Genomic DNA, 230,686 nt, shown 5'->3' on the forward strand with positions numbered 1-230,686 from the left:
CACCGCTCGTCGTGCCCTTGTACTTGGTGCAGATCTTCATGTCGCGGTCGCGGTCCTCGTAGATCGTGACGCCCGAGATCCGTGCCGTGTCGCCGTAGTTGGTGTTGATGCCGACCAGGCTGGTGCCCGGGGCGGTCGCCCAGATGTTCTGCAGCTGGACGTGACGGGCGTTCTGCGTGGAGCAGTTGCCGCAGGAACGGACCAGCTTGCCGAAGTCGTCGACCTGGAAGTTCTTCACGACCAGGGTGCCGGCGCCGTTGTGCTGGAACACCTTGTCCTCGGCCAGCTTCGCGCCGCCGCCGTCGATCGTGCGGACCGTCGAGGAGGAGCCGCCGCGGAAGGTCGCGGCGTCCTCGCCCACGTCCTCCCACCACACGTTCCTGATGGTGCAGGTGCCCGCGCAGTGCACACCGTCGGCGGCCGGAGCGCCGAGGATGACGTTCTGCAGGGTGGCGCCGTCCGCCAGCCTGATCACCGGGGGCTGGTTCTCGTCCTGGTCACCACTGCCCAGGTCGCCGCTGCCGTACAGGCGCTTCATGCCCCCGTCGTACGTGCCGGAGACCTCGATGGTCGACGAGACCGCCTGGCTGCCGTTGGCGGTCGGCCATGACGGCCGGTCCGTGGGCGGGTCGCTCGGCCCGGTGGGCGGGTTCGTCGGCTCGGTGGGCGGGTTCGTGGGGACGGTGCCCGACGCCGTGAAGGTCCAGCTCTTGCTCGTCACGGAGTCGCAGGAGTTCTGCTGCACCGCGGCACCGGACGCGGTCGAACCGTCCTTGACGTTCAGGCACTTGCCGCCGTTGCCGTTGACGACCCGGTAGGTGTTGCCGCTGACCGGCGTCAGGGTCCACACCTGGGTGGCGGTACCGGCGCAGTTCTGCTGCTCCACGGCCTTGCCCGCGCTGGTGGAGGCGTCCCGTACGCCGGCGCACCTGGCGCTGTGCGCGGCGGTCAGGGTGTACCCGCTTCCCGAGGCGGTGAGCTTCCAGGTCTGGTGCGCGGCCCCGGTGCAGGCGCTCTGGGTGAGCTGCGTGCCCGCGGCCGTGCCGGCGCCCGGCACCTCGAGGCACAGACCGCTCGCCAGGTTCTTCAGGCTGTACGAACCCGCACCGGGTGCCGCCGAGGCCGAGCCGGTCGCCAGGAGGGCGACGAGGCCCGCGCCGAGCAGCGACACCACGGCGGCCAGGACGGCGGCAGTACGGCTGCGCCTTCTGACGTGCTTCTTCTGAGTACGCACTGGCTGTTCCTCTCACCGCCTGCGGCGTCCTCCGCAGGCACCTGTGGGGGTTGGTGCGGTGGTGAAGGGCGATGTCCGAGCACGGAACAGGATTCCGTGGGATGAATCCAGTTCATGTATGCGAACGGTTGTGACGGTAGGTCACCCACAGGTGGCGGTCAACACGTTGAGCGGAAGTATCAGCCGGCCGGCCGGGTCAGGCACGGCGTGACGGTCCCGCTCACCCGCCGGGGACCTCCGGTGCCGTCGGCGGCTCGGCAGGTGCCGGTGCGGGCCGCCCGAGAAGCACGGCCCGCACCACGGACGGGGCGAACAGGCTGGTGACCGGTGCCCGGAGGCCCAGGACGGAGCGGAAGGCGGCCCCCACCACGGGGTCGGTGGGATAGCGCTCCATGACACGCCGCAGATACCGGTTCGCGACGCGGTCCGCCGGTCCGGTCGCCAGGGCGTTGCCCACCGCGCCCGGCATCGACCGGTCGGACCCGGCCGAGATGTCCCACGCCTGCCTGGACGCCGCGAGGAGCGCCTTCTGCACGCGTCGCGTCGTGGCGGGCCGGCGCGGATCGGCCAGCGCGTCGCGCAGGACGACCGCGCTCATCGCGGCGACGGCCATGCCCTGACCGTAGATCGGGTTGAACGTGCACAGGGCGTCGCCGGTGGCGAGGAAGCCCGCCGGACGGCGGCCGGGAAGGTCGTAGCGGCGGCGGACGTTCGCGGTCCGCCGGAACGCGAACGCGGCAGTCAGGGGCTCGGCCTCCTCCATCCACCGGTGCAGCAGCGGATGCGGCAGCCTCTTCCTCACGTACGTCACGAACTCGTCGCCCTCCGTGGGCGGTTCGTCGCCGCGGAGCCCCGAGACGACGACCAGGTGGGTGCCGTCCTCCAGGGGCAGCGCACCGCCGGCGTAGACCTGGGTGGGACCGGGGTAGACGTAGTAACCGCGGGTGTCGCCGTCCAGGACGCCGTCGCGGCCGCGGTAGACGCGGGAGGAGTACGCCAGACCCGTCTCGATGGTCTCCTCGTGCGGGGCCTCTGCTCCGACGGCCGTCAGCCACTGCGGAGCCTTCGTCCCCGCGCCGGAGGCGTCGACGACCAGGTCCGCCTCGAGGACCTGTCGCGTTCCCCGGGCGTCACCGGAGCGCTCCCGGACCAGGACGCCCCGCACCCGCCGGGCGTCACCGTGCAGGCCGACGGCCTCGGTCCTCTCCGCAACGCCGATCGACGGGTTGGCGAGGACGCGCCGCCGCACCAGCTCCTCCAGCTGCGCCCTGGAGCCGGTGTAGATGTGCGTCGTCGCGGGCAGCCTCCTGAACCAGCGCCCCTCCTGCTGCTGCACCAGGTCCGACGGCATGCCCACACGCGGCGCACCCGCCGCCCGCAGCTCCGCGACGACACCGGGGAGCAGCGACTCCAGGGCCACCTGCCCGCCCTCCAGCAGGACATGGGGATGCCGGGCCTGCGGCACCCCGGGCCGCGGCCCGGTACCGTCCGGGAGCCGGTCCCGTTCCACGATGGTCACCCGGTCGGCGTGCCCGGCGAGGACGTGAGCGGCGAGCAACCCCGCGAGACTCCCGCCGATCACGACCGCGTGCCGCCCCGCGCCGCCCTCGCCCCTGTCCGAACGACCTGTCCTGCGTACGGATTCCACCGGTGCGTCTCCCCTGCTGCTTGGCGTCGGAGGCTCCAGTATCCCGGTCGGCGGGGTGATTTGACGGGTTTTCTTCCGTCAGCTCCGTGAGGAGGCGGCCACGGACGGGCAGGTCTTCCCCGGGCCGTGGGCCGTGACCTGGGGGCGGACGGGGCCGGTCGCCGGCAGGTCGACGGTGAAGCAGCGGGTGACCTGGGCCTCGGCAGCGGATCGCGGCGCAGTGGTCCGCCACCTCCCCAGTGGCCTGGACCAAGTCCGCGAACCGGCAGTCACCCCAGCCGCAGAGGTGTTCGACGTCAGATGGTTGTGCGGGCCCCACACCTTCGGCTTGGCCTGATCCGGTGTGGTGCGCGGGCCGACTCGGCAGGGGGAGTGCTCCCGTGCGCGCGGTCGGCCGGGGCTCGTGGCGTGCGGTGCACGATCTCGCTCAGCCCGGATATGGCCGGAAGGGCCCTCTGCCGCTTCGCTCGGGCATGCCTCGGCATGTCGGCGTTCGTGGAGGATGCCGCCGGCGCCGTCGCGACCTCGATGTCCAGCGGCCGGTGGCACGACCGCTGGACCTCCCGGCGCCCGGGTGAGGCACTGTGGTGGACGGCCCCCTACGGAATCAGCGGGATCCCGTCCGACGGCAGCCCCAGGCGGTCGCAGCCGACACGCCGGGCCAGCGGCTCGGCCATCCCCACGGCGACGTGGGTGCGGTAGGTCGCGGCGTCCCGGAAATAGCGCTGCATCCGCTCCCCGTCCCGCCCGTACCGGGTGCCCGCCGTGCGGAAGAGGGGGTCCTGGAGCGCGTCCCAGGCCAGCCCCCCGGCCGTGAGGAAGATCTGCGCGAGCCGGTGGTCCTCGGCCGCCGTGAACGGGGCCTCGCCGGACACGTTGCGCCGGCAGGTCTCCGTCCAGTCCTCCGCGGCGCCCCGCAGGGCCGCCTCGGCGGTGCGGATGCGGCCCAGCGCCTCGCCCAGGTGCTGCTGGAACTCGGGCAGGTCGGAACGGGTGCGGCCCGGATCGAGGGTCAGCGGCCGGGAGCTGATGATCCGGGCGTACTCGTCGGCCGCGGCGTAGGCGGTTCCGATCATGATGGAGGCCAGCTCCGCGTGGAAGAAGCTCGCCACGCGCGCCGCGTACATGGGGTTGTCGTGCAGCGTGCTGCCGACGGTGCCGCCCTCCACCGGCAGGTCGAGGAAGGAGGCCTCGCGGGCGAAGTGGGCGGGTATCCGGCCCTGGTCGATGTGGATGCTGTTGGAGCCGGTGCCGCGCAGACCGAGCACGCCGTGCCAGTCGTCGAGCACCGTCCACACCCGGCGCGGGGCGACGAACAGCAGCAGCGGCCCCGGAGGCCCCCCGGGGCTGGTGGGCGCGCTCAGGGTCTGTCCGATGAAGTGCGTCGAGTACGGCGCCCCCGACGCGTACGACCAGGTGCCGTCGAGAACGAGGGAGCCCTCGCCGTCCGGCTGTGCGACGCCGACGGGGGGCAGGGTGGAGGCGGCGCGGAAGTCGCCGTCCGCGCCGAACAGTTCGTCCTGGGTCTCCTCGGGGAAGAAGGAGGCGGCCTGCAGCACGTGGGCGGCGGTCAGGGACAGCGCCCACCCGGTGGAGGGGCAGCCGCGCGCGACCTCGACGACGACCTGCAGAAAGGTCCGCAGCCCGAACTCGTACCCCCCGTACCTGCGGGGCTGCAGGATGCGGTAGAAGCCGGCGCGCAGGAAGTCGTCGTGGGTGTCCTTCGGGTAGTGCGTCAGCCGTTCGGTCTCGCCCTGGCGCTCGAGGAGCGCGGGCCGCAGGGCGACCGCCCGCTCGATGACCTCGCGTTCGGTCAGCTGGGGCTCTGGGGCGGCGATCACGGTCTCCTCCATGGGGCCGACGTCGACTCTCGCGCGAACACAGGCGATTGAACACGGTTCGCACCCCCCGCACAGCGGAAGAAAGCGGCCATTTCTCGCGCGGGTCGCCACACCCGGAAGTCGCCACCACTGGAGCCGGGCGGACCGGTCGGGCAGCCCCCGCCTACGCGCCGGGAAGCTCCGGCAGGGCGAGCCAGTCCGGCCAGGAGATCCCGCGGCCGACGAAACGCGGCTGCGTGAACGGCCAGTCGGCCGCGATCCACTGCGGCACCAGCGCGTCGAGGTCCCGCTCGACCTCGCCACCCACCAGCTCGTCCACCACCCACCAGGAGATCTCGGCGTCCGCGCCCACCTTCTCCGGTGGGTCGATGTAGACGCAGCCGAGCAGCGCCGTCTCCGCCGTGTCGAACAGCGCGTAGTTGAAGGACTCGTGTGCGGCGATCTCCTTCTCGTGCCGCAGCAGGTCGGCCTGGTCGGCCTCGTAGGTCATGGTGGCGGCGGGCCAGCCCCAGGCCTCGCCGTAGATGCTCCACAGCCGCTCACGCGAGCCCATCACCGCCGGATGATCGAGCGGGGTGTCGGCCTCACGGATCGGGCGCAGGTGATGGCCGCCGCCCGGCAGCGGTATCAGGGTGGGGTGGACGAAATCGTCAGGTAGCCAGTTCACGGTGCCTGACCGTAGCAGTGCCCGGTCGTCCCCTTCCTGGCATTTCTCACCGTGCGGGCAGGCCCCGCTCCCGGCCGTGGCGGACGCGTCCGGAAGAAGTGACGGGCCGTCTCATGAAAGCGCTTGAGTCTCCAGCGGCCGGAAGGTCCAGGATGCCGCTCATGGACGACGAACGCCCCGACGCACTACTCACCATCGGCCGGCTCGCGCGCCGCACCGGACTGCCGGTGCGCACCCTGCGCTTCTGGTCGGACGAGGGCGCGGTGCCGCCCGTGGCCCGCTCCGCGGGCGGCTACCGGCTGTACGACGCCGGGTCCGTGGCCCGCGCCGAACTGGTGCGCACCCTGCGGGAACTGGGCCTCGGGCTCCACGACGTGTGCCGTGTCCTGAGCGGCCGCGCGACGGTCACCGAGGTCGCCGAAGCGCACGTGGCCGCGCTCGACGCGCAGATCCGCGCACTCGAGGTGAGCCGGGCCGTCCTGTCGACCGTGGCGAAACGAGGTTCCACCGTTGAGGAGACCACACTGATGAACCGGTTGGCACGGCTCTCCGCCGCCGAACGCAAGCAGATCGTCGACGAGTTCAAGGAGGAGGTGTTCGGCCACCTGGAGGACCCGGGCCTGCGTGACCGCATACGCGCCTACCGCATCGAACTGCCCGACGACCCGACATCCGAGCAGGTGGACGCCTGGATCGAACTGGCCGATCTGGTGGGGGATCCCGGGTTCCGCGCCCGGCTGCGCACCTGGATGGAGCTGAACACGCCCGTGGCGGGCCAGGGCCGCCCTCCCGGCGCGTCCATCTGGTGGGCGAGGCAGGTCGTGGAGACCGTCGCCGAGGCCAGGCGGCGCGGGGTGCCTCCGGAGGGCCCGGCGGCGGCCGAGGTGGTGTCCGGGCTGTTCGGCTCCACCGACCTGGCCGCCGTGCTGCGCAGCCTGGAGGCCGGGATCGAGGCCGGCGCGGAGCGCTACCACCGGCTCGTCGCCCGGGTGCGGGGCCAGAACCCGTCGCCCGACGCGACCGAGGAACTGCAATGGCTGGCGCGGGCCCTGCGCGCCGTCCACCACCCCTGACCTCACCGTGTGCCGGGCCCGGCCCTCGCCCCGGCCCGTCAGTCCGCGGGGCGGCGCAGTTCCTGGGCGCGCAGGGCGAGCTGCATCTCGAACTGTGCCGTCGGGTCGCGCAGTTGGTCACCGAAGACCTCGTCCAGCTGGCGCAGCCGGTAACGGACGGTCTGCGGATGCACGGCGAGGCGCTGGGCGACCTCGCTCGCGTTGCGGGCGCAGCTCAGCCAGCACAGCAGGGTCTCGGCCAGCCGCTCGCGCTGGGGGGACCGCACGGCGTCGAGCGGACCGAGACGCAGGCGGGCGAGCGCGTCGACCAGTTCCTCGTCACGGAACAGCAGCAGCGTGGGGAGGTGGTCCGCGCAGCGGACCAGACCGGTGTCGCGCAGGATCCCGCGCCGCGTGAGGTCCAGGGCGTCGCGGGCCCAGCGCAGGGAACGGGAGCCCGCGTCCAGCGGGACGGTGGGGCCCAGTGCCGAACGCAGGCCACGCAGCGCCCCGCTGATGGCCCGTTCCCGGCCGAGGCCCTCCGGGTCGGGCACCACGATGACGCCTTCCTGTCCGTCGAAACGGGCGAGGAACTCCGGCGGGAGGATGGGGCGGGCCGCGTCCGGCTCGCCGGGGTGGTCGGTGACGACGACCGCGATGTCGCGCGGCAGGGGCCACCGCGCGGTCCCGGCGAGGTCGGCGACCGCCTCGGGGGCGACCGCCCGCTCCGAGGTGAGCAGGTCCAGCAGCCGGCTGCGGCGTTGCTGCAGCTCGCCGGCGGCGTGCAGCCGGGCCTCGGTGTACCCGCTGGTGGTGGCGGCCGCCATCTCGTCGAGGTGCAGGAAGATGGTTTCGCCGAAGGCGATGAGCACGTGCGGCGGAAGCCGGTGGACCTCGAGGAGTTCGCTCATCCTGCGCCAGGTCACGCGCGCGCCCAGCCGCAGGGCCGACTGGAAGGAGTCGAGGCTGCGGCCCTCCTCCGCCTCGCCCCTCCCGATGCGCTCGTACGTCGCCCGGACGTCGTCCCAGTCGGTGTCGGAGCCGGACAGGCGGGCCAGGAACCCCTCCAGGGCCTGGGCGACTCCCCGGTTCACGACGTGCATGTACGTCTCGTCCGACGGACGGGCGTACTCGGCGATCTCGGTGCGGATGACCCGCACCACCTCCTCGATGATCTCGTCCAGGAAGGGCCGTAAGTGGTCGAGGAGCTCGGCGGGTATCCCCGCCGGCGGAGGACCGCCTTCGGCGGGCTCGGTCCGGGGGCGTGCTCGGTCGGCCATCGAAGCTCTCTCGGCGTGTGGGGACGTCAGGTGGCCCGGTGACCTTACCGCCCGGTAAGTTCACCGGGCCCCACCTCGGCGGACAGATCGTGCGGCGCCCCTTGTCACCGGGGTGACAACGCGGCACGGCCGTTTGCGCGGCCGGACACAAGTGGTCACAGCGCGCAGGGGGCCACCATCCCGCACATGACGGATCTGTTCGAGCGACGGCCCGACGACGAGCCGGGACTGCGTCACTACGCCTCCGGCCTCTCCTGGAACCTGCCCGAGGCCACGGGGGTCCTGTCCGGCCTGCTGGACGGTTCGGCCCGGCGTCACGGGCGCCGCACGGCCCTGTCCGCGCCGGGGAGCCGGACCAGCTTCCGCGAGCTGCGGCGGACGGTGGTGCGGATGGCCGCCGCCCTCACCCGGCTCGGGCTGCGGCGCGGCGACCACTTGGCGCTCCTGCTGCCCGACTGCCCCGAGGCGGTGGTCCTGTGCCACGCGGCGTGGCGGATCGGCGCGATCGTCGTCCCGGGCGAGGTCGAGGACCACCGGCGGGCACTGACGCGGGCGGTGGTGGCCGTGCTGCCTGCCGAGCGGCTCGCGGACGTCGCGTCCGGACGGGGCGACAGCGGGCGTGACCTCCTGCGGGCCGTCGTCACCGTGGAGGTGGCCTCGGCCCGGCGCGGCGACGCGCGGCGCGGTGACGCCCGGCGCGGCGACGCGCGGCGCGGTGACGTCCGGCAGGGCGACGCACGGCAGGGAACGGGTGGCGAGGGCGCCGGGGCTAGGGCCGCGCGCCCGGGGACGGGCGGAGGGCGCGGGACGGCCTCCGCCCTGCACGTCCGGAGGCCACCGGACCCGGCGGCGGCCGCGCCGGGCCGTGCCGCAGGGCGGTCACGCCCGGGGGCCTCGTACGGTGCCTTCGGCGCCCACGGGCCCCGGCCGCCGGAGGACCGCGCGACCGTGGTCGCGTACCGCGACCTCGACCGGGGGACGGGCGGCCGCGACGACGCGGCGACGGCCTGGTGGGACGGGGGCCCCGAGCCCGAGGACATCGCCGTGGCGGTGCCGCGGCGTGACGGCACCAGCGTCTTCCTGAGACACCGGAACGTGCTGGCGGCGGCACACCAGATCGTCGCCTGGCAAACCGCTCCGGCCTCACGCCGGTCACGGCTGCTGTCCACGGTGCCGCTCTCGACGGCCCGGGGGATCGTGGTCTGCACGGCGGCGCTCCTCGCCGGGATCCCCAACGTGCTGGTGCCCGAGAGACACGCCTTCGGCGTGCTCCGGGCGGCACGCCGGCACGCCCCCACCGTCCTCATGGCGTCGCCCGAGGACCTGCGCCGTCTCCTGGAGCGTCCGGCCCACGAGCACGAGGTCCTGGCCTCGGTGCGCACGATCGTGACGGCCCCGCTGGACGCCCTCCTGGGCCGGCGGGTACGGGCGGCACTGGACGCCCGGGTCGTTGAGGCGTACGGGCCCGACGCCGCCGCGGGCGTGGCGCTGGCCAACCCGCTGACCGCGAACGCCCGTCCGGGCACGGCCGGGCTGGCCCTGCCCGGCACCCGGGCGCGGATCGCCGTCGAGGGGTTCCCCGAGGTGGACGTCCTGCCGGGTCACGCGGGTGAACTCCTGCTGCGAGGGCCGCAGTTCGGCGATCTCGGCGGCCTCCGCGGACGTCCGCCCGGTGGCCGGTGGCTGCGCACCGGACGGCTCGCCGTCCGCGGCCCCGACGGGTTCGTCACGCTGCTCGGCGACGGTGACGGACCGGACGGCGCAGCGGCACGACGCTGACGACGGCGCAGCGACACGACGCTGACGACGGTGCCCGGCAGGACGCAGCCGGCGGCAGCCGCAGCCTCGTGGCGTAGCCGTCGAGGAAGGCGGTGTGCGGGACCGCGCCGGCCCCGAGGGCGTCACGTTCGGTACGGGTGAGCACGATGCCGACCAGCACCACGCCGAACACGCCGCTGATCTCCCGCGCCGCGCTCACCAGGCCCGACGCCGTGCCGGTCCGGGTGGCGGGAACGCCCGCGATCTGACCGCACCGTCAACGGCGTGGTCGGTGCCGAGCCGGCGCCGATCGCCACCGGCCCCGGCTGCGGACCGGCGTAGGACGCCCCGGTGCCCGTGCCGGCGACCAGCAGCGGCCCCGCCGCGACCAGCACGAGTCCCGCCGCGGCGGGCCGCGCTCTTCTGCGCGGACCGTTGACCGGGGGTCCGGCCTTGTCACCGCGGTGACAGTTCCCCTCGGACGAACTGTCAGCGGCCCGTCTTCTTCCGCCGCCGCACCGAAGCGGAACCTGGGGCATCGGCCGAACCGCCCCGTCACTTCCGTGGAGTCGAGATGACCGAGACGTTGGAACCAGAGCCCCTGCTGACCGACCGGCTCCGGCACAGGGCCACCCACAGCGCCCACCGGCCCGCCGTCACCCAGGTGGCCTTCCCCGGTCCCGAATCCGCCGGCGTCCTGCGCACCCTGAGCCGGCACGGCCTCGACGCGCGGGCGCGCGCGGTGCGGACGTCGAGCGGGAAGGTGGCGCGCTCCGCCTGCCGGGAGCTCTTCCTGTCCGGCGCACTGAGCGGGGAGGCGCTGTGAGCGGCACGGCAGGGCGCGTCCGCGAGGTGCTGGTGTCGCGCTTCGCCGACTGGTACGGGGTCGCGCCCGAGGACGTGACCGACGACCGCCCGTTCACCGAGTACGGGCTCACGTCCCGGGACGGCGTCGTCCTCACCGTGCTCCTCGGACAGGCCGTGGGGCGGTCACTGCCCGCGACGCTGCTGTGGGACACGCCGACGCCCGCCGCGCTGATCGCCGCCCTCACCGCCCTGGAGGAGCCGGAGCCGCCCACGCCCGAAGCGCCCCCGCCCACCGCCGCCCTCCCCCCGGACGCTCTGCCCCCGGGCGAGGCCGCGGGCGGGCGGCCGTCGTGAGCCACGATCGGGCGGACGCGGCCACCGCCCTGCACCGCTTCGCGGTCGGGGAACCGGACCCCCACCTGGTCACCGGACCTCCCGGTGCGGGTCCTGCTCCCCGCCTCGTACGCAGCGGCCCCCGACCGCGAACGGCCGGTGCTCCACTTCCTCGACGGGGCGCACGACGACCACACCGCAACGGACGCGGAGCCTTCGCCGCCGGGCACGGCGTCCCCGGGGCGGTGCGGTCCACCGTCCCGGGGACACCGTCGCCGACGGCCGTGTCCCGGGGTGCGGGTCAGCCCCCGGCCCCGGCTCCGGTGGCCCCGGCCGGGTTCGCCGCGATCCACTCGTCCAGCTGTTCGCGGGTGGTCGACGGGTCGGCGACGAGCTCGCCGAGGCGGTCGCCGGCGAGGTGGAGGGTGGAGACCGCCGGGCAGCGGCGGCACGCCTCCACGCCCGTCTGGCTCCACCACTGGCACTGCGTTCGCAGGTGACACCGTGGCACAGCGGTCGCGGTCGCGGCCGGGGCGGCCAGGACCCGTTCGACCAGGGTGCAGTCGTCCCCACGGCGGTTCACGCAGTTCGACGTGCAGTGCGAGGCGAACCGCAGGACGCGGCGCGGCTCGACGCCCTCGGGCACCATGCCGAGGACCTGGGACGCCGGAACCGGGTCGGCGAGGTAGACGACGCCGCCGTCTTGCCCCGACCGGACCCCCAGGGCGACGGCCTCCGGGGCGTGCGGGTCCCCGCTGGGGCACCAGGTCCGCGATGACTTCCGCTCTGCCACGGCGATCACCTCCCGGTCAGACGGAGCTGGTGACGTCGGCGGCCTTGCCGATCGGGTCGGTGCCCAGCCCGGCCCCGGCCGCCGTCTCCTGCTCGTAGGCGGCGGCCCGCAGGATGCTCTCCTGCAGCTGCTGGACCGAGGTGATCCGTCCGGTCTGCGTTTCGGCGGCGGACGCGGGCTGGCCCGAGGCGAGGGCGGCGGCGAACAGGGCCGCGGTGCCGACGACCGCGGCGCGGGTGGTCTTCTTGTTCATCTGCGCTCCTTGGGTGCTGGGTGAAGTGGGGTGGATTGCCGGTGGGTCGAACCGCCGGCCCCCGGAGGAAGGCCGGCGGTGTCAACAGGCTGACCGCGGTGCCCCGGTACGGGCGGCAGTCGGTGCGGCAGTCCGGCGGCGGGACGGCCACCGCCGGACTGCCGGTGGGTCACAGCCGGACGGCGACGGCGGCGAAGTGCCCGGCGGGGACCGCGACGTCGGCCAGCAGCCAGCCGACGGGGGCGGCGGGCGTCCGGCCCGCACCGACCCGGGTGCGGGCCGGGTCGTCGCCCAGACCGACGCCGAGCCCTTTGAGGTACGCCTCCTTCCTGGTCCACACGCGGGTGAACGCGTCGGGGCGAAGCTCCGGCGGGAGGGCGGCCAGTTCCGCCGACTCGGCCGGGTGCAGGACGTCCGCGGCCTCCGACACGGTGTCGGGGTGCGGCACCGGTTCGATGTCCACGCCGACCGGGGCCGGGGCGAGGGCGATGAGGCTCAGCCCCTCGCAGTGGGACAGCGAGAAGTGCAGCCGTCCGTCCGGGAGCACGGGACGCCCGTGCGGTTCCCCGCAGCAGGGGCAGGGGGCCCGGGCCAGCGGCACCTTGCTCGGCGCGACGCCGAGGTGGGAGCCGAGCAGGCGGCGCAGCCCGACGTGCGCGCACAGGTAGGTGGCGCGGTCGGCGGGCCGGCGCAGCTCCGCCGCCCTGGCGAGTTCGGCCGGCTCGAGGACGAGCGGTGCGTGGCGTGCGGCGGCCGCCTCGTGGACAGCGGTGGTCACCAGCCACAGCTGCGGGCGGGCTGCGGGCGGACGGACGGGCCGGGGCAGGGGTGCGGGGAGGGGCGGCAGCGGCTCGGGGAACAACGCGGCGGCCGCGGGCGGGGCGGACGCCGTGGCGGCCCCGGGCAGGGCGGGCGGCGCGGGATGGTCAAGGAGGGACATGTCTGCCTCACACGGAAGTGGCGGTGGGCTCCGGTGCGGTGCGGGTGCGGTCGGAGCGGGGCGCCTCGGCGGACGCCATGGCGGGGGCCTCTGCCGGCACCCCGGCCGGCACCTCGGCCGGCGCCTCGGCGGGTGCCTCGGCGCTGCGGAAGGCGAGGACGACGGCGATCGGGGAGAGGGCGACGAGACCGGCGCAGACCAGCCACGTCCGGGTCGGTCCGAGCTGGGTGGAGACGGTCGAGAACAGGGCCAGGGACAAGGGCGCGGCGCCGATGCCGGAGAGGGTGAAGGTGGACATCGCGACGCCCATCCGGCCCTGCGGAACGGCCTGCTGGTAGGCGGTCACCAGGGCCGGGCCGTTGAGGCCGGAGCACAGGCCGACGGCGCAGGCGGTGCCGGCCAGGACGGCGGGCGAGGGGACGAGCGCCATGGCGGCCATGCCGCCGGCGAGGCCGAAGCCGGTCACCACGAGCTTGGCGGGTGCGGGGATGCGGTGGGCGAGGGCCGCGCCGACGGCGGCGGAGGCCAGGGCGCCGGCGCTGAAGGCGGACAGGACCAGGGCGACGGCGCCGACGCCCCAGCCCTCCGCGTGGGCCCTCATGGGGAGGCCGACCTCGGCGGGCCACAGGAAGGCGACGTCGATGCAGAAGCAGGCGATGAACATCCAGCGCAGCCGCGGGTGGGAGGCCAGGAGGCGGAAGCCGTCGCCGGAGCGGCGCAGCAGGGAGGGGCCGCCGGGAACGGGTTCGGGCCTGGCCATGCCGTGCGTGACGTGGGCGGCGCACAGCAGCCAGATCGCGCAGCACACGGCGGCGACCGTCATCGCGGCGGGCAGCTCGCCGACGGTGACCAGCCAGGCGCCGAGGGGGGTTCCGGCGATCGGTGCCAGCCGCAGCACCATGGAGAAGAGGGAGTTGGCGCGACCGAGCTGGTCCTCGGGCGCCAGGCGGGGCAGCAGGACGCCGGAGGCGGAGCCGGTCAGGCCGAGCAGGGTGCCTTCGACGAGGGCGACGGCGACCAGGGGCCACAGGGTGTCGGTGGTCATGGTGACCAGTGCGCCGACGGCGAGGACGGCGACGCGGGCGCCGGTGGCGGGCAGCAGGAGGGCGCGGGGGCCCAGCACGTCGGTGAGGGCGCCTCCGAAGAGGAGGGTGAGGACGCGGGGCAGGGTGGCGGCCAACGTCACCAGGGTGACCGCTCCGGATCCGCCGAGCTGGACGGCGGTCCAGCTCATGGCGATGAGCAGGGCGTAGCTTCCGCCCTGCACGGCGGCCTGGCCTGCGACCAGGCTGCTGATGCGGGGCCAGTCGACGCGGGGCGGGGTGTCGGAGGTGGTCGTCATGGGTCCGGCTTCCTGTGGGCTGTCGGGACGGAGGACTGGTGCGGGTGCGGGTGCGGGTGCGGGACGAGGCGGTTCGGGAGGGGAGGGGAGGGGAGGTGGGACGGGAGGCGATCCGGGGCGGTCGGGTCAGGCGGGTGGGCGGACGCGGACGCGGACGTCGGCGGTGCCGCCGCGCAGGGCGGTGCGGACGGCGAGGGTGACGGCGCGGTCGGCGGCCCGGCGTACGGCGCGTCGCCGGCGCGGGCCGGGTGCGGCCGGTGCCGGGGCGCGCAGTTCGAGACGGCCCCCGATGTGGCCACGGCCGGCCTGGGCGAGGGCCCGTTGGGCGGTGCCGCGAGCCGCGACGGCGAGGGCGTCCTCGCCCGTGGCCGCGCGCGGGGACGCGGTGACGGTGACGCCGGGGGTCTCGTGGACGGAGAAGCGGACGTGGACGGTCCCGCGGCGGCGACGGCGGATCATGACGTACCCTCCGGCGCACCGGCCTGGGCGCCGCTCCGGTCGCCGCTCACGTCGCCGCTCCGGTCGTCGGCCGGGTGTGCCGGGTCGGCGGACGCCGTCGTGGCGGGGTCGGCGGGCCACCACAGGTCGTCGGCGTCCAGGCCGGTGACGGTGTACTTGCCGAGGGCGCTGATCAGCAGCCGCAGTTCGAGGGCGATGCTGTCGGCGAGGCGCTCGAGGCCGTGCTCGGGGTCCTCGTCGACCGCGATCAGGGCGGCGCGGCCGAGTCCGACGGCGGTGGCGCCGAGGGCGAGGGCGCGCAGGACGCGGCCGCCTTCCCACATGCCGCCGGTGGCGAGGAGGCATCCGGCGGGGCGGCCGATGCGGCGCAGGCATTCGGCGAGGGGCAGGCCCACCTGGTCGAGGAAGACGCCGGGGGCCCATCCGGTGCCGCCCTCGGCGCCGTCGACGGTGACCGCGTCGGCGCCGGCGGCCCAGGCGGTGCGCGCGGCGTGCGCGATGTCGCGGCCCGGGTGGAACTTCACCCAGGTGCGGGCCCTGGGGAAGTTGTTGCGCATGAAGCGGAGCTGCTGGCGGAGGATCTCGTCGGTGAAGGTGCCGGGGGTGGCGCAGCGCAGCCGGTGGTCGTCGTCGGGGCCGAAGACCTCCTGGACGGTGAAGCGGCGGGCGAGCCGTGCGGCCTCCTCGCGTCCGACGACGGTCATGCCGCCGAGGCCGGGTTTGGCGCCCTGACCGGTCTTCAGCTCGAAGGCGAGGCGGCCGGTCTCCAGCAGGGGCCGGGTGGCGGGGTCGCTGTAGAGGAGGTTCCAGACCTCGGAGTCGGCGTCCTCGGTGGACTGCTGGACGACCACGCCGCCGGTCCCCTCGGGCGCGGCCTCCAGGTAGGCCTCGACGCGGGCGAGGAGCGCGGAGCGGGTGGTGTCGTCGGCGCGGCGGTAGCCGTGGACGGGGATCATGTTCTCCCCGATGACCATGGGGATGCCGAGTCGCGCGGCCTGCCGGCTCGCGTGGAGGGCGAGGTCGCCGCTGCCGGCCCGGGTGGAACCGAAGGCGGACAGGTACAGGGGGAGCCGGGCGGTGAGACCGCCGGCGCGGGTGGTGAGGTCGACGTCGCCGAACTCGGGCTCGCGGGCGAGGTCGATGAGCTTCTCGAGCCGCTGGGGCATGAACACGGGCGGGACGACGCGCGCCCGGTCGAGGTCGTCCTGAGGCGGGGCGGCGGCCGGTGAGGGACCGAAGAGGCGGGCGCCGTACGTGGCGGGGTGGGGGAAGACCTCGGCGGTGCCGTGACGGGCGCGGGCGCGGACCTGCTCCTCGGGGAAGCCGGGGGCGGTGAGGGCGTTCACGGGGTCACCGCCCCGGGGAGCTTGGGGTAGGCGCTGACCTGCCAGAGGGCGTCGAGACCGGTGAGGAAGCGGACCAGCCGCTGCAGTCCCATCCCGAAGCCGGCGCTGGCGGGGATGCCGTCGCGGGCCTCCTGGAGGTACCAGGCGTACTTGGCGGGGTTCTCGCCGCTCTCCCGCATGCGGGTGACGATGGTGGCGTAGTCGGCCTCGCGCTCGCTGCCGGAGACGAGTTCGCCGTAGCCATGGGGGGCGATCAGGTCGAAGTTGCGCAGCACGCCGGGGTTGTCCGGGTCCTCGCGGTCGTAGAAGCCGCGGGACCCCTTGGGGTAGTCGTTGACGAAGAAGGCGCGGTCGCTCTCCAGGGACAGCAGGCGTTCACCGGTCCAGTCGATCTCGCCGTCGGGGTTCTGCGGGTGGCCCGCGGCGAGGAGGCGGCGCACGGCCTCCTCGTGGGTGCAGACGTCGTACTTGCCGCCGCGGATGTCCGCGAAGTCCTCCTCCCTGCGGCCGAGTTCGCTCAGCAGGCCGGGGACGGCGGTCCAGACGTGCTCGGCGACGCGGGTGAGCAGACCGGCGGCGATCTCCTGGGCGTCCTCGCGGGTCGCGTCGGCGATCTCCACGTCGATCTGGTGGAACTCGACGAGGTGGCGGCCGGTGGTGGCGGTCTCCTCGGGTTCCACACGGACGTTGGGGGCGATGTAGAAGAGCTTGGGGAAGCCGCGCAGCGACGCCTGCTTGTAGAGGATGGCGCTGGTCATCAGCTTGTAGGGGTGGCCGTAGTAGTCGACGTCCAGGGCCTTGGCGCCGCGGCCCCCGGGATCGGTGACCGGTCCGACGAGCGGTGGCAGCAGCTCGGTGAAGCCCTCGCCGCGCAGGAAGTCGCGGGCGGCCTGCAGGGCTTCCTGCTGGACGAGCATGGCGGCGCGCAGCCGGGATGAGCGGAGGTGTTCGCCGAGCGGGGGCGGCGTGCCCGGTGCGCCGGCGCGGAGGGTGCGGTCCATGACGGGACTCCTTCACGAGACGAGAGCGAGGACGAGAGCGGGGAGGGGAGCGGGGACGGGAGCGTGGACAGGAACGAGGACGAGGGGGAGGCGGAGGGGAGGGGCAGGGCGAGGACGGGGGGAGGACCGGGTCGAGGGCTACGTGACGGTGGTCGAGGTCGGGGCGGGCGGGCGGACGGTGAGGCGGGCGGCAGGGGGACGGGCGTGGCCGTCCTCGGGGTTCGGGGGCGCGGAGTCGTAGCGGCGGACGACGTGGTGGAGGGCGGCGAGGAGACCGTCGGCGGTGAGGGGCGCGGCGGTCGTGGCGTCGGCGCCTATCGGCATGCCGCCGGTGGCGGCCCAGCGGAGCCGGCCGGTGGGGTCGACCAGGCCGCGGGAGCGGCCGGGATTGTCGGGGTGGAGGCAGAACGGGACGTCCAGCAGGCCGCGTGCGAAGGCCGCGGGCAGGGCGCGGGACAGGTCGTCATCGAGGTCCAGGACGGTCTCGATCAGGGTCCGGGCCTCCGCGAGGACCTCGCCGCCGTCTGCGTCGGGACCGTCGGGCCCGTCGGGTGCGGCGGGGGGCCCGGCGAGCGCGGCGGCCGCGGCGGCGGTCTCCAGGGCGCGGACGTTCTCCTCCACCGTGGGGATGCGGTGGGCCTCGGCGGTGGTCTTGACGATCAGCCGGCCCGCCCCGGAGCGCACCGCGAGGCGGGCGGAGGCCTCCAGGAGACGGGTCGCGCCGTGCGGGGTGCGCGGATAGACGCCCATGTAGGTGTAGAGCACCACGTGGTGGTCCACGCCCGCGGGCAGGAACTCCGCGGCGAGCCGGCGCAGCGCGCGGACCGCCTCCTCGTCCTGGCCCGGGTGGGTCTGCTGGGCGTAGCTGAGGGAGACGCTGCGGATCCCGTGCTGGGCGAAGAACAGGCACTCCAGGACGCTCAGGGCGACGAGCAGACCGGGCGGGCACAGCTGGCCGAGCAGGCAGCCGCCGAAGCTCTCCACGTGCGGGACGGCGCCCGGACGGACGGCGCCGGCCAGCAGTTCGCAGGCGCGGGCCCAGGCGGCGACGGAGCGGCGCAGGGGGGTGCGTCCGTAGGGCAGGCAGTAGGAGACGGGACCGCCCTCGGTGGCGTCCAGGCCGGCCGCGGTGAGCGCGCGGACGATGGCCTCGGGCCGGGCGGAGCCGTGCCGGACCTGGACGGGGAACCCCTCGTCGACCAGTCCCGCCAGGAGGGCGCGGGTGACGGCGGCCGGGTGGGTGGCGATCGGGTAGCCGTTGAGGCGGGCTCCGTCGGCGACCGCCGCGCGGGCGGCGGCCAGGTCGCCGACGCGGGTGTAGCTGTCGACGGTCAGCGTGCCCGCGGTGGTGGCGGTGGCGGCCCGGGTCCTCTCGAGGCCGGCCCGCATCAGGCGGGGGTCCCCGAACCCCATGCGGGGCTGGACGACGAGCCGGCCGGCGTCCGCGGCGGCGGCGACGAAGGCGCCGAAGGAGACGTGGCGGGCGGTCATGCCGGCACCCCGCCGTGGACACGGGCGGCGAGGAAGCCGCGCAGGGCGTCCAGGTCGTCGCCGAGGACGGCGTCGCAGCCGGCCCGCAGCAGGCGGGCCGTCTCCGTCTCCTGCGGGCGGCCGGCGACGCCCAGCTTGCCGCCGATCACCACCGGGACGGCGGCGAGAGCGGGTTCGGCGCGCAGCCGGCGGACGGCGGCGAGGCCGTCGCGGTAGCCGTGCCCGTTGACGCTGCTGAGCACCACCGCGTCGGGAGCGTGCCGCCGGCAGGCGTCGGCCAGCTCCTCGGCGTCCACGCAGGGGCCGAGTCCGACGACCTCGTGGCCCAGCTCGCCGAGGAAGAGCTGGAGATACACGAGATTCCAGGTGTGGGAATCCGAAGCGGTTCCGCTCAGGAGTATCTTCATGTCATAGAGAATAGATTTCCCGGGATTCCGGAAGGGGAAGCGGAGGCGGCAGCAGTGACCGGCAGTTTCCCGCACGCTTTTCCCGCACGGGGAAATCAGGACGGCGAGGACCGGAAAAGCGGGAAGCGCCGTGTCCCGCGGGAGCTGCGGGACACGGCGCTTCTCGGTTCCAGGGGTACCGGCGGTCTCAGGTGTACTGGGCGACGAGGCTGCGCGGGCGGATGTCGGTCCAGTTGGCGGTCACGTACTCCAGGGCCTCGTCCCGGTTCCCCGGTCCCCAGACGCCGGCCCAGCCGGCCGGCACGTCCGCGAAGGCGGGCCACAGGGAGTGCTGACCTTCGTCGTTCACGACGACGTGGAAGGTTCCCTCGGAATTGTCGAACGGGTTGACGGAATCACTCATGACTGGCTCCTCGATTCTTCCTTCTCCACGATGGAGAGCTTTTCCGAAATGATTCTTCCGATGTGCGAGAGAGGTTCCGGTTCGGTCATGCGGAGGTGTTCGGATTCCACGGTGTGGTTCTCCACGACGCCCTCGGTGCAGGAAATCCACGTGGCGGCCAGGGCGCCCTCCGGTTCACCGGGCCTGCGGGCCGTGAAGAACGTCAGGTCCGCGTCGGCGACGCCCGGGACGTACCGCGCCATGAGGCCGGCGTGGGTCTGCGAGGCGTGCAGCACGGCATCCAGCTCCGCGGCGGAGAAGCCGGCCAGCACCGGGTCCTCACGGGCGATCCGCTCCCTCGCGGCGGCCGGGTCCCCGCCGCCCGGCACCGGCTCTCCCACGCCGGGTGCCTCGTCCGGCAGCACGGACACGCTGCCGGGCCCCGTCAGGTGGGCGTCCATCAGCGCGAGGAGTTCGACGCGTTCGCCCGCCGCGCGCAGCCGCACCGCCATGGCGTGGGCGACGATCCCGCCGAAGGACCAGCCGAGCAGCCGGTAGGGGCCCCAGGGCTGCACCTGCCGGATCCGCTCCAGGTAGTCGTCGGCCATCTCCTCCACGCTGCGCGGCCGGTGTCCCGGCTCGCTCAGCGCCCGGGCCTGCAGCGCGTACAGCGGCTGGTCGTCGCCCAGGTGACGGGCCAGGCCCGCGTAGGACCAGCCGACGCCGGTGCCGGGGTGGACGCAGAACAGCGGGCGGCGGGCGCCACGGGTGCTCAGGGGCAGCAGCACGCCCAGCGCGCCGGCCGTGCCGTCGTCGTCCGCGCCGAGCAGCCCGGCCGGGGTGGGCTGCCGGAACAGGTCGCGGACGGTTCGCTCGACGCCCAGGACGCTGCGCATGCGGCTGACCAGGCGCACGCCGAGCAGCGAATGGCCGCCCAGGGTGAAGAAGTTGTCGTCGATGCCGACCCGTTCCACGCCGAGGACCTCGGCGAACAGGCCGCACAGCACCTCCTCGCGGGCGTTGCGGGGCAGCCTGCCTTCGGCCGCGGCGGCCCGGTCCGGGGCGGGCAGCGCCGCGCGGTCCGGTTTGCCGTTGACGGTCAGCGGCAGGGCGTCGAGGACGACGACGGCGGACGGCACCAGGTGGTCGGGGAGCGTCCGCCGGACCCGGGCGAGCAGTCCGGGCCCGGTGACGGTGTGCCCCTCGCGCGGGACGACGTAACCGACGAGGGTCTTCCCGCCGGGCCCGTCCTCGCGGACGACGGCCAGCGCCTGCCCGACCCCGGGGAGGCATGCCAGCGCCTGCTCCACCTCCCCGGGTTCCACGCGCACGCCGCGCAGCTTGACCTGGCCGTCCGCGCGCCCCAGGAAGCGCAGCTCGCCGGCGGGAGTCCACAGGACCCGGTCCCCGGTGCGGTACATGCGGCTGCCGTCGGTCTCGAACGGGTCGGGGACGAACCGTTCCGCGGTCAGGGCGGGCCGGCCGACGTAGCCGCGGGCCACGTGGGCGCCGGCGATGTACAGCTCGCCCGGCACGCCCGGCGGGACGGGGCGCAGCGCCTCGTCGAGGACGTGGCCGCGGGTGTTGTCCATCGGGTTGCCGAGGTGGATGCCGGTGCCGCGCAGGGTGCGCTGCGCGGTGCCGAACCACTGGTTGTGGGAGGCGAAGGTGGTCTCGGTGGGTCCGTAGGAGTGGACCAGGGCGGTGTCCGGGCAGTGGGAGAGGACCCGCTGGAGCGCGACCGGGGAGACGACGTCGCCGCCGGTCCACACCTCGCGCAGCAGCCGGAGGGTGTCCAGGCCCTCCTCGGCCATCAGGTGGAACAGGCCGGCGGTGAAGTAGGCGGCGGTCGCACCGTGCTCGCGGACGGCCCGGGCCGTCTCCGTGAGGTCGGTGCCGTCACCCGGCATGACGACCAGGCTGCCGCCGTTGAGGAGCGGCACCCAGATCTCGAAGACCGAGGCGTCGAAGCCGGTCGCCGAGTGGACCAGCATCCGGCGCGGCGCGCCGGCGGCGACGTCGCGGTCGGCGGCCAGCTCGAGCACGTTGCGGTGGGTCACCCCCACGCCCTTGGGCCGGCCGGTCGAGCCGGACGTGAACATCACGTACATCAGGTCGTCGCCGGTCGCCCCCGCGCTGTCCGCCGGGTCCGTGGCGTCTGCCGGGTCCGCGGCGCCCGCGAAGTCCGCGGCGCTCGGGGAGACTTCGCCGTCCGCGCGGATGCCGGTGGGCCCGGGGGCCGGGTCCTGGCCGGCGGGTGCGTCCACGGCCAGCACCCGCCAGGCGCCGGCCGCGTCGGCGCCGCCCGCCTCGGCGCCCGGCACCGCGGCGGCGTGGGCGGTGTCGGTGGCGACGAGCCGGGCCGCGCCGTCCTCGAGCATCAGCCGGAGCCGGGCGGCGGGCAGCCGCGGGTCCAGCGGGAGGTAGGCGGCGCCGCAGCGCAGGACGGCGAGCGCGGTGACCACCAGGGGCACGCCGCGTTCCAGCAGCACGCCGACGGTGTCGCCGCGCCGCACCCCGGCGGCCCGCAGGCGGGTGGCCAGGGCGGCGGCCCGCTCGTCGAGTTCCCGGCGGGTGACGGTCTCCTCGCCGGCGATCAGCGCGGGTTCGTCCGGGGCGCTCCGGGCTCGCCGGGCGATCCGCTCGTGGACCGTGCCGGGGGCGGGTCCGGTGGTGGCGGTGTCGTTGTGCTCGGCCAGCCGGAACCGGTCGGCGTCGGTGAGCAGCGGGACGTCGGCGATGCGCAGGCCGGGGTCGGCGGCCGCGGCGCGCAGGATTGCCTCGAGGTGGGCGGCGAGCACGGCGGCGGTCGCCTCGTCGAACAGGTCGGCGGCGTACTCCAGTCCGCCGGCCAGGCCGAGCGGGCGGCCCCGCGGGTCGCGCCGCTCCGTCAGGGCGAAGGTCAGGTCGAACTTGACGGACGCGGTGGACAGCAGCCCCGGCTCGGCGTCCCGGAACAGCTCCTGCCCGCCGCCGGCCGCCGGGCCGTCGTCCTGGTGGAGCTGGACGACGATCTGGGCCAGCGGGTGGCGGGCGGCGGAGCGGTCCGGGTTCAGGTGCTCCACCACGCGCTCGAAGGGCAGGTCCTGGTGCGCGTAGGCGGCCAGGTCGGCCTGCCGGACCCGTTCCAGGAGCTCGGTGAAGGCGGGATCGCCGGAGGTGTCGGTGCGCAGCACCAGGGTGTTGACGAAGAAGCCGACGAGGCCGGCGAGCCTCTCGTCGTCGCGTCCGGCGGTCATGGTGGCCAGCGGCAGGTCGGTGCCCGCGCCGTGCCGGGTGAGGAGGGCGGCGAGCGCCGCCTGCAGAACCATGAACAGGGTGGCTCCGGAGTGCCGGGCCAGCTCGTCGAGGGCCCGGTGGGTGGCGGCGTCGAGGACGATCGGGACGTGGCCGCCCCGGTGGGAGGGCTCGGCGGGGCGGGGCCGGGCGGCGGGCAGCTCCAGCACCGGCGGGGCCCCGGCCAGGTTCCGTGCCCAGAACTCCAGGTGATCCCGTACGGCCGCCTCGTCGGAGGCAAGTTCGTGCTGCCAGAGGGCGTAGTCGGCGTACTGGACGGGCAGCGGCTCCCAGCCGGGGGCGCGGCCCTCGGCGCGGGCACGGTAGGCGGTGGCGAGGTCGCCGAGGAGGGGGCCGACGGACCAGCCGTCGGCGGCGATGTGGTGGACGACCAGGACCAGGAGCTGTCCGCCGTCGTCCTCCTCGACCAGCCAGGCCTTCAGCGGGATCTCGTGGGCCAGGTCGAAGACGTGCCCCGCGGCCTCGGCGACCGTGGCGGCGAGCCGGCCCGGGGCCGCTTTCCGCCGGACGAGGCCGGGCCGGGCGGCGGGCAGGACGTCCTGGTGGGGTTCGCCGTCCGCCGACCGGTAGACGGTGCGCAGCACCTCGTGCCGGTCGGTCAGGTCGGCGAGTGCCTGCTCCAGGACGCCGGCGTCGAGCGGCGCGGTCGGGCGCAGGACGAGGGGGATGTCGTAGGCGGCGCCGGGGCCCTCCATGACGTCCACGAACCACAGCCGGCGCTGCGCGGAGGACAGCGGGAGACGCTCGGGGCGGTGCGCGCGGGCGACCGGCCGGGGACGGGACTCCCCGGCGGCGGATCCGCCGGGGAGCGGTCCGGCGGTGGCGGCGATGCGGCGGGCGAGGGCGTCGGGGGAGGGGGCGAGCAGCAGGTCGCTGACGCGGACCTCGGCGCCGAGGCGGGCGCGGATCCGGTTGGCGAGGCGGACGCCGCTCATGGAGTGTCCGCCGATGGTGAAGAAGCCCTCGTGTGGGCCCACGTCCTCCAGACCGAGGATCTCGGCGAACAACTCCCGCAGCACGTCCACGTGTTCGGCGGGCGGCTCCTCACCGGCGGCCGGGTCCGGGCCCACCTCGGCGGTGCGCTCGCGGCGTTCGTCCAGGGCGCGCCGGTCGGCGGGGGCGATCAGCCCGGCGTCCTCCACGCGGGCCGCGGGATCGTCGGCGGCGGCGCGCAGGGCGCGCTCGAAGGCGGTGAGCAGGAGGCGGACGGTGTTCTCGTCGAGGACGTCGTGCGCGTACTCCAGGCCGATGCGCAGGCCGGCGGGGGCGCCGTCCGGACCGTGGTGCTCCACGCAGGCGGCGGTCAGGTCGAAGGGGGTGGTGGCCGGGCCGTCCCCGGCGAAGCGGCCCGGGACCGGGCCGAGGGCGAAGGAAGTGTCGGCGGGCGCGGCGGGCGTGAGGGTGAGCATCACCTGGAACAGGGGGTGGACGCCCGGGGTGCGGGGCGGGTTGAGGTGTTCGACGAGCAGGTCGAAGGGCACCCGCTGGTGGGCGAAGGCGGCGAGGTCGGCGTCGCGGACCCGCTCGAGAAGTTCGGCGAAGGCCGGTGCGCCGGAGGTGTCGGTGGGCAGCACCAGGGTGTTGACGAAGAAACCGACGAGGGAGTCGAGCGCCTCGTCGTCGCGTCCGGCGACCGGGGTGCCCAGGGTGACCCGCTCGCCGGCGCCCGCAGCGCGCAGCACGAGGGCGAGGGCGGCCTGCAGGACCATCAGGACACTGGCGTCGTGGTCGGTGGCCAGCCGGGCGAGGCGGGCGTGCGTGGCGGCGTCGACGTCAGCGGTGACCAGGGCGCCCCGGCGGCCGGGGACGGCGGGGCGGGGGCGGTCGAGGGGCAGCTCGGCCACCGCGGGCATCCCGTCCAGGGCGGAGCGCCAGTGGGCCAGGCCCCGGGAGACGGCGGAGTCCGCGTCCCGCGGGTCGCCCAGGACGTCGTTCTGCCACAGGGTGTAGTCGGCGTACTGGACGGGCAGCGGCTCCCAGCCGGGGGCGCGCCCCCGGACCCGGTCGGCGTAGGCGCGGGCCAGATCGGTCATCAGCGGGGTGAGGGACCAGCCGTCGCCCGCCACGTGGTGCAGGAGCACGGCGAGGGTCGCGCCGGGACCGTCCTGCGGCAGGAACAGGGCGACCCGCAGCGGAAGGTCGCGGGAGAGGTCGAAGCTCTCGGCGGTGAACCGGGCCACCCGGCCGGGGACCTCACCGGCCGGGCACTCCACGGTGCGCAGCCGGACCACCGACGGGGCCAGGACGTGCTGGTACGGCTCCTCGTCCGGGGTGAGGAACACGGTGCGCAGCACCTCGTGCCGTTCGGCGAGGTCGGTGACGGCGGCGGCCAGCGCTGCCGGGTCGGGCCGCGCGTCCAGTTCGAGGACGATCGGCATGTTGTACGCGGCGGACGGACCGTCGAGCTGGTCGACCAGCCACAGCCGCCGCTGGGCGTGGGACAGCGGCACCCGGTCCTCGGGGGACAGCGGCTTCTCGTGGACGACCGGCAGCCGCGGGTCGGTGGTGCGCAGGGCCTTGCGGTCGATCTTGCCGGAGCTGGTGCGGGGCAGGGCGACGACGACGGCGACGGCTGCCGGGACGGCGGCGGCCGGCATGCGCTCGCGCACCCAGTCGCGCAGCTCGCCCGCGCCCGCGGCGCCGTCGGTCACGGCGAAGGCGACGAGCCGTTTGACGCCGTCGGCCTCCTGCTGGGCCACGACCGCCGCCTCCCGGACCGCGGGGTGGCCGGCGAGGACGGAGTCGACGGCGGCCGGGTCGATGCGCTGCCCGCCGATCTTCACCTCGTCGTCGACGCGGCCGTGGAAGAGGATCTGCCCGTCGTCCCCGACCTCGACCAGGTCACCCGTGCGGTAGGCGCGCTCCCCGTTCAGCGTGGTGAAACGACGGGCGTTGAGCTCGGGGCGGCCGAGGTAGCCGCGGGTCAGGCCGCCGCCCAGCAGCCACAGTTCGCCGTCGACGACGGCGGTGCGGACGCCGGGCAGGGGACGGCCGATGGGGACGGGACCGCCGTCGTGGTCGGTGAGGTCGGCGACGGTGGCGGCGACCGTCGCCTCGGTGGGCCCGTAGCTGTTGAGGAGGCGGACCCGGCCACCGGTCAGCTCGCGCCACTGGGCGACCCGCTCCGGCAGGGCGGCCTCGCCGAAGGTGCCCACCAGACGCAGGCAGTCGGGCAGCCGCGCGGACCCGGTGGACAGCACGTGGACCAGCTCGTGCCAGTAGGCGGCGGGCAGGTCCACCAGGGTGACGCCGTGGCGGGCGCACCCGGTGAGGAACTCGCCGACGTCCAGCATGTCGTCGGTGCGCAGCACCAGGGTGGCGCCCGCGCCCAGGGCGCTGAAGATCTCCTGGACACTGGCGTCGAAGTGCAGCGGGCTGAACTGGAGGATCCGGTCGTCGGGGCCGATGCCGTAGGCGGGGATGACGCCGGCCGTGAAGTGGGCGAGGGAGTCGTGGGCGACGACGACGCCGTTGGGGGTGCCGGTGGACCCGGAGGTGTAGATGACGTAGGCGGCGTCCGCGTCGACGCCGGGGCCGGGGAGGACGAGTTCGCCGTGCCGGGCGACGTCGGCGGGCGAGGGCGCGTCCGTGCCGCAGCAGTCCCGCAGGATCGCCCCGTTGCGCGCCTCGGGCGCCTGGACGTCCAGCGGCAGGTAGGCGGCCCCGGTGGTCAGGACGGCCAGGATGCCGACGATCGCCTCGACGGAGCGCGGCCGGTGCACGGCGACCAGTCGGCCGGGCCCGGCGCCGGCCGCGGCCAGCTCGGCGGCCCGCTCGTCCACCGCGGCGGCGAGCTCGGCGTAGGTGAGGCCGGCCGCGCCCTGGACCAGGGCGCGGGCGCCGGGCCGGACGCGCGCCTGACGGGCGACGAGCTCGAGGACCGGCGGGGCAGGCGACGGGGACGGTCCGCCGTCCAGCAGGTTTTCCGTTCCTATGGGGGGCATGCTGAGTTCCTCCGGTGAAGGGCACGGCCGAGAGACCGGGGCGAACGGTTCCTCTCGCCTCCGTGCCCTTCACGCTAGGGGCGGCCGGAGCGCCCCCGGGGCAGTGCGCGCGGCAGCTGCGGGCGGCAGGAACGGGCCGCCCGCAGCTGCCGCTGCCGGTGCGTCAGGTGCGTCAGGTGCGTAAGGTGCGTCAGACGGAGGCGGCCCGCGCGCCCGCCCGGGTGCGCCGCCGCAGCGCGGTCGCCGCCGGACTCCCGCCGCCGCCCGTCATGCGGCGGGCCAGTCCGGCCGCGGTCGGGTTGCGGAACACGTCCTGCAGGGTGAGGTCCTGGCCGAACTCGGCGCGGATCCGGTTGAGCAGCCGCACCGCCAGCAGGGAGTGGCCCCCGGACTTGAAGAAGTTGTCCTCCCTGCCCACCTCCCGGCCGCCGAGGACCTCACGGAAGACGCCCAGCAGGCGCTCCTCCCGGCCGTCCGGGGCCGCCGCCGGCCCGGTGCCGTCCTTCTCCAGCGGGACGTGGCCGTGCTCGCCGGGGGCGGGCAGCCGCGTCACCTCGACCACCCGGGCGGGGGCCAGGTACTCGGGCAGCCGGTCGGCGGCCCAGCCGCGCAGCTCCTGCCCGCTCGCGCCGCCGGGCAGGCAGGTGACGTACGCGTACAGCCGGTCGTCGCGGACGGCGACGGCGGCGCCCGTCACGGCGGGATGGCGCAGCAGGACCTCCTCGATCCGGCCGGGCTCCACCGGGTAGCCGGCCGCGGTGAGGACGGGCACCGGGCGCAGCGTGCCGTCGGCGTCGGCGAACGCGCGCCGGCCGGTGGGACGCAGCCCGCCGCCCGGAGCGGGCTCGTGGACCTCGCCGGGCACCCGCACGGCGGCCGGCCGCCCCCGCTCGTCCAGGACCGTCTCCCGGCCGGCCGGGGCCGGCGGACCGTACACGAGCGCGGAGATCGGCGCGGCGGGGTCGGCCGCCAGCGCGTCGAGGGTCTCGCCGAGCCGCCGGGCCAGCAGGGACGCGGTCCGCTCGTCGTAGAGAGCGGTCGCGTACTCCAGGACGCCCTGGAGTCCGGCGGGCGCCCCGTCCGGGCCGGTCCGCTCGGTGAGCGCGAAGGTGAGGTCGCACTTGGCGCCGCCGGCGCAGAAGGCGACCGGATCGCCGTCCAGGGCGGACGAGGCGGACGGAGCGGACGGAGCGGACGGGGCGGACGGCGTGGACGAGGCCGCCGGCCCGGCGGACGCCGCGTGCACCTGGAGCATCACCTGCACCAGCGGGGCGTGGGCGGCGGACCGGTGCGGGCTGAGGTGCTCCACCAGCCGGTCGAAGGGCAGGTCCTGGTGGCTGTACGCGGCGAGCCCCGCCTCCCGCACCCGCCGCACCAGCTCGGCGTAGGCCGGGTCGCCGGAGGTGTCGGTGCGCAGCACCAGCGTGTTGACGAAGAATCCGACGAGCGGGTGCAGGGCGTCGTCGCCGCGTCCGGCGACGGTGGTGCCGATCGCGACGTCGCAGCCCGCGCCGTGCCGGGTGAGGACCGCGGCGAGGGCGGCCTGCACCACCATGAACAGGGTGGCGCCGCAGTCCCGGGCCCGGCGCAGCAGCGCCCGGTGGGTGGCGGCGCCCACGGTGAAGGGGGTGAGGGCGCCGGCGCCGTCGCTCTCCGCGGGGCGCGGCCGGTCGGTGGGCAGGGCCAGCAGCGGCGGCATCCCCCGCAGGGCGTCCCGCCAGTGCGCGAGCTGCTCCCCGGCGATCCCCTTCCCGCCGGCGCCGGCGCCGCCGCCGTCGCCGCCGTCACCGCCGGCACCGCCGTCCTCGCCGTCTTCGCCGTCGAGAAGGCGGCGCTGCCACAGGGTGTAGTCGGCGTACTGGACGGGCAGCGGCTGCCAGTCGGGGGCCCGTTCCGCCGCGCGGGCCCGGTAGGCGGTGTCGAGGTCGGCGAGGAGGCAGTCGGTGGACCAGCCGTCGCCGGCGATGTGGTGCAGCACCAGCACCAGCACCTGACCGCCGTCGCCCTCCTCGATCAACCAGGCCCGCAGCGGGATCTCCCGGGCCAGGTCGAAGACGTGCCCGGCGGCCGCGTCGACGGCCGCCGCCAGCAGATCGGGGTTCCCGGCGCGCACCAGGGTGAGCTCGGGCACGGCGTGGTCCAGCACCTCCTGCCAGGGCTCGCCGTCCTCGGACCGGTACACGGTGCGCAGCACCTCGTGGCGGGCGGCGACGTCGGCGAGCGCGTCGGCGAACGCGGCCGGGTCGACGGGGCGGCGCAGCCGGGTCACCACCGGGATGTTGTAGGTGGCGGTGGGGCCCTCGAGCCGCCCGACGAACCACAGCCGTCGCTGGGCGGCGGACAGCGGGATCCGGGCCGGCCGGCGCTGCGGCGGGACGGCCTGCAGCGGCGGGCGGGCCGGCCCTGCGGAGCGCTCGCCCAGCAGGCGCAGCAGCCGCCGGGGGGTGGGGGCGAGGAAGACGTCGCGGATCTCGGCGTGCAGGCCGAGCGTGCCGCGGACGCGGTTGGCGAGTTTGCCGGCGAGCAGGGAGTGCCCGCCGAGCTTGAAGAAGTTGTCGTCCGGCCCGGCCTCGTCCCGCCGGAGGACCTCCGCGAACAGGCCCCGCAGGATCTCCTCGCGGGGGTCCGCCGGCGGCCGGCCGGCCGCCGGCGCTCCGTCCTGCGGATCGCCCGGCCCGGCGGTGTCCCGCCGTCCCGCGCGGGAGAGCGCCCGGTAGCGGCGGTCGAGCGCCCGGCGCTCCTCCTCGGTGAGCAGACCGGCCCGGCTGAGGGGTGTGCCGGCCGGCTGCTCGGCGAGGACGGTGAGCGCACGCCGGAAGAGGGCGAGCAGGAGCCGCGCGGTGTCCTCGTCGTACAGGTCGGTGGCGTACTGCAGGCCGAGCGCTACCCCGTCGGGTTCGCCGTCGGGGCGGTGCGTCTCGGCGCAGCTGAAGGCGAGGTCGAACTTGGCGGTGGCCAGGTCGGCCCCGTCGAGGACGGCCGGTATGCCGCCCAGGCGGACGGTGGCGTCCCGCGCGGTCTGCGCGGCGAGCGTCACCTGGAAGAAGGGGTGGCGGCCGAGGGACCGTTCGGGGTTCAGGTCCTCCACCAGCAGGTCGAAGGGCAGGTCCTCGTGGGCGAACGCGGTCAGGTCGCGTTCACGGACCTGGGCGAGGACCTCGCCCAGGCTGGGGTCGCCGGACAGGTCGGTCCGCAGGGCCAGGGAGTTGACGAAGAAGCCGACCAGCTCGTGCAGGTCCTCCTCGGGCCGGCCGGCCACCGGCGTGCCCACCACCACGTCGTCCCCGGCGCCCGCCGCCCGCAGGGCGAGCGACAGGGCGGCACGGCAGGCCATGAAGAAGGTGGCGCGGTGGGCGCGGGCGACGCCGGTGAGTGCCTTGTGGGCGGCGGCGTCGAGTTCCGCGGTGACGAGCGCGGCCCGGTTGCCCGGTTCGGCGGGCCGGGGCCGGTCGGCCGGCAGCCGGGTCTCGGCCGGGATGCCCGCCAGGGCCTCGCGCCAGTGGGCGAGCTGCTGGTGGGCGGTACTGCCGGGGTCGTCGGGGTCGCCGAGCATGTCCCGCTGCCACAGCGCGTAGTCCGCGTACTGCACGGGCAGCGGCTCCCACCCGGGGGCCCGGCCCTGGAGCCGGGCCCGGTAGGCGGTGTCGAGGTCGGTGAGGAGGCAGCCGACGGACCAGCCGTCGGAGGCGATGTGGTGGATCAGCAGCGCCAGCACGGCGGTGTCGTCCCCTCCGGTGAACAACCGCGCCCGCAGCGGCAGTTCGACGGTGACGTCGAGCGGAGTGCGGACGAACGCGGTGACCGCCGCCTCCAGGTCGTCGCCCGGGGCGCAGCGCCGCGTCTCCAGCCGTACGTCCGGTGCGTCGACGATCCGCTGGTAGGGCTCCGCGTCCTCGGCGGCGGGGTAGACGGTGCGCAGGACCTCGTGGCGTTCCACGACGTCCCGCACCGCGGCCTCGAGCGCCTCCCGGTCGGGGACGGCGGCGAGGCGGAGCACGACGGGGGCGTTGTAGGCCGGCGACGCGCCCTCCAGACGGTTCAGGAACCACAGCCGGCGCTGGGCGTAGGACAGGGGGATCACGGTTGCTGCTCCTCAGGGGTGGCGGGGGCGGGCGGGTCGGTGGACCGGTGACGGGGTCCGCCCGGCGGCGGGGGCGGAGGTCAGGCATCCCGCGCGGCCGTCAGCTCCTCGATGTGCGCGGCCAGGTCACGCAGCCGCGGATGGGCGTACACGGCCTTCACCGGCAGGGCCAGGGACAGTTCGGCCCGCACCCGGGAGACCAGCTTGATGGCGAGCAGGGAGTGCCCGCCCAGCTTGAAGAAGTTGTCGTCCGGGCCGATCGACGCGGCGCCCAGGACCTCACCCCACACCCTGGCGATCAGCTCCTCGGCGCGGCCGAGCGGGCCTCCGGCGCCGTCCGCGGCGGCGCCGGAGGCGGCCTGCGCCTCGACGCGGGCGGGCAGCGCGGACCGGTCGAGCTTGCCGCTGGGCGTGGTCGCGAACCGGTCCACGGCGACGAACGCGGACGGCACCATGTACGACGGCAGCTCCTGTGCCAGCCGGGTGCGCAGGTCCTGCGGGTCGCCGCCGCGGTGGTAGGCGATCAGGGCCGGTTCACCGCCGGCGTCCTCGCCGAGGATCACGGCGGCCTCGGCGACGCCGTCCACGCGGGTGAGGGCGGCCTCGATCTCCGGGAGTTCGACGCGGTGGCCGCGCACCTTGACCTGGCCGTCGGCGCGGCCGAGGTAGACCAGCCGGCCGTCGGGCCGCAGCCGGCAGCGGTCCCCGGTGCGGTACACGCGCGCGCCGGGGACGCCCGAGGGGTCGGCGACGAAGCGCTCCGCGGTCAGGGCCGGCCGTCGCCGGTAGCCGCGGCCCACCCGCGGCCCCGCCAGGTGGAGTTCGCCGGTCCCGCCCGGCCCGACGGGGGCCAGGTTCTCGTCCAGCAACAGCATCCGCAGTCCCGGCAGGACGGTTCCCAGCTGCGGTTCACCGGGCCCGTCGATCCACGCGGCGGTGGCGTCGACGGTGCACTCGGTGGGGCCGTACAGGTTGACCGCGCGCAGCAGACCGGACCGGTGGGCGGCGGCCAGCCGGTCCCACAGCGACGGGCTGATCGCCTCGCCGCCGACCAGCAGGGTCAGCGGGCGGGGGCCGCCGTCGGCGGAGAGCAGTCCGAGCAGGGGGTCGGCGTGCGAGGGGGTGATGTCGAGGTCGGTGAGGGCCTGCTCGTCGACGAACGCGGCCAGCAGCGCCGGGTCGCGGCGGGTCTCCTCGTCGATCATGACGAGGGTGTCGCCGCGGCACAGCCGCACCCACTGCTGCACGGACGCGTCGAACGACGGGGAGGCGTTCCAGCCGACCCGGCGGCCCTCGCCCGCGGCGATGCCCGCCTCCTCCAGCTCCCGCAGCAGCAGGGAGACGGCGCCGCGGCCGATCTCCACGCCCTTGGGACGGCCGGTGGAGCCGGAGGTGTAGATGACGTAGGCGAGGGTGTCCGCGGTGACCGGCACCGGGGCGAACCCGGCCCTCCGGTCGGCCTGGTCGGCCTGGTCGGCACGGTCGGTGGTGAGGTCGGTCAGGGCGACGGTCCGGGTGGCGGCGGTCGCGGGCCGGCTGGCGCCGTCGGTCACCACCAGGTCCGCGCCGGAGTCCTCCAGCAGGTAGGCGCGGCGCTCGGCGGGCAACGCCGGGTCGACCGGCAGGTAGGCGGCGCCGGCGGTGAGGGTGCCGACGATCGCCGTGACCAGGCCGGCGCCGCGCGGCAGGCACAGCGCCACCACGCTCTCCGGCCCGACGCCGAGCCCGGCCAGCCGGGCGGCGAACACGGCGGCCTCGGCGCGCAGTTCGTCGAAGGTCCGCTCCAGGCCGTCGGCGACGACGGCGGTGCGCCCGCCGGGGACGGCGGCGAGCCGGGCCATCAGGTCGGCGGCTCCGGTGCCGGCGGCGCACCCGCCGCACGGGCAGTCGGCCGGGTGGGGCTCGGGGCGCCGGGCGGCCGGCTCCGCCACGGTGACGGCGGAACGCTCGGGGAGAACGGCGGTCATGGCGGGGCTCACTTTCCGTACAGGGTGGTGGACGGGGCGGTGGTGGGGGAGCAGTCGGACAGGGCCACCGGCTCCCCCATGGCGACGAGGATCTTCCGGTCGCCGGTGAACGACTCGCGGCCGTGCGCGCAGAGGATGTTGTCGACGAGCATCAGGTCGCCGGCCTGCCAGCTCTCCCGCACGGTGACCGCCTGGTAGACGTCGTTGATCGCGTCGACCTCGGCGTCGGTGAGCGGGGAGCCGTCGCCCAGGTAGGTGTTGAACGGCAGGCCGTCCTCCCCGAAGGTCTCGGTGAGGACCTCGCGGACGTCCTCGTCGAGGCTGCGGGCGTTCCAGAACGCGAAGTGGTTGAACCAGGTCCGCTCACCGGTCACCGGGTGGGTGATGATCGCGGAGCGGCGCTGACGGGTGCGCAGGGTGTCCTCGTCCAGCCATTCGTAGCCGATGGCGTTGTCGTCGCAGTACGCCTCGGCGCCGGCCGGCTCCTCGGCGGAGAATGCCTTGCGCCAGGGCATGCCCGCCAGGTCGGAGTAGTTGCGCACCAGGAGCCAGCCCGCCTCGGCGAACCGGGCGGCCAGGTCCTCGGGCAGCAGGGCGAGCGCCCGGCGCATGTCGCCCACGGTGGTCGCCCCGCCGGTCTCCGGAGCGGTCACGCAGCCGAAGAGCAGCACGCCGGGGAAGTCGAGGGTGTAGCTGTTCTCGTTGTGCAGGCGGATCGGCTGGGCGGCCGGCAGGTCCGTGGAGGAGAACACCCCCTCGCCGAAGTCGGTGCGCGGGGTGGCCTTCTCCTTGTAACCGGCCCGCACGGCGATCAGCGCGTCGCGTGCCGCGGCGAACGACTCCGCGTCCGTCACCGGCAGCCCGCGCAGCATGACCGCACCGGACCGGTGCAGCTCCGCGCGGATGGCGGGACGCCGGTCGGAGAGCCAGGCGACGGCCTCCTCCATGGTGGCGAAGTCCGGGGCGCGGACGACGACCGGCTTGCCGGGCTCCCGGCTGACGGCGACGTCGGTGTCGGTGGCGGCGGGGCTCTGGGCGAAGGTGGTCATGACGGTTCCTCAGGTGGGTTCGATGCGGCAGGAGGGGAGAAGGCCGGCCGGTGGGTGGGGCCACACGCCGGTCGGACGGGTGCGGGTCAGGCCGGGGCGGCCGTGGCGTCGCGCAGGGCCTGCAGGGCCGGGTTCAGGCGTGCGAAGAAGCCGGGCAGGTCCTGCTGGAAGTAGAAGTGGTCGCCGGGCAGCACCTCCGGCGTCACGGACCGGCCGGCGACGGTGGACCAGCCGCCGAGCATCTCCACCGGGACGATCGGATCGGCGTCCCCGCCGAACACCGCGACCGGGCAGTCCAGCCGCACGCCCGGGGCGGTGCACCGGTACGCGTCGTCGATGGCGAAGTCGGCGCGGATGGACGGCAGGACGATCTCGCGCAGCTCCGGGTCGTCGAGGATGCCGTCGTCGGTACCGCCCCGCTCCTTGATGGCGGCGACGAGCTGGTCGTCGTCGAGGCGCTCGGGGTGCACGGGGCACTGGTTGGGCAGCTCCGGCGCCCGGCAGGCCGAGGCGACCAACCCGGCCGGGGCGCGGCCGGCGGCCTGCAGCGCGCGGGTCACCTCGAAGGCGACCAGCGAACCCATGCTGTGCCCGAGCACCACCAGCGGGCCCGTGTCCGAGGGCAGTGCGCCGACCACCGGGAGGGCCAGGTCGTCGATCGACTCGGGCAGGTCCTCGCAGTAGCGGGCGCCGCGGCCCGGGTACTGGCCGATCAGCAGCCGCACATCGGCCGGCAGGTGCTCGCGCCACTCGCTGTAGGCGTGCGCGTTGCCGCCGGCGTGCGGCAGCACCAGCAGCGACAGGCGGTGCGGCGCGTCACCGGGCAGATCCCAGACGACGTCCTCGGCGGCGGGGGACGGAGATCCGTTCATGAGCTCATCCGTTCGGTCTCGGTGCGGCGGCGCAGAGCGGGCCGGGCCTTGACGGCCGGCGCGGTCCTGCACGCCGCGATGTGTTCGGCGAGTCGGGCGGGGGTGGGGTGCTGGAAGACGTCGCGGACGGTGAGCCGGACGTCCAGCGCGGTGGCGATGTGGTTGGTGAGGCGGGCGGCGAGGAGGGAGTGGCCGCCGAGGACGAAGAAGTCGTCGTCGATGGTGGGAGCGTCGGGGAGGTCGAGGGTGCGGGCGAAGAGTGCCGTGAGGGTCTCCTCGACCGGGGTGCGGGGTGCACGTCCGGTGCGGGAGAGGGCGGTCGGCTCGGGCAGTGCCCGCTTGTCGATCTTCCCGTTGGGGGTGAGCGGGAGCCGGTCGAGGGCGGTCAGGTAGGTGGGGACGAGGTGGTCGGGGAGGCGTTGGGTGAGGTGGGCGCGGACGTCGTCGGTCGACGTGGGCGTGTCGGTGACGATGTGGGCGGACAGCCGGCCTTGGTGGGCGGTCACGACGGCTTGGGTGACGGCGGGGTGGGTGAGGAGGGCGGCTTCGATCTCGCCGGGTTCGACGCGGAAGCCGCGGATCTTGATCTGGTCGTCGGCGCGGCCTTCGTAGTGGAGGTTGCCGTCCGCGTCGAAGTGCACCAGGTCGCCGGTGCGGTAGAGACGGCTGCCCGCCGGACCGTACGGATTCGGCACGAAGCGGGTAGCGGTGAGGTCGGGGCGGCCGAGGTAGCCGTGGGCGAGGCCGTCGCCGGCGAGGTAGAGCTCGCCGGTGACGCCAGGGGCGGTGAGCTGCAGGTGGTCGTCGAGGACGAAGGCGCCCTTGTTGACCAGGGGTGATCCGATGGGGATGACGGGGTGGGGCTGGTCGGCGGGTTTGATGGTGTGGGTGGTGGTGAAGCCCATGGATTCGGCGGGGCCGTAGCCGTTGACGACGGTGATGCCGGGCCTCGACAGCTGCAGCTTGTGGACGTGGGCAGGGGAGGCCGCTTCGCCGCCCGTGTAGGCGACGGTGACGGTGTCGAAGGCCTCGGGGTGCTCGTCGGTGAGGTAGTTGAACAGGCTGGCTGACAGCTGGAGCATCGTGACGCGGTGGCGGCGCGAGAGTTCGGTGATCAGTGCGGGTTCGGGTCGCTGTCCGGGTTGCAGGACGGTGGTTCCGCCGTGGAGGAGGGCGCCCCAGAACTCGAGGCTGAAGGCGTCCCAGGAGACAGGGGAGCACTGGAGGAAGACTTCGTCCGGTCCGAAGTGTCCATAGGACTGGGCGGTGACGGTGGACACCAGGTTGCGGTGGGAGGACAGGATGCCCTTGGGTCGGCCCGTCGACCCGGACGTGAACATCAGGCAGGCCACGTCATCACCGGACAGAGGGACGCTGAGGTTGAGGTCGGACAGGGAGAAGAGTTCCGCCGGTGAGGTGGTGACCGTGGTCCAGGGGCCTTCGAGCCGTCCGGCGAGGGCGGGGCTGGTGACGAGGAGGCGTATGCCGGCGTCCGAAGCCGCAGCCTGCAGGCGCTCGTCGGGGAAGTCGGGGTCGAGGAGGGTGTAGGCGGCGCCGGTCTTGGTGACGGCGACGACCGCGGCGGCGAAGTCCGCGCCCCGCTCCAGCAGGACACCGGCCATGTCGCCGCGGCCCAGGCCCTGGGCGCGCAGGTGGCGGGCCCAGCGGTTGGCGGCCGTGTTGAGTTCCCGGTAGGTGATCTGCCGTTCGCCGTCGATGAGCGCGACCCGGTCGGGGAAACGTTCCGCCTGCGTCTCGAACCGCTCGACGAGCGAGACGTCGTCGATGTCGGCGCTGGTGCCGGCCCAGGGGCCGGTGACGAGCGCCCGTTCCTCCTGGGAGAGGACGTCGAGGGTGCTGATCCGGTGACCGGGGTCCGCCAGGACCTGCTCGAGGACGCGGCCCAGGACGGTCACCATGCGCTGCACGGTGCTGTCGTCGAACAGGTCTTGGGCGAAGAGCACCGTCCCGTGCAGTCGCTGGTTGTCGTCGGAGCGGAGCAGGAACTCGAGGTCGAACTTGGCCGAACCGTTCGTCACACCGAACACGTCGGCCAGGCGGCCACCGGGCAGCCGGATCGTTGAGGCGCCGCCCGTCTCGAGGCCCAGGCAGATCTGGAACAGGGGGTGACGGGCGAGGGAGCGGGCCGGATTGACGGAGTCGAGGACGAGGTCGAAGGGGGCTTCCTGGTGGGCGAAGGCGTCCAGGTCGGCGGCACGGACGCGTGCCAGCAGGTCCTGGAAGGTCGGGTCTCCGCTGCTGTCGGTGCGCAGTACCAGGGTGTTGACGAAGAAGCCGACCAGTTCGCGCAGCTGCTCGTCGCTCCGACCGGCGACCGGTGTGCCGACAGCGAGGTCGGTGCCGGCGCCGAGACGGGTGAGGGCGGCGACCAGGGCGGCGTGGACCACCATGAACGGGGTGCAGCCTTCCGCCCGGGCCAGTTCACTCACCCGGGCGAAGAGATCCGGGCCGAGGTCCACTCCGATCTCGCCGCCCCGGTGGGTCGCCCGGGCGGGACGGGGCCGGTCCAGGCGCAGACCGTGCTCCTCGGGCAGTCCGTCCAGCGTCGAGCGCCAGAACCCGAGCTCCCGTGCCAGCACGCTGTCCGGGTCGTCGGGCGAGCCCAAGGCTCTGTGCTGCCAGTGCGCGTAGTCGGCGTACCGGACCGGCAAGGGCTCCAGCACGTTGGTGGTGGCACCCGACAGCCGCGCTTCGTAGGCCCGGGCCAGGTCGTCGAAGAACACGCCGTTCGACGCACCGTCCGTCGCCACGTGGTGCAGCAGGAGGAACAACACCCAGGTGCCGTCGCCAAGGTCGAACGCCGTGGCCCGGAAGGGGACGTCGGTCCGCAGGTCGAAGACCTGTCGTGCGGCCGTCGCCAGCTCCCTGTCCAGGTCATGGGCGGCGATCCGGCGGTGGTCGAGAGGAATGCGGACCTCGGCCGGGGAGAGGATCCGCTGGCGCGGTTCGCCGTCGAGCGTCTCGATCAGGGTGCGCAGGGGGGCGTGCCGTTCCGCCAGGTCGTTGAGCGCGGCTTCCCATGCGGTTGCGTCGAGTTCGCCTTCGAGGCGAATTGCGAGGGGCACGTTGTAGGCGGTGCTGTCGCCGTCCAGGTCGGCCAGGAGCCACAGCCGTCGCTGCGCGAAGGACGCGGCCGGCAGCGAGTTGCTGTCGCCCGTTCCCTCTCCGGCCGTGATCGGCGGCAGGGCGGGCAGTCCCTTCTGGCGGGAGATCAGGTCGGCGAGGCGGGCGGGCGTGGGGTGCTGGAAGACGTCGCGGATCGTCAGGCGAACGCCGAGCGCGTCCGCGATGTGGTTGGTGAGACGCGCCGCCCGCAACGAATGGCCACCGTGGCGAAAGAAGTCGTCGTCGATCGTGAGGGACTCGGAGGTGCTCAGCGCCCGGGAGAAGAGAGCCACCAGGGTCTCTTCGAGCGGCGTACGAGGCGCCCGACCGCCCGTCGAGACCGACGACGGCTCGGGCAGAGCGCGCTTGTCGACCTTGCCGTTGGGGGTGAGGGGAAGCCGGTCGAGAACCATGATGTGTGCGGGCACCAGGTGCTCGGGCAGCCGCTCGGTGAGATGCCGGCGTGCCAGGTCGGCCAGGTTGCCCACGAGGCCCTGCTCCGGCGCTCCGCCGACGACGTGCGCCACAAGGCGCTGCTGGTGGGCGGTGACGACGGCTTGGGTGACGGCGGGGTGGGTGAGGAGGGCGGCTTCGATCTCGCCGGGTTCGACGCGGAAGCCGCGGATCTTGATCTGGTCGTCGGCGCGGCCTTCGTAGTGGAGGTTGCCGTGGGTGTCGAAGTGGACGAGGTCGCCGGTGCGGTAGAGACGGCTGCCGGCAGGTCCATAGGGGTTGGGGACGAAGCGGGTGGCGGTGAGGTCGGGGCGGCCGAGGTAGCCGTGGGCGAGGCCGTCGCCGGCGAGGTAGAGCTCGCCGGTGACGCCGGGGGCGGTGAGCTGCAGGTGGTCGTCGAGGACATAGGCGCCCTTGTTGATCAGGGGTGATCCGATGGGGACGACGTGGTGGGGCCGGTCGCTGACCTCGATGGTGTGGGTGGTGGTGAAGCCCATGGATTCGGCGGGGCCGTAGCCGTTGACGACGGTGATGCCGGGCCGCAGCCGGTGGAGTTTGTGGACGTGGGCCGGGGAAGCGGCCTCGCCGCCCGTGTAGGCGACGGTGACGGTGTCGAAGGCTTCGGGGTGCTCGTCGGTGAGGTAGTTGAACAGGCTGGCCGACAGTTGGAGCATGGTCACCTTGTGACGCTGAGCCAGTTCGGCGATCAGCGCGGGCTCCGGGCGCTGTCCGGGTTGCAGGACGGTGGTTCCGCCGTGGAGGAGGGCGCCCCAGAACTCGAGGCTGAAGGCGTCCCAGGAGACAGGGGAGCACTGGAGGAAGACTTCGTCCGGTCCGAAGTGCCCGTAGGTTTGGGCGGTGACGGTGGACACCAGGTTGCGGTGGGAGGACAGGATGCCCTTGGGTCGGCCCGTCGAGCCGGACGTGAACATCAGGCACGCCACGTCGTCACCGGACAGAGGGACGCTGAGGTTGAGGTCGGACAGGGAGAAGAGTTCCGCCGGTGAGGTGGTGACCGTGTTCCACGGGCCTTCGAGCCGTCCGGCGAGGGCGGGGCTGGTGACGAGGAGGCGTATGCCGGCGTCCGAAGCCGCAGCCCGCAGGCGCTCGTCGGGGAAGTCGGGGTCGAGGAGGGTGTAGGCGGCGCCGGTCTTGGTGACGGCGACGACCGCGGCGGCGAAGTCCGCGCCTCGCTCCAGCAGGACGCCAGCCATGTCACCGCGGCCCAGGCCCTGGTCGCGGAGATGGCGGGCCCAGCGGTTGGCGACCGCGTTGAGCTCCTCGTAGGTAACTCGTCGGTCACCGTCGATGAGTGCCACCGCCTCGGGCGAACGGGCGGCTTGCTCCTCGAACCGTGCCACCAGCGAGACGTCGTCGGTGTCGAGGACCGTGCCGGCCCAGGCTCCGGTGAGCAGTGCGCGCTCGTCCTGGGAGAGGACGTCGAGGGTGCTGATCCGAAGGCCGGGGTCGGCCAGGACCTGCTCGAGGACCTGGCCCAGGACAGTGACCATGCGCCGCACGCTGGTCTCGTCGAACAGGTCCTGCGCGAAGAGCACCGTCCCGTGCAGTCGCCGGTCGTCGTCGGATCGGAGCAGGAACTCGAGGTCGAACTTGGCCGAACCGTTCATCACGCCGATCACGCCAGCCGGTCGCGCACCGGGCAGCCGCAGTTCCGGGGTGCCCCCGGTTTCGAGACCGAGGCAGATCTGGAACAGGGGGTGGCGGGCGAGGGAGCGGGCCGGGTTGACCGTGTCGAGGACGAGGTCGAAGGGGGCTTCCTGGTGGGCGAAGGCGTCCAGGTCGGTGGCACGGACGCGTGCCAGCAGTTCTTGGAAGGTCGGGTCTCCGCTGCTGTTGGTGCGCAGCACCAGGGTGTTGACGAAGAAGCCGACCAGTTCGCGCAGCTGCTCGTCGCCCCGGCCGGCGACCGGTGTGCCGACGGCGAGGTCGGTGCTGGCGCCGAGACGGGTGAGGGCGGCGACCAGGGCGGCGTGGACCACCATGAACGGCGTGCAGCCCTGAGCGAGAGCGAGTTCGCCCACTCGCGCCATGACGTCCGGGCCGAGGTCGACCTCGACCTGTCCGCCCAGGTGGGTTGCCCGCGCGGGACGGGGCCGGTCCAGGCGCAGACCGTGCTCCTCGGGCAGCCCGTCCAGCGTCGAGCGCCAGAACCCGAGCTCCCGTGCCAGCACGCTGTCCGGGTCGTCGGGCGAGCCCAAGGCTCTGTGCTGCCAGTGCGCGTAGTCGGCGTACTGGACCGGCAGAGGCTTCAGAACGTTGGTGGTGGCACCCGACAGCCGTGCCTTGTAGGCCCGCCCCAGGTCGTCGAAGAAGGCGCCGTTCGACGCGCCGTCCGTCGCCACGTGGTGCAGGAGGATCAGGAGCACGGTCGTTCCGTCACCGGGCTCGAACACGGTGACGCGCAACGGGATCTCCGTCCGCAGGTCGAACCGGTACCCCGCCGCCGTCACCAGGTCGGACTCCAGGGCTTCCGGAGTGGTGGTACGCCACTCGACCGGTACCCGCACCTCGGCCGGGGACAGGATCCGCTGGCGCGGTTCGCCGTCGACCGTCTCGATCAGGGTGCGCAGGGGGGCGTGCCGTTCCGCCAGGTCGTTGAGCGCGGCTTCCCATGCGGCTGCGTCGAGTTCGCCTTCGAGGCGAATTGCGAGGGGCACGTTGTAGGCGGTGCTGTCGCCGTCCAGGTCGGCCAGGAGCCACAGCCGTCGCTGCGCGAAGGACGCGGCCGGCAGCGAGTCGCTGTCGCCCGTTCCCTCTCCGGCCGTGATCGGCGGCAGGGCGGGCAGTCCCTTCTGGCGGGAGATCAGGTCGGCGAGTCGGGCGGGGGTGGGGTGCTGGAAGACGTCGCGGATGGTCAGGCGAACGCCGAGCGCGTCCGCGATGTGGTTGGTGAGGCGCGCCGCCCGCAACGAATGGCCACCGAGGACGAAGAAGTCGTCGTCGATGGTGGGGGTGTCCGCGCCACCCAGGACCTGGGCGAAGAGCACGGTCAGGGTCTCTTCGAGCGGCGTACGAGGCGCCCGGCCACCCGTCGGGACCGACGAGGGCTCGGGCAGAGCGCGCTTGTCGACCTTGCCGTTGGGGGTGAGCGGGAGCCGGTCGAGGACGGTCAGGTAGGTGGGGACGAGGTGGTCGGGAAGACGCTCGGCAAGATGACGGCGGACGTCCTCGGCGGGCCTGTCGGCGACGATGTGGGCGGACAGCCGGCCCTGGTGGACGGTGACGACGGCTTGGGTGACGGCGGGGTGGGTGAGGAGTGCGGCTTCGATCTCGCCGGGCTCGACGCGGAAGCCGCGGATCTTGATCTGGTCGTCGGCGCGGCCTTCGTAGTGGAGGTTGCCGTCCGCGTCGAAGTGGACGAGGTCGCCGGTGCGGTAGAGGCGGCTGCCCGCCGGACCGTAAGGATTCGGCACGAAACGCGTGGCGGTGAGGTCGGGGCGGCCGAGGTAGCCGTGGGCGAGGCCGTCGCCGGCGAGGTAGAGCTCGCCGGTGACGCCGGGAGCGGTGAGCTGGAGGTGGTCGTCGAGGACGAAGGCGCCCTTGTTGGTGATGGGTGATCCCACGGGGATCGTCGGGTGGGGCTGGTCGGCGGGCTCGATGGTGTGGGTGGTGGTGAAGCCCATGGATTCGGCGGGGCCGTAGCCGTTGACGACGGTGATGCCGGGCTTCAGCCGGTGGAGCTTGTGGACGTGGGCCGGGGAGGCCGCTTCGCCGCCCGTGTAGGCGACGGTGACGCTGTCGAAGGCCTCGGGGTGCTCGTCGGTGAGGTAGTTGAACAGGCTGGCGGACAACTGGAGCATCGTCACCTTGTGACGCTGAGCCAGTTCGGTGATCAAGGCGGGTTCGGGTCGCTGTCCGGGTTGCAGGACGGTGGTGCCGCCGTGGAGGAGGGCGCCCCAGAACTCGAGGCTGAAGGCGTCCCAGGAGACAGGGGAGCACTGCAGGAACGCCTCGTCCGGTCCGAAGTGCCCGTAGGTCTGCGCGGTGACAGTGGACACCAGGTTGCGGTGGGAGGACAGGATGCCCTTGGGTCGGCCCGTCGACCCGGACGTGAACATCAGGCAGGCCACGTCGTCACCGGACAGGGAAAGTCCCGGATTCGCCTCGGACAGATCAACGAGTTCCGCCGGTGAGGTGGACACCGTGTTCCAGGGGCCTTCGAGCCGTCCGGCGAGGGCGGGGTCAGTGACGAGGAGGCGTATGCCGGCGTCCGAAGCCGCAGCCTGCAGGCGCTCGTCGGGAAAGTCCGGGTCTAGGAGGGTGTAGGCGGCGCCGGTCTTGGTGACGGCGACGACCGCGGCGGCGAAGTCCGCGCCCCGCTCCAGGAGGACACCGGCCATGTCGCCCCGGCCCAGGCCCTGGTCGCGGAGATGGCGGGCCCAGCGGTTGGCGGCCGTGTTGAGTTCCCGGTAGGTGATCTGCCGTTCGCCGTCGATCAGCGCGACCCGGTCGGGGAAACGTTCCGCCTGTGCCTCGAACCGCTCCACCAGCGAGACATCGTCGATGTCGGCGCTGGTGCCGGCCCAGGGGCCGGTGACGAGGGCGCGTTCCTCCTGGGAGAGAACGTCAAGGGCGCTGATCCGGTGACCGGGGTCCGCCATGACCTGCTCGAGGACGCGGCCCAGGACGGTCACCAAGCGCTGCACGGTGCTGTCGTCGAACAGGTCCCGCGCGAAGAGCACCGTCCCGTGCAGTCGCTGGTTGTCGTCGGAGCGGAGCAGGAACTCGAGGTCGAACTTGGCCGAACCGTTCACGACGGGCACCACGTCGCCCGTCGCGTTGCCCGGCAGGCTCAGACGGGGGGTGGTGGCGACGTCAAGGGTGAGGCAGATCTGGAAGAGCGGGTGACGCGCGAGCGAGCGAATGGGGTTGAGCGTTTCGAGGACGAGGTCGAAGGGCGCTTCCTGGTGGGCGAAGGCGTCCAGGTCGGTGGCACGGATCCGCGCCAGCAGGTCCTGGAAGGTCGGGTCCCCGCTGCTGTCGGTGCGCAGCACCAGGGTGTTGACGAAGAAGCCGACCAGTTCGCGCAGCTGCTCGTCGCCCCGGCCGGCGACCGGCGTACCCACCGCCAAGTCGGTGCCGGCGCCGAGACGGGTCAGGGCGGCGACCAGGGCGGCGTGGACCACCATGAACGGCGTGCAGCCCTCCGCCCGGGCCAGCTCGCCCACCCGGCGCATGACGTCCCGGCCGAGGTCGACCTCCACCTGTCCGCCCCGGTGGGTTGCCCGGGCGGGACGGGGCCGGTCCAGGCGCAGACCGTGCTCCTCGGGCAGCCCGTCCAGCGTCGAGCGCCAGAACCCGAGCTCCCGCGCCAGCACGCTGTCCGGATCGTCGGCCGACCCCAGCACCGTCCGCTGCCACCGCGCGTAGTCCGCGTACTGCACCGGCAACGGCTCCAGCACGTTCCCCGCCGCACCCGACGCCCGCGCCGCACAGGCCCGCGACAGGTCGTCGAAGAACACGCCGTTCGACGCACCGTCCGTCGCCACGTGGTGCAGCAGCACCAGGAGCACGCACGACCCGTCACCGGGCTCGAACACGGTGACCCGCAGCGGGATCTCCGTCCGCAGGTCGAACCGGTACCCCGCCGCCGTCACCAGGTCGGACTCCAGGGACTCCGGGGTGGTGACGCGCCGTTCCACAGCCACGCGGACCTCGGCCGGCGGCAGGACACGCTGGCAGGGCTCGCCGTCCACCGTCTCGATCAGGGTGCGCAGCGGGGCGTGCCGCTCCACGACGTCGGTGAGCGCGGCCTCCAGCACCGCCGTGTCCACGGACCCGTCGATCCGCACCGACAACGGCACGTTGTAGGCGGTGCTGTCGCCGTCCAGGTCGGCCAGGAGCCACAACCGTCGCTGCGCGAAGGACGCGGGCAGGGACCCGGAGGCGGGGGCCGCGGGAGTCAGGGCGGGCAGGGCGGTCGCCTTCTGTGCGCCCGTGCCGGTGAGGTGTCCGGCGAGCCGGGCGGGGGTGGGGTGCTGGAAGACGTCGCGGACGGTGAGCCGGACGCCGAGCGCGTCCGCGATGTGGTTGGTGAGGCGGGCGGCGAGCAGGGAGTGGCCGCCGAGGACGAAGAAGTCGTCGTCGATGGTGGGAGCGTCGGCGAGGTCGAGGGTGCGGGCGAAGAGCGCCGTGAGGGTCTCCTCGACCGGGGTGCGGGGTGCTCGTCCGGTGCGGGAGGCGGCGGTCGGCTCGGGCAGGGCCCGCTTGTCGACCTTGCCGTTGGGCGTGAGGGGGAGCCGGTCGAGGACGGTCAGGTAGGTGGGGACGAGGTGGTCGGGAAGACGCTCGACGAGGTGGCCGCGGACGTCGTCGGTCGACGTGGGCCCGTCCGCGACGATGTGGGCGGACAGCCGGCCCTGGTGGACGGTGACGACGGCTTGGGTGACGGCGGGGTGGGTGAGGAGGGCGGCCTCGATCTCGCCGGGCTCGACGCGGAAGCCGCGGATCTTGATCTGGTCGTCGGCGCGGCCTTCGTAGTGGAGGTTGCCGTCGGCGTCGAAGTGGACGAGGTCGCCGGTGCGGTAGAGACGGCTGCCGGCCGGACCGTACGGGTTGGGGACGAAGCGCGCGGCGGTCAGGTCCGGTCGGCCCAGGTAGCCGTGGGCCAGCCCTTCGCCCGCCACGTACAGTTCGCCGGTGGCGCCCGGCGGGCACAGCCGCAGCCTGCTGTCGAGGACGTACAGCGGCTTGTCGGCCAGCGGCGACCCGATGGGGATGGACGGGTGCGGCCGCGGCCCGCGCTCGACGGTGTGCGTGGTGGCGTAGATCATGACCTCGGCGGGGCCGTAGCCGTTGACCACGGCGATGCCGGGCCGCAGCCGCTGCAGCTTGTGCACGTGGGCCGGGGAGGCCGCCTCACCGACGGTGTAGGCGGTGGTGACGCTCTCGAAGGTCTCCGGGTGTTCGTCGACGAGGTAGTTGAACAGACTCGCCGACAGCAGCAGCGTGCTGACGCGGTGACGCCGCGCCAGTTCGCTCACCAGCGTCGGCTCCGGCTTCTGCCCCGGCTGCAGGACGGTGGTCCCGCCGTGCAGCAGGGGGCCCCAGAACTCGAGGCTGAACGCGTCCCAGGACACCGGCGACGACTGCAGGAACACCTCGTCCGGGCCGGTCGGGAGGTACCGCTGGCCGACGAGGGTGGCCACCAGGTTGCGGTGGGAGGACAGGATGCCCTTGGGCCGGCCGGTCGAGCCGGAGGTGAACATCAGGCACGCCGGGTCGTCGGGAGTGAGGGGGACGCCCAGGGCTCCCGCCTCCAGGTGGGTGAGCTCGTGCGGACCCTCCGTGTGGACGGTCCACGGGCCGTCGAGGCGGCCGGCGAGCCGGGGGGTGGTCACCAGGTGGCTGATGCCGGCGTCGCCGGCGGCGGAGCGGAGGCGCTCGTCGGGGAAGTCGGGGTCGAGCAGCACATGGGCGGCGCCGGTCCTGAGCACGGCGATCAGGGCGGTGGCGAAGTCCGCGCCGCGCTCCAGCAGGACGCCCGCCAGGTCGCCGCGGCCCAGACCCCGGCCGCGCAGGTGCCGGGCCCAGCGGTTGGCGGCCGCGTCGAGCTCCCGGTAGGTGATCCGCCGGTCCCCGTCGATCAGCGCGACCCGGTCGGGGAAACGTTCCACCTGCTGCTGGAAGCGATCCACCAGCGTGGTGTCCTGCCGCTCGGTGACGGCGCCCGCCCACTTACCGAGCAGCAGGCCGCGCTCCGTCTCCGTCAAAACCTCAAGATCGGCGGTCGTGCGCTCGGCGAGCTCGCCGGCGGCCGGCGTGAGAGCCGTGGCCAGGAACGCGGCGAACCGGTCCTGGTGGGCGGCGACGGCGCCCGGGTCCACACCCTCGACCGGCGTGTCGAAGTCGATCCGCATGCCGTGCGCGGCCCCCAGGTCGAACACGGCGATGCTGAGGTCGTCGACCGGGCCGTTGCTGACGTTGTGGTTGACGGTCGGGCTGCCGCAGACCGTCAGGTCCGCGTTGAAGCCCATGATGTTGACGACCGGAGAGGCGAGTCCACGCGCCCTTCCGAGGACGCCGGCGTCCCGGCACAGGTCCTCGTAACGGGTCCGCTGCCCGCGCAGACCGTGCTTGACCTCGGCGGACACCGAGCGGACCAGCGCGCCGAACGGCTCGTCGGGGTGCACCCGCAGCCGCAGCGGCACCACGTTCGACATCATGCCGGGAGTGCTGCGCGCCGTCTGCGTGGTCCGGCCGGTCACCGGCAGGGCGACCACCAGCTCGTCCTGCCCGGTGACCCGGTGCAGGTACACGGCGAGCAGCGACACCAGCAGGACCGGCCAGGAGGCTCGCTGGGCGCGGGCCGCGTCCCGCAGCCGGCCGGCGTCGGCCGGGGAGAGACGCACGGTACGCCGGGCGAAGGGCAGACCGCCGTGGGCCGGCGTGGCCCGGCCGGCGCCCCGGACCAGACCGCGGGGGGCGTCCGGCGCCCCGGCGAGGTGCTCCCGCCAGGCCGCCCGCTCGGCGGCGGCCTCCCGCGACCCGCGGAAGGAGGCGTCCTCCGCCAGCAGGTCCGCGAGCCGGCCGAACGGGGACGGCCCCCACGGCTCGCCGGCGACCGCCCGCTCGTACAGCTCCACCAGCCGCGTCAGCGCGAGCCCGACACCGACGCCGTCCACGACCAGGTGGTGGAAGCCGTAGAAGTAGAAGTACCGCTCCGCGCCCAGCCGGATCAGCGCGCAGCGCACCGGCGGCTCGGAGTCCAGCGCGAACGGGGTGCTGATCATCCCGTCGATCAGCCGCCAGGCCTCCGCCTCCGGGTCGGCCGCCCCGCTCACGTCGGTGAACGGCAGATCGAGCCGGCCGGCGTCGGCGTCGACGACCTGCCAGACCTGCTCCCCGTCCTCCTCGAAGCGGCGGGTCCGCAGGAAGTCCGCCTCCTCGGCCAGCCGGCGCCAGGCGGCGGCCATCAGCCCGGGGTCGACCGGGCCGAGGATCTCCCGGCACTCGGCCACGTTGTACTTCAGGCCCGACGGGTCGAGGGCGTGCGCCGTCCAGATGTCACGCTGGGCCGCCGAGAGAGGCAACCGGGTGGCGGCCGGGACGGGAGCGACAGGCGCGTCGGACGACATGGCGGTCTCCTGGGTGAGGGACGGCGGGGGAGGGGCGGGCAGTGCCATACAACCCGCCCGCCGGGGCGCCGAGCGGCAGTTGTTCCGGCGGGAGCGCCAGCAGCGGGCCGCCGCGCGGCAGTCAGGCGGCAGTCGCGACGGCAGCCGCGCCGAGGACCGCGCGCACCACGCACAGCACCCGGAAGGCAGGCAGCGCGCCCTCGTCGACGGACCGGACCACGCCGCCGACCAGCAGGTCCCGCAGCATGCGGCCGCACTCGGGCAGCGGACGGCCGGTCAGCCGCACCACGTCCTCCAGCAGGAAGGCGCCGTCCCCGTCACGGCACAGGCCGGCGAGCAGGTCCCGGCAGGGCGCGGGCAGTTCGGCCACGGTGCGCGCCACCCGCTCCTGGAGCCGCGAGCCGGCCGGGCCGTCGGCCAGATGGGCGAGCAGCGGGTACGGGTCCGACTCCAGGAGGGAACGCAGCGCGGGCAGGTCGTAGACGGCCAGCCAGGAGGCGGCGGCCGCCAGCGACATCGGATGGCCGTCGAGACGGTGGCAGATCCACGCCACGTCGGCGAGGGCCCGCTCGTCGGGCACGAACCCCGGACGCAGCCGGCGCAGCTGGTCCAGGAAGAAACGGGAGGCGGCCGTGCCGGCGGGGCCCGCGGCGGACGGCTCGGGAGCGTCCAGCGGCGACAGCAGGAAGAGACGCTCGCCCGGGACGTTCCACGGCTCGTCGGCGGTGACCAGCAGACGCACCCCCGGCAGCTCGCGCAGCAGACGGCCCAGCCGGTGGAAGTCGAGCAGGCCCGTGTCGGCGCCGTCGAGGACGAGCACGACACCGCGGTCGCCGGGCAGCCAGGCCGGCCCGCCGGGCAGATCGTCGCCCCGGCCCTCGCCGCGCAGGAAGGCGGCGCAGTCGGCCGCGAGCGCGGAGAAGGGACCCTGACCGCCCGGGAGGAAGTCGACGGCCGCCCCGGGCGCCGAGTGCCACAGCACGGCCAGACCCGCGTCGTGCAGCCGCGCCGCCGCCTCCAGGACCAGCCGGGTCTTGCCCACGCCGCTCAGCCCCACCACGGTCACCAGCCGTTCGGCGCCCGAACGGAGCTCCTCCACCACCGCGGCGCACTCCGCCTCACGCCCGATCAGCGGATGCAGGGGAACCGGCGGCGCGGGCCGTTCGGCGGCCGCCCGGACACCCCCGCGGTGGCCGCGCTGAGCCGCCTCCTCGAGAGCCGCACGGGCGCGGGGGCCGAGCCGCAGACCGTCGGCGATCAGCCGGACCGTGTCGGTTCTGGGCCGCTGCGCCTTCCCCTTCTCCAGGTCGCGTATGGCGCGGACGCTGATGGTGGAGAGGTCCGCGAGCTCCCGCTGCGTCAGGCCGATGCGCAGCCGGTGCTGGAGGATCAGGGCGCCGAGCGCGGCGGCGGGGGCGGGGGTGGTGTCCTGAGAAGCAAGGCCGTGCGTCATGTGCAGCTCCTGCTGGTCGGGTCAGGAAGGTCTGCCGGCCATGGTCGGCACGCCGCCTATCCACGAACCATCCCGCCGCTAACCCCTCACGAGCCGCCCGACGTCGGCCGCGTCGACCTCCGGCGACGGCCGGCGGCGGTCGCTTTCACGACGTGACGAGGAGCGCCGGACCGTGATAGCGGGGTGATAAGGCAGCGGACGGTGCCGTGAATCCGCCCCTTCCTAACTTTGTGGTCGTCAGCCGCTACCGGCCGCCACCACCGAGAGGAAGCACCCCATGTCGCACACCGCCGCCCCCCGCAACGCCCTCCGCGCCACGGTCGCTTCCGCGCTGATCGTGCTCCTCGCCGCCGCCGGCGCCCAGACCAGCTGGGCCGCCGCCACCACGGGCCCGGGCACCGCGGTCGTCGCCACCGCCGACACCACCGCCGGCGGCGACACCACCACGAACGAAGGCGACACCGGAACCACCACCGGGGGCACCGGCACCACCACCGGCGGCACGGGATCCACCGGCGGCACCGGTGGCACCGGTGGCACGGGTGGCAGCACCGACAACAACCCCTGGGACTGACCCCGGCCGCGACCGGTCCGCCGGCCTCAGCCCGCGGCGAGCAGCCGCCGCGCCTCCGTCAGCTCACGGACCATCCCCCGGTCCTGGAACACCTCCACCGCCGGTGCCAGCAGCTCCCGGGCACGCCCCGGCTCCCCCTCCAGCAGGCGCGCCAGGTCCAGGCGCGCCAGCGCGCCCCCGCCGACATCCATGATCCGCTCGCGGGCGGTCACGGCCCGGTCGAAGAAGTCCCTGGCACGATCGGGCCGGCCCATCACGGAGAAGGCGTGCCCCAGGTCGCGCAGCAGGTGTCCCTCACCGATCACGTCGCCGGAATCCCGGCACAGTTCCAGCACCTCGGTGAAGGTCAGCACCGCCAGATCGCTCTTGCCCTGCTCCAGCAGCAGCTGGCCGACCCGCCGCAACGTCCGCGCCCGGCCGCCGACGTAGCCCACCGCGTCGTAGGTGTCCAGAGCCTCGTCCAGCTGGGCCTGCGCCGCCGCGAACTCTCCCCGCCGCATCCGGATGTGGGCGCTCTGCGTCAGCACGATCGCCCGCCCCACCACGTCCCCCGCCCGGTCGAAGTCCGCCAGCGACCGGGCGTACAGCTCCAGTGCCGACGCGTCGTCACCGCCCGTCCGGGCGATGAGAGCCAGGTCCCGGCGGCACAGCGCCTCACCCGTGGGCTCGTCCAGCGCCTGGAAGACGTCCAGCGCCGAGGTCAGCGCCTGCCGCGCCGCGCCGAACTGGCTGCGGCTCATGTACAGCGAGCCGAGCGAGGCCCGCACCGCCGCGGTGCCCCGCAGGTTGCCCGCCTTGCGGGCCGCCGTCAGCGCGCACAGGTGCGTCTGCTCCCAGAGGTCGTACAGACCTCTGACCTCGAACAGCGTGACCAGCGTCGTCGCCAGGTCCCAGCACAGGTCGTGCAGCCCCTCCTCGGCCGCATGCTCCACCATGCGGCACAGGGCGGCCTGCTCGGCCTCCAGCCAGGCCAGCGGATCGCCCAGCAGCTCCTGCGTGTACACGGCAGGCGGCTCCCAGCGCGGGGCGTCACCGTGCAGCACGGTGAAGTCCCCGCCGTACAGCTTCCGGTGGGCCTGCTGCGCGAGGTACATCCACCCGCCGCCCATCCGGGCCAGCGCCGCCCCCCGCTCCCCGGGCGGGTCGGACGCCAGCCGCTCCCGCGCGTACACCCGGATGATCTCGTGGAAGCGGTACCGGAAACCACCGCTGCGCTCCACCCCGGCGACGTCCAGCATCTGCACGTCGACCAGCGGCTCCATCAGGTCCGACGGGAAGGGCCGGCCGTCGTCCAGGAGCGCGCCCGCCAGCCAGCTCGGCAGGGTCGGCGCCTGCGCCATGCTCAGCAGTCGCAGCAGCCGGCGGTCCGCGGGGGCGAGCCCGTCGTACGTCAGGGCCAGGCTCGCCCGCATCGTCATCTCACCGTGCGTCAGCTCGTCCAGCCGGTGCCGCTCGTCGGCCAGCCGCTGCACCATCGACGCCAGCGACCAGTGCGGCCGCGCCGCCAGCCGCGCCGCCACGATCCGCAGGGCCAGCGGCAGCCGGCCGACGGTGCGCACCAGCGCCTCCGCCGCCACCGCCTCCGTCGCCACCCGCTCCCGTCCGACGATCCTGGCCAGCAGCTCCAGCGCCCGGTCCTCACCCAGCACGTCCAGCTCGACGCGGTGCGCGCCCGGCAACGCAGTCAGCCGGGTCCGGCTGGTGACCAGCACCGCGCAGCGACGGCTCCCCGGCAGCAGCGGCAGCACCTGCCGCTCGCCCGCCGCGTCGTCCAGCACCACCAGCACCCGTCGCGACGCCAGCCTCGACCGGTACATCTCCGCCCGCTCGTCCAGCGACTCCGGGATCAGCTGCCCCGGAATGCCCAGCGCCCGCAGGAAACGCCCCAGCACCTCCTCCGGGGTGACCGGGGCGCCGGTCGTCCCCCGCAGGTCGCAGTACAGCTGCCCGTCGGGGAACGCAGAGTCCGACAGCCGGTGCGCCACCTGGACGGCCAGGGCCGACTTGCCGGTTCCCGGCTTCCCGGTGACCGCCGCCAGCCCCACCGTCGTGCGCTCCGGCCCTCCGGTCAGCGCCTCCTCGAGCGCCGCCAGCTGCGCCGCGTCCGCCACGAAGTCGGCTGTCGCGGCCGGAAGCTGATGCGGCACGGCCTCCTGCCGGGCGGTCTCGGCAGGTGCCGCCGGTTCCTCCGGCGGGGCCTTCGTGTCCGCGCGGGGCGGTGCCTGCGTCTCGGCGGCCCGCCCCGGACCGGCCGGAGCCGGGCCGACCGGAGCCGGACCGGAGGGCGGGGCCAGCGTGCCCGTGAGGATCGCCGACTCCAGCTCCCTGAGCTCCCGGCCCGGCTCCAGCCCGAGCTCCTCGTCGAGCAGCCGCCGCCCCGTGCGGAACACCTCGAGCGCCTCGGCCTGCCGTCCCGACCAGTACAGCGCCTGCATCAGCTGCCCGCGCAGCTTCTCCCGCAGGGGGTGCTCGTGGGTGAGCAGCTGCAGCTCGCCCACCAGCCGGTCGTGCCGCCCCAGCCCGAGTTCCAGCTGGATCCGCAGCTCGACGGCGGTGAGCCGCTCCTCGTTGAGCTGCCGCGCCTTGTTCGCGAGCGGACCGCTGTCCAGCCCCGGCAGGCAGTCCCCCTGCCACAGGGCCACCGCGGCCCTCAGCTCCTCCACGGACCGCTGCGCGTCGCCCCGCTCCCGCAGCAGCCTGGCCCGCGCCACCCCCGCGGTGAACAGGGCGGCGTCCACGTTCCGCTCGTCGGTGTGCAGCACGTACCCGGGGGCCCGGGTGGTGATCGAGACCTCCGCGTCCGCACCGGCCAGCAGCTTCCGCAGGCGTGACACACAGATCTGCACCTGGGTGCGAGCGGTCTCCGGCGGAACGTCCTCCCAGATGAGGTCGACCAGGTAACCGGTGCTCACCACCCGGTTGGCCTCCAGCAGCAGCGCGGCGAGGATCACCTCCTGGCGGCCGGGCGGCACCCGCAGCGGACCGTCGGTTCCGTGCACCTGCAGCGGACCGAGAATCCGGAAGGACGGGCGCGGCGCCGGAGGGACGCCCTGCTCCTCCTCCGCCATGAGGTCGGTCACCGAATCCCCCACCGAGACACATGAGTTGACGAGGCAAGAGCAGCTTCGAACAGTCTCCACATATGTCACTGTTCTGTCCATGGCGTGCATATGTCGGGCGAGGATAGTGCTGCGATAGCGAAGAGTTGGCCGTGCCGCCCAGACTCGGGAGGGAGGACGAAAGGGGTACAGCCCGATGACGAGTCACGACCAGCCGGCAGCCGCGCTCTCCGGAGCGACCGACCTGATCACCGCCGCGGGCATGGACCACGTCCGCCTGGTCTACGACTACCTCGACGCGGGCGACGCGGACTCCTGCGCCTCCCTGATGCACGAGTGCGTGGTCCTGGAGCTGCCCGGCATGCCCCCCGTCCACGGCCGCGCCGAGGTCGTCCGCGCCCACCTCTGCCACGGCACCGCCCAGGCCCGCCACGAGATCGACCACCTGGTGGCCGCCGACCGCAGCGTGGTCGCCGAGGGCCGGCGGGTCGACCCGGGCTCGCGCCACCCGGGCCTGCGCTTCGTCGACGTCTTCCGCATCGCCGACGACGGCATGGTCAGCGAGTGCACCCGCTACTACCACACGGCTCCGTAGGGTCCGGCCGGACGGGCCGGGCGCTCCCTCCGGCCGCCCACCGGTCCCCGGGAGCCAGGACGCTCAGGCGGCTCCTCCCGGCCGTTCGTCCTCCCGGCCGGGATGGAGCCCGGGACCGTGACGGTCACCGGAGAGCGGAGTGGGGGAGAGGTCGGCGGGTTCCTCACCGGGTTCCAGCAGGGTGTCGGCCGGGCCGACGATCAACGGGTCCGGTGTGCCCACGACGTCCTGGTCCTTGGCCGGGTAGGCGCAGCGGTCGAGCAGGCTGCGCATCGCCTCCAGCCGGCCCCGCCGCTTGTCGTTGTTCTTCACCACCGTCCACGGGGCGTACGGGGTGTCCGTGGCGCGGAACATCTCGACCTTCGCGGTCGTGTACTCGTCCCAGCGGTCCAGCGAGGCCAGGTCCGTCGGCGACAGCTTCCAGCGGCGGACCGGGTCGACCTGCCGGATCGCGAAACGGGTGCGCTGCTCGGAGCGGGACACGGAGAACCAGAACTTCACCAGCAGGATGCCGTCGTCGGTGAGCATCCGCTCGAACATGGGCGCCTGCCGCAGGAACCGCCGGTACTCCTCGTCCGTGCAGAAACCCATCACCCGCTCGACGCCCGCCCGGTTGTACCAGGAGCGGTCGAAGAAGACGATCTCGCCGCGGGCGGGCAGGTGGGACACGTACCGCTGGAAGTACCACTGGCCCGCCTCCCGCTCGGTGGGCTTCTCCAGCGCCACCACGCGGGCGCCGCGCGGGTTCAGCCGCTCGGTGAACCGCTGGATGGTGCCGCCCTTGCCGGCCGCGTCCCGGCCCTCGCAGACCACGACGATCCGCTGCCCGGTCTCCTTCACCCAGCGCTGCATCTTCAGCAACTCGATCTGCAGAGCCCGTTTCTGCCGGTCGTACTCGGCCCTGCGTACCTTGCGGGCGTAGGGATGGTTCTCCTGCCAGGTCTTGATGGGGCTGCCGTCGGCGTTGAGCAGGACGGGCTTCTCCGGCCGTCGCTCGTTCACCGTCAGGCCGTCGAGAAGTTCGTCCTCGGGCTGGTCCACTTCGTCCTCTCCCGGTGGTCAGAACGGCAGACGCCCGCGCGCCCGCCGCCCGGCGGAGCCGCTGCGTCCCACGGCACGCGAACTGGAACTGAAGGGCTTGCTGAGCAGGCGCCCCAGCGGACCGGGTGCCTTGGACCCGGTGCGCGAACCCGCTCCCAGCACGCGCTGTGCGCCGTTCTGCGGGTGCCGGGACAGCCGGGGGAGCAGGAAGGCGAGCACGGCAAGGACGACGCAGGCGGCTATCACGCCGACAATCATCACGCGGAACTCCTGAGGTCTGGACGGTAAGGCCGGAAATGCGCCGCGTGTCGGTTGTGACCCGCGTGCGAGACCCGCCTGCCCGCTCACGCCGTGACCAGTCGTCCTCCACCCCACCACGGTTCTTCGCCGCGCGTCGCCACCACCGGGGGAGCGGATGTCGACGGGGGCGTTGACGACGTGATCCGCGGAACCTAGCCTCTGGCCGAGGCTACGAACCGTGCTCGCCACGGCGACAGCGTGTGAACGTCCGGCACCCGCACCCCCGGCCCGCAAGGGAGCAGTCGTGAGACCTGGCCTCACCCGCCGCTCGGCCCTCGGCGTCATCGCCGGCTCCGCCGTCGCCACCCTTTCCGGTGCCGCGACCACCACCGCCCACGCGGCGGTGCCCGCGTCGCCGGGGGTGACCTACCGGAACACCCTCGTCGAGCAGCGGGCCGATCCGCACATCCACAAGCACACCGACGGCTACTACTACTTCACCGCCACGGTGCCCGCGTACGACCGGATCGTGCTGCGCCGCGCCACCACCATCCAGGGGCTGTCCTCGGCCCCCGAGACGACCGTGTGGACCAAGCACGCCAGTGGCGCGATGGGCTCCCACATCTGGGCGCCCGAACTCCACTTCGTCGACGGCAGGTGGTACGTCTACTTCGCCGCCGGCGACGCGAGGGACGTGTGGAGGATCCGGCCGTACGTCCTGGAGTGCGCCGCAGCGAACCCGGTCACCGGGACGTGGACGGAGAAGGGCCGGATCGCCCTGCCCCTCGACACCTTCTCGCTGGACGCGACGACCTTCGCGGTGAACGGCACCCGCTACCTCGCCTGGGCGCAGAACGACCCGGCGGTCGGCGCGGGCACCAACCTCTACCTGGCACGGATGTCCGACCCGTGGACCATCACCGGCGCGCCGGTCATGCTCAGCCGGCCGACCGCCTCGTGGGAGACCGCGGGAGGCCAGACCGTCAACGAGGGCCCGGCCGTGATCCAGCGCGGGGGCAAGGTCTTCATGACCTTCTCGGCCAGTGCGACGGACGCGAACTACTGCATGGGCATGCTGACGGCGTCCGCCTCCGCGGACCTCATGAGGGCGTCGTCGTGGACCAAGAGCGCGGGCCCGGTCTTCGCGAGCAACGCCGCCACCGGCCAGTACGGCCCCGGACACAACCAGTTCACGGTCTCCGAGGACGGGAAGTCGGACATCCTCGTCTACCACGACCGCGGTTACCGGGACATCAGCGGCGACCCCCTCGACGATCCCAACCGCCGTACCCGCGTCCAGAAGATCTACTGGAAGGCCGACGGCACACCCGACTTCGGGATACCGGTCGCCGACGGAGCGACCCCGGTCCGGCTCTCCTCGTACAACTTCCCCGACCGCTTCATCCGCCACTGGGAGTTCCGCGCGAGGACCGACGCCGACGTCAGTCCGCTGGCCGACTCGCAGTTCCGTGTCGTGACCGGACTCGCGGGCGCCGGCACCGTCTCCCTGGAGTCGGCCAACTTCCCGGGCCACTTCCTGCGGCACCGGAACTTCGAGGTGTGGGTGGAGAAGAACGACGGCACGGCCGTGTTCCGGGGCGACGCGTCCTGGTCGGCGCGGCCCGGCCTCGCCGACTCCGCCGGCGTCTCCTACGAGTCGTCCAACTTCCCGGGCCGCTACATCCGCCACTTCGACCAGTTGCTGCGGGTGCAGGCCCTCAGCACGGCGACCGACCGGGCCGACGCCACGTTCTTCACACAGTGAGCAGATCGCGCCGCATGCACACCAGCCGCTTCCGCTCGTCCCAGGACCGGGTGACGGTGAAGCCGAGCCGTTCGTACAGGGCGATGGCACCGGTCCGCCATTCCCACACCGAGAGCCGGACGGTGTGCGCGCCGAGTTCCGCGGCGTGACCGAACGCGGCACGGAGCAGGGCCGACGCAACGCCTCGACCGCGGGACGCCGGCTCGGTCCAGAGCCTCTTGATCTCCGCCTGCCCGTCGTGCGCGGAGGCCAGCACCAGGCACCCCACAGCCACGTCCTCCTGGAGAGCCACCAGCACGACGTCGCCGGCCAGCGCGGTCCAGGGGTCCGTGACCTCCGCCCGGTAGCGGTCCGGCAGGTCGTTCACCCCGGCCACCGGTGCGCCCTTCTCGGCCTCCGTCCGGAGGTGGTAGGCGGCCAGCAGCGCGGGCAGGCCGTCCCGGACCGCAGGGGTCCCGCCCGGCCAGCGGACGACGGCGACCTCGCCGTGTTCGGTCATCACCCCGGAAACATACGAGGAGGGTCGGGCCTCGCACCAGCACCCGGGAGCCGCCTGTGACGGGAGGCGGGACCGGCGCCGATGCCCTAGACGGTGCCGGCGACCAGCCAGACGCCGCCGAACAGGGACACGGTCAGGATCCCGGCCCGCACGGTGGCCGCCCCCGTCCGGCCGGAGAGCAGCAGTCCGGCGGCCGTTCCGAGGGCGAGCGCGGCCAGCTGCGCCGGGTCGGGGAGCACGGGACCGAGGACGAGGGCGGTCACCAGGTTCTGGACGCCGAAATACGCCTGCAGGGTGCCGCGGGCCTTGCGCGGCTCCCACCCGGCGTTGGCCACGTACAGGCCGACGGGCGGTCCCCCGACTCCCCCGACCACGTTGAGCGCGGCGCTGGCGGCGCCGACGACGACCACCGCCTCGCGCCGCCTCAGCCACGGGGAGCGCAGGCCGCCGGCGAGCAGGAGCGTGGCGGCGATGACGCCCACGCCTCCCGCGAGGGCGAGCCAGCGGGTCTCGACGTCGCGGACCGCCCAGGCGGCGACGGGGGTGAACGCCAGCGTCGGGGCGAGCAGACGGACGACCGCCCGTGGCTCGACGTGGGAGCGGTTGTTCCACAACGGCGCCACCGAGGAGAGGGCCGCGAGGACGAGCGTCACCGCGACGCCGTCGCGCGGCCCCATCACCGCCACCAGGCAGGGCGCGACGACCAGCGAGAAACCCATCCCCGTCGCGGCCTGGGCGATCGCCCCGACCACGACGGCGGCCAGCCCGACGAGGGTGCCGAGCGAGCCGACGTCCGCGATCACCGCGCGTCCGCGAGCCCGTCGAGCCGGCAGCGCCGCTGGACGAGCCAGGCGACGGCCATGAGGACCGCCGGCACGACGGTGAACCCGATCAGCACGGCGTGGACGGCTCCCGCGGTCTGCCGCGCGCCCTCCCCGTCGACCGAGGCCGCGAAGCCGCCGACGGCCAGCACGGCCGAGTAGACGTAGGGGCCGGCGGCGGTGCCCACGGCCTCGGTGGCCGTCCACACGCCGGTGTAGGCACCTGCCCGCGAGTGTCCGCGGCGCTCGGCGGCGGCCACGACGTCCGGCACCATCGAGAACGCCAGCAGCTGCAGACCGGCGAAGGACGTGCCCAGCAGCGCAACGACCGCGACGGTGAGCGCCACCGGCACGTGGTCGCCGGCGACGAGGACGAGGCTGCCGAGGACGAAGAGCAGCTGTGCGAGCAGCAGTCCGCGCTGCTTGCCGATCCGCCCGGAGACGCGGAACCACAGCGGCGAGGTGATCATCGCGGGGCCGAGGAAGGCGCCCATCAGGACGGCGGTCAGGCCCGAGCGGCCGAGCACGTGCTCGGCGTAGAACGGCACGGCCGCGAGCACCAGGTGGGTGGTGGTACCCGTGAACAGGTAGGACAGCACCAGCAGCCGGAAGCCGCGGTCCGCCCACGCGAGCCGTACGTCGGCGAGGGCGGACGGCGAGTGCGCGGCGGGCTCCCGGAAGCCGCCGGTGGCGGTCAGGCGGCGAACCCCGCGGATCGCCACCAGCGCCGTGACCAGCATGAGGACGGCGAAGACGCACGCCATCCGGGTGTAGCTGCCGCGCTGTTCGTCGGCGACCAGCACCGGGGCCAGGACACCGGCCGCCAGCAGGCCGACGGTGAGCAGCACCATCCGCACCATGAAGACGCGGGTGGACTCGTGGGAGCCGACCCGCAGGTCCGAGGGCGTGGTCAGGTAGGGCACCTGGAACGCCGCGAACAGGAGGTTGCCGACGACGTACCAGGCGGCGACCCAGACGGCGGCCGGCGTGCCGTGCAACCCGGCGGGGACGGTGAACATCGCGGTCATGGCGACGCCCAGCAGCAGGCCCCAGCGCATCATCCCGCGACGGTTGCCCTGCCGGCGCGCCTGGCGGTCCGAGAGCGTGCCGACGACCGGGTGGACGACCGCGTCGACGATCTTGGGTATGAGCAGCGCCGGCCCGGCGACCAGCGGGGAGACACCGAGGGTGTGGGTCAGGAAGTACAGCAGGAGCAGGCCCGGTACGGTCACCCAGGCGCCCATGCCGAGCGAGCCGGTGGCGTACTGCAGCAGCGGCCCGCGCTCGGCCCGTGCCGACCCTCCGCCCTCCGCGCCGGCGGGCCCCGGCGTGACGCGCGGGGCCGGTCCTGCGTCGTGCGGGTCCGGTCCAGCGTCGTGCGGGTCCGGTCCGGCGTGCGGGGAGAGCGGGTCCACGGCCCTCACTCCGCGGCCTCGGCGTGACGCGCCACCGCACCGGCCGCGAGTTCGGCGTCGCGGAACGCGCCCGACCGGACGCGGGAGGAGAAGGTGCGCCCCACGATCCGGTCGGTCAGCGACGGCAGGTGGCGGGCGAGGAAGAACTCCACCGCACCACGGCGCGTGGTCGGCAGGTCCCGGAGCGCCCTCGGAGAGAGGGCCGCGCGCAGCACGGTGTGCACCACGCCCCCGAGCGGCTCGTACGAGCTCATCCCCTCCAGCGACAGGCCGGCCTCGGCGGTCGAGTCGTGGATCGGGCTGCGGACGGCCGACGGGTAGACGCAGGTGACGCCCACGTGCGTGCCGAGCTCCAGGCGCAGCGCGTCGGCGTAGGCGACCATGGCGCGCTTGGACGCGCCGTACGCCGCGGCGAGGGGCAGCTGCATGACGGCCATCCGGGAGGCGAGCATGACCACCCGGCCGCGCGAGGCGACGAGCGCCGGAACGCAGGCCGCGCTGACGCGCCACGTGCCGAGCAGGTTGATGTCGAGCTGACGGAGGACCTCCTGCCCCGGTGGCAGCTCGGCCGGGGCGGGACCGCCGATGCCGGCGTTGTTGATCAGGACGTCGAGCCCGCCGAGCTCCGCCAGGGCGGCGTCCACGGCGGCGGGCACGGCGGTGTCGTCGGTGAGGTCGCAGGGGAGGACCGTCATCGGATCGTCGTCGCGAGGGGCGACGTCGAGCCCGACGACGTGTGCACCCCGGCCGATCAGCTCGGTGGCGAGCGCCCGGCCGAACGTGCCGGAGGCTCCGGTGATCAGGACGCGCAGACCGGTGGCGTTGCGCAGGCTCATGCGGAGACCTCGTCGGTGGTGTGGGACGCGGTGGCGTCGCTGCTGGTGGCGCTGGTGCCGGTACTGGTGAGTGGGGGTTCGAACGCGCCGCCGTGGGCGGCCAGCCGCTTCCTGCCCGCGGCGAGCTCGCGCGGCACGGAGGCGACGTAGGCGTCGAAGTCGATGCGCATCGCGGGGCGCTTGTCCCCCCACCGGGCCCGGGCCTCGCGCAGCGTCCGGTCGGCGATGCGGCGACGCTCGTCGACGCCCGGCAGGGCGTAGCCGCCGCCGAGGTGCGCCGCGACGAGCTTCGCCTGCGCCTCCACGACCGGCAGCGCGGCGCCGGTGGACTGCATCAGCCCGACGAAGGCCAGGCTGGGGTCGTCGAGGTGGAAGACGCGGTGGTGCAGTGGCAGCTTCTCCGGGTCGGCGCCGATCCAGCGCTCGGAGAGGAACGGGATGCTGACGCGGTACCCGGTGGCCCACACGATGGTGTCGACGCGCTCGGCGCTGCCGTCGGTGAAGACGACGCGGTCGCCGTCGAGCCGCTCGATCCCCGGCCGTGCCACCACCTCGCCGTGGGTCAACCGGTGCAGGACGGTGTCACTGACCGTCGGGTGGTTCTGGAACAGGCCGCCCGCCGGGGCCGGCAGGTCGTAGTCCTCGGGCCGGCCGACCGCGAGACGCAGCATGGTCTCCGCCAGGCGCTGGCGGATCCGCCAGGGAAGCCTGGCGATGGCCCCGCCGGTGGCGTCGGCCGGGCGCCCGAAGAGGTACTTCGGGACGATGTGCACGCCGCGCCGGGCCGAGAGGAGCACCGGCGAGGCGGCCACGTAGGAGGCGTCGACGGCGATGTCCATGGCCGAGTTGCCCATGCCGACGACCAACACGTGCCGCCCGCGGAAGATCTCCGGGTCACGGTAGTCGTGGGCGTGCATCTGGACGCCGTCGAACGTCCCGGGGTACTCCGGCTCGGGCAGGCGCGGGTCCCAGTTGTGGCCGTTGGCGACGACGACGGCGTCGTACCGGTCCGCGCCGCCGTCCTCCGTCGTCACCGTCCAGGCGCCGCGCCCGGGGCCCGTCTCCTCGCGCTCGACGCGGGTCACGGTGCTGCCGAACCGGATGTGCTCGCTCACGCCGAAGGTGTCGGCGTAGTCGGCGAGGTAGCCGGCCACCAGGTCCGCCGAGGGGTAGTCGACCCAGTCGGCCGGCATCGGGTGGTCGGCGAACTGGGTGCGGCCCTTGCTGGTGTTCAGGTGGAGCGAGCCGTACGCCGGGGAGAGGCCGCTGCCGTTGTGGCGGTTCCACAGACCGCCCGGCCGGTCGCCCTTCTCGTGGACGACGACGTCCGCGCCGACGTCGAGCAGCGCCTTCGCGGTGGCCAGGCCGGCGGCGCCGGCGCCGATGACGGCGACGCGGGCAGGGTTCCTCATGCGCGTTCGTTCTCCTGTTCGGGGCGGTGGGAGCGGGAGCTTCGCCTGGTGGCGGTCACAACGCTAGGTCGCCGCACCTCTGCGGAGGCTGGCCGGGACCACCGAGTTCGAGGGCGTGATTGTGGCGCCCCACAATGTGTGCGACGATGCGCGCGTGAAGGACGGGGAGCACGACTGGCAGGCGTTCGTCGACCTGATCGAGCGGGTGCTCGCCGACGAGGATCTGCTCCCGCAGGTGGTCGCCGCGGTGCGCAGCCACGTGCAGGAGGCGGCCACGCTGCCGGTCTCCGACATCACGGGTCACACGAGGGTGCTGCTCACCGCGGCCGCCCGCGCGCTGGCCGGCCGCCGGGCCCCGACCGAGGCGGAGCTGACGGTCGTCGAGCAGCTCGCCGTCACCCGCGCGCGGCAGGGCATCCCCATCGACGTGGTCCTCGGCTCGGTGCGGATCTCCGAACGCGCCATCTGGGCCCGTGCGCGCGAACTGGCCGAGACCGCCGGCATCCCGGCCGAGCGCGTGCTCGACGCCCGCGAGCTGTACGACGACTGGGCCGACGCCGTGCGCGCCCGGCTGATCCGCGCCCACCGGGAGGCGCCCCGCCAGCACGACGGCTGGGACCGCGACGCCGAGTCGATGCGCCGCCTGCTCGAGGGCGGCTCGGCGGCCGCCCTCGCCGCCGCCGAGCGGGGCTTCACCTCCGGCACCGGCCTGTGGGTGCTGGTCACCCGGCCCGGTGATCCCGCCTCCGCGACGGCGCTGCGACGCCTGACCGAAGCCGGCGGGCGGGGGCTGGCCGCGGTGGTGGACGACACCCTGGTCGCCGTCGTGACCGGCCGCCCGGCCTTCGGCACCGGCGGGGCCGGGCAGGTCGTCGGCATCGCCGGTCCGGTCGTGGCCGAGGAACTCGGCGTCGCGCACCGGCTGGCGGTGGCCACCGTCCCCGCCGCGGAGGTGTCCGGCCTGTCCGGACCGGTCCACATCAGTGCCGTCGCTCCCGCCGTCGCGCTGCTGTCCCGCACCGACCTGGCCGCCGCCCTCACCGCGCACCACCGCGCGGGCCGCGCGGTGCTCGGCCCCGCCGCGGGGGCCGTCGCCCGCACCGTTCGCGCGTGGCTGGAGGCCGACCGCGACGCGGCGTCGGTCGCCCGCACCCTCTACGTGCACGAGAACACCGTGCGCAACCGCGTCCAGCGCTTCTCCACGGTGACCGGGATCGATCCCCACAGCACCTTCGGCGGCATCACCGCGTGGTGGCTGTGCCACTCCTGGACGATCGACGGCGGGGCGTAGCGGAAGAGGGACAGGAACAGGGACAGGAACGGGCTCGGGCGGGTTCCGGGTGCGGCGGACGGCAGGGGCCGGGCATCACGCCCCGGAGGGCTCGGCGGCCCCGGCGGACCCGGCGGGCTCGGCGGCCCCGGCGGGCTCGGCGGCTCCGAAGGACTCGGCGGCCTCGGCGGAGTCGGTGCCGAAACCGAAGAGCCGGTCGTCGCTCCACCATTCCGGCGTCTCGTCGACGACCGGCGTGAGCTCGAGCAGTGTCACCTCGTTGCGGCCCAGGACCAGGTCCACGTCCGCCCGCCCGCCGGCGACCGGAACACTCCGGTGCGAGCGGGCGGGTTCGGCGGCTTCGCGGAGCGCGTCGAGCAGGCGGTGGCCGGGGGCGAGCGGCCGCCCCATCTCGCACCAGGCCGCCCACGCGTTGCCGGCGTCCTCGCTCACGGAGCGGCGGCGCGCGTAGGCGGAGCCGCGTGCGTCCGGCGCGCCGACGGGCAGGGACAGCCGGACCGTGTGCCCGCCGACGGGCGCGCCGCCGGCCGGGTCGGCCGGCGCCCAGGACAGCACGGTGACCCGGCCGTCGTCGTGCCGTGTCACCAGGTGGTCCTCGCCCCGGGCCAGGACCTGTTCGCCCATCTCGGCCATGAACGCGAACAGGTGGTAGGTGGGCTTCTTGATCTGGCGGTGGGTCAGCAGGCCGAAGCCGCCGTGGAAGGGGGCGGTGGGGATGCCCGTCTCCTCGAAGACGTCGCTGAAGGTCCAGTAGGAGAAGGAATCCGCGTGGTCGCCACCGTTGGCCAGGACCGGGGCGAGGTAGGCCGCGTGGAACGCGGTGTCGTGGATCGGGTTGTCCGGCCGGTAGGAGGAGTTGAACTCGGTGATGTGCAACGGCAGGTCCGCGAGCCCGGTGCCCGCCAGCTGCTTGCGGGGGGCGCCGAACTGCTCGAGCAGCGCCGAGGCCGGCATGAGGGTCTGGTGGGTGCCGAACGGCACGTGCTGCTCGGGGCCGGAGGAGTAGGCGTGGCGGCTCACGAAGTCGATCGGCAGGTCACGGCCGTCGACGAAGTCGGCGAAGCGCCGGATCCACTCCTCCTGGTAACCGGGTGCCAACGACGGGCCGCCGACCTGGAGTTCGGCGTCGACCTCCTTGACGGCCAGAGCGGTCACCTCGTACAGCCGGTGGTACGCGTCCTGGTCGGCGGCCCAGAACGGCGCCAGGTTCGGCTCGTTCCACACCTCGATCGGCCAGCGGCGCACCTGGTCGATGCCGTAACGGTCGGCGAGGTGCCCGAGGACGGCGCGGACGAGGTCCGCCCACTCCCTCTCGTCGCGAGGAGGCGTGATGTTGCCCTTCCACCAGAACACGGTGTCCTCGCCGGAGGCGAGGCCGGACGGCATGAAGCCGAGTTCGAGGAAGGGCGCGATGCCCTGCTCCAGGTAGGCGTCCACCACCTGGTCGAGATAGGTGAAGGCATGGCGCACGCGCCGCTCGCCGGCGTGGTGGTAGGGGCGGTGGATGCCCATCCCGTCGCTGAGCAGACCGTGCCCACGGATGAAGCGGAACCCGATCTCCTGCTGCACGAGGGCGAGCGAATCCTGGTAGTCACGCCGCAGCGCGAGGTCGAGCCGGCCCGTGCCCACGCACTGACACCAGGCGTCGGAGAGTCGGGCTGTCGGACGGCTGGGGACGACGATCCGCATGGTGGGGGCGGTCCTTTGCTGCGGGCGGGCGGTGCCGGGACGGCCGTGCTTCCGTAAGAGGCTCAGCGCACCCTAGGGAGCCGCCGAAAACGGTGTCAAGATCCCGGGCGCCGCCGCCGCGCACTCCAGTAACGATTCAGCAATCTGCGCAAACTTTGGGTGGTACCCGCCGTGTCCCACGCGATAGACATTGCCGCGACTCGACGGACGGCCATTGGTTTGCGCAAAAACTGCGGCCCGTGGTCTCCATGACGAAGGATCAGGGAGTTCCACGATGACGAGGAAGACACGCTGGGAGACGGCCGCCGCGGTGGGCCTGGGCATCGCGCTCGTCGCCACCGGCTGCGCGGGTGGCGGCGGCACCGACGGCGAGGCTTCGTCCGGCGGCAAGGTCACGCTGACCTTCTGGGAGAACGCCATGCCCGGGCCCGGTGACGACTACTTCAAGGCGGCCGTGAAGGAGTACCAGGCGCTGCACCCGCATGTGACGATCAAGCTCCAGGCGATCCAGAACGAGGACTTCGACGGAAAGCTCCAGACCGCCCTCAACTCGGACACCGCGCCGGACATCTTCCTCCAGCGCGGCGGCGGCAAGATGCGGGCCATGGTCGAGGCCGGCCAGGTCCAGGCTCTGGAACTCACCGCCGCCGACAGGGCGAACACCGGCGAGGCGGCCGTCGCGGGCAACACGATCGACGGCAAGGTCTACGCGATGCCGACCGACACGCAGCCCGAGGGCATCTACTACAGCAAGGACCTCTTCGAGAAGGCCGGCATCGCCGAGCTCCCGAAGACGATGGCGGAACTCGAGGACGCCGTCGCGAAGCTGAAGAAGATCGGCGTCGCGCCGATCGCGGTCGGGGCCAAGGACGCCTGGCCGGCCGCCCACTGGTACTACAACTTCGCCGTGCGCGAGTGCAGCCAGGACGCCATGAACAAGGCCGCCGAGTCGCTCACCTTCAACGACCCGTGCTGGACCCGGGCCGGTGAGGACCTGGAGGACTTCCTCGAGGTCGAGCCCTTCCAGAAAGGCTTCCTGACGACTCCCTCGCAGCAGGGCGCGGGCTCGTCGGCGGGCATGGTCGCCAATCACAAGGCGGCCATGGAACTCATGGGCACCTGGCAGCCCGGTGTGATCGCCGGCCTGACCCCGGACAAGAAGTCGCTCCCCGACCTCGGCTGGTTCCCCTTCCCCGCGGTGGAGGGCGGCCAGGGCGATCCGACCGCCCTCATGGGCGGCGGTGGCGGCTACTCCCTGTCCAAGGACGCGCCGAAGGAGGCCTTCGGCTTCCTCCAGTTCCTGGTCACGAAGGACCAGCAGAGGGCCTACGCGAAGGCGTTCTTCACGATCCCGGTGAACAAGGAGGCCCAGGACGTCGTCACCGAGTCCTACAACGTCTCGGCGCTCGAGGCCTTCAACAAGGCCGCCTACACGATGATGTTCCTGGACACCGTGTACGGCCAGAACGTCGGCAACGCCATGAACACCGCGGTCGTGAAGCTGCTGGCCGGCAAGAGCACCGGCGCCGACATCGCCAAGGACACCAACGCCGCTGCCGCCAAGGGCTGAGGACGGCGCACCACGTCCCGCCGAGCGGTCACCCGCCGCCGCGGGAAGGCCGGGAGCCGGGGCGCGACCTGATCAGCGCCCCCGGCTCCCGGTGGCGCGACCGGACCCGCGTCCCCGGCGCGGCTCCTCGTGCGTCACGGGCGCGGCCCGTCCTGCGCCACGGGCGCGGCCCGTGCGTCAGGGGCGCTGCGTCGTGGCGGCCGGAGGGCGGCCGCAGGAGGCGCGGACGACCAGCTCGGTGGCGAGCTCCATGCGGACGGGGCGGTGGGCGCCGTCGGCCCCGTTCCGGGACAGGTCGAGCAGGAGACCGACCGCCGCGGCGCCCAGTTCGGCGGTGGGCTGCCTGACGGTCGTCAGTCCGGGAGTGACGCACTGTGCCTCGGGCAGGTCGTCGAAGCCGACGACGCCGACGTCCTCCGGGACGCGCAGGCCCCGAGCGGTCAGCGCGTCGTAGACACCGAGGGCCATGGTGTCCGAGCACGCGAAGATGCCGGTGATCTCCGGGTCCTTGTCCAGCAGGGTGTGGGTGGCGGCCGCCGCCTTGGCGCGGTCCCACCCGCCGTGCGCCACGGACACCGTGGTCCCGCCGCCGGGAGTCGTCTCGGCGGCCGCGCGGAACCCGTCGACGCGCGCCCGGCTGTAGAGGTGACGGGCATGGCCCGCCACGACCCCCAGCCGTACGTGGCCGAGGGACAGGAAGTGCTCGCCGGCCATGCGGCCCCCGTCCCAGTTCGCCACGCCGACACTCGCCACCCCGGAGGGCGGCTTGCTCATCGGGTCGATCAGCACCACGGGGACGCCTGCCGCGTAGAGGGCGTGCAGGTGCCGGGAGTTGGGGTCGACGGGCATCGCGACGGCGCCCACGCTCCGCCTCCTGAGGACCCGGGTCGCCCAGTCGGTGTGCGGCTCGGCCAGCGTCAGCACGACGTCCAGTCCGGCCGCCGCCGCCTCGCGCCCGACTCCGGCCGTCACCAGGTTGGCCCAGGAACCCTCGAAGTGGGTGACCACCAGGGTGAGCACGTTGGACGGACCGCTCTCGCTGCGCCCACTGCCGATCCTGGCCCCGCCCCGGCGGGTGTAGCCGACCTCCTGTACGGCCGCCATCACCCTCGCCCGCGTCTCGGCCGAGACGTCGGTTCCGCCGCGCAGCACCTTGGACACGGTGGGGACACTCGTACCGGCGGTCTCGGCGACCAGGGACAAGGTCGGACGCGAGCCGACGGGTCGGGAGGACATGCGAACAGGCTATTCCAGCCACCTTTCCGCCGGGGGCGGGGGGAGGAGCCGTCACGGGCACGCGTGCCGGGGCCACGGCCCGCCGGGGGGCGGTACCCGCCGGAGCAGGGCGGCGCCCCGCCCCGGCGGGACGCCCGCCCCGTGCCTCAGCCGGAGGGGCTCAGCCGGAGGGGGTGGAGGCAGGGGCGTACGCGAACCAGTCGAAGGCGACCACGCCCTCGGTGGCGTACATGCCGATGACACGGCCGGTGAATCCGCAGGCGACCTCCGTGGACAGGTAACGACCGTCCAGTTCGGCGAGCGGCCGGGCGTCCTCGGCGTCGGGATCGCCGACCCAGAAGGCGAGGGTGTCCGGGCCGGTGGTCCCGCCGTCGGTGAGTTCGGGCGACGCGGGTACGAGATCGGACGTCCGGATCGTGACGGTGAGAGTCAGCGGTCCGGGCGGCACCGGCCGGGAGGCCACGGTCTGGCGCAACGGCCCGATCCGGGCGACGACTCCCGCCTCCCCGGCGCCGACCTCCAGTTCGTAGTGGTGGGCCTCGTCCAGTCGCACGCACAGTCCACCGCGCCCGGTGCCCGGGTCGACCGAGACGGTGACACGGCAGTCGTGGTGCTGCTGGCGGCGGCCGACGAAGGTGTAGCCGGGGCGGTCGAGCGTGTCCCCGGTGGCCCGCAGGGTCAGCCGGCCGGGATTCTCCGTGAGCGACCAGGAGCCCTCCGGGCGGGCGAACGGTGAGATCCAGTACGGCGCCAGCGCGGGCCCGTCGAAGTCGTCGCGACCGGGCGGCTCCGGCACGGGGTGCCAGGCACCGCCCGGCGCCGCGTGCCTCTCGGGTACGGGCGCGACGACGGGCCAGCCCTCCTCGTCCCACTCGACCGGGGTCAGGAACGTCTCGCGGCCGAGCACGTGCACGTCGGGTGTGAAGCCGCGGGGCCGGACGCCGAGCAGCACCGTCCACCAACTGCCGTCGGGCGCCTGCACCAGGTCGGCGTGACCGGTGTTCTGGATGGGACGGGCGGTACCGCTGTGGGACAGCAGGGGGTTGGCGGGGGCGCCCTCCCAGGGGCCGCGCGGCGAACGGCTCCGGGCGACGGACACGCTGTGGCCGCGTTCGGTGCCGCCCTCCGCGATCAGCAGGTACCACCAGCCGCCGATCCGGTAGAGGTGCGGCGCCTCGGGATACTTGAGACCACTGCCCGACCAGGTGGGGAAGGGCCCCTCCAGCACCCGGCCGGTGTCCGGATCGATCCTGGCCAGGTTGATGCCTCCGGCGGGCCCGGAGAAGGCGCACCAGCAGGTGCCGTCCTCCTCCCACGCCAGATCGGGATCGATCCCCTCCAGGTCCAGCCACACCGGGTCGCTCCACGGGCCCTCGGGCCGCTCGGCCGACACGACGAAGTTGCCGCCGCCGTCGACGTTGGTGTTGACCACCCAGAAACGGCCGCCGTGGTGGCGGATCGTGGGCGCGTACAGGCCGCCGGATGCCTTGGCGCCGGGGAGCGGCAGCGGCAGCTGCCCGGGGCGGTCGAGCACGTTGCCGATCTGCTCCCAGTGCACCAGGTCCTTGCTGTGGAAGACCGGCAGCCCGGGGAAGTACTCGAAGCTGGAACACACCAGGTAGTAGTCCTCACCCACCCGGCACACGCTCGGATCGGGGTGGAATCCACTGATGACCGGGTTGTCGTAGGTGTGCACGGAGTGCCCTTCCCTTCAAGCCGCCGGGCGCCGGCGGGCGCCGCCGGGCGAGTGTAGGACGAGTCGTCCGGCGGGCTGCGGGCCCGTGGCGGGGAGCGTGCCCGGATGTCGGCCGAAACTCGCCGAAGATTGCCTGTTCATCACCCTGCCCGTGCCCAACTCTGTTTGCTCCATTGACATTTCGTTAAATCGTCGTAACGCTGGGAGCGCTCCCACAGTGCATTCAATTTGGAAGGAGTTCCCCCCACATGCGCACACAGCTCCCCTTAGCCGGGCGGTCCCGGTCGGCCCTCCGCCGGCCTCTCCAGGCGCTGGTCATGCTGTTCGCTGTCGTTGCCGGTGCACTCGCCTGGTCGACCCCCGCCCAGGCCCACGGCACCATCGTCGGTCCCCCCACCCGCGCGTACCAGTGCTGGCAGAAGTGGGGTAGCAACCACACGAACCCTGCCATGCAGACCGAAGACCCCATGTGTTACCAGGCCTTCCAGGCCAACCCTGACACCATGTGGAACTGGATGAGCGCGCTCCGCGACGGCCTCGGCGGTCAGTTCCAGGCGAAGACCCCGGACGGAACGCTCTGCAGCAACAACCTCTCCAGGAACGCCAGCCTGAACAAGCCGGGCGCCTGGAAGACGACCAACATCGGCAGCAACTTCTCGGTCCAGCTCTACGACCAGGCGTCCCACGGTGCCGACTACTTCAAGGTCTACGTGAGCAAGCAGGGCTTCAACCCCAAGACCCAGACCCTGGGCTGGGGCAACCTCGACTTCATCACGCAGACCGGCCGCTACGCCCCGGCGCAGAACATCTCGTTCAACGTCAACACCTCGGGCTACAGCGGACACCACATCCTGTTCGTCATCTGGCAGGCCTCGCACCTCGACCAGGCCTACATGTGGTGCAGCGACGTCAACTTCAGCTGACCCGGAGAGCGCCGCACACGGCACCGGCCTCCGCCGGGCGCCGGTGACCCGCCGCCCGGCCGGCCGAGCTCCGTCGGGACAGGGGACCCCTGTGGTCACCCTGCCCCGGCGGGGCTTCCTCCGCTCCTGGGGTGCACACCCACGAATTTCTCGGCACCGCCGGCCCGCCGTGACACGTCACGCCGCCCCCGGCTGCGCCCGCACGCAACTCGACGCACCGTCACCACCGCGAAGTGAGGACCTGTGAACCGAAACCGCGTCACCGTCAGCGCGGTCGCCGTGGCCCTGCTCGCCGCCGGATTCGCCGCCGGTCCGGCAGCCGCCGCTCCCGCCCCCGCGGAGGCGAAAGCGCGCGTCGGCGCCGACTGGGCGACCCGGTCGATCGTCTTCACCGCCGCGGCCGGACAGGTCAACGACCTGCAGATCTTCTCCATGTACACCGCCGACGGGGTCCGGCGGATCGGCTTCAGCGACGTGGTCCCGCTCGAGCCGGGCGACCACTGTGCCTACTCCAGGGCCGAGGACACCACATCCGTCGTCTGCGAACTGCCCGTCGACGGCACTCTGCCCGAGCGGATCGACGTGTTCCTCGGCGACGGCGACGACACGATCGCCGCCTTCGACCCCGGGGTCGCCACCGTCAGTGGCGGACCCGGCGACGACGAACTGCACGCCCACACCGCGCGTACGGTGCGGGGCGACCCGGGGAACGACATGGTCATGGGGTCGGGGGCCCTGCACGGCGGCGACGGTACGGACGACCTGATGGGTGACGACGGCGATCAGCGGATGTCGGGCGGCCGCGGTGACGACATGATCCAGGGCTACGGCGGTGACGACGTCGTGCACGCCGGCCAGGGCGACGACCACGTCATGGGCGGGGACGGCCGCGACATCGTCCTGGGCGGACCCGGCAACGACACGCTGGACGGCGAGGGCGACGACGACCTGGTCGTCGGCGGCTCCGGGAGGGACGTCCTCGAGGGCGGACCCGGCCGCGACATCGTCCTCCCGTAGGCCCGCCCCCGCATCGTCCACCCGGCCCCGGCGGGCCCGTACCCGGCCCTGATCCCGTCCCGGCGGGCCGGCCCTAGGCGTGGCCGCCGTCGCCTCCGGGCGTCGGCCCGTGGTGCACGGCGGCGAGGAGACTCTCCGCCTCGCGCAGAAGCCGATGTCCCGGTTCCAGGGACCGAGAGGCATGTCGCACTGCCTCGTCCAAGGCGGCCGAGGCCCTACCGCGGTCTCCGGCCGCTGCCAGGGCGCGAGCGGCGTCGAGCAGGGTACGGACGGTGTGCGGGTGCGCGGCCCCCAGCAGGGCCGTGCGAGCCTGCGCCAGCCGGTGGAACGCGCTCACGGCCTCGTCGGTGCGGCCCGCACGGAGCGCGAACGACGCGAGAGAGCTGCGGATGGCGAGGGTGTGGGACTCGTCCGGGCCCAGGGCCTCGACAGCCGTGCGCAGGAGTTGCCTCATGTCGGCCTCGGCCTCCTCGAGCGGTCCGTTGACGGCGGCGTACCAGATCAGCGTCCTGGTGGTGCCGATGGTCTGCGGATGGGCCGGACCGAGTATCCGCCTGCGGTCGTTCCGCAGGACGCGTAGGCGGGCCGCGGCGGCGTCGGGATCACCGCTCTCGCCCATGCAGTACGCCAGCTGGTGCCGCGCCGAGAGTGTGTCCGGATGTCCGGCTCCCAGTGTCCGGCCCATGTCCTCCACCAGCCGCGCCGAGAGCTCGGTGGCCGTCGGCCAGTCGCCGCACTCACTCACGAAAAAGGCCAGTTGATGCCGAGCGACGAGGGTGTCGGGATGCGTAAGACCGAGCCGCGTGGTGCGTTCCTCGACCACGGCCCGCAGGCCGCGCACGGCTCGGCGGGGCTTCCCGCTGTCGCCCAACGCTATGGCCAGGGCCAGATCGGCGCCTGGTACCCCGGCCTGGGAGGCGCGCTCCAGCGCGGTCACCGCCCGGGCCAAACGCCCCTCCTGGTGAGCCACGATGCCGAGATCGTAGGCGTCCGGGGGGTCCGACCGCTGCAGCAGGCCGTCCCACAGGTGGTCGGGAACGGCGGGGAGGTCCGGTACTTCCAGCAGATAGTCGAACGCCATGTAGCCCTGGGTGTAGTTGCCGGTGAGAAGACCGCTGGTGGCGAAGGCAGCCTGACACGCCCAGCGCATCGCGTCGTCGAAACTCTCCGGCTGCAGGTCCGGGCCGCCACGTTCCTCGAGGTACCGCACGTGCAGGTGGCGCAGCCACTCCCGCAGCACGGGGCGCTTCAGGCCGGCACGCCGGCAGTCCACGGCGGCGGCCACCACGGCGGCCCCGCGGGGATTCGCGCCCGGGGCCCAGGCGTTCTGCCAGGACGTGAGAAGTTCCGGTCCGGCCGCGATCATCTCCGCGATGCCGAAACGATGATGATTGCGCAGAGCCAGCCTGATACGGGGATCCGCGCGGAAGTTCCCGGCCCGGTGGCATTCGCCGTCCGACCATCGGCGCGCGAGCCGGATCACCACGGCTCTGCGCAGGACGTCCCGCTGTGTGCGCCAGGCGTCCCTGTCGGGTCCGGTCAGCCGGCTCTCCTCCCGGGCCTCGAAGCGCCGGTGCTCCTCGGAACGCATGGTCGCCACGACGACGACCCGCCCCCGCCGGGTGTCGAGCAGCGAGTCGAGGGCGCTCGGCGTGAGCCCCTCCGCGCCGAGGTAGTCCTGCAGGTCGTCCAGCCACAGCACGCTCCTGCGTCTGCGGCGGGCCACCGCCACGGCACGGGTGATGGCTTGTCGGGTCATCGGCCGGACGAAGTGGTGCTGGGGAAAACATGAGCGTGCCATTTCGTACGCGAGCCGTGTCTTGCCGGCTGTGGACTCCCCGACGATCAGGACGAAACCCGATCGGCGCATGGCCTGCCGTAACACGGGCTCGATGTCGCGTGCGATGTAGGGGGGTTGGGTCCGGCGGTGGCGCGAACCGTTCGGATGCGACTCGGCGTTGTGCACGCCGGCGAGCTCGGGGCGGTCCACGTGCCGCATCCGTGGGATCCGGCGGCCGTGAAGGAGGAGACGCCCTTCCGGCTGTCCGCTCCGGGCCACCAGTTGGGACACGGCCGGCACGGCACCGAGGGCTGCGGCCAGGACGCCGGACGTCAGGGTGTCCAGAAACGTGAAGACGGCGACGCCGGTGACCAGTCCCAGCGCGGCACTCCACCGGGAGAGGCTCCAGGTCCGAACACCGTTCCCCGGATGTACGTCCACCGGCTCGCCCCCTCATACCCGGCCGGGCCCACCATTTTCCCATCCGCGCCCGGCCCGTCCAGGGCGCTTCCGGACAAAGAGCGACGTCGTCCATTCCGCGGCGGCTCCGGGGGCGTGGAGGCGGTCGGTGTCGGTGACGTCTTCATGGTCAAACATCTGTACGCACCTCGACGCGCCGGTGTACGGTCTCGCCTCGACGGGCCATTGGGAGCGCTCCCATCCCGTTGTCGCCGCTTCCCCCCACATACGAGGAGATACGCCTTGAAACGCTTGACAGCCTTATTGGCAACCTGCGCGACCGGTCTGGGGCTCATCGCGCTGAGCGCTCCCCAGGTCTCGGCCGCCACCGGCTGCAAGGTCGACTACACGATCACCAGCCAGTGGCAGGGCGGCTTCCAGGCCGGCGTGAAGGTCACCAACCTGGGCGACCCCGTCACCGGCTGGAAGCTCACCTTCGACTGGCCGGACGCGGGTCAGAAGGTCGTCCAGGGGTGGAACGCCACCCTGTCCCAGTCGGGTTCCACGGTCACCGCCGCCCCGGTCGACTGGAACCGCACGCTGGCCACCGGGGCCGCGGCCGACGTGGGATTCGTCGGCTCGTTCACCGGCGCCAACCCCAAGCCCACGTCCTTCAAGCTCAACGGCGTGACCTGCACGGGCTCCGTGGACCAGTCCCCGACCACGCCGCCGCCCACCGACCCGCCGACCAGCCCGCCGCCCGCGAACGGCACTCCCGTGGGCGTCAACGGGCAGCTCCGCGTCTGCGGCGTGAACCTCTGCAACCAGTACAACCGTCCCATCCAGCTGCGGGGCATGAGCACGCACGGCCTGCAGTGGTTCAGCAAGTGCTACAACACGGCGTCCCTGGACGCGCTGGCGAAGGACTGGAAGGCGGACCTGCTGCGGACCGCCATGTACGTGCAGGAGGGCGGCTACGAGACCGACCCGTCGGGCTTCACCAGCAAGGTGAACAGCCTCGTCGACATGGCCGAGGCCCGCGGCATGTACGCGATGATCGACTTCCACACGCTGACCCCGGGTGACCCGACCTACAACCTCGACCGCGCCAAGACGTTCTTCAAGTCCGTCGCGACCCGCAACGCCGCCAAGAAGAACGTGATCTACGAGATCGCCAACGAGCCCAACGGCGTGAGCTGGGCGACCATCAAGAGCTACGCCGAGCAGGTCATTCCGGTGATCCGGGCCGCCGACCCGGACGCCGTCGTCATCGTCGGCACCCGCGGCTGGTCCTCGCTCGGCGTCTCGGACGGCGCCGACGAGAGCGAGATCGTCAACAACCCGGTGAACGCGACCAACATCATGTACGCGTTCCACTTCTACGCCGCCAGCCACACGGACAGCTACCGCACCGTGGTGAACCGGGCGGCCACCCGTCTCCCGCTGTTCGTCACCGAGTTCGGCTCGGTGACCTACACCGGTGGCGGGGCGGTGGACCGGGCGAGCACCACGGCCTGGCTGGACCTCCTCGACCGGCACAAGATCGGGTACGCGAACTGGACGTACTCCGACGCCGACGAGGGCAGCGCGGCGTTCAAGCCGGGCACCTGCAACGGCACCGACTACAGCAGCAGCGCCGTGCTGACCGAGTCCGGCGCGCTGATCAAGAGCCGGATCAGCACCGCGGACTCCTTCCCCACCAGCTGACCGTCGGCGGGCTCCGGCCGGACCGGAGCCCCGCCCCGGGGCGGTGACGCGCCCTCGCGGCCCTGGACCGCACGCTCGCGGTCCAGGGCCGCGCTCCCGTCGGGTGCCTGCGCCGGCAACGCCGAGGGCGCACCGCCCGTCAGGCGGTCAGGCCCGTCCCGTGCACCCCGTACTCCTCGAGCACGGCGAGATCCTCCTCGGTGAACTCCGGGCCGCGCAGCGCCGCCAGGTTGTGGTCGAGCTGCTCCTTGGAGCTGGCGCCGATCAGCGCCGAGGTCACGGCCGGGTTGCGCAGCACCCACTGCAGGGCGAGCTGGGCCAGCGACTGGCCGCGGTCCTGGGCGAGCTTGTTGAGCCGCGCCGTGCGGTGCCGGTAGGTCTCGTCGATCTGCTCGGGCTTCAGGAAGTCGCTGTTGCCGGCGCGGGAACCCTCCGGGATGGTCTCCAGGTACTTGTCGGTGAGCAGGCCCTGGGCAAGCGGTGAGTACACGATGAGGCCGAAGCCCTCCCTGACGGCCAGGTCGGCGAGACCGTTCCGGTCGATGCCGCGGTCGTAGAGGGAGTAGCGCGGCTGGTGGACGAGCAGCGGCACGCCCTCGGCCGGGAGCAGCCGGGCGATGGCCTCGGCGCGGTCGGGCTCGTAGTTGGAGATGCCGACGTACAGGGCCTTGCCCGACCTGACGGCGGTGGCGAGCCCCCGGCGGTCTCCTCGAGCGGCGTCGTCCCGTCCGGCCGGTGGTGGTAGAAGATGTCGACGTAGTCCGTGCCGAGGTCGCGCAGGCTCAGCTCGAGCGAGGTCAGCAGCGCCTTGCGGCCGCCCCCGCGGAGGTTGGGGTTGGGCCCGAGGACGCCGCCGGCCTTGCTGGACAGGATCAGCTCATGGCGGTAGGGCGCCAGCTCCCGGCGCACCACACGTCCCAGGGTCCGCTCGGCGGCACGGTGCGGCGGGCCGTAGCGGTTGGCGTTGTCGATGTGGGATATGCCCAGGTCGAAGGCGTGCAGGATGATGTCGCGCTGGGTGTCGTAGGAGTGGTCGGTGCCGAACTTCTGCCACAGGCCCAGGGAGACGGCCGGCAGGTCGAGCCCGGACCGCCCGGTGCGGCGGTAGGGCAGGGAGTCGTAGCGGTGGTCGTCCGCCTTGAAGACGTCTTCGTAGTGCGGGTACTGCTCGCTCATCGCGCTCTCTCTCGTGGCTCGTGGCTGGTGTCGCTGCTGGTGCTGGTGCTGGTGCTGGTGTCGCGGGGGGCGGGGCCGACGTCGTGCTCCGGTGGTCAGCGGGAGGGCAGACCGCGGCGTTCGAGGATGCCGCGGAGCCTGTCGCGGCCTGCCATGGCGGCGGCGCCGGCGAGCCGGGCCAGGACACGCTCCGACCACGCGCCGGTGAGCCCGTGGGCGCGGTTGTAGGCGGCCAGGCGCTCGTCGTACGCGGGTAGACCGGCGTCGGCCTCGGAGGCGTTGTAGGTCTCGCGGTGCAGGACGGCGGTCTGGGGGAGGCGCGGCTTGACGCCGGCCACCTCGGTGGGGTCGGGGTGCCCGACCGCGAGCCCGAAGACGGCGACGCTGTGCGGCGGCAGTCCCAGTTCGTCGGCGAACTCCTCGGCGTGGTTGCGCACCGCGCCCACGAAGACCGATCCCAGGCCGAGCGACTCCAGCGCCACGACCGCGTTCTGGGCGGCCAGCGCGGCGTCGATGACACCGAGCAGGGTGGACTCCAGGTAGGCCGTGGCGTCGAGCGGCCGGCCGTTGCGTTCCGCCAGGCGGTGGTGGCGGTCGAGGTCGGCCACCCACACCAGGAACAACGGCGCCTCGGCGATGAACTCCTGCCGCGCGGCCAGGTCCGACAGCCGGCGCCTGCGTGCCGGGTCGGTCACCGCCACGACGCTCCACGCCTGCAGGTTCGAGGACGTCGGCGCCGACGACGCCGCGGCCACGACGGCCTGGAGCTCCTCCTCGGTGACGGGGGCGGGCAGGAACGCGCGCACCGAACGGTGGCGCAGCTGCTGCTCGATGACCGGAGAGGTCGCGCCGAGGACGAAGTCCGGGTCGCCGTAGCGGGCACCCGCCCGGTTGACCGCCGGGGAATCGGTGAGGGTCATGCGCACAGGCTCGCTTTCGCAGAGGAAGGAGGAGGAAGGAGAGGAAGGGAAGCGGGGGAGAGAGGCGGACGTGCAGGTCAGACGCTCACGGGGGTGCTCTCCAGGGCCCGAAGCTTGGGCAGCAGCTCGTCGCCGACGCGGATGATCTCCTGCTTGTAGGGAGTGTCCGACAGGACGAAGTGCGAGATGCCGAGCTCCCGGTAGCGCTGCAGCGCCTGGGCGACGTCGTCGGCGGAACCGACCAGCCAGGTGGTCCCCGCTCCGCCGCCGCCGACCGTGCCGGGGGCGGTGTAGAGGCAGGTGTCGAGCACGTCGCCGCGCTCGGCGAGTTCGAGCAGACGCTGCTGGCCCACCGCGGCCCGGCGCTCGCCTCCGACGGCCCAGCCGGGACCGTCCACGCCCCTCTGGGCCATGGCGGCCACCCGGGCCTCGGCGTCCCGCCACGCCTCCTCGGTGGTGTCGCGGACGAGGGTGGTGATGCGCAGACCGAACTCCAGCGGCTTGTGCCGGCGCTCCAGCCTGGCTTCCAGCTTCCGCAGGCGCTCGATGCGTTCGGCCAGGCCCTCCAGCGGCTCGCCCCAGAACAGCTGCACGTCCGCCTCGGCGGCCGCCACCCGCTCGGCGGGCTCGGACGCGCCACCGAAGTAGAGGGTGGGGTGCCGGTCGGGGTAGCCGTCGGGGTGCGGCACCACGGTGGAGTTCTCGACGGCGAAGTGCTCGCCCCGGTAGGTGACGTTCTCCTCCGTCCACAGGCGCCGGACCAGCTGGATGAACTCGCGGGTGCGCTCGTAGCGGTTCGCCGGATCGGTGTGGTGGTCGCCGTAGGCGGCGAGGTCGTCGAGGCCGCTGACGATGTTGACCAGCACACGGCCGCCGGTCAGGTGGTCCAGTGTGGCGGCGGAGCTAGCGAAGTGCGCGGGTTGCCAGTAGCCCGGCCGCACGGCGATCAGCGGCTTGAAGGTGGTGGTCCGTGCCGCCAGGGAGGCGCCCAGCGTGAACGTGTCGGGGCGGCCCCAGCCGGTGCCCAGCAGCGCGCCCTCCCAGCCGTGGCTCTCGGCGGTGCGGGCCAGGTCGGTGGAGTGGTCGAGGGTGCCCCAGCCCTCGTCCCGGCCTGTGTCGTCGCCGCGGTGGCCCGGCTCGATCTGGTTGGGGATGTACCAGAGGTAGCTCATGTCGGTGACCTGTTCGGTGTGGGTGCTGGTGGAGTGGATCGGGGCCGACCGGTTCCGTCCGCGGACAGGCCTCGGCGGCGCGCGAGCGACCGGGAGTTGTGCGGGGCGGGGACGCGCAGGCCGCGGCGCGACCGGGACGGCCGGTACGGGAGGAGGAACCGCCGGGTACGTGGATCCGCGGCCTGCGGAAAGGACGCACCGCGGCGTGCGGTGACGGCGACCGGAACGCGACATCGCGCCGGGATCACCGATGACGGGTGGTTCACTCCGCCCCGGTGAGCGTGCGGGAGCACGCGGCGGCAGCGGTGTGAACCAGGCGGAGCGTCACCGGAGTTCGCGGCAAGGAGGCGCCGTCACCCACGGGCCCGGACGCAAGGATCCGGACGACGGGGGAAGCGGGGCGAAACGCGATGGACGGACTAGCGGAAGCCGGCGATCGGCCGATGGGAACGGCCGACGGGAGGAACCGTCAGCGGCAGCGACACGCGCTGGTGGCGATCAACATGAAGTCAACCACTCGGCGGCTGGTCAACGGGGTCCACGGCATGAGCGAGAGATTGGCATCCGCTTGCGAGGCGGTCAAGGGCGGCCCACATGCCGAGACCTGCGCCGAAGTCGCGTGCGACGTGGGCAGGGGCCGAGCGGACGTTCCCCGCGCGGGGGGCCGGGGGGCACGCGGGGACACACGGGGGCACACGAGGGCCGGGGGAGCGGGCGACGGTGCGACAGGAAGTCGACATGCCGACTCGGCTACCTGACGGCGTCGTACTCCACTCCGGCCAGCAGGGACCGCAGGAGTGCGGTGTCGGGGGCGTCGGCGACGGCCGCGTCGAGAGCGTCGTCCATGCCGCGCGCCCACTCCTCGGGCAGGGCGAGGCCGGGGCGCGGTCCCGACCAGGCCAGGTCGGGGGTCGCCCGTCCGGCCCGGACCAGGCGCAGATCGACCAGACCGGCGAGGCCGTCGAGGACCTGGGGCCGGACGAAGTTGCGGGCGGAAGCTCCCGTCAGCCACGACGCCTGTTGCGGCTTGGGCATGCGGTCGGCGATCTCGCTCCACAACAGGCCCCGGTCGAAGGCGTCCAGGACTTCCTCCAGACCGGGCAGCGCCCCGTCCTCGACAGGGCCGGCCGGTCTGACGCCGCCGTCGCCCGCCGACTGCGCCCGCAATGCCCTGGCCGTGGCGACCAGCAACGGCCGGGCCCACCCCTCGGCGTCGGCGACGGCGCGGGCCATGACGAGAGCGTCCCAGCCCATGCGGGGCAGGGAGGAGACCTCCGGCCCCAGCGTGCACGCCTCCAGCGCCGTGAACACCTCCGCCGCCTCCCGCAGGAGGGTGAGCGCGGGCCTCGCGTCGTCCGGTCCGGCGACCCTGCCGTCCTCGGGCAACGCCTCGATCAGGGCGACGCGTTCGGCGATCGGCGGGTGCGAGTCGTACGCGTGGGGGCGTGGAAGGCGTTGCCCGGCGGACAGTTCGGCGAGGTCCTCGGACGACCGGCCCTCGATCATCCGGCGGAAGCCGCCGTACACCTCGCCCCGCTGCGGGAGGGCCCCCACCGGCTCGCCCATTGCGGCGTAGGCCGTCAGGTAGTTCTCGTAGGCGGCGTCGAGCACCGGCAGGGCGCGCAGTGCCGAGGCGGTCGCGTCCCGCCCCGCGTGCCGGGCCGCCGTCCGGTCGGCGGCGAGTTCCTGCTCACGGCCCACGGCCTGCGAGGTACGCAGGTACAGGTGGGCGTACTTGACGTACAGCATGCCCACCGCCTGATGGAACCAGGTGTCGCTCCGCCCGAACACGTCGACCGTGTGCAGCACGGCCGCACGCCCCCGCATGACGACGCCCCCGAGCCGGGTGTCGAGGTTGGCGTAGTGGCCGAACTCGTGGGCCAGCACGCCGCGGAGTTGCTGGACGGTCATGCCGACGACCAACGGCACCCCGATGTGCATCCGGCGCCGGCCGGGCAGCAGGCCCAGCAGCCGGCTCTCCTCGGCGACGGAGGCGTTCACCCGCGCGTCGAGGTACAGCTCGTCCGGCGGCTGTTCCCCCGTCGCCTCGGCGGCGGCCCGGACCAGTGCCCACAGCTCGGGCTGGTCGTCGGGCGCCACCGCGATCGCCTGCCGCTCCTCGCGCAGACGCCCGGCTCGCAGGAAGGCGAACATGCCCCGCACGATCGCCACGGCCAGCAGCAGGGAGGCGGTGAGGGCCGCGCCCTGCGCCAACGACCCCCGGGCGCCGGCCGCCCGCGTCACCAACAGCCAGTCCAGCCCTCCGATGGCGGCCAGGAGGACGAACCCCAGCAGGAAGAAGCCGGCCAGCAGCACGAAGGCGCGCACCACACGCAAACGGGAAACCATGGCAGCCCTTCCAGCTGTAGCCGTCACCCCCGACCGGGCTACCGCGCTCGCGGGATCCTACCCACAGGGCGCACCGCACCGGAGGCGCCCCTGTGCCACGAGGGTGGGGCGGTCGGCGGGCGCGGCAGGGAGGCCGGCGGTGGGAAGGGCTTCGGCCGGCCTCCGGACACTGTGCGCGGTGGTGAGCGGTGCGCGGACGCCGCGGGGGACGACCGGCTGCCGTCACGTGCGGCGGACGGCGGGCTCAGCCCTCGGCCGGGGTGAGCAGGACGAAGTCCGCGTTCGACGGGTCGAGACAGACGGCCATCCGGCCGACACCCTCCGCCGTCTCCGGCCCCATCTGCACGGTGCCGCCGTTCTCGGTGACCCGGGCGACCGCCGCGTCGCAGTCGGTGACGTTGAAGACGGGGTGCCAGTACGGCCGGCCGTGCGCCAGGCCGAGGTTCTCCATGCCCAGTTCCATGATGCCGCCGTGCATCCGCTCCTCGGGGAGCCCGGCAGGTGTGATCATGGTGTAGGTGCCACCACCACCGGGCATGGCCATGTCGCTGAACTGCCAGCCGAAGACGGTGCCGTAGAACTCCTTGGCCGCCGCCGCGTCCGTCGTGTACAGCTCGGTCCAGGACAGCGACCCCGGCTTGTCCACCAGCTCGACGCCCTTGTCGGTCCCCGGCTGCCAGACCGCGAACTGTCCCCCCAGGGGGTCGCTGTACTGCGCCATCCGGCCCCACTCGTCGAGGTCGGTCGGAGCCACCCGCACGGTGCCGCCCGCGCCCTCCACGGTCCGGGTGGTGGCGCCCGCGTCCGAGACGCAGTAGTAGATCATCCAGGCCGACCGCGCGCCCTCCTCGGTGAGCTTGCCGAGCCCCGCGACGATCTTGCCGTCCTTGCGGAACATGCCGCCCTCCATGGCCTCGGCGTCCTGGCCGCCGCCACCGCCCTCGCCTGCGCCCATGGGCTCGTAGTCCCAGCCGAGGACGGCGCCGTAGAAGGCCGCGGCGGCGCCCACGTCGGGCGCGCCGAGGTCGAGCCAGCAGGGGGAACCGGGGACGAAGTCGTTCGTGATCATGGCGAGGATTCCCTTCCGCAGATCGTTGACCAAGCCAGCCTGGCACGGGGCGGCGACGGCCGCCCTTCCACGCCCCCGGAGGAGTTGCCCGAGCACCACGGGCGTGCGGGACGGGAGGGACACCACCGGCGGAAGAACGAGCACCGGCACGGGTGCGGCGACCCGCAAGGGCGTCCCTGCGCGCGGCCACGCACGGGCGGACCCCGGCCCGCCCCGCGGGTACCCTGCGGTGGTGCGCACGGTCGAGCTCCTGTTGGACGAGTCGGCGGACCTGGCGGTCCGCGAGGCCTGGCGGCGGCTCGCGGACGCGGGGCTGCCCAGTCAGGCGCGGCACCGGTCCCCGACCAACAGCCCGCACCTCACCCTGGCGACCTGCCCGGAGCTGACCGCCCCGATCCGCTGGGAGCTCGCCGAGGTGGCCGCCGCCCTGCCGCTGCCGGTGCGGTTCACCGGGGTCATCCGCTTCGAACGCCCCACGTCTGTGCTCGCCTGGGCACTGGACCTCGACGCCGCGCTGGCCGGCCTGCACCGCCGGGTGTGGGAGGCGGTGACCGCGGACAGCCCGCCTCAGGCACTCAACCCCCTGCACGCCCCAGGGCGTTGGGTCCCGCACGTCACCCTCGGCCGGAGCCGGAGGCCCGGCGCCTTCGCCGGCCGCGGGGTGCGGGAGCTGCTGCCCGCGCCGCCGCTGCCGGTCCGGCTCACCACGCTGCGCAGCTTCGACACCGAGACCGGTGCCCTCGAGGTGCTGCGGGCCCGCCCCTGAGGACGAACACGGCGCGGTGGCCGGCAACCGCCCCCCGTGCCGGACCCGTTGTCGGTACCCCTTGTCATCATCCCGTCATGCTGCACGAAGCCCTGGCCGCCCAGGCCCGCCGGAACGACCCGCTCGACGACGTGAGGACCGCGGCCCTCGCCCGCGCCCGCGGACTCGTCGACCTCCTGGAGCGCCAACGGACCGAGCCCCGGTGGGACGCCTACGCGGCGTCGCGGGGAGCGGGGGAGTACGACCGCATCCTGGCGACACGCGCGGCCAACCAGGACGAGATCGACGGGTGGCTGGCGGCCTGCTCGGACGCGGAGGGCAGGGCCGCGGCCCTCTGCCTGCTGCTGGCATCCCGTTGCGTCGTCCCCGGATCCCGGGAGTACGAGGCCGAGGTCGTGACCGTGATGCAGCGGGTGCGGGGCTGGAGTCCGGAGGAGGTCGCGGTGATGCTGTCCTGCGCCACCGCGTCCGACACCGCCTACCGGTCCGCCGGCCCCTTGGGACCGGCCCTGGACGCGGCCGAGCGACTCGACGCCGACGGCTGCCGTGCCCTCGCCCCCTGGCTGCGGCACGCCCACACCCGGCTGATGAGCGGCGAGGCGCCCGCGCACCTGCGCGGTCCGCTCGGCAAGCGGCTGCGCGCCCTGCTCGCACGCGTGGACAAGGGGCTCATACCCGACGGACTGATCCCGCCGCACGCCCCGTGGGCCGCCGCGCTGCGCGACCGCGCCGAGGCGAGGCCCACGCCCGAGCTGGCCGAGTTCGTCCAGCACCTCGCCGCTGCGTCCGGGCCGCGTCCCTCGCAGCGCTGGCGGCGGACGTGCCGGGCCCTCGTGGAGGCGGCGTCGGCCGCGGAACCGGCGACCGCCGTCCTGCGGGCGCTGGCCGAGGACGAGCCGCTGTGCAGCCGGGCGCGCGGACCGCACAACGGGTGGATACCCGACGACTACCACTACCACTACCTCGTGCACCAGAACGACGGGGACCTGGCCCGGGGCCTCGTCTGGGCGGGCGCGATGGCCGGCGGGCCGGCCGCCGTGCCCCACCTCGGCGCGCTCGCCCTGCGAGCCGGCGGCCCCAGGTCCGCGGTGACCGAGGACCTCAAGCTCGCGGGCGCGGCGATCAACGCGCTGGCCGAGGTCGACGACCCGGCCGCGCTGGAGACCCTGTGGCGGCTGCGGTCGCAGATCAGGCACCGGGCCCTGGTCAAGCAGCTCGGCACGGCCCTGACGGCGGCCGCCGCACGGCAGGGGATCACGGCGGGCCAACTCGTCGAGCGGAGCGTGCCCCGCCACGGCCTGGAGCCCGACGGGTCGCTCGAGCGGACGCTGGGCGGACACCGGGCGCGCCTGTCGGTGGAGGACGCGGCGACGGTGCGGCTCACCTTCACGGCTCCCGACGGCCGGACCTCCCGTACGGCCCCCGCGGCGGTCAGGGACGGCTTCCCGGACGCGTTGCGGGAGACGAAGGCCCTCGCCAAGGAGGTGCGGGGAACGCTGTCGGCGGAGCGGTCCCGTCTCGAGGCCCTGATGTCGGCCGGGCGTGAATGGCCGTACGACGAGTGGTGCCGCCACTACCGCGACCACCCGGTCACCGGGACGATCGTCCGCGGGCTGATCTGGGAGTTCCAGGGCGTGGACGGCGAGTGGCGGGCGACGGCCCCGGCGGCCGAGCCACCGGGCGAGCCCGTGCGCGTCCGGCTGTGGCACCCGATCCTGGCGTCGGTGGAGGAGATCAGGGCGTGGCGGGAACTGCTGGTCGCCGAGCAGCTCCGGCAGCCGTTCAAGCAGGCCTTCCGGAAGATCTACCTGCTCACCCCGGCGGAGCAGGAGACCCGCCTCTACTCCAACCGGTTCGCCGCCCACATCGTCCACTACCCGCGGCTGTACGCGCTGTTCAAGGAGCGCGGCTGGCGGGCCAACTTCCTCGGTCCGTACGACGGCGGTTACTCCGGGGAGGCGTGGGGAGAGTTCGCCGACGGCGAGTGGCGGGCCTGCTTCCACCACGAGCACGCGGGCGGGGACGGCGGGGACCGTGGGACCGACTACGCCGCGACGGACCAGGTCCGCTTCGAGCGGCGTGACGGGCGGCGTTGGCGCGAGGTGCCGCTGGCGGAGGTTCCTCCGCCGGTGTTCAGCGAGGCGATGCGGGACGTCGACCTGTTCGTGGCCGTCACCTCGATCGCCGCCGACCCCGACTGGAGTGACCGGGGCGAGGACCGCTGGACCGGCTACTGGCGGACGGCCGCCTTCGGCGCCCTGACGGCCAGTGCCGAGGTCCGCCGCGAGACGCTGCGGCGCATCCTGCCCCGCCTGCGGATCGCCGGCCGGTGCTCGCTCGACGGCCGCTTCCTGGTGGTCCGGGGAGACCTGCGCACGTACCGGATCCACCTGGGGTCGGCCAACATCCTGATGGAACCGGACGACGCGTACCTGTGCGTCGTCCCCTCACCCGGCAGGGGCGCAGCCAAGGTGTTCCTGCCCTTCGAGGACGAACGGCTCTCAGTGATCCTCAGCAAGGCGTTCCTGCTGGCCGCCGACGCGAAGATCACCGACGAGACGATCCTCCGGCAGATCCAGCGAGGTGCCCGATGGCCACAGTGACGTTCCGGGACGAGACCGCGGCGGGCAGGCCGCTCACCGAGTGGGAGGTCACCGGGCTGCCGGGGACGATGACCGTACGGGAGCTGATCCGGCTGCGGGTCCGCGAGGAGGTGGCCCGGCACAACGCCCGTCCGGCCCACCGCTTCAACGGTCTGGTCCGCCCCGACGACGCCGAGACGGAACTGAACGGCTACCTCCTCCGGGAGCCCCGCCGCATCGACTGGGAACGCCAGGCCGAGACCGCCGAGCGCGCCTTCCTCGCCAACGGCTTCTTCGTGCTGGCCGGTGACCGCCAGGTCGAGGACCTCGACGAGGTCGTGGACCTCACCGCCGATCCCGACCTGGTCTTCATCAAGCTCGTCGCCCTCGTCGGGGGCTGAGTGGTTCGGTCGCGGCGTGTGGTGAGGGCCGGCCCGTCACGGGTCCGCGCGCGAGGGTGCACCCGTCGGTGCCGCGGGGTAGGGACTGGGCTGACGGGGCGTGGCGAACATCCGCTTGCGGAGCGGAAGTTGCCGCGTCGCGGCCGACGGCGGCTGCCGACGGCGGCGGCCGATGGCGGTTGCCGCCGACGGCGGTCCGAGGGCCGGAAGGAACCGAGTGGAGGGCGCAGCCGTGAGCCGTGACGACACGCGAAGGGGCGCTCTCCTCCGCGGACGGGCGGCCACGGCGCTCTACTTCCTGCTCTTCGGCGCCACCCTGGGCTGCTGGACCAGCCGCATCCCCGCGATCAAGGCCGACCTGGACCTCAGCGACGGAGAGCTCGGCCTCGCCCTGCTGGCGTTCGCCGTGGGCGCCATCGCGGGAATGCTGGGCCTGGGGCGACTCGTCGACCGCCGGGGCAGCTTCCGGGTCCTGGTCCCGACGGCGCTGCTGGAGGGCGTCCTGCTCGTCCCCACCGCGTTCGTGCCGTCCCTGGCCTCGCTCATCGTGGCGCTGTTCGTCTTCGGCACAATCCACGGCACGTTGAACATCGCGATGAACGCGAACGCGATGGAGGTCCAGCGGGCCTGGGGCCGCCCCGTCGTGACGTCCTTCCACGCCGTGTACAGCATCGGCGGCTTCCTCGGGGCCGCGGTCGGCGGCGTCTTCGCGCACCGGGACGTGAGCCCGGAAGCGACGTTCGCCGCGGTGGGCGCCGGCGTCCTGGTGCTGGCCCTGTGGGCGATCGCCTGGACCCTGCGGGGGGAGGCCGTCCCGCCGCCCGCCGCGGACACGACGCCCCGGGCCGGGGGCAGGCCCGGCGGTCGGCATCGGCTCGGCCTGCTTCTGCTCGGTGCCCTGGCCATGTGCACGCTGGTCGGAGAGGGCACGGCCGCGGACTGGAGCGCCGTCTACCTGGCCCAGAGCCTCGGCAGTACGCCCGCCTTCGCCGCCGCGGCCTTCGCGGCCTTCTCGGTCGCGATGACGGTCGGACGGCTGCTCGGCGACGGCCTGGCAGCGCGCTTCGGGCCCGTGCCGCTCGTCCGCGGGTGCGGGGTGCTCGCCTCGGCCGGCATGATCGCCGCCCTGCTGATCGGGCATCCCGTCGCCGCGGTCGCCGGCTTCGCCTGTCTGGGCGCCGGCATGTCCTGCATAGCCCCGCAGGTCTACATCGCGGCGGCCCGACGCGACCCGGCCCGCACCGGGGCGGCGCTGTCCCTCGTGGTCAGCCTCGGATACGTCGGGTTCCTCGTCGGACCCCTGGTGATCGGCGCGGTCAGCACCGTCACCGGACTGCCGACCGCCCTCGGCATCCCCGCGGTGCTCATCCTCCTGGTCGTCGTCGGCGCGTCGTCGCTGCGACCGGCGCCCCGGGGCGCCGACGCCACCCCGTGACGCGGCGACGTCCCGGGACCCGCCGCCCGGCCCGTCCCCTCCGCCCGGGTTCCGGGTAAGGTTGTCGCCCCGCGCCAGGCACAGGGGGCAACCGGATCCGGGGGGAACCGGCGGATCCTGGAGCGGAGTGCCGTGGGGAGGACCAAGCACCACATGAGTCGCCGTTCCACCGGAATCGTCGGTGCCTGGGCCGAGATCCAGCGCCAGCAGCAGCGCCAGCGGGAGCTCGAGGCGAGACGGCAGCAGGCCGCCGCCCGAGAGGCACGGGCCTACCAGCGTCGAGTGGCCCAGAGCCACCGGGAGTACCGGCAGGCCGAGGCCGGAAGACGCACGGCCGAACTCGACGCCCAGGTCGCCGGCCTGCAGGGACTGCTGGCCGCCGGACTCCGCGCCCCGGCCTTCCGCGCCGCCTCGCTGCGGCGGGCGGAGTCGGTGGAGCCCTTCGCCCCCGGCCCGCTCGCCCACCCCGTCCCGATGCCCGACCCCGCCGCCTACCAGCCGCAGAACGGCGGCTGGACGGCCGCCCGCCGTGCCCAGGCGGAGGCCGAGGCCCGGGCCCGCTTCGAGCACGACTGGTACGCGGCCCAGGCCGCCGAACAGCAACGGCAGCAGCAACTCACCGCCTACCGGCAGCAGTACGACGCGTGGGCACGGACCCAGCTGTCGGAGGTCCGACGCCACAACGAGGGGGTGGCGCAGGTGGTCGACGGGGTCCGCCGCCGCGCCCCCGAGGCGGTGGTCGAGTACTTCTCGGCCGCGCTCTACGCCTCCACAGCCTGGCCCGAGGGATTCCCGCGGCAGGTGTCCGCCGCCTACGACCCGGCCGCGGGCCAGCTCGTGCTCGACTGGCAGCTCCCCGGCTACGACGTCGTGCCCGCGGTGAAGGCCGTCCGCTACCGCTCCGGCACGGACGACGACCAGGAGACCGCCCGCCCCGTGACCCAGCGCCGCGCCCTGTACCGCGAGGTCGTCGCGCAGTGCGTGCTGCTGGTGCTGCACCACCTCTTCGCCGCCGACGAGTACGCCGCCCTGGACTCCGTCGCCCTCAACGGCTTCGTCGACGACAACGACCCCGCGACCGGCCGGCGTACCCGCATCCACCTCGCCACGGTCATGGCCCCGCGTGCCGCCTTCGACGGGCTCCATCTGGGACAGGTGGACGCGGTGAGCTGCCTGACCGACGCCCTGAGAGGGCAGCTCACCGCCCGTCCCGACCAGCTCACGGCCGTACGGCCCGGGCGCAGGCCCGAGGAGGTCGGTGCGCGCGTCGTCAGCCACGGGGGAGAAGAGGAACCCGACCTCTTTGCGATGGACCCGCTCGCCTTCGAGTCCCTCGTCGCGGAGCTCTTCCGGGCGATGGGCATGCAGGCCGTCACCACCCAGCGCTCCAACGACGGCGGTGTGGACGTCGACGCCCTGGACCCGACCCCCATCCGCGGCGGCAAGATCGTCGTCCAGGTGAAGCGCTACCGCAACACCGTGCCGCCCACCGCCGTGCGCGACCTGTACGGCACGGTCCAGGACGTGGGGGCCAACAAGGGCGTCCTGGTCACGACGTCGCGGTTCGGCCCCGGCTCCCACACCTTCGCCAACGGCAAGCCACTGGAACTGGTCTCCGGGCCCGAACTCGTCGACCTGCTCCACCGCCACGGGCTGTCCGGACGTCTGGGCGCGGCGGGCGCCGGTCCGACGCCCGCCCGCACGGGGCGCCCTGCCGCGCCCGCGTCCGCCCACGCGCCGGCGTCCACCCGCACGCCGGCGTCCGGCCCGTCGGACGACTACAACGTGCTGGCCGTGTCCTGGACCGGGGACGTGGCACTGGACGTGTGCGCCCTCGTCTGCACCGGCGACCGGGCGCTGAGCGAGGACCACTTCGTCTTCTACAACAACCCCCGCACCCCGGACGGCGCGGTCGCGGCCCTGGCCGCCACACCGCCCGACAAGGCCGCCGTCCGCGTCTCCTTCGACGCCGTCCCACCGGAGGCCGACCGCCTGGTCCTCGTCGCCGCCGTCGACCCCCACGCCGGCCAGGACGCGGACCTCGCCGCCTTCACCGACGCCCACGTGAGGCTGCTCGACCCGGGCCTCGCGGAGCTCGACCGCCTCGAGGTCTCGGACGGCCGCCCCGGGGAGACCGCGCTCGTCCTCGGCTCCTTCCGCCGCCGCGCGAACGGTGACTGGAACTTCGTCATCGGCGGCAAGGGCTACCGCGACGGACTCCAGCAACTCCTGCGGGACCATGGCATCGACGCCGAGTAGGCGGCACTCGCTGCGACGACCTGCCGTCGTGTCGCGGGCGGCGCCCCAACCGGCGGGCGAAAGGCCTGAGTCATGCCGGGCGGCTCTCGGCGTCCTTACGGGACCGCTCCCTCCAGCATCGTGATGCCGGTGATCGGGTCCCGGCCGAACAGGGTGAGGATCTCGTCGGCGAGGGCGATGGTGTGCAGGGGATTGTCCTGCGGCCGGTGGCCCTTGATGTCCGCGGCGAGGAGCCCGGTGGGCACGGCGCCCGCGTCGAGGAGGACGCGCCACTCCGCGTGAGGGAGAGCCAGGTACTCGAGACGGGTGAGCGCGGATATCTCCCGGGGGTCGGCAAGGGTGCCCGGATACGCGGACAGGGACCGCAGGCGGGGGAGGCCGAAGACCGGCGCGAGGCTGACGGGCTCCTGGTGCAGGACCCCGATGCTGAGGACCTCCAGGCCGGGGTGGGCGGCGGCCTCCACGCTGGGGACCGAGGCGTGATTGACGTGGGCGACGAGCGGTGGCCGGGTCGCCCTGCGGATCTGACGGCCGTCGTACCGGCGGTGGACGACCATGTCCGTGAGGGAGTCGGCGACCAGATCGGCGCCGATGTTCCCCTCGTGACCGATGATGATCACCTGCCCGACGTGGCCGTCCGGACCCGGCGTCAGATCGACGGCGAGACGGTCCCCGCCGCCGTTGTCGCCGAAGACGATCCAGCCCGGCGAGCCCACGAGCCCCTGCACGGCGTCCTCGGGCCACGTCTCGACCGCGTCCATGGCGCCGAACCGCCACAGGACATGCCGGGAGGCCGCGTCGGCGACGTAGACCTGGTCGAGGGGCAGGAGCTCGCAGCCGACGACGTCGTACGGATCCCGATCGTCGTACCGGTCCTCGTGGCGGCCCCGGACGGTCCGGTACAGGGTCGCCAACTCCGGTGGCAGCGCCACGCCCAGGCGTGCCTCCACCGCCGCCACCTCCTCGTCGGTGGCCCCTACCGCGTCGGGGAGCCGTTCGAGGAGGGTGCGCCGCAGCAGTTCCGGATCCGCGGACGGGGCCGGCGCCCTGTCCGGCACCGCCTCGGGCAGACGGCGCACCGGTTCGGGCAGTGCCCCGTCCGCGAGCAGGAGCGTGCCCGGGTGCGCGGACCCGATCCCCGGCTCCGCGGAGGTTCCCAGATCGATCACGTGAAGCCGGACACCACCGGGAGTGGAAGAGGCCTCCACGACGAAGGAGACCTCGTCGATCCCGTCCTCCACGAGCGCTGCGACGACGGTGGCCACGGCGTCGAACTTCTCCTGGTTGTCGGGGACCAGTGAGGCCTGCCCCGGCCTGGGACGCCGGTGCGGCAGCGGCACGCTCCACGCCCCGGGGCTGATCTGCCCCGACACGTGCCCGCCGGGCGCACCCAGTGTCTCCGCGTGGGCGGCGCGCATCAGGCGCAGCAACGGCTGCCAGGTGGCGAAGTCGTGAAGCGCGGGCATGAAGGGGCCTCCTCAACTCGTGCGCGGTGACTCCGCATTATGGGTGGGAGCGCCGACAGCACGGTGAGGGCGTCGGACGACCGACCTGGTCACGCTCGCACGGCCGGCCGGCTTCGCCGGGCGGCCGAGGGGCAGTCGGGGCGGCTTCTAGTATCTGCGCATGGCTACGAGACTCGTGCAGATCAACATGAAGGCCCACGACGACTCCGCGCTCGGCCGGTTCTGGGCCGAGGTACTCGGCTGGGGCATCGACAGCGAGGCGCCCGGCGTGACCAATCTCGAGCCCGTGGGCTTCGCCTACCCCGACCCCACGGCCGTCTGCGTCGACATCATCGCCCGCCCGGAACCGAAGACGGTGAAGAACCGGGTGCACCTGGATCTGGCCACCACCTCGCCGGCTCATCAGGCGGAGCTGGTCGAGCGACTGCGGGCCCTCGGCGCCACGCTCGCCGACGTGGGACAGGGCGTGGTCCCCTGGACGGTGATGGCCGACCCGGAGGGCAACGAGTTCTGCGTCCTGGAGCCCCGCCCGGTCTACGAGGACACCGGGCCGATCGCCGCCGTGGTGGTCGACTGCGCCGACCCGCGGGCGATGGCCCGGTTCTGGGGCGAGGCGACAGACTGGACGGTGCACGAGGTCGCCGACGACCACGCCAGCCTGCGCTCCGCCCAGGGGGTCGGTCCCTACCTGGAGTTCGTCCGCACCCCGGACACCAAGAGCGGATGGAACCGCGTCCACCTGGACGTCGCCCCGTACAAGGGTGACGACCTGGCGGCGGAGGAGGCCCGGCTGCGGGCGCTGGGGGCGAGTGACCCCGGCATCGACCGGTCCGGCATCCACTGGACCGTCCTGACCGACCCCGAGGGCAACGAGTTCTGCCTCCTCACCCCGCGCTGACCGACGGGTCCCGCGCGCGTCGGCACGGCCCCGGCGCGTGGCCTCCGCGGGCCCCGCGTCAGGCGGTGAATCCTCCGTCCACGTTGATCGTCGCCCCGGTGATGTACCGGCCGTCGTAACTCGCCAGGTGGGCGACGGTGGCGGCGATCTCGGCCGGTTCCGCGTAACGGCCGAGAGCGGTGAGACCGGCGACGGCTCCGGCACCCGTCCCGTCGGCGGGGTTGGTGTCGGTGTCCGTGGGCCCCGGGTGCACCAGGTTGACGGTGATCCCGCGGGGCCCGAGCTCCCGGGCCAGGCCCTTCGTCATGCCGACGAGAGCGGTCTTGCTCATCGCGTAGAGCGCCATCCCCGGGAAGGCGGCACGCTCGGCCATGTTGCTGCCGATGCTGACGATGCGGCCGCCTTCACCCATGTGGCGAACCGCCGCCCGGGACGCCACGAACGGCGCCCGGACGTTCACCGCCAGGGTGCGCTCGACCTCCGCCGCACCCAGGTCCTCCAGCGGACCGACCAGGAAGACGGCGGCGTTGTTGACCAGGACGTCCAGCGCGCCGAACACCGCGGCGGTCTCGTCGACGGCAGCGGTCAGGGCCTCCGGGTCCCCGCTGTCGGCCCGGACGGCCAGCGCCCGGCGGCCGACGGCCTCGATCCGTTCCACGACCTCGGCGGCGCGGTCCGCGTTGTTCTCGTAGGTCAGGGCGACGTCGGCGCCCTCCTCGGCCAGACGCAGTGCCACGGCGGCGCCGATGCCGCGGCTCCCGCCGGTGACCACGGCCACTTTTCCCTCAAGTCGGTTCATGACGTCCACCATCGCGGGCTCGCGTGCCGCGGGCTGGCGGGAATCCGACGTCGCGTTCGCCGGTCAGGTCCCGGAGCGTCAGGAGGCCCTCTGGACGGGCGGGCTCCGCCCCCCTAGCCTCGCCAGGCCCTCCGGGCGTACCACCCACCCTGACGTAGGGAGAGAACGGTGTTGCATCGCAGACGTGTGGCGGGTCTGATATCCGCAGTCCTCGCGCTGGTCTCCGTGGGCCTGGCGGTTCCCGGCACCGCCCAGGCGGCGCCCCGCCCCTCGGTCACGACGGCCGTGACCCAGAAGCTCCTGGACCGGGACGCCCTCGCCGGCCGTGGCGTGTCGGCCCAGGACACGCGGGTGCGGATCACCCGCGAGAAGGGCGGCAGGTGGGCCTTCGGCACCGCTGTGGTCGTGGCTCCGCGGAAGGAGGGCGCGGCGCCCACGGGGGCCGTCTTCGTGGCCCGGGCCGAGGGCGGCGACTGGACCGTCGCCTTCGACGGCGAACCGGCCTTCGCCGACCTCGCCGCCGCCTCGCCCGTGGTGACCACGTACGAGAAGAAGCTCTTCGCCTCCGCCGACACCGACGCCTCCTCCGGGGAGCCGGTCCAGCCCCTGGCCGGCGGGGACTACCGCACCGGCATGGCGCTGCCCTGGTCCACGGGCGTGTCGTGGACCCTGACCGGCGGCGGCCACCAGTGGGACGGCGCCAGTGGCCCCTACAGTTCCGTCGACTTCGCCGGCGGCGACCAGGCGGTCCGTGCGGCGCGGGCGGGCGCCGCGTACACCCTCTGCTCGGGCTTCGTGCGGGTCATCCACGACCGGGGCTACGCCTCCGACTACTACCACCTGACGGGACACATCAACGCCAACGGGACCAGCGTCGCGCAGGGGACCCTCCTCGGTTACACCGGCACCAACGTCGCCTGCGGCGGGTCCGCCACCGGCCGCCACGTCCACTTCGGCCTGCGCCAGAACAACGCGTACGTGCCGATCGCGGACCACGGCATCGGGGGCTGGGTCTTCTACACCACCGGCTCGTACGCGGGCTACGCGATGCACGGTTCCACCACCCGCGGCACCGGCAGCGCCCTCCACAACTACGGGGCGATGGGCCTGACGCAGGGCATCGTGGACTCCAACGGCGGCGGCACGGTGAACAAGCGGTCCGGGCCCGGCACCGGGTACGCGGTCGTCGGCTCGGTCGCCGACGGAGCGTTCGTGACCGTCTCCTGCTCGCGCAACGGCACGAGCCACGAGGGACGGTTCGGGGTCACCTCGCTGTGGGACAGACTGAGCGACGGGACCTGGATCTCCGACGCCTACCTGTGGACCGGCTACAACGGGGCGGTCAACGGCACCTGCTGATCGCCCGGCCCGGACGAGGCCGCGCAAGGTGGCCGACAGCAGCCTTGTGGGGTGCGGGGCGCTGCACGACTTTGGTGGGGAGGGGCACACCAAAGCGACGATCGGAGACACATGAGAACGAGACTTGGGGTGCTTCTGGCGGCGGGCGTCCTGGCGACCGCGGGGTCCGTCGTCCCGGCCGCGGCGGCCGGTCCGGGCCCGGCGTCGTCGGGGGCGTCGGCCGGTGCGGTCGCCCTGTCGAACCTGACCATCACCAAGACCGGCCCCAGCTGGGCCGGCTCGCTGAACAAGCAGGTCACCCTGCAGTGCGAACCCACCGGCGGGACCCACCCCACCGCCGCGGACGCCTGCGGCAAACTCCTGGCCGTCGACGGGCAGTTCGACAAGCTCCAGCCTTCGGGGACCCCTGCCTGTCCGCCCGTCTGGATGCCCACGACGGTCACGGTGACGGGCACCTGGCGGTGGCAGCCGGTGTCCTTCACCAGGACGTACAGCAGCGACTGCGACGCCGGAGTCCGCAGTGACTACGTGTTCCGGTTCTGACCCGGCCGCTCCTGACATCCACAGGTGGCGGCACACGAGTGCGACGATCGGAGACGTATGAGGAAGAGAATCGGGGTGCTTCTGGTCGCGGGCGTCCTGGCGACCGCGGGGTCCGTCGTCCCGGCCGCGGCGGCCGGTTCGGGCCCGGCGTCGTCGGGGGCGTCGGCCGGTGCGGTCGCCCTGTCGAACCTGACCATGGCCAAGAGCGGTTCGAGCTGGGGCGGCTCGCTGAACAAGCAGGTGACCCTGCAGTGCGAACCGGCCGGTGGGACGCACCCCCGGCCGGAGGACGCCTGCGCCAGGATCACCGCCGTCGACGGGCAGCTGGACCGGCTCCCGCGGGCGTCCGGCGTCGGCTGCCCGGGGGTCTGGCTGCCCGTCACGGTCACGGTGACCGGCACCTGGCGCCTGCAGCCGGTGTCCTTCACCAGGACGTACGGCAACGACTGCGAGGCCGCGGTCGGCAGCAACTTCGTGTTCCAGTTCTGACGCACACGGCCACGCACACGGCCACACCCACGGCCCCGACCCGGCCGGGCCCGTCCTGACCGGAGCCGGCCTGCCCGCGCCTGCCGGGGCGCGGGGAGGCCGGCATGTCCGCGGCGGCCGTCAGTCCGTCTTGATGGCGTCCAGCACGTTCAGCTTCGCCGCGCTGCGGGCCGGCCACAGCGAGGCGAGGACGCCGACGAGGCCCGCGGCCACCAGGAAGAGGGCGATCCGGTCCCAGGGCAGGACCAGCTCGTAGCCCGGGATCGACGACCTGATGGTCTGGCCGATCGCCCAGCCGAGGAAGACTCCGAGGCCCACGCCGATCAGCGCGCCGAACAGGGAGATGACCACGGCCTCCAGCCGGACCATCCGCTTGACCCGGCGCCGGTCGAGGCCGATCGCGCGGAGCATGCCGATCTCCTGCTGTCGCTCGAACACCGACATCGCCAGGGTGTTGACCACCCCGAGGACGGCGATCAGGAGGGCCATCGCGAGCAGCCCGTAGAGGATGTTGAGCAGCAGGTTGATCATGCCGCCGAACTGGTCGCGGATGTCCTGGTGGTCCATCATCGTGATGGCCGGGTTCTCACCGAGGGCGCGGGCCAGAACCTTCTCGTTCGCCGCGGTCCCGCCGCCGTCCATCTTGACGAAGATCTGCGGGATGTACGGTTTGGCCTCGTGGGCGTCGGCCACCTCGGTGGCGACGACGACGGGGGAGAGGAACTCGCTGTCCTCGTAGACCGCGCCGACCGTCAGGGTGCCGTGTTCGTGGTCGGCGAAGGTGACGGGGACGTCGGTGCCGACCTCCCAGCCCCTCGCGGCGGCCGTCTTCTCGGCGACCGCGATGCGTCCCTCGGCGAGCGAGCCGAGGTCGCCACGCACGACGTCGACGCGCAGGACCTGCTCGACGGCCCCCGGGGTGACCGCCGAGGCGGCGACGTAGTCGTCCGGGCCGCGCTTCCCGTCCGCCCCGTCCTTCCCGCCGCCCCCGATCCGGAGGGAGACGGCCTGCTGCGGTGAGACCGCGGACACGCCGTCGGCCTTCTCCAGGGCGCTCAGCGCCGACCGGTCGAGGGGACCGCCGTTGGCCATCACCACCATGTAGTCGGCCTTGATGTTGTCCGTGGTCGCCCGGTCCAGGGCCTGGCCGACCGTGACGCCGAGCACCGACAGGCCGGTCACCAGCGTCAGACCGATGGTCAGCGCCGACGCGGTGGCGCCGGTGCGGCGCGGGTTGCGGACCGCGTTCTGCCCGGCGAGCTTGCCGGAGACGCCGAACGGGCCGGTGAGCAGGGGGCGGATCAGCGCGATGACGGGACGCGACAGCAGCGGGATCAGCACGATGATCCCGATCAGCGCGAAGAACGCGCCGCCCGCGACCCGGATCCGGCCGTCGTCGCCGCCGACGTCCGCACCCCACACGATGGCGGCCGCGCCGATCGCGGTGAGGACCGCGCCGACGGAGTTGCGCACCACCAGGGACCGGGTGGTGGCGACCGCGTGGACGCTGCTCATCGCCGCGACGGGCGGGATCTTCGCGGCCCTGCGGCCCGGCAGCCAGGCGGCCAGCATGGTGATCAGCACGCCGACGGCGAGCGCGGCGGCCACCGGGGTGACGGTCACCACCAGCGGCCCCGGTGGGACGGTCATGCCGAACGCGGACATGCCGGAGCGCAGCCCGAGCGCCAGGACGACGCCGACGGCGAAGCCGACCGCGGAGGCGATCGCGCCCACGACCGCCGCCTCGACGAGGACCGAGCGGGTGATCTGCTTGCGCGTGGCGCCGACGGCGCGCATCAGCGCAAGTTCCTTGGTGCGCTGGGCGACCAGCATCGAGAAGGTGTTGGAGATCAGGAAGACGCCGACGAAGAGGGCGATGCCGGCGAAGCCCAGCAGCACCTGCTTGAGGGCGCCGAGGCCCGACTCGATCTCCTTCGCCTGCTCGTCCGCGAGTTCCCGGCCGGTGCCCGCCTCGGCGGACGCGGGCAGCAACGGCTCGATCGCGGCGAGGAGTTCCTCGTCACCGGCGCCCGGGGCGGCGACGACGGTGACGTCGCTGAACCAGCCCTCCTCGAGGTACTGCTTCTGGGCGACCGCCGTGTCGAAGAGGACGAGGCTGCCGCCCGCCTTCACCTCGCCGTCGTCGGTGGTGAAGATCCCGCTGAGGGTGAACGTCCTGACCGGCCCGTTGGTGGCGACGCGCACACGGTCGCCGACCTCGTAGGCGCCCTTGCCGGCGGTGCCCTCGTCCAGGGCGATCTGTCCGGCCTTCAGCGGGCCGGAACCCCGGGTGAAGGTGTAGGCCGGGTCCCGGCCGTCCTCGCCCGGGGCGAAGTTGGAGCCCTTCGGGCTGCCGAAGGCGCCGTCGATCAGCTTGCCGTCGCGGTCGGCCACGCCGGCGAAGCCGTCGACGCGGCCGTACGCGGCGGCCACGCCGTCCAGCGCCCGGATCCGGTCGAGGGTCTTCTGCGGGACGCCGGGGTCGGCCTCGGGGTCGCCGGGGTCGCCGGCCGAGGTGACGGCCACCGCGACGTCGTCGTAGCTCTTGGCGGACTGGCTGCGGAAGGCGTTCGAGAGGGTGTCGGTGAAGACCAGGGTGCCGGAGACGAAGGCCACGCCGAGCATCACGGCGAGCACGGTCATCAGCAGTCTGGTCCGGTGCGCGAGGACGGTGCGCACGGCGGTACGGAACATGTGGGTGTCCAGGTGGTGGGGCGTCCGGGGGTCACGGTCGACGTGGGCCGGACGCGGAGACGGGAGCGGGCGAGGGAGCCGGTGGGCTCAGCTCGTGCGGCCCTTGGCGTCGAAGGCCTTCATGCGGTCCAGCACGCCGTCCGCGGTCGGGGCGAGCATCTCGTCGACGATCCGCCCGTCCGCGAGGAAGACGACGCGGTCCGCGTACGAGGCCGCCACCGGGTCGTGCGTCACCATCACGACGGTCTGGCCCAGCTCCCGCACGGAGTGGCGCAGGAAGCCCAGCACCTCGGCGCCGGAACGGGAGTCGAGGTTGCCGGTCGGCTCGTCGCCGAAGACGATCTCGGGCCGGGAGGCGAGCGCGCGGGCCACGGCGACGCGCTGCTGCTGGCCGCCGGACAGCTGGGCGGGGCGGTGGTGGAGCCGCCCGGAGAGCCCGACCATGTCGATGACCCGCTCCACCCACTCCTGGTCGGGCCTGCGGCCGGCGATGTCCATCGGCAGGGTGATGTTCTCCATCGCGGTCAGGGTCGGCAGCAGGTTGAACGCCTGGAAGATGAAGCCGACCTTGTCGCGGCGCAGCTCGGTCAGCTGCTTGTCCTTGAGGGCGCCGAGTTCGGTCCCGCCGAGCCGCACGGAGCCGCCGCTGAAGGTGTCGAGGCCGGCGACGCAGTGCATCAGCGTCGACTTGCCGGAGCCGGACGGCCCCATGATGGCGGTGAACTCGGCCTGCCGGAACTCCACGGTGATCCGGTCGAGCGCGACCACCTGGGTCTCACCGTGTCCGTAGACCTTGGACAGCTCCGTGGCGCGGGCGGCCACCGCGGTGGCTCGGTGGGCGGTGGTGGTCACGTGACTGCACTCCTGACGGCTGATGCTGAGGGACCCGACCATCCTGACGTCCGCGGGGGCCGCGGACCGTCCGTCCAGGTGCCCGTTCCCGATGCCCTCTCGAGGTTGACGGAGGGGCCGTCCCCTCCTCCTGCGGTATGACGGCGGGGCGGGTGGTGGTGCGGGTCGTGCCGTAGGGGGCCGCGACGCCCGGGGTCGTCGGCGAGCGGCCGCCCGGGCGGTCCGGGGCGCACTCTGCGCCCACGTGAGCGGAGGTGACCACCGGCCCGGGACGGCACCCCTCGCCCGATCGGTCGTCGCGGCGTGAACGCTCGGGGTCCCGGCGGCGTGCCGGGTCGACGAACCACTGCCGGTGTGAACGATCGGAGTCCCGCGACGGTCGCGACCAGGAGCGATCCGGCGCCGACCGGCGTGGGAGGCGAGGGCCGGGGCGGCCCGCGTCAGGAACCGGTCCACCCGTCCCCTCGCGCCTCGCCCTCCGACGAAAGGACCCCGTCCGATGACTTCCGAAGTCCACCCCCGTCGCCGCGTGCTCGGCGGGCTGATCGCGGCGGGCGGCGCCCTCGTGGTCGGCGCCACCGCGCACGCCTCCGCCGACCCCGGATCCGGTACCGCGTCGCGCGTCGAGGCGGACGGAGCGACCGGCCGGGCCACCGGCGCGACCGTCGTCCTCGTCCACGGCGTCTTCGCCGACGCCTCCGGCTGGAACGCCGTGACCGCCCGGCTGCTGGAGGCGGGTCACCAGGTCCTGGCGCCCGCCAACCCCCTGCGCGACCTCGACGGTGACTCGGCGTACCTCTCGAGTGTCGTCGCCACACTGCCCGGCCCGGTGATCCTGGTGGGCCACTCCTACGGCGGCGAGGTGATCACCAACGCGGCCCGTGGTCACGACCACGTCAAGGCCCTCGTCTACGTGGCCGCCTTCGCGCCCGACGAAGGCGAGAGCGCGCTGCGACTGGCGGGCAGGTTCCCCGGCAGCGAACTGGAGGGCGCGCTGGTGACCCGCCCTCTGCCCGGCGGGACCGACGCCGACGGGTACATCGATCCGGCGAAGTTCCACCGGGTGTTCGCCGCGGACCTGCCGCGGGCCACCACCCGGGTGATGGCCGTCTCCCAGCGCCCGGGCAGCCTGAACGGACTGTCGGGGGCCAGCGGGGTCCCGGCCTGGAGGACCGTGCCGTCCTGGTACGTCGTCGCAGGCGCCGACCGGGTCATTCCGCCGGCCCTGCAGCGGTTCATGGCCGAACGCGCCCGGAGCAGGACGGTCGAGGTCGAGGGCGCCTCCCACGTGGTGATGATGTCCCACCCGGACGTCGTGGTGCGGCAGATCACGGCCGCGTACCGCGCCACGCGCTGAAGGCGTCCGCGTCCTCCCGAGGGGGTGCGGGCCCCGGCCCGCACACCCCTCGTCACACCCCCGCCGTGCGCCGGCGCTCCTTCAGGGTCTCGACACCCAGCAGGTCGTCCGGAACGGCGTCCGGCATCTCGGTGTCGAAGTGGCGCAGCCGGGGGATCCGCAGGGCGCCGGCGACGACCAGGGCCATGGCCGCGGAGCAGAGCACGAACATCAGCGCGATGCCGCGCCCGGGGCCCGTCCCGACCAGGAGACCCGCCGTGGAGGCGAGGGCGCCGTCGTCGGTGAGGAGACGGTCGAAGAGGCCGGAGCCGAGCGGGGCGATCAGGCCCATGCCGATCGGCAGCGTGGACCAGGCCACCAGGGTGTTCAGGGCGAACACCCGGCCGTGGTAGCGGAACGGGACCTTGAGCTGGACGATCGTCGTGTAGACGGAGTTCATCAGGGTCAGGAAGAAGGTCAGGGCGAAGGCCCCGACGCCCACCGTCACCAGGGACGGCCGCAGCCCCACCAGGAGGCCGCCCGCGGCCATGCAGACCGTGGTCACCAGCACCACCCGGAAGCGGTTGCCGCTCGGGCCGCCCCACACCGCCATGGTGGCCCCGCCGAGCAGGACCCCCAGGCCGGAGACCACCGAGACGGTCCCCACCTCCGTCAGGCCCGCGAAGGAGAGCACCAGCGGGGAGACCAGCAGCATCAGTGGCGAGAGGAACAGGTTGAGGACGGCGAAGAAGCCGAGCATCGACCGCAGGCCCCGGTCCCGCCAGGTGTAGGAGAACCCCTTGGCCATCTCGGTGGTGAGCGGTTCCCGGGGACGCCACGGCAGCGTGTTCGGGAAGCGGACCAGGGCGACCGTGACGATGGCGAACGCGTAGCTGGCCACGTCGATCAGCACGATGCCGCCCAGGTCGATCAGGCTGAGCAGCCCGGCCGCCACCAGCGGCACGACCAGCTGCGCCACGCCGTTGGTCAGCTGGGTCACCCCGATCGCGTGCCCCAGGAAGTGCTTGGGGACCAGCTGCGGCACCGCCGAACCGAAGGCGAGCCGCTGGAAGGTGCTGGTCACGGACAGGCCGGCGACCAGCACGTAGGTGTGCCACTGCTGCAGACCGCCGCTCAGCACCAGCGCCGCCAGCACCGCCGTCACCACCGTGGAGGCGACGTCGGCGAGCAGGATCACCTTCCGCCGGCTGCCCCGGTCCACGATCGCCCCGGCCAGCGGGGAGAGCAGCAGACCCGCGAGGTTCAGCACGGCCAGGGTGGAGAACTGGGCGATCGACCCAGAGTCCATCAGCACGGTGATCGGCAGCGCCCAGCCGGTGAGCGCCGAACCGATCAGCGAGAGCTGCTGGCCCGCCGCGATCGTCAGGAAGCGCCCCATGCCGGGCCTGACCGTGTCGGCCGGCGCGGCGTCCTGCCCCGCGGCGGCGACCTCGTGGACCCACCAGGTGTCGTCGGCGGCACGTGGCGGGGGATCGTCCAGCCGGGTGTGGACGCGGAGCACGTCGGCCAGCTCCTCGGCCCGGTAGCGCAGGAAGAAGTGGCCGCCCTCGTCCAGCACCACCAGGGCGGCGGTGTCGGTGAGGAAGTGCCACTCGCGGAACCGTTCCTCGTACATCTGGGTCGCCGGGTCGCGTTCGCCGATGACGGAGACGACCGGGGCCCGCAGCCGCTCACGGTCCGGGGTGTCGAAGAGCCGGGTGAAGTAGCGTTCGGCGGCCCGCGAGTCGTGCCGCATGGTGCGGACGATCCGGTCCGCGACGCCCGGCTCCAGCTCGTCCAGGTCGACGCCGCGGGCCTTGAGCGAGTCGAGGTCGCGGCGGCTGCCGCGCAGCCGGTCGAGGACGTCCGGCCGGACGAGCCGGCTCCACAGGCCGCCGGGGCGGGCGAAGGGGAAGATCGCGCCGATGTAGACCGCCTCGACCTCCCGCCCGGCGGCCTCCACCCGGCGGGCCAGCTCCACGGCGAGCGCGGCACCGACCCCGCAGTGGCCGTAGACCACCAGCGGCCCCTCGATCGCCAGGATCTCCTCGGTGGTCCGCGCGGCCAGTTCGTCGAAGTCCATCGGTTCCTCGTCGAGACCGATGTCGTTGCCGGGGATGGACAGCGCGTACAGCGCCTCGTCGCCGGGGAGCGCCTCGGCGAGCGGCTGGTACACGATGGCGCTGCCCGACCCGTAGGGCACGCAGACGTAGCTGACCCGGGCGGCCGGGCGTGGCGGGGTGAGCCGCTGGAGCAGCGGCCGGGGGCCCTCGGGGGCCGCCTCCGCCGCGAGCGCGGCCAGGCCGGCGACCGTGCGGCAGGAGAACACGTCGACCACGCCGACCTGCCGGCCGCCCGGCGGCAGCGCCTTGCGCAGCTTGGCCACGGCCTGGATGGCCAGCAGCGAGTGGCCGCCGAGGTCGAAGAAGTCGTCGTCCAGGCCGACCCGTTCCAGCTCCAGCACGTCCGCCCACACGGCGGCGACCGTCCGCTCCGCCTCGGTGACCGGCTCGCGGTACTCGGCGGTGGTGACCGCGGGAGCGGGCAGGGCCTTGCGGTCCAGCTTGCCGTTGGGGGTCAGCGGCAGGGCGTCGAGCGCGACGCAGGCGGAGGGCAGCATGTACTCCGGCAGCACCCCGCGGACGGCCTCACGGGCCTGCGCGGGCTCCTCGGGTCCGCCGACCAGGTAGGCGATCAGCCGCTGGTCCTCGCTGACCACGACCGCGGCCTCCCGGGCGCCGGCCCGCTCGCGCAGCGCCGCTGCGATCTCACCGAGCTCGATCCGCAGGCCGCGCAGCTTGACCTGGTCGTCCAGCCGGCCCAGGAACTCCACGCTGCCGTCGGGCAGCCGGCGCGCGGCGTCACCGGTGCGGTACAGGCCGCCGGCGAAGCGTTCCGCGGTCAGCTCCGGGCGGTTGTGGTAGCCGGCCGCCACCGGCACACCGCCCAGGTGCAGTTCACCCGGCACCCCGACGGGCACCGGCTCGCCGTGGCCGCCGAGGACGTGCAGCTCGGCGTTCTGGATGGGCAGGCCGATCGGCACCCGGGCCCGGTCGCGCAGGTTCTCCTCGGTGCAGTGCCAGGCGGAGACGTCGATCGCGGCCTCGGTGGGACCGTACAGGTTGTGCAGCTCCGCGCCGGGAAGGGTGCTCAGGCAGCGCAGGGCCAGGTCGACGGGGAGTTCCTCGCCGCTGCAGACGATCCGGCGCAGCGAGGAGCAGCGCGCCACCTCTTCCTCGGCGAGGAAGAGGCTCAGCATCGAGGGGACGAAGTGGACGGTGGTGACCGCCTCGGTCTCGATCAGCTGCCGGATGTGCGCGGGGTCGCGGTGGCCGCCGGGCGCGGCCAGCAGCAGCCGGGCCCCGGTCATCAGCGGCCAGAAGAACTCCCAGACCGAGACGTCGAAGCCGGCCGGGGTCTTCTGCAGCACGGTGTCCCCGGCGGTGAGCCGGAAGCGCTTCTGCATCCAGTCCAGCCGGTTGACGACCGACCGGTGCCGGTTGGGCACCCCCTTGGGCCGGCCGGTGGAACCCGAGGTGTAGATCAGGTACGCGGGAGTGTCCGGTCCGCCGGCCGTCTCCGGCGGTGCCGTGGGCCGGTCGTCCCATTCCGCGGCGCGGTCCAGCAGGAGGACGGTCGCGCCGGTCGCCCCGAGCGCCGGGCCCAGCTCGCCGCCGGTGATGCCGCTCTGGGTGAGCACGACCGGGGCCTCGGCGTCGGACAGCATGAACGCGACCCGCTCGGCCGGGTATTCGGGGTCGAGCGGCACGTACGCGGCGCCGGTCTTCAGGACGCCGAGCAGTCCGGTCACCAGCTCCAGGGAGCGCTCGGCGCAGACGCCGACCAGCGTGCCGGGGCCGACGCCCAGGGCGCGCAGCCGGTGGGCGACCTGGTTGGCCCGGGCGTCCAGCCCGGCGTAGTCGAGCGAGGCGCCGGCGAAGGTGACCGCGGTGGCCCCGGGGGTGCGCCGGACCTGGTCCTCGATCAGGCCGTGCAGCGTCCGGTCGGCGGGGAAGTCCGCCGCGGTGGCGTTCCACTCCTCCAGGAGTGCGCGTTCGGTGTCCTCGAGCAGGGGGAGCCGGCTGACGGGGGTGTCCGGGCGGGCCGCGGCGGCGCGCAGCAGGGTCTCCAGGTGCCCGGCCATCCGGGCGACGGTGTCCGCCTCGAAGAGGGTGGTCTTGTACACGAACGTGCAGTTCAGCCCGGCGTCCGGGGACGGGGTGAGGTAGAGCTCCAGGTCGTGGCGGGCGGAGCCGGGCGGCAGGGGGAAGTCGTCGGCCGCCAGGTCCGCCGTGTCCTCCCCGGCCGCCTCGCCCGAGCGGCCCGCGCCGGTGGCTCCGCCGGTGCCGTCCGGGCTGCCGGAGGCCAGGTCGTGCAGGGAGAACAGGACGTCCACCAGCGGCTGACGGCTGGGATCACGCGGGACGTTGAGCTCCTCGACCAGCCGGGCGAAGGGCAGCTCCTGGTGGTCCAGGGCGTCGATCACCGTGTCCCGGGTGCGTGACAGCAGCTCGGCGAAGGTCGGGTCGTCGTCCAGCCGGGCCCGCAGCACGAGCGTGTTGACGAACATGCCGACGACGTCCTCGAACTCCGGCCGGGTCCGCCCGGCCACCGGCGTCCCGACGCCGAAGTCGTCCCGTCCGGTGCAGCGGGCCAGCAGCGCGGTGAAGGCGGCCAGCACGGTCATGAAGGTGGTGGCGCCGTGCGCGCGTCCCAGTTCGCCCACCGCGGCGGTGAGTTCGGGGCCGAACGTGCGGGTGACCGAGGCGCCGTCGAAGCGCTGGAGGGCCGGGCGGGGCCGGTCGGTGATGAGATCGAGGCGGGGCAGGCCGTCCAGCCGCTCGCGCCAGAAGGCGCTGTCCCGGTCGTGGGTCCGCTCGCGCTGCCAGGCCGCGATGTCGGAGAACCGGGTGGCGGGCGCGGGCGCCGCCTCGCCCCGGTAGAGGGCGAGCAGGTCGGTCATCAGCATCTGTGCGGACCGGCCGTCGGCCACCAGGTGGTGCACCAGCAGCGTCAGGACGTGGTCCTCGAGGCCGCGCCGCACCAGCAGGGCACGCAGCAGCGGCCCTTCCGCGGGGTCGAGCGGGAACGCGCTCTCGGCGTTGATCGCGGCGGCGGTCTCCTCGTCGTCGGCGGCCTCGGCGCACGCCAGCGGCACCTCGCACTCCGCGAGCTCCAGGACCACCGGACGGCCGTCCTGGTCGGCGGGGAACCGGTGCCGCAGGGCGTCGTGCCGCCGGGGCAGCTCGGCCAGCGCCTCCTCGAGCCGCGCGGCATCGAGCGGGCCGCGCAGCCGCACCGACAGGACGACGCTGTAGGTGGAGGTGCCGGGGACGAACTGCTCCATGAACCACAGGGGTTCCTGGGCGGGGGCGAGCACCGGCTCGCTGCCCTCCTCGCGCCGCGGTATCCCCTGGACGTCGCGGCGCGCCAGGCGGCGGCGCAGCAGTTCCCTCTTGGCTTCGGACATCTCGACGGCCGACATCAGGCGAGCCCTTCCACGGAGTTCTTCAGGGCCTTGAGGAACAGCGCGGCGTCCCGGCCGTTGATCAGGCGGTGGTCGTAGGCGAGCCCGATGTGGGCCTGGGTGCCGTCCGACGGGGCGGTCACCGCCAGCGCGCAGGCGGTGCCGGGGAAGACGAAGGGGATGGCGAGCACCACGTCCCCGTCGGTGTGCAGGGTGATCACGAAGTTGGCGCCGGTCAGGTCGCGTTCGTCGAAGCCGCCCTTGGTGGCGGCGATCCGGTAGGCGGTCAGCCGGGTGGCGATGTCGCGCAGCGTGAGGTTGGCGGCGTCGTGGAGGCAGGGGACGTACAGGCCCTCCCCGAGGTCGACGGTGACGCCGATGTGCGGGGCCTCGGCCTCGATCGCGGTGGTGCCGTCGATCGAGGAGAAGAACCGCGGGAAGCCGGCGTGCAGAGCGGCCACCCGCTGGACGAACAGCTCCGCCAGGCCGACCGGCCTGCGGACCTCACGGGTCAGCTCCCGCGCCCGGGCCAGGGCGGGGCCGAGATCCATCCGGACCACGGTGTACGCGGCCGGGACGGTGCGGTGGGAGAGTTCCACCGCCCGCGCGACGGCCTTCTGCACCCGGGTGAGCGGTACGCCCCGCCGCTTGCCGGTCGCCTGCTCCCCGGCCGCCCGCTCCCCGGCCGCCGGGGCCGCGGCCGGTTCCTGCGGCTCGGGGCCCGGGTGCGCGGCCCGCGCGTCGGCCAGGGCCTGGACGTCCTCGGTGCGGACCACCGCCACGTCCAGGGCCGCCAGCTGGGCGGCGGTGACCCCCAGGCGGTCCGCGAGCTCCTGCGCCGGCCGGGTGACCAGCGGCCCGCCGGACCCGCGCGCGGCGGAAGCGGCGGGCGGGGCGGAAGCGGCGGTCGCGGCGGGCGTCGGGGGCCGGGGGAGGGAGGGCCGCGCGCCCTCGGCCACCAGCTCCGCGATCACCTCGCCGGGCAGGCAGCGCGCGCCCTCCCGGACCAGCCGGCGGAACGTCCCGGCGGACTCCGCCTCCACCTCCTGGCTCGCCTTGGAGGTCTCGACCTCCGCGACCGGCTGGCCCTCGGTGACCGCCTCGCCGTCCTCGACCAGCCACGCGGTCAGCACGTAGTCGGTGTCGTTGTTGTTGAGCTTGGGCATGAGCAGCTCAGCCACGCAGGGTCTCCCGGATGACGCGGTGGACGGCCGAGGCGCCGACGAGCACCTCGCGCTCCAGATGGGGGGCGGTGGGGATGACCGAGTCCGCGGAGTGGATCAGGGTCACCGGCCGTGCGAGGTCCTGCCAGTGGCGTTCGTGGACCACCCGGGCCACCTCGGCGCCCCAGGTGCCCCCGGCGGTGCCCTCCTCGACCACGAAGACGTGCCGGGCCGGGGGCAGGTCGAGCTCGACGGGGTAGAGCCGGGAGGGCACCAGCAGGGTGCAGACGATCTCCTCCTCGAGCAGCAGGCCGCGCATCGCCTCCAGCACGCGGTGCGCCACGCCGCCGCCCGCCACGATCACGCAGTCCGGCTCGTCGGTGAGCCCGATCCGGGCGACGGGCCCGTCCTGCCGGAGCGTGAACGGCGGCTCCACCTCGCCCATCGGACGGGTGTAGAGCACCTTGTCCTCGAAGAGGACGCAGGGCTCCTCGCGGGCCAGCATCTCGGCGAAGACCTCGGCGTTGTCCCGGAACGGCGAGACCTCGTAGAGCGCCAGGTGGGGCACGCCGACGAGGTGCTTCTGCGGGCTCTGGCTGTGCGTCGGGCCGTAGCCCCGGCCGCCGCCGACGGGACAGCGCACCACCATCCGCATCGGCACCCGACTGCCGTACATGGAGACCGACTTGGCGGCGAAGTTGACCAGCTGGTCGAAGGCCAGCGTGACGAAGTCGCCGAACATGATCTCCACGACCGCGCCGTCACCGGCCAGCGCCAGCCCGGCCGCCACACCGGTCATGGCGTTCTCGCTGATGGGCGTGGTGAGCACCCGGTCCGGGAAGCGGGTGGAGAGGCCGCGGGTGACGCCGAAGGCGCCGCCGTACGGGTCGAGGACGTCCTCGCCCAGCAGGTGCATCCCCGGGTCGCGCTCCAGCACCGTGTGCAGGGCGGCGTTCAGGTTCTCGGAGACCCTCATGACGGCTCCCGGCCGGCCACGTCACGGGCCACCTCGTCGATGTGCGCCCGGGCCCGGGCGTCCAGGCGCGCGAACCGCTCCGGGCAGAGGGCCGCGTACCGGCCGTACCAGTCCGCCGCCCTGGCGCGCTCGATCACCTCGGCGGGCCGGGTGTCGTCGCCCTTGCTGTGCGGGCCCAGCCGGTGCGTGGCGAACTCCACCACCAGCGGCCGTCCCTCGCGGACCCGCTCGATCCGGGGGGCCAGCAGCCGGCGGATCACGCCGAGGTCCACCGAGTCGGTGTGCACGTGGTCGATGCCGAACGCGGCGGCGCGCCCCGCGACGGTGCCCGCCATGCTGGCGGAGACCGGGGTGGTCTGGGCGATGCCGTTGTTCTCCACCACCACGAGCAGCGGCAGCCGCCACAGCGCGGCCAGGTTGAGCGCCTCGTAGACGCCGCCCTCGCCGAAGGTGCCGTCCCCGATGTGGACGCAGGCCAGCGCACCGGGCTCGGCGCGCCTCAGGTGCAGCGCGACGCCGCACGCCACCGGCAGGCTCTCGCCCTGCACCCCGGTGGACAGGAAGCGGTCCCGGCGGATGTGCTGGCTGCCGCCCACCCCGCCGCACACCGCGCCGCGCCGGCCCATGATCTCGGCGAGCAGGCCCTCGTAGTCCTGGAAGCGCGCCAGGTAGTGGCCGTGGCCGCGGTGGTTGCTGAAGACGTGGTCCTCCGGCCGCAGCAGCGGCCGCAGGGCCACCGGGACGTACTCCTGTCCCAGGCAGGTGTGGGTGGTGCCGTTGAGCATGCCCTGGCCGAAGAGCTCCAGCAGCTTGAGCTCGAAGGCCCGGACGGAGAGCAGCAGCGAGAGGTCCTCGTCGGCCGGCTCCTCCAGGGGCGGCGGCGCGTGCTCACGCGCGGAGGTGGCGGTGACGGTCATCCGCGGACCACCGCCACGACGCCGGCCACGGTCGGGTTGTCGAAGAAGTCGTCCAGCGAGATCTCCACGCCGAGCTGCTGCTCCATCCGGGAGATGATCTGGGTGATCGTCAGCGAGTGGCCGCCCAGGTCGAAGATGTCGTCGTGCGGTTCGATCGGCGACAGTTCGAGTACGGCCTCCCAGATGGACGTGACCTGCGCGACCATCGGATCGTCCGCGGGGGACGCGGCGTCCGGCGCCGTTGCGGACTCCGGGGCGGCCGCGGTGTCAGGGGCCGACGCCGCGGACCCCGCCGCGGACCCCGCCGCGGGCGCGGAGACGGAGGCCGATCCGGCGGGGGACCCGGCGGCGGGTCCGGACAGCGGCGGCGCCGTGGCGGCCTGCGGCGCGGTGGTGAACGGCGTCAGCTCGCCCAGCGACCGGTCCGGCCCGTCCGCGACGGCGGCGAGCAGCCGGGTGAGGTCGTCGGCGAACCGCGCGGGGTCGGTGAGCTCCCGCGGATCGTGGCGCAGCGACACGTGGGCCCCGGTGGCGCCCTGGACGACCTGCAGCTGCAGGGCGCCGCGGACGCCGTGGTTGAAGGCCAGCCACTCCACCTCGCCCAGGGCCGGCCGCTCCTCGGCGAGCCGGCGGTAGCTGAGCGAGACGGGGGCGAGCGCCGCGTGCGGCCGAAGACCCGGGACGGCCCGGGCCAGCGGGACCTCGCGGTACCGGTAGACGCCGCGCAGCTCGGCGCGCAGGGAGGCGGCGAAGCCGCGGAACGGTGTGCCGGCCGTCGGGCGGGAGGCGAGCGGCAGCTCGTTGACCCAGCAGCCGATCTCGCCGCCCAGCTCCTCGGGCCGGGTGGACAGGTCCAGCGCGGTCACCACCTCGCCGTTGCCGTAGGAGGCCAGCAGGGTGTGCAGCGCGGCCGTCAGCACCTCGAAGCGGCTCAGTCCGTCGAGGCGCGGGATGTCGAGGGAGAACTCCAGCAGGGCCCCCTCCGCGGTGGAGCGGGAGCGCAGCACCTCGCCGGCCACGACGGTCTGCTCGGCCTGGTGCGGGCGCCCGGCCCAGAACCCGGCGGCCTCCGCCGGGTCCGGCGACGCGGCGTCGCCCTCCGCCCGGGCACGCCCGGGGCCGGGGACACCACCGGCGAGCAGCGTGTCCAGGTCGGCGACGAGCACGTCCTTGGAACCGCCGTCGAGGACCAGGTGGTGGGCGACGACGACCAGGGTGTCCGCCCCGACCAGGGCGAAGCGCACCAGGGGGCCGGCGGCCAGGTCGAACGGCCGGCCGACCACCTCGTCGACCGTGGCGGCCCGCTGGAGGACCGGCAGTTCGGCGGCGGGCACCAGGTGCGGGATGCCGTCGCGTTCGGCCACGGCGCTGCCGAGCACCGGGTGCCGCTGCAGCAGGCCGTGGCAGGCCTTGGCGAGGGCGTCCGGATCGGGCTGCCGGGAGAGGCGGATCACGACGGGCATGTGGTAGGCGGTGCCGGCGCCCTTCCGGGCGGCGATCCACATGCCGTGCTGGGCGGGGGAGAGCTGGCTCATCGGACGGCCTCTCGGAGCGTGCGCTTGTCGACCTTGCCGCCGTGGTTGCGGGGCAGGGAGTCCAGGGTGACCAGGCGGTACGGCTGCTCGTGCGGGGCCAGCCGCCCGGAGAGGAAGGCCCGCAGTTCGGTGTGGTCGACGCTGCCCACCACGGCGATCGCCACCGCCTTGCCGAGGGCGGGGTGCGCCACCCCGAAGGCCGCGGCCTCGACCACGCCGGGGTGCTGGTACACCGCCTCCTCGACGTGCAGGGTGGAGACCTTGTGCGCACCGGACTTGATGACGTCGCTCTCCCGGTCGACCAGGTAGAGGTAGCCGTCGTCGTCGATGCGGCCGAGATCGCCCATGCGGACCCAGCCGTCGCGGAAGGTCTCACCGGTGGCGCCGGCGTCGCCGAAGTACGTGCGGCTCGCGGTGGGGGAGCGCATCCACACCTCGCCGGTCTCCCCGGTCGGCACCGGTGCGCCGTCCGGCCCGGTGATCCTGACCGCTCCGCCGGAAGCGGGCCGGCCGACGCTGGAGGGACGCCCGGCGTCGTAGAGCATCACGGTCTGCGCGGGCGCGGCCTCGGTGGAGGTGTAGTAGTTGGCGATCGTCGCCTTCGGGAAGGCGACGGTGAGTTCGGCGGCCACCTTGGCGGGCAGCGGGGCGGCCGCGGATCCCAGCAGCAGCACGCCGGACAGGTCGTGCCGGGTGTGCGCGCCCGCGGCCAGCATCTCGATCGCCATGGTGGGGACCAGGAAGACGGTGCCCGCCCGGTACTGCTCGATCAGCCGGGCGAAGCGCCCCGGGGTGAAGCGGCCGAGGGTGACCACGGTGGGGTGGGCGCCGATGGCGTTGGCGAGCATCCACTGGCCGGCGTTGGTGCCGATCGGGAAGGCGTGGGCCAGGTGCCGCGAGTGGGCGAAGGGCCTGCGCCGCCCGCCCCAGCCGTGCGCCAGGTTCGCGTGGGTGGCCAGCACGCCCTTGGGGCGCCCGGTGGTGCCGGAGGTGTACAGGATCTGCGCCGCGTCGCCGGGGTGGGGGAGCTCCGGGGTGCCCTCGGCGGACGGGAGCGCGCCGGGGCGCAGCACCCTGGTCGCACCGCAGTGCCGGAGCATCGCGTCGACGTCGGCCTCGGCCAGCTGGTCGGAGAGCGGGACGGCGACCGCCCGCGCCTTGAGCACGCCGAGGAAGGCGACGGCGTATTCCAGCCAGTCGCCGTTGCCGAAGACCAGTCCGATCCGTTCGCCCGGGGTCACTCCCTGGCCGAGCAGCCCGGCGGCCACGGCGTCGGAACGTTTCTCCCATACGCCGAACGGGAGCGCTCCCACGCCGCTGAGAGCCATGGCCTCCCGTTCCGGCTCGACGGAGGCTCGTGCTCGCAGCAGATGGCAGAGCGTCACGCTCATGGTGCTCCTACGCAACCGTAGTGGTATGGACCAATGTGGGGGCCGCGAGCCAGCAGCCTGTCAGCGTGCTGGGGGAACGTCAACCCTCAGTTTTCGCAAGGCATTTGACTATTCAGGCGGTCGAAACGTCCCGATGCCACGTCACCCTCGGTGAACGCGGGAGGGGTGGAACAGCCTCCTCCGTGACCGTTGCGGACAGCCCTTGACTGCCGCACCGGCGACTGTTCATAGTGGCGCGAATCCAAGCCCACTCCTCCCCCCACACGAGTGGCGAAATCTGGACGGCCGGTTTTCGGCGCGTCCGTGGACGGGTGGGACGCAGCCGACATGACTCAGGGCTCACGGGGGCCCGGCAGCCCGCGGGCCGGGGCCGGCCCGCCGCCCGGACCGGACCCGCTCGGCCGCCGGACACCACGTCAGGGGACGGCCCGCCGCCGGACCGCACGCCACCGGGCCGCTCCCTGCCTCACCCAGGCCGCCCCCCGAACCCGGAGAAGCAACGAGTGAAGACCGGACCGCTCTCGATCGGCCAGCAGCGCCTGTGGTTCCTCCACCGGTTCGACCCGGACGACCCGTCCAACAACCTGTCGTACGCCTTCCGGCTGCGCGGCAGACCGGACGTGGCGGCCCTGGAGAAGGCCCTCACCGCGGTCGTGGAACGGCACGACGCCCTGCGCACCCGCTTCACCGAGTCGGACGGCGTGCCGACGGCGGTCGTGGAGGACCCGGCCCCGGTCGTGGTCGAGCTGGTCGACGCCGCCTCCGTCGAGGAGGCCGGGCGGATCGTCGCCGACCGGACCAACACGCGGTTCGACCTCGCGGCGAAGCCGCCGTTCCAGGTGACCCTCGTGCGGCTGGCGCCCGACGACCACGTCCTGTGCGCCGTGCTGCACCACATCAACGGCGACAGCTGGTCGTTCAACGTCCTGTGGGACGAGGTCGCGGCCCACTACGCCGGCCGGGAGCTGCCGCCCCCGCCGCTCCAGTACAGCGAACTCGCCGCCGCGCGACGGGAGCCCGCCGACCTCGGCTGGTGGGTCGATCAGCTCTCCGGCGCACCCGACCTGGACCTGCCGACCGACCGGCCGCGTCCCGCCGAACGCGGACCGGCGGGCGGCCAGAGCGCGTTCAGGATCTCCGCCGAACTGGCCGCCGCTGTCCGCGAGGTGGCCAGGCGGGCCCGCTGCACCCCGTACATGGTGCTGCTCGCCGCCTACCAGGTGCTGCTCGCCCGGCACAGCGGACAGCGGGACTTCTGCGTCGGCACGCCCGCCGCCGGCCGCGGACGTCCCGAACTCGAGCGGGTCGTCGGGTTCCTGTCGACCAGCCTGGTGCTGCGCTGCGACCTCACCGGCGACCCCGCCTTCGCCGACCTGCTGCGCGCCACCCGCAGGACCGTGCTCGGCGCGCTCTCGCACCCCGACGCCCCGTTCGAGCGGCTGGTCGGCGCGCTCGTGCGGGACCGCGACCTCAGCCGGACGCCGCTGTACCAGGCGATGTTCGCCCTGCACAGCGAGGGGGACGCCACCGACCCGCTGCCCGGCCTGGAGGCCGAACCCTTTCCGCTCGGCTGGCACCCCGCCCGCTGCGACCTCTCCCTGGACCTCTTCGAGGAGCCCGACGGCTCGCTGAAGGCCTACCTGATCCACAGCAGCGAGCTGTTCGACGACGCGACCGCCCTGCGGATCTGCGACCGCTACCGGCAGCTGCTCACCTCCGTCGTCGCCGACCCGCAGCAACCGGTCTCCCGCCTCGCCCTGCTTCCCCCCGAGGAGCGCGCCCTCCTCCGGGCCTGGAACGACACCGCCGTCGACCTCCCGCGGCACACGCTCGTCGACCTGGTGCTGGACCAGGCACGGGCCACGCCCGACGCGATCGCCGTCGTCGCCGGGACGACCAGGGTGACCTACCGGCAGCTGGCCGGCGCGGCCGCCGGACTCGCCGTGCGCCTGGGCGAGCGCGGGGTGGGCCCCGGCGCGCGGGTCGCCGTGCGGAGCTCCCGCCGGGCGGAGATGGTCGTTGCGCTGCTCGGCGTGGTGATGGCCGGCGCCGCGTACGTACCCGTCGACCCCGACTACCCCGCGTCCCGCGTCGCCCACGTCACCGAGGACTGCGGCGCCGTCCTCGTCCTCGACGACGCCGACCTCGACCACGTCCTCGACCCGTCGGCGGCCGCCGACCCGGCCCGCGCCCTGCGGCCCGCGCCCTCCGACACCGCGTACGTCCTCTACACGTCCGGCTCCACCGGCAACCCCAAGGGCGTCGTCGTCCCGCACCGGGCCCTGACCAACTTCCTGCTCGCGCTGCGCACCCTGGTCGGCTCCACGCCCGAGGACCGCTGGCTGGCCCTGACCTCCCTCTCCTTCGACATCAGCGCCCTCGAGCTCCACCTGCCGCTGGTCACCGGCGGCCGGGTCGTCGTCGCCGACGCCGACACCGCCCGCGACGGCGCCGCCCTGAGCCGCCTGCTCCACGCCGAACAGGTCACCCACGTCCAGGCCACCCCCTCCGGCTGGCGGGTGCTGCTCACCGGCGACCTCCCCCCGGTCACCGCGCTCACCGGCGGCGAACCGCTGCCGCCGCGGCTGGCCGCGGAACTCCGCTCCCGGGTGCGCCGACTGGTCAACATGTACGGGCCGACCGAGACCACCATCTGGTCCACCGCCTGGGAGGTGCCGCCCCACCCCGAGCGGGTGAGCATCGGCGCCCCCCTCGCCAACACCACCTGCCACGTCGTCGACGAGGCGGGCGCCCCGGCGCCCGTCGGCGTCCCCGGGGAACTGCTGATCGGCGGCGCCGGGGTCGCCGACGGCTACCTCGGCCGCCCCGACCTCACCGCCCGGCGCTTCACCGACCTCGACGGCGAACGGGTCTACCGCACGGGCGACCTGGTCCGCCGCCTCGCCGACGGGACGCTGGAGTTCCTCGGACGCACCGACGACCAGGTCAAACTGCGCGGCCACCGCATCGAACTCGGCGAGATCGCCACCGTGCTGGAGACCCACCCCGAGGTGCGGCAGGCGGTGGTCGGCGTCGCCGACGAGCAACTGGTCGCCTTCCACGTGCCCGCCGGCGCGGCCTCCGAGGAGGACGCCGGCCTGCTCGCCGCGCGGCTGCGCGACCACCTCGCCGACCGGCTGCCCGGCTACATGGTCCCGACCCGCTGGGTCCCCCTGACGGAACTTCCGCTCACCCCCAACGGCAAGGTCGACCGCAAGGCCCTGCCCTACCCGTCCGCCGCCGGACGCGAGGCCACCGGCAGGGCGCCGGAGAGCGGGAACGAGAAGCTGGTCGCCGCCGTCTTCGGCGAGATCCTGGAGGTGGAGGACGTCCGGGCGGACGACGACTTCTTCGCCGTCGGCGGACACTCGCTGCGCGCCGCCATGGTCACCGCCCGCCTCACCGCACGCACCGGCGTCCAGGTCGCCGTCAGCGAACTGTTCCGCCGACCCACCGTGGCCTCGCTCGCCGCGCTGCTCGACACCGCCCGGCCCGGCGCCGACACCGACCCGGGCCCGAGGCCCCGGCCCGCCGGAAGCCCGGCCCCGCTCTCCCACAGCCAGGAGCGGCTGTGGTTCCTCCACCGGCTCGACCCGCACGACGCCGCCTACAACATGTGGATCGTCCACCGGTTGCACGGCCCCCTCGACACCGGCGCCCTCCGCCGGGCCCTCGACGCGCTCACCGCACGGCACGACATCCTGCGCACCCGCTTCCCCGAGGTCGACGGGGCGCCGGCCGCGGTCGTCGAACCGGCCGGGCCCGTCCCCCTGGAGGAACTCGCCGCCGCCGACGAGCGGGAGGCCCTGGAGGCGGTGGCGGCCCGCACCAACGCGCCGTTCGACCTCGCCGCCGCACCGCCGCTGCGCGCCGCGCTGATCCGCGTCGCCCCGGACGACCACGTCCTGTGCCTGGTCCTGCACCACATCCTCGGCGACGGCTGGTCGCTCGACCTGCTCCACGACGAACTCGCCGCGCTCTACTCGGGACGCCCCCTGCCGGACGTCGCCCTGCAGTTCGGCGACGTCGCCGCCTGGCGGCGCGAACGCGACACCACCGCGGCACTCGCCCACTGGCGCGAGCACCTCGCCGACCCCACACCCCTCGACCTGCCCGTCGACCACCCGCGCACCCCCGTGCCGGCCCGCCGCGGCGCCCTGGTGCCGGTCCGCCTCGACGCCCGCGAGACCGACGCCCTCACCCGGCTCGGCCGCGCCCACGGCTGCACCCTGTTCATGGTGCTGCTCGCCGCCTACCAGACCCTGCTCGCCCGGCACACCGGCCACCACGACATCCTCGTCGGCACCGCCACCGCCGGCCGCGAACGCCTCGAACTGGAGGACGTCGTCGGCTACCTCACCGACGTCCTCGTGCTGCGCGGCGACCTCTCCGAGGACCCCGACGTCGCCGAACTGCTGCGCCGCACCCGCGCCGACGTCCTCTCCGCCTTCGCCCACCAGGACGTCCCGTTCGAGCAACTGGTCGCCGAACTGCGGGTCGAGCGCGACCTGTCGAGCACGCCGCTGTTCCAGACCATGGCGATCCTGCACAACCAGCAGACCCACCGCCCCGCCGACGCCTTCGCCGGACTGCGCAGCACCCCCTTCGACCACGGCTTCCAGCAGGCCAAGTTCGAACTGATGATGGAGGCCTGGCACGACGACCGGGAACTCGTCGTCACCCTCGTGTACGACGCGGGACTGTTCGAGGAAGCCACCATGACCCGGCTCGCCGAACGGTTCGGACAACTCCTGCGCGCCCTGCCGGAGAACGAGGCCACCCCGCTGTCCGCCCTCCCGCTGCTCACTCCCCGGGACACCGCGGTCCTCGAGGGCCCGCCCCTCGCGGAGGCCCTCCCCACCGTCCCCGAACTCCTCGCCCTCGCCGTGCGCGAGCACCCCGACCGGGTGGCCGTCGCGTGCGGGGAGCTCACCCTGACCTACGCCCAGCTCGACGCCCGCGCCGCCGAACTCGCCGCCGCGCTGCCCCGGGGCGCGGTGGTCGGCATCCGCCTCGGCCGGCACCCCGACGCCGTCGCCGCGATGCTCGCCGCCTGGCGCGCCGGCAGCGCCTACCTCCCCCTCGACCCGGACTACCCCGAGCAGCGCCTCACCCACATGGCCGAGGACAGCGGAGCCCGCGTCGTCCTCACCCCCGACGGGCCCCGGCCGCTGCCCGGCGCCACCGCGACCGACGCCGCCTACGTCATCTACACCTCCGGCTCCACCGGCGTCCCCAAGGGCGTCGTGGTCGGCCACGCCGCGCTCGCCGCCCGCGTCGCCTGGATGCGGGAGGCCTACGGACTCGGGCCCGAGGACCGCGTCGTGCAGTTCGCCGCGCTCAGCTTCGACACCCACGTCGAGGAGATCTTCCCCGCGCTCGCCTCCGGCGCGCGCGTCGATCTGCTCCCCGAGGGCGCCGTCACCCTGCCCGAACACCTCGACGGCGTCACCGTCCTCGACCTGCCGACCGCCTACTGGCACCACCTGGTCGAGGTGATCGACGACATCCCCTGGCCGGACACCCTGCGCCTGGTGATCCTCGGCGGCGAACAGGTCCACGGCAGCGCCGTCGCCCGCTGGCGCGAACGGTTCGGCGACCGCGTCCGCCTCGTCAACACCTACGGCCCCACCGAGGCCACCGTCATCTGCACCGCCGACGAACTCACCGGCGAGCCCACCGAAGGGCAGCCCCCCATCGGACGCCCCGTCGGCGGCGCCCGCGTCCTCCTGCTCGGCCCGCACGGCGAGCAGGTGCCGCCCGGCGCGCCCGGCGAACTGTGCGTCGGCGGCGCCGGCCTCGCCGACGGCTACCTCGGCCGGCCCGAACTCACCACCGAACGCTTCCCGCTGCTCGACGGCGAGCGTCACTACCGCACCGGCGACCGCGCCCGGCTGCGGCCCGACGGCCGCCTGGAATTCCTCGGCCGCCTCGACGACCAGGTCAAACTGCGCGGCTTCCGGATCGAACCCGGCGAGATCGAGGCCCACCTCGGCGGCCGCGGCGCCGTCGCCGTCCACGGACAGACCCTGGTCGGCTACACCGTCGGCGACCCGGGGACGCTCCCGGACGAGCTGCGCGCCGTCCTCCCCCCGCACCTGGTGCCCGCCGCCTGGGTGGAGCTGGACGCGCTGCCGCTCACCCCCAGCGGCAAGCTCGACCGGGCCGCGCTCCCCGAGCCGGTCCGCACCCGGGAGTGGACCGCCCCGCGCACCGACGCCGAACTGCTGGTGGCCGACGTCTACGCCGAAGTCCTCGACACCCCCCGCATCGGCGCGCTGGACGACTTCTTCGCCCTCGGCGGCCACTCCCTGCTCGCCGTCCGGGTGATCGCCCGGCTGCGCGCCGCCACCGACGTCGACCTGCCGATCCGCACCCTCTTCGACCAGGGCACCGTCGAAGGCGTCGCCCGGGCGCTGGAGGACCGGCTGCTCGCCGAGATCGAGCAGCTCACCGACGAGGAGGCCGCCCTGCTGCTCGCCCAGGAGCCGTCCTGACCGGACCAGGGAACCGGCCGGCCCGCACGGACACCCGGCCGGGACGCACGGACACCCGACCGGGACGCACGGACATCGCACCACCGCACCAGACCGTCGAGGAAGGAAGCACATGACCAGAGACGAGATCACGCAACGGCTCGCGGAACTCGTCGCCGAGGCGTCGGACGGCGACATCCCCGCCGAGCGGGCCCGCGACGCGGGCGTCCCGCTCTCCGTGCTCGGACTCACCTCACTGTCCAGGATGCGGCTGATCGACGCGGTGGAGTCCGAGTTCGGCGTCGAACTCGACCTCGGCGAGCGGGACTGGACGATGCTGGACGACCTCGGCGCACTCGCCGACCACCTGGAGCACCGGTGATCGTCCCCTTCGCCGGGCGGTCCGGCGGCACCGGCCCCCTCACCTGGGGCCAGCTGGCGATCTGGGACGCCATCGAACGAACCGCGCCCGACGACCACTACTTCAACTTCGGGCGCGTCCTCAAGGTCCCCGGCGTCCGCTCCCTCGACGAGACGACCGCCGCGCTCGCCGCGCTGCTCGGCACCCACGACTCGCTGCGCACCCGGCTCGACCTGCCCGCAGACGGCGGCCTCCCGCGCCAGCGGCTCGAGGAAGGCGGGAAGCTGCCGGTGCTGCTGTCCACCGACGACCCGGAGGAACTGCTCACGCGGCTGTGCTCCACCCGCTTCGACTACGAGGACGAATGGCCGCTGCGGGTCGCCCTGGTCACCGACGGGCCCCGGGTCACCCACGTCGTGCTCGTCTTCTGCCACCTCGCGGCCGACGGGCTCGGCGCGGACGTCGCCGTCCGCGACCTGCGCATGCTGCTGCTGCGGGGCGCCGCCGCGGGACGGCCCGCCGCGGCCAGCCCGCTCGACCTCGCCCGCTGGCAGGCGGGGCCCGAGGGCCGCCGGGTCGCCCGGCGGGCCGCCGCCGTGTGGGAGGCCGTGCCCCACCAGGTGATGTTCGACCGGGACGTGCCGGAGGCCGACCGCGCCGACCGTCCACGGGTCTGGCGCGCCCAGCTGTCCTCCCCGGCGCTCGGCCTGGCCGCACGGGCCGTCGCCGCCCGCCACCACACCTCCACCTCCACCGTGCTGCTCACCGCCACCGCCGCGCTGGTCAACCGGTGCACCGGGAAGGACCGGAGCGTGGTGCTGCCGATCGTCCACAACCGCTTCCGGCAGGACACCGCACGGATGGTCAGCATGGTGTCCCAGGAGGGCGTCTTCGTCCTCGACGGGGCCGACCGCGGCCTGGACGACCTGCTTGCCGCCGCCGGTTCCGCCTCCCTGCGGGCCTACCGCAGCGCCTTCCACGATCCGCTGGACCGGGCACGCGGCGACTGGGTGCAGCCCCTGTGCTGCTTCAACGACCAGCGCTTCGCCGAACCCGGCCCGGCGCCCCGCACCCCGCGGGAGATCCGGGCCGCCCTCCCGGCCACCACCCTGTCCTGGCCGCTCAGCCAGGACCGGCTCAACTGCCGCTTCTGCGTGCACGTCGGCGGCGACCTGGAGGTCTCCCTCACCGCCGACACCCACTTCCTGCCGCGCCGGCGCATGGAGCGGTTCCTGCTCGACCTGGAGTCCCTGCTCGTGGCCGAGGCCGGCGCATGACGGTCACCGCCTGGGCGACCGCCACCTCCTGCCCGCAGGGCGCGACGCTCAGGTTCCGGCTGGAGGCGCCCGGGGCGGTGCCGGTGACGGTCACCGACACCACCGACGGACGTGCCGTCCTGCGGGGCCGTGCCGCCGGCCCCTGGTGGGAGCTGGAGATCCCCGAGGACTGGCCCAGCTCCCTCTACCGCGCCCGCTTCGGCGACGCACCCGACGAGGACCGCCCCCGGGAACTGCCCGGCACGGCCGCCCCCGCGGACCACGAGGTGTGGTTCGTCGTCCGGGAGGCCGTCCCCACCGCCCCGATCCTGGTCAGCGTTCCGTTCACCACCTGGCAGGCGTACAACCGCGCCGGGCAACCCGGGGAGGGCCTCTACTGGACGGAGTCGCCCACCCGCGCCCGCAGGGTGAGCTTCGACCGCCCCGGCGGAGGCCCCCCGCCCGAGCGGTGGGAGGAGGGCCTGCTGCGCTGGCTGCGGCCGGCCGGCTACCAGGTCGCCTACTGCTCCAACCTCGACCTCCACGACGGCCGCGACCTGCTCACCGGGCACCGGCTGCTGGTCGTCAACGGGCACGACGAGTACTGGTCGGCCCAGATGCGCGACAACGTCGAGGAGTTCGTCCGGCAGGGCGGCAACGCCGCCTTCTTCTCCGGCAACACCGCCTGGTGGCAGATCCGGCTGGAGGACGCGGGGCGCACCATGGTGTGCCACCGCGACGCCCTCGACGACCCGTGCGCCGACCCCGCCCTGGCGACCGTCGAGTGGTCCGCCGCCGGGAGGCCCGAGAACGGCCTGACCGGCCTCAGTTTCCGCGCCGGCGCGGGCATCTGGGGCCCGCACATGGCGCGGATGCTGGAGGAGTCGTACACCGCGCGCTTCGCCGGGCACTGGGTCTTCGAAGGGACCGGGCTCGGCGACGGCGACAAGTTCGGCCAGGGCTGCCTCGGCTACGAGACCGACGCCGCCGAGTACCGGGAGGTCCACGGCGTCCCCCGGGTCACCTGCCACGACGGCACGCCGCCCACCTTCGTGGTGCTGGCCACCGCCGACCTGCGGCACTGGAGCTCCCACGGCCAGGGCGGGGCGGCCACCATGGGCGTCTTCACCAGCGGAGCCGGCACGGTCTTCAACGCCGCCACCGTCAACTGGGGCCACGCCCTCGACGACCCCGTGGTGGACCGGATCACCCGCAACGTCCTGGACCGGCTCTCCACCGCCCTCCCCGAGTGGGAGGTCATCGGCGACGCCGCCGGGCTGCGGGCCCTCACGGTCCACGGCCGCACCCTGTACGGCATCGGCCCCGACGACCGGCTGCTCGGCCGCGAACTGTGCGGCCAGAACCTGCCCTGGCAGCCGGTCGGCCCGGGCGGGGGAGTGGTGGCGCTGGCCGCACCCCGCGAGGCGGCGGGCCAGGTGGGCTGCGGCCTCCACGGCGTCACCGCCGACGGCAGACTGCTCCGGCGCGAGCGCGACGGCTGGCTCGATCTGTGCCCCGCCCCGCGGGACGCGGTCGGCCTCGCGGTCGCCGACTGCGCCTTCCACCTCCTGACGGCGTCCGGCGACCTGTGGCGGAGTTCCTTCACCTCGCCGGGCGACTGGGAGCGCGACACCACCGCCCCCGGGGAGCGGGCCCTGCGCGGCCTCACCGCGGCCAACGGCAGGCTGTTCGCCCTCGACGCCGACGGCGAACTGCTCGGCCGCCTGCCCACCGACCCGCACTGGACGTCCCTCGCCGAAACCTCCGGCGTGCGCACCCTCACCGCGCACGCCGGCTGGCTGGTCACGGCGGGCGACGACGAACTCCTGCGCCGCGGGAAGGTCGCCACGGTCGCGCGCGCGGTCCGTGCCACAGTGGAGGCATGTGCGGCCGTTACGTCTCCACCCGTAGTCCTCAGGAACTGACCCGGATCTTCGACGTGGTGGAATGGCGCCCCGAGGAGACTCTGGAACAGAACTGGAACGTCGCCCCCACGGACGCGGTCTACGCCGTCCTCGACCGTGCCCCGCGGGGGGAGGGCGAAGGCGCGCCGGTGCGCAGGGAACTGCGGACACCGCGCTGGGGCCTGGTGCCCTCCTGGGCGAAGGACCCGAAGATCGGCTCCCGGCTGATCAACGCGCGGGTGGAGACGGTGCACGACAAGCCGGCCTTCCGCCGCGCCTTCGCCCGCCGCCGCTGCCTGCTGCCGGCGGACGGCTTCTATGAGTGGGAGCAGGTGAAGGACGAGGCCACCGGCAAGGTGCGCAAGCAGCCGTACTTCATCCACCCCGCCGACGGCGAGGTCATGGCCCTGGCCGGCCTCTACGAGTACTGGCGGAACCCGGAGGTCAAGGACGGTGACGACCCCGCCGCCTGGCTGCTGACCTGCACCGTCATCACGACCGAGGCCACCGACGAGGCCGGCCGCGTCCATCCCCGCATGCCGCTCGCGCTGGCCGCCGACCACTACGAGGACTGGCTCGACCCGCGCCACGAGGACCCTGACCACCTCCGCGCCCTGCTCACCCGGCCCGCGGACGGCGACCTCGACGCCCGGCCCGTCTCCACGGCCGTCAACAACACGCGCAGCAACGGGCCACAGCTCCTCGACGCGGTGGGCTGAGACCCTGCGCACACCACTCGCGTCTATTGACAAACGATAGGTACCCGTCGATATTCGATACCCGACGGGTCGACGGGAGAGGCGGCGGCATGAGGACGGCGGTACCGGTGGCGATCACCCTGATCGGGTTCGCGCTGATGACGTTGATGATCGTCACGGAGGGCGAGCCCGGAGCGCTGCCCCTCGCCCTGGTCGTGCTGGGCGGGGCCTGGTTCGGCCTCGCCCGGTTGCGGCGCGCTCCCTCCACCGGCGGCTGACCGCCCCAGGGCGCCGTCCTCCTGCCGCAGGACGGCCGCCGCGAGGAGGTCACGCCGCTTCGAGGGAGGCTCGAGGGGGTCTGCGGGGGAGGGGGCGATCCTGATGCCCGTTCCGGACAGCCGGTTCCGTCCCCTCGACGAAGGGCTTCCCATGCGCACCTCGGAGGTACGACCGATCACGGGCCCCGGCGCCCTGGCGGTGCGGGCCGCCCACGCCCTGGCCGCGTCCGCCGACATCGTGACGCTGCAGCGGATCCTCGGTCTCGACCGCGACGAGCCCGGTCCTGCGGCCACCGGCGGGGGACCGGTGTTCACCGGGGCGCGGGCCGCGGCGGACGACCGCGCCGCGTGACAGGACCTGCCGGGCCGCGGGTCAGCCGAGGCCGTCCCTGAGGAGCCGTTCCAGTTCGGGCGGCAGCGCCTCGTCGCAGAGGCGTTCGGGATGGCCGGGCGGCGGGCCGGTGAGTCCGTCGCCGGGTGGGTCGGGAGGCGGCGGGGGGCTCCACAGGAGCCCGAAGCGGATGACGGCCTGTCCCAGGGCGGCCAGACGGCGGACGAGCAGCAGACGCATGCGGCGACCCTGACGCCCCCGCCCAAAGCGCGGCCAAAGCGGGCCCCGTCCCGCTCCGGCGCGCGTTACGCCGGTCGCCCGGCCTACGTACGTACTTCCTCCGATGCGTGGACACCTGTGCGAACTGCAGAGTTGATGCAGATCGAAGCGAAAGCTTGTTCCCGCTATCGCGCGAGGTGTCGATGCGCTACGAGTTGCTGGGCCCGCTCCGGGTCACGAACGGTGGGGAGACCTTCTCCCTCAGCGCCCCCAAGATGGAGATGACGCTGGCCACGCTGCTCCTGGGGGCCGGCCGGGTCACCACCAAGGACCAGCTGGCCACCGAGCTGTGGGGCTCGTGTCCGCCGAGGCGGGCGTCCGCGGCCGTACACGTCTACCTGTCCCAGTTGCGCAAGTTCCTCGTGTCCGCGGGGGACGCGGAAGGCCGGGCCATCAGCACCAAGCCGTCCGGCTACGTGCTGCACCTGGACGGCGCCGCCTACGACGTCGCCGAGTTCCAGGAGCTCGTGCGCGGCGGACGCCACCACCTGGACGCGGGCCGCCACGAGGCCGCCCTGGAGGCCTTCGAACTGGCGCTCCTGCTGCTGCAACGGCTGGACTGCCTGGAGCTGTCCGTCGAGGCACGCACCGCGCTCGGCCGGCACCGGGAGGTGATCAGCCTGCTCGACGGGCTGATCGCGCAGTACCCGCTGCGCGAGTCCTTCTACCGGCAGCTGATGCTGGTCCTCTACCGCGCCGAGCGCCAGGCGGAGGCACTGCGGGTGTACCGCAAGGCGCAGCAGGTGCTGCGGGCCGAACTCGGCCTCGAGCCGTGCCGCTCCCTCAGACGGCTGCACCAGGCGATCCTGACCTCCGACCGGGTCCTCGACCTGCCCCTGGCGAGCTGATGGCGGCCGACCCGCGGGACCTGTGGCTGCGGCGCTTCCACCCGGCCCACGCCACCGCCCCGGAAGTCGTCTGCTTCCCCCACGCGGGGGGCTCGGCGGCCTACTGGCACCGGCTGTCGTCCGTCCTCGCCCCGGAGGCCGGGGTGTCGGCCGTGCAGTACCCGGGGCGCCACGACCGCCACCGCGAGCCCCCGGCCGCCGACCTGCACACGCTCGCCGACCACGTCGCCGAGGTCCTGGGCCGCGCCGACCGGCCCAGGGTCCTGCTGGGACACAGCATGGGCGCCTCGCTGGCGTACGAGGTGGCGGTGCGGCTCGCAGCGCGGGGGCACGGCGAGCCGTCCGCCCTGATCGTCTCGGGGCGGCGGGCGCCCTCCTGCGCGGCGCCGGGACAGGACCGGCTGTCGGACGACGCCGCGCTGGTGGCCAAGGTGCGCTCCCTGGGCGGCACCGCCGCGGAGGTGCTGCGCGACCCGGACATGCTGGAGCTGATGCTGCCCGTGCTGCGCGGGGACTACCGGGCCCTGGCGGCGTACACGCCCAGCGGCGGGCCCCCGCTGCGCTGCCCGGTGCTGGTCCTGGCCGGTGACCGGGACGGCGAGGCGTCCGTCGAGGAGGTCCGGGCGTGGCGGCACCGCACGTCGGGGGAGTTCCGCCTGCGCGTGTTCGCGGGTGGTCACTTCTTCCTCACGGAACACCTGGACGCCGTCGCCCGACTGGTACGGGGGACGCTGCCGGGGACGGTCCCACCGGCGCCCGCCGGTGGGGCGCCGGCCGGCCGCTCATCCGGCCAGGGCCAGCAACCGGGCCAGCTCCGCACGTGAGTTGACGCCCAGCTTGCTGTAGATGCGGGTCAGGTGGGCGTCCACCGTGCGAGGACTCACGCGCAACTTCTCCGCTATCTCCCGGGACTTGCGGCCCTCGCCGGCGAGGGCCGCCACCTCCCGCTCCCGCAGGGTGAGTTCGGTCAGCGCCTGCTCGGGCCGGCCGCCCGCCGCGCGGTGCGCGGCGCGTGCCAGCTCCTTCGCCCGCGCCCCCGACGGGCTGTTGACGACGAACAGCTCGAGGGCGCCGCGGTAGCAGCGAGCGGCCTCCTCCCGCATGCCGCGCGCCGCAGCCGCGTGACCGCTCGCCAGCAGGGCGTGCCCCTGCTGCTCGGGAAGACCCACCGCCGAGGCCGCCTCGGCGGCGCGGTCGGCCCATTCCTGGACGTCGGCGGCGTCGACGCCGCTCTGCGCCCCGGCGGCCGCCAGCAGTTCGTACCCGCGCGCGGCGAGCACGGCGACCGGCTCGGAGACCCGCCAGGCCTCCCGGCGGGGCAGCAGCAGTGCCAGCGCGGCGGCCCCGTCGCCCGCCGCGAGCAGCGACTCGGCGATCAGCAGCGCGCTCAGCGGGGTGCGCGGCGCCGTCGCCGGCCCCCCGCCGGCCGGGTGCGCGGGCGGCGCGGCCGGCGGCTGTCCCAGCTGGGCCCAGGCGGCCGCCGTGATCGCGTCGGACAGATCGACGTGGTCGGTGCGGCCGGCGGCCTCGGCCACCGCCCGGCCCTCCTGGGCGGTGCTCAGCGCGTCCGCCAGGTGACCGGCCTGGTGGTGCACGTAGGCCAGGGTGTCGAGCAGCGGCGGAAGCAGATGCGCGTCGCCGCGCTCCCGCACGGCCGACAGGGCACGCTCGCCGTGCCCGCACGCCGGCCCGTACCAGCCCATCAGCGCCTCGGCCCAGCTCAGCATGAGCAGGTACACCGACTCCTGCTCGTCGGCGGGCTGCCCGTCGTCGAGGTCGTCGAGCGTCTGGCCGGCCGAGTAGAGCGCCATCTCCGCGGTGCGGGTGTCACCGGTGAGGACCGCGCACATGCCGCGCAGCACCAGCGCGCCCGCCGCGGTCATCGCGTCGGCCTCCGCGGTCTGCCGCACCAGCGCCTCCGCGTCGGCCCGCGCGGGCACCCGGCCCGCCAGCACCTTCACCACGCGCTGCTGGACGTGCAGCAGCGCCAGGGCGCCGGAGGCCGGCGCCGGCGTCGAGTCCAGCTCCGCGCCGATCAGGGACCGCGCCTCCTCGTCCAGGCCGAGCGAGGCCAGGACCGCCGACAGCAGGACCACCGCGGACACCCGGTCCCGTGTGCCGGCCCGGCCGGTGAGGGCGGGCGCCGCCAGCAGCTCACGGACCAGGAGCCGCACCCCGTCGGCGTCCCCGGACGCGGTGAGCGCCTGGACGACCGGACGCCACAGCTCGGCCCCCAGGAGCGCCCCGCCCGTCGCCCGCGGGGCGGTGCGGTGCAGGCGGATCGCCGCGGTGAGCCAGCGCGCGGCGTCGGCCGGCCGGCCCCGGTGCAGCTCGGCCCGCGCCGCGGAGGCGAGCACCCGCAGGTCCGACGGCTCCGGGACGCTCCCGGAACGGGCGACGTGCGGGGCGAGTTCGGTGGCCGAGGCGCCGGCCTCGGCGTACCACCGCCGGGCCCGGCGGTGGGCGCCGGTCCGCCAGCAGGCGTCCGTCGCCGCGTACAGGCACTCGCGCAGGAGCGGGTGGCGGAACGTCAGCCGGCCGGTGGCCGCGGGACGCACCAGGTCGCGACGGCGCAGTTCCCCCAGCGCGGCGCAGGCCCGGTCCCGGTCCAGCCCGGCGACCGCGGCCACCGAGTCGACGTCGAAGGCGTCGCCCAGCACGGCCGCCGCGTCGGCCGCGGTGCGCACCGGCTCCTCCAGATGCGTCGTCTCGGCCAGCAGCCGGGCCGCGAAGCCGCCCCGGGCGAAGACCTCCGGGGCGTCGTCCGCGCGATCCGCGGACGCGAGCATCGCCAGGTGGAGCGGGACGCCCCGGCTCTCCTCGTGCAGCCGGACCGTGGCGGGGGCGGTGACCGGCGCGCCCAGCAGCCGCCCGGTCTGCTCCAAGGACAGCGCGGGCAGCTCCACGACGTCCGCCGTGCCCTGCTCGGCACCGTGCCGCAGGACGGCGGACAGCTCCACCGGCGACTGCCGGGGCCGGTGCGCGACGACGAGGGCGAGCCCCCCGTCGACGGGCCAGCGCACCAGCATGTCGAGCAGGGCCACCGAGGCGGGGTCGGCCCAGTGGCAGTCGTCCAGCATCAGCAGCAGGCCCCCCGGCGCGCCGGACAGGCACGCGCCGATCCGGTGACGCAGCTCGGTGTAGTGCAGGCAGCGCTGCGTGAAGTCGGCCGTGCCGCCCGCGGAGGGGTCCTCGGCCAGGGCCCGGACGAGGGCCGCCGCCTGCGGGAGGCGCGCACCGGGCCCGTCCTGCGCGGGCCAGGCGGTCAGGGCCTGCGTGAAGGGGTGGAAGCGGACCGTCCTCCCCGCCTCGGTGCAGTGGCCCCGCAGGACCGTCAGCCCCTTGCGTCTGGCCCGGTGCGCGAGGGCGGCGAGCAGCCGGGTCTTGCCCGCTCCCGGGTCGCCCGCCAGCTCGACGGCGCGGCCTCCCCCCGCGGCGGCCGCGTCCACGGCGCGCAGCAACCGGTCCAGTTCCTCGGTACGGACGGTGCCGGGTTCGGCGGTTTCCACAGCGGCGACGCTCATCCCTCACGTTCCTTCCCCGTGGTGCGTGACTCCTGCGTGCCGTTCCCCTCGGCCGCTCGCGGACGACGGCCGGGCCTCAGCCTAGAAGAGCCGCGGACGGGCCGACGGGTGTGTAACACAAGCTTCACGACGGTGGCGGGCGGCGCACCCGCGAGGGCCGCGGGAGCCTTAGGCGTGCTTTAGAGGCCCGCCCGAACCTGGTGCTCCGCCGACGGCGTCCGCGTGCCGGGACGCCGGCGTCCGCGACCGAACGAGGAGCTGCCCGTGTCCGTCACCCAGGACGTGCCCGCTCTGCGCCCGCCCCGGCCCTCCCCGCCGGCCTGGCTCCCCACCGTGCTGCGGATCCCCCTCGGCGACCTCACCGAGATCGGCGTCGACCTGGCCGGGGGAGAGCTGACGGTACGGCAGCTGGACCTGGTGGTGGGCGCGGGAGAGCACCCGCTGCGGCTGGTGCGCGAGTTCCGCGGTCCGCGCCGCGGCGAGGAGGGGTTCGGCCCGGGCTGGGCCTTCACCGCCGGGCAGGGGGTGCGGCAGGAGCGCACCGACCGGGCCGTGCGGCTCGTCGACGCACGGGGCCGGGGCACCGTGCTGCACCGCGACGACGCCAACGGGCGCCTCGTCCGCCTGACCGACCCGCTCGGCCGGCACGTCGCCTCGTACCACTACGACTCCGCGGGGACCCTGGTGCGCTCGCGCCACCGGGCGGGACCCGTCACCGACTTCGGGTGGGACGCCGAGGGCCGGCTGGTGCGGCTCACGGCGGACGGGGAGACGCTGCGCTTCTCCTACGACGGCGGCCACGCGGTCGGGCAGATCGACTGGAGCGGGCCGCACCGCCCGGCGCGGATCGAGCTCGCCTACGCCGACGGCCGCACCACCGTCCGCGGCCCAGGTCCCGGACACAGCGTGCACACCTTCGACGCGCTCGGCAGGCCGGTGGCACTGACCGGCCCGCTCGGCCACGAGACGCGCCAGGACTGGGACGACGGCGGACGCCCCGTCAGCTACGTCGACCCGCTCGGGGCCGTCCTCACCCGCACCTACGACGAGCAGGGCCGCCCGACCGGCCTCGTCCTGCCGACCTCCGGCCGTTCGCACGTCGGCTACGGCGACCCGGCGCACCCCGCGCTGCCCACCGTGCTGCGTGACCCGGCGGGCAACGAACTGCTGCTGCGGTACGACGCCCGGGGCCGGCTCGCCGAGGCAAGGACACCCGACCGGGACGGCCCCCTGGAGAGCCGCACCTACCACCCCGGGCACGGCAGGATCGCCACCCGCACCGACGGCAACGGCGCCCGCACCGCCTTCGAGCACGACGCGCACGGCGACCTGACCGCGGTGGCGCCGCCCGCGCCGCTCGGCCGCACCGAGTTCCACCGCGACGCGCTGTCCCGGATCACCGGCGTGACCGACGGCAACGGCAGGCGCACCGGCTACCGGCACGACGCGGCGGGCCGGCTGACCGAGGTCGTCGACGAGGACTCCGGGCGGCCGCTGCTCACCCTCGCCCGCGACGCGTTCGGCCGCGTGGTCCGCAAGACGGGACCCGGCTGGGCGTACGACTTCCGCTGGACGGCCACCCCCGCCGGCAGCCGGCTCGTGACGGCGGTGCGCACGGCCGGCGACGAGCGCGAGGAGATCGGCGCCACCCACGACGCGGCGGGCTCCCTCACCTCGGTGACCTCCCCCGGCGGCACCACCCGGTACGTCCTGGACGCGGCGGGCCGCCCGGAGAGCGTCGTCACCCCCTCGGGCAGGACCGCCCGGCTCCACCACGACGCGGCCGGCCGCCTGACCGGCGTGGACTTCGGGCGCGGGTCCCAGACGATCCGGTACGACGGCGCGGGGCGCAGGACCGGCCTCACGGTCTCCGACGCGTCCGGGCGCACCGTGCTGAGCGAGGAGTACGGCTACGACTCCGGCAGCGGCGCCGACAGCGACGTGCTGCGGTGCACCGTCGCCGACGGCGAGTTCACCGGCTACGCCTACGACGGGCTCAAGCGGCTGGCGCGCGCCGGGGGCACCGAGTACGGCTACGACGCCGCACACCACCTGGTGCGCCTCGGCGAGGTCCGCTTCACCCTCAACCCCGCCGGCCAGGTCACCCGCTTCGGCGGGACGGAGTTCGCCTACGACGGCGCCGGCAACTTCACCGAGGAGACCAACCCCACCGGCTCCTTCACCTACAGCCCCACCCACCAGACACTGACCGGGGTCTTCGGCGGCCGGCAGGTGGTGGACATCGCCTACGACGAGCTGGGGCAGGAGACGCCCCGCCGGATCACCGAGACCACCGTCGAGGGCGACACCGTCACCCACGTGCTGACGCACAGCCCGCTGGGCGTCCTGCGCGTCACCGACGACGGCGTGCCCACGGACTTCGTGCGCACGCCCGACGGCGCCCTCCTCGCCGTGGAGACGGCCGACGGACGGCACTACTGGGCCGTCACCGACCAGCGGGGATCGGTGCTGGCGCTGCTGGACGAGGAGGGCGCGCTCGCCGCCCGGTACCGGTACACGCCGCACGGCGCCGTCACCGCGTCCGGTCCGGCCGCCGCCGTCAACCCGTTCCGCTACCGGGGCGCCTACCAGCTGCTGCGCAGCGCCCACGTGCTCGACCACCACCTGTACAACGGCTACTGGGGCCGCTTCACCCAGCCCGACCCGACGGGCCGCCAGTACGCCCCGTACACCTTCGCCGACAACGACCCGCTCAACAGCGGGACATGGACCCGGCACGACTTCTGGTCCGTCCTCGCCCGGCCCCACGAGCCGGCCGCGCAGGTGTTCCTGCCCGCCCCGCCGGGCCCCGGCGAGGACGCCGCGGCCGTGTTCACCGGAGCCGGGGCGACGCCCGACGCGATGCCGCTGATCGCCGGCCCCGCGCCGTCCCTGACCGTCCACCACCCCTGAAGCCCCTCACCCGAAGCCACCTCACCCGAAGCACCCGAAACCCCACCACCCGCGAGAGGACCGACATGGCTGACCAGATCGTGCTGCGCGTGCCCAAGGAGATCGTCGTCAAGGTGGTCGACGACGTGGACGTCGCCGACCCGCGGACCGGGCAGACCGGCACCTTCGACGACGAGCTCTACGACGAGACAGGCCGGCAGATCGGCACCTCGCACGGCTCGTTCCGCATCACCTACGTACGCCCCGGCGACGGCGGCCTGATGACGTACTACACCGAGGACATCACCCTCGAGGACGGCACCATCCACGCCGAGGGCTGGGCCGACTTCAACGACGTCCGCACCAGCGAGTGGGTGTACTACCCCGCCACCGGAACCTCCGGCCGCTACGCCGGCCTGACCGGCTTCCGCACCTGGCGCATGACCGGGGTCCGCGCCTCCGCCGAGGCCCGGATCCTGCTGTCCGACTGATCCCGCCGTCCGACCGTCCGACCGTCCGACTGAGCGACGACCGCGACGACCACGCACAGAGAGGTCCCACGATGACCGGTCGGGACGTGTACATCCGTTCGGCGGCCTCGGCGCTGCCGGGTCCGCCCGTGGACAACGCCGCCCTGGCCCGGCGCCTGGGCATGGACGCGCTGTGGGAGCAGTGGGTCGACGTGTTCATCGGCACCGCCTCCCGCCACCTCGCCCTCGACCTGGAGTCCGGCGAGGTCACCGGCACCCTGGCGGAGCTCGCCGCCGAAGCCGGCCGGTCCGCGCTGGCCGCCGCGGGGACCGGACCCCAGGAGGTGGACGCGGTGGTGCTGGCCACCGCGACACCGGACCGGCTCATGCCGGCCACCGTCAACATCGCCGCCGACCTGCTGGGCATCGACGGGGTGCGCACCTTCCAGCTCCAGTCCGGCTGTTCCGGCGCCGTGCAGGCACTGGACCTGGCACACCAGCTGCTGGTCAGCGGGTCCGCCGAGACGGTCCTGGTGCTGGGCGGCGACGTGATCGCCCGGTTCTTCGACGTCGAACGCGACCTGCGCACGGCGGCCCCGGCCGAGCTCGTCAACTACGTCCTGTTCGGCGACGCGGCCGGAGCCGCGGTCCTGAGCACCCGGCCCGCGCCCGGCGCCGCCCTGCTGCGCCAGGTGTTCACCCGCCTGGTGGGGCTGGGCCGCGAGCCGGGAGCCGTCCTGGAGTGGTTCGGGCCCGCCGACCGCGACACGGAGCGGCCCGCGGCCACCGAGGACTACAAGGCGATCGAGAAGCACGTGCCGGAGATGACCGAGGAGGTGCTGACGGAGCTGCTCGACGCGGCCGGCTGGGCCCCGGAGGACGTCGACGTCCTGCTGCCGCCGCAGTTGTCGGGCCGCATGACCGGCCTGATCACCGAACGGCTCGCCCTGCCCCGGGCGGAGCCGGTCACCTGCGTCGACCGGGTCGGCAACTGCGGCAACGCCATCGTCTTCCTCCAGCTGGAACGCGCCCTGGCCGGCGCCCTCGGCCCGGGGCGGCGCGCGGTGGGCGTGTCCATCGAGTCCAGCAAGTGGATCAAGGCCGGCTTCGCCCTGGAAGGACGCTGACGACGTGGGCGACGACCTGAGCGAACTCACCCGTCTGCACCGGGACGGCAGCCTGGCCGCCCACTACCCGCGGGTGCGCGCCCTGCTGGCGGAACTCACCGGCGACCCCCTCGCCAGGGCCGGCCGGCTGCTCGCCCGGCTCGACCCCGACGACGTCCTGGCCGCGCACCCCGGCACCCCGGCCCCGCTCCTGGCGCTGACCGGGCACGGCACCCTCACCGGCGCGGTGCCCGCCCTCACCGCGGAGCTGGCCCGGCACGGGCTGCTGGCCAGGGTCCGGCTCTCGCCCTTCGACAGCTGGGTCTTCGACCTGGCCGACCCGGCGAGCGACCTGTACGCTGCACGACCCGACCTGGTGCTGTGCCTCCTCGACGCGGCGACGGTCACCGACGACCTGCCGACCCCGTGGGGCGCCGACGACGTCGCACGCGTGCTCGAGGAGAAGCTGGCCCTGCTGGAACGCGCGGCCGAGGTGTGCGCGACGGCGGCCCCCGGCGCGACCCTGGTGCTCAACACCCTGCCGCTGCTCCCGGAGACGCCGGCCCAGCTGCTCGACCTGCGGGCACGGGCCCGGCTGGGCGCGCTGTGGCGGCGGGCCGAGGCGCGGCTGCTGGAGCTGCCCGACCGCCACCCGCACGTCGTGGTCGTCGACCTGCTTCCCCAGCTCGCCCGCGGGGTGGCCGCCGGCGACGTGCGGCAGAGCGTGTACGCGCGCGCCCACCTCTCCGACGGGCTGCTCGCCCGGTACGCCCGCGAGGTGGGCCACCTGGCACGCCTGTCCACGGGCGGCGGGAAGAAGGTGCTCGCCCTCGACCTGGACAACACGGTCTGGGGAGGCGTGCTCGGCGAGGTCGGCCCGGACGGCATCGAGACCGACGGCGGCTACCGGGGAGAGGCCTTCCGGCGCTTCCAGCTGGTGGTGCGGCAACTGGCGGCGCAGGGCGTCCTGGTCACCGCGGTCAGCAAGAACGACCTCGAACCGGTGGAGAAGACGCTGCGCGAACACCCCGGACTCGCCCTGCGCGAGGAGGACTTCGTGCGGATCAGGGCCAACTGGCGTCCCAAGCACGAGAACATCGCCGAGTTGGCCGACGAACTCAACCTGGGCGCCGACAGCTTCGTCTTCGTCGACGACAGCGCCTTCGAACGCGGGCTGGTGCGCCGCGAACTGCCGGGCGTCGCGGTGGTGGCGGTCGACGAGGAGCCGGCGCTGCACCCCGGGAGGCTGCTGGAGGACGGCTGGTTCGCGGCCCGGGAGCTGACCGACGAGGACCTGGTGCGGCCCGCCCGCTACCGCGAGGAACGCGACCGGCGGGACTTCCTGCACACCTTCGACTCCCTCGACGGCTACCTGCGGGAGCTGGACACCACGGTGACCGTCGCCCCGGCCGCACCCGGGGAGTACGCCCGGATCTCCCAGATCACCCTGCGCACCAACCAGTTCAACCTCACCACCCGGCGGCTCCAGCCCGCCGACGTGCGCGCCCTGGCCGCCGACCCGGCGGCGCTGGTGCTCGGCGTCCGCGCCGCGGACCGCTTCGGCGACCACGGGCTGGTCGGCGCCGTGCTGCTGCGGCAGGACGGCGAGGTGCTGCACGTCGACAACTTCCTGCTCAGCTGCCGGGTCTTCTCCCGCGGCATCGAGCAGACGGTGCTGCACGCGGTGCTGCGGCACGCACGTGACAGCGGGCTGCGGGAGGTGCGCGCCGCCTACCGCCGCACACCGAAGAACGGCAAGGTCGCCGACTTCTGCCCGCGCGGCGGCTTCACGGCCACCACGGTCACGGACGAGGAGACCCTCTTCCGCCACGACCTGGCCGAACTGCCCGAGCCCGCCGCACACATCCGTCTCACCGCGCGGTTCGGCCGCGCACCCGGCGAAGGGGACGCTCCGTGAAGACCGTCGAGGACTACGTCGAGCTGCTGCGCGACGAACTCGCCCTGCCCGTGACGGCCGAGGACCTCGGCCGCCCCCTGGACGCCGTCGCGGCCTGGGACTCGGTGCACCTGCTCACCCTGTGCACCCTGCTGGAACGGGAGACCGGACGGCCCCTGTCGCTGGCCGACGTCCTGGAGGCGCCCAGCCTGGAGGCCGTGTACCGGCTGGCGGTGGCGCCGTGAGCGGACCGGCGCCCGAGGTCCGGGAGGAGGCGCCGCCCCGGCAGCGGCGCCACACGTTGTTCTTCCTGGAGGTGATCCGCGACTTCTCGCCCGTCTTCCTCGACACCGAGGTCGACATGACCGGCGTCCTCGCCCACCGCGCGGCGGCCGCCCAGGAGGAGGACCGGCGCTACAGCACCGTCTCCTACGTGCTGCACGCCGCCGGCCGGGTCCTGGCCCGGCACCCCGACGCCAACGCCGCCGTCCGCGGCGGGCCCCGCAGGCCGCGCGTCGCCCGCTACCCCTTCGTCAACGGCAAGGTGGCGCTGGACAGCACCCTGGAGGGCCGGCGGGTGGTGCTCGGCGCCGTCGTCCCCGACGTGCACGAGGCCGGCCTGGACGAGATCCAGAGCCACCTGGACCGGGTACGGCAGGGCGATCCGGAGCGGCTGCCCGAGTTCGAGGGCATCCGGCGGCTGCACCGGCTGCCCTGGGCGGAGGCCCGCAAGCAGTTCCGGCACGCCGCCGACTCGCTGGCGCTGCGCCCCCACGTGACCGGCACCTTCGCGGTGACCTCGCTGGGGCACCGCGCGGTGGACGCCTTCCACTCGGTGGGCGGCACCACCACGACCTTCGGGGTGGGCCGGATCCTGGACCGCCCGGTGGTGCACGAGGGCCGGATCACGGTGGCCCCCGTGATGCGGCTGAGCCTGTCCTTCGACCACCGGGTCATCGACGGGGCCGAGGCGGCGGACGTGCTGACCGAGGTGAAGGAGGCGCTGGAGGGCGTATGAACGACATCGCCGAACTGAAGAACTTCGTCGTGGCGCACACCCGCTCGCAAGGACTGCCCGCCGCCTACTACGACCCGCTGCTGGCCCGGATCCGCGACGACGGCGACGGCACGCCCGGGTCCTGGGTGGGGGAGTGGTCGGCGGAGGCGGCCCGGCTGGAGGCGGAGGGCAAGCTCCTCGAGGCGAGCGTGCACCACAACATGGCGCGCTTCCCCTTCGTGGACGGGCCCGCCCGGCGCGCGGCACTCGAACGGTGCGTGGCCGCCTTCGACGCGTGGCGGCAGGGGTTCCCCGCGATCGAACGGCTCGACGTCGAGCTCCCCGAGGGCCGTGTCCGCTGCTGGACCACCGGACTGGACGCGGCCGACCCCAAGCCGCTGCTGGTCATGACCGGCGGCATCGTGTCCGTGAAGGAGCAGTGGGCGCCGGTGCTGCTCCAGCTCGGCGCCCTCGGCTTCGCCGGGGTGGTCACCGAGATGCCCGGCGTCGGGGAGAACACGCTCGCCTACCGGGCGGACAGCTGGCGCATGTACCCGGCGCTGCTCGATGCCGTCGGCGGGCGCGCCGAGGTCTCCCGCACCTACGCGCTGGCGCTCAGCTTCAGCGGCCACCTGGCGCTGCGGGCCGCGCTGCACGACACGCGGATCAGGGGGGTGGTGGGCGCCGGGATGCCGGTGCACGACTTCTTCACCGACGCCGACTGGCAGCGCACCGTGCCCCGGGTGACGACGGACACGCTGGCCCACCTGACGGGCGCGCCGTCCGAGGAGGTGTACGGCGTGCTCAAGGACTGGGCGCTGGCTCCGCGGGAGCTGGGTGCGCTGCGCGTCCCCGTCGCCCACGTCACCAGCCTGCGGGACGAGATCGTCCCGCCCTCGGACGCCGCGCTGCTGCGCGCGCACGTGCCGCGGGTGCGGCTGCTGGCCCACGACGACGTGCACGGCTCGCCGCGCTTCTTCGCGCAGACCCGGCTGTGGACGCTGCTGTCGGTGCTGCGGATGCGCGGCGGACACGCCGAACAGCGCCTGGCGCTCACCCGCGAGTTCGCCCGGCTGCGCTACGGCGGGGGACGGGCATGAGCGGGATGCTCGAGCTGGAGGGCGGCCCGCGGTGTCTGCGCAACGTGCTGGGGCGGTTCGCCACCGGCGTGGTGGCGGTCGCGGGCCGGGACCCGGCGAGCGGCCGGCGTGCGGCGCTGGTGGCCAACTCCTTCTGCTCGGTGTCCCTGGAGCCGCCCCTGGTGTCCTTCTGCGTCGCCCACACCAGCACCAGCTGGCCGCACATCCGGTCGGCGGGACTGCTGGCCGTCAGCATCCTGGGCGCCGGACAGCGGGAGGCGGCGACGCGGCTCGCGACGCCCGGCGGCGACAAGTTCACCGGGCTGCCCTGGCGGACCTCGCCGGGTGGCGCGCCCCTGCTCGACGGCGCGCTGGCCTGGCTGGAGTGCGCGGTGGAGGCGGAGCACCCGGCGGGCGACCACACCATCGTGGTGGCCCGCGTCGGCGCTCTGGACGCCCCGCACGACGGGGAGCCCCTGCTGTTCTTCCGCGGCGCCTTCGCACGTCTCGGCCACTGACCCGCCGTGCGCCGCGCCCGCTCAGTCCGAGGCGGAGGGCGCCGGCGCGCCCGGGGTCCCGAAGGCGCGCAGGAAGGTGTCCACGCCGGCGGAGACGATCTTCTCCACCTGCTCGGGGTCCAGCGGGCGGGTGCCCAGCGCGCTCAGCTCCGGCAGCCCGTCGTAGACCAGGGCGATGAACTGGTTGGCGGCCCGCTCGGGGTCCTCCACGCTCAGGTGCCCGGCGTTGGCGAGCCGGGCGAGGCGCCCGGCGAGGGCGTCGGTGAACTGGTCGGGACCGCTGGCGCGCACCTCGTCGAAGAGGTCGGGGAAGCGCACTGCCTCGGCGTACAGCAGCCGGCGCACCGCCTCGGACTGCTCGTCGCAGTAGCAGTCGACGAGCTTGTGGGCCACCTCCCGCAGGCCCGGACGCAGCCGGTCCGGGTCGTTCGGGAAGGCCTCCAGGACCTGCAGCGTCTTGGCGTTCGACCGGGCGGCGGTCTCCGTCATCACGTACCGGAACAGGTTCTCCTTGGACCCCAGGTGGTTGTAGATCGTCGGCTTCGCGACCCCCGCCTCGGTGGCGATCATGTCGAGGCTCGCCTGGGTGTAGCCGACCTGGGAGAAGACCCGCAGGGCGGCCTCCACGATCGCGCGCCGCTTGTCCATGCGGCCTCGGTCCGCCGGGGCCGAACGGGTCTTCGGGTTCTTGGGGGCCTCGCCAACGCTCATGACGCCATGCTACCGTCCCAGCCATGAAATTGAACTACCCAGTTAAAATCGATGGTGGAGTCGGTACAAAGGAGTTGCCGTGTCTGTAACGAACGCGGAAGGCGGGCCCGCGCGGCTCGACCGCGCCCTGCTCACGGTCGTCGGCGTCATGGTGCTCGGCGGGATGATGTCCTACCTGGACGCGACGATCGTCAACGTCGGCATCAGCACCCTGGGCGGCGAGTTCCGGGCCTCGCTGGCCACCATCGAATGGGTCACCACCGGCTATTTGCTGGCCGTCGCCCTGGCCATCCCGCTCGCCGGCTGGGCCGTGGTGCGCTTCGGCGCCAAGCGGATGTGGCTGCTGGGCCTGAGCGTCTTCCTCGCCGGATCCGTGCTCTGCGCGTTCGCCTGGAACGCGGAGTCCCTGATCGCCTTCCGGGTCCTGCAGGGCTTCGGCGGCGGCATGGTCGACCCGATCATGATGACCGTGGTGGCCACCGCCGCCGGCCCCGAGCGCATGGGCCGGGTGATGGGCCTGATCTCGGTGCCGATCACCCTCGGTCCCGTCGTCGGACCGATCATCGGCGGACTGCTCCTGGACAACCTCTCCTGGGAATGGATGTTCCTGGTCAACATCCCGTTCGCGCTCGCCGCGATCGTGCTCGCGCTCCGCGTCCTGCCCGCCGACCCGCCGCGCGGCGACACCTCCGCCCCGCTGGACTTCGTCGGCGTGTTCCTGCTGCCACCCGGATTCGCCGCACTCGTGTACGCCCTGTCCCAGGCCGGCGCCCACGGCTTCGGCAGCACCAAGGTGATCGCCGGACTCGTCGTCGGCGTCGCGCTGTTCCTCGCCTACGGCGTGCACGCGCTGCGCACCCGGGGCACCCCGCTGCTGGACCTCAGGCTCTTCGCGAGCAAGGGGTTCTCGGCGAGCGTGACCACCATGTTCCTGCTCGGCGGCGGCCTGTTCGCCCTGCTGTTCCTGCTGCCGCTGTACTACCAGCAGGTCCACGACCACAGCGTGCTGCGCTCGGGCCTGCTGCTCGCGCCGCTGGGCCTGGGCACCCTGATCGGCATGCCCGTCGCGGGCAACCTGGCCGACAAGTACGGCGCCCGGCGGCTCGTCCCGGCCGGCGCCGCGCTGATCGGGGCCGGCGCGCTCGTCTTCACCCAGGCCGACGCGGGCACCTCACAGATCGCGCTCACCGCCGCCCAGCTCGCGGCCGGCTTCGGCATGGGCCTGGTCGGCGCGCCCACCATGGGCTCGGTGTACCGCACCGTGCCGGGCGAGGCGGTGGCCGGAGCCACCGGCGCGGTCTTCATCCTCAACCAGATCGGCGCCTCGCTCGGCATCGCCGTCGTGGCCCTCATCCTCCAGGGCGGCGGCGCGCACCGCACACCGACGGCCGACTCGTTCGCCGACGCGTTCTGGTGGCCGGTCGCCGCGGCGGTCGTCGTGTTCGTGGCCGGCCTGCTGCTCCCCGGCCGGCCCGCCCCCGCGCCCGCCGCCGAGGACCCCGCACCCGCCCGATCCGTCGCCGACCCCGCCTGACCCGGCGGCGCCCCACCCGTCCGCACCCGTGTGCCGGACCTCTCCCGGGGGTGCGCGCCGTCCGCCCTCCCCGGCGGCGGCGCGCACCCTCCCCTCCTCCGTCTCCCACCCAAGGACCGGCCATGACCACCGCCCCCGGCATACCCCTGTCCGTCCTCGACGTGGTGCCCGTCTTCGAGGACGGCTCCGCGACCGCCGCACTGCACGACACCGTGGCACTGGCCCCGCGCGTGGAGGCCCTCGGCTACCTGCGCTACTGGGTCGCCGAACACCACAACACGCCCAGCCTCGCCACCTCCGCCCCCGGCATCCTCGCGGGCCGGCTCGCCGCCGCCACCAGCACCCTGCGCGTCGGCTCCGGCGGCGTCCTGCTGCCCAACCACGCCCCGCTGGTGGTGGCCGAACAGTTCGGCACCCTGGAGGCGCTGCACCCCGGGCGCGTCGACCTGGGCCTCGGACGCGCCCCCGGAACCGACCCGTTCACCGCGCGGGCCCTGCGCCGCTCCTCGCACGGCGAGGACTTCCTCGCCCAGATCGAGGAACTCGACGGCTACTTCGCCCCCGCCGACCCCGCCGACGGCATCGTCGCCGTCCCCGCCGCGGACGGCCGGCCGCAGCTGTGGATGCTCGGCTCCAGCCCGGCCAGCGCGGAAGCCGCCGCCGCGCTCGGCCTGCCGTACGCCTTCGCGCACCAGATCGCCCCGCACGCCTCCGCCGCCGCCCTCGCCCGCTACCGCGAGGCGTTCCGGCCCTCCCCGTACCTGGACCGGCCCCGCACCCTGATCTCCGTCCTGACGACCGTCGCCGACAGCGACGAAGCCGCCCGGACCACGGCCGCGCCCTACCTGCTCGGCAAGATCCAGATGCGCACCCGGCCCCGCTTCGACGCGTTCCCCACCCCGCGGGCCGCCGCCGACCACCCCTGGAGCCCCGCCGAACTGCGGTTCCTGGACGACCTGGTGGAACCCCAGCTGATCGGCTCCCCGCACACCGTGCGCACCGGGCTGGCCGCCCTGGTGGAAGCCACCGGCACCGACGAGGTGATGGCGCTGACCGTCGTCCACGGGCAGGACGAACGCCTGCGCTCCTTCGAACTGCTCGCCGAGGCGGCCGCGGACGTCCCCACGGGCACCGCCGGGAACGCCGCGGCCCGGCGGTGACCCCAGGGCCGCCGAGGGGCGCGTTCCGGCCGACGGGACGCGCCCGGCGTCGACTTCAGGCCGACTTTAGACGCATGCCGAGAGTGGACACCGTCCCGCACCCCCGGCTTCCCGGAGTACCTATGCCACCGCGCCGCACCGTCCACGCAGCCGCCCTGCTGTCCGCCTTCGTGCTCGCCGCGGTGACGGCCTGTTCCACCGACGGCGCCTCGGACACCCCGGCGGCGGGCGCGCCGCGCTCCGGAGGATCCCTCGTCTACGCCGGCGAGCAGGAACCCGACTGCTGGGACCCGCACACCAGTGCCCAGGACGTCACCGCCTTCGTGCAGCGCCCCGTCTTCGACTCGCTGGTGTACCAGACGCCCGACGGCGAACTCGAGCCCTGGCTCGCGGAGAAGTGGACCGTCGGCGACGGCGGGAAGAGCTACCTGTTCACCCTGCGCGAGGGCGTGACCTTCACCGACGGCACCGCGCTGGACGCCGCCGCCGTGAAGGCCAACTTCGACCACATCACCGCCAGGAAGACCCAGTCGCAGTACGCCGCCGGCCTCCTGGGCCCCTACAAGGGCGTCACCGTCCGCGACGAGCGGACCGTCGAGATCCGCTTCAGCCGCCCCTACGCGCCCTTCCTCCAGGCGGCCAGCACCACCTACCTCGGCATCCAGTCCCCGAAGGCGCTCGAGAAGGGCGCCGACCAGCTGTGCGCCGGCACCGCCTCGGTGGGCTCCGGACCCTTCAAGGCGAAGTCCTACGTACGCGGCCAGCAGCGCGCCTACACCCGCAACCCCGACTACCGGTGGGCGCCCGCGGGAGCCGGGCACAGCGGCCCCGCCCGGCTGTCCTCCTTCACGATCCGCTTCATGACCGAGGACGCCACCCGCGTCGGCGCCCTCACCTCCCGTCAGGTCGACGCGGCCGCCGCCCTCCCGGCCCAGCAGATCGCCACCGTGCGGCGCGACGAGAGGCTCGACGTCGTCTCCCAGGCCGTACCGGGCGCGGTCGACGCCTTCTACCTCAACACCAAGGGCGCGCTCTTCTCCGACGTCCGGGTGCGCCGCGCGTTCCGCCACGCCATCGACCTGGACACGGTGGTCGACTCCGTCTTCCAGGGCACGGCGACCCGCGCCCACAGCACCCTCTCGCCGACCACGCCGCACAGCTACGACGCCACCCTGGAGAAGCAGGAGTCCTACGACCCCGACCGCGCCGCCCGGCTCCTCGACGAGGCGGGCTGGACCGGCCGCGACGCCCAGGGGTACCGGACGAAGAAGGGCCGCGTCCTCACCGTCGTCGCCCCCGTCTACGGCAAGCCGAGCGTCTTCTCGCAGGCCGTGCAGGGCGACCTGAAGAAGGCCGGCATCAAGCTCGACCTCGCCGCCTCCACGGACGCCACCGAGGTCTCCTCCCGCCTCGACGAGGGCCGCTACGACGTCGTCGAGATGTCCTGGGCACGCTCCGACGGCGACATCCTCAGCCACTTCTTCCGCTCCACCGAGTCCTCCGCGGGCGGCGGCCACAACTTCTCCCGCCTCGACGACCCCCAGGTCGACCAGTGGCTGGACGAGGCCCAGCGCGCCCACGACCCCGAGGTGCGCGCCGCCGCCTACGCGAAGGTGCAGCGCCGCACCCTCGACCAGGCGGTCGTCGTCCCGGCGTACGTCGAGCAGTCCACGGTGGGAGTCGCCGAGCGCGTCCACGGGCTGCGCCTGAGCACCTCCGCCTGGCCCGAGTTCTACCCCGCCTGGGTGGAGGACGGCCGATGATCCTCCTGCGCCGCGTCGGCGCCCGCCTGGGCGCCGCGCTGCTGGTCGTGTGGGGCGCGGCCACCTGCGCCTTCCTCGTCCTGCAGCTGGTGCCCGGCGACCCCGTGCACGCCGTCGTCGGCTCCAACGCCCTGGTCTCCGCCGAGCAGCGGGAGGAGATCCGGCACCACTACGGCCTGGACCGCCCGCTGCCGGTCCAGTACCTCGCCTACCTCGGACGGCTGCTCGGCGGCGACCTGGGCGACTCCTACCAGCTGCAGCAGCCGGTCGCGCAGGCCCTGGCGCAGCAGCTGCGGCCGACCGTGGAACTCGCCGTGGGCGCCACGCTGGTCGCCGCCGTCCTCGCCCTCGCGGTGACCGTGGCCACCTCGGGCCGGGCCCACTGGCCGCGCCGCCTGTCGGGCGCGGTGGAACTGGTCCTCGTCTCCACCCCGTCGTTCTGGCTGGGCATCGTGCTGCTGACGTTCTTCTCGTTCCGGCTGGGCTGGCTGCCGGTGTCCGACGCCGGAGGCGTCGCCTCGCTCGTCCTGCCGGTCCTCACCCTGGCGCTGCCCATCGCCGCCGTCCTGGTCCAGGTGATGCGCGAGGGACTCCTCGACGCGCTGCGCGGACCGTTCGTCCTCACCGCCCGGGCCCGGGGGCTCACCGAGCCCGCGGTGCGCTCCCGCCACGCCCTGCGGCACGCGGCGCTCCCCGCGCTGACGCTCGCCGGCTGGTTCACCGGAACCCTGCTGGGCGGCGCGGTCGTGGTGGAGAACGTCTTCGCCCGCCCCGGCATCGGCCGGATCACCCTCCAGGCCGTCAGCGGCCGTGACCTCCCCCTCGTCCAGGGCGTGGTGACCCTGTCCGCCGTGGTGTTCGTCGCCGTCAGCGCCCTGGTGGAACTGCTCGCGGCGGCAGTGGACCCGCGGCTGCGACCCGCCACGGGGGTGCCCGCCGCATGACGTCCCCGCCCTCGCTCCCACCCGCGCCCGCGCCGCGCTCCGTGCGCAGGCCCCGCCGGGGGGCCACCGCCCGCACGGCGGCGCTGCCGCCGCCGACGGTCCTGCTCAGCGCCCTCGTCCTCACGCTGTTCCTGGCCGCCGCGTTCGCCCCGGGCCTGTTCGCCACGGCCGGCGCCACCGACACCGACCCGCTGCACACGCTCCAGGCGCCCGGCTCCGCCCACTGGTTCGGCACCGACCAGCTGGGGCGCGACGTCTTCTCCCGGGTCGTCCACGGCACCCGCCACTCGCTGGCCATCGGCGCCGCGGCCACCGGAGCGGGCGCCGCGCTGGCCGTGGTCTGGGGCCTGGCCGCCGCCCTGTCGGGACGGCTCGGCGACGCCCTGCTCATGCGGACGGCCGACGCCCTGCTCGCGCTGCCCGGCCTGCTGCTGGCGCTGCTCGTCATGCTCGTCACCGGCAAGGGGGTCACCGGCGCCACCATCGCCGTCGCGGTCGGCACCGCGCCCGGCCTCGCCCAGGTGGTGCGCACCCAGGCGCTCGTCGTGCGCCGCTCCGGATACGTCGAGGCGGCCGTCGGGCTCGGCGTGCCGCGCCCGCTGGTCGTGCTGCGGCACGTCCTGCCGAACACCCTCGGCCCGCTGCTGGTGCTGGCCACCGTCACCCTCGGCGCGTCCATCTCCACCGGCGCCGCACTGAGCTACCTCGGCCTCGGCGCCCAGCCGCCCACCCCGGAATGGGGCGCCATGCTCACCGAGGGCCAGGGCTTCCTCGAACAGGCCTGGTGGATCGCCCTGTTCCCCGGCCTGATGCTCGTCGCCACCGTCCTCACGGTCACCGTCCTGGGCCGCTGGGCCCAGGACCGCACGGAACGGCGTGCCGCCTCATGACAGTCCTCACCCCGCGGGAGACCACGCCCGCCCCGCTGATCGACGTGGCGGACCTGGACGTCCGCTTCGGCAGCGGACCCCGCCAGGTGCACGCCGTACGCGGGGCACGGCTCACGCTGTCCGCCGGCCGCTGCCTCGCCCTGGTCGGCGAATCCGGATCCGGCAAGAGCGCGCTCGCCCGAGCCCTGCTCGGGCTGGCCGGCCCCACCGCCGAGGTCCTGGCCGGGCGGCTGCGGCTGTTCGGGCAGGACGCGACGGCGTTCGGACCCCGCGAATGGCGCGCGGTGCGCGGCCGCCGCATCGGCCTGGTCGCCCAGGACGCCCTCGTCGCGCTCGACCCGCTGCGCCCCGTCGGCAAGGAGATCGCCGAACCCCTGCTCACCCACCGGACCGTGCCGCGCCGCGCCGTCCCCGCGAGGGTCGTGGAACTCCTGGAGCGGGTCGGGGTGCCCGAACCGGCGGAGCGGGCCCGCTCCTACGTCCACCAGCTGTCCGGCGGACTGCGCCAGCGCGCGCTCATCGCCTCCGCGCTCGCCGCGGAACCCGGCGTGCTGATCGCCGACGAGCCGACCACCGCGCTCGACGCGGCCGTGCAGGCACGCGTCCTCGACCTGCTGGGCGAGCTCACCCGGGCCGGGACCGGTCTGCTGCTCATCAGCCACGACCTGGCCGTCGTCGAGGCGCTCGCCGACGACGTGGCCGTGATGCGGGCCGGCCGGATCGTGGAGCACGGACCCACCCGAGAGGTGCTGGACAGCCCCCGGCACGCGTCCACCAGGGCCCTGCTCGACGCCGTCCCCGGCACCCGGCCCCGCACCCAGGCGCCGCCCCCGCCCGACGGGGCGCCGGTGCTGGAGGCCGACGGCCTGGTCAAGCGGTTCAAGGGGCCGCGCGGCGCCCGGCGCACCGCCGTCGGCGGCGTCTCCTTCACGCTGCGCCCGGGGGAGACGCTCGGCCTGGTCGGCGAGTCCGGCTCCGGGAAGTCGACACTGGCCCGGATGGTGTTGGGACTGACCGAGCCCGACGAGGGCACGGTACGGCTGGACGGCGCCGCCTGGAGCTCGGTGCCCGAGCGGCGCCGCAGGGCCGGCCGCCGCACGCTGCAACTGGTGCCCCAGGACCCGCTGAGCGCCTTCGACCCCCGCTGGGACGTCGCCCGCGTGGTCGGCGAGGCGCTGGCCGTCGCCGGAGTGCCGCGCGAGCAACTGCGCCGCCGCACCGTGGGGCTGCTCGAACAGGTCGGCCTGGGCGAACAGCACCTGGACCGCCGGCCCGCCGCCCTGTCCGGCGGCCAGCGGCAGCGGGTCGCCCTCGCCCGGGCGCTCGCCCCGCGGCCCCGGCTGCTGGTCTGCGACGAACCGGTGTCCGCCCTCGACGTCTCCGTGCAGGCCCAGGTGCTCGACCTGCTGCGCGAGCTGCAGGCCTCGCTGGGCCTCGCGGTGCTGTTCATCTCCCACGACCTGGCGGTGGTCCGCGAGATCTGCGCCCGCGTCATGGTCATGAAGGACGGTCAGGTGGTCGAGTCCGGTCCGGTCGAGGACGTCTTCTCGGCGCCACGGCACGACTGCACCCGCGCCCTGCTGGACGCCGTGCCACGGCGCGCCCGCGCCGCCCAAGAGCGGCTTTAGATCCGGCCAATCGGCGACTGCGAGCCTCGACGGGCCAGTTTTCGGACAAGCCGGAGGTCACCTTCCATGCCAGGCGCCCCAGGACACCCCCAGGTGTCGAGACTGCCCTCGCTCACCGGGATGCGGTTCGTCGCCGCGCTGCTCGTCTTCGCCTTCCACACCACCTGGCAGACCGTCTACGTCGCCGGGACGGGCGGCGACGTCCTGGGCGACGTCTTCGCCAACGCCGGCTTCTACGGCGTGAGCTTCTTCTTCGTGCTCAGCGGGTTCGTGCTGACCTGGTCGGCCCGGCCCGAGGACACCCCGGCCGCCTTCTGGCGGCGCCGGCTGGTGAAGATCTACCCCAACCACCTGGTGACGTTCCTGCTGGCGGCCGCGCTCATGCTGATCGCCGCCGACGCGTTCACCACCAAGGGCACCCTCGCCAACCTCTTCCTGGTGCAGGCGTGGATCCCCGAGATCCAGGTGCCCAACACGATGAACGCCGTCAGCTGGTCGCTCTCCTGCGAACTGTTCTTCTACCTGAGCTTCCCGCTGCTCCTGCGCCTGCTGAACCGGGTGCCCGTGCGACGGCTGTGGGTGTTCGCCGGCGCCCTCGGCGCCCTCACGGTGCTGGTGCCGGCGATCGCGCGGCACGGCATCGGCGGCGTCCCGCTGCCGTTCATCGACGACGGCACCCTGTCCTTCGAGCAGATCTGGTTCGTCTACTTCTTCCCGCCCGTGCGCGCGCTCGAGTTCGTCCTCGGCATGGTCGCCGCCCGCCTGGTGCAGGCCGGTTCCTGGCCGCGGCTGGGCCTGCTGCCGGCCGCCGCGATCGCCGTCGGCGGCTACGCCGTCAACTCCCTGGTGCCCTACCTGTACGGCGTCGCCGGCACCGCGGCCCTGTGGCTCGCCCCGCTCGTCGCCGCGGCGGCGACGTCCGACCACCGCGGCGACGCGTCGCCGCTGCGCGGCCGGACCCTGGTCCGCCTCGGGGAACTGTCCTTCGCCTTCTATATGGTGCACGGACTGGTCACCTCCTCCGTCCACCGGTGGCTCGTCGCCGGCAAGGACCTGCCGCCCCTGGCCGGCGCCGCGGCGCTGCTCGGCGCGCTGCTGGTCAGCCTCGCCCTCGCCCTGGCCCTGTACAGCGGGGTGGAGGAGCCGCTCATGCGCCGGTTCGGGGCGCCGCCGCGCCGCCCGGCCCCGGCGACCCCCGCGGCCCCGGCGACCCCCGCGACTCCGGTGGCCTCCGCGGTCCCGGCGGCCTCCGCGACTCCGGCGGCCCCGACCACCTCCGCGCCCCGGTCCACGCCGGCGACCACCGGGAGCCCGGAGGCCGCCCCGGGAGTCCCGGCCCCCCGCCCCACCGCCCTGGAGGCCCGCGAATGACCGACCTCACCACCGCCCCCGCCGACGACCGCGAGGTCCCCGCCTACCCGCAGGCCCGCGGCTGCCCCTTCCAGCCGCCGCAGGGCTACGACCGGTACGTCTCGGACGGCCCCGTCACCCCCGTCCGGCTGTACGACGGACGCCGGGTGTGGGCCGTCAGCGGCCACGCCGAGGCCCGCCAGGTGCTGCTGGACGCGGCGACCTTCTCCTCCGACCGCGTCCACCCGCACTACCCCGCGACCGCACCGCGCTTCGAATCGGCGCGCAAGGTCCGCAACTTCATCGGCATGGACCCGCCGGAGCACACCGTGCAGCGGCGCATGCTGCTGTCCCAGTTCACCGTGAAGAAGGTCCAGGCGCTGCGCCCCGGCATCCAGCGCCTCGTCGACGGCCTGATCGACACCATCGAGGCGAAGGGGCCGGTCGTCGACCTGGTGCCGGAGTTCGCGCTGCCGGTGCCGTCCATCGTCATCTGCGAACTCCTCGGCGTCCCCTACACCGACCACGCCTTCTTCGAGCAGCAGTCGCGGCGCGTGGTGACCGGCACCACCTCGCTCGAGGACAGCGCGGACGCCTTCGCCCAGCTGAGCGCCTACCTCGACGGACTGATCGGCCGCAAGCAGCGGGAGCCCGGCGACGGCCTGCTCGACATGCTCATCGCGGAACAGGTCTCCACGGGGGCGCTGACCCGCCGCGACCTGGTCGACATCGCCCTGCTGCTGCTCGTCGCCGGCCACGAGACCACGGCCAGCGCGATCGCGCTCGGCGTGCTCACCCTGCTGGAACACCCCGACCAACTGGCTGCGTTCCGCTCGGACGCCACGCTCCTGCCGTCGGCGGTGGAGGAACTCCTGCGCTACATGGCGATCGCCGACGGCGTGGCCCGGTTCGCCACCACCGACACCGAACTGGGCGGCCACCGGGTGCGCGCCGGCGACGGCGTGGTCGTGGTCATCTCCACGGCCAACCGGGACGAGGCGGCCTTCCCCGGCGCCGCGTCCTTCGACGTGACGCGCGGGGCCCGGCACCACGTGTCGTTCGGGCACGGGGTGCACCAGTGCATCGGCCAGAACCTCGCGCGGGCGGAGATGGAGATCGCCCTGTCCACGCTCTTCCGCCGGCTGCCCGGGCTGCGGCTCGCCGTCCCGGCGGAGCGGCTGGCGGCGAAGGAACCGGGCGGCGTCCAGGGCGTCTGGGAACTGCCCGTCACATGGTGAGAACTGCTGAGAGGATCTGACGACCATGCGCATCACGGCCGACACCCACCGGTGTCTGGGCGCGGGACAGTGCGTCCTGTCCGCCCCCGACCGCTTCGACCAGTCGGACGAGGGGACGGTACTCGTGCTCGACGCCCGGGTGGCGGACGCCGCCGAGGAACGGCGCTTCCGGGACGTCGTGGCGCTCTGTCCCTCCCAGGCGATCACCCTGGAGGACTGAGATGCCCGTGACCGGAAGTCTCGCCGAGGCCGTCGCGGAACACCGGGGAGCGCTGCTGCCTGTCGGCGCCCTGCCCGCCGTGCCGGGCGTCTCGGTCCGTGAGGTCACCGTGCCCGGACCGCCCGGCGCGCCCGGGGTGCTGCTGCGGGTGTACCGGCCCGAGGGGACCGGCGCCGCGCTGCCGAGCGTGCTGTGGGTGCACGGCGGCGGCTTCTGCCTGGGCAACGTCGACTCCGTCCACCTGGGGGCGGCGCAGGCCGCGCTGGCGGCGCGGGCGGTGGTGGTCGCCGTCTCCTACCGGCTCGCCCCCGAGGACCCCTTCCCGGCCGGGCTCGACGACTGCTGGGCGGCCCTGGAGTGGGTCGCCGGGCACCCGGGCGAACTGGGCGCCGACCCCGCGCGGCTCGCCGTCGCGGGGGCCAGCTCCGGCGGCTGTCTGGCCGCCGGCCTCACGCTGCTCGCCCGCGAGCGCGGCGGGCCGGCGCTGTGCTTCCAGCACCTGAGCACACCGGTCCTCGACGACCGGCTGGCCACCGGCTCCATGACGGCGTTCACCGACACCCCGATCTGGAACCGCCGGCTCGCCGAGGAGAGCTGGTCGCTGTACCTGGGCGCGTGGAGCGGACCGGTCCCCGAGCACGCCGCCCCGGCCCGCGCCGCGGACCTGACCGGCCTGCCGCCGGCGTACCTCTCCACGGCGGGCCTGGACCCGCTGCGCGACGAGGGCCTGGAGTACGCACTGCGTCTCGCCCGCGCGGGCGTCCCGGTCGAGGTGCACAACTTCCCCGGCGCCCACCACGCCTTCGGCGGGCCCGCGACGCCGCAGGAACAGCGGCGGATCGCGGTGGAGCACCTGGACGCCCTGCGGCGCGGCCTCGACCCCGTGCCTCGGCCCGACGCCGGACCGCCGGCGGCGGCGGTTTAGAGGCGCGCAAGACCGCCGTTAGGCGGCGTCGCGAGGCTCGGTGGTGCCAGGTAGTCCTCACCGAGGGAGTACGTGACACACCATGCGCAACGACCGCCCCGCGCCGATCGCCGTCGTCGGACTCGCCTGCCGCCTCCCCAAGGCCCCGGACCCCGACTCCTTCTGGGACCTCCTCAGCAGGGGCGAGGACGCCGTCGGGGAGGCCCCCGCCGGCCGCTGGTCCCCGGCGGCCCCCGCGCGGGGCGCCTTCCTCGACGAGGTGGACCGCTTCGACGCCGCCTTCTTCGGCATCTCGCCGCGCGAGGCGGCGGCGATGGACCCGCAGCAGCGCCTGATGCTCGAGCTGGGCTGGGAGGCGCTGGAGGAGGCGGGCATCGTCCCCGGGGCGCTCGCCGGCAGCCGGACGGCCGTCCTCGCCGCCGCGATCTGGGACGACTACGCCGCCCTCCACCACCGGCGTGGCGAGGGCGCGGCGGACCGGCACTCGGTCACCGGCCTGCACCGGGGCATCCTCGCCAACCGGCTCTCCTACGTCCTCGGGCTGACCGGACCGAGCCTGACCGTCGACTCGGCCCAGTCGTCCTCCCTGGTCGCGGTGCACCTGGCATGCGAAAGCCTCCGCTCGGGGGAGTCCGACCTGGCGGTGGTCGGCGGCGTCAACCTCGTGCTGTCCCCGCACAGCAGCGCGGACAGCACGCGCTTCGGCGCGCTGTCGCCCGACGGCCGGTGCTTCACCTTCGACGAGCGGGCCAACGGCTACGTCCGGGGCGAGGGCGGCGTCGCCGTCGTCCTCAAGCCGCTGGACCGCGCACGGGCGGACGGCGACCGCGTGCACTGCGTGATCCTCGGCAGCGCGGTCAACAACGACGGCGCCTCCCGCGGCCTCACGGTGCCCGACCGGGCGGCCCAGGAGGCCGTGATCCGCGAGGCGCACCGCAGGGCGGGCACGGACGCGGCGTCCGTCGGATACGTCGAACTCCACGGCACGGGCACACCGGTGGGCGACCCGGTCGAGGCCGCCGCCCTGGGAGCAGCGCTCGGGGCCGGCCGGCCCGCCGGCTCCCCGCTGCGGGTCGGCTCCGCCAAGACGAACGTGGGCCACCTGGAGGGCGCCGCCGGTCTCGTGGGCCTGCTGAAGACGGCCCTGGCCGTCTCCCGGCGCCGCCTGCCGGCGAGCCTCAACTTCCGCGCCCCCAACCCGCGCATCCCGCTCGCCGAGCTGGGTCTCACCGTGCAGACCGCACTCGGCGACTGGCCTGACGCCGGGCTGCCGCTGGTCGCGGGCGTCAGCTCCTTCGGCATGGGCGGCACCAACTGCCACGTGGTGGTGGGCGACACGGCCGCCGCCGGCATCGTGCCGGACGAGCGGGACGCGCAGGACGAGCGCGACGAACGCCTCGCGCCGGCCACCGCGGGTCCGCTGCCCTGGCCGGTGTCGGGACGCGACGAGGCGGCGCTGCGGGCCCAGGCCGGACGGCTCGCGGACCACGCCGGGGGCTCCGGCGCCACGGCACGCCCGGAGGACACGGCCTTCGCGCTCGCGGCCACCCGGACGCGGTTCGCCGAGCGCGCCGTCGTCCTGGGGGAGGGGCGTGAGGAACTCCTGCGCGGCGTCCAGGCGCTGGCGGCGGGCGCGGACCACCCGTCGGTGGTCCGCGGGCGGGCCGAGGGACCGGCCCGCACCGCTGTGCTGTTCACCGGGCAGGGGAGTCAGTACGCCGGGATGGGGAGTGAGCTGTACGGGGCGGATCCGGTGTTCGCGGGGGCGTTCGACGAGGTGTGCGCGGCGTTGGACGTGCACCTCGAACTGCCCTTGCGCGACGTCGTGTTCGGCGAGGGTGCGGAGCTGGACGAGACGCGGTGGACGCAGCCGGCGTTGTTCGCGCTCGAGACCGCGCTGTTCCGGCTCGCGGAGCACTGGGGACTGCAACCGGACTCCCTCGCCGGTCACTCGATCGGTGAGGTGACGGCCGCGCACGTGGCCGGAGTGCTGTCGCTGGAGGACGCCGCCTCGTTGGTCGCGGCGCGGGGCCGGTTGATGCAGCAGGCCCCGGCGGGGGGCGCGATGACGGCGGTGGAGGCGACCGAGGACGAGGTGCTGCCGCTGCTGACCCCGCAGGTCTCGCTGGCGGCGGTGAACGGACCGCGGTCGGTGGTCGTCTCCGGCGACGAAGCCGAAGTCTCCCGTGTGACCGATCACTTCGCAGGTCTGGGTCGGCGCACGCGGCGTCTGACCGTGAGCCACGCCTTCCACTCGGCGCACATGGAGCCGGTGCTCGAGGAGTTCCGCGACGTGGCCGCGGGGCTCACCTTCCACGCCCCGCGCATCCCGCTCGTCTCTACCCTCACCGGGGAGCTCGCAACGGCGGAGGAGCTGGCCTCGCCGGACTACTGGACCCGCCAGATCCGCGGAACGGTCCGTTTCCACCAGGCCGTACGGGCGGTGGGGCGCGACGGCCGTACCGTGTTCCTCGAACTCGGCCCGGACGCCGTCCTCACCGGCCTGGGCCGCGAGTCCCTGCGGGACTCGGAGCACGTCCTGCTTCCCGGGCTGCGCCGTGGCAGGTCCGAGCGGTTGACCCTGCTCACCGCGCTGGCCGGGGCGTACGTCCACGGAGCCCCCATCGGCTGGGAGACGGCTCTCGCCGCGCGCGGCGGTCGCGCCGTGCCGCTGCCCACGTACGCGTTCCAGCGGGAGCGCCACTGGATCACCGGGGAACCCCAGCCGCTGCGCGTGGCGGCCGCCGCCGCGGAGGACCCGGACGCGGACGCCGTGCCGACAACGGCGTCCCAGGCCGGCGACGAGGCGGGAACGGCGTCCGCGCCCGAAGGCCCGCGGCCGGTGTCGACCCGTCCGGAACTGCTGGAACTCGTGCGCACGCACGCCTCGATCGTCCTCGGGCACGTCACGGCGGACGCCGTGGACCCCGGACGCAGTTTCAAGGAGCTGGGCTTCGACTCGCTGTCCGGCGTCGACCTGCGGGACCGGCTGGCCGCCGCCACCGGGCTCTCTCTGCCCACCGGGCTCGTCTACAACCACCCCACGCCCGACGCGGTGGTGGAGCTGCTGCACGACCTGCTCGGTCACCCGGTGGACGGGGCGCCGGAACCGGTGTCCCGCGTGGCCTCCGACGAGCCGATCGCGATCATCGGCATGGCGTGCCGGTACCCGGGCGGCGTCGCCTCTCCGGAGGACCTGTGGGAGCTCGTCAGTTCCGGCGCCGACGCCATCGGCCCGTTCCCCGACGACCGGGGCTGGGACCTGTCCGCGCTGTACGATCCCGACCCGGCGACGCCCGGGACGACCTACGTGCGGCACGGCGGATTCCTGGACGGAGCCGGTGACTTCGATCCGGCGCTGTTCGGCATCAGCCCGCGCGAGGCCGAGGCGATGGACCCGCAGCAGCGGCTGCTGCTGGAGACGGCGTGGGAGACCTTCGAGCGGGCAGGCATCGCTCCCGAACGGCTGCGCGGCACCGACTCCGGGGTGTTCGTCGGCGCCACCGCCCAGGACTACGGTCCGCGCCTCCACGAAGCCGCCGACGGGCACGACGGTCACCTGCTGACCGGCAGCACCATGAGCGTCGCCTCGGGCCGCCTCGCGTACACCTTCGGGCTGCAGGGTCCCGCCGTCACGGTGGACACCGCGTGCTCGTCGTCGCTGGTCGCCCTGCACCTCGCGGTCCAGGCCCTGCGGCAGGGGGAGTGCCGGCTGGCTCTGGCCGGCGGCGTCACCGTGATGCCGACCCCCGGCATGTTCCTCGAGTTCAGCCGTCAGCAGGGGCTGGCCCCGGACGGCCGCTGCAAGCCGTTCGCGCAGGCCGCCGACGGCACCGCCTGGAGCGAAGGTGTCGGGCTGCTGCTGGTGGAGCGGTTGTCCGACGCCCGCCGCAACGGCCACCGCGTCCTCGCGGTCGTGCGCGGCTCGGCGGTGAACCAGGACGGTGCCAGCAACGGACTGACCGCCCCCAGCGGCCCCGCGCAGGAGCGCGTCGTCCGGCAGGCATTGGCGGCGGCTGGATGCGGGCCCGCGGAGATCGACGTGATGGAGGCGCACGGGACCGGTACCCGGCTCGGGGACCCGATCGAGGCGCAGGCGTTGATCTCGGTGTACGGGCGGGGTCGTGAGGCGGGGCGGCCTTTGTTGCTGGGGTCGTTGAAGTCGAACATCGGGCATGCGCAGGCGGCTGCCGGTGTTGGTGGGGTCATCAAGATGGTCGAGGCGATGCGTCACGGGGTGGTGCCGGGGACGTTGCACGTGGACGCGCCGTCGCCTCATGTGGACTGGTCTGCGGGTGCCGTGGAGTTGGTGACGGATGCGGTGCGGTGGCCGGAGCGGGAGCGTCCGCGTCGGGCGGCCGTCTCCTCGTTCGGCATCAGCGGCACCAACGCCCACGTCATCCTCGAACAGGCGCCGGAACCCTCACGCCCCGCCGCGGAGAACCCGGAACCGGAGGGCCCGCGCCCCGGGGCCGTGCCGCTGGCCCTGTCGGCGCACACGCCGGAGGCGCTGAGGGGACAGGCCGCCCGGCTCAAGACGTACATCGAGGCCCGCCCCGGCGTCGACCTGGGCGCGGCGGCCGTCGGGCTGACGACGGCACGCGCCCACCTGGAGCACCGGGCCGTCGTCGTGGCGGACGACCGGGACCGCGCCCTCACGGCCCTCGCGGCCCTGGCCTCCGGCGCGGACACCGCCGACCTGGTGGGCGGCCGAGCCGCGGGACCGGTGCGGTCGGCGTTCGTGTTCACCGGGCAGGGGAGTCAGTACGCGGGCATGGGCCGTGAACTGTATGCGGCGGAGCCGGTGTTCGCGGAGGCGTTCGACGAGGTGTGCGCGGCGTTGGACGTGCACCTCGAACGGCCGCTGCGTGAGGTCATGTTCGGCGAGGGTGCCGAGTTGGACGAGACGCGGTGGACGCAGCCGGCGTTGTTCGCGCTGGAGACCGCGCTGTTCCGGTTGGTCGCGCGTTACGGGGTGGAGCCGCAGTGGGTGGCGGGACATTCGATCGGTGAGGTGACGGCCGCGCACGTGGCCGGAGTGCTGTCGCTGGAGGACGCCGCCTCGTTGGTCGCGGCGCGGGGCCGGTTGATGCAGCAGGCCCCGGCGGGGGGCGCGATGACGGCGGTGGAGGCGACCGAGGAGGAGGTGCTGCCGCTGCTGGCGGCGGGGGTTTCGCTGGCGGCGGTGAACGGGCCGCGGTCGGTGGTCGTCTCCGGCGACGAAGCCGAAGTCTCCCGCGTGGCCGCTCACTTCGCAGGTCTGGGTCGGCGCACGCGGCGTCTGACCGTGAGTCACGCGTTCCACTCGGCGCACATGGAGCCGGTGCTGGAGGAGTTCCGCGAGGTGGCCGCCGGGCTCACCTTCCAGCCCCCGCGCATTCCGCTCGTCTCCACCCTCACGGGAGAGCTCGCGACGGCGGAGGAGCTGGCCTCGCCGGACTACTGGACCCGTCAGATCCGCGGCACCGTCCGCTACCACCACGCCGTACGGACCCTGGAGGACCAGGGCGCCAGCCTGGTGGTGGAGGTAGGGCCCGACGCCGTGTTGAGCGCCCTGACCCCCGATACCGTGCCCCTCCTGCGCAAGGGACGCGACGAGCCGCGGACCCTGCGTACGGCGCTGGCCACCGCGTACGCGAGAGGCGTGGCCGTCGACTGGCCGGCCCTGCTGCCGGAGCGTGCGCCGGCCGAGGACCTGCCGACCTACGCCTTCCAGCACCGGCGCTACTGGATGCTGCCGCCGGCCCCCGCCCCGCGCACCGAGGAACTGGGACTCGAGTCGTCCGGGCACCCCCTGCTGGGCACCACCGTGCAGCGCGCCGACGACGGCAGTCTGCTGCTGACCGGTCTGCTGAGCGTGGACGGGCAGCCCTGGCTCGCGGACCACCGGGTGCTCGACCGCGTCCTGCTGCCCGCCACTGCCTTCGTCGATCTCGCGCTGGCCGCCGGCGAGCGCGCCGAGACCCCCCGCGTCGAGGAACTCACCCTCCAGGCCCCGCTGGTGCTGCCGGAGGCCGGCCAGGGCGCCGTACAGGTACAGCTGACCGTCGCCGCCTTCGACGAGCACGGGACGCGCGGACTGGCCGTGCACTCCCGTCCCGCCGAGGGCGGACCCTGGACCAGGCACGCGACCGGGCTGCTGTCCGCCTCCCGCAGCGGTGGCGACGGCCCGCCCGCGTCGTCCGCCGCCTGGCCGCCGGCGGACGCCGAGCCGGTGGACGTCGACGCCCTCTACGACCGACTCGACGTCCTCGGTCTGGTCTACGGGCCCGCGTTCCGCGGTGTGCGGGCGGCATGGCACAGCGGGGACGACCTGTACGCGGAGCTGGTACTGCCGGACACCGGCCCGGACGCGGCCGAGGGCTTCGGCGTGCACCCCGCACTGCTCGACGCCGCCCTGCACCCCCTCGTCGGCCGCCCGGACGCGCCGGGCGACCGGCCCGAGCTGCCGTTCTCCTGGACCGGCGTCGAACTGCACGCCACCGGCGCCACCACCCTGCGCGCGCACTGGTCCGGGCGACGGCTGACCGCCGTCGATCCCGGGGGCCGCACCGTCCTGTCGGCCGAGGCACTGGCGCTGCGACCCGCCGACGCACAGCCGGCCGTCGGCGCCGGACGGCCACCCACGCCGTACCGCGTCGACTGGGTCCCGGTCGTGGTCCCGGCCGCCGTGGAAAGCGGGTCCGCCGACACCGCCGGGGTCACGTCCGTCGACGCACTCGACGCGCTGCCCGGGGCAGGCCCTCTCGCCGGAGTGGTCGCGCTGTCCCTGCCCGCGGGGCGCGAGGCCGCCGTACGGGCGCTCGAGGCCGTGCGCGCCTGGATCGCCGACGAGCGGTACGCCGAGGCTCGCCTGCTGTTCCTGACCCACGGGGCTCGCGGCGCCGACCCCTGGGCCGCCGCGGTGTGGGGCCTGGTCCGCTCGGCGCAGTCCGAACACCCCGGCCGCTTCGTCCTCGCCGACCTGCCCCCGGGCGCCGGCACGGAGGACGCCGACGCGTCGGACCCCGGCCTGCTGGCCTCCCTGGCCGCTGCCGCACGGCAGGAGCCGCAGCTGGCCGTCGGTGACGACGGGGTCCTGCTGGCGCCGCGCCTGGTGCGGGCGGGCGTCGACGCACCGATCGAGGGCGGCGCCCCCGACGTGGCCGGGCGCACCGTGCTGGTGGCCGGCGGGACCGGAGGCCTGGGGCGTGCACTGGCGCGACACCTCGTCACCCGGCACGGCGCCCGGCATCTGCTGCTGCTCAGCCGGCGCGGCGACGCGGCTCCCGGAGCGCAGGAGCTGGCCGCCGAGCTGACCGCGGCCGGTGCCACCGTGGAGTTCGCGGCCTGCGACACGACGGACCGTGCGGCGCTGGCCCGCGTCCTCGCCGCGGTCCCGGCGGACCGGCCGCTCGGAGCCGTGTTCCACCTGGCCGGGGTGCTGGACGACGGTGTGGTGGAGGAGCTGACCGCTGAGCGGCTGGAGGCGGTGCTGCGGCCGAAGGCCGACGCGGCGCTGCTGCTGCACGAGCTGACCGCGGACCTGGAGTTGGACGCGTTCGTGTTGTTCTCCTCGGTGACCGGTGTCCTGGGTACGGCCGGTCAGGCGAACTACGCGGCGGCCAACGCCTTCCTGGACGCCCTGGCGCAGCACCGTCAGGCGAGGGGACTGCCCGCGACCTCCCTGGCGTGGGGCCTGTGGGACACCGGCGACGGCATGGCCGGACAGCTCGCCGCCGCCGAACGCGCACGCTGGGCCCGGTCGGGCGTCGAGCCGCTCACCGCGGATGAGGGTCTCGCGCTCCTGGACGCGGCGCTCGCCGGCCCCGGTGGCGCCCTGGTGCCCGTACGCCTCGACACCGCCGCGTTGCGCGAGCGTGCGGCAGACGGCGTCCTGCCCGCCCCGCTGCGCGGACTCGTCCGCGCCCCGCTGCGACAGGCCGTCGTGCAGGACGCCACGGCGAGCTGGGCGGAGCGCACGGCCGCGCTGCCCCGCCCGGAACGGGAGAACGCCGTCGCCGACCTGGTGCTGGGAGCGGCCGCCACGGTGCTGGGACACGCCACCCCCGCCACCATCGACGGCACCCGTGCCTTCCGAGACCTCGGCTTCGACTCGCTCACCGCCGTCGAACTGCGCAACCGCCTCGTGGCCGGCACCGGTCTGCGGCTGCCCGCCACTGCCGTCTTCGACCATCCGTCGCCGCAGGCACTGACCGCGTTCGTGCTGTCGCTCCTGCCCGGCGACCAGGTGTCCCCGGGCGGCGCGCCCGGCCCCGCCGTCGCCGTCGTTGCGCCCGTCGCCGACGACCCGATCGCGATCGTCGGCATGGCCTGCCGCTACCCCGGAGGCGTGGTCTCGCCGGAGGACCTGTGGAACCTCGTCGCCTCGGGCACGGACGCCGTGGGGCCCTTTCCCGCCGACCGCGGCTGGGACCTGGCCGCGCTGTACGACCCGGACCCGGAGACGCTCGGCACCTCGTACGCCCGTGAGGGCGGCTTCCTCTACGAGGCCGGGGACTTCGACGCGGAGTTCTTCGGGATGAACCCTCGCGAGGCGCTCGCGACCGATCCGCAGCAGCGGCTGCTGCTGGAGACCGCGTGGGAGGCCTTCGAGCGGGCCGGGATAGCACCCGCCGCGCTGCGCGGCTCGCGTACCGGTGTGTTCGCCGGTGCGATGTACCACGACTACGTCACCGGACCGGCCGGCATCCCCAAGGAGCTGGAGGGCTACCTGCTGACCGGCAACACGTCGAGCGTGGTCTCCGGCCGGGTGGCCTACACGTTCGGTCTGGAGGGGCCGGCGGTGACGGTGGACACCGCGTGCTCGTCGTCGCTGGTCGCGTTGCACCTGGCGACGCAGGCGTTGCGCAGTGGTGAGTGCGATCTGGCGCTGGCGGGCGGGGTCACCGTGATGGCCAGTCCCGCGACGTTCGTGGAGTTCAGCCGTCAGCGGGGGCTGGCGCCGGACGGCCGCTGCAAGTCGTTCGCCGCCGGTGCCGACGGGACCGGCTGGAGCGAGGGTGTGGGGCTGCTGCTGGTGGAGCGGTTGTCCGACGCCCGCCGCAACGGTCACCAGGTGCTGGCGGTGCTGCGCGGTTCGGCGGTGAACCAGGACGGCGCGAGCAACGGGCTGACCGCCCCGAACGGGCCCGCCCAGGAACGTGTCATCCGCCAGGCCCTCGCCAACGCCGGGCTCACCCCCGCCGACGTCGACGCCGTCGAAGCGCACGGCACCGGTACCCGGCTCGGGGACCCGATCGAGGCGCAGGCGTTGATCTCGGTGTACGGGCGGGGTCGTGAGGCGGGGCGGCCTTTGTTGCTGGGGTCGTTGAAGTCGAACATCGGGCATGCGCAGGCGGCTGCCGGTGTCGGTGGGGTCATCAAGATGGTCGAGGCGATGCGTCACGGGGTGGTGCCGGGGACGTTGCACGTGGACGCGCCGTCGCCTCATGTGGACTGGTCTGCCGGTGCCGTGGAGTTGGTGACGGATGCGGTGCGGTGGCCGGAGCGGGAGCGTCCGCGTCGGGCGGCCGTCTCCTCGTTCGGCATCAGCGGCACCAACGCCCACGTCATCCTCGAACAGGCCGAACCGGTCGGGGAGACCGGCGACGCCCATCACGGCCCCGTGGTCCTCCCGCTCTCCGCCCGGACCCCGCAGGCGCTGCGCCAACAGGCCGCTCGTCTCGCCGAGTTCGTCGCCGAGCGCGCTGAACGCCTGCCGGCCACGGCAGGTGCGCTGGCGCACGGACGCGCGGCCCTGGAGCAGCGCGCGGTCGTGGTCGTGGACGGCCCCGACGCGGAGGCGGAAGCCGTACGGGCACTGCGGGCGCTCGCCGACGGAGAGGAGCATCCGGCGGTGCGGCTGGGCACCGCCGGCGGTCCGCTGCGGTCGGCGTTCGTGTTCACCGGGCAGGGGAGTCAGTACGCGGGCATGGGCCGTGAACTGTACGCGGCGGAGCCGGTGTTCGCGGAGGCGTTCGACGAGGTGTGCGCGGCGTTGGACGTGCACCTCGAACGGCCGCTGCGGGACGTGGTGTTCGGCGAGGGCGCGGAGCTGGACGAGACGCGGTGGACGCAGCCGGCGTTGTTCGCGCTGGAGACCGCGCTGTTCCGGCTGGTCGCGCATTACGGGGTGGAGCCGCAGTGGGTGGCGGGACATTCGATCGGTGAGGTGACGGCTGCGCACGTGGCCGGGGTGCTTTCCCTCAGTGATGCGGCCGCGTTGGTCGCGGCGCGGGGCCGGTTGATGCAGCAGGCCCCGGCCGGCGGCGCGATGACGGCCGTGGAGGCGACCGAGGACGAGGTGCTGCCGCTGCTCACGCCGCAGGTCTCGCTGGCGGCGGTGAACGGACCGCGGTCGGTGGTCGTCTCCGGCGACGAAGCCGAAGTCTCCCGAGTGGCCCATCACTTCGCAGGTCTGGGTCGGCGGACGCGGCGTCTGACCGTGAGCCACGCCTTCCACTCGGCGCACATGGAGCCGGTGCTCGAGGAGTTCCGCGACGCGGCCGCGGGGCTCACCTTCCACGCCCCGCGCATCCCGCTCGTCTCCACCCTCACAGGGGAGCTCGCGACCGCCGAGGAACTGGCCTCGCCGGACTACTGGACCCGCCAGATCCGCGGCACCGTCCGCTACCACCACGCCGTGCGGACCCTGGAGGACCAAGGCGCCACCCTGTTCGTCGAGGTCGGGCCCGACGCCGTCCTCGCCCCGCTCACGGACGAAGCGGTGCCCCTCCTGCGCAAGGGACGGGACGAGGGACTCACGGTGCGCGCCGCGCTCGCCGCCCTGCACACCCGGGGTGCCGCCCTCGACTGGGCGGCCCTGCTGCCGGAGCGCGCGTCCGCCGCCGACCTGCCGACCTACGCCTTCCAGCACCGGCGCTACTGGATGGAGGCGGACGACCGGCCGTCCGGAGCCGGTCTCCTGCTCGGTCCGGCGGTCGAACGCGCCGCCGACGGCAGTCTCCAGTTCACCGGCGAGATCGGGACCGGCACGCTGCCCTGGCTGGCCGACCACGCGGTCGACGGGACCGCGCTGGCCCCGGCGAGCCTCTTCGCCGACCTGGCGCTGCGCGCCGGTGAGCGGGCGGGCTTCCCGGTGGTGGACGAACTGACACTGGAGGCGCCGCTGGCCCTGGCCGCCGCGGGAACGGTGCCGGTCCAGCTGACCGTGGAGGCGGAGGCGGGCGGTCTGCGGGCCTTCGCGGTGCACGCCCGCCCCGAGGCCGACGCGCCGTGGGTGCGGTACGCCTCCGGCGCGCTGGCCGCGGACGACGGGTCCGCCGGCCCCGAGGCGGACGACGAGTGGCCCCTGACGGGAGCCGTGGCCACGGACGTCGGCGAGGTGTACGACCGGCTCGCCGCACTCGGCTACGGCTACGGGCCGCAGTTCCGCAACGTGAGGGCCGCCTGGCGCCGTGGCGCGGTCTTGCTGGCCGAGGTCGAGCTCCCCGAGCAGCTGCTCGACGAGGCGGACGGCTTCGCCCTGCACCCGGCCCTGCTGGACGCGGCACTGCACCTGCTGCCCGTGCGCCCCGACGGCGGCGGGACGACGGTGCTGCCGTTCTCCTGGTCGGGCGTGCGGCTGCACGCCACCGGAGCGCGCACCCTGCGGGTGCGGCTCGAACCGGCCGGGACCGACGCCTTCTCACTGGAGGGCCGGGACCCGGCGGGCGACCCGGTGCTGTCCGTGGCGTCCGTGCTCCTGCGCGCGCTGCCCGGCGCGGCGCTCACCGCGGCCGCCGATCCGCTCCACGCCGTGGAGTGGACGCCCGTGCCCACCGCGTCCGCCGTGCCCACCGGGTCCGCAGTGCCCGCCGGGTCGGCCGCGTCCACGCGGGACGCCTCGGCGGAACGCGTCGCCGTGGCGCGCGTCGAGGACGTGGCGGACGTGCACGAGGCGGCCGGACGCGCCCTCGCCCTGGTCCAGGAGCGGCTGGCGTCCGGCACCGCCGGGGAGGGGACGCTCGCCGTCGTCACGACCGGGGCGTGCGCCGCCGTGCAGCAGGACACCGTGCCGGGCCTGGCGTCCGCGGCGGTGTGGGGGCTGGTGCGGGCCGCGCAGAGCGAACACCCGGGCCGGTTCGTGCTGGTCGACACCGACGGCACCGCCGAGTCGGAGCGGGCGCTGGACACCGCCCTGGCCACCGGCGAACCGCAGGTCGCCGTGCGCCGCGGCCAGGTGCTGGTACCGCGGCTGGCGAGGATCGCGCCCCCGCCGCCCGCCCCGCAGGACGCGGGTGCCGGTCGCGACCCGGGACGGGGCACCGTCCTGCTCACCGGGGCCACCGGGTCGCTCGGCGCGCTGGTGGCGGAACACCTGGTCACCCGGCACGGAGCACGCCGTCTGCTGCTCACCAGCCGGCGGGGACCCGCCGCGCCGGGCGCGCGGGAACTGGTGGACCGTCTGACCGGGCTAGGAGCCCAGGTGCGGCTCGCGGCCTGCGACACGGCCGACCGGGGCGAGCTGAGCGCGCTGCTCGCCTCCGTCCCGCCGGAGCATCCGGTCACCGCGGTCGTGCACGCGGCCGGGGTGCTGGACGACGGTGTGGTGGAGGAGCTGACCGCTGAGCGGCTGGAGGCGGTGCTGCGGCCGAAGGCCGACGCGGCGCTGCTGCTGCACGAGCTGACCGCGGACCTGGAGCTGGACGCGTTCGTGTTGTTCTCCTCGGTGACCGGTGTCCTGGGCACGGCCGGTCAGGCGAACTACGCGGCGGCGAACGCCTTCCTGGACGCCCTGGCGCAGCACCGTCAGGCGAGGGGACTGCCCGCGACCTCCCTGGCGTGGGGCCTGTGGGACACCGGCGACGGCATGGCCGGGCACCTGACGTCCGCCGACCGTGCGCGTCTGGCGCGCGGCGGGCTCGCCCCGCTCACCGTCGAGCGTGCGCTGAGGATGTTCGACGCCGCCTTGGCGGCGCCTTCTCCTCTGCTGGTCGCCACCCGCTTCGCCCTGGCGGCCCTCGAGACGCCGGACGCCGTGGTGCCGGCGCCGCTGCGCTCCCTGGTGCGCCCGGCGCCGCGCCGCGCGGCCGCCACGAGCGCCGCGACCGGGCACGGCTCACCGGCCGCCCGCCTGGCCGCGCTGCCTCCCGCCGAGGCGGAACGCGAGGTGCTGGAGCTGGTGCGCACGGCGGTGTCCACCGTCCTCGGGCACGCCGACAGCAGGGCCGTGGCCCGCGACCGGGCCTTCGGCGACCTGGGCTTCGACTCGCTCACCGCCGTCGAACTCCGCAACCGGCTGCGCACCGCCACCGGCCTGCGACTGCCCACCACCCTGGTCTTCGACCACCCCACGCCGGGCGCCCTGAGCGAATGGCTGCTCACGGAGCTGCGCGGGACGCGGACCTCCGCCGAGGCACCGGCGGCTTCGCCCGCGGTGGCCGCCGGCGACGACCCGATCGCGGTCGTCGCCATGGCCTGCCGCTATCCCGGAGGCGTGGCCTCGCCGGAGGACCTGTGGGAGCTCGTCACCTCCGGTGCCGACGCCATCGGACCGTTCCCCGCCGACCGCGGCTGGGACCTGGCCGCCCTCTACGACCCGGACCCGGAGACGCTCGGCACCTCGTACGCCCGTGAGGGCGGCTTCCTGTACGACGCCGGCGACTTCGACGCCGAGTTCTTCGGGATGAGCCCGCGGGAAGCCCTGACCACCGATCCGCAGCAGCGGCTGCTGCTGGAGACGGCGTGGGAGGCCTTCGAGCGGGCCGGGATGGCACCCGCCGCGCTGCGCGGCTCGCGCACCGGCGTCTTCGCCGGCGTGATGTACGGCGACTACGGCGCCCGCCTGCACCAGGCGCCCCGGGCGCCGAAGGAGGCCGAGGGGTACCTGGTCAGCGGCAGCGCGGGCAGTGTGGCGTCCGGCCGGGTGGCCTACACGTTCGGTCTGGAGGGGCCGGCGGTGACGGTGGACACCGCGTGCTCGTCGTCGCTGGTCGCGTTGCACCTGGCGGCTCAGGCGTTGCGCAGTGGTGAGTGCGATCTGGCGCTGGCGGGCGGGGTCACCGTGATGGCCAGTCCCGCGACGTTCGTGGAGTTCAGCCGTCAGCGGGGGCTGGCGCCGGACGGGCGGTGCAAGTCGTTCGCCGCCGGTGCCGACGGGACCGGCTGGAGCGAGGGTGTGGGGCTGCTGCTGGTGGAGCGGTTGTCCGACGCCCGCCGCAACGGTCACCAGGTGCTGGCGGTGCTGCGCGGTTCGGCGGTGAACCAGGACGGCGCGAGCAACGGGCTGACCGCCCCGAACGGGCCCGCCCAGGAACGCGTCATCCGCCAGGCCCTCGCCAACGCCGGGCTCACCCCCGCCGACGTCGACGCCGTCGAGGCCCACGGCACCGGCACCCGCCTCGGCGACCCGATCGAGGCACAGGCACTGCTGGCGGCCTACGGCCAGGAACGCGACGACGCCGCCCCGCTGTTCCTCGGGTCCGTGAAGACCAACATCGGGCACACCCAGGCCGCGGCGGGGGTCGCCGGCGTCATCAAGATGGTGATGGCGATGCGCAACGGAACACTGCCGCGCAGCCTCCACGCCGACGAACCCACCCCGCACGTGGACTGGGCCGCCGGCGCCGTCGAACTGCTGGCCCGGGAACGCCCCTGGCCCGCGCAGGACCGCCCCCGCCGGGCGGCCGTCTCCTCGTTCGGCATCAGCGGCACCAACGCGCACGTCATCCTCGAGGAGGCCGGGGCGGTGGCACCGGCGGAAGCGGCCGCACCCGCGGCCGGGACCGGCGACGGCCACCACGGCCCCGTGGTCCTCCCGCTCTCCGCCCGCACCCCGCAGGCGCTGCGCCAACAGGCCGCACGCCTCGCCGAGTTCCTCACCACACGCCCCGCGGCCGGCCTGCGGCCGACGGCCCACGCCCTGGCCACGGGACGGGCCGCCCTCGACCACCGGGCCGCGCTCGTGGCCGGGGACCCGGCCGAGGCACAGGCGGCGCTGACCGCTCTGGCGGCCGGGGACACCACGGGCGCCGCCGTACCCGCGGGCGAGCCGCGCACGGCGTTCCTGTTCACCGGACAGGGCAGCCAGCGGGCCGCGATGGGCCGTGAACTCCACGCCGCCGAACCGGTCTTCGCGGCGGCGTTCGACGAGGCGTGCGCCGCCCTCGACCCCCACCTGGACCGTCCGCTGAAGGACGTCGTGTTCTCCGACGACCCCGCCCTCCTGCACCGCACCCGCTACACCCAGCCCGCCCTGTTCGCTCTGGAGACCGCCCTCCACCGGCTCCTCGACAGCCGCGGCGTCCGCCCCGACGTCCTGCTCGGACACTCCGTCGGGTCGGTGGCGGCCGCCCACGTGGCCGGGGTGCTGTCCCTCGCGGACGCGGCGACGCTGATCACCGCGCGCGGCCGGCTGATGCAGGACCTGCCGTCCGGCGGCGCCATGGCGGCCGTGTCGCTGCCCGAGCAGGAGACGCTGGCCCTGCTCGACGGCCTCGGCCCCGACATCGGGGTCGCCGCGCTCAACGGGCCGCGGGCCACCGTGGTCTCCGGCGCCGAGGAGGCGGTGACGGCCCTGATCGAGCGGGCGCGGCAGGACGGGGCGCGCGCCCGGCGGCTGACGGTCCAGCACGCCTTCCACTCCCCGCTGATGGAACCGATGCTGGACGCCTTCCGCGAGGTCGTGGCCGGGCTGGAGTTCCGGCCGCCGCGCGTACCGATCGTCTCGGACCTGACGGGCCGCACGGCCACCGCCGAGGAACTCGCCTCGCCCGACCACTGGGTCCGGCACGTCCGCGAGACGGTCCGCTTCGCCGACGGCCTGCGCGCCCTGGCCGAGGACGGCGTCACCGTGTGCGTCGAACTGGGACCGGACGCCGTGCTGACCACCCTGGCCGCCGACGCCCTGCCCGACGCCGTGGCCGTGCCCCTGCTGCGCCGCGACCGCCCCGAGGTCCGCACGGTGCCGGAGGCACTGGGCGCCCTGTGGGGTGCGGGGCTCCCCGTCGACCTGGCCGCCCGGCCGGGGGAGGCGCCCGGGACCCTGGCCGGGCAGTTGCCCACCTACCCCTTCCAGCGCGAGCGCCACTGGCTGGAGGTGCCGTCCCGCGGCGCCGCACGGCCCGGCGACGGCGGCCCGGCCCACCCGCTGCTCGACACGGCGGTGGAACTCGCCGACGGCTCCGCGACCGTGTACACCGGCCGGATCTCCCTGGACGCCCAGCCGTGGCTGGCCGGGCACGCGCTGCTCGCGACGCCCGTGCTGCCCGCGACGGCGCTGCTCGAACTCGCCCTGTACGCGGGACGCGAGGCCGGCGCGCCCGAGGTGGAGGAACTCACCCTCCAGGCGCCGCTGCCGGTACCCGACGAAGGGGAGGCGCGGCTGCAACTGGTGGTCTCCGAGGCGGACGGCGAAGGACGCAGAAACCTGTCCGTGCACTCCGCCGCGGAAGGGGCCGGCTGGACCCGCCACGCCACCGGCGTCCTGGCCCCCGCCTCGGAGATCTCCGGGGTGCAGGACCTCGCGGCGTGGCCGCCGCCGGACGGCGAGCCCGTGGACCTCACCGGGGCCTACGAGACACTCGACGCCCTCGGCTACCGGTACGGGCCGCCGTTCCGCGGGCTGCGCAGGGCCTGGCGCCGGGACGGCACGTGGTTCGCCGAGATCGCCCTCGACGACGAACCCCCCGGCACGGACGAGGGGTTCACGGCGCACCCCGCCCTGCTGGACGCGGCCCTGCACCCGCTCGCCCTGGACGGCCCCGGCCCTTCGGGCGGCCTGCGCGTGCCCTTCTCGTGGACGGGCGTCCGCGCGCACGGCGGCGCGGGGCGCTCCCTGCGGGTGCGGCTGACGCCGGACGGCCCCGGCCGGACGGACCTGACCGTCGCGGACGCGACGGGGGCGCCCGTGCTGACGGCACGGTCGCTGCTGGTGCGGGAGGCCGACCCGGCGGCACTGGCCGCGGCCCGGCCTTCGGCCCGGGTCCCCTACCGCGTGGACTGGGTGCCGCTCGCCCCCTCCGGACCGCCCGTGGACCTGCGGCCGTACGACCCGGCGGCCGCCCCGGCGGTCCCCGAGGACGGCCCCGCCCACAGCGTGCTGGTGGCGGATGACGACCTGACGCCCGTCCGGCTGCTGACCCACCTGCGCGCCTGGGCCGCCGCCGGGGACCCCGGCCGGCGCCTGGTCGTGGTGACCCGCGAGGCGACCGCCGTGACGGCCGGGGAGCCGGTGGCCGGGCTCGCCCAGGCCCCGCTGTGGGGCCTGGTCCGCACCGCGCAGACGGAGCACCCGCGGCGCTTCGTGCTCGTCGACACGGACGGCAGCGCGTCCTCCGAGGCGGCGCTGGCGGCCGCCCTGGCGACGGACGAGCCGCAACTCGCGCTGCGCCAGGGCGCGCCGTCCGTGCCCCGGCTGGCGCCCTGCCCGCCGGCCGGCGGCGAAGTGACCATCCGCCCCGGCACGGTCCTGCTCACCGGCGCCACCGGCGCACTGGGCGGCCTCGTCGCCGAACACCTGGTCACCCGGTACGGCGTCCGCCGCCTGCTGCTCGCCGGCCGGCGCGGCCCGGACGCCCCCGGCGCCCCGGCCCTGGTGGAACGGCTCACCTCGCTCGGCGCCGAGGTCTCCCTCGTCGCCTGCGACATCGCCGACCGCGCCGCACTCACCGCGCTGCTCGGCTCCGTCCCGCCGGAGCACCCGCTGCGCGCGGTGGTGCACGCGGCCGGCGTCACCGCCGACGGCACCCTGGAGTCGCTGACCGACGAGGACTTCGCGCGGGTGCGACGGCCCAAGTCCGAGGCCGCGCTGCTGCTGCACGAGCTGACCGCGGACCTGGACCTGGACGCCTTCGTCCTGTTCTCCTCGATCGCCGGGCTCGTCGGCAACGCGGGCCAGGCCAACTACGCTGCCGCCAACGCCCACCTGGACGCCCTCGCCCAGCACCGCAGGGCTCTCGGACTGCCCGCCGTCTCGCTGGCCTGGGGCCTGTGGGAGACCGGCGCGGGCATGGCCGGGCAGCTCGGCGCTGCCGACCTCGCGCGGATCGCCCGGACCGGAATCGCCCCGCTCACGGCGGACGAGGGACAGGCCCTGCTCGACGCCGCCCTCGCCGCCGGCCGGGCCGTGGTCGTCCCCGCCCGCCTCGACCTGGCGGCCCTGCGCGGACGGACCGACGCCGAGCGGGTCCCGCCCCTGCTGCGCGGCCTCGTCCGGACCCCGGCGCGCAAGCCCGCGCCCCGGCCGGCCGGCCCGGCGGCACCCGGCGAGGACACCACCGCGCCGTGGGTGCGCAAGCTCGGCGAGGCGGCTCCCGGCGACCGGCCCCGCCTGGTCCTCGACCTGGTGCGGGCGACGATCGCCGAGGTACTCGGTCACGCGCCGAACCGGCCCGTGCCGGCCGACCGCGGGCTGCTCGACCTCGGGTTCGACTCGCTGACCGCCGTCGAACTGCGCAACCGGCTGGGCGCCGAGACCGGTCTGCGGCTGCCCACCACCGTCCTGTTCGACCAGCCGACGGCCGGTGCCCTGGCCGCGCACCTGCTGGAGTCGCTGACCGACCGGCTGCCCGGCGGCGCGGCCGCCGTGCTCGCCAGGATCGGCGACCTGGAGGCCGCCCTCACCCAGGACACCGCGCTCGCCGCCGAGGCGCGCGAGCGGGCCGTCGCCCGCCTCACCGCGGTGCTGGAACGGATGACCGCCGGCGACGCCGCCGCACCAGCCGACCCGTCGCCCGAGGGGCCCCGGCTGGACCAGGTCTCCGACGACGAACTGTTCGACCTGATCGACGGCCAGCTCGGCGCCGAGTGAGCCGCACCGCCCGCGTGACCACCCATGCCCCAGTGTGAGAAGGAGAGCTGACGTCGTATGTCGAACGAGGACAGGCTTCGCGACTACCTCAAGCGCGTGACGAACGACCTTCTGCAGACCAAGGAGCGGCTGTCCCGGGTCGAGGCCGAGCGCCACGAGCCGATAGCCGTCGTCGGCATGGCGTGCCGTTACCCGGGAGGCGTCCGCACGCCGGAGGACCTGTGGCGGATCGCCGAGTCCGGTACGGACGCCGTCTCGCCCTTCCCCGAGAACCGCGGCTGGGACACGGCCGGCCTGTACGACCCGGACCCCGGCCGCACCGGCAGGACGTACGCCAGGGAGGGCGGCTTCCTGCACGACGCGGACCGTTTCGACCCGGGCTTCTTCGGCATCAGCCCCCGCGAGGCGCTCGCCGTCGACCCGCAGCAGCGGCTGCTGCTGGAGACGGCGTGGGAGACGTTCGAGGCGGCGGGCATCGCCCCGGCCTCCCTGCGCGGCTCCCGCACCGGCGTCTTCGCGGGCGTCATGTACGGCGACTACGGCGGCCGCATCCGCAAGGCCCCGGAAGGCCTCGAGGGCTACATCGGGACGGGCAGCGCCGGATCGGTCGCCTCGGGGCGGCTCTCCTACACCTTCGGCCTCGAAGGGCCGGCGGTGACCGTGGACACCGCCTGCTCGTCCTCGCTGGTCGCCCTGCACCTCGCCGTGCGGTCGCTGCGGCAGGGCGAGTGCGACCTCGCCCTCGCCGGCGGAGCCACCGTCATCGCCACCCCCGGCCTCTTCGTGGAGTTCAGCCGCCAGCGCGGCCTGTCCCCGGACGGCCGGTGCAAGGCCTTCGCCGCCACCGCCGACGGCACCGGGTGGGGCGAGGGCGTCGGACTGCTGCTGGTGGAGCGCCTCTCCGACGCCCGCCGCCACGGCCACCCCGTGCTCGCGGTGGTACGCGGCTCCGCCGTCAACCAGGACGGCACCAGCGGCCAGCTCTCCGCCCCCAACGGCCCCTCCCAGCAACGGGTGATCCGCCAGGCACTGGCCGACGCGGGCTTCACCCCGGCCGACGTCGACGCGGTCGAGGCGCACGGGACCGGCACCAGGCTGGGCGATCCCATCGAGGCGCAGGCGCTCATCGCCGCCTACGGCCAGGACCGGCCGGCGGAGCGGCCGCTGTGGCTGGGATCGCTGAAGTCGAACATCGGTCACACCCAGGCCGCGGCCGGCGTGGGCGGCATCATCAAGATGGTGCAGGCGATGCGGCACGGTCTGCTGCCGCGGACCCTGCACGTCGACGAGCCGACCCCGCACGTCGACTGGTCGGCCGGCGCGGTGCGCCTGCTCACCGAGAACGTGCCCTGGCGGACGGAGGACCGGCCGCGCCGGGCCGCCGTCTCCTCCTTCGGGATCAGCGGCACGAACGCGCACGTCATCCTGGAGGAGGCGGCCGAGCCCGAGCCCGCCGGGGACGAGAGGGCGGCCGGTGCGCCGTCCGGCGGCGCGGCCGTGCCCTGGCTGCTGTCCGGGCACACCGGGCAGGCGCTGCGGGAGCGGGCCGGTGGACTGCTGGAGTACCTGGAGGCGCGTCCCGAAACGGACCCGGACGCGGTGGCGAAGGTCCTCGCGGACGGCAGGGCGCACTTGGACCACCGCGCGGTGATCACCGCCGACGGCAGTGACGGACTGCGGGAGGCCCTGCTGGCCCTGGCCGAGGCGGCCACCCACCCGGGTCTCGTGCAGGGCACTGTCCGTCCGCTCGGCAGGACGGTGTTCGTCTTCCCGGGCCAGGGCTCGCAGTGGGACGGCATGGCGGCCCAACTTCTCGAGACCTCACCGGTGTTCGCCGAGCACGTCGCGGCCACGGCACGGGCCCTGGAGCCGTACACGGGCTGGAACCTCCTCGACGTGCTGACCGGGGTGCCCGGCGCTCCTCCCGCCGACCGGGTGGACGTGGTGCAGCCCGCGCTGTTCGCCGTCATGACGGCTCTGGCCGAGCTGTGGCGGCACCACGGTGTGCGTCCGGACGCGGTGGTCGGCCACTCGCAGGGCGAGATCGCCGCCGCCTACGTGGCCGGGGCGTTGACCCTGGAGGACGCCGCGAAGGTGGTGGCGCTGCGCTCCAAGGCCCTGCTGCGGCTCGCCGGAACCGGCGGCATGGCGTCGGTGCCGCTGCCGGCCGACCGCACCGCCGCCCTGCTCGCCGCCTACGACGACCTCCACATCGCCGCCCACAACGGGCCGGGCACCACGGTCGTCGCCGGAAACGCCGACGAACTCGCCCGCCTGGTCACCACACTCACCGAAGAGGGCGTCCAGGCGCGCACCATCCCCGTCGACTACGCCTCCCACACCCCGCACGTCCGCCCGCTCGAGGACACGCTCCTGAAGCTGCTGAGCGGCATCAGCCCCCGGGCGGGCGCCGTCGCCTTCTACTCCACGCGCACCGGCGGCCGGATCGACACCACGGAACTGACGCCCGAGTACTGGTTCGAGAACCTGGCCAACCCCGTCCTGCTCCACCCCGCACTCGAGGCGCTCACCGCCGACGGCCACACCGTCTTCGTCGAGTCCAGCCCTCACCCCGTCCTCACCACCCCGCTGACGGACACCACCGACGCCCTCTCCCCGGACGCCCCCGCCGTCGTCACCGGCACCCTGCGCCGCGACGACGGCTCCCTCACCCGCTTCCACACCTCCCTTGCCCAGCTGCACACCCACGGCCACCCCACCGACTGGCACATCCCGGACCCGGCCGGGGCACCGCCGAGGGACCTCCCCGCCTACCCGTTCCAACGCCGGCGCTACTGGCTGGAGGACGGGGCGGCCGGCGGGGAGCCGGAGAGCCTCGGCCTGCAGGCGACCCGGCACCCGCTCCTCCCGTCGGCGACGACCCTGGCGGACGGGGACGCCCTGCTGCTCACCGGGCGGACGTCGGCCCGGGCCCACGGCTGGCTCGGCGACCGGACGCTCAACGGCACCGTCGCCCTCGAACTCGCGCTCCAGGCGGGGCGGTTGCTCGGTCTACCCGTCGTGGAGGAGGTGTCGGTGGGGACGCCGGTCACCGTCCCGCCGGGCGGCGGAGTCGATCTGCAGCTGTCGGCCGGCGCGCCGGCCGCGGGCGACGGACGCCGGGAGTTCGTGCTGGCCGCACGGCCGTACGAGGACGCGCGGGACGACGAGACGCTGCACCGTTCGTGGACCCGGCTGGCGTCGGGCGTCCTCGCCGAGGCACCCGCGGACGAGCCGGAGGACCTCACGGCCTGGCCCCCGGCGGGCGCCGTGGCCGAGCCGCCCCGCGACGACGCGGAGGCGGCCGCCCCGGCCTCCTTCTGGCGACTGGGCGACGACCTCTACGCCGAGGTGGCTCTGCCCGACGAACTCGCCGGCGAAGCCGCCGCGTTCGGCGTCCACCCGGTCCTGCTGGACGCCGCCCTGCGCCCGCTGTTCGAGGACGCAGAGGACGGAACCTCCGTCCCCGGGACGTGGCGGGGCGTCACCCTGCACGCCGCGGGCGCCGCCGCGCTCCGCGTCCGCGTCCGGACCTCCGACGACGGCAGCCGCACCCTGACGCTGGCCGACGTGGCGGGCGCCCCGGTGGCGAGCGTCCGGTCCGTCGCCCCGGTCGCCCTGCCCCGCTCCGCCGCCGAGCGGCACGACTGGCTGTACGGCCTCGACTGGCTCCCCCTGACCCAGGCGCCCGCCGCCGACACCGCGCAGGACCCGGCCGACTGGGCGGTGCTCGGTGACGCGGTGGACCCGGCCGGAGCGTTCGACGCCGCACGCCGGGTGCCGTACGCGATCGGCGACGACCGGGCGCCCGCACTCGTCGTGCTCGCCGAGCAGGACACCGAGGCGCTGTTCGGCTCGCTGCGCGCACTGCTGGCCGACGAGGCGGCAGCCGACAGCAGGATCCTCGTGGTGACCCGGCACGCGGTCGCCACCCACCTCGACGACGTCCAGGACCTCGCCCCGGCGGCCGGATGGGGGCTGGTGCGCAGCGCGCAGTCGGAGCATCCGGGCCGGATCACCCTGGTCGACGTGGACGGCGATCCCGCCTCGCTGCTCGCCCTGGCCGCCGCGTCGGCGGCGGGGCAGGAGCAGGTCGCGGTGCGGGGCGGGGAACCCCTGGTGCCCCGGCTGGCCCGCTCCGCACCGCAGGAGTACGCGCGGGAGGCGCCGGCACCCGACCCCTCGGGCACCGTGGTCGTCTCCGGGGGCGGCGACCTCGCCGCCGCGGCCGCCGAGTACTTCGTCACCGTCCACGGCGCCCGCCGGCTGCTGCTCATCGGCGGCGGCGAGGAGGTGGCGCGGTCGCTGGCCGGCGCGGACGCCGAGGTGCTGGTCGCGGAGGGCACGGCCGCGGACCGCGACGCCCTGGCCGCCGCGCTGGCCCTGCTGCCCGCCGGCCGGCAGCCGACCGCGGTGGTGCACGTGGCGGAACGCGCGCCCGAGGCGGTCGTGCTGTCCACGCCGCCGGAGGACTTCGCGGACGCCCTGCGCACCGGCACGGACGCCGCCTGGAACCTGCACGAACTGACCCTGGGCGGCGCCCTGACCACCTTCACCCTGCTCGCCCCCGACCCCTCGGCCGCCCTCGGCGGCACCGGGCAGGCGGCACGGGCCGCCCTCGGCGCGTACCAGGACGCCCTCGCCCAGCACCGCAGGGCCCTCGGCCTGCCGGCGGTGTCCCTCGCCTGGGGACCCCGCGAGGACGGACCGGCACAGCAGCCGTCCGGGCTGGCGCCCTTCCCCGCCCGGAGGGTGGGGGAGCTCCTCGGCCTCGCCCTGCGCTCCCAGCGGCACGGCGTGCTCCTCGCCGCACGCCTGGACCGGACCGCGTCCGAGGAACGCGCCGCGGCGGGACTGCTGCCGCCGGTGCTGCGTTCCGTGGTGCGCACGGTCAGGGCGGCCACCGCCGGCACCGGCTCCACGCCCGGCACGCTCGCGTCCACCCTCACCGGGCTGCCCGAGGCCGACCGGCGACGCCTGGTGCTGGACCTGATCCGCGACCAGGTCGCGGGAGTGCTCGGGCACTCGGCGCGTGACGGCATCGACACCGCGCGGGCGTTCAAGGACCTGGGCTTCGACTCGCTCACCGCCGTCGAACTGCGCAACCGGCTCAACGCGGCGACCGGCCTCAAGCTGCCCAGCACCCTCCTGTTCGACCACCCGTCACCCGAGGCGCTGGCCGCCCACCTGCTGGCCGAACTGGTCGGGACCGCCGCCGGACCCGCGAACCCGGGGCGCTCCGGCGCGACGTACGACGGCGAGCCGATCGCGATCGTCGCGATGGCCTGCCGCTACCCCGGCGGGATCACCTCGCCGGAAGACCTGTGGCAGGTGGTCGTCTCCGAGAGCGACGTCATCTCGCCGTTCCCCGACGACCGTGGCTGGGACCTGGACCGGCTGTTCCACCCCGACCCCGAGCACACCGGCACCTCCTACGCCCGCGAAGGCGGCTTCCTGCGGGACGCCGACCGGTTCGACCCCGGCTTCTTCGGGATCAGCCCCCGCGAGGCCACCAGCATGGACCCCCAGCAGCGGCTGCTGCTCGAGACCGCCTGGGAGGCGTTCGAAGGGGCGGGCATCGACCCGACCTCCCTGCACGGCTCCCGCACCGGCGTCTTCGCCGGCGTCGTCTACACCGACTACGGCTCACGGGTGAAGCTGCCCGCCGACATGGAGGGCTACCTCGGCTTCGGCAGCGCGGGCAGCATCGCCTCCGGCCGGATCGCCTACACGCTGGGCCTGGAGGGACCGGCGGTGACCGTGGACACCGCCTGCTCGTCCTCGCTGGTCGCCCTGCACCTCGCCGTGCAGTCGCTGCGCCTCGGCGAGTGCGACCTCGCGCTCGCCGGCGGAGCGACCGTGCTGTCCCACCCGGACATCTTCATCGGCTTCAGCCGGCAGCGCGGACTCGCCCGCGACGGCCGCTGCAAGGCGTTCGCCGCGGCCGCCGACGGCACCTCGTTCGGTGAGGGCGTGGGGCTGCTGCTCGTGGAGCGCCTCTCCGACGCCCGCCGCAACGGCCATCCGGTGCTCGCCCTGGTCCGCGGCACCGCGACCAACCAGGACGGCGCCAGCAACGGCCTCACCGCCCCCAACGGACCGTCCCAGCAACGCGTGATCGGGCAGGCGCTCGCGGACGCCGGGCTCACCCCCGCCGACGTGGACGCCATGGAGGCGCACGGGACGGGGACCACGCTCGGCGATCCGATCGAGGCGCAGGCGGTGATCGCCGCCTACGGCCAGGACCGGCCGGCGGAGCGGCCGCTGTGGCTGGGATCGCTGAAGTCGAACATCGGTCACACCCAGGCCGCGGCCGGTGTCGGCGGTGTGATCAAGATGGTGCAGGCGATGCGGCACGGACTGCTGCCGCGGACCCTGCACGTCGACGAGCCGACCCCGCACGTCGACTGGTCGGCCGGGGCCGTGGAACTGCTCACCGAGCCGCGCGAGTGGGCCCCCGACGGCCGTCCGCGCCGGGCCGGTGTCTCGGGCTTCGGGATGAGCGGCACGAACGCGCACGTGGTCCTGGAGGAGGCGCCCGAGCTGGAGCCCGCCGGGGACGAGAGGGCGGCCGGTGCGCCGTCCGGCGGTGCGGTCGTGCCCTGGCTGCTGTCCGGGCACACCGGGCAGGCGCTGCGGGAGCGGGCCGGTGGACTGCTGGAGTACCTGGAGGCGCATTCGGACGCGGACCTGGACGCGGTGGCGAAGGTCCTCGCGGACGGCAGGGCGCACCTGGACCACCGCGCCGTCGTCGCGACCGGGGACGACGACGGCCTCAAGGAGGCGCTGGCGGCGCTGGCCGCCGGGACGGCGCACTCCGGCCTCGTGCAGGGCACTGTCCGTCCGCTCGGCAGGACGGTGTTCGTCTTCCCGGGCCAGGGCTCGCAGTGGGACGGCATGGCGGCCCAACTCCTGGAAGCCTCACCGGTGTTCGCCGAGCACGTCGCGGCCACGGCACGGGCCCTGGAGCCGTACACGGGATGGAACCTTCTCGACGTGCTGACCGGGGTGCCCGGCGCTCCTCCCGCCGACCGGGTGGACGTGGTGCAGCCCGCGCTGTTCGCGGTGATGACCGCTCTGGCCGAGCTGTGGCGGCACCACGGTGTGCGTCCGGACGCGGTCGTCGGCCACTCGCAGGGCGAGATCGCCGCCGCCTACGTGGCCGGGGCGCTGAGTCTGGAGGACGCCGCGAAGGTGGTGGCGCTGCGCTCCAAGGCCCTGCTGCGGCTCGCCGGAACCGGCGGCATGGCGTCGGTGCCGCTGCCGGCCGACCGTACCGCCGCCCTGCTCGCCGCCTACGACGACCTCCACATCGCCGCCCACAACGGGCCGGGCACCACGGTCGTCGCCGGAAACGCCGACGAACTCGCCCGCCTGGTGGCCGCACTCGAGGAGCAGAACGTCCAGGCGCGCACCATCCCCGTCGACTACGCCTCCCACACCCCGCACGTCCGCCCGCTCAGGGACACCCTGCTCGACGTCCTCGACGGCATCACCCCCCGGGAGGCCGGCCTCGCGTTCTACTCCACGCTCACCGGCGGCCGGATCGACACGACGGAGCTGACGCCCGAGTACTGGTTCGAGAACCTGGCCAACCCCGTCCTGCTGCACCCCGCGCTCGAGGCGCTGGCGGCCGACGGCCACACCACGTACGTCGAGTCCAGCCCCCACCCCGTCCTGCTCACCCCCCTCACCGACGCCACCGACGACGCCACCGCGGTGGTCACCGGGACGCTGCGCCGCCACCACGGCTCGCTCACCCGCTTCCACCAGTCCCTGGCCCACCTGCACACCCACGGTCACCCCACCGACTGGCACGTCCCCACCCCCGCCACCGAGCCCCCGACCGACCTCCCCACCTACCCCTTCCAGCACGACCGTTACTGGCTGGAGGGCCCCGCCGCGCACACCGACGCGGGACACCTCGGACTGGACGCGACGGAGCACCCCGTCCTGTCGACGGTGACCGCGCTCGCGGAGACGGACACCGTCGTGCTCAGCGGCCGGCTGTCCACGCGGTCGCTCGGCTGGCTCGCCGACCACGCCGTCGGCGACGCCGTGCTGCTGCCGGGCACCGCGCTGCTGGAATTCGCCGTGCAGGCGGCGCAGGCGGCCGGCGGCAACCGCGTCGACGAACTCACTCTGGAAGCACCGCTGTTGCTGCCCGAGCAGGGCGCGGTGCGGGTGCAGGTGACGGTCGAGGCCGCCGACGCGGACGGCGGACGCCGGGTCGCCGTGCACTCCCGGCCCGACGAGGAAGGCCAGGACACGGCGTGGACGCGACACGCGACGGGCACGGTGGACCCGGTGGCCCGGCCGGTGCCGTCCGCCGGGTGGGCCGTCTCCTGGCCGCCCGCCGACGCCGAGCCGCTGGAGGTGAGCGACCTCTACGACCGGCTGGCGGAGCTGGGCTACGCGTACGGGCCCGCCTTCCGGAACCTCACCGCCGCCTGGCGGTCCGGCGACACGGTGTACGCGGAGGTGGCGCTCGACGGCCGGTACCACGACGAGGCCGCCCGGTTCGCGCTCCATCCCGCGCTGCTCGACTCGGCGCTGCACACCATGGCCCTGGGCGACTTCCTCGGCGAGGGCGTGCGGCTGCCGTTCAGCTGGAGCGGAGTGGGCCTGGCGGCCGCCGGGGCGACGGCCCTGCGGGTCGCGGTGGCCCCCGGGCCCGACGGAACCGACTCCGTGCGGCTGTCCGTGGCCGACCCGGCCGGCGCCGTCGTCGCCGTCGCCGAGTCGCTGGTGCTGCGGCCCGCCGCCCCGGAGCACCTGCCGTCCGCGGGACGCGCGCCCGGGGCCGGCCGGTCGCTGTACGAGCTGGACTGGAGCGAACTGCCCCTCCCCGGGTCCGGCGAGGAGGCGGCCGGGACGGCGTTCGAGGTGCTGGACGCCCCCGTCACGCAGGGGGGAGCCGTACCGGAGGCCGTCGCCGGCTCGGTGAACGCGCTGCTCACCCGGTTGCGGGAGGCGCTCGCCGGGCAGGACGCGGACGGTGAGGCGGACGGGGCGGAGCGGCCCGTCGTGGTCGTCACCCGCAGGGCCGTCGCCGCCGCCCCGGGCGACCCCGTGGACCTGACGGCCGCGCCGCTGTGGGGCCTGGTCAGGTCCGCCGCCACGGAGCACCCGGGACGCGTCGCCGTCGTCGACACCGACGACACGCCCGCCTCCCGGCAGGTCCTGGCCGCCGCCGTCGCCACGGGCGAACCCCAACTCGCCCTGCGCGACGGGCGCGTCCTGGTGCCGCGGCTGGTGTCCGCCGGGACCGGGGAGAGCGTCGCGCTGCCCGGGGACGGCGCCACCTGGCGGCTGGAGACGCCCGGGGGATCCCCGGACGACCTGCGGGCCGTACCGCAGCCCGCGGCCCGCGAACCCCTTGCCGCGGGGCAGGTGCGCGTCGCGGTGCGGGCGGCCGGGCTCAACTTCCGTGACGTCCTGCGCGTCCTGGGCATGGTGCCGGGGGAGGAGCCGCTGGGCACCGAGGCGGCCGGGACCGTGCTGGAGACCGGTCCCGGCGTCGAGGGACTGGCCGTCGGCGACCGGGTGTTCGGCCTGGTGCAGGGGGCGGCCGGCCCGGTGGCCGTGGCGGACCGGCGGCTGCTCGCGCGCATCCCGGACGGCTGGTCCTACGCGACGGCGGCGGCGGTGCCGGCCGTGTTCACCACCGCCCACCACGGCCTCGTCGAACTCGCCCGGCTCCGCCCCGGCGAACGGGTGCTGATCCACTCGGCGGCCGGCGGCGTGGGCCTCGCGGCGCTGCAGATCGCCCGGCACCTGGGCGCCGAGGTGTTCGGCACCGCGAGCCCCGCCAAGTGGGGCGCGCTGCGCGCGCTCGGGCTGGACGACGCCCACCTGGCGTCCTCCCGCACGACGGACTTCGAGGACCGGGTGCGCGCCGCCACCGACGGCCGCGGTGTCGACGTCGTGCTCAACTCCCTGACCGGCGAGTTCGTCGACGCGTCGCTGCGCCTGCTGTCGGGCGGCGGACGCTTCGTGGAGATGGGCATCGCCGATCTGCGCGACCAGGACGCCGTCGACGCCGTCCGGCCGGGCGTCGCCTACCAGCCGTTCGAGCTCCTCGACATGGACCCGGCGAAGGTCGGCGCCTCGCTGGCCGCCGTGCTCGCCCTCTTCGAGCGGGGCGAGCTGACGCCGCTGCCGGTGGCGAGCTGGGACGTCCGCCGGGCGCCCGCCGCCTTCCGGTACTTCTCCCAGGCGCGGCAGGTGGGCAAGGTCGTCCTGACCGTCCCGCCCGCGGTCGGCGCCCCGGAGGACGCCGGGACGGTGCTCGTCACCGGGGGCACCGGCACCCTGGGCGCGGCGCTCGCCCGGCACCTGGTGCGCGAGCACGGGGTGCGCAGCCTGCTGCTCACCGGTCGGCGCGGGCCCGAGGCGCCCGGCGCCGCCGAACTCGCCGCCGAACTCACCGAGGCGGGCGCCGGGGTGCGGATCGAGGCATGCGACGCCGCCGACCGGGACGCGCTGGCCCGGCTGCTGGCCTCGGTGGATCCCGACCGGCCGCTGACCGGCGTCGTGCACGCCGCGGGCGTCCTCGACGACGGCGTCCTGTCCTCGCTGACCGCGGAGAAGGTCGCCGCCGTGCTGAGGCCCAAGGTCGACGCGGCCTGGAACCTCCACGAGCTGACGCGGGAGGCGGACCTGTCGTGGTTCGTCCTCTTCTCCTCGGCCTCCGGCCTCCTCGGCGGGGCGGGACAGGCCAACTACGCGGCCGCCAACGTGTTCCTGGACGCGCTGGCCGAGCACCGGCGCCGCCGGGGCCTGCCCGCGCAGTCGCTGGCCTGGGGCATGTGGGAGGCGGCGAGCGGGATGACCGGACACCTGGCGGAGGCCGACCGGGCCAGGATCGCCCGCGGCGGGCTCGTCCCGATGACGGTCGAGGACGGCATGGCCCTGTTCGACGCCGCGCTGGAGGACGGCCGCCCGCTGCTCGTGCCCGCGCCGCTGGACGGGGCGGCACTGCGGTCGGGCGCCGTCGCCGGCGGAGTGCCGGCCGTCCTGCGGTCGCTGGTCCGCACGCCCGTGGTGCGGCGGGCGGCCCAGGCCGCCCCCGCCTCGTCGGCCGGTCTCGCCGAACGGCTGTCGGCCCTGCGCGGCCCGGAGCGGGAGCGGGCGGTGCTCGCCCTGGTGCGCGAGCAGGTCTCGGCGACCCTCGGCCACACCACGGCGGACGGCATCGAGGCCGACCGGGCGTTCAAGGAGATCGGCTTCGACTCCCTGACCTCCGTGGAACTGCGCAACCGGATCGGCGCGGCCACCGGGCTGAGGCTGCCCACCACGCTGGTCTTCGAGCACCCGACGCCCGCGGCGCTCGCCGGGCACCTCGTCGGCCTGCTCGCACCGGAGGACCCGGTGGCCGACCTGGACCGGCTGCTCGCCTCCGTCACCGTCGGGGGGCCCGACTTCCCGCGTCTCCGGGAGCGGCTGCGGGCGGCCCTGTGGCTCTGGGACGAGGAGGCCGGGCGGCAGGACACCCCGCCCGCCGGCACCGCCGGAGCAGCCGACGACCAGGACCTCTCCGACGCCGACGACGAGGAGCTGTTCCGCGCGCTCGACGAGGAGTTCGACGCCAGCTGACGCCGACGGCCGCGCGCCCCGTGACCCGCGGGCGCGCGGCCGTGGACGACCGAGAAGAGAGTGCTACTGCGATGAGCGACAGCGACACCGCCACCGGCAACGAGGAGAAGCTGCGGGACTACCTGCGGCGGGCGACGGCCGATCTCAAGCAGGCCCGCCGCCGGGTGAGGGAACTGGAGGAGAAGGAACACGAACCGGTCGCCATCGTGGCCATGGCCTGCCGCTTCCCCGGCGGCGTCCGCTCGCCCGAGGACCTGTGGGACCTCGTGTCGAAGGAGCGGGACGCCGTGTCCGGGCTCCCCGAGGACCGCGGCTGGGACACCGAGGCGCTCTACGACCCCGACCCCGACCGGGCCGGGACCGCCTACACCCGCGAAGGCGGCTTCCTGCACGACGCCGCCGGGTTCGACGCCGCGTTCTTCGGCATGGGCCCGCGCGAGGCCGTCGCCACCGACCCCCAGCAGCGACTGCTGCTGGAAGTGGCCTGGGAGACCTTCGAACGCGCCGGCATCGCGCCGGACACGCTGCGCGGCACCCGCACAGGCGTGTACGCGGGCGTGGTCTCCCAGGCCTACGTGCCGCCCGCCGGCCGGGTGCCCGCCGGGTACGAGGGGCACCTGATGACCGGCAACGCGACCAGCGTCGCCTCCGGGCGGATCGCCTACCACCTGGGGCTGGAGGGGCCCGCCGTCACCCTCGACACGGCGTGCTCGTCGTCGCTGGTGGCGATGCACCTGGCGGCCCAGGCGCTGCGCCGCGGAGAGTGCGACCTGGCGCTCGCGGGCGGCGTCACGGTGATGGCGACGCCGCTCCTGCTGGTGGAGTTCAGCCGCCAGCGGGGCCTCTCGCCGGACGCCCGGTGCAAGGCGTTCTCCGCGGCCGCCGACGGCACGGGCTTCGCCGAGGGCGTGGGCACGGTCCTGCTGGAGCGGCTGTCCGACGCGCGCCGGCGCGGTCACCGCGTCCTCGCCGTGCTGCGCGGCTCCGCGGTCAACCAGGACGGCGCGAGCAACGGGCTCACCGCGCCGAACGGCCCCACCCAGGAACGGGTCGTCGCCCAGGCGCTGGCCGACGCCCGGCTGGCGCCGCAGCAGATCGACCTGGTCGAGGCGCACGGCACCGGCACCCGGCTCGGCGACCCCATCGAGGCGCGGGCGCTCATCGCGGCCTACGGGCAGGGCCGGCCGGAGGGCCGGCCGCTGTACGTGGGCTCCCTCAAGTCCAACATCGGGCACACCCAGGCCGCGGCGGGCGTCGCCGGCGTGATCAAGGCCGTGCTGGCGATCCAGCACCGGGTGATGCCCCGCAGCCTCCACATCGACGAGCCCACCGAGCACGTCGACTGGTCCGCCGGCGCGGTCGAGCCGCTCACCGCGACGATCCCCTGGCCCGACCGGGGCCGCCCGCGCCGGGCCGGGGTGTCGTCGTTCGGCATCAGCGGGACCAACGCCCACGTCATCCTCGAACAGGCCCCGACCGACGAGCCGCCGGCGCGGGACACCCCGTCCGGCGGGCAGGAGGAACCGGCGGGGGAGCCGCTCGCTCCCTGGGTGCTGTCCGCGCGGACCGAGGGCGCCCTGCGCGCCCAGGCGGAACGGCTCGCCGCACACCTGACCCGGACGCCGCAGGCCGACGCCGGCGACGTGGGCCGGACACTGGCGCTGGGGCGGGCCTCCCTGCGGCACCGCGCGGTCGTCCTGCCGGGCACGGCGCGGGAGCGGCTCGCGGCGCTGCGGGCGCTCGCGGAAGGCCGCCCCGACCCCAGGGCCGTGTCCGGAACCGCGGCCGAACGGCTCGCCACGGCCCACCTGTTCACCGGGCAGGGCAGCGGGCGGCCCGGCATGGGGCGCGAACTGTACGCGACACGGCCGGTGTTCCGGCAGGCGGTGGACGAGCTGTGCGAGGCCTTCGCCCCGCACCTGGACCGCCCGCTCCTGCCGCTGCTCCTGGCCGGCCCGGACGATCCCGCGGCTACGCTGCTGGAGCGCACCGAGTACGCCCAGCCCGCCTTGTTCACCCTGGAGCTGGCGCTGTACCGGCTGCTGCGGCGGCTGCTGCCGGAACCCGACTTCCTCGCCGGTCACTCCCTCGGCGGGATCACCGCCGTCGCCGCCTCGGGCGCGCTGTCCCCCGAGGACGCCTGCGCCCTGGTCGCCGCCCGCGGCCGGCTGATGGGCGCGGGTCCGCGGCACGGTGCGATGGCGGCGTGCGAGGCGTCCGAGGAGGAGGTGCGCGAGGTGCTGGCCGGGTACCCCGGCACGGCCGACGTCGCCGCGGTCAACGGCCCGAGGGCGACCGTGGTCTCGGGGGACGCCGAGGCGGTCGAGGAGATCGCGCGGGTGTTCGCCGAACGGGGGCGCCGCACCCGCCGGCTGCGGGTCTCCCACGCCTTCCACTCGGCCCACATGGACGCCGCCGTGGAACCGCTGCGCGCGGTGGCCGCCACCCTGCGGGTGGGCGACCCGGCCGTCCCGGTGATCTCCGACCTGACCGGGCGGCCGCTCACCGGCGAGGAGTTGCGCGACCCCGGTCACTGGGGACGACAGGTGCGCTCACCCGTGCGGTTCGCCGCGGCCGTCGCCGCGCTGCACGACGCCGGCGTGACCGCCTTCGTCGAGGTGGGGCCCGACGCGGTGCTCTCGGCGCTCGTCGAGCCCTGCCTGCCGCCCGGCGCCGCACCGCTCGTCGTCCCCGCGATGGTGCGGGACCGGTCCGAGGAGGCCGCGCTCGCCGCCGCGCTGTCCCGGCTGCACGCCGCCGGCGGCCGCGTCGACTGGGAGCACTGGTTCGGCGGTCCGCCCCGGCCCGGGGCGGACCTGCCGACGTACCCGTTCGAGCACCGGCGCTTCTGGTGGCCGGCGGAGGTGCTCGGCACCGCCCACGCGGACGGCCCGGCGGGGCCCCACCGTGCGCCCGCCGCGGCCCCGATCGCGAAGGACGCCCCGGCCGCTCCCGCCGACGGCAACACGGCTGCTCCCGCCGACGGCGTCACAGCCACCCCCGCCGACGGCGTCACGGCCACCGCCGCGGACGGTGTCACGGTCACCGCCGGAGGCGCCGCGGATGGGGCTTCGGCGGCGGACGGGGTGGGGGAGGGTGCGCCGCCGGCCGGTGAGCGGCCGCAGGAGCCGATGCTGGACCTCGTCCTCGCGCACACTGCCGACGTGCTCGGCCACGACGCTCCGGAGCGGATCGGGCCGGAGGAGAAGTTCCTCGACATCGGTCTGTCGTCCTTCACGGCGCTGGAGGTGCGCAACCGGCTGTGCGAGGTGACGGGACTGCTGCTGCCGCCCGTCCTGTTGTTCGACCACCCGACGCCGGCCGCGGTCGCCCGGTTCCTCGAGGAGGCCGCGGCCACGCCGTGACACGACGGGGGCGGCGGGACACGAACCTCGTGTCCCGCCGCCCCCGTCCCGCCGCCCGGTGGTCTCACCAGTCGACGGGCAGCCGCCGCACCCCCTGCACCGACCCGCCGGCCTTGACGCCCAGCTCCTCCACCGGAGCGGCCAGCCGCAGGGTCGGTATCCGGGTGATCAACCGCCCCAGGGCGATCTCCACCTCGGCGCGGGCCAGGTTCTGGCCGATGCACTGGTGGACGCCGTACCCGAACGCCAGATGCCGGCGGGCGTCGCGGCCGACGTCCAGCACGTCGGGGTCGGGGAACACCTCGGCGGAGCGGTTGGCCGCGGCGTTCGGCAGGTAGACGCCCTCACCCTCGCGGATCAGCACACCCCCGACCTCGATGTCCGCGGCGGCCACCCGCTGCAGCTCGTCGGCGACCGACAGGAAGCGCAGCAGCTCCTCCACCGCGCCCGGCAGCAGGGCCGGGTCCTCGCGCAGCCGGGCCAGTTCCGCGGGATGCTCCAGGAGGGTCAGGATGCTCAGGCCGATCATGTTCGCGGTCGTCTCGTGCCCGGCGACCAGCAGGAACATGGCGATGGCGGAGAGATCGGCGCGGCTCAGCTCACCGGTGCGCACCCGGTCCTCGGCCAGCTCGTCGAGCAGCCCGCCCTTCCTCGCCCGGCTCTCGCTCCCCCTCAGCTTCGCGTCGGTCAACCGGTCGAAGTAGGCGACCAGGGCGGCGCTCGCGGCGGCCGCCTGGTCGGCGGTGCCGGTCGCCAGCAGCATCCGCCGGGTCTGCTCCTCGAAGAACTCGTGGTCCTCGTACGGCACTCCCAGCAGTTCGCAGATGACGGTGGACGGCACCGGCAGCGCGAACTCCCGCACCAGGTCGACGGGGCGGCTGCCGGACTTCGCCAGGACGGCGTCGATCCGCTCGTCGACGATCCGCCGGATGGAAGGCCGCAGGCCGTTCACCCGGCGCACGGTGAAACTGCCGATGAGCATGCGCCGCTGGACGTCGTGCTCGGGCGGGTCCATGCCCACCAGCGCGGTGAGCCGCGCCGCCGCCATGCGCGGGACGAGGACCGGGAAGTCCGGCCGCGACCGGTCCGAGGAGAGCCTGGGGTCGACCAGCAGGCTGCGCGTCTCGGCGTGGCCGGTCACCACCCACACCTGCCGGCCGTCGTAGAGACGCACCCGGGACAGCGGTCCCTGCTCGGCGAGCCGGGCGTACCCGGCCGGAGGGTGGTAGGGACAGTCCCTCGACATCGGGAACGCCGGCAGGACGCCGCGCCCCCCGGCCAGTTCGTCGCCGCTCATTCCGCTCCCCGAGAAGTCTCCGCGTCCCGCCGGGACGCGCGGTCGAAGGAGCGGATCGTCCCGGCCGTCGGTTAAGCGGCGCTAAAGGCCCTGACACCGCGCGCGGCACGGTCCACCGGCCGCCGAGCCCGGCCCGCACGCCGCCCCGGGGGAGGGGCCGACCCCCGGCGTCGCCTGCCTCCGTGCCGTCAGGAGGCCCCTTGTACGGGCCCGTTCGGGTGTGCTCTTGTGGTGCTCTTCGCCGACGACGGGGGGACGAGAGGTGGCATCGACGGCCGGAGGGACGGGGCGGCTGCTGGCTGTCAGCGACCTCCACATCGGTTACCAGGAGAACCGCGCCCTGGTCGAGCGGATGCGGCCCGGATCCGACGACGACTGGCTGCTGGTGGCCGGTGACGTCGCCGAGACCGTGGCCGACGTCCGCTGGGCCCTCGAAACGCTGGCCGGCCGCTTCCGCAAGGTCGTCTGGGCGCCCGGCAACCACGAGCTGTGGACCCATCCGGACGACGCCGTCACCCTGCGCGGCGCCGACCGCTACGCACACCTGGTCGCCCTGTGCCGGGAACTCGGCGTCACCACCCCCGAGGACCCGTGGCCGGTCTGGGAGGGCCCGGGCGGACCGGCCGTCGTGGCGCCGCTGTTCCTGCTGTACGACTACAGCTTCCTGCCGGCCGGGTGCACCACCAAGGACGAAGGCATGGCCTACGCGTACCGGACGGGGGTCGTCTGCAACGACGAGTTCCTCCTGCACCCCGACCCGTACCCGAGCCGCGAGGCGTGGTGCCGTGCCCGGGTGGCCGAGACGGAGCGCCGGCTCGCCGCGCTCCCGGACGACCTGCCCACCGTCCTGGTCAACCACTATCCGCTCGACCGGCACCCCATGGACATCCTGCGGTACCCCGAGTTCGCCATGTGGTGCGGCACCCGGCTGACCGCCGACTGGCACCACCGGTTCCGTGTCGCCGCCATGGTCTACGGCCACCTGCACATCCCGAGGACCACCCACCACGAGGGCGTCCGCTTCGAGGAGGTGTCCGTCGGCTACCCGCGCGAGTGGCGCACCCGCCCCGGTCCGCCGGGGACCCTGCGCCGCATCCTCCCCGAGATCCCCGCGGAGGACGGCACCGGTGATCGGTGACCTGCTCCCCGGCACGGTGGCGGCCGTGGAGACCTTCCGCGACGACCCGGCCGAGGACACACCGCTGTACCCCGAGGAGGAGGCGGCCGTCGCACGGGCGGTGACCAAGAGGCGCCGGGAGTTCGCCGCGGTGCGCGGCTGCGCCCGCCTCGCCATGCGGCAGCTCGGCATCCCGCCGCGCGCCGTCCCGTCCGGGCCCCGGGGCGCCCCCCGGTGGCCGCAGGGCGTGGTCGGCAGCATGACCCACTGCGAGGGCTACCGGGCGGCCGCTCTCGCCCGCACGTCCGACCTCGCCTCCCTCGGCATCGACGCCGAGCCGCACCGCCCGCTTCCGGACGACGTGCTGGCGGCCGTCTCGCTGCCCGCCGAACGTGAACGCCTGGGGCGGCTGGCGGTCCGGCGGCCCGACGTCCACTGGGACCGGCTGCTGTTCAGCGCGAAGGAGTCCGTCTACAAGGCGTGGTTCCCCCTGACCGGCGCCTGGCTGGACTTCGAGGAGGCGGACATCGAGATCACCCCGTCCTCCGGAGCGCGGGCGGAGGGCGGCTTCCGCGCCGCACTGCTCGTGCCCGGGCCGCTGGTGGGCGGCCGCCGGATCGGGCACTTCGAGGGGCGGTGGACCGTGCGGGACGGGCTCGCGGCCACCGCGGTCGTGGTGCCCCGCCCCTGACACCGTGGCCCGCCGGCCCATCCGCCCCCCGCGCCCCCCGCGCCCCCGCCTCCCGCGCGGCCCGCGCCGGGGCGCCGACGCTCGCGGACCTATAGTGATCCGCATGAGCCGTTGGAACGACCTGACCGGTGGGACGTCCGGAGAGGACTACGCCGCACGGTTCGCGGCACTGGCGCGCAGCGGGAAGGACGTGCACGGCGAGGCGCGGTTCTGCGCCGCGCTCGTGCCGCCCGGGGCCCGGGTGCTGGACGCCGGGTGCGGCACCGGCCGCGTCATGATCCGGCTCGCGGAGCTCGGGTACGACTGCGTCGGGGTGGACCTCGACGCCTCCATGCTGGCGGTGGCGCGACAGCAGGCCCCCCAACTGCCCTGGTTCCAGGCCGACCTGGCCGCGTTCGACCCCGACGCGCTCGGCGTCGCCGCGGACTTCGACCTCGTGGTCGTCGCGGGCAACGTGTTCCAGCTGGTCGCCGAGGGCACCGTCGCCGCGGTCGTCCGGAGTCTGACCGGGGCGCTCCGGCCGGGCGGTCTGCTGGTCTCCGGCTTCGGCCTGGACGAGGCCCACCTGCCGGTACCGCCCACCCTCACCCTGGGCCGGTACGAAGGCCACTGCGAGGCCGCGGGCCTCACCCTCGTCGACCGCTTCGCCACCTGGGACGCCGACCCCTACGAGGGCGGCGGATACGCGGTGTCCGTCCACCGTCGCTGACGCGGGAGGGCCCTTGACCTCCGGAGAACGGATACACCCGGACGGCGTCCTCCGTCTTCCCGGCGGATCCTGGTGGGACTGGGAGGTCATCGCCTGGGACCCAGGTCAGTTCCGTCTCGCGGCGGGGTGGGACCTCGCGTACCACCACGGACTGGAGCTGGTCTTCGGCGATCCCGCCTTCGTAGGATGCCCGGCCCGCTTCCACGACCCGGTCTTCCGCGCCCCGACGGACGAGGAGCGCACGGGCGTCGCGCGGCGGCTCGGCGAGGAGGCGCCGGTGCTCGTCGCCTTCGACGCCGACTCGGGGGGCCGGGACCCGTTCCCCTGTCTCGTCGCCGCCGAGCGGCTCGAGATCCTGCACGGCACCGTGCTGCGGTACTGGCGGGACGACCTGGCCCCGGGGCAGCGTCTCGCGCCGTGGGTGAGGCCGCCGGCGGACCGGTGACCTGGTGCTCACCGTGACGGTGGGTCGCCCCGCCGCTCCCGCAGGACCGTCACGGACCGCTCGCACCAGTCGCGGTTGCCCTCCTCGAAGGCGAGGCCGCGCAGACAGGTCAGGTACGGCCCGATCCGGTCGCCGTGGCGCAGGAAGTCCTCCTCGGTGCGGTCGCCGCGCATGGCGCGCAGCAGCTTCCCGAAGAGGTCGATCCTGGCGCGGGCGAACGCGGCGCGCTCCTCGAGCCGGGTGATCAGCGCGGCGGGGTCGACATGGTCCGCCGCCTGGACCTGGACCAGCAGGTCGTCGCGGATGAAGGAGGGTGTGGCGGAGGCGGCGGTGAACGCCTCGAGTTCCGTCAGCCCGGCGTCCGTCACCCGGAACAGGCGCTTGTTGGGCCGGCTCTCCTGCACCACCTCCCGGCCCCGCACGAGCCCGTCCCTCTCCAGCCGGCCCAATTCGGCGTACAGCTGCTGGGGCCGGGCGTACCAGAAGTTGGCGACGCCCAGGTCGAAGGCCTTGGCCAGCTGGTAGCCGCTGAGCTCCCCGTCGAGCAGTGCCGCCAGCACCGCGTGCCGCAGCGCCATCTCCCGCCTCCTTGTCTCCCGCCCGCCTCTGTCACCGTGGCCGATCCTGTGCCTATGGTAGTCATGAAACTGACTAGTCACATTCATGACTATGGAGGCGAGCACCCGCCATGACTTCCGCCATGAACCCCGCCACGAGCACCGCCGACCGGTTCCGCGCCGCCGTGGACCGCCGTGACCTCACGGCCATCGAGGAGCTCTTCACCGAGGACGTCCGCCTCTACAGCCCGGTGAAGTTCACGCCGTTCGAGGGCAGGCCGATGGTCATGGGCCTCTTCGGGGTCCTGCTGCGCACCTTCGAGAACTTCCGCTACGTCGGCGAGACCGCCGGCACCGTGCGGACCGCCGACGGATCCGCCACCGACTCCGCGGTGCTGGTCTTCCGCGCCGAGGTCGGCGGCAAGGAGATCCACGGCATCGACCTGCTGCACCTCGACGGCGACGGGCGGATCAGGGAGTTCACCGTCATGGTCCGCCCGCACTCCGCGGTGCAGGCCCTCGGTGAGGCGGTCCTCGCCGGCCTGGTCGCCGACGGCCTCGTCCAGGCCTGAGCCGACGCCGAGCTCCGGGAGTGGCCGGGCCGCTGCGGAACGGCGCCGACCCGGACCACGCGTGAGGCGCTCACCGACGCGGCCCGGCACGCGGCCCGGCACGCGGCCCGGCACGCGGCCCGGCACGCGGCCCGGCACGCGGCCCGGCACGCGGCCCGGCACGCGGCCCGGCACGCGGCCGGGGAACGGGTGGAGATCACCCTCGCTCACGGCCCGGGCGCCGTGTGCCTCACCGTGGAGAACCGCGCCCCTGGGCCGGCGGGCAGCGGCCGACCCCGCGCCGGGGCACGGACCGACGGGATGCGCGAGCGGATCACGCTCGTCGGCGGTCCACTCGCCGCGGCCGCGCGGGACGACGGCCGGTCCTGGGCGGTGATGGCCGAGGCCCCCGTCCCGGCCCCGCCCTCGGACCGGCCCTCGCCGTCCGGCCGTTCGGGACCGGGCGGCGTCCGAGCGTCCGGCGCGGCCCTGGTCCTGGTCCTGGTGTGATCCACGCGCCTGGTGTTCACCTCGGTGGTGAGCGCGTCGGGCTCGTTGCGGGCTCGTGAAGCCGTCCCGCGATTCCTTGACCGGCCGCGGCCGCCTGACGATGCTCGAACCATGACCGCGACGACCTTCCTCGTGACGCGGCGCCACGTCGACCTGGGGCGCCTCGCCTCGGCGGCGTGTCCGGAGAGCTGACGCCGACCTTGCCGCGCACGTGCGCGGCCCGCGCCGCAGTGCGCGTCCGTCCCGCCCTTCCTCTCGGCCTCCGTCAGGCCCGGTGCCCCGTGCGGGGCCGCACCGTCCTGTCCCCGTGCCCGGTCCACGCCGCTCGTCGGCGGGCCGGGCCGGCCGGCTCCCCGTGAAAGGAACACCATGACCTCCACCACCGACGTCGCCCCCGCACCCGGCGCCGCCCAGGCCCCCACCGCCCAGGCCGACGCGGCCGCCGTCACCGTCGAGAAGATCGGCGGACGCATCGGCGCCGTGATCTCCGGCGTCCGCCTCGGCGGCGACCTCGACGCCGCGACCGTGTCCGCGATCCGCGCCGCCGTCCTCGAGCACAAGGTGGTCTTCCTCCGCGACCAGCACCACCTCGACGCCGCCGGCCACGAGGCCTTCGGGCGGCTGCTCGGCGAGCTCGTCGCGCACCCCACCGTGCCTTCGGTGGACGGCCGTTACGCCCTCGGCATCGACAACGACCACGGCGGCCGGGCGAACCAGTGGCACACCGACGTGACGTTCGTGCCCGCCTACCCGGCCTTCTCCATCCTCCGCGCCGAGGTGATCCCGCCCTACGGCGGCAACACCCTCTGGGCGAACACGGCGGCGGCCTACGCCGAACTCCCCGAGCCGCTGCGGCTGCTGGCCGACAACCTGCGCGGGCTGCACACCAACGACTACGACTACGCCGCCGTCCGTCCGGGCGCCGTGTCCGCCGAACTGCTCCAGCACCGCGAGGTGTTCACCTCGGTCGCCTTCCGCACCGAGCACCCGGTGGTGCGCCTGCACCCCGAGACGGGTGAACGCACGCTGATCCTGGGCAACTTCCTGCAGCGGTTCGCCGGGCTCGACGGCCGTGACTCGCGCGCCCTGTTCAACGTCCTGCAGTCCCACGTCGAGCGCCCGGAGAACACCGTGCGGTGGCAGTGGCGCGCGGGCGACGTCGCCATCTGGGACAACCGGGCCACCCAGCACTACGGCGTGGACGACTCCGACGACCACGAGCGCACGCTGCGCCGGGTCACGGTCGACGGGGACGTGCCGATCGGGGTGGACGGCCGCCGCTCGGTGCTGCTCGCCCCGCAGTCCGTGCCCGAACCCGAGTACGGCATCGCGTCCGGCGCGTCCACCGACGGGCGCCTCGCCGAGGCCTGACGCCCCCTCCCCGGTACCGACGCCCCCTGCCTGCCCGCAGCGCGCAGCAGGGGGCGTCGGCCCGGCCGCGTCGACCGGCGGCGGAGTGCGTCCGCTTCCTGACCGACGGCGCGGAACGGGAGACCACGGGGGAAACCCGCCCGGCGGGGTAACGGGAAGGCCATGGGTGACATTCTCGTGGGCACGTGCTCCTGGACCGACCGGGCGCTGGTCGGCAGCGGCTGGTATCCGACGGGACGACGGGACGCCGAGGGGCGGCTGCGGCACTACGCCGGGCAGTTCCCGGTCGTCGAGGTCGACTCGGCGTACTACGCCCTGCCCGCCGAACGCAACAGCCGGCTCTGGGCGGAGCGGACGCCCGACGGCTTCGTGTTCGACGTGAAGGCGTTCTCCCTGCTGACCGGGCACCCCACGCGCAGCGCCGTGATGCCGCCCGGGCTGCCGGCGGACGCCCGCGACCCGGACGTGCTGGACGAGGTGTGGGCACGGTTCACCGCCGGCGTCGCGCCGCTGCGGGAGGCCGGACGGCTGGGGAGCGTGCTCTTCCAGTTCCCGCCGTGGTTCCGGCCGGGCGCGCCGGCCGAGGCGTTCCTGGCGGACACCGCCCGGCGGACGCACGGCTGGCCCGTCGCCGTGGAGTTCCGGCACCCCGCATGGTGGCGGCAGGACCAGGCCGGCCGGACGCACGCGCTGCTCGCCCGGTACGGCATGGCGGCGGTGGCCGTCGACATGACGCAGACGCTGCCGTCCTCGATACCCCCCGTCACTCCCGTGACCTCGCCGCGCCTGTCCGTCGTGCGGTTCCACGGCCGCAGCCCCGCCTGGGGCTCCGGCAGCAAGGAGGACCGCTTCCGGCACACCTACGACGAGGCCGAACTCGACGAGTGGGTACCCCGGTTGCTCCACCTGGCCGGACAGGTGGAGCAGTTGCACGTGCTGTTCAACAACTGCTGCGCGGACGCGGCCGTGCGGGCCGCCGAGAGCATGACCCGGCTCCTCGGCCCCGCAGCCGCCGGGCCCGCTGCCGCCGTGGGAGCCCGGACCGGTGAGCGGGCGATCAGGGAGGGAGGGTCATGACGAGGCCGCCCCGCGTGCACGCAGTTCGTCCAGCAGGGCCGGGTTGACGATCGTGACCACCGCTTCGACGTCGGCCCGGTCCGCCGCCGCCCACAGGACCTCGCGCGCCGCCCGGTACTTCGCGCCCAGGCGGGCCTGCGTCTCCTCGGGGAGCGCGGCCGCGCGGTCGGCGCGGCTGTTGTGGGCGTTGTCGGCGATCTTCAGCAGGGTGGCCTCCCGGTTCCCGGCGATGCGGCGGATCTTCTCCTCGTACGGCACGCCCGGCTGATTGCTCACGGCCTCGACGAGGTCGACCACGTCGCCCGGGACGCCCGCCGCCCGCAGTTCCTCCGCGGTCCAGCGGGTGTCCTCCACCACGTCGTGCAGCAGCCCCGCCGTCACCAGCCGGTCCCCGAACGGCGCCAGCCCGGCGGCCACCGCCCGGACGTGTTCGATGTACGGCACGCCGGCCTTGTCGACCTGTCCGGCGTGCGCGGCGGCCGCCAGCGCGTCGACCTCTTCGACGGTCCTCATCGGGCTTCCTTCCTGAACGGGCCGGACGGAGCTGCCCCGCCCCCCACGAGCCGTTGCGGGTCACGGGCTCACGAGGGCCACGGGACCTCCGGGGCCGTACGTGACCTCGCGTGACCTCACGCGACCTCGCGGGACCTCGCGGGACCTCGCGGGACCTCACGCGGACGATTGTCGCGGAAGCCGCCGGGCCGTCACCAGGCCGGGCGCGCGCCCCGCGCGCGTCGTGACCGCAACGGCCACCCGTGGCTCGCGCCGCGTGGCGCGCCGGGTGAGGCTGGGGGCGGGAGGTGATCCGCATATGGGTGCGGAAGACAGCGGACCGGCCGAGGCGCCCGCCTCCGCCGTCGAGGCCCTCCGGGGCGCCCTGCGGGGCGAGCTGCTCCAACCGGACGACCCCGGCTACGCGGCGGCCACGCGGCTCTGGAACGGCATGATCGAACGACGGCCGGCCCTGGTCGCGCGGTGCGCGGGCGAAGGGGACGTCGCCACGGCGGTCGGTTTCGCCCGTGACCACCGGCTCCCGCTCTCGGTGCGCGGCGGCGGCCACGGCGTCGCGGGACACGCCCTCTGCGACGGCGGCCTGGTCGTCGACCTGTCCGGGATGACCACGGTCGAGGTCGACCCCGACGCGCGCTTCGTGCGCGCGCAGGGCGGCTGCACCCTGGGCGACGTCGACCGGGCGACCCAGCGCCACGGCCTCGCCGTGCCGTTCGGCGTGGTGTCGCGGACGGGTGTCGCGGGCCTGACGCTGTCCGGCGGCATGGGCTGGCTGCGCCGCGCCCACGGCCTGAGCTGCGACGCACTGATGTCCGCGACGGTGGTCACCGCCGACGGCGAGGTCCGCGAGGCCGACGCGGAGCGCCATCCCGACCTGTACTGGGCGATCCGCGGCGGCGGGGGGAACTTCGGCGTCGTCACCTCGTTCACCTACCGGCTGTACCCGGTGGGCCCGCAGGTGTACTTCTGCAACGTGTACTACCCGGCGCGGCACGCCCGGGAGGTGCTGCGCCGCTGCGAGAGCCTGCTGTCCGCGCCCGGTGGGAGGACGGCCCCGATCGCCGTGTTCGGCCGGGTCCCGCCGGACGAGGCCCTTCCCGCGCACCTCCACGGCGAGCCGTTCGTCGCCGTCCTCGCGCTCTTCCCCGGCGGACCGGAGGAGGGGGAGCGGGAGCTGCGGCCTCTGCGGGAGATCACCGCACCGTTGTTCGATCTGAGCGACGTCACGACCTACCTCGACGCCCAGGCCGTGCTGGACGAGGAATATCCGGACGGAAACCGCTACTACTGGAAGTCGGTGAGCCTGCCCGGCCTCACCGACGAACTGATCGACCGGATCGCGGAGCACGCCGCACGGGCGCCGTCACCGGTGTCGACCGTGGACGTCTGGTTCCAGGGCGGTGCGATGGCGAGAGCCCCGCAGGAGGGGACCGCCTTCAGCGGGCGGGAGGCCCCCTACCTCGTCGGGATCGAGGGCAACTGGTCGGACGAGGCCGACTCGGAGCGGAACGTCGCCTGGGTGCGGGAGACCTTCGCCGCCCTGCGGGCCTTCTCCTCCGGCGGCATCTACCTCAACTTCCCCGGCTTCCTGGAGGAGGGCGAGCAGCTGGTCCGGGAGAGCTTCGGCCCGCAGTACGAACGACTGGCGGCGGTCAAGGCGACCTACGACCCCGGCAACCTGTTCCGGCTCAACGCCAACATCACGCCCCGGCGGGCCTGAACGTCCCCGCCGCCGGGGTGGTCCGGACATGAAGCCTGCCACGGGCTCCGCCCTGTGGCAGGAGCCCGCGGCAGGAGTCGTCGGCGCGCGGGAGGATCAGGAGGTGGCCCGCACGGGCGTCGGTTCGTCCGCCCTGGCGGCCGGCGTCCCGCGGCGCAGGACGTTCTCGAGGGCGAAGGCGCCGGGACCGATGAAGGCGATCAGCAGGAACGCCCAGCAGAACATGGCGGAGGCTTCACCGCCGTTCACGATGGGGAACAGTCCGTTCGACTGATGGACGCTGAAGTAGGCGTAGGCCATGGAGCCGGAGGAGATCACCGCTGCCGAGCGCGTGAACAGGCCCAGGGCCACCAGGGCTCCGCCGACCAGCTGGATGACAGCGGCCCACCAGCCGGGCCACTGCAGCGTGGGCACCGTGCCGCCGCCATGGGCGCCGCCGAGCACACCGAAGAGGGAGGCCGCCCCGTGGCAGGCGAAGAAGAAGCCGGTCACCACTCGGAACGCGCCATGTACCACAGGGGTCGCGGTGCGTAACAGCTCCGGGGATTCGTTCGGCGGTACGCTCATGACTCGCTCCTCATGGGGGTTTGGAGAAGTTTACGTGGTGACGATCTTGAATCGATCGTTCATTCAACCCTCGAACGCAGAATAGCCATTCGACACAGCCGCGCCCACGTTCCCCACCCGCCATTCCTTCCGGCATTCCTTGGGTACGGCCGGCACTCGCGGGACGGTGAACTCACCCGGTGTTCAGCGTCCAGAAGAATGTGGCGGCACGGCGTGCTGAAAATACGTCATGGTCCGGAGCGGACGGGAGTTCCCGCGGCATCCGACCTGTCGCGTCCGTTTGACGCGTCCGGATAGCGGTGGGGCTGTCGCGCATGCGAGGGGCGGTGCTCCGAACCCTCGGAAGAGGCGAGCCGGACGTTCTGCTCGAATTCCGCTCTCGGGGGTCTCGACGCTTCACCGCCCGGTCCCGGTTCCCCGGGTGGCGAGTGGTTGCGCCCGCCCTTCCGCCCGCAGTGGAGGAAGACGTCGCGGTATGCCCGACCGCACTGCTCTCCAGTCGCGTTGACGTGCGCGCCCAAGTCCGCAACCCTCCATGTCGCTGCGCCCGCGACCGGTCGGGGGCGCAGCCGTGACCCAGCCGCCCCGGACCACCTTGGACCGCTCATGAGCACCCACCCGTCCCCGCAGCAGCAGCCGCCCCACGGATTCGGGCCGCCGATGTACCTCCCGCCGCCTCCGCCCCCCGCTGTGGAGGGGCCACCTCCGCAGATGCTGGGCAACCAGGGCGCTCGGCTCGCCGCGCGGTTCCTGGACGGGGTGTTCATGCTCCTCGCGTGGCTGCTCGTGGCCGGCGTCGTCACCGTCCTCCAGAACGTGCTGGAGGCGCCGGAGCGGGTCGAGGTGCTGATCGGCTTCGTGGGGTACGGGCTGCTCGGTCTGGCCCTCCTGTGCTACGAGCCCGTCATGATCTGGGAGAGGGGAGCCACCTTGGGGAAGCGGATCTGCGGCCTGCGCGTCGCCCGGGTCGGTGACGGGGAGGACCTGTCCTTCGGGCGCGCCTGGCTGCGCTGGTTCACGAGTTTCCTCATGGGGTTCGTGCCCTTCCTGGGCCTCCTCGACGGGCTGTGGTGCCTGTGGGACAAGCCGTTCCAGCAGTGCCTGCACGACAAGGCGGCGGACAGCGTCGTCCTGACCACCAAGCTCGCCGGTGAGTGAACCGGTATAGGGGAGGGTTGGGGCGGGGCGGGATACTCGGGTCCGCTCGAGGTGCGACACGCGAGTTCGAGCAGCGCGTCGCCAGTTCAGTCCGTGCGAGCGGAGTTCCGATGTGAGGGGGAGTCGGCGGAGGCCTGGGCCTAGACCGGTTCACTCGCGGGCGTTAGGTTGAGCGCGCCGCTCACGTGCCAGGCACGCACGCCCTGCCGAAGGAGTCCGCCCATGATGGAAGTCGTCCAGCTCGCCGAAGGCTGGAGCCTCGACCACGACGGGAACCCGCTGCCGGCCCAGGTGCCCGGCTGCGTGCACACCGACCTGCTCGCGGCCGGGCTGATCCCGGACCCCTGTCTCGGCCTCAACGAGCACGAGGTGGCCTGGGTGGGCCGCCGGGCATGGACGTACACCCGTGCACTGGCGGCCGCCGACACGGCCCCGGACCCGTCCCATGAGCGCACCGATCTGGTCTTCGACGGCCTGGACACCGCCGCCGTGATCTCCCTGGACGGCCACGAGCTCGGCCGGACCCGCAACATGCACCGGCGCCACCGGTTCGACGTGACGGGTCGCCACGGCCTGCTGCGGGTCGACTTCGCCTCCGCCTACGACGAGGCCGCCGCCGTCCGCGCGACGACCGGGGAGCGGCCGAACGTCTACCCGGAGCCCTTCCAGTACATCCGCAAGATGGCGTGCAGCTTCGGCTGGGACTGGGGGCCGACCCTGGTCACCGCCGGGATCTGGCGGCCGGTCCGGCTGGAGCGGTGGTCGACGGCCCGCCTGGCACGCGTGCGTCCGTCGGTGACGGTCAGCGACGGCGCGGGCAGGGTGGAGCTGCACGTCGACGTCGAGCGCACCGAGCGGGGCACGCACCACCGCCTCGAGGTGCGGGCCGAGGCCGGCGGCGTCCGGGCGACCTCCACCCTGGAGGGGGACACCGCCGTGCTCACCCTCGAACTGCCGGACGTCGAGCTGTGGTGGCCGCGCGGATACGGCGAACAGCCGCTGTACGACCTGGAGGTCACCCTCGTGGACCAGGACGCCGCAGAGCCGTCCGGGACAGCCGGGGGCGGGAGGCTCGACGCCTGGTCGCGCCGGATCGGCTTCCGCGACGTCGTGCTGGACCGGGCGCCCGACGAGCACGGGACCCGTTTCACCTTCGTCGTGAACGAAGTCCCCGTCTTCGTCCGCGGCGTCAACTGGATCCCCGACGACACCTTCCCCTCCCGGGTCACCCCCGAGCGGTACCGCGCCGCACTCCGGCGGGCGGCGGAGGCCAACGTCGACCTGGTGCGCGTCTGGGGCGGCGGTATCTACGAGGACGACGCCTTCTACGACGCGTGCGACGAGCTCGGGCTGATGGTCTGGCAGGACTTCCTCTTCGCCTGCGCCGCCTACCCGGAGGAGCAGCCGCTGCGCGGTGAGGTGGAGGCCGAGGCCCGCGACAACGTCGTGCGGCTGATGTCCCACCCGAGCCTGGTGCTGTGGAACGGCAACAACGAGAACCTGTGGGGCTTCCGCGACTGGGGCTGGGAGCCCGAGCTGGACGGCGACTCCTGGGGCGGCGGGTACTACCTCGACCTGCTGCCGCGGATCGTCGCCGAACTGGACCCGACCCGCGCCTACTCGGCCGGCAGCCCCTGGTCGGGTTCCTGGGACCACCACCCCAACGAGCCCGCGCACGGCACCCACCACTCCTGGGAGGTGTGGAACCGGCGGGACTACGCACGGTACCGCGACTCGGTGCCGCGCTTCGTGGCCGAGTTCGGCTGGCAGGCGCCGCCCGCGCTGGCGACGCTGCGGCGCGCGTTGCCGGGGGAGACCCTCGCCCCCGACTCGCCGGGGATGCTGCACCACCAGAAGGCCGAGGACGGCAACAGGAAGCTGGAACGGGGCCTGGCGCACCACTTCGCCGCGCCCAAGGGGGACTTCGACCGCTGGCATTACCTCACCCAGCTCGTGCAGGCCCGCGCGGTGGCGGCCGGCATCGAGTACTGGCGGTCGCACTGGCCGGTGTGCGCCGGGGCCGTGGTGTGGCAGCTCAACGACTGCTGGCCGGTGACCTCGTGGGCCGCGGTCGACGGGGACGGCCGCCCCAAGCCGCTGTACCACGAGCTCTGCCGGGTCTACGCGGACCGCCTGCTGACCCTGCAGCCGGGGCAGCCAGACGGACCCGACGGACCCGGCGGGCCCGGCGGGCCGGACGGCCGGGAGGTCCCCGTGCTCGCCGTGGTGAACCAGTCCGCCGCCCCGTGGCACGCCGCGGTCACCCTGCGCCGGGTGCGGGCGGACGGCACGACGGTGGCGGAACGGACCCTCGACCTGACCGTCCCCCCGCGCGAGGCCGTCCGGCAGCCCGTGCCCGAGGACCTGGCGCCCGACCCCGCGTCCGCCGACGAACTGCTCGTCGCCGACGCCGCCGCGGGCGGGGAAGCCGGCGCGGAGATCCTGCGAGCCGTCCACCTCCCCGTCCCGGACAAGGATTTCGCCTACCCCGCGCCCCGCTTCGACATCGCGGTGGAGGAGGCCCCGGACGGTGGCGGTAATGTCGAGGTCGTGGTGACTGCACACACTCTGGTACGAGACCTTCTCCTGCAGGCCGACCGGCTCGGACCGGACGCGGTCTGCGACACCGGGCTGCGCACCCTGCTCCCCGGCGAGCACGTCCGCCTCCGGGTCGATTCCGCCGCGGGAGCCGGAGCCGACGCCGTGCGCGCGGCCCTGTTCTGCGTGGAACCCGCGTGAGCACTCCGGCGCCGCCCGGACGCGTCACCATCAAGGACGTCGCCGCGGCCGCCGGCGTGTCCAAGGGCGCCGTGTCGCTCGCGTTCAACAACAAGCCGGGGGTGTCCGAGGCGACCCGGGAGCGCATCTTCGCGGCTGCGCGGCGTCTGGGCTGGGCGCCGAACTCGGCCGCGCGCAGCCTGTCGCGGCAGTCGGTCGACACCGTCGGGCTGGCCCTGTGCCGGCCGGCCCGGCTCCTGGGCCTCGAGCCGTTCTACATGGAGTTCATCTCCGGCATCGAGAGCGTGCTCGCCGAGCACGACTGCTCCCTGCTCCTGCGGCTGGTCGGCTCCCTCGACGAGGAGATCACCCTCCAGGAGCGCTGGTGGCGGGAGCGCCAGGTGGACGGTTCGATCCTGGTCGACTTCCACCAGGACGACCCGCGCATCGGCCCCCTGCGCCGGCTCGGACTGCCCGCCGTGGGCGTGGGACACCCGAGCCTCACCGGAGGCTTCCCGTCGGTGTGGACGGACGACGCCACCGCCGTCGCCGAGGCCGTGCGCTACCTGGCGGCCCTCGGCCACCGGCGCATCGCCCGCGTCGGCGGGCCGGCCGACCTGGGCCACAGCGGCATCCGCGCGCAGGCCTTCGAGCGGACCATGGACGAACTCGGCCTGGGCGGCGGCCGGCACGTCGAGACGGCCTTCTCCGGCGAGGAAGGCGCCCGCGCGACCAGGATGCTGCTCCTCGGGGCCGACCGCCCCACGGCCATCGTCTACGACAACGACATCATGGCGGTGGCCGGTCTCGGGGTCGCCTCGGAGATGGGCGTCTCCGTCCCCGACGACCTGTCCCTCCTCGCCTGGGACGACTCCCAGCTGTGCCGGCTGACGCACCCGACCCTTTCGGCCATGAGTCACGACGTGCACGGCTTCGGGGCGGAGGTGGCACGGGTCCTGTTCGACGTGCTCGCCGGCCAGGAGGTGTCCTCCCGCCCGGTGGCGACGCCCTCGCTCATGCCGCGCGGCTCGACCGCGCCTCCCCGCCCCTGAGACGCGGGCGGGCACGAGGCCGGTGAGGGGCGTGGCGTACCGCCGCGCCCCTCACGCCCCTCATTCCTCTTCGGTGCGTCACCCGTTGCCCACCGCAGCCCCTCACCGGCTCCCGGACGGCGTGCGGACGTCGAGGAGCCGCCCGCGCGCCGCGGCGGCCGCGCCGACGAGCCCGGCGTCCCGGGCCAGTGCGGCAGGCCGTACCTCCAGGTCACGGGTGAAACCGAGGGCCGCGTAGCGCCGCAGGTGACGCCGCAGCGGCCCGAACAACGTGTCGCCGGCCTGGGCGACGCCTCCACCGACGACCACCACCCCGATCTCCAGCAGGGTCGCGCTGCCGGCGATCCCGGCCGCCAGCGCACGGGCGGACCGGTCGAAGGCCGCCAGGGCACGTGCGTCGCCGTGACGCGCTGCCGCGGCGACCTCCGCGGCCGTGGGCTCCACGCCGTCCAGCGGTCGCCACCCCGCCGCCACCGCGTGGCGGGCGATCGCCGGACCGCTGGCGTAGACCTCGACGCAGCCCCGCGAGCCGCACGGGCAGGGCGGGCCGTCCAGGTCGACCGTGACGTGGCCGATGTGCCCGGCGTTCCCCGAGGGGCCCGGGTGCAGCCGGCCGTCGAGGACGAACCCGCCGCCCACCCCGGTCGAGACCACCATGCACAACGCGTCGGCGACGCCACGGGCGGCCCCGTGCCAGTGCTCGGCCGCCGCCATCGCCACCGCGTCACCCACCAGGACCGGCTCGACGCCGTCGGGCAGCGACGGGTGCGCACGCATCGTCCGCACCAGCGGGAAACTCCGCCAGGCCGGGATGTTCACCGGACTCACGGTGCCCGCCGCGGTGTCGACCGGGCCGGCGCTGGCGATGCCGAGTCCGCGGACCGCGCCCCAGGACGGGTGCGCGGACAGGGCGTCGACGACGGTGTCGACCGCGCGCACCAGCCGCGCCGCCGGCTCACGGGCCGGAGTGGGGGTCTCGGCGCGGTGCAGGACGGAGCCTTCGTCGTCCACCAACGCTCCCGCGATCTTCGTGCCGCCGATGTCCAGGGCCGCGTAGACCGGTGGGCGCTTCCCTCCACCGGGGACCGGGGCGGGAGTCGGAGCCTGGGCTTGGGCCGGTCGGTCCGTGGCCGGGTCGGGGGTCGTGACGGACAACGTTGTCTTCCTTCGCTCGTTTCGGTCCGACGGTCCGAAGATGTGGTGGGGGAGATGCTGCGGGCCGATGACGTGACGTCATGGCGGCCAGGGGAACGACGGTCAGGCCGGCTCTGCCGCCGCGCCGACGGGCTCGGGGCCGGGGGCGGCCACGAAGAGGGTGCCGTCCCCCTCGGCCGTGACCCCTTCGTCGGCGTCGGAGAGGAAGCACGATCCGCCCGGGCCGAGCGGGAGTTCCTCGCCGTCGAGTCCGCGCAACAGGGCCTTGCCCGCCGTGCACAGGGCGATGCGGGGACCCGTCCCGGGGACGAGGCGCTCCGGCGGCGCCCCCAACTCCGTCCGGTACAGCGTGAACTCCTCGGCGGGGCAGGCGAACACCTGCGTGCGGTCGGACCCCGCAACGGCGACGGGTCGCACCACCGGGACCCGTACCGTCGGGTCGGTGATCCGCAGCAGTTCCGGCACGTTCACCTCCTTCGCGGTGAGCCCGGCGCGCAGCACGTTGTCGGAGCTCGCCATCAGCTCCACACCGACCCCGCGGACGTAGGCGTGCAGACCACCGGCCGGCAAGAACAGGGCCGTCCCCGGCTCGAGCACCCGGTGACACATCAGCAGTGAGGCCACCAGGCCGAGATCGCCGGGGTGGTGCGCGGACATGCGGACCACCGCGTCGTACGCCGCCGCACAGGGCCCCGGCACCCGGGCCCGCCCGCGACACGCCTCCACGACGGCGTTCACCAGCGCGTCGCGGTCGTGACGGGGCCAGGTGAGCACGGCGCGCAGCGCCTCGGTGAGGGCGGGGGCGCCGTCTCCGGTGCGCAGGACGTCCACCACCGGGCGCAGTCGCGCGAGGCCCAGTCCCTCGAGCATGGCGGCAGCCTCGCCGCAGTCGCGGAAGCCCGCGAGCACCTCGAAGGAGGTGAGCGCGTACAGGAGTTCCGGCTTGGGCCAGTCGTCCGCGTAGGCTCCGTGCCCCGCGTCGCCGTTCAGGCGGGCGCCGAACCCGGCACGGGCCTGCCGGCGGTCGGGGTGCACCTGAATGGACAGCGGCTGTTCGGCGGCCAGCACCTTCAGCAGGAACGGCAGCCTTCCGCCGAACCGGCGGGCGCACGCCGGGCCGAGTTCCCGCTCCGGAGCGGTGGCGACGACGGCCTGCAGGGTGGTGGCGGCGCCGTCCCGGGTCAGGACCGACGGCCCTGCGGGGTGGGCGCCCATCCACAGTTCCGCCTCCGGTCCGGCGGACGGGCGCTCGCGGCCCTGGAGTCCGGCCAGGGCGTGACGGGAGCCCCACGGGTAGGGCTTGATGACGGGTCGTAGTGCATCCACGGTCGGTACCGTAGCCGCCATTCGCGAGTCAGTGGAAGACGGGCGACTGGATAATTCGTTAAACCGGTAAAGGCGACGAAGGCCGGAGTGTTCGCGGAGCAGCAATCGGTCACGGGCGGTGCGGATCAGCGGGATGCTGCATAGTTTCCGCCTCCGTTAGGTGACAGGCCCATTGGAGAGAGACGCTGGTTTCTTGGTAACCGGTTTAGTTCTCGTTTCCCTCGGTGCTCGGGGCCCCGGAGAACATGACGCCGAGAGGTCGGCAACCGGCCACGTCGGCTGGTCGTGGAGCGGCGACGGCGGCGTCACCGACCCGGACGGCGACGGCCGGGGCCGTGGCAACTCCCGGTCCTGTGTCGTCCGCGGCGGCCCCGTGGACCGCTGAGCCGTGGCCGTGGCGACCGCCGACAGGGCAGTCGACCGGGCATGGCATCCTTCCCCGCAGCGACGCACCCGGCGGGTGGCGCGGTCGTGGGGAGAAAGGGGCGGGTCGTATGACGGGGAGCGGGCGGGCGCCGGGCGGCAGGACGGAGCGGCGCCGCATCGGGGTGCTGGTGCTGGGCAACCTGCTCGGCGGCGTCGGCGTCGCCTCGGGCATCACGGTGACCACCCTGCTGGTCGAGCGCCTCGGAGCCGTCGAACTGGCCGGACTCGGCCAGGCCGTAGGTGTCCTGGGCTCCGCGCTGGCGGCGGTGCCGCTGGCCCGGCTGGCGGCACGCCGCGGGCGCCGCTGGTCGCTGGGCGTCGGGTACGCGATCGCGTCCCTGGGCGCCGCACTCGTCGTCGCGGCCGCGACGGCCGGGCAGCTCGCCCTCGTGATGGCCGGCTTCTGCCTCTTCGGCGTCGCCTCCGCGTGCAACCTGCAGACCCGGTACGCCGCGGCGGACGGAGTCGCTCCCGAGGTCCGCGCCCGCACCATGGCCGTGGTGGTCTGGGCGACCACCGTCGGCTCGGTCGCCGGCCCCAACCTCACCGCCCTCGGCCGGACGGCCGGCGAATCGGTCGGCGTGCTCGGGCTTTCCGGGCCCTACCTGCTGTCCGGAGCGGCCTTCGCCGGGGCGTGCGCGCTGATCGCCCTCCTCTACCGCGGTGACGACGCGAAGACCGGCACGGGGGACGGGGGTGCCGGACCGCGGCCCGCCGGCATCGGTGCGCTGGCCGCCCTCCGGTGGGCGGCACGACGCCCCACCGCGCTGTTCGCCGTCGTGCTGCTCGCCACCGCGCACTCGACCATGATCATGGTGATGGTCATGACCCCGCTGCACATGCAGCACCACGGCATGTCCCTGCGGATCGTCGGCGTCGTCATCAGCGTCCACATCGCCGCCATGTACGGGCTCAGCCCGCTGTTCGGCCGCCTCACGGACCGCTGGGGCCCGCTGCGCACCGCGCTCCTGGGCATCGGTGTCCTCTGGGCCGCCGTCACCCTGGGCTACGCGGCCGCGTCCGGGAGCAGCGAGGCGCTGACCGCCACAGCGCTGGTGGTGCTGGGGCTCGGCTGGTCGCTCTCCACGCTCTCCGCCTCCGCCCTGCTCGCGTCCGTCGAGGACGACCAGGTGCGGGTCCCGCTGCAGGGAGCCGCCGACGCGGGCATGAGCTACGCCGGAGCGGCCGTCGCCGCGCTGGCCGGCCCGGTCCTGGCCGCGGGCGGCTTCCGGGCCGTCAACCTCGTGGGCGCGGCCCTGTTGCTGCCGGCGCTCGCGCTGGCCGTGACGCTCGCGCGGCGACCGGTGGTACCTGCGGGCTGAACCGGTGCTCCCGGGCCGCGCCCGGGCGACGTGACGGGCCGGTCGCGCCGCCCGCCGGGCCGGCGGAACCGGGCGGGACCGCGACGGCTACCAGTGCGCGGGCCTGCCGAGGGCCGGCGGCACCCTGGTGGCCGCGTCGCCCCGTGCGGCGTCGAGCTGGGCCTGGGTGAGGAACAGGGCGCCGGTAAGGTCCGCGCCGCGCAGGTCGGCGTCGCGCAGGTCCGCCCCGATCAGGTCCGCCTCGCGCAGGTCAGCCCCGCTGAGGTCGGCGGCGACGAGCAGGGCGCCGCGCAGGCTCGCGCCCCGGAGGTCGGCGCGGGCCAGCCTGGCGCCCATCAGGTCCGCGCCGCGGTGGTCGCGCGGACGCCCCGGGACGCCCGCGCGGACCAGCTCGCTCGCCCGCAGCAGCAACGCGTTGACCTCGCCCCGCAGGGCGTCGACGTCCAGGGCGGCGATCGACTCGGCGCTGCCGCGGGTCAGGGCGTCGACCCGGGACCGCGCCTTCCGCAGCTCCTTGTGCACGGGACGCGCCGCCGCCAGACCGAGGGCCTCCGTGACGTATCGCAGGAGCTCCTGCAGCTGCCGCATCACCGGGAAGACCGCGAACATCGACCGGGCGGTCCCCGGCGCCTGCCGCCAGTCCACGCCGCCGAAGGTGACCTGCGAGACCTTCTGCCCGGCCCCGAAGCAGTCGAAGACGGTGCACCCCTGGTACCCCGAGTCGCGCAGGCGGGTGTGGATGCCGCAGCGGAAGTCAGGGCGAAGGTTGCCGCACGGCTGTCCGGCCGGCTTGTCCGCGGCGAAGTCGGCGGACCTGGCGAAGGGCAGGGCCACGCAGCACAGGCCGAAGCAGCTGGCGCAGTCGGCGCGGAGGTCCGGGTGGTCCGCCCCGGCCGGGCCTCCCGGGTGGTCGTCGCGGTCCGTCACCGTGCCGCCGCCCGCAGGCGCAAGGTTCCGCCGCTCGGCCCGCTCCGATCGCGCCGCCCCCGCCCCCTGCTTGCCGTCCCGTCCCGCGCCCGACCTCCGTTTCGCGCTGCGTCCTGTGCCGGACCCGTTCTGGCGGTCCCGTGCGGTGTCCGCTTCCTGGTTCGCGCCGCGTCCCGTGCCCGATGCCTGCTTCGCGCTGCGTGCCGTGGCCGACCCGTGCTTGGGGTCCCGCGCGGTGTCCGCTCCCTGGTTCGCGCTGCGCGCCGTGCCCGATGCCTGCTTCGCGCTGCGTGCCGTTGCCGACCCGTGCTTGGGGTCCCGTGCGGTGTCCGCTTCCTGGTTCGCGCTGCGCGCCGTGCCGGGCCCCTGCTTGCCGTCCCGTCCCGCGCCCGACCGGCGCTTGCCGTCCCGCGCGGTGTCCGCCCCCGGCTTCGCGCCGCGTCCCGTGCCGGGCCGTCTCTTCGCGTCGCGTGCCGCGTCCCCGCCCCGTTGACCTCTCCCGTCCTGCGGTGCGCGTTCGCCCTCGCCATCGTTCCCGCGCCTCCTGCCGTCCCGGCTCCCGCCCTCCGCCGACGCGGCTCCGTCACGTCCACGTGCCTCGGGGGCCGGCCCGCCGCGGCCTCCCGGCCGGCCGGGACCCGTCCACCCGCCGCCTTCGGCGGACGCCCGTCCGCGCCCACCCCCGGACGTGGACCTACCGTGCTGTGCGGACACCGCTCACCCCTGTCGATCGAAGAACGCCTCCCGCGTGCACGGCGGTGGTGCCCGGGGAGTGGTCGTCATCCTCCCAGACGGATCCGCACCCGCCGGTCACGTCCCCGCGGCCCCCTGACAGCGGGTCAGGACGGTGCCCGGCGGGGACCGTCCCATGGACCGGACAGCAGGTTGACGCGTCCACCACCCCCTGGCATCGTCCCTGCCCATGAGGCCCAAGGCTGATCATCCACAGGCGATCGTCGCGCTCGTGGCGCGCCGGCACGTCGACCTGTGCCGTCAGTCCAGCGCCATCTGTCGCTGACCCTCCGGGGCCCTTTCTCCCGGTTCTCCGGCCGCCTCCCGCAAGGGCCGGTTGGCGATCCGCGTCCGCCGCGATGACGGACGCCCACCTTTCCCCGGACCGCCCACTGCGGCGGCGCCTTCGCTGAGCCCGCTTCCGCGACAGACCTCCGCGTCCTGCCGACTTGCAGCGCTCCCGGCGGCGGCTCCGTGCCCGCCGGGCCCAGCCGGTCCGGAGGGGCACCCACCACGCCCCTTGTTTCCCACCTTCACCCTGTCGCGCCCTTCTTCACGGGCGCGCCGTCCTGAGGAATCGGCATGCCTGAAATATCCCGTCGTCTCTTCGGCGGCCTGGTCGGCGCGGGCGCGGTCGGCGCCGTCGCCGGCACCACCGCCGAGGCCGCCACCGCCGAGGCCGCCCCCGTCGCGGATCCTCCCGCCGAGCGGCCGTTCCGGGCACGCCCCGGACACGGCTCGGGCCGACGGCCCAACATCCTGTTCATCCTCGGGGACGACCTCGGCTGGGCCGACCTCTCCGTGTACGGCGCCCCGCACATCAGGACGCCCCACCTGGACCGGCTCGCCGCGCAGGGCGTGCGGTTCACGAACGCCTACTCGGGCTCGGCCACCTGCTCGCCGACCCGCTTCAGCCTCTACACCGGTCGCTACCCCGGCCGCACCAAGGGCGGTCTGGCCGAGCCGATCGGCAACCGCTCCCAGGGCCTGGACCCGCACCACCCCACCCTGGCGTCCTTGCTGAAGAAGGCCGGCTACGCCACCGCGCTGATCGGCAAGTGGCACTGCGGCTGGCTGCCGGACTTCAGCCCCACCCGGTCGGGCTGGGACGAGTTCTTCGGCAACTTCGGCGGCGCGCTGGAGTACTTCTCCAAGCTGGGCCAGCTCGGCGACTACGACCTCTACGAGGGCGACGCGACCTACAAGGACCTCCGCTACTACACCACCGTCCTCACCGAGCGTGCCGTCGACTACGTCGGCCGCGACCACGACAAGCCGTGGCTGCTCAATCTCAACTTCACCACCCCGCACTGGCCCTGGATCGGTGAGGACGACGAGGAGGCCGCCGCGGAGATCGCCGACCGGATCCGCGCCGGAGACGCCCTCGGGGGACTGCGTCACGACGACGGCGGTTCCGTGGAGAAGTACCGGGAGATGGTCGAGAACCTCGACGCCTCGGTGGGCAAGGTGCTCGACGCGCTGCGCCGCTCCGGCCAGGAGAAGAACACCGTCGTCGTCTTCGCCAGCGACAACGGCGGCGAGCGCTTCTCCTACCAATGGCCCCTGAGCGGCGGCAAGTCCGAGCTGCTCGAGGGCGGCATCCGGGTGCCGACCATCCTGCGCTGGCCGGACCGGATCGGCGCGCACCAGGTCAGCCATGAGCCGGTCTACTCCCCGGACTGGACGGCGACGCTGCTGGACCTCGGGGGCGCCCGGCCCGACCCGGCCTACCCCCTGGACGGCCACAGCTTCGCGGGGTACCTGCTGCGTGGCGAGCGGGTGCCCGAACGCGACCTGTTCTGGCGGGTCCGAGGCAACCGTGCGCTGCGCAGGGGCGACTGGAAGTACTACCGGGACGCGGCGGGCAAGGACCACCTGTTCGACATGGCCGCCGACCAGCGTGAGCAGGCGGACCTCGCCCGCCAACGGCCGGAGCTCCTGGCGGAGTTGCGGGCGGCCTGGGAAAGGACCGACGCGCAGCTGCTGCCCTACGCCTCCTGAGCCCGGTGGGTCCTCCCGCAACTGCGGGAGGACCCCCACCCGGCGTCCGCGCGTCAGTCCTGGAACGCCAGCCGCAGACCGAAGACGGCGACGACCGCACCGGTGACGCGGTCGAGCCGACGGCGCACCGCGGGGCGCCGCAACTGGTCCCGGACCGTGTGGGCGAGGGCGATCAGCGCACACGCCCAGAGCACCCCCAGCGCGATGTGCACACCGGTGAGCAGCACCCCGGCGGCCAGGTGCGGAGCGTGGGCAGGGATGAACTGCGGAAGCAGCGCCACGTAGAAGGCGCCGACCTTCGGGTTGAGGAGGTTGGTCGCCGCGCCCTGGCGCCAGCCGCCCGAGAACGTGTCCCCGGTGCCCGTCCCGGCGGCGGTCGACGCGTCGTCCTCCCGGCCGGCCTCATGCTCCGTCCCCGCCCGGGAGGCCGCCGCGCGTCCGGGCCGCCGGGTGGCCCACAGCATCCGGCCGCCCGTCCAGACCAGGTACGCGGCCCCGGCCCAGCGGAGGGTCTGATAGGCCAGTTCGGACGCCGTCAGCAACGCGGTGATCCCCGCAGACGTCAGCACGCCCCAGGTGAGCGTGCCGCTCTGGATGCCGAGGACCACGCCCCAGGCGCGGCGGCGGTGCCCGATCGCGGCGGTGCGCAGGACGAGCGCGGTGTCCAGTCCGGGGGTGAGGGTGAGCAGTCCCACCATCACGGTGAAGGTCCACAGGGCGTCTACGGCGATCATGAGCGCTCACCCTAGGGGCGCGGGACGACAATCTCCAGATTTTTGCCCGATATCGGGCAGGAACCGCGGGTGCGGGCGCCCGTCGGCATGGAGGGTGACCTGGACCCCGTCGGCCTCGCAGCGGTCAGCGCAGGCCCTGGCGCTCAGGAGGACCCTCCTCGGCGTCCGTCGCCTTCGCCCCGGCGCCCTCGGCCCCCTCCCGGGCCGGGACCGTGGGCGGCGTCGAGGAGGCGGCGCCCGGCCGGGTGCCGCCGAGGGCGCCACGGCCGCGGTGACCGCTCCCGCCGCTGCCGCCGCCAGCAGCGGGACGCGGTGGTCGACCAGGGCGAGCAGGCCCGCCCCGGCGGCCGGCGTCAGGCCGTCGGCGACCCGCCCACCGCCAGAGCGTACTTCCGCCGCGACGGCAGCCGCCCGGGGCGTTCGGACGAGGCTCGCGCAGGCCATAACCTCAACACAGCAGGGCAGTTGATCCGTCGGAAGTCCGAGCCAGCAAACCTCCGGTGAAGGGAGCCCGCCCCATGCCCGCCAGCGACCCAGCAGGCCCCGGCGTCCATGTGTCGTCGCTCAAGGTGAGCACCCCTCAGCGCATCCAGCCGGGCCCGGCCTACCAGGTCGTCCGGTTCCCGTTCGGCTCCGCCGAGTCCACCGACCCCCACGGGATGCACCAGGCCGTGCAGCCCGACGGCCGCACGGTGACCGACTGGGCGTCCGACGACCGGTCGGGGCTGATCTGGCCGTCGGTGCGCGGCTGGGGCCACCTCTACGCGATGCTGCAGTGGGCCGAGAGCACCGGAGCCACCGAGTACCGCGACCAGTTCGCCCGCGACCCGCTGGAGCTGGCGGGCCCGGTCGACACCACGGCGACCGAGCACCGCGCGCCCACCATCGGCGGTGAGTACTGGGTCAAGGTGTGGGGCATCATCTGCAACCCCGGCGTCCCGCTCGCCGTCCGGGTCACCCACAACGCCTCCCACCCGATCAACCTCACCTTCGCCGAGTTCAAGCTCGTCATCCAGCCGCTGGCCGAGTGAGACGGCGCGGGCCGGCCGGGGCGCGGCCCGCCTCGGGGCCGGGCGCCCATCCACCAGGGCGGCGTCGCAGGACCGGGTCTCGTCGACGCAAACCTTGACGAGAAGATGCCCGGCACATGCGTTGACAGGGCGCGTCCCCAGTCGCTGAGATGGGTTGGGAGCGCTCCCATCACTCCTGCACCCCACACCCGCACCCCCCACGGAGGAACACGTGCGCACTCACCCCACCCGATTACGCCAACGCCCCCTGGTCTCGGCGTTCCTGGCCGCCTTCGCCGCCGCCGGTCTTCTCCTCGTGGCCCTGGTCACCGCCCCCAGCAGCAACGCCGCGGACTCCGGCTGCCGGGTCGACTACACGGTGAACCAGTGGACCGGCGGCTACACCGCCGCCGTCAAGGTCACCAACCTGGGCTCCGCCCTCACCGGCTGGCGTCTGACCTGGACGTACGGCGGCGACCAGAAGGTGGTGTCCGCCTGGAACGCCACCGTGACCCAGAGCGGGCAGAACGTCACCGCCGTGGGCTCCGGATGGAACGGCAACCTGGCCACCGGCGGTTCCGCCGAGTTCGGCCTGCAGGGGAGCTACCAGTCCTCCAACCCCACCCCCAGCGGCTTCGCCCTCAACGGCGTCACCTGCAACGGCACCGTGACCCCGACCGACCCCGGGACCCCCACCACGACGCCCCCCACCTCGCCCACGGCGTCCGCGCCGACGACGCCCCCGCCGGGCGGCGGCTGCGGCGGCGCGCTGATCTGCGACGGGTTCGAGGACCAGAGCGGCTCGACCCCGTCCGGGAACTGGAAGCTCGAGGCCCCCGACTGCCAGGGCACCGGCAAGGTCAGCGTCGACAGCTCGGTCGCGCGCAGCGGGAGCAAGTCGGTCCGCGTCGACGGCAAGGCGGGTTACTGCAACCACGCCTTCCTCGCCACCACCAAGGACATCTCCTCGGTGGGCCCCGTGATGTGGGTCAGGATGTGGGTCCGGCACACCACCGCGCTGCCCGCCGCCCACGTCTCCTTCGTCTCCATGCCCGACAGCTCCCAGGGCGGCAAGACCCTGCGCGTCGGCGGCCAGAACAGCGCCTTGCAGTGGAACCGTGAGATCGACGACGCCACCCTGCCCGCACAGAGCCCGAACGGGGTCGCCCAGAGCAGGCCCCTGCCGACCGGCAGCTGGCAGTGCCTGAGGTTCAGGATCGACACCTCCAACGGCAACCTCGACACGTGGCTGGGCAGCGAACAGGTGCCGGGTCTGCATGCCGACGGCGTCCCCACCGGCGACATCGACCAGCAGTGGCTGTCCCGCACCACCGCCCCGCGGCCCACCGGCCTGCGGCTCGGCTGGGAGAGCTACGGCGTCGGCGACGACACCCTGTGGTTCGACGACGTGGCTGTCAGCCGCTCGGAGATCACCTGCTGACACCGCACACGCCCCTGCCACCCGGACGGCGCGGAACCGCTGACCCGCGCCGCCCGGGACCCGGCCCTTCGGCGGAGCACCCGGTCCCCCGCCGAAGGGCCAGAGCCTTCCCGCCTCGCCGCATGCGCCCACTGCCGTCAGCGCAGGGCTCCGGCCAGGTCGATGAGGGACGCACTTCCGCGGGCGGCCTGGCCGCTCAGGGGTTCAGGTGTTGACGGCGTGCTCGACGAACCGGCCGCAGACGCGGAACCCCAGGCGGCGGTACACGGGCTCGCCGTCGGACGACGCCTGCAGGACCGCGATGCGGTGGTCCCGTTCGCGGGCCGCGTGGAGCGCCGCGAGCGTGATGGCTCCGCCGTAGCCGCGCCGGCGGTGGGCGGCCAAGGTGGAGATGTTGTAGACGCCGGCGACTCCCGCGTGGTGGAACACCTCGGCGGAGCAGACCGGACGGTTCTCCACGTAGCCCACCAGATACCGGGCCGGGCAGGACGCGGCCAGCGCCTGGGAAGCGGCCCGGGCGAAGAAGGCGCGGACCGTCTCGGCGGGTGGGTTCCAGTTCGCGGCGAGGACCGTGGCGTAGTCGGCGAGCTGCTCGGGCGTGGTCACCGTCCGGATGTCCAGACCCCGGACAGAGGGAAGCGGCAGGGCTTCGTCCAGCTCGGCCCACATCGCCGTCTCACGTTCGGACACCGGCAGGCCGGCCGCCGTCAGGCGGGCGGTGAGGTCTGCCGGTGTCGAGGCAGGGCCCACCCACCAGGAGAATCCGCGGCCGGTGCCGGCCAGCGTCCCGACGGTCGCGGAGATGCGGGCCGTGGCGTCGGCGGCGGTGAAGCGGGCCGCGGCGACGATGTTGAACGTGTCGTCGTCCAGGCCGCTGTCCGCGACCAAGAGGTCAGCGGTCTCCGTGACGGTCGCACCGGACATCCTCCGGTGCAGATGACAGGCGTGCTCCGCCAGGTTCCGTTCCATCTTGTCCGTCAAGTCGGCCTGGCCGGGGAAGTAGTCGTCCACAGCGACCGACCTCAGCACGACCGGGCGGACACCGCATGCCATTTTCGGGCGGTACCGGGCCGACGACCAGCACGTCCGAGGCGGCGACGCGGGGGCGAACGCCGGCGTCGGGAGCAGCACCGTGACGCCGTCGCGGGGCCCGTCACCGCCACCGACTAGGCTGCACGTCATGGCGCGCCCCTGGATCCTGCCGACACTGTTCCTGCTCATCGGCGCCGCCGCGGCCGCCCGGCGGGCGGCCGGAGGGGAACCCGTCGAGGCGGCCGTGCTCCTCCTCGTGTTCGTCCTCCTCGCCGGGGTGTGCTCGCCCCTGGTCTTCCCCCGGTCGGTCGACGCGGCGGAGGCGCGACGCCGGAGCGAAGCCGACGGACGGCCGATCGTCTACTGGCGCCCGGGCTGCACCTATTGCCTGCGGCTCCGGATCCGCCTCGGCCGCAGCGCCCACCGTCTGCACTGGGTCGACATCTGGCGAGACCCGGCCGCCGCGGCGGCGGTGCGGGAGGCCAACGGCGGTGACGAGACGGTGCCGACCGTCGTCGTGGCGGGCCGGCCGCACACCAACCCCGACCCGGGCTGGGTGCGCGCACAGCTCTCCCGTTCCTCCTGAACACGCACACCCCGCGCAGGCGCAGGCGCACGCGCACTTGCCCCGCCTCCGGCGACGCGGACGCCGGAGGCGGGGCGGTGGGGGGAACCGCCGGGGGAGAGGCGGTCAGGAGGCCGTGCAGGTCAGATTGGACGGAGCCGTGGTGCCTCCGCCGACCGTGTAGCCGAACGTGACGGTGGCACCGGCGGCCAGCGTGCCGTTCCACGCCATGTTGCGGACCGTCACCGAACCGCTGGTCCCGGTGCTGACGCCGTTCCACAGGCTGGCGATGCTCTGGCCGGAACCGAGGGTCATGCCGACGGACCAGCCGCTCACCGAGGTGGTGCCGCTGTTCCGGACGGTCACCTCGCCCTGGTAACCGCCGTTCCAGGAGCTGACCGTGCGGTGCGTGGCCGCGCAGCCCGCGCCCGGGGTGCCGCCGGTGCTCCCGGTGGTGCCGGTCGTGGTCCCGGCCGTGGTGCCCGAGGTGGTGCCGGCCGTGGTGCCCGAGGTGCTGCCCGACGTCGTCCCCGACGTGGTCCCGCCGGTCGTGCCGCCCGTCGTCGTCCCCGACGTGGTGCCCGAGGTCGTGCCGGATGTGGACCCACCGGTGGTGCCGCTGGTGGTGCCCGTGCTGGTCCCCCCGGACGTTCCGCCGTCGGCGAGCGTCGGAGTCGTCCAGTCACGCCAGCCCGACAGGCTGCCGGCCTTGGACCCGGCGATCCGGAAGACCCCCGGCCCGGTCCCCGAGTTCTTCAGGAAGGCGTTGATGCTCTGCGTCATCGGCGTGCGCCATTCGGAACGGGCGGCGCAGTGGGTGCCGTCCTGCACGTCGGACCAGTACGAGATCGAGCTCTGGGCGCCGAGGGCCCGGTAGACCTCCGCGCCGCCCAGCGCGGCCACGCTGCCGGACTTGGCGGCCAGCCAGTCGACGTGCGGGTTCTCCATGACGAACAGGCCGCGCGGAGCGATCATGCCGATCATCTCGTGGGTGTCCACCGGCAGGTTGTTCGGGCTCGAGGTGTACGAGGAGAACGCGTCGCCCAGCCATGGCTGTTCGCCGTAGGCGCTGCTCAGCGACTGCGCCCCGCTCTCGCCGTTGGCCCCGCGCAGGATCGGCGCGCCGCCGGTGCCCGACTCGACGGGCATGGTCAGCGCGATCCGCTGGTCGAACGCGCCCGCCACGAAGGCGCCCTTGCCGTACCGGGAGCAGCCGGTGACGCCCAGCGAGTCGCCCTTCAGTACGGCGGCGCCCGACTGCTGGACGACGTCGATGATCCGGCTGACACCCCACGACCAGGCCATCAGCAGACCCGTGGAACTGGTGTTGCCGTACAGGGTGTAGAAGGCGCCCTGCTTGTTGTTCCGGGCGGTGCCCTCACGGCCGACCGCGAGCGGGTCGTAGCTGATGACGGCCGCGCCCGCGGCCTTGATCGTGGCGGTGTCCGCCCCGAGCCCGCCGACGACGATCACGGCGGGGAACGGGCCGCTGCCGGCGGGCAGTTCGACCTTCGCCGAGAAGCTCGCGCTGCGGCCCTGGTCCGACACGTTCACCGTGATGCCGCTGGACGAGACCGTGCCGGACACGGTCGGCCTCGCCGGCTTCCGGCCGTAGACGGTGCGCTCGGCCAGCTCCCTGATCTCCGCCCGGCGGCAGCGCCAGTCGGCCTTGCTGGTGATGCGGGTGCCGTCGATCCGCCGGAACGGGTCGGGCAGCTTGGCGTCCGCACCGGACGGCGTGCTCCCGACGGGGCAGTCCGCCCCCTCGTCCTCGACGGCCGCGGTGGCTGCGGTCCGGGCGGCCGTGGCCTCGGCCCGGATCGCGGCGTCGGCCCGCGGGTCGAGAGCGGTCAGCACCAGGATGACGGTCGCGGCGAGCGCGGCCACGGCCCACGCCCAGGGCCGTTGCAGGTGTAAGCGCATAGGACCTCCAAAGGAGGGCGCACGGCCGGGCAAGGGTGTCCCGGGGGTGCGCCAGGTGGGGGGAACGGTGCGCTCCGGCCCGGTGGAGCTCCTCGGCGCCGGAGAGGCACCTCCTGCCCGGCGGGGCGCGCGGGCTGCTGGCGGCGCCCGGCCGAGAGGAAGGGCTCCCAGGCTAGGAACGCGGCCGGGGCGTGACAACGCTCCGGTGCCACCCGTCTCAGGTTGGCCGTTCTGCCCCTCCTGCCCGCGGTGTCGCCGGCCGCCCCAGCCGGGCGGATCGGCGGAAACCGGGCTGCTGGAGCCCTCTCGCCCTGCCGTGCGAAGGAACCATTCGGCCACATCCAGGACAAGACCGAAACTTTCCGAATGTTTCGGACGCGCTCCCGGTCGGCCGGCTACCCCGCGACGGGCAGTTCCCGGGCCCAGCGCCTGGCCGCGATCCTGACGTCCCTCAGCGCGGCGTGGAACTCGTGGCGGTGGTCCTGGCCGAGGTTGAGGGGCAGGTCGGTGTGGGGCACATCTGTGAGGGCCCGGACGAAGCGCGATGCCGCCGGATGCCGGGGGGACGGTGACGGGTACGGTTACGGGCCTGATGTCGTGTCATCGCCGACAGGGGGCGTGGTGGGGGCGGTGGGGGAGCTCGCGGGTGCGGCCGGACCGGGACGCATGACGCGCGAGGAGTTGACGCACCGTCTGTCGAGGCTGCGGCGCGCCTCCGTCGGTGGCCGCCGGGCGCCGCACAAGCCGCTGCTCGTGCTCTGGCTGCTGGGCCGGTTCGCGGAGACGGGGAGCACCGCGGTGTCGTACGAGAGCGCGGAGGAGCCGGTCAGCAGGCTGATCAACGACTTCGGCCCGGTGGTCAGGAGCCCGGCGACGGCTCGGCAGCGGGCCGCGATGCCGTTCGTGCACCTCGAGCGGGAGCTGTGGGACCTGCGGGACAAGGACGGCGAGGAGATCGGGTCCGCGGCTCCCGAGCGGGGCGGGTGGCTGCGGGAGCGGGGAGCGCACGGCCGGCTGCGGCCGGAGGTCGAGCTGCTGCTGTCCGAGCCGGGCGTGCTCGGACAGGCCGTGCGTCTGCTGCTGGACCAGCACTTCACCACCGCCCTGGAGACGGTGATCTGCGACGCGATTGGCCTGGACCCGGCGGGACCGGCCGACGCAGCCGAGCGGCCCGCCGGGCTCCGCAGGCGCCGGCGGGCCGGCTTCACGGAGGAAGTGCTGCAGGCGTACGCGTATGCCTGCGCGTTCTGCGGATTCGACGGCGCGCTCGGCCGGAACCCCGTCGGACTGGAGGCCGCCCACGTGCGCTGGCACAGCCAGGACGGACCTGACGAGGTCGGCAACGGGCTCGCCCTCTGCTCGCTGCACCACACCCTCTTCGACGTCGGTGTCCTGGGTCTCCTGCCCGACCTGCGCATCCAGGTCTCGCCCCTGTACGTGGCCCGGAACGCGGCGGGGAGGGCGACGGACCTGCTCCACGGTCAGCCGGTGGCGCTCCCTCGGCCCGGCAGGCCGCGCCCGGATCCGCGGCACGTCGACTGGCACGCGCGGCAGGTGTTCAAGAGCGCCGCCGCCGCGGCGTAGGGCGCCCCGCCCGCGGGAGCGGGGTGGGCCGGCTCCGCTCCCGGTTCGCCTGCCGTTCGGCGCACAACCATCGGCCGTTTCCGTGTGTCTCCCAGGTGAGGCACACCCGCGCGCACCGCGCCCCGCCCTCGTCCGCTTCCCCAGGAGGAAACCATGGCGCTCCGCCGACCCGCCATCTCGACCGCGGTGGCCGCCGCCCTGATCGGGTCGCTCGGCGTCCCGGTCCTCGCGGGCACCGCCTCCGCGGAGGCAGCCGCCTCCACCGTGCGTGAGGACTTCGACGGGGACGGCTACCAGGACGTCGCCGTCGCCGCTCCCGGTGCGCAGGTGGGCGGCCACACGCTGGCCGGCCACCTCACGATCAGCTACGGCTCGGCGCACGGGATCGATCCCGCGCGGACGACGACCATCAGCCAGGACACCGCCGGGGTCCCCGGCGCGTCCGGCGAGAACAAGGTCTTCGGCTACGCGCTGGAGGCCCGCGACCTGGACGGCGACGGCCTGACCGACCTGGCCGTCGCCACCCGCGACCACCAGGTGGAGACCAACGTCAGCGGTTCCGTCGTCGTGCTGTGGGGCCGGACGGCCGGGATCTCCGGCCAGGGCGCCGTCAGGATCGCCGCACCGGCGAACTCCGAGGTCGGCGAGGACCTCTCCGTCGGCGACTTCGACCACGACGGCCACGCCGACCTGTTCATGCGCCACGGCGACGACTACGACTACCACGACGTGCTGTACGGCCCCATCGGCCGCGACGGCGTCCCCGCCCGGGAGCAGCAGTTGCTGGTGTACAGCACCGACAACGACATCAACTCCACCGCCGTCGGCGACTTCAACGGCGACGGCACCGAGGACCTCGCCACCTTCTACGTCTACGAGAACCACGCCGAGGGCGGCAAGCTGTGGCTCGGCGGCGCGGACGGCCTGTCCACGGTCCCGCAGAGGCTGTCCTCCGCGTCCAGCACCGCCGTCGCCGACTTCGACCGCGACGGCTACGCGGACCTCGCCACCCGGGTCTTTCCCAACGGCATCACCGAGAACCTCGACGAGGACCCCGGCACCGTAAAGATCTTCTACGGTTCCGCGTCCGGACCGAGCGCGACGCGCACCCGGACGATCACACAGAACACGTCGGGCGTGCCGGGAGTCAGCGAGAAGGGCGACGAGTTCGGCGGACGGCTGAGCGCGGGCGACGTCAACGGAGACGGCTACCCCGACCTCGCCGTCGGCGTCCCGGGCGAGGCGATCGGCTCCAAGGCGAGGGCCGGCGCCGTGGTGGTGCTCAAGGGCGGCAAGGGCGGGCTCACCGGCACCGGCGCCCAGGCCTTCCACCAGGACACCACGGGAGTCCCGGGTGTCGCGGAGTCCGGCGACGTGTTCGGCGGCTCGGCGCGGCTGCTCGACGTGACGGGCGACGACAAGGCCGACCTCGTCGCCGGCGCACCCGGCGAGAACCTGGGCGCCGTCGTGAACGGCGGCGCGGTCTGGCAACTGCGCGGCGCCGCATCCGGTGTGACCGCATCCACGTCGGTTGCCGTGAACCCGGTCGACATCGGGGCGCCGGCGTCGAGGGCGTGGTTCGGCTGGAACCTGAGCGGCGACAACGGCCCGAGTGTGGTGATCCCGTAGCACCCTCGGGCGGGCGGCAACGTGCGCTGCCCGTACACCCGTTGACGTGAGCCGCGTCCCGATTCCCGTACGGGGCGCGGCTTTCGGGAGTGACACAATGCCCGTATGGATCACGCTGCAGCACGTTCGTGGACCGAATCCTGGGTGACGGCCTGGAACAGTCACGACCTGGAGGCGCTGCTGGCGCACTTCACCGAGGACGTGACCTTCCGGTCGCCGGTGGCCGCGCAACTGCTCGGCGGCGACGGGGTCGTACGCGGCAAGGAGGCGCTGCGCGCCTACTGGGCCGAGGGTCTCCGCCGCATCCCCGACCTGCGGTTCGAGGTGGTCGGCACCTATGTCGGCGTGGACTGCCTGGTCGTCAACTGCCGCAACCAGAAGGGCGGACTCGTCAACGAGGTCCTGATCTTCGACGGCCCGCTGGTCCGCGAGGGCTACGGCACCTACCTCGGCGACGACGCCGACCCGGCCGGGACGCGGTAGACGCCGCGCGGTACACCGCCTGCCCCGCCTGTCCTCTTCTGCGACGATGGCTCGCATGGACGAGGAAGTCATCCCCATTCTCCACGTCGAGGACGCTGCGGCGTCGGTCGCCTGGTACGAGCGGCTGGGCTTCGCCAAGCAGTGGGAACACCGCTTCGCACCGGGACTTCCCACGTTCGTCGAAGTCGCCCGGGGCGGGGTGCGGGTGTTCCTGTCGGAGCACGAGGGCGATGCCCGCCCGGACACGTTGGTCTACCTCCGCGTCCGTGACGTCGAGGCGATCGCCTCCGAGTTCGGTGCGCAGGTGACGGACGCGCCGTGGGGGCGGGAGATCGAGCTGCGCGACCCCGACGGCAACCGCCTGCGGATCGGCACCCCCACGCAGTGACCGTCGCCGGCAGCGCGCGGCCGGGAAGCGGTGCCGGGCGGAAGTGGCCTCGTGCGGCCTCAGGTGGCGGAACGGACTTCGAACCCCAGCCTCCGCAGGTGGTCGACCGTGTGGCCGTTGACGCCTCCGGAGAATTCCCCGGGCGCCAGCGGGTCGCGGCCGGCCAGGAAGCCGTGCGCCACGCCGAGGATCGCCTTGGAGTCGTAGTCCCGGCCCTCGTGGACCAAGAGGTACTGGCGTGATCGGCCGAAGCCGTGATGTTCGAGGAAGGCGTCCCGCCCGAGCCGGTCGTACTCGCGGATTGCCTGCTCCACCGCAGTGCGGGTGATGTCTGCCAGCGCCATGGGCTCAGACTATGCCGGACTCCCGTGCGTGACGTCGGAGTTGACGGAACCCGGCGGCGGGGCGCGGCGGCAGAGCATGGCGGCAGGGCGTGGCCGGAACGGCCACCGACGGAAATGATCTCGTCCGCGGGCGGCTGCTCCGCTACGCTGCGCCACTGTTCATCCGCTGGGGGCCGGTGTGCGGGGCCCGCCCGCGGTTCCCCGTGATGAGAGTGGGTCGCGTTCATGGCGTGTCGTATCGGCGAGCTGGTCCTCGGTTGCCGCGAGCCGGAGGTGCTGGCACGGTTCTGGTGCGAGGTCCTCGACTTCGTCGTCCTCGGGCGTGAGGACGACGGGTCCATGGAGATCGGGCCGCGCGAGGGGTTCGGCGGTCCGCAGCCGACGCTGTTCCTCAGCCGCAGGGACGAGCCGGAGCAGGGGAAGTCCCGCCTGCACATCGACGTCAACCCCACCGACCGCGACCAGGACGCCGAACTCGAGCGTCTCCTGGCCCTCGGCGCCCGCCGGGCCGAGATCGGCCAGACGGGCGACGAGCAGTGGCACGTCCTCGCCGACCCGGAGGGCAACGAGTTCTGCCTGCTCAAGGGGCGCATCGACCCGGTCTGACCCCTGACCTCCCGTGTGGTGACGACATGTCGTTTCGTCGACATCGCAGGAGTCGGCCTTCAGCGCGGACGGCGCTCTTTCCAACAACGGGTCAGGTCGGGACAATGAGGCCCCAATCGGTGCCGTCGGGTCCACGCCCGGGCGCGTCCCCGGACGCGGCCGTGGGCGGGTCCGGCGCGCGCCCCTGTTGACGCCGGCGTCCACCGCGGCGTCCTGGCGGAAGGACGAGCGGCGTGGCGTACGAGGAGTACGGGGACGGTCCCCACGCGGTGATCGCGTTGCACGGCTGGTTCGGCTCGGCGGCGGCCTGGGGGCCGCTGCGTCCGCACCTGGACGGCGCCCGGTTCCGGTACGTGTTCCCCGACTACCGGGGCTACGGATCGCGCCTCGAGGAGTCCGGCGACCACACGCTGAAAGAGGCCGCGGCGGACGTCCTCGAGCTGGCCGACCGCCTCGGGCTGGAGCGCTTCTCGCTGGTGGGCCACTCGATGGGAGGCGCGGTCATGCAGCGGGTGCTGGCCGACGCGCCCCACCGGGTACGTGCCATGGTCGGCATCTCACCCGTTCCGGCCAGCGGGGTGCCGTTCGACGACCAGGGCTGGGCGCTGTTCTCCGGAGCGGCCGAGGAACGCGCCAACCGGCGCGCCATCATCGACCTGACCACCGGCAACCGCCTGAGCGACGTCTGGCTGGACGCCGTCGTCGCCCAGTCGTGGCGACAGTCGACCCCGGCCGCCGTGGCCGGTTATCTCCAGGCCTGGGCGAAGACCGACTTCCACACCGAGATCGAGGGCAGCACCGTCGAGGTGAAGGTGATCGTCGGCGAGCACGACCCCGCCCTGGGGGCCGACGTCATGGAGGCCACCTTCCGCCAGTGGTACCCGCGCTGCGAGGTCGAGGTGCTGTCCAACGCGGGGCACTACGCGATCGACGAGACGCCCATCGCCCTCGCCACCTCCGTGGAGCGGTTCCTGGCCCACCGGTGACAGCGCCCGGCGGCACCGCGCCCCGTGCCGCCGGTGCCGCCGACGGGGCGGCGGGCGCGGCGGTCCGCTGAGGCGGCTCGCGCCCGGGGGGGGCCGCCGGTGTGCTCCCCCCGGCCCGGCACCGGCCGTGCGTCCCGGCAGACCCGGCGCGCTCCGGGACCTCCGGTGGCGTGGTCCTGACATCCGCGGCGTGCGCGGCCCTCCGGTGCTGGGCGACTTCGCCGGACGGCTGCGCGCGGGGGCCCACGTCGTGACCCACTGCCGATTCGGCATCGGCCGGGCGTCGCTCCTCGCCGCCGCGCTGCTCGTCCTGAACGGGGTGGACCCCGAGACTGCCTGGGCCCGCATCGAGCAGGCACGAGGCCTCGCCGTCCCGGACACCCCGGAACAGCGCGGGTGGGCGTCGTGCCTGGTCGGCGGGGCGGACGGCCGCGGACCATCGTCGCCGTGATTGCGGGTACTCGGTGGCCCGTGGATCTCCCAGCGACGTTGCCGGGGAGGAGATGCCGGAAGGGAAACGCCCGCTGTGACCGACGCGGCAAAGCTGAGCAAGGCCCTCACCGATCTCGTGGTGGCGAGCCACATCGCCAGGCTCGAGGACCTGCCGGGCATGGTGGCCGAGCACGCCGAGGCCGCGGGGCTGCACGACGTCGTCATCCATGTGGCCGACCTGCAGGAGAAGGTGCTGCGCGAGGTCACCGGCAGGGGACCCGACGCGGGCGCGGGCGGGGCGGAGTACTCCGTCGCCGGAACCCTGCCGGGGCTCGCCTACCGCCGGGTGGACATGATCGCCGAGCCGGACCCGACGAACGGCAGAGGGCTGCGCCGCTGGTGGATGCCGGTCACCGACGGCGTGGAACGGCTGGGGGTGCTCCGCGCGGAGACGGTCCCGGACGTCGGGGAGGAGGGCGTGCGGGACGCCCTGTACGCGCTGTCCTCGGTGGTCGCGCTGCTGCTGCTCAGCAAGAGGGCCTTCAGCGACTCCTACGCACGCCTCATCCGGACCGAGTCGATGAGCGTCTCCGCCGAGATGCAGTGGCACCTCACCCCGCCCTCGGCGTTCGCGGGCGCCGGCACCACCGTCGCCGCGGTGTCCGAGCCCGCCTACGCCGTCGGCGGCGACGCCTTCGACTACGCCGTGGCCGACAGCACCCTCCACCTCGCCGTCTTCGACGCGATGGGACACGACGCCACCGCCGGACTGACCGCCAACATGGCGATCGGCACCTGCCGCAACGCCCGCCGCCAGGGCGCGGGCCTCGTCGAGACGTCGCAGGCGATCGAGCGCGCCCTGATCGAGCAGTTCGGGCACAGCCGCTACGTCACCGGCATCCTCGCGGATCTCGACCTGCCGACCGGCCGGCTGACCTGGATCAACCGTGGCCACCACCTGCCCCTCCTGCTGCGCGCCGGACGCTGGTCCCGGCAGCTGCAGTGTCCGCCGGCCGGGCCGATGGGAGTCGCCCTCGGGCTGCCCGTCACCGTCCGCCAGGAGCAGCTGGAGCCCGGCGACCGGGTCGTGCTGTACACGGACGGCATCGTCGAGGCGCGGGACGAGAAGGGCGAGGAGTTCGGCCTCGGACGCTTCGTCGACTACATCGTGCGGCACAACGCCGACCACCTGACCGTCCACGAGACGCTGCGGCAGCTCGTGCACGCCGTCGTCGACCAGCACGCGGGACAGCTGGCCGACGACGCCACCGTCCTGCTCGCCGAGTGGCTGGACCCGGACCAGGACGGCCTGCTGCCCTGACGCGGAGGGCGCGGTCGGCGCGGAGGCCCGGGCGGCCCTGGGCGGGCCGGCTGCGCGGGCCGCCACCGGCGGCGCGGCGTCTCAGAGCAGGACCAGCAGCTTGGTGCCCGGGATCAGCTTGCGGTTGACCGAGGTGGACTGGACGAAGACGGTGTACGCCTCGTTGCTGCCCGGAGTGACGGTGACCTCGCTCTCCGGGAGGCCGAGGAGCTGGCGGGCGGCGGGGCCGGTGAAGACCTTGCCGGTCATCCGGCCGGTCTTCGGGTCCTTCTCCGCGACCGCGATCTTCTTCCGGGCCTGGATCTTCTCGCGCTTGGAGAGCTCGTAGAAGGCACAGCCCGTCGTGTACGGGTGTCCCGCACTGGTGACGAAGTCGCGGATCGCCGACTGCTCGTCCACCGGTATGAGCACGTACTTGCCGGCGCCCAGCGCCTGCAGGTTGCTCTTCACGGCCGTGCTGCTGAGGTCCTGGCCCATCGCGAACAGGTTCCTGGTGCCGCGGACGCCCTGCTCACGGTCGCGGAGGAACCGGGTGGCCGCCGACTTCACCGCGCCGATCGCCTCCTCGACGCCCTGTGCCGAGTCGGCGTCCCAGATGGAGATGTTGCCGGTCGGGAAGCCGTACTGCTGGGCGGTGCGCTTGGCCAGGGAGTTCGGCACCATGATGGCCGAGGTCCAGTGGTCCGGGAGGCCGTTGAGCTTCTCGGCGATCCTGGTCCGCCACTCGTCCAGCAGCTCACGGCCGTTGGGCAGGTGGTCGTGGCGCGAACCGGTCGTGTCGGCGCCGGAGGCGTTCTCCTCGCCGTCGGTGACGACGACCTGGAGGAAGCTGTGCTCGCCGTACTCCTCCCAGATGTGCTCGAGGTCGTCGAGTGCCTTCACCGACGCCTGGATCAGCGCCGTCGCGCCGTTCTCGACGGTGTACAGGCCGCGCATGGACGGCAGATGCTTGACGTCCATGTCCCAGACCAGGTTCTCCACCAGGTGGTCGAAGGCGTAGAGGCTGATGCGGGTCTCGTGACCGAGCCGGTCGGACTCCTCCGCCAGGCCCTTCACGAACTCGTCGACGACGCGGATGAGTTGCTCGGAATGCCCCTGCATCGAGCCGGACTTGTCGATGACCAGGGCGACATGGTTCACCAGGTGCTTCTTGAGGCGGGCCTTCACCGTCGTGCTCATCGCGTCGTTCCCTTCGATACGTCTCCCCGTGACCGTCGGACGGCATGCGGGGGTACGGCTTCGTGAATGAAAGGCTTGGCCAGTTGCCCTCAGCGAACGCCGGGACCGCGAACCCCGGCGCCTGGACGGTGTTCCGTCCGGCTGATGTCTCCGACTCTACGGAGGGGCACCGACAACGCGTGGGCACGACGGCCGAGCCCGACGGTGAGGGTGCGCGGGGGCCCCACGGCGATGGCGCGCAGGGGGCCCCACGGTGGGGAGCGCCGGGTCAGTCGCGGGCCGTCGGGCGGCCGAGGTACCAGACCGGGCCGTCGTCCTCGACCTCGAGCTCCTGGAAGCCCATGCGGTCGTAGAACGCGCGGGCACGGGTGTTGGACTTCGACATGCACAGGTGCACCGCCTCCACCCCCGACGCGTGGAGGGCGTCGAGGAAGGTCTCCATCAGCGCGCGTCCGAGCCCGCGGCCCTGGCACGCGGGGAGGATGTCGATGTGCAGGTGGGCCGGGTACGGCGGCAGTTCCGGGCGGACCATGCGCTCCGGGTCGTGCAGCAGGGCGGCCATCACCTCGTCCATGGTCGGCTCCGAGCCGCGCGGCCCGGGGGCCGGGTAGGTCTCGGCGGCCGTGGGAAGCCAGTGGTCGCGGAACCAGGCGGCGAAGGCGGGGGTGTCGGCGGTACCGAGGATGTAGCCGACCGCCTCCCCGTCACCGTCGTCGACGACGAAGGCCAGCTCGGGCTCCCGGTCGACGTACGGGAAGGCGAAGAGGCGCGGGAGTATCTCCGGGTCGGTGTAGTGCGGGGTGGCGTCGCCGCCGTCGTAGGCGGTGAGGACGCAGACCCGGCCGACGGCCCGGCGGTCGGAGGGGCGGTAGGGGCGGACGAAGGGCGCGGCAGTCATGGCCCGATCATGACACCGGGCGTACGGCCGGGGAACAGGCCGCGGCCCACCGGACGGTGAGGTCGTGGGGGACGCCGCACGAGCCCGCCCCGGGCAGGCGGTACCGCACGAGCCCGCCCCCGGCAGGTGGTACCGGCACCGCGCCCTTCCGCCGGGCGTCGCACGAGCCCGCCCGCGGCAGGCGGCACCGCGCCCTTCCGCCGGGCGTCGCACGAGCCCGCCCTTTCGGCAGGCGGCACCGGCATGAGCCCGCCGGGCGTCGCCCGAGCCCGAGCCCGTCCCCGGCAGGCGGCACCGCGCCCTCCCGCCGGGCATCGACCGAGCCCGCCCTTTCGGCAGGCGGCACCGGCATGAGCCCGCCGGGCGTCGCCCGAGCCCGAGCCCGCCCCCGGCAGGCGGCACCGCGGCCTCCCGCCGGGGACGGACCCGCGCCTCAGCCCTCCTCGGCCCTCCCGCCCAGCAGCGTCCCGTGGGTGGCGACGAACGCGGAGGGGTCCCAACTGCCGCCCAGGCGGGGGGAGAGCCAGTCCGGGGCGGCCGCGCGGAAGGCCCGGGGCGACAGGGTGCCCACGCCCTCCGGGACCGCGCCCAGCAGCGGCGCGCCCGCCACCCGGGGCAGGTCCGCCAGGTTGCAGCGGGCGGCGAGGTCGGGGCGCCGGGGCCAGCTGCCGATCACCACGCCGAGCTGCTCGAGCCCACGGGCGTGCAGCGCCTCGGCGGTCAGCGCCGTGCTGTTGAGCGTGCCCAGACCCGCGGGAGCCACCACCAGGACCGGTGCCCGGAGCAGCTTCGCGGCATCCGCCAAGGTGGCGTCCCGGTCGTCGAGGCGGACGAGCAGACCGCCCGCTCCCTCGACGAGCACGAGGTCGTGCTCCCGGGCCAGGTCCTCGGCCGCCTCCGCCACCTGGTGCGCCCGCACGGGCGGCAGCCCCGCCCGCTGGGCCGCGGTCGCCGGCGCCAACGGGTCGGGGTAGCGGGCCAGTTCGACGGCGGTGACGGCGCCCGCCCCACCGGCCAGGCGCGCGGCCTCGGCCGCGTCACCCGGCTCGCCCGCCGCGAGCCCCGTCTGGGCCGGCTTCAGCACGGCCACCGAGCGGCCGGCCGCCACCGCCAGCGCGGCCACCGCCGCGGTGACCACGGTCTTGCCGATCTCGGTGCCCGTACCCGATACGACGATCACTGACATGTCGCTCCTCGCGCTCCTGCCCACTTCGTTCAGCCGGCCGAGGCCGCGGCGCACACCGCGCGGCAGATCCGGGCCAGGTCCTCGTCCTCGGTCACGTACGGCGGCATCACGTACACCAGGTCGCGGAAGGGGCGCAGCCAGACCCCCTCGCGGACCGCCGCCGCCGTGGCCGCGGCCATGTCGACCGCGTGGTCCAGCTGGACGACGCCGATGGCGCCCAGTACACGGACGTCGGCCACGCCCGGAAGCTCCCGGGCCTCCGCCAGACCCTCGCGCAGGCCCGCCTCCAGCCGCTTGACCTCCTGCCGCCAGTCCTGCCCGAGCAGCAGGTCGACGGAGGCGCCGGCGACCGCGGCCGCCAGCGGATTGCCCATGAACGTCGGGCCGTGGGCCAGCACCGGGACCTCGCCGCGCGAGATGCCGTCCGCGACCCGTGAGGTGCACAAGGTGGCCGCCATGGTGAGATAACCGCCTGTCAGGGCCTTGCCCAGGCACATCACGTCCGGGGCGACCCCGGCGTGGCCGGCCGCGAAGAGCTCGCCGGTCCGCCCGAAGCCGGTCGCGATCTCGTCGAACACCAGGAGCACGTCGTGCGCGTCGCACGCCTCGCGCAGCACCCGCAGGTAGGCGGGGGAGTGGAAGGTCATGCCGCCCGCGCCCTGCACGACGGGCTCCACGACCACCGCGGCGGTCTCGTCGGCGTGCTCGGCGATCAGATCGGCCAGCGAGCGCGCGTACGCCTCGTCCCACTCGGCGGGCGGCGCGTCCGCGAAGATCTGACGGGGGAGCACGCCCTGCCACAGCTCGTGCATCCCGCCCTCCGGATCGCACACCGACATCGGCTGCCAGGTGTCGCCGTGGTAGCCGCCGCGCCAGGTCAGCAGACGCCGCTTCCCGGGCCTGCCCAGTGAACGCCAGTACTGCAGGCACATCTTGAACGCCACCTCGACCGACACCGAGCCGGAGTCGGCGAGGAAGACGTGCCGCAGCGGTTCCGGAGTGATCTCCACCAGGCGCGCCGCCAGCCGCACCGCGGGCTCGTGGGTGAGGCCGCCGAACATCACGTGGCTCATCCGGCCCAGCTGAGCGGTCGCCGCCTCGTTGAGCACGGGGTGGTTGTAGCCGTGCACGGCCGACCACCAGGACGCCATCCCGTCGATCAGCTCCCGCTGCCCGTGCACCTCCTGGGCCAGGCGCAGGCGCACCCCGGAGGCGGACTCGACGAGCAGCGGGTCGGTGCGGCCCGGCATCGGGCCGTAGGGGTGCCAGACGTGCGCCCGGTCCAGGGCGAGCAGGGTGTCCGGGCCGGGCTCAGGCATTGGGTGCGAGGTCCGTTCCGGCGCCGCGACGGCGCACGGCGACCAGGTCGGGGCGCGCAGCGTCACCGCGCTCGCCAGCCCTCGCGCCGCCCGTCCCGCCACCGGCGGAGGCCCGGTCACCGGCCACGTCACCGGCGCAGGCCACGTCACCGGCGGCTGCCCCGGCTCCCGGCTCCGCGTGCCCGCACGACCCGCCGCAGCCGTCCCGGGCGCCCCCGCCGCAGCCGGCCGCGGCGTCCTGGCCCCGGCCCTCCGCGGCGTCCTCGCCGCACACCGAGCCGCAGCCGCCGCCGGCCACCCGGTGCCGTGGCAGCGTGGACGTCCCTGCCCCCTCCACCTCGAACCCGGCGTCGGCGATCATCTCCAGGTCGGCCCGGCCGGCCTGGCCCTCGCTGGTCAGGTAGTCGCCCAGGAAGATCGAGTTGGCCAGGTGCAGCGCCAGCGGCTGCAGCGTCCGCAGGTGGACCTCACGGCCGCCCGCCAGGCGCACCTCGACGTCCGGGCAGACGAACCGCACCATCGCCAGGATCCGCAGCGCGCGCTGCGGGGTGAGGTTCCACTCCTCGGCCAGCGGCGTGCCCTCGAAGGGGATCAGGAAGTTGACCGGCACCGAGTCAGGGTCCAGGGCGCGCAGGGCGAACACCACGTCCACCAGGTCCTCGTCGCTCTCGCCCATGCCGGCGATCAGGCCGGAACAGGCCGAGAGCCCCGCGGCGTGCGCCTTCTGGACGGTGTCGACGCGGTCGGCGTAGGTGTGCGTCGTGGTGATCTCGCCGTAGGTGCTCTCCGAGGTGTTCAGGTTGTGGTTGTAGGCGTCGGCGCCCGCCTCCCGCAGCCGCTCGGCCTGCCCGTCGGACAGCAGACCCAGGCAGGCGCACACCTCCACGCCCTCGTTCTGCTCCTTGACGGCCTCGATGGTCCGCGACACCCGCTCGACGTCCCGGTCCGTGGGGCCACGGCCGCTCGCCACCAGGCAGACCCGCTTCGCACCGCCGGCCACACCGGCCGCGGCCGCCTCGGCGGCCTCCTCCGGCTTCAGCCAGGTGTACTTGAGGATCTCGGCCTTCGAGCCGAGCCGCTGCGAGCAGTACGAGCAGTCCTCCGGGCACAGGCCCGACTTGAGGTTGACGAGGTAGTTGAGCTTCACCCGGCGGCCGAACCAGTGGCGGCGCACCCGGCCCGCCGCGGCCACCACATCGAGCAGATCGTCGTCGGAGGTCGCCAGCACGGCGAGGGCTTCTTCACGGGAGGGCGACTCACGTCGGAGCCCCTTCTCCACCAGAGTGGCAAGCAGATCCATGGCCTTGATCCTTGCTCACGCGGCGGACCAGGCAAAGGAGGAAACGGACAACAAGGCGAGGGATGGCGTGTGTGGATGACCACACTTCGTGACCGGCCGACTGCGGCTAGGGTCGGTCCGTTGCGCCCGCACCACCGAGACGAGGACCGGACCGCCATGCCGCTGGCCTGCCAGGACGCCTTCGACTGGATCGACGAGGAGGCACGCCGTCGCGAACGGGCGGGCCTGGTACGGGCCCTGCGCCCCCGCGAGGCGGAGGACGGCGCCGACGGAGCCGGGTCGCTGGATCTGGCCGGAAACGACTACCTCGGCCTCACCCGCCACCCCGAGGTCACGGCCGCGGCCGGTGCGGCGGCGGCCCGCTGGGGCGCGGGGGCGACCGGCTCCCGGCTGGTCACCGGCACGACCGCGCTGCACGCCGAACTCGAGGCCGCGCTCGCGCGGTTCTGCGGTTTCGAGGCGGCCCTGGTGTTCTCCTCGGGCTACGCCGCCAACCTCGCCGCGCTCACCGCACTCGGCGGCCACCGGGACGCTCTGGTCGTCTCCGACGCGGGCAACCACGCCTCCATCGTGGACGGTTGCCGCCTCGGGCGGGCCGAGACCGCGGTGGTGCCGCACGCCGATCCCGAGGCCGTGCGCAAGACCCTGGCAGCCCACCCGGGCCGCCGGTCCCTGGTGGTGACCGACTCCGTCTTCTCCGTCGACGGCGACGCCGCGCCGCTCGGCGCCCTGGCGGCCGTCTGCCGTGCGGCGGGCGCCGCGCTGCTGGTGGACGATGCCCACGGTCTGGGCGTCCTCGGGGACGGCGGCCGCGGGGCGGTGCACGCGGCCGGTCTCGCCGGCGCGCCCGGCACGGTGGCGACGGTGACCCTCTCCAAGTCCCTCGGCAGCCAGGGCGGCGCCGTGCTCGGCCCGGCCAGGGTGGTGGAGCACCTGGTCAACACCGCGCGGACCTTCATCTTCGACACCGGTCTCGCCCCGGCAGCCGCCGGCGCCGCCCTGGCCGCCCTGGGCGTCCTGGAGCGCGAACCGGAGCGCGCGGCGCGCGCCCGGGAGGTCGCGTCCGCCCTGTACGAGGGGCTCACGGCGGCGGGCCTCACCGCGGCCCGGCCGGACGCGGCGGTGATCTCCGTGCGGGCGCCCTCGCCGGAGGCGGCCCTGCGTTGGGCCGCCGACTGCCGGGCGGCCGGCCTGCTGGTCGGGTGCTTCCGGCCCCCGTCCGTCCCGGACGGCGTCTCACGGCTGCGGCTGACCGCCCGTGCCGACCTGAGCGACCGTCAGGTCCGCGCCGCGGTGCGGACCGTCCTCGCCACCGCGCCGACGGGGGCGGCGGCCCGGCAGGAGACCACGCCCCCATGAGCGGATCGAGCCCGCATGACGGACCGCGCCCGCATGACGGACCGCGCCCGCATGACGGACCGCGCCCGCATGACGGACCGCGCCCGCATGAGCGGACCGCGCCCTGACGCGTGGACGGTGCCGCCGATGAGCGGACGGCGCCCTGCTGCGTGTGGTCCGCATCCTCATACGGCGCGCCGGAAATAATTGCGCACACAAGGAAGTTGGGTCGTTCACGGCACAGGCCGCGACGATGGGAGCACCCGTGGACCGCTCGTTCCTCTTCCTTCTCGGCAGCGCCCGGCAGGGCGGCAACACCGAGGCGCTGGCGCGCGCCGCGGCCGAGCAACTTCCCGCCGGGGTCGAACAGCGGTGGCTGGACCTGACGCGGCTGCCCCTGGCCGGCTACGTCGACGCGCGCCACTCCGGCGAGTCATGGCCCGAGGTGCGCGGGCCGGAGGCGGAGAACGAGGCACTGCTGCGCGAAGCGACCGTCGCGGCCACCGACATCGTGATCGCCTCGCCGCTGTACTGGTACTCGGTCTCCTCCTGGACCAAGGCGTACCTGGACCACTGGTCCAAGTGGCTGACCGTTCCCGGACTGGACTTCCGGGCCCGGATGGCCGGTGGCACCCTCTGGGGGGTCGCGGCGATGGGGGACCGGGACGAGACGGTCGCCGAGCCGCTGCGGCTCATGCTGGGCAACACCGCCGCCTACCTGCGGATGGACTACGGCGGCCTGCTGCTGGGCAACGGCTCCGCGCCCGGGCAGGTCCTGGACGACACCCGGGCCCTGACGCGCGCCAAGACCTTCTTCGCCCGTCGCACCCCGGTCGCCCCCGCCGCCGGACAGTAGGCGGCGGACGCGCGGAGGCCGTTCAGGCCTGTCCCTCGCGGCGCCGGCGCCGGTGGTGGTCGAGGACGTCCTGGCGCAGCAGGCTGCCGAAGCCGGCGTTCTCCAGGCGCAACGCCAGAGCCGTCTCCGTGATGCCGAAGTCCGCCGCGGTGTCGGCCAGGTGCCAGTCGTGGGCGGCGAGGCGGTCGAGCAGGTGGCCGCGGCGGATCTGGCTCTCGGAGAGGCGGAACGTCTTGAGGTAGGCGACCCGGCCCCGCTCGTCGGTGATCGCCTCGCCGATGTGGTTCTCCTCGTGCGGGCGGAAGGCGGGCAGGAACCGCGACAGGGTGAAACGCCCGAGGCGGTACACCGTGCGCCAGGCGTACGTCTCCTGGAGGAGGCCCGCGGCCATCGTCCCGTCGTGGAACTCCGCCCACTCGGCCTCCTGCCGCGACGCGGCGGCACGCAGGTCGGCCAGGGAACGGATCCGCGCACCGCCGAGGTCCGCCCGGAACTCCCGCACCGGCGGCATCAGCATGGCGTAGTGGTACACCAGGTCGCCGTACAGGTCCTGCAACAACGTGGCGTGCAACGAGCGGTAGTCGTCGGGATGGGGGACCACGAAGGCCGCCGCGAGAGCGTCGGCCGCGTACAGCAGGACTCCGCACTGGCCGGGGTGGATCTCGAACACCCGCAGGGCCTCGGCCAGTCCGTCCACGGCCGCCCCCGCGTAGGCCTGCTCCGCACGCGGGGACAGGCCGTTGCGGACCGCCCGCTGCGACCACTCCTCCCAGGCGATCGACGGGCCGTCGAAGTGCAGCGCGAGATAACCCTCCAGGGCCAGGTGCAGGGGCAGGAAGCGGAGCCGGTCCCTGGCCTCGCGGCGGGCCGGCCGGCGGTGGACGCGCAGCGGCATCCACTCGGCGGGCGCCGGGTCCCTGTCGGCGGACAGCCGGGTGCCGTAGGCGGCGGCGGGGGAGCCGTCCTTGGTCCAGGTGGCGACGAAGCCGTGCGGCACGTACGAGAAGTAGCCGTCCCGCGGGCCGGTCCGCACGAAGCCGGCCGCCGCGTCGTACGCCCGCGCGCCGAGCCGCAGGTCCTCCACGGGCGCGTCACGCACCAGCGGGACCAGGCGTACGGCGCCCCACACCTGGGCGGGCAGGGTGCGCAGGCCCGTCAGGTCGAGGGCGGACGGCGCGGGCGCGCTCATCGGGTCCTCCCGCGGCCGGCGGCGCGGGCCCGCAGCCGGGCCGCGCGGTCCTCCAGGTACGCGGTGAGCTCGGCCAGGCCGGTGCGGCCCTCCGCGAACTGGGCCAGTTCCACCAGCGCGGGCATGTCCTCCGCGTCGCGGATGCCCGCGGTGGGCACCGTCGGGGAGAGGCGGCGTACGTCGAAGCCTCCGGAGTCGTGGACCGGGTTGAGGTGCACGACGCTGGTGCGCCGCGCCGGGTCCAGCCGGGTCCGCCACACGCGCAGCACCTCGGCGGCCAGCCCCGGCGGCGCGTTGTCCCAGCCGTCCGAGACGATCACCAGCCGTGACGGGGCGGTGTCCAGGGCGTCGAGGATCCGCCGGCCGAGCGGGGTCGGCCCGTGCGGGAAGGCGAGCAGGGCGTCGTCGCGGCCGGACGTCCACAGTGCGGTGTAATCGTTGGCCAGCTCCGCCAGCAGGTGGTGGCAGGCCAGGGCGACGGCCAGCGGACGGCGCCGCTTCACGCCCGAGCCGTAGGCGGAGAAGCTGTCGTCGAGGACGGCGGTGACCTTGCCCCAGCGCCCCCGCAGCGGTCCGGCGGCCCGGCGGGCCGCGGACTCCAGGGCGCCGGTCAGCTCCGCGCGCCGGCGGACACGGTCCTCCACGGGCAGCGAGAGCACGTAGGAGGCGAGCCGGGTCAGCGGCATCCGCGTCAGGTCGGCCGGCACGTCGCCGGCGCCGTGCCGGAGGGCGGACTCCCGCAGCCGCAGCGTCTCCAGGCGGGTCATCCGCGGGGCGATGCGCTCCAGGAAGACGGCCCGGGGGACGCCCTGCCGGGCGGCGAACCCCTCGGCCACCGTGTACGGGAGGTCGTACAGGGCCGCCTTCTCGAAGTGGGCGCGGCGCCAGCTCTCCAGCAGCGGGGCGGCGTACCGGACGCGTGCCTGGGGGCGGAACAGGAAGTCCGCCAACTCGGCCCCGGCGGGCGGCAGATGGGCGTGGCGCAGCGCCGCCTTGAAGGCGCCGCGGTACTTCACCGCGTCGAGCGCCGGATCCGGGCGGGCGGCCAGCCAGTCGCGCATGATCGCCCGGGTGCGGCGGTTGTTCACCCGGGCCCGGCGCAGCGCCGAGAACAGCCCGTACACGCGCTGCGGGGGCAGCGACGCCAGCCGGGCCGCGATCAGGCGGCCCTCACGGCGGCGCTGCTCGACGGTGGCCTCGCCGGAGGTCTCCAGCAGGCGGCGGACGATCAGCACCACGTTGTGGTCGTTGATGTCGAGCGCCAGGACACCGGCGTACAGGTCGCGGTAGTTGCCCAGCATGTAGGCGTGCAGGAAGTCCAGCGACAGGCTCTGCTCGCCCGCCGAGGCGTGGAACTCCCGCTGCCCGGTCGCGGTGATCGCCGCGTTGACGAAGAGCAGCACGTCGTCGGCGGCGACGAGGTCGCCGAAGGTCTCCATGGTCGTCCCCCGGGATGCGCGAAGGCCGGCCGGGGAATGGGGGCACGAGCAGCGAATCATTGCTTCAAAGGCAGGTTCCGGAAGTCGCACCGAAGTCCCGCGGCCGGCAGCGCGACCGTAACAGAGCCGGAGGCGCCGCCTCCACCGGGTAAACACCGCCTCCACCGGGTGAACGCCGCGGTCAGCCGCGCGCGGTCGCGGAGGACCGCGCTGTCGATCGCCCGCGCGGTCAGCCGCCCGCGCAGTCCACCACGACCGCGGCGACCTGGTCGACGGCCGCCGGGTCGCGCCGGGTCCGGCGCGCCAGGAGCAGGTCGACCGACTCGCCGCCGGTGAGCGGCACATAGGTGACCCCCTCGACGTGCAGGCTCTGGACGGAGGCGGGGACCAGGGCCACGCCGTGCCCGGCGGCGACCAGCACCACCAGGGTCGCCGTCTCACCGACCTCGAGGACCTGCGCCGGCTCGAAGCCCGCCCGCCGGCAGGCCGCCAGCACCAGGTCGTACATGGACGACCGGTGCTGCGAGGGATGGATGACGAACGGCTCCTCGGCGAGGTCCGCCAGCGGCACGCTGCGCCGGCCCGCCAGCCGGTGGTGCGCCGGCAGCACCGCCACCAGCGGCTCCGAGCGCAGGGGGA

At 74.4% G+C, this 230,686-nt stretch carries 151 protein-coding genes and 3 pseudogenes (2 of these 154 running past the window's edge); 81 read left to right on the forward strand and 73 right to left on the reverse strand.

Translation table 11 applies throughout. The features are described from left to right. From Sfr03f_RS31785 to Sfr03f_RS07495, 5 genes and pseudogenes are all read right to left on the reverse strand, one after another. Window positions 1-721, reverse strand: partial view of a pectate lyase gene (locus Sfr03f_RS31785; protein ID WP_372514310.1) — the 5' portion only. The gene continues 77 nt to the left of window position 1, outside the view; 721 of the gene's 798 nt are visible here — the first part of the coding sequence; it begins with the start codon at window positions 719-721; its stop codon lies off the left edge, out of view. After that, window positions 695-1,234: pseudogene (locus tag Sfr03f_RS31790) on the reverse strand (RICIN domain-containing protein); the annotation flags it as partial. The pseudogene Sfr03f_RS31790 and the gene Sfr03f_RS31785, both read right to left, overlap by 27 nt. A 220-nt stretch (window positions 1,235-1,454) precedes the next feature. Beyond that, window positions 1,455-2,813, reverse strand: coding sequence for an FAD-dependent oxidoreductase (locus Sfr03f_RS07485; protein ID WP_108953513.1), 1,359 nt, complete (start codon window positions 2,811-2,813; stop codon window positions 1,455-1,457). A gap of 668 nt (window positions 2,814-3,481) precedes the next feature. Next, complete coding sequence (locus Sfr03f_RS07490; RefSeq protein ID WP_108953514.1) at window positions 3,482-4,723, reverse strand: acyl-CoA dehydrogenase family protein; 1,242 nt, start codon at window positions 4,721-4,723, stop codon at window positions 3,482-3,484. Between the two features lie 163 nt (window positions 4,724-4,886). Next, entirely contained in the window at window positions 4,887-5,390 is a 504-nt protein-coding gene (locus tag Sfr03f_RS07495) for a GNAT family N-acetyltransferase (RefSeq protein ID WP_108952867.1), read from the reverse strand. Window positions 5,391-5,551: 161 nt separating this feature from the next. Here Sfr03f_RS07495 and Sfr03f_RS07500 point away from each other — a divergent pair, with 161 nt between their 5' ends. Further along, window positions 5,552-6,463, forward strand: coding sequence for a helix-turn-helix domain-containing protein (locus Sfr03f_RS07500; RefSeq protein WP_108953515.1), 912 nt, complete (start codon window positions 5,552-5,554; stop codon window positions 6,461-6,463). Between the two features lie 38 nt (window positions 6,464-6,501). Here the strand turns inward: Sfr03f_RS07500 and Sfr03f_RS07505 are convergent, their stop codons facing one another. Beyond that, window positions 6,502-7,722 carry a PucR family transcriptional regulator gene (locus Sfr03f_RS07505; RefSeq protein WP_108952868.1) on the reverse strand — a complete coding sequence of 407 codons (1,221 nt, stop codon included), beginning with the start codon at window positions 7,720-7,722 and terminating at the stop codon, window positions 6,502-6,504. A 186-nt stretch (window positions 7,723-7,908) separates the two neighbouring features. On the opposite strand from Sfr03f_RS07505, the gene Sfr03f_RS07510 reads away from it, so the two are divergent. The 3 genes from Sfr03f_RS07510 to Sfr03f_RS07520 all read left to right on the forward strand — a co-directional run bounded on the left by Sfr03f_RS07510 (window position 7,909) and on the right by Sfr03f_RS07520 (window position 10,641). Further along, window positions 7,909-9,501: an AMP-binding protein gene (locus Sfr03f_RS07510; protein ID WP_108952869.1), complete on the forward strand. Its 1,593-nt coding sequence runs from the start codon at window positions 7,909-7,911 to the stop codon at window positions 9,499-9,501. Between the two features lie 553 nt (window positions 9,502-10,054). Further along, a complete protein-coding gene (locus Sfr03f_RS07515; RefSeq protein ID WP_174721540.1) occupies window positions 10,055-10,306 on the forward strand; it encodes a hypothetical protein in 252 nt (83 codons plus the stop codon). Continuing rightward, window positions 10,303-10,641 (forward strand): acyl carrier protein, encoded by a 339-nt coding sequence (locus Sfr03f_RS07520; protein WP_159105582.1) that lies wholly within the window; start codon window positions 10,303-10,305, stop codon window positions 10,639-10,641. Before Sfr03f_RS07515 ends, Sfr03f_RS07520 begins: the two co-directional genes overlap by 4 nt. A gap of 280 nt (window positions 10,642-10,921) precedes the next feature. Here Sfr03f_RS07520 and Sfr03f_RS07525 read toward each other — a convergent pair whose 3' ends face one another. The 17 genes from Sfr03f_RS07525 to Sfr03f_RS07605 form a co-directional block, all read right to left on the reverse strand. After that, window positions 10,922-11,413 (reverse strand): hypothetical protein, encoded by a 492-nt coding sequence (locus Sfr03f_RS07525; RefSeq protein ID WP_108953516.1) that lies wholly within the window; start codon window positions 11,411-11,413, stop codon window positions 10,922-10,924. A gap of 16 nt (window positions 11,414-11,429) precedes the next feature. Continuing rightward, a complete protein-coding gene (locus Sfr03f_RS07530; protein ID WP_108952871.1) occupies window positions 11,430-11,666 on the reverse strand; it encodes a hypothetical protein in 237 nt (78 codons plus the stop codon). A gap of 169 nt (window positions 11,667-11,835) precedes the next feature. Then, window positions 11,836-12,606, reverse strand: coding sequence for a 4'-phosphopantetheinyl transferase family protein (locus tag Sfr03f_RS07535; RefSeq protein WP_108952872.1), 771 nt, complete (start codon window positions 12,604-12,606; stop codon window positions 11,836-11,838). A gap of 7 nt (window positions 12,607-12,613) precedes the next feature. Next, a complete protein-coding gene (locus Sfr03f_RS07540; protein ID WP_108952873.1) occupies window positions 12,614-13,948 on the reverse strand; it encodes an MFS transporter in 1,335 nt (444 codons plus the stop codon). 126 nt (window positions 13,949-14,074) lie between these two features. Beyond that, window positions 14,075-14,407: a hypothetical protein gene (locus Sfr03f_RS07545; protein WP_108952874.1), complete on the reverse strand. Its 333-nt coding sequence runs from the start codon at window positions 14,405-14,407 to the stop codon at window positions 14,075-14,077. Beyond that, entirely contained in the window at window positions 14,404-15,753 is a 1,350-nt protein-coding gene (locus Sfr03f_RS07550) for a glutamate synthase-related protein (protein WP_108952875.1), read from the reverse strand. The genes Sfr03f_RS07545 and Sfr03f_RS07550 overlap by 4 nt, the downstream gene beginning before the upstream one ends. Beyond that, the gene (locus tag Sfr03f_RS07555) at window positions 15,750-16,754 is read right to left on the reverse strand and encodes an asparagine synthetase A (RefSeq protein ID WP_108952876.1); all 1,005 of its coding nucleotides are present in this window, start codon (window positions 16,752-16,754) and stop codon (window positions 15,750-15,752) included. Before Sfr03f_RS07555 ends, Sfr03f_RS07550 begins: the two co-directional genes overlap by 4 nt. Window positions 16,755-16,892: 138 nt before the next feature. Then, window positions 16,893-18,245 carry a methylaspartate mutase gene (locus Sfr03f_RS07560; protein ID WP_108952877.1) on the reverse strand — a complete coding sequence of 451 codons (1,353 nt, stop codon included), beginning with the start codon at window positions 18,243-18,245 and terminating at the stop codon, window positions 16,893-16,895. Beyond that, window positions 18,242-18,652, reverse strand: a complete 411-nt coding sequence (locus tag Sfr03f_RS07565) for a cobalamin B12-binding domain-containing protein (protein ID WP_108952878.1) — start codon at window positions 18,650-18,652, stop codon at window positions 18,242-18,244. Before Sfr03f_RS07565 ends, Sfr03f_RS07560 begins: the two co-directional genes overlap by 4 nt. A gap of 187 nt (window positions 18,653-18,839) precedes the next feature. Then, a complete protein-coding gene (locus tag Sfr03f_RS07570) occupies window positions 18,840-19,055 on the reverse strand; it encodes an MbtH family protein (RefSeq protein WP_108952879.1) in 216 nt (71 codons plus the stop codon). Beyond that, a complete protein-coding gene (locus Sfr03f_RS07575) occupies window positions 19,052-26,275 on the reverse strand; it encodes a non-ribosomal peptide synthetase (protein WP_108952880.1) in 7,224 nt (2,407 codons plus the stop codon). The genes Sfr03f_RS07570 and Sfr03f_RS07575 overlap by 4 nt, the downstream gene beginning before the upstream one ends. 190 nt (window positions 26,276-26,465) lie before the next feature. Next, the gene (locus tag Sfr03f_RS07580; RefSeq protein ID WP_108952881.1) at window positions 26,466-30,356 is read right to left on the reverse strand and encodes a condensation domain-containing protein; all 3,891 of its coding nucleotides are present in this window, start codon (window positions 30,354-30,356) and stop codon (window positions 26,466-26,468) included. 80 nt (window positions 30,357-30,436) lie between these two features. Then, window positions 30,437-32,323: a non-ribosomal peptide synthetase gene (locus Sfr03f_RS07585; protein ID WP_108952882.1), complete on the reverse strand. Its 1,887-nt coding sequence runs from the start codon at window positions 32,321-32,323 to the stop codon at window positions 30,437-30,439. An 8-nt stretch (window positions 32,324-32,331) separates the two neighbouring features. Then, window positions 32,332-33,372, reverse strand: a complete 1,041-nt coding sequence (locus tag Sfr03f_RS07590; protein WP_108952883.1) for a TauD/TfdA family dioxygenase — start codon at window positions 33,370-33,372, stop codon at window positions 32,332-32,334. 86 nt (window positions 33,373-33,458) lie between these two features. Continuing rightward, the gene (locus Sfr03f_RS07595) at window positions 33,459-34,244 is read right to left on the reverse strand and encodes a thioesterase II family protein (RefSeq protein WP_108952884.1); all 786 of its coding nucleotides are present in this window, start codon (window positions 34,242-34,244) and stop codon (window positions 33,459-33,461) included. Then, window positions 34,241-46,921: a non-ribosomal peptide synthetase gene (locus tag Sfr03f_RS07600; protein ID WP_159105583.1), complete on the reverse strand. Its 12,681-nt coding sequence runs from the start codon at window positions 46,919-46,921 to the stop codon at window positions 34,241-34,243. The genes Sfr03f_RS07595 and Sfr03f_RS07600 overlap by 4 nt, the downstream gene beginning before the upstream one ends. Window positions 46,922-47,042: 121 nt before the next feature. Further along, the gene (locus Sfr03f_RS07605) at window positions 47,043-48,374 is read right to left on the reverse strand and encodes an XRE family transcriptional regulator (protein ID WP_108952886.1); all 1,332 of its coding nucleotides are present in this window, start codon (window positions 48,372-48,374) and stop codon (window positions 47,043-47,045) included. A gap of 277 nt (window positions 48,375-48,651) precedes the next feature. Here Sfr03f_RS07605 and Sfr03f_RS30545 point away from each other — a divergent pair, with 277 nt between their 5' ends. Next, window positions 48,652-48,948 (forward strand): hypothetical protein, encoded by a 297-nt coding sequence (locus tag Sfr03f_RS30545; RefSeq protein ID WP_170145022.1) that lies wholly within the window; start codon window positions 48,652-48,654, stop codon window positions 48,946-48,948. Between the two features lie 26 nt (window positions 48,949-48,974). Here Sfr03f_RS30545 and Sfr03f_RS07615 read toward each other — a convergent pair whose 3' ends face one another. Further along, a complete protein-coding gene (locus tag Sfr03f_RS07615; RefSeq protein ID WP_174721561.1) occupies window positions 48,975-52,016 on the reverse strand; it encodes an AfsR/SARP family transcriptional regulator in 3,042 nt (1,013 codons plus the stop codon). A 187-nt stretch (window positions 52,017-52,203) separates the two neighbouring features. Here Sfr03f_RS07615 and Sfr03f_RS07620 point away from each other — a divergent pair, with 187 nt between their 5' ends. Then, window positions 52,204-52,602 carry a nuclear transport factor 2 family protein gene (locus Sfr03f_RS07620; protein WP_108952888.1) on the forward strand — a complete coding sequence of 133 codons (399 nt, stop codon included), beginning with the start codon at window positions 52,204-52,206 and terminating at the stop codon, window positions 52,600-52,602. A gap of 63 nt (window positions 52,603-52,665) precedes the next feature. Here the strand turns inward: Sfr03f_RS07620 and ppk2 are convergent, their stop codons facing one another. Together ppk2 and Sfr03f_RS07630 are read right to left on the reverse strand one after the other, a co-directional pair. Beyond that, window positions 52,666-53,643, reverse strand: coding sequence for a polyphosphate kinase 2 (gene ppk2, locus Sfr03f_RS07625; RefSeq protein ID WP_108952889.1), 978 nt, complete (start codon window positions 53,641-53,643; stop codon window positions 52,666-52,668). An 18-nt stretch (window positions 53,644-53,661) separates the two neighbouring features. Beyond that, window positions 53,662-53,904 carry a DUF6411 family protein gene (locus Sfr03f_RS07630; RefSeq protein WP_174721541.1) on the reverse strand — a complete coding sequence of 81 codons (243 nt, stop codon included), beginning with the start codon at window positions 53,902-53,904 and terminating at the stop codon, window positions 53,662-53,664. A gap of 283 nt (window positions 53,905-54,187) precedes the next feature. On the opposite strand from Sfr03f_RS07630, the gene Sfr03f_RS07635 reads away from it, so the two are divergent. Then, complete coding sequence (locus Sfr03f_RS07635; RefSeq protein ID WP_108952891.1) at window positions 54,188-55,648, forward strand: family 43 glycosylhydrolase; 1,461 nt, start codon at window positions 54,188-54,190, stop codon at window positions 55,646-55,648. Here the strand turns inward: Sfr03f_RS07635 and Sfr03f_RS07640 are convergent. The 5 genes from Sfr03f_RS07640 to Sfr03f_RS31130 form a co-directional block, all read right to left on the reverse strand. Then, the gene (locus Sfr03f_RS07640; RefSeq protein WP_108952892.1) at window positions 55,638-56,147 is read right to left on the reverse strand and encodes a GNAT family N-acetyltransferase; all 510 of its coding nucleotides are present in this window, start codon (window positions 56,145-56,147) and stop codon (window positions 55,638-55,640) included. The genes Sfr03f_RS07635 and Sfr03f_RS07640 overlap by 11 nt on opposite strands. An 86-nt stretch (window positions 56,148-56,233) precedes the next feature. After that, window positions 56,234-56,950, reverse strand: coding sequence for a TSUP family transporter (locus tag Sfr03f_RS07645; RefSeq protein ID WP_245967443.1), 717 nt, complete (start codon window positions 56,948-56,950; stop codon window positions 56,234-56,236). Continuing rightward, on the reverse strand, window positions 56,947-58,383 hold the full coding sequence (locus Sfr03f_RS07650) for an MFS transporter (RefSeq protein ID WP_245967444.1): 1,437 nt from the start codon (window positions 58,381-58,383) through the stop codon (window positions 56,947-56,949). The genes Sfr03f_RS07645 and Sfr03f_RS07650 overlap by 4 nt, the downstream gene beginning before the upstream one ends. Window positions 58,384-58,388: 5 nt before the next feature. Further along, on the reverse strand, window positions 58,389-59,219 hold the full coding sequence (locus Sfr03f_RS31125) for an SDR family NAD(P)-dependent oxidoreductase (RefSeq protein ID WP_108952893.1): 831 nt from the start codon (window positions 59,217-59,219) through the stop codon (window positions 58,389-58,391). After that, window positions 59,216-60,631, reverse strand: coding sequence for a flavin-containing monooxygenase (locus Sfr03f_RS31130; protein ID WP_108952894.1), 1,416 nt, complete (start codon window positions 60,629-60,631; stop codon window positions 59,216-59,218). The genes Sfr03f_RS31125 and Sfr03f_RS31130 overlap by 4 nt, the downstream gene beginning before the upstream one ends. A gap of 154 nt (window positions 60,632-60,785) precedes the next feature. Between Sfr03f_RS31130 and Sfr03f_RS07665 the strand changes: the two genes are divergently transcribed. Further along, a complete protein-coding gene (locus Sfr03f_RS07665) occupies window positions 60,786-61,922 on the forward strand; it encodes a helix-turn-helix domain-containing protein (protein ID WP_108952895.1) in 1,137 nt (378 codons plus the stop codon). Between the two features lie 75 nt (window positions 61,923-61,997). On the opposite strand, the gene Sfr03f_RS07670 is transcribed toward Sfr03f_RS07665, so the two are convergent. Next, a complete protein-coding gene (locus tag Sfr03f_RS07670) occupies window positions 61,998-63,611 on the reverse strand; it encodes a GH39 family glycosyl hydrolase (RefSeq protein ID WP_108952896.1) in 1,614 nt (537 codons plus the stop codon). A gap of 274 nt (window positions 63,612-63,885) precedes the next feature. Here Sfr03f_RS07670 and Sfr03f_RS07675 point away from each other — a divergent pair, with 274 nt between their 5' ends. Then, window positions 63,886-65,181, forward strand: a complete 1,296-nt coding sequence (locus Sfr03f_RS07675) for an ABC transporter substrate-binding protein (RefSeq protein ID WP_108952897.1) — start codon at window positions 63,886-63,888, stop codon at window positions 65,179-65,181. A 177-nt stretch (window positions 65,182-65,358) separates the two neighbouring features. Here Sfr03f_RS07675 and Sfr03f_RS07680 read toward each other — a convergent pair whose 3' ends face one another. After that, complete coding sequence (locus Sfr03f_RS07680; RefSeq protein ID WP_108952898.1) at window positions 65,359-66,417, reverse strand: LacI family DNA-binding transcriptional regulator; 1,059 nt, start codon at window positions 66,415-66,417, stop codon at window positions 65,359-65,361. 160 nt (window positions 66,418-66,577) lie between these two features. Further along, window positions 66,578-68,113: a glycoside hydrolase family 43 protein gene (locus Sfr03f_RS07685; RefSeq protein WP_108952899.1), complete on the reverse strand. Its 1,536-nt coding sequence runs from the start codon at window positions 68,111-68,113 to the stop codon at window positions 66,578-66,580. Window positions 68,114-68,361: 248 nt separating this feature from the next. On the opposite strand from Sfr03f_RS07685, the gene Sfr03f_RS07690 reads away from it, so the two are divergent. Both Sfr03f_RS07690 and Sfr03f_RS07695 read left to right on the forward strand, forming a co-directional pair. Next, the gene (locus Sfr03f_RS07690) at window positions 68,362-69,036 is read left to right on the forward strand and encodes a lytic polysaccharide monooxygenase auxiliary activity family 9 protein (RefSeq protein ID WP_471997311.1); all 675 of its coding nucleotides are present in this window, start codon (window positions 68,362-68,364) and stop codon (window positions 69,034-69,036) included. Between the two features lie 243 nt (window positions 69,037-69,279). After that, entirely contained in the window at window positions 69,280-70,053 is a 774-nt protein-coding gene (locus Sfr03f_RS07695; protein ID WP_108952901.1) for a calcium-binding protein, read from the forward strand. A 73-nt stretch (window positions 70,054-70,126) separates the two neighbouring features. On the opposite strand, the gene Sfr03f_RS07700 is transcribed toward Sfr03f_RS07695, so the two are convergent. Then, window positions 70,127-71,812, reverse strand: coding sequence for a tetratricopeptide repeat protein (locus Sfr03f_RS07700; protein WP_159105585.1), 1,686 nt, complete (start codon window positions 71,810-71,812; stop codon window positions 70,127-70,129). 723 nt (window positions 71,813-72,535) lie between these two features. Between Sfr03f_RS07700 and Sfr03f_RS07705 the strand changes: the two genes are divergently transcribed. Continuing rightward, entirely contained in the window at window positions 72,536-73,939 is a 1,404-nt protein-coding gene (locus tag Sfr03f_RS07705; RefSeq protein WP_170145041.1) for a cellulase family glycosylhydrolase, read from the forward strand. Window positions 73,940-74,078: 139 nt separating this feature from the next. Here Sfr03f_RS07705 and Sfr03f_RS07710 read toward each other — a convergent pair. The 5 genes and pseudogenes from Sfr03f_RS07710 to Sfr03f_RS07730 all read right to left on the reverse strand — a co-directional run bounded on the left by Sfr03f_RS07710 (window position 74,079) and on the right by Sfr03f_RS07730 (window position 80,625). Further along, window positions 74,079-75,115, reverse strand: a pseudogene (locus tag Sfr03f_RS07710) (aldo/keto reductase). 95 nt (window positions 75,116-75,210) lie between these two features. After that, on the reverse strand, window positions 75,211-76,035 hold the full coding sequence (locus tag Sfr03f_RS07715) for an NADPH-dependent oxidoreductase (protein ID WP_108952903.1): 825 nt from the start codon (window positions 76,033-76,035) through the stop codon (window positions 75,211-75,213). Between the two features lie 77 nt (window positions 76,036-76,112). Beyond that, on the reverse strand, window positions 76,113-77,207 hold the full coding sequence (locus Sfr03f_RS07720; protein ID WP_108952904.1) for an LLM class flavin-dependent oxidoreductase: 1,095 nt from the start codon (window positions 77,205-77,207) through the stop codon (window positions 76,113-76,115). Between the two features lie 750 nt (window positions 77,208-77,957). After that, window positions 77,958-79,556, reverse strand: coding sequence for a M48 family metallopeptidase (locus Sfr03f_RS07725; protein ID WP_108952905.1), 1,599 nt, complete (start codon window positions 79,554-79,556; stop codon window positions 77,958-77,960). Window positions 79,557-79,800: 244 nt separating this feature from the next. Further along, window positions 79,801-80,625, reverse strand: a complete 825-nt coding sequence (locus Sfr03f_RS07730; RefSeq protein ID WP_108953521.1) for a VOC family protein — start codon at window positions 80,623-80,625, stop codon at window positions 79,801-79,803. Window positions 80,626-80,857: 232 nt separating this feature from the next. On the opposite strand from Sfr03f_RS07730, the gene Sfr03f_RS07735 reads away from it, so the two are divergent. From Sfr03f_RS07735 to Sfr03f_RS07755, 5 genes are all read left to right on the forward strand, one after another. Beyond that, window positions 80,858-81,391 carry a 2'-5' RNA ligase family protein gene (locus Sfr03f_RS07735; protein ID WP_108953522.1) on the forward strand — a complete coding sequence of 178 codons (534 nt, stop codon included), beginning with the start codon at window positions 80,858-80,860 and terminating at the stop codon, window positions 81,389-81,391. A 77-nt stretch (window positions 81,392-81,468) separates the two neighbouring features. After that, the gene (locus Sfr03f_RS07740) at window positions 81,469-83,994 is read left to right on the forward strand and encodes a DUF4132 domain-containing protein (RefSeq protein WP_108952906.1); all 2,526 of its coding nucleotides are present in this window, start codon (window positions 81,469-81,471) and stop codon (window positions 83,992-83,994) included. Then, window positions 83,982-84,374, forward strand: coding sequence for a hypothetical protein (locus Sfr03f_RS07745; protein WP_108952907.1), 393 nt, complete (start codon window positions 83,982-83,984; stop codon window positions 84,372-84,374). Before Sfr03f_RS07740 ends, Sfr03f_RS07745 begins: the two co-directional genes overlap by 13 nt. 232 nt (window positions 84,375-84,606) lie before the next feature. Further along, window positions 84,607-85,809 (forward strand): MFS transporter, encoded by a 1,203-nt coding sequence (locus Sfr03f_RS07750; protein WP_218028131.1) that lies wholly within the window; start codon window positions 84,607-84,609, stop codon window positions 85,807-85,809. Between the two features lie 153 nt (window positions 85,810-85,962). After that, complete coding sequence (locus tag Sfr03f_RS07755; RefSeq protein ID WP_108952909.1) at window positions 85,963-88,068, forward strand: restriction endonuclease; 2,106 nt, start codon at window positions 85,963-85,965, stop codon at window positions 88,066-88,068. 95 nt (window positions 88,069-88,163) lie between these two features. Here the strand turns inward: Sfr03f_RS07755 and Sfr03f_RS07760 are convergent, their stop codons facing one another. After that, window positions 88,164-89,534 carry an SMI1/KNR4 family protein gene (locus Sfr03f_RS07760; protein ID WP_108952910.1) on the reverse strand — a complete coding sequence of 457 codons (1,371 nt, stop codon included), beginning with the start codon at window positions 89,532-89,534 and terminating at the stop codon, window positions 88,164-88,166. Between the two features lie 160 nt (window positions 89,535-89,694). Between Sfr03f_RS07760 and Sfr03f_RS07765 the strand changes: the two genes are divergently transcribed. Next, window positions 89,695-90,432 carry a VOC family protein gene (locus tag Sfr03f_RS07765; protein WP_108952911.1) on the forward strand — a complete coding sequence of 246 codons (738 nt, stop codon included), beginning with the start codon at window positions 89,695-89,697 and terminating at the stop codon, window positions 90,430-90,432. 58 nt (window positions 90,433-90,490) lie between these two features. Here Sfr03f_RS07765 and Sfr03f_RS07770 read toward each other — a convergent pair whose 3' ends face one another. Then, window positions 90,491-91,231: an SDR family NAD(P)-dependent oxidoreductase gene (locus Sfr03f_RS07770; RefSeq protein WP_218028132.1), complete on the reverse strand. Its 741-nt coding sequence runs from the start codon at window positions 91,229-91,231 to the stop codon at window positions 90,491-90,493. Window positions 91,232-91,402: 171 nt separating this feature from the next. Between Sfr03f_RS07770 and Sfr03f_RS07775 the strand changes: the two genes are divergently transcribed. From Sfr03f_RS07775 to Sfr03f_RS07785, 3 genes are all read left to right on the forward strand, one after another. Then, window positions 91,403-92,590 carry a M23 family metallopeptidase gene (locus Sfr03f_RS07775; protein ID WP_108952913.1) on the forward strand — a complete coding sequence of 396 codons (1,188 nt, stop codon included), beginning with the start codon at window positions 91,403-91,405 and terminating at the stop codon, window positions 92,588-92,590. Window positions 92,591-92,701: 111 nt separating this feature from the next. Then, complete coding sequence (locus Sfr03f_RS07780) at window positions 92,702-93,133, forward strand: SSI family serine proteinase inhibitor (RefSeq protein WP_108952914.1); 432 nt, start codon at window positions 92,702-92,704, stop codon at window positions 93,131-93,133. A 57-nt stretch (window positions 93,134-93,190) separates the two neighbouring features. After that, window positions 93,191-93,622 (forward strand): SSI family serine proteinase inhibitor, encoded by a 432-nt coding sequence (locus Sfr03f_RS07785; protein WP_159105586.1) that lies wholly within the window; start codon window positions 93,191-93,193, stop codon window positions 93,620-93,622. A 120-nt stretch (window positions 93,623-93,742) separates the two neighbouring features. Here Sfr03f_RS07785 and Sfr03f_RS07790 read toward each other — a convergent pair whose 3' ends face one another. Both Sfr03f_RS07790 and Sfr03f_RS07795 read right to left on the reverse strand, forming a co-directional pair. Continuing rightward, window positions 93,743-96,316 (reverse strand): ABC transporter permease, encoded by a 2,574-nt coding sequence (locus Sfr03f_RS07790; RefSeq protein ID WP_108952916.1) that lies wholly within the window; start codon window positions 96,314-96,316, stop codon window positions 93,743-93,745. A gap of 87 nt (window positions 96,317-96,403) precedes the next feature. Then, complete coding sequence (locus Sfr03f_RS07795; protein WP_108953523.1) at window positions 96,404-97,168, reverse strand: ABC transporter ATP-binding protein; 765 nt, start codon at window positions 97,166-97,168, stop codon at window positions 96,404-96,406. Between the two features lie 499 nt (window positions 97,169-97,667). On the opposite strand from Sfr03f_RS07795, the gene Sfr03f_RS07800 reads away from it, so the two are divergent. Continuing rightward, window positions 97,668-98,525 (forward strand): alpha/beta fold hydrolase, encoded by an 858-nt coding sequence (locus tag Sfr03f_RS07800; protein ID WP_108952917.1) that lies wholly within the window; start codon window positions 97,668-97,670, stop codon window positions 98,523-98,525. A gap of 52 nt (window positions 98,526-98,577) precedes the next feature. Here the strand turns inward: Sfr03f_RS07800 and Sfr03f_RS07805 are convergent, their stop codons facing one another. From Sfr03f_RS07805 to Sfr03f_RS07825, 6 genes are read right to left on the reverse strand one after another with little or no spacing between them, the layout of a single operon-like run. Continuing rightward, entirely contained in the window at window positions 98,578-103,989 is a 5,412-nt protein-coding gene (locus Sfr03f_RS07805; RefSeq protein ID WP_108952918.1) for a non-ribosomal peptide synthetase/MFS transporter, read from the reverse strand. After that, a complete protein-coding gene (locus Sfr03f_RS30765) occupies window positions 103,989-105,152 on the reverse strand; it encodes a 2-oxo acid dehydrogenase subunit E2 (protein WP_174721542.1) in 1,164 nt (387 codons plus the stop codon). The genes Sfr03f_RS07805 and Sfr03f_RS30765 overlap by 1 nt, the downstream gene beginning before the upstream one ends. Then, complete coding sequence (locus tag Sfr03f_RS30770) at window positions 105,145-106,110, reverse strand: alpha-ketoacid dehydrogenase subunit beta (protein WP_174721543.1); 966 nt, start codon at window positions 106,108-106,110, stop codon at window positions 105,145-105,147. Before Sfr03f_RS30770 ends, Sfr03f_RS30765 begins: the two co-directional genes overlap by 8 nt. Further along, window positions 106,107-107,027, reverse strand: coding sequence for a thiamine pyrophosphate-dependent dehydrogenase E1 component subunit alpha (locus Sfr03f_RS07815; protein ID WP_108952919.1), 921 nt, complete (start codon window positions 107,025-107,027; stop codon window positions 106,107-106,109). The genes Sfr03f_RS30770 and Sfr03f_RS07815 overlap by 4 nt, the downstream gene beginning before the upstream one ends. Next, window positions 107,024-108,562, reverse strand: coding sequence for a condensation domain-containing protein (locus Sfr03f_RS07820; protein WP_108952920.1), 1,539 nt, complete (start codon window positions 108,560-108,562; stop codon window positions 107,024-107,026). The genes Sfr03f_RS07815 and Sfr03f_RS07820 overlap by 4 nt, the downstream gene beginning before the upstream one ends. Beyond that, window positions 108,559-109,953 carry a class I adenylate-forming enzyme family protein gene (locus Sfr03f_RS07825; protein ID WP_108952921.1) on the reverse strand — a complete coding sequence of 465 codons (1,395 nt, stop codon included), beginning with the start codon at window positions 109,951-109,953 and terminating at the stop codon, window positions 108,559-108,561. The genes Sfr03f_RS07820 and Sfr03f_RS07825 overlap by 4 nt, the downstream gene beginning before the upstream one ends. A 503-nt stretch (window positions 109,954-110,456) precedes the next feature. Between Sfr03f_RS07825 and Sfr03f_RS07830 the strand changes: the two genes are divergently transcribed. From Sfr03f_RS07830 to Sfr03f_RS07855, 7 genes are all read left to right on the forward strand, one after another. Further along, window positions 110,457-116,450, forward strand: coding sequence for a non-ribosomal peptide synthetase (locus Sfr03f_RS07830; RefSeq protein WP_159105587.1), 5,994 nt, complete (start codon window positions 110,457-110,459; stop codon window positions 116,448-116,450). 112 nt (window positions 116,451-116,562) lie between these two features. Further along, on the forward strand, window positions 116,563-116,811 hold the full coding sequence (locus Sfr03f_RS07835) for an acyl carrier protein (RefSeq protein ID WP_108952923.1): 249 nt from the start codon (window positions 116,563-116,565) through the stop codon (window positions 116,809-116,811). After that, window positions 116,808-118,067 (forward strand): condensation domain-containing protein, encoded by a 1,260-nt coding sequence (locus tag Sfr03f_RS07840; RefSeq protein ID WP_108952924.1) that lies wholly within the window; start codon window positions 116,808-116,810, stop codon window positions 118,065-118,067. Before Sfr03f_RS07835 ends, Sfr03f_RS07840 begins: the two co-directional genes overlap by 4 nt. Continuing rightward, entirely contained in the window at window positions 118,064-119,971 is a 1,908-nt protein-coding gene (locus Sfr03f_RS07845) for a N,N-dimethylformamidase beta subunit family domain-containing protein (protein WP_174721544.1), read from the forward strand. Before Sfr03f_RS07840 ends, Sfr03f_RS07845 begins: the two co-directional genes overlap by 4 nt. After that, window positions 119,929-120,669, forward strand: coding sequence for an SOS response-associated peptidase (locus Sfr03f_RS07850; RefSeq protein ID WP_108952925.1), 741 nt, complete (start codon window positions 119,929-119,931; stop codon window positions 120,667-120,669). Before Sfr03f_RS07845 ends, Sfr03f_RS07850 begins: the two co-directional genes overlap by 43 nt. Before the next feature lie 89 nt (window positions 120,670-120,758). Next, window positions 120,759-120,926 carry a hypothetical protein gene (locus tag Sfr03f_RS30195; RefSeq protein WP_159105588.1) on the forward strand — a complete coding sequence of 56 codons (168 nt, stop codon included), beginning with the start codon at window positions 120,759-120,761 and terminating at the stop codon, window positions 120,924-120,926. Between the two features lie 151 nt (window positions 120,927-121,077). Next, window positions 121,078-121,278: a hypothetical protein gene (locus Sfr03f_RS07855; RefSeq protein ID WP_108952926.1), complete on the forward strand. Its 201-nt coding sequence runs from the start codon at window positions 121,078-121,080 to the stop codon at window positions 121,276-121,278. Window positions 121,279-121,299: 21 nt separating this feature from the next. On the opposite strand, the gene Sfr03f_RS07860 is transcribed toward Sfr03f_RS07855, so the two are convergent. Then, on the reverse strand, window positions 121,300-121,497 hold the full coding sequence (locus Sfr03f_RS07860; RefSeq protein ID WP_108952927.1) for a DUF6059 family protein: 198 nt from the start codon (window positions 121,495-121,497) through the stop codon (window positions 121,300-121,302). Between the two features lie 155 nt (window positions 121,498-121,652). Here Sfr03f_RS07860 and Sfr03f_RS07865 point away from each other — a divergent pair, with 155 nt between their 5' ends. Both Sfr03f_RS07865 and Sfr03f_RS07870 read left to right on the forward strand, forming a co-directional pair. After that, a complete protein-coding gene (locus tag Sfr03f_RS07865) occupies window positions 121,653-122,384 on the forward strand; it encodes an AfsR/SARP family transcriptional regulator (RefSeq protein WP_245967445.1) in 732 nt (243 codons plus the stop codon). Further along, a complete protein-coding gene (locus tag Sfr03f_RS07870; protein WP_108952929.1) occupies window positions 122,384-123,208 on the forward strand; it encodes a thioesterase II family protein in 825 nt (274 codons plus the stop codon). Before Sfr03f_RS07865 ends, Sfr03f_RS07870 begins: the two co-directional genes overlap by 1 nt. Here the strand turns inward: Sfr03f_RS07870 and Sfr03f_RS07875 are convergent. Then, window positions 123,167-125,908 (reverse strand): helix-turn-helix transcriptional regulator, encoded by a 2,742-nt coding sequence (locus tag Sfr03f_RS07875; RefSeq protein WP_108952930.1) that lies wholly within the window; start codon window positions 125,906-125,908, stop codon window positions 123,167-123,169. The two genes, Sfr03f_RS07870 and Sfr03f_RS07875, sit on opposite strands and share 42 nt — an antisense overlap. A 264-nt stretch (window positions 125,909-126,172) precedes the next feature. Between Sfr03f_RS07875 and Sfr03f_RS07880 the strand changes: the two genes are divergently transcribed. The 8 genes from Sfr03f_RS07880 (at window position 126,173) to Sfr03f_RS07915 (ending at window position 134,867) form a co-directional block, all read left to right on the forward strand. Continuing rightward, window positions 126,173-128,821 carry a DUF6531 domain-containing protein gene (locus Sfr03f_RS07880; RefSeq protein ID WP_245967446.1) on the forward strand — a complete coding sequence of 883 codons (2,649 nt, stop codon included), beginning with the start codon at window positions 126,173-126,175 and terminating at the stop codon, window positions 128,819-128,821. Window positions 128,822-128,886: 65 nt separating this feature from the next. Beyond that, window positions 128,887-129,291, forward strand: coding sequence for an allene oxide cyclase barrel-like domain-containing protein (locus Sfr03f_RS07885; RefSeq protein WP_108952931.1), 405 nt, complete (start codon window positions 128,887-128,889; stop codon window positions 129,289-129,291). Between the two features lie 71 nt (window positions 129,292-129,362). Next, entirely contained in the window at window positions 129,363-130,397 is a 1,035-nt protein-coding gene (locus Sfr03f_RS07890) for a 3-oxoacyl-ACP synthase III family protein (RefSeq protein ID WP_108952932.1), read from the forward strand. Window positions 130,398-130,401: 4 nt separating this feature from the next. Beyond that, window positions 130,402-132,294, forward strand: a complete 1,893-nt coding sequence (locus Sfr03f_RS07895; protein ID WP_170145042.1) for an HAD-IIIC family phosphatase — start codon at window positions 130,402-130,404, stop codon at window positions 132,292-132,294. Beyond that, complete coding sequence (locus Sfr03f_RS07900) at window positions 132,291-132,518, forward strand: phosphopantetheine-binding protein (RefSeq protein ID WP_108952933.1); 228 nt, start codon at window positions 132,291-132,293, stop codon at window positions 132,516-132,518. Before Sfr03f_RS07895 ends, Sfr03f_RS07900 begins: the two co-directional genes overlap by 4 nt. Further along, entirely contained in the window at window positions 132,515-133,291 is a 777-nt protein-coding gene (locus Sfr03f_RS07905; protein WP_108952934.1) for a 2-oxo acid dehydrogenase subunit E2, read from the forward strand. Before Sfr03f_RS07900 ends, Sfr03f_RS07905 begins: the two co-directional genes overlap by 4 nt. Further along, on the forward strand, window positions 133,288-134,370 hold the full coding sequence (locus Sfr03f_RS07910) for an alpha/beta hydrolase (protein WP_108952935.1): 1,083 nt from the start codon (window positions 133,288-133,290) through the stop codon (window positions 134,368-134,370). Before Sfr03f_RS07905 ends, Sfr03f_RS07910 begins: the two co-directional genes overlap by 4 nt. Continuing rightward, a complete protein-coding gene (locus Sfr03f_RS07915; RefSeq protein ID WP_108952936.1) occupies window positions 134,367-134,867 on the forward strand; it encodes a flavin reductase family protein in 501 nt (166 codons plus the stop codon). Before Sfr03f_RS07910 ends, Sfr03f_RS07915 begins: the two co-directional genes overlap by 4 nt. Window positions 134,868-134,888: 21 nt before the next feature. Here Sfr03f_RS07915 and Sfr03f_RS07920 read toward each other — a convergent pair whose 3' ends face one another. After that, entirely contained in the window at window positions 134,889-135,578 is a 690-nt protein-coding gene (locus tag Sfr03f_RS07920; RefSeq protein WP_108952937.1) for a TetR/AcrR family transcriptional regulator, read from the reverse strand. 79 nt (window positions 135,579-135,657) lie between these two features. Here Sfr03f_RS07920 and Sfr03f_RS07925 point away from each other — a divergent pair, with 79 nt between their 5' ends. From Sfr03f_RS07925 to Sfr03f_RS07985, 13 genes and pseudogenes are all read left to right on the forward strand, one after another. Beyond that, complete coding sequence (locus Sfr03f_RS07925; protein ID WP_174721545.1) at window positions 135,658-137,112, forward strand: DHA2 family efflux MFS transporter permease subunit; 1,455 nt, start codon at window positions 135,658-135,660, stop codon at window positions 137,110-137,112. A 122-nt stretch (window positions 137,113-137,234) separates the two neighbouring features. Next, the gene (locus Sfr03f_RS07930) at window positions 137,235-138,272 is read left to right on the forward strand and encodes an LLM class flavin-dependent oxidoreductase (protein ID WP_108952938.1); all 1,038 of its coding nucleotides are present in this window, start codon (window positions 137,235-137,237) and stop codon (window positions 138,270-138,272) included. 74 nt (window positions 138,273-138,346) lie between these two features. Then, window positions 138,347-140,035: an ABC transporter substrate-binding protein gene (locus Sfr03f_RS07935; RefSeq protein ID WP_245967447.1), complete on the forward strand. Its 1,689-nt coding sequence runs from the start codon at window positions 138,347-138,349 to the stop codon at window positions 140,033-140,035. Then, window positions 140,032-140,979 (forward strand): ABC transporter permease, encoded by a 948-nt coding sequence (locus tag Sfr03f_RS07940; RefSeq protein ID WP_108952940.1) that lies wholly within the window; start codon window positions 140,032-140,034, stop codon window positions 140,977-140,979. The genes Sfr03f_RS07935 and Sfr03f_RS07940 overlap by 4 nt, the downstream gene beginning before the upstream one ends. Beyond that, the gene (locus tag Sfr03f_RS07945) at window positions 140,976-141,869 is read left to right on the forward strand and encodes an ABC transporter permease (RefSeq protein WP_108952941.1); all 894 of its coding nucleotides are present in this window, start codon (window positions 140,976-140,978) and stop codon (window positions 141,867-141,869) included. The genes Sfr03f_RS07940 and Sfr03f_RS07945 overlap by 4 nt, the downstream gene beginning before the upstream one ends. Continuing rightward, a complete protein-coding gene (locus Sfr03f_RS07950; RefSeq protein ID WP_108952942.1) occupies window positions 141,866-143,497 on the forward strand; it encodes a dipeptide ABC transporter ATP-binding protein in 1,632 nt (543 codons plus the stop codon). The genes Sfr03f_RS07945 and Sfr03f_RS07950 overlap by 4 nt, the downstream gene beginning before the upstream one ends. Before the next feature lie 93 nt (window positions 143,498-143,590). Further along, window positions 143,591-144,868, forward strand: a complete 1,278-nt coding sequence (locus Sfr03f_RS07955) for an acyltransferase family protein (protein WP_245967448.1) — start codon at window positions 143,591-143,593, stop codon at window positions 144,866-144,868. Continuing rightward, window positions 144,865-146,085, forward strand: a complete 1,221-nt coding sequence (locus Sfr03f_RS07960) for a cytochrome P450 (RefSeq protein ID WP_108952944.1) — start codon at window positions 144,865-144,867, stop codon at window positions 146,083-146,085. Before Sfr03f_RS07955 ends, Sfr03f_RS07960 begins: the two co-directional genes overlap by 4 nt. 25 nt (window positions 146,086-146,110) lie before the next feature. Beyond that, on the forward strand, window positions 146,111-146,305 hold the full coding sequence (locus Sfr03f_RS07965) for a ferredoxin (RefSeq protein ID WP_108952945.1): 195 nt from the start codon (window positions 146,111-146,113) through the stop codon (window positions 146,303-146,305). Between the two features lies 1 nt (window position 146,306). Next, the gene (locus tag Sfr03f_RS07970) at window positions 146,307-147,230 is read left to right on the forward strand and encodes an alpha/beta hydrolase (protein ID WP_108952946.1); all 924 of its coding nucleotides are present in this window, start codon (window positions 146,307-146,309) and stop codon (window positions 147,228-147,230) included. 82 nt (window positions 147,231-147,312) lie between these two features. Continuing rightward, window positions 147,313-165,963 (forward strand): type I polyketide synthase, encoded by an 18,651-nt coding sequence (locus tag Sfr03f_RS07975; RefSeq protein WP_108952947.1) that lies wholly within the window; start codon window positions 147,313-147,315, stop codon window positions 165,961-165,963. A 96-nt stretch (window positions 165,964-166,059) separates the two neighbouring features. Next, window positions 166,060-177,561, forward strand: a complete 11,502-nt coding sequence (locus tag Sfr03f_RS30925) for an SDR family NAD(P)-dependent oxidoreductase (RefSeq protein ID WP_435841905.1) — start codon at window positions 166,060-166,062, stop codon at window positions 177,559-177,561. A gap of 134 nt (window positions 177,562-177,695) precedes the next feature. Then, window positions 177,696-180,926 (forward strand): annotated as a pseudogene (locus tag Sfr03f_RS07985) (type I polyketide synthase); the annotation flags it as partial. A 64-nt stretch (window positions 180,927-180,990) separates the two neighbouring features. Here the strand turns inward: Sfr03f_RS07985 and Sfr03f_RS07995 are convergent. Continuing rightward, window positions 180,991-182,223, reverse strand: a complete 1,233-nt coding sequence (locus tag Sfr03f_RS07995; RefSeq protein ID WP_218028134.1) for a cytochrome P450 — start codon at window positions 182,221-182,223, stop codon at window positions 180,991-180,993. A 262-nt stretch (window positions 182,224-182,485) separates the two neighbouring features. On the opposite strand from Sfr03f_RS07995, the gene Sfr03f_RS08000 reads away from it, so the two are divergent. The 4 genes from Sfr03f_RS08000 to Sfr03f_RS08015 all read left to right on the forward strand — a co-directional run bounded on the left by Sfr03f_RS08000 (window position 182,486) and on the right by Sfr03f_RS08015 (window position 185,185). Continuing rightward, the gene (locus tag Sfr03f_RS08000; RefSeq protein ID WP_108952949.1) at window positions 182,486-183,361 is read left to right on the forward strand and encodes a metallophosphoesterase family protein; all 876 of its coding nucleotides are present in this window, start codon (window positions 182,486-182,488) and stop codon (window positions 183,359-183,361) included. After that, window positions 183,351-184,031 (forward strand): 4'-phosphopantetheinyl transferase family protein, encoded by a 681-nt coding sequence (locus Sfr03f_RS08005; protein WP_108952950.1) that lies wholly within the window; start codon window positions 183,351-183,353, stop codon window positions 184,029-184,031. Before Sfr03f_RS08000 ends, Sfr03f_RS08005 begins: the two co-directional genes overlap by 11 nt. 103 nt (window positions 184,032-184,134) lie before the next feature. After that, window positions 184,135-184,740 carry a class I SAM-dependent methyltransferase gene (locus Sfr03f_RS08010; protein ID WP_108952951.1) on the forward strand — a complete coding sequence of 202 codons (606 nt, stop codon included), beginning with the start codon at window positions 184,135-184,137 and terminating at the stop codon, window positions 184,738-184,740. A 13-nt stretch (window positions 184,741-184,753) separates the two neighbouring features. Further along, window positions 184,754-185,185 (forward strand): hypothetical protein, encoded by a 432-nt coding sequence (locus Sfr03f_RS08015; RefSeq protein ID WP_108952952.1) that lies wholly within the window; start codon window positions 184,754-184,756, stop codon window positions 185,183-185,185. 8 nt (window positions 185,186-185,193) lie between these two features. Here the strand turns inward: Sfr03f_RS08015 and Sfr03f_RS08020 are convergent, their stop codons facing one another. Further along, on the reverse strand, window positions 185,194-185,763 hold the full coding sequence (locus tag Sfr03f_RS08020) for a PadR family transcriptional regulator (protein WP_108952953.1): 570 nt from the start codon (window positions 185,761-185,763) through the stop codon (window positions 185,194-185,196). 110 nt (window positions 185,764-185,873) lie between these two features. Here Sfr03f_RS08020 and Sfr03f_RS08025 point away from each other — a divergent pair, with 110 nt between their 5' ends. From Sfr03f_RS08025 to Sfr03f_RS08045, 5 genes are all read left to right on the forward strand, one after another. After that, the gene (locus Sfr03f_RS08025; protein WP_245967449.1) at window positions 185,874-186,314 is read left to right on the forward strand and encodes a nuclear transport factor 2 family protein; all 441 of its coding nucleotides are present in this window, start codon (window positions 185,874-185,876) and stop codon (window positions 186,312-186,314) included. A gap of 300 nt (window positions 186,315-186,614) precedes the next feature. Further along, window positions 186,615-186,803, forward strand: a complete 189-nt coding sequence (locus Sfr03f_RS30200; RefSeq protein WP_159105589.1) for a hypothetical protein — start codon at window positions 186,615-186,617, stop codon at window positions 186,801-186,803. Between the two features lie 111 nt (window positions 186,804-186,914). Next, window positions 186,915-186,995, forward strand: a complete 81-nt coding sequence (locus Sfr03f_RS31665; RefSeq protein WP_351116331.1) for a putative leader peptide — start codon at window positions 186,915-186,917, stop codon at window positions 186,993-186,995. A 177-nt stretch (window positions 186,996-187,172) separates the two neighbouring features. Next, on the forward strand, window positions 187,173-188,174 hold the full coding sequence (locus tag Sfr03f_RS08040) for a TauD/TfdA dioxygenase family protein (protein WP_108952956.1): 1,002 nt from the start codon (window positions 187,173-187,175) through the stop codon (window positions 188,172-188,174). Window positions 188,175-188,336: 162 nt separating this feature from the next. Next, window positions 188,337-189,251, forward strand: coding sequence for a DUF72 domain-containing protein (locus tag Sfr03f_RS08045; protein WP_108952957.1), 915 nt, complete (start codon window positions 188,337-188,339; stop codon window positions 189,249-189,251). Here Sfr03f_RS08045 and Sfr03f_RS08050 read toward each other — a convergent pair. Further along, the gene (locus Sfr03f_RS08050) at window positions 189,246-189,764 is read right to left on the reverse strand and encodes an HD domain-containing protein (protein WP_108952958.1); all 519 of its coding nucleotides are present in this window, start codon (window positions 189,762-189,764) and stop codon (window positions 189,246-189,248) included. The genes Sfr03f_RS08045 and Sfr03f_RS08050 overlap by 6 nt on opposite strands. 298 nt (window positions 189,765-190,062) lie before the next feature. On the opposite strand from Sfr03f_RS08050, the gene Sfr03f_RS08055 reads away from it, so the two are divergent. Further along, window positions 190,063-191,481: an FAD-binding oxidoreductase gene (locus Sfr03f_RS08055; protein ID WP_108952959.1), complete on the forward strand. Its 1,419-nt coding sequence runs from the start codon at window positions 190,063-190,065 to the stop codon at window positions 191,479-191,481. A 96-nt stretch (window positions 191,482-191,577) separates the two neighbouring features. Here the strand turns inward: Sfr03f_RS08055 and Sfr03f_RS08060 are convergent, their stop codons facing one another. After that, window positions 191,578-192,048, reverse strand: coding sequence for a DoxX family protein (locus Sfr03f_RS08060; RefSeq protein ID WP_108952960.1), 471 nt, complete (start codon window positions 192,046-192,048; stop codon window positions 191,578-191,580). Between the two features lie 606 nt (window positions 192,049-192,654). On the opposite strand from Sfr03f_RS08060, the gene Sfr03f_RS08065 reads away from it, so the two are divergent. The 3 genes from Sfr03f_RS08065 to Sfr03f_RS08075 all read left to right on the forward strand — a co-directional run bounded on the left by Sfr03f_RS08065 (window position 192,655) and on the right by Sfr03f_RS08075 (window position 196,976). Then, window positions 192,655-193,206: an RDD family protein gene (locus Sfr03f_RS08065; protein ID WP_108952961.1), complete on the forward strand. Its 552-nt coding sequence runs from the start codon at window positions 192,655-192,657 to the stop codon at window positions 193,204-193,206. Between the two features lie 222 nt (window positions 193,207-193,428). Further along, window positions 193,429-195,945, forward strand: coding sequence for a glycoside hydrolase family 2 protein (locus Sfr03f_RS08070; protein WP_108952962.1), 2,517 nt, complete (start codon window positions 193,429-193,431; stop codon window positions 195,943-195,945). Further along, a complete protein-coding gene (locus Sfr03f_RS08075; protein ID WP_108952963.1) occupies window positions 195,942-196,976 on the forward strand; it encodes a LacI family DNA-binding transcriptional regulator in 1,035 nt (344 codons plus the stop codon). Before Sfr03f_RS08070 ends, Sfr03f_RS08075 begins: the two co-directional genes overlap by 4 nt. 102 nt (window positions 196,977-197,078) lie before the next feature. On the opposite strand, the gene Sfr03f_RS08080 is transcribed toward Sfr03f_RS08075, so the two are convergent. After that, complete coding sequence (locus Sfr03f_RS08080; protein ID WP_245967508.1) at window positions 197,079-198,023, reverse strand: ROK family protein; 945 nt, start codon at window positions 198,021-198,023, stop codon at window positions 197,079-197,081. A gap of 210 nt (window positions 198,024-198,233) precedes the next feature. Beyond that, entirely contained in the window at window positions 198,234-199,457 is a 1,224-nt protein-coding gene (manA, locus tag Sfr03f_RS08085) for a mannose-6-phosphate isomerase, class I (protein ID WP_245967450.1), read from the reverse strand. Window positions 199,458-199,951: 494 nt separating this feature from the next. Here manA and Sfr03f_RS08090 point away from each other — a divergent pair, with 494 nt between their 5' ends. Continuing rightward, window positions 199,952-201,205 (forward strand): MFS transporter, encoded by a 1,254-nt coding sequence (locus Sfr03f_RS08090; protein ID WP_108952966.1) that lies wholly within the window; start codon window positions 199,952-199,954, stop codon window positions 201,203-201,205. A gap of 87 nt (window positions 201,206-201,292) precedes the next feature. On the opposite strand, the gene Sfr03f_RS08095 is transcribed toward Sfr03f_RS08090, so the two are convergent. Further along, the gene (locus Sfr03f_RS08095) at window positions 201,293-202,132 is read right to left on the reverse strand and encodes a pentapeptide repeat-containing protein (RefSeq protein WP_108952967.1); all 840 of its coding nucleotides are present in this window, start codon (window positions 202,130-202,132) and stop codon (window positions 201,293-201,295) included. Between the two features lie 922 nt (window positions 202,133-203,054). Here Sfr03f_RS08095 and Sfr03f_RS31670 point away from each other — a divergent pair. Together Sfr03f_RS31670 and Sfr03f_RS08100 are read left to right on the forward strand one after the other, a co-directional pair. Further along, on the forward strand, window positions 203,055-203,150 hold the full coding sequence (locus tag Sfr03f_RS31670) for a putative leader peptide (protein ID WP_359289711.1): 96 nt from the start codon (window positions 203,055-203,057) through the stop codon (window positions 203,148-203,150). Between the two features lie 296 nt (window positions 203,151-203,446). Then, on the forward strand, window positions 203,447-204,865 hold the full coding sequence (locus Sfr03f_RS08100; protein ID WP_108952968.1) for a sulfatase family protein: 1,419 nt from the start codon (window positions 203,447-203,449) through the stop codon (window positions 204,863-204,865). A gap of 53 nt (window positions 204,866-204,918) precedes the next feature. Here the strand turns inward: Sfr03f_RS08100 and Sfr03f_RS08105 are convergent, their stop codons facing one another. Beyond that, window positions 204,919-205,599 carry a LysE family translocator gene (locus tag Sfr03f_RS08105; protein WP_108952969.1) on the reverse strand — a complete coding sequence of 227 codons (681 nt, stop codon included), beginning with the start codon at window positions 205,597-205,599 and terminating at the stop codon, window positions 204,919-204,921. A 518-nt stretch (window positions 205,600-206,117) separates the two neighbouring features. On the opposite strand from Sfr03f_RS08105, the gene Sfr03f_RS08110 reads away from it, so the two are divergent. Both Sfr03f_RS08110 and Sfr03f_RS08115 read left to right on the forward strand, forming a co-directional pair. After that, on the forward strand, window positions 206,118-206,630 hold the full coding sequence (locus Sfr03f_RS08110; protein ID WP_108952970.1) for a hypothetical protein: 513 nt from the start codon (window positions 206,118-206,120) through the stop codon (window positions 206,628-206,630). A gap of 211 nt (window positions 206,631-206,841) precedes the next feature. After that, window positions 206,842-208,050 (forward strand): cellulose-binding domain-containing protein, encoded by a 1,209-nt coding sequence (locus Sfr03f_RS08115; protein WP_108952971.1) that lies wholly within the window; start codon window positions 206,842-206,844, stop codon window positions 208,048-208,050. Window positions 208,051-208,254: 204 nt separating this feature from the next. On the opposite strand, the gene Sfr03f_RS08120 is transcribed toward Sfr03f_RS08115, so the two are convergent. Next, window positions 208,255-209,019 carry a GNAT family N-acetyltransferase gene (locus Sfr03f_RS08120; RefSeq protein ID WP_108953529.1) on the reverse strand — a complete coding sequence of 255 codons (765 nt, stop codon included), beginning with the start codon at window positions 209,017-209,019 and terminating at the stop codon, window positions 208,255-208,257. Between the two features lie 211 nt (window positions 209,020-209,230). Between Sfr03f_RS08120 and Sfr03f_RS08125 the strand changes: the two genes are divergently transcribed. Then, window positions 209,231-209,668 (forward strand): glutaredoxin domain-containing protein, encoded by a 438-nt coding sequence (locus tag Sfr03f_RS08125; RefSeq protein WP_108952972.1) that lies wholly within the window; start codon window positions 209,231-209,233, stop codon window positions 209,666-209,668. 105 nt (window positions 209,669-209,773) lie between these two features. Here the strand turns inward: Sfr03f_RS08125 and Sfr03f_RS08130 are convergent, their stop codons facing one another. Together Sfr03f_RS08130 and Sfr03f_RS31495 are read right to left on the reverse strand one after the other, a co-directional pair. Next, window positions 209,774-211,570: a glucuronyl esterase domain-containing protein gene (locus Sfr03f_RS08130; protein WP_108952973.1), complete on the reverse strand. Its 1,797-nt coding sequence runs from the start codon at window positions 211,568-211,570 to the stop codon at window positions 209,774-209,776. 395 nt (window positions 211,571-211,965) lie between these two features. Beyond that, window positions 211,966-212,088 (reverse strand): hypothetical protein, encoded by a 123-nt coding sequence (locus Sfr03f_RS31495; RefSeq protein WP_281262824.1) that lies wholly within the window; start codon window positions 212,086-212,088, stop codon window positions 211,966-211,968. A gap of 148 nt (window positions 212,089-212,236) precedes the next feature. Here Sfr03f_RS31495 and Sfr03f_RS08135 point away from each other — a divergent pair, with 148 nt between their 5' ends. From Sfr03f_RS08135 to Sfr03f_RS08150, 4 genes are all read left to right on the forward strand, one after another. Then, complete coding sequence (locus Sfr03f_RS08135) at window positions 212,237-213,154, forward strand: phosphorothioated DNA-binding restriction endonuclease (RefSeq protein WP_108952974.1); 918 nt, start codon at window positions 212,237-212,239, stop codon at window positions 213,152-213,154. A 153-nt stretch (window positions 213,155-213,307) separates the two neighbouring features. Continuing rightward, a complete protein-coding gene (locus tag Sfr03f_RS08140; RefSeq protein ID WP_108952975.1) occupies window positions 213,308-214,783 on the forward strand; it encodes an FG-GAP and VCBS repeat-containing protein in 1,476 nt (491 codons plus the stop codon). 105 nt (window positions 214,784-214,888) lie between these two features. Beyond that, window positions 214,889-215,266, forward strand: a complete 378-nt coding sequence (locus Sfr03f_RS08145) for a YybH family protein (protein WP_108952976.1) — start codon at window positions 214,889-214,891, stop codon at window positions 215,264-215,266. A 55-nt stretch (window positions 215,267-215,321) separates the two neighbouring features. Continuing rightward, a complete protein-coding gene (locus tag Sfr03f_RS08150) occupies window positions 215,322-215,654 on the forward strand; it encodes a glyoxalase superfamily protein (RefSeq protein ID WP_108952977.1) in 333 nt (110 codons plus the stop codon). 59 nt (window positions 215,655-215,713) lie between these two features. Here the strand turns inward: Sfr03f_RS08150 and Sfr03f_RS08155 are convergent, their stop codons facing one another. Beyond that, on the reverse strand, window positions 215,714-215,998 hold the full coding sequence (locus Sfr03f_RS08155) for a ScoMcrA-related endonuclease (protein ID WP_108952978.1): 285 nt from the start codon (window positions 215,996-215,998) through the stop codon (window positions 215,714-215,716). A gap of 225 nt (window positions 215,999-216,223) precedes the next feature. Between Sfr03f_RS08155 and Sfr03f_RS08160 the strand changes: the two genes are divergently transcribed. The 4 genes from Sfr03f_RS08160 to Sfr03f_RS08175 all read left to right on the forward strand — a co-directional run bounded on the left by Sfr03f_RS08160 (window position 216,224) and on the right by Sfr03f_RS08175 (window position 219,343). After that, window positions 216,224-216,604 (forward strand): VOC family protein, encoded by a 381-nt coding sequence (locus tag Sfr03f_RS08160; RefSeq protein WP_108952979.1) that lies wholly within the window; start codon window positions 216,224-216,226, stop codon window positions 216,602-216,604. 233 nt (window positions 216,605-216,837) lie between these two features. Continuing rightward, on the forward strand, window positions 216,838-217,590 hold the full coding sequence (locus Sfr03f_RS08165; RefSeq protein ID WP_108952980.1) for an alpha/beta fold hydrolase: 753 nt from the start codon (window positions 216,838-216,840) through the stop codon (window positions 217,588-217,590). 190 nt (window positions 217,591-217,780) lie between these two features. Further along, window positions 217,781-218,041, forward strand: coding sequence for a hypothetical protein (locus Sfr03f_RS08170; protein ID WP_245967452.1), 261 nt, complete (start codon window positions 217,781-217,783; stop codon window positions 218,039-218,041). Window positions 218,042-218,116: 75 nt separating this feature from the next. After that, window positions 218,117-219,343 (forward strand): PP2C family protein-serine/threonine phosphatase, encoded by a 1,227-nt coding sequence (locus Sfr03f_RS08175; RefSeq protein ID WP_108952981.1) that lies wholly within the window; start codon window positions 218,117-218,119, stop codon window positions 219,341-219,343. Window positions 219,344-219,424: 81 nt separating this feature from the next. On the opposite strand, the gene Sfr03f_RS08180 is transcribed toward Sfr03f_RS08175, so the two are convergent. The 5 genes from Sfr03f_RS08180 to bioB all read right to left on the reverse strand — a co-directional run bounded on the left by Sfr03f_RS08180 (window position 219,425) and on the right by bioB (window position 225,225). After that, on the reverse strand, window positions 219,425-220,522 hold the full coding sequence (locus Sfr03f_RS08180) for a vWA domain-containing protein (RefSeq protein ID WP_108952982.1): 1,098 nt from the start codon (window positions 220,520-220,522) through the stop codon (window positions 219,425-219,427). Between the two features lie 268 nt (window positions 220,523-220,790). Beyond that, window positions 220,791-221,420, reverse strand: coding sequence for a GNAT family N-acetyltransferase (locus Sfr03f_RS08185; RefSeq protein WP_108952983.1), 630 nt, complete (start codon window positions 221,418-221,420; stop codon window positions 220,791-220,793). Window positions 221,421-221,853: 433 nt separating this feature from the next. Continuing rightward, window positions 221,854-222,606 (reverse strand): dethiobiotin synthase, encoded by a 753-nt coding sequence (bioD, locus tag Sfr03f_RS08190; protein WP_108953530.1) that lies wholly within the window; start codon window positions 222,604-222,606, stop codon window positions 221,854-221,856. A 29-nt stretch (window positions 222,607-222,635) separates the two neighbouring features. Beyond that, window positions 222,636-223,925 (reverse strand): adenosylmethionine--8-amino-7-oxononanoate transaminase, encoded by a 1,290-nt coding sequence (locus Sfr03f_RS08195; RefSeq protein ID WP_108953531.1) that lies wholly within the window; start codon window positions 223,923-223,925, stop codon window positions 222,636-222,638. Next, the gene (gene bioB / locus Sfr03f_RS08200; RefSeq protein WP_108952984.1) at window positions 223,918-225,225 is read right to left on the reverse strand and encodes a biotin synthase BioB; all 1,308 of its coding nucleotides are present in this window, start codon (window positions 225,223-225,225) and stop codon (window positions 223,918-223,920) included. Before bioB ends, Sfr03f_RS08195 begins: the two co-directional genes overlap by 8 nt. A gap of 156 nt (window positions 225,226-225,381) precedes the next feature. Between bioB and Sfr03f_RS08205 the strand changes: the two genes are divergently transcribed. Together Sfr03f_RS08205 and Sfr03f_RS08210 are read left to right on the forward strand one after the other, a co-directional pair. Continuing rightward, complete coding sequence (locus Sfr03f_RS08205; RefSeq protein WP_108952985.1) at window positions 225,382-226,584, forward strand: 8-amino-7-oxononanoate synthase; 1,203 nt, start codon at window positions 225,382-225,384, stop codon at window positions 226,582-226,584. 232 nt (window positions 226,585-226,816) lie between these two features. After that, the gene (locus Sfr03f_RS08210; RefSeq protein WP_108952986.1) at window positions 226,817-227,419 is read left to right on the forward strand and encodes a flavodoxin family protein; all 603 of its coding nucleotides are present in this window, start codon (window positions 226,817-226,819) and stop codon (window positions 227,417-227,419) included. Window positions 227,420-227,441: 22 nt separating this feature from the next. Here the strand turns inward: Sfr03f_RS08210 and Sfr03f_RS08215 are convergent, their stop codons facing one another. The 3 genes from Sfr03f_RS08215 to Sfr03f_RS08225 all read right to left on the reverse strand — a co-directional run. Then, a complete protein-coding gene (locus Sfr03f_RS08215) occupies window positions 227,442-228,608 on the reverse strand; it encodes an ARPP-2 domain-containing protein (protein WP_108952987.1) in 1,167 nt (388 codons plus the stop codon). Continuing rightward, window positions 228,605-230,047, reverse strand: coding sequence for a hypothetical protein (locus Sfr03f_RS08220; RefSeq protein WP_108952988.1), 1,443 nt, complete (start codon window positions 230,045-230,047; stop codon window positions 228,605-228,607). The genes Sfr03f_RS08215 and Sfr03f_RS08220 overlap by 4 nt, the downstream gene beginning before the upstream one ends. Before the next feature lie 229 nt (window positions 230,048-230,276). After that, window positions 230,277-230,686 carry the end of a LysR family transcriptional regulator gene (locus Sfr03f_RS08225; RefSeq protein WP_108952989.1) on the reverse strand. The gene runs 475 nt beyond the window's last position, so 410 of the gene's 885 nt are visible here — the last part of the coding sequence; its start codon lies beyond the right edge, outside the window; the stop codon is at window positions 230,277-230,279.

Origin of the sequence: Streptomyces fragilis (assembly GCF_003112515.1) — a bacterium.
GTDB lineage: Bacteria > Actinomycetota > Actinomycetes > Streptomycetales > Streptomycetaceae > Streptomyces > Streptomyces fragilis.

Bases quoted from the DNA above. Each gene is read 5' to 3' on its own strand.
- Sfr03f_RS07500 (WP_108953515.1), top strand. From the start codon at position 5,552: ATGGACGACGAACGCCCCGACGCACTACTCACCATCGGCCGGCTCGCG.
- Sfr03f_RS07505 (WP_108952868.1), bottom strand. From the start codon at position 7,722: ATGGCCGACCGAGCACGCCCCCGGACCGAGCCCGCCGAAGGCGGTCCT.
- Sfr03f_RS07510 (WP_108952869.1), top strand. From the start codon at position 7,909: ATGACGGATCTGTTCGAGCGACGGCCCGACGACGAGCCGGGACTGCGT.
- Sfr03f_RS07515 (WP_174721540.1), top strand. From the start codon at position 10,055: ATGACCGAGACGTTGGAACCAGAGCCCCTGCTGACCGACCGGCTCCGG.
- Sfr03f_RS07530 (WP_108952871.1), bottom strand. From the start codon at position 11,666: ATGAACAAGAAGACCACCCGCGCCGCGGTCGTCGGCACCGCGGCCCTG.
- Sfr03f_RS07535 (WP_108952872.1), bottom strand. From the start codon at position 12,606: ATGTCCCTCCTTGACCATCCCGCGCCGCCCGCCCTGCCCGGGGCCGCC.
- Sfr03f_RS07540 (WP_108952873.1), bottom strand. From the start codon at position 13,948: ATGACGACCACCTCCGACACCCCGCCCCGCGTCGACTGGCCCCGCATC.
- Sfr03f_RS07545 (WP_108952874.1), bottom strand. From the start codon at position 14,407: ATGATCCGCCGTCGCCGCCGCGGGACCGTCCACGTCCGCTTCTCCGTC.
- Sfr03f_RS07555 (WP_108952876.1), bottom strand. From the start codon at position 16,754: ATGGACCGCACCCTCCGCGCCGGCGCACCGGGCACGCCGCCCCCGCTC.
- Sfr03f_RS07560 (WP_108952877.1), bottom strand. From the start codon at position 18,245: ATGACCGCCCGCCACGTCTCCTTCGGCGCCTTCGTCGCCGCCGCCGCG.
- Sfr03f_RS07565 (WP_108952878.1), bottom strand. From the start codon at position 18,652: ATGAAGATACTCCTGAGCGGAACCGCTTCGGATTCCCACACCTGGAAT.
- Sfr03f_RS07570 (WP_108952879.1), bottom strand. From the start codon at position 19,055: ATGAGTGATTCCGTCAACCCGTTCGACAATTCCGAGGGAACCTTCCAC.
- Sfr03f_RS07575 (WP_108952880.1), bottom strand. From the start codon at position 26,275: ATGCCCCCCATAGGAACGGAAAACCTGCTGGACGGCGGACCGTCCCCG.
- Sfr03f_RS07585 (WP_108952882.1), bottom strand. From the start codon at position 32,323: ATGACCGCCGTTCTCCCCGAGCGTTCCGCCGTCACCGTGGCGGAGCCG.
- Sfr03f_RS07590 (WP_108952883.1), bottom strand. From the start codon at position 33,372: ATGACCACCTTCGCCCAGAGCCCCGCCGCCACCGACACCGACGTCGCC.
- Sfr03f_RS07595 (WP_108952884.1), bottom strand. From the start codon at position 34,244: ATGAACGGATCTCCGTCCCCCGCCGCCGAGGACGTCGTCTGGGATCTG.
- Sfr03f_RS07600 (WP_159105583.1), bottom strand. From the start codon at position 46,921: ATGTCGTCCGACGCGCCTGTCGCTCCCGTCCCGGCCGCCACCCGGTTG.
- Sfr03f_RS07605 (WP_108952886.1), bottom strand. From the start codon at position 48,374: ATGACGCACGGCCTTGCTTCTCAGGACACCACCCCCGCCCCCGCCGCC.
- Sfr03f_RS30545 (WP_170145022.1), top strand. From the start codon at position 48,652: ATGTCGCACACCGCCGCCCCCCGCAACGCCCTCCGCGCCACGGTCGCT.
- Sfr03f_RS07615 (WP_174721561.1), bottom strand. From the start codon at position 52,016: ATGGCGGAGGAGGAGCAGGGCGTCCCTCCGGCGCCGCGCCCGTCCTTC.
- Sfr03f_RS07620 (WP_108952888.1), top strand. From the start codon at position 52,204: ATGACGAGTCACGACCAGCCGGCAGCCGCGCTCTCCGGAGCGACCGAC.
- Sfr03f_RS07640 (WP_108952892.1), bottom strand. From the start codon at position 56,147: ATGACCGAACACGGCGAGGTCGCCGTCGTCCGCTGGCCGGGCGGGACC.
- Sfr03f_RS31125 (WP_108952893.1), bottom strand. From the start codon at position 59,219: ATGAGCCTGCGCAACGCCACCGGTCTGCGCGTCCTGATCACCGGAGCC.
- Sfr03f_RS31130 (WP_108952894.1), bottom strand. From the start codon at position 60,631: ATGAGGAACCCTGCCCGCGTCGCCGTCATCGGCGCCGGCGCCGCCGGC.
- Sfr03f_RS07670 (WP_108952896.1), bottom strand. From the start codon at position 63,611: ATGCGGATCGTCGTCCCCAGCCGTCCGACAGCCCGACTCTCCGACGCC.
- Sfr03f_RS07675 (WP_108952897.1), top strand. From the start codon at position 63,886: ATGACGAGGAAGACACGCTGGGAGACGGCCGCCGCGGTGGGCCTGGGC.
- Sfr03f_RS07680 (WP_108952898.1), bottom strand. From the start codon at position 66,417: ATGTCCTCCCGACCCGTCGGCTCGCGTCCGACCTTGTCCCTGGTCGCC.
- Sfr03f_RS07690 (WP_471997311.1), top strand. From the start codon at position 68,362: ATGCGCACACAGCTCCCCTTAGCCGGGCGGTCCCGGTCGGCCCTCCGC.
- Sfr03f_RS07700 (WP_159105585.1), bottom strand. From the start codon at position 71,812: ATGACCCGACAAGCCATCACCCGTGCCGTGGCGGTGGCCCGCCGCAGA.
- Sfr03f_RS07715 (WP_108952903.1), bottom strand. From the start codon at position 76,035: ATGACCCTCACCGATTCCCCGGCGGTCAACCGGGCGGGTGCCCGCTAC.
- Sfr03f_RS07720 (WP_108952904.1), bottom strand. From the start codon at position 77,207: ATGAGCTACCTCTGGTACATCCCCAACCAGATCGAGCCGGGCCACCGC.
- Sfr03f_RS07725 (WP_108952905.1), bottom strand. From the start codon at position 79,556: ATGGTTTCCCGTTTGCGTGTGGTGCGCGCCTTCGTGCTGCTGGCCGGC.
- Sfr03f_RS07730 (WP_108953521.1), bottom strand. From the start codon at position 80,625: ATGATCACGAACGACTTCGTCCCCGGTTCCCCCTGCTGGCTCGACCTC.
- Sfr03f_RS07740 (WP_108952906.1), top strand. From the start codon at position 81,469: ATGCTGCACGAAGCCCTGGCCGCCCAGGCCCGCCGGAACGACCCGCTC.
- Sfr03f_RS07745 (WP_108952907.1), top strand. From the start codon at position 83,982: ATGGCCACAGTGACGTTCCGGGACGAGACCGCGGCGGGCAGGCCGCTC.
- Sfr03f_RS07755 (WP_108952909.1), top strand. From the start codon at position 85,963: ATGAGTCGCCGTTCCACCGGAATCGTCGGTGCCTGGGCCGAGATCCAG.
- Sfr03f_RS07760 (WP_108952910.1), bottom strand. From the start codon at position 89,534: ATGCCCGCGCTTCACGACTTCGCCACCTGGCAGCCGTTGCTGCGCCTG.
- Sfr03f_RS07765 (WP_108952911.1), top strand. From the start codon at position 89,695: ATGGCTACGAGACTCGTGCAGATCAACATGAAGGCCCACGACGACTCC.
- Sfr03f_RS07770 (WP_218028132.1), bottom strand. From the start codon at position 91,231: ATGAACCGACTTGAGGGAAAAGTGGCCGTGGTCACCGGCGGGAGCCGC.
- Sfr03f_RS07780 (WP_108952914.1), top strand. From the start codon at position 92,702: ATGAGAACGAGACTTGGGGTGCTTCTGGCGGCGGGCGTCCTGGCGACC.
- Sfr03f_RS07785 (WP_159105586.1), top strand. From the start codon at position 93,191: ATGAGGAAGAGAATCGGGGTGCTTCTGGTCGCGGGCGTCCTGGCGACC.
- Sfr03f_RS07790 (WP_108952916.1), bottom strand. From the start codon at position 96,316: ATGTTCCGTACCGCCGTGCGCACCGTCCTCGCGCACCGGACCAGACTG.
- Sfr03f_RS07800 (WP_108952917.1), top strand. From the start codon at position 97,668: ATGACTTCCGAAGTCCACCCCCGTCGCCGCGTGCTCGGCGGGCTGATC.
- Sfr03f_RS07805 (WP_108952918.1), bottom strand. From the start codon at position 103,989: ATGTCGGCCGTCGAGATGTCCGAAGCCAAGAGGGAACTGCTGCGCCGC.
- Sfr03f_RS30770 (WP_174721543.1), bottom strand. From the start codon at position 106,110: ATGAGGGTCTCCGAGAACCTGAACGCCGCCCTGCACACGGTGCTGGAG.
- Sfr03f_RS07815 (WP_108952919.1), bottom strand. From the start codon at position 107,027: ATGACCGTCACCGCCACCTCCGCGCGTGAGCACGCGCCGCCGCCCCTG.
- Sfr03f_RS07820 (WP_108952920.1), bottom strand. From the start codon at position 108,562: ATGAGCCAGCTCTCCCCCGCCCAGCACGGCATGTGGATCGCCGCCCGG.
- Sfr03f_RS07825 (WP_108952921.1), bottom strand. From the start codon at position 109,953: ATGAGCGTGACGCTCTGCCATCTGCTGCGAGCACGAGCCTCCGTCGAG.
- Sfr03f_RS07835 (WP_108952923.1), top strand. From the start codon at position 116,563: ATGACCAGAGACGAGATCACGCAACGGCTCGCGGAACTCGTCGCCGAG.
- Sfr03f_RS07845 (WP_174721544.1), top strand. From the start codon at position 118,064: ATGACGGTCACCGCCTGGGCGACCGCCACCTCCTGCCCGCAGGGCGCG.
- Sfr03f_RS07850 (WP_108952925.1), top strand. From the start codon at position 119,929: ATGTGCGGCCGTTACGTCTCCACCCGTAGTCCTCAGGAACTGACCCGG.
- Sfr03f_RS30195 (WP_159105588.1), top strand. From the start codon at position 120,759: ATGAGGACGGCGGTACCGGTGGCGATCACCCTGATCGGGTTCGCGCTG.
- Sfr03f_RS07855 (WP_108952926.1), top strand. From the start codon at position 121,078: ATGCGCACCTCGGAGGTACGACCGATCACGGGCCCCGGCGCCCTGGCG.
- Sfr03f_RS07860 (WP_108952927.1), bottom strand. From the start codon at position 121,497: ATGCGTCTGCTGCTCGTCCGCCGTCTGGCCGCCCTGGGACAGGCCGTC.
- Sfr03f_RS07870 (WP_108952929.1), top strand. From the start codon at position 122,384: ATGGCGGCCGACCCGCGGGACCTGTGGCTGCGGCGCTTCCACCCGGCC.
- Sfr03f_RS07875 (WP_108952930.1), bottom strand. From the start codon at position 125,908: ATGAGCGTCGCCGCTGTGGAAACCGCCGAACCCGGCACCGTCCGTACC.
- Sfr03f_RS07885 (WP_108952931.1), top strand. From the start codon at position 128,887: ATGGCTGACCAGATCGTGCTGCGCGTGCCCAAGGAGATCGTCGTCAAG.
- Sfr03f_RS07890 (WP_108952932.1), top strand. From the start codon at position 129,363: ATGACCGGTCGGGACGTGTACATCCGTTCGGCGGCCTCGGCGCTGCCG.
- Sfr03f_RS07910 (WP_108952935.1), top strand. From the start codon at position 133,288: ATGAACGACATCGCCGAACTGAAGAACTTCGTCGTGGCGCACACCCGC.
- Sfr03f_RS07915 (WP_108952936.1), top strand. From the start codon at position 134,367: ATGAGCGGGATGCTCGAGCTGGAGGGCGGCCCGCGGTGTCTGCGCAAC.
- Sfr03f_RS07920 (WP_108952937.1), bottom strand. From the start codon at position 135,578: ATGAGCGTTGGCGAGGCCCCCAAGAACCCGAAGACCCGTTCGGCCCCG.
- Sfr03f_RS07930 (WP_108952938.1), top strand. From the start codon at position 137,235: ATGACCACCGCCCCCGGCATACCCCTGTCCGTCCTCGACGTGGTGCCC.
- Sfr03f_RS07935 (WP_245967447.1), top strand. From the start codon at position 138,347: ATGCCGAGAGTGGACACCGTCCCGCACCCCCGGCTTCCCGGAGTACCT.
- Sfr03f_RS07940 (WP_108952940.1), top strand. From the start codon at position 140,032: ATGATCCTCCTGCGCCGCGTCGGCGCCCGCCTGGGCGCCGCGCTGCTG.
- Sfr03f_RS07945 (WP_108952941.1), top strand. From the start codon at position 140,976: ATGACGTCCCCGCCCTCGCTCCCACCCGCGCCCGCGCCGCGCTCCGTG.
- Sfr03f_RS07950 (WP_108952942.1), top strand. From the start codon at position 141,866: ATGACAGTCCTCACCCCGCGGGAGACCACGCCCGCCCCGCTGATCGAC.
- Sfr03f_RS07960 (WP_108952944.1), top strand. From the start codon at position 144,865: ATGACCGACCTCACCACCGCCCCCGCCGACGACCGCGAGGTCCCCGCC.
- Sfr03f_RS07965 (WP_108952945.1), top strand. From the start codon at position 146,111: ATGCGCATCACGGCCGACACCCACCGGTGTCTGGGCGCGGGACAGTGC.
- Sfr03f_RS07970 (WP_108952946.1), top strand. From the start codon at position 146,307: ATGCCCGTGACCGGAAGTCTCGCCGAGGCCGTCGCGGAACACCGGGGA.
- Sfr03f_RS07975 (WP_108952947.1), top strand. From the start codon at position 147,313: ATGCGCAACGACCGCCCCGCGCCGATCGCCGTCGTCGGACTCGCCTGC.
- Sfr03f_RS07995 (WP_218028134.1), bottom strand. From the start codon at position 182,223: ATGAGCGGCGACGAACTGGCCGGGGGGCGCGGCGTCCTGCCGGCGTTC.
- Sfr03f_RS08010 (WP_108952951.1), top strand. From the start codon at position 184,135: ATGAGCCGTTGGAACGACCTGACCGGTGGGACGTCCGGAGAGGACTAC.
- Sfr03f_RS08020 (WP_108952953.1), bottom strand. From the start codon at position 185,763: ATGGCGCTGCGGCACGCGGTGCTGGCGGCACTGCTCGACGGGGAGCTC.
- Sfr03f_RS08025 (WP_245967449.1), top strand. From the start codon at position 185,874: ATGACTTCCGCCATGAACCCCGCCACGAGCACCGCCGACCGGTTCCGC.
- Sfr03f_RS30200 (WP_159105589.1), top strand. From the start codon at position 186,615: ATGCGCGAGCGGATCACGCTCGTCGGCGGTCCACTCGCCGCGGCCGCG.
- Sfr03f_RS31665 (WP_351116331.1), top strand. From the start codon at position 186,915: ATGACCGCGACGACCTTCCTCGTGACGCGGCGCCACGTCGACCTGGGG.
- Sfr03f_RS08040 (WP_108952956.1), top strand. From the start codon at position 187,173: ATGACCTCCACCACCGACGTCGCCCCCGCACCCGGCGCCGCCCAGGCC.
- Sfr03f_RS08045 (WP_108952957.1), top strand. From the start codon at position 188,337: ATGGGTGACATTCTCGTGGGCACGTGCTCCTGGACCGACCGGGCGCTG.
- Sfr03f_RS08050 (WP_108952958.1), bottom strand. From the start codon at position 189,764: ATGAGGACCGTCGAAGAGGTCGACGCGCTGGCGGCCGCCGCGCACGCC.
- Sfr03f_RS08055 (WP_108952959.1), top strand. From the start codon at position 190,063: ATGGGTGCGGAAGACAGCGGACCGGCCGAGGCGCCCGCCTCCGCCGTC.
- Sfr03f_RS08060 (WP_108952960.1), bottom strand. From the start codon at position 192,048: ATGAGCGTACCGCCGAACGAATCCCCGGAGCTGTTACGCACCGCGACC.
- Sfr03f_RS08065 (WP_108952961.1), top strand. From the start codon at position 192,655: ATGAGCACCCACCCGTCCCCGCAGCAGCAGCCGCCCCACGGATTCGGG.
- Sfr03f_RS08070 (WP_108952962.1), top strand. From the start codon at position 193,429: ATGATGGAAGTCGTCCAGCTCGCCGAAGGCTGGAGCCTCGACCACGAC.
- Sfr03f_RS08090 (WP_108952966.1), top strand. From the start codon at position 199,952: ATGACGGGGAGCGGGCGGGCGCCGGGCGGCAGGACGGAGCGGCGCCGC.
- Sfr03f_RS31670 (WP_359289711.1), top strand. From the start codon at position 203,055: ATGAGGCCCAAGGCTGATCATCCACAGGCGATCGTCGCGCTCGTGGCG.
- Sfr03f_RS08100 (WP_108952968.1), top strand. From the start codon at position 203,447: ATGCCTGAAATATCCCGTCGTCTCTTCGGCGGCCTGGTCGGCGCGGGC.
- Sfr03f_RS08105 (WP_108952969.1), bottom strand. From the start codon at position 205,599: ATGATCGCCGTAGACGCCCTGTGGACCTTCACCGTGATGGTGGGACTG.
- Sfr03f_RS08110 (WP_108952970.1), top strand. From the start codon at position 206,118: ATGCCCGCCAGCGACCCAGCAGGCCCCGGCGTCCATGTGTCGTCGCTC.
- Sfr03f_RS08120 (WP_108953529.1), bottom strand. From the start codon at position 209,019: ATGGAACGGAACCTGGCGGAGCACGCCTGTCATCTGCACCGGAGGATG.
- Sfr03f_RS08125 (WP_108952972.1), top strand. From the start codon at position 209,231: ATGGCGCGCCCCTGGATCCTGCCGACACTGTTCCTGCTCATCGGCGCC.
- Sfr03f_RS08130 (WP_108952973.1), bottom strand. From the start codon at position 211,570: ATGCGCTTACACCTGCAACGGCCCTGGGCGTGGGCCGTGGCCGCGCTC.
- Sfr03f_RS08135 (WP_108952974.1), top strand. From the start codon at position 212,237: ATGACGCGCGAGGAGTTGACGCACCGTCTGTCGAGGCTGCGGCGCGCC.
- Sfr03f_RS08140 (WP_108952975.1), top strand. From the start codon at position 213,308: ATGGCGCTCCGCCGACCCGCCATCTCGACCGCGGTGGCCGCCGCCCTG.
- Sfr03f_RS08145 (WP_108952976.1), top strand. From the start codon at position 214,889: ATGGATCACGCTGCAGCACGTTCGTGGACCGAATCCTGGGTGACGGCC.
- Sfr03f_RS08150 (WP_108952977.1), top strand. From the start codon at position 215,322: ATGGACGAGGAAGTCATCCCCATTCTCCACGTCGAGGACGCTGCGGCG.
- Sfr03f_RS08155 (WP_108952978.1), bottom strand. From the start codon at position 215,998: ATGGCGCTGGCAGACATCACCCGCACTGCGGTGGAGCAGGCAATCCGC.
- Sfr03f_RS08160 (WP_108952979.1), top strand. From the start codon at position 216,224: ATGGCGTGTCGTATCGGCGAGCTGGTCCTCGGTTGCCGCGAGCCGGAG.
- Sfr03f_RS08180 (WP_108952982.1), bottom strand. From the start codon at position 220,522: ATGAGCACGACGGTGAAGGCCCGCCTCAAGAAGCACCTGGTGAACCAT.
- Sfr03f_RS08185 (WP_108952983.1), bottom strand. From the start codon at position 221,420: ATGACTGCCGCGCCCTTCGTCCGCCCCTACCGCCCCTCCGACCGCCGG.
- bioD (WP_108953530.1), bottom strand. From the start codon at position 222,606: ATGTCAGTGATCGTCGTATCGGGTACGGGCACCGAGATCGGCAAGACC.
- Sfr03f_RS08195 (WP_108953531.1), bottom strand. From the start codon at position 223,925: ATGCCTGAGCCCGGCCCGGACACCCTGCTCGCCCTGGACCGGGCGCAC.
- bioB (WP_108952984.1), bottom strand. From the start codon at position 225,225: ATGGATCTGCTTGCCACTCTGGTGGAGAAGGGGCTCCGACGTGAGTCG.
- Sfr03f_RS08205 (WP_108952985.1), top strand. From the start codon at position 225,382: ATGCCGCTGGCCTGCCAGGACGCCTTCGACTGGATCGACGAGGAGGCA.
- Sfr03f_RS08210 (WP_108952986.1), top strand. From the start codon at position 226,817: ATGGGAGCACCCGTGGACCGCTCGTTCCTCTTCCTTCTCGGCAGCGCC.
- Sfr03f_RS08215 (WP_108952987.1), bottom strand. From the start codon at position 228,608: ATGAGCGCGCCCGCGCCGTCCGCCCTCGACCTGACGGGCCTGCGCACC.
- Sfr03f_RS08220 (WP_108952988.1), bottom strand. From the start codon at position 230,047: ATGGAGACCTTCGGCGACCTCGTCGCCGCCGACGACGTGCTGCTCTTC.